This is a genomic window from Cupriavidus sp. P-10 (assembly GCF_003402535.2).
In the GTDB taxonomy this organism is placed as follows: domain Bacteria; phylum Pseudomonadota; class Gammaproteobacteria; order Burkholderiales; family Burkholderiaceae; genus Cupriavidus.
In genome coordinates this window covers 632,301-862,986 of the sequence record NZ_AP025172.1, presented here as the reverse complement: position 1 = coordinate 862,986, position 230,686 = coordinate 632,301, and the positions used below count along the sequence as shown (strand labels likewise).

Genomic DNA, 230,686 nt, shown 5'->3' with positions numbered 1-230,686 from the left:
TACCAGCGGCGGGCCTTCAGCGGCGCGCCACTCCACCGGCACCAGCCGGTCCTCACACCCAATCCGGATTTGCCGGACTGCTGCGCCGCGCCAAATCTCTTATTTCTCAACCTGTAGGCAGGCAGCGCAGACCAGAAACTGAACAAACGTGGTTTAGTAAACACCCTTCGCCTGCAATCTTATGTCGACCGGGCCGTCAGTACATCAAGCGCGAGCCTCCTTTTCGCGAGCGGTAGGACCTAACCTTGGCCAAACGGTATGCCGATTTGACCTACCTCAAAAGATCCGCAGTCAGGGCCACGACCCGACATAGTGGCCCCTAAAATTCGGTTGCTGCAACGCGTGGCCCATGCGGCTCCGTCATGCAGCGCCGCACGCGTAATCGTCAACCTCTGCGGGAGACAGAGATGCTAAGCCCCCACGAGCTCGCAGCGCTGATGATTCTCAGCGATTCGGAACATACCCGCGAGTTGGACCCCGCTGACATCAGTGCACTCGTTGAGCGCCAGCTGGCGCAGCTCGAGACCTCGAGACCTGATCGGAGGCAATTTCGCCTGACCAGAGAGGGCGAACGCATTCTCAATGTGGTCGGTAAGCGCCGTTGAAAGCCTCCCGAAAAGGGAGACGCCGGCGGTTTTTGTTCCTCTCCTGAAAGCTTGTCGGCTGAAATCTTGTCGGGTCGTCCAAGCACACGAAACCATGAGTGCATGCTAGGCACTTGCGTGCCGGCCTTCAGCCAAATCAAGCGTTCTCCCTGGCATCCCTGCTGCAGGCGGCGGAAAAGACTCAGGGATGGATAGTCAGGACGGCGGCGCCGGCCAGGCGGCCCGCGCGCAGGTCGACCAAGGCAACGTTGGCCTGTTCGAGCGGATAGGTGGTGATATGGGTCTGTAGCGGCGTGTGGGCCGCGATCGCCATCAACGCGTCGCCATCGGCCCGAGTGAGGTTGGCCACGGAGCACAGCCGTCGCTCTTCCCACAGCAACTGGTAGGGCATGGCCGGGATGTCGCTCATATGGATGCCGCCGCAGACGACGATGCCGCCTTTGTCGATGGCGCGCAGCGCACGCGGCACCAGCGCGCCCACGGGGGCAAAGATCAGTGCCGCGTCCAGCGGTACCGGTGCATCGAGGTCGCTGGCGCCGGCCCAGCATGCGCCAGACTGGTGTGCCAACTGCTGGGCAGCGCTGTCGCCCGTGCGGGTGAAGGCATAGACCTCCCGGCCCTGCGCCACGGCGATTTGCGTCACCAGGTGGGCTGCCGCACCAAAGCCGTAGATGCCGATGCGGCGCGCTTCACCCGCCATTCGCAGCGTGCGGTAGCCGATCAGGCCGGCACAGAGCAGTGGGGCGGCGTGCTCGTTGTCATAGGCGGCGGGAATGCTGAAGCAGTAGCGGCTGTCGGCCACCACGTACTCCGCGTAGCCGCCGTCACGCGTGTAGCCGGTGAACTGCGGCGCGTCGCAAAGATTCTCGTGATGTCGCACGCAGTAGCTGCACTGTCCGCAGGTATGGCCCAGCCATGGCACGCCGACACGGTCGCCCTGCCTGAACGCGGTGACACCGGTGCCACACGATTCGACCGTGCCGACGATCTCGTGCCCCGGAATGAGCGCAGGCTTGGGATAGCGCAGGTCGCCGTCGGCGATATGCAGATCGGTGCGGCACACGCCGCAGGCGGCCACGGTAATGCGGACCTCGCCCGGCCCTGGCTCGGGCACTGGGACGTCCAGCAGGCGCAAGGGCAGCCCCGCACCCTCGAACAGCATCGCTCGCATGGTCGGCGGCATGGCGCAATCAGCCTTCGATCTCGCTACGGACCAGCAGCACCGGCTTGGTGGTCTGCGCAAGGACGCCTTCTGACACGCTGCCCATCAGCACGCGCCTAACGCCGCGCCGGCCATGGGTCCCCAAAACGATCATGTCGGCATTCCAGGTGTTTGCTTCGTTGACGATGGTCGTCGAGATCCGGCCTGGGGCCACCGGCTCCTCGTCCAGTTGTGCGTTGCAGCGGATACCGGCTTCGTTAAGGCGGGCAGTGGCCGCATCCAATGCCTTGCGGCCATGAGAGACCAGTTTTCTGACCAGTTCGTGCGGGTCGAAAGAGCCCGTCCCGAAATAGATGTCGCTGTCGTCCACCACGTACAGCACTTTGACTTCGGCATTGGTGGCCCGGCCGATGGCGATCGCCTGGCTGAGCGCCAGGTCGGAGGAGCGGCTGCCGTCCACGGCAAGCAAGATGCGCCTATACATGAGATGTCTCCTGAGAAGGATCGACCCAAGTCCCATCTTAAGATTCGCTCTAATCAGAGTAGATGGTGATGGTGAATTTTGACATGGCTCTACGCCGGACGCGGGACGATGAAATCCTGGGTTGGGGGCAGGCCTGTTGCAACGCGTTGGAGCGATTTTGCATGACGTTTCCCAAGATCTGCTCCGCGCGGAGCCACGGTGCGCACTGCTGTTGGCTCTGCGTGGACGCCACGTGGGGCGGGCGGGGCGGGACACTGTTCAAGCGTAGGTATTCGCATGTCCGCATGATTGATCCGTATCAACCACCACTCGGTTCCCCCACCTAGACTGGCTGTATCGGCCAGCGGCACCCGTGGCGGGACCAACGGCTTCGCGCAAGCGTCAAAGGACACCAGCATGCAACTGCAATTCCTCGGCGCGACCGATACGGTCACCGGCTCCAAGTACCTGCTCGATACCGGCAGTCAACAGGTCATGGTCGACTGCGGCCTGTTCCAGGGATACAAGACCCTGCGCCTGCGCAATTGGGACCCACTGCCGCTCGATCCGGCCAAGCTCGACGCCGTGGTGCTGACCCATGCCCACATCGACCACAGCGGGTATTTGCCCCTGCTGGTGCGGAACGGCTTCCGCGGCAGCGTGTACTGCACAATGGGCACCGCGCAGCTGTGCGGCATCCTGCTGCCAGACAGCGCCCACCTGGCGGAAGAAGACGCCGATTACGCGAACCGCAAGGGTTTTTCGCGTCATCGCCCCGCATTGCCCCTTTACACGGCCGCCGACGCTGAACGAGCAATGCGGCGACTCCAGCCGATGCAGTTCGGCAAGCGCTTCCAGGTAGCGCCCGGCATCGAGGCCGAGTTTGCCCGGGCCGGACATATCATCGGGGCAGCTATTGTCACGTTGTTCGTCGACGGCAAGCGCATCGTCTTCTCAGGCGACCTCGGGCGGCAGCAGGACGTCGTCATGCGCGCGCCGGAAATGGTGCGTCAGGCGGATTACCTGCTGGTGGAGTCCACCTACGGCGACCGGCGGCATCCGGACGACCACCCGCTCGATGTGCTCGGCGAGATAGTCAGCCGGACAATTGGCCGCGGCGGCAGTTTGATCATCCCCGCTTTCGCGGTGGGGCGCACGCAGAGCCTGCTTTACTGCCTGCACCGCCTGCGCGAGCTCAAGCGAATCCCCGACGTGTCGGTGTACCTCAACAGCCCGATGGCCATCGATGCGACCATGATTTTCTCGCTGCATCCGGAAGAACTGCGCATCAGCCGCGAAGAGTGCGCCGCAGCCTGCAACCTCGCCATCCCGGTGCAGAGCATGGAGCAGTCGATCTGGCTGAACCACGACCGAAGTCCCAAGATCATCCTGGCTGGCAGCGGCATGGCTACCGGTGGTCGCGTGGTCCACCATATTGCCGCCTACGGTCCGAACCCTCGCAATGCCATCCTGCTTTCCGGCTTCCAGGCGGCGGGTACGCGCGGCGCAGCGCTGGCCGCAGGCCGGCGCGACATTCGCGTCCATGGTAAGGACATCGCCGTGCATGCGTCGGTGGAGCAGGTCGAGAACATGTCCGCACATGCCGATGCCGCGGAACTCATGACATGGCTTGGCGGCTTTCACCAGGCGCCGCGGCGTACGTTTGTCGTCCACGGCGAGCCACAGGCAAGCGACGCGCTTCGCCAGCTCATCGAGCGCGACCTGCGCTGGGCAGTCACTATGCCGGAATATCGTCGCTCCTACCCGCTCGATTGATCCAGCCCGGCGCCTGCCCTATGCATTTTTTGTCACGTCGGTCAAACCACGGAATCACGTCATGGACTTTAGAACCATCCTCGTCGACCTCAGCGAAGATTCAGCCCGGTCGGCACGCATTGAAACGGCCGCACGGGTTGCCGCGGAATCTGGCGGCAGCGTGGTCGGACTGACTGCAACTGGAACTAACCTGGAGCCGTTTCGCGGGGCGGGCGAAGAAGCCGGACAATACGCGGCGCTTGCCGCCAGCCAGCTGCACAAACTGGTTGCCGGTCACAAGGAAGCCCTCGACACGCTGACTAGGCAAGTGGCGCCGGACATTCCCACCCGGCATATCGTTATTGACGCCGAGTCCGGCTGGGCGCTTGCCGACGAGGGCCGTTTCGCCGATCTTATCCTGCCCGCACCGCCGTCGGCGGATGCCGATGTCCCGGCGCTGCTGGCCGGGGTTGCGGAGTATGCGATGCTCAATGCCGGCCGGCCCATCTTGCTGGTGCCGGGCGCGTCCGGACCTCGCTTTGGTGGCCATGTCGCCATTGCATGGAACGGCGGCAGAGAGGCCGCGAGGGCGGTAGCGGACGCATTGCTGTGGCTCGCGCATGCCAGTGCTGTTTCCGTCCTGGTGGTCGGCGCAGGCAAGTATGCTGCTGCCATTGAGGAACAAAGCTACCGTGACAGTGGAAACCGGCTAACCGCGTGGCTGGCCAGCCATGGCATCAATGCCAATCTCCTGGTCGGGGAGGGCGACCCTGACCACGTTCTGCCGCAACTTGCGGACAAGGTACAAGCCGACCTGCTGGTCGCCGGCGGCTATGGGCGCTCCCGGCTGAGGGAGCTTGTGCTGGGTGGCACCACCCGGGCCCTGCTGCGCCAGTCGTCTTTGCCAGTCTTCATGTCACACTGACGAGTGTGCGCTGCCCGTGGGGGCACTGGCAGCGCACTGCCTGGCCGCAGGCGCTTCGCTCGGCCGGCACATTGCTTGCCAGGCCGAACGTTGGTTTGCCGACATACCCGAGCCATTTCCTGAGCTAATGTCTGATGTGCGTTACTCAGCCGGTGTCGGCACACGTGTTGTGGCTCCGACGTTGCCGGCAACGGCGAAATTCCGGTTTTGATCCGCATCGAGCACAGCGCCGTTGCCTTTCCGCGCACAAACTCTATAGTCCATTGGCAAGGTAACAGAGAGGAGAGCATGCCCCTGAAGGCGTCTTCACTCGATCCGCAGCCGAGCAGCCAAGCCAGTCCGTCTCCTGCATGGCGGCCTGCGGACATCGCCCTCGGACTGAGCGTCGTGCTGGCTTGTGTTGGGCTGGCGTACTTGTTGCAGGCTGCCGTGGAGCGCTACCGCGCTCTGGTGTTGGCGCCAATGGTGCCTGTCCTGGGCGCAGGCAGCGGTCTGCTGCTGGGGCTTTATCTGATCCGGATGCGCAAGCTCAGGCTGACCGCCGCAGACAACCTCCAGCGGGTGGCCGAAAGCGAGGCACGGCTGGCCGGCATTATCCGGTCCTCGATGGAGGCAATCATCACAGTGGACAGCGAACAGCGCGTCCTGTTGTTCAATCCCATGGCGGAGACGCTATTCGGCTGGACGGCAGCTGACGCGATCGGGCGCAAACTCAGCGACTTCATCCCGCAGCGCTTCCGCGCTGTCCATGAAGAGCACGTGCGCCGCTTTGGCGTCACGGGCGTATCGGAGCGCCAGATGGGCAGACAACGCATGCTGCATGCGCTACGCCGTGACGGCAGCGAGTTCTCGATTGAAGCGTCAATCTCGCAGACCTCGGACCGCGGCGGCAAGCTCTATACCGTGATGCTGCGCGATACCACCGAGCGGGTACGGGCCGAGGAGGCCTTACGCCGCTCCCGCGAAGAGCTGGAACAGCTCTCTGATGGCATCCTCACCGCGCGGGAAGAGGAGAAACGCCGCATCGCCCGTGAACTGCACGATGATCTGGGTCAGCGCCTCAGTGCCTTGAAGATGGATCTCGCCATGCTGGAGGCCGACGTGCTGGAAGGCCGCGATGCCACCAACCTGTCGGCGGAGATCGCAACCATGCATACCGTGATCGACGACACGGTAGCGTCGGTGCGGCGCATTGCCACGGATCTGCGTCCCGCGTTGCTGGACGAATTGGGCATGGTGCCAGCGATCGAATGGCTGGCCAACGATTTCTCGAACCGGTATGGGCTCGCCGTATCGGTGGTCGCCGCGGACGACGAGGTGCCGGAAAAGATCGCCGTCGCCGCATTCCGCATCGTCCAGGAGGCGCTCAGCAACGTGGTTCGGCACGCCGAGGCCAGCAGGGCAACCGTTTCCATTGGCAGGGAAGGGCCCAACTTGCGGATCGAGATACATGACAACGGCACTGGCTTGAAGGAGCGGCCAGCGCGCGCTGGTCAGCGCAAATCGCTGGGATTGCTGGGAATTCGCGAGCGCGCACGGCTACTGGGCGGCGACGTCCTTGTCGAGAGTTCGCCCGACGACGGCTTTCGCTTGGTCGTGCGATTTCCGCGTGAGCAGGGAGAGCGTGCATGACCCGGGTGATGATTGCGGATGACCATGCCGTGGTGCGGGACGGCCTGCGGCATATCCTGGAACGGGCCGGTGTGTTTGAGGTGGTCGGCGAGGCGGCCGATGGTACGCAAGTGCCCAGGATGGTACGGGAATGCACCCCGCAGGTGCTCCTGCTTGACCTTTCCATGCCTGGCAGGAACGGGCTGGAATTGATCCGCTTGCTGCGCGGCGAGCACCCGGCCTTGCGTATCCTGGTCCTGACCATGCATGCGGAGGAGCAATACATCGTCCGCGCGTTCCAGGCCGGCGCAGCAGGCTATCTGACCAAGGAAAGCGCGGCCACGGAACTGGTGTCAGCCATCGGGCAGATAGCCCGGGGCGGCACCTATGTGAGCCAGTCGATTGCCACGAAGCTGGCAAGCGGGCTGAAGGATCAGACCGACGACCTGCCGCACCTGAGGCTGTCGGATCGCGAGCTGGAAGTGTATCGGCGGCTGGTGCTGGGCGAGCCCATCACGGCGATCGCCACGGCACTGTGCGTCAGCGCCAAGACCGTGAGCACCTACAAGATGCGGCTGATGGAAAAAATGCAGATGCCCAATGAGGCCATGCTGTTGCGCTATGCCATGCGCAATCATCTGTTCGACGACGACGCGGACCTGTAACGCTACATCACCGCGCCGGGCGCCGCCGGCATGCTATGGCCGCAAGGTCGCCGCCAGCCCGGCCAAGACCAGGCGCAGTGCATCGAGTTCCAGCGTCTTGTCGAAGCAGTAGCTCCCGCCTGCCTTCAGGCAAGCGCGGCGCAGAGGCGGGCCGAGGTTATCGGCCAGCACGATCACAATCGTATCCGGCAGCGTCGACCTCAGCGTCCTGACCTCCAGGAGTGCATGAGCATAACCGGTGCCTAGGCTGATCAGGACGACGTCCGGGCGAAGACGCATCAGCCCGGCCAGTTCCGTGGCAGCGCTGAGGCCCGAACCCGCGACACGGATGGCAGTCATTCGACCGAGCAAACCGAGCTGCCTGGTTCGAATCGCATTGACATGCTCGAGCAGGTACACGGTGAGGAGATTGGCTTGATTGCGATCTGGCATGGCCCCAGTATCGCCTGCCGCACTGGCTGCGGCAAATAAGGGGCGGCTGAGAGTGGCGTCAGCTCGCCAGAAGGTGCTGTCAGGGATCCCTGACATGCGCGCCCACGTCGTGTTGGCTTGGCCGCGCAGTACGACAGCTCCGGCAAGCAGGCGGGTGGCATCGGGTCGTCGATGACGGATGTGGCCGTGCCTTGATGTAGCCCAAGATCACGCTCGCGTGCGCACCTACTCTGGATGGCATCACCGGCGCAACCGACCCTTGTCGGCTACCGGCTTGTCTCAGGAGATTCCCATGCGCGCGATTGCGCTTGCCGTCTGCCTGCTCTGCCCGGGCCTATTCGTTGCCATCCCCGCGGGCGCTGCTTCGCAGGAGTCGCCCGCGGTTCCGGCGGCGCCGGCGGTTCAGCACATGAACGGCATCTACTACGTTTCCGGCGGGATCGGCGTGGACCAAATGGCGGCGATGCGCAGCATTGCCGGGCGCTTCAACGTCCATATGCACTTTGTGAACGAAGCCGACGGTAGCAGCTTGTCCGACGTCACCGTGACACTGTTCGACGCTCGGCGCGAAATTGTGCTACTGGTGCTGAGCGAAGGGCCGCTACTGTACCTGCGACTGCCGCCAGGCGACTATCGCGCGCTGGTCCGCTCCGCAGGCGCGATCGAATGCCGAACCGTGCGCGTGCGCCCGGATGGCACCGGACCGTCGCTTCTGCTGCGCCTTCCAGGGGATTCCCTCGTCGCGCCGGCGCGGACGGGGAACCCGCGCCAGGCAATGCGACGTGCGCAGGGCGGTGGCACCGAGGGCTGCTACCGCGGCGGGACCTGAGACAAGGGCCTCGTGTGCGCGGCACCGCCGGGGAAACGCTGAGGCCGTTGCCGCCACCGGGCTGAAGGGGAGCCTGCGATGCCTTGGAATGCTGACCGATATCCCGCGTCCATGAAGCGGCTACCGCCGGCTGTGCGCCGAAGTTGCCAACGCCTTGCTCGCAAGCTGACATGACGAAGGCATGGCAATTCGCGTTACCATTGCCTGCTCGCGGCGGTGGGCTCGCAGGCATCCGGATCAACTGGCGGATACGCCGCCAACCGGCCCAGACTGGGACCAATGGCTATGAGGCAGGCGTCCAGCGCATCGTGCTGGACACGCCGCCCTTGGCCGGCACCACCAGCGTCTGCTCGCGCTCCTTGCCATCCGCGCTGGCGACGACGCGATAGCGGCCTGGCGGCCGCTTGACGAACAGGAACGGACCATCGGACACGGCAGCGAAGCGCTGCCGCAGCTGTCATAGATATGCGTGTCGACACCAGCGAGGTATTGACCGCCGGTTCCGGTGAAAGTGAGCCGCAGGCTGTAGTCGCCGCTGGCTTGCGCAGGTAAGCCGCCTCATCCTGACCGACACCGCCGGTCAGGTAGCGAACGCCATCGGCGTCCCGGGCGCCGGCATGCCATCCGCCGCGGTTGCTCCCGCCGCGCGCGGACTGCAGTCCTGCCGTACCGGCTGCCAACGCGGTTGTTCATCCCCATACGCCGGTTGTCAGACCCGCCGTGGCGCAGCGTGACGCGATCAGGTCGTGAGTGCGCTGCATGATCGCCTGGCGCTCCTGCGCGGACGTGGCGCTGCGCAGTCTTGCGCAAATGTCGGCTTGCTCCGGCTCGGTGAGCAGGTCTGCGCCGCGGACTGCCTCGCGGGGCCGCGGCGCGGCAGGCGACGGCTCGGGCTGGGCCAGCGCTGCGCGGTGCCGGCGCAGAGCAGGGCCGCCAGCAGCAGGGTCCGGCAGCCAAAGACACGTTGAAGGTTCATGGTGGGACAGTTCCGCAACGGGTTTATGAATGCGAGCAAGCCTGCCGCCGACTGCCCCAGGGGACGCTTGCAGGCAACGAGCAGCCTGCTCGCCTGCTACCAGCGTAGGCCGCCCGCCGCGCGCGCCAATTGCGATGCCTCAACCCTGCGTGTGAACGCCGGCATTCTCCTCGTGCAGCGCAAGGTGCAGACTGACACCCTCGGCGCCCGCCGCGATGCTCGACCTGAAGCCGCAGGCGCGCGCCAGCGTCAGCATGGCCCGGTTGTGCTGCATGGTGCAGCCCACCAGCGCGCCGATGCCCTTTACGCGCGCGTAGCGGATCATCTTCTCGAGCAGCAGCTTTCCCAGTCCTTGTCCCTTGCAGTCCGAGCGCACGGCGATGCCGAACTCCGCCTGGAGATTGTCCGGATCGGCAACCGCCCGGACCTCTCCCAAGATGGAAGTTTGACCACACGCATCGGTAGTCGTCGCGATGAACGCCATCTCCCGCGCGTAGTCGATCTGCGTGAGTCGTGCCAGCTGGCTGTGTACCGGCTCGCGGAACGTGCAGAAGTAGCGTGCATGGATATCTTCCGGCGTCAGCTGGCGGAAGTAAGCCTGGTAGGTCGCTTCGTCGGCCGGGCGCACGGGCCGAAGCACGACGGTGCGGCCGTCCTGCTCGACGCATTCCTCGAGCGCCTCCGGATAGGGCTGGATGGCCAGCCGTAGGCGCGTACCCGACGCCGGCACCTTGACGGCGATGCGGGCATCGAGCGCGATGACGCCTGCCGCGCTCGCCAGGAGGGGATTGATATCAAGTTCCGAGATCTCGGGAATATCGCAGACCAGGCGTGATACCTGTACCAGTACCTGGAGCAAGCCGTCCCCGTCGACGCCCGAGTGTCCGTGCCAGCCTTCCAGCAGGCGCCCGATGCGGGTGCGCGACACCAAATCTTGCGCGAGTAGCGCGTCGAGCGGTGGCAGCGCAACCGCATGGTCGCCAATGCGTTCGGTGTTGACGCCGCCATGGCCGAACAACAAGACGGGGCCGAACACGGGATCGGTGGCGGCGCCGACGATCAACTCGAAGCCATCGCCGTGCCGGACCATCGGCTGGACGGTAAAGCCTTCCACCCGTGCTTCCGGGGCTTGCTGCCAGATCCGCTCGAGCATGGCGCTGCCAGCGCTGCGCACCGCAGCGGCGTCGGCGAGGTCCAGTGCAACGCCGCCCGCGGCAGACTTGTGCGTGATGTCCGGGGACAGGATCTTGAGCACTACCGGATAGCCGATCCGTGTGGCCTGGTCGACAGCCTCATCGACGCTTGCCGCGGTCCGGGTTGCGATCACGGGGACGCCATAGGCGGCCAGCGCGGCCTTGGCCTCCGGCTCGGTCAGCAACTCCCTGCCGGCGCGGAGGGCATTGCCGATGATTGTGCGCACCTGGTCCTTGTCAGCTGGCGTGTACGTGCCGTCTGCGGGCGGCGTGCGCATCAGCAATTGCTGGTTCCTGTGGTATTCGCAGGCCTGCAGGAAGCCGCGCACTGCCCGCTCCGGGGTGTCGAAGGTCGGCACGCCGGCATGCTGGCACAAGCGGCGTGCCTGCTGCACGGCATCCGCCCCGAGCCATGCGGTCAGCAGCGGCTTGCCGCCCGACGGCGCGCTGACGATCGCGGCCGCGATCTGGGCGGCCGGCACGATGGCCGTGGGCGCATGGATCATCAACACAGCGTCAACCTCGGGCGCCTCGCAGAGGATGGCGTAGGCCTGCAGGTAGCGCTCGACGGGCGCGTCGCCGATGATGTCGACCGGATTCGCGCGCGGCCAGGTGGCGGGCAGCACGGAGTCCAGCCGGGCCAGGGTCTGGTCTGACAGCCGGGCCAGGGTCCCGCCGGCATCCGCCAGCGCATCCGTCGCCATCACGCCGGCGCCGCCGCCATTGGTCAGGATGGCGAGGCGCTCGCCACGCAGCCCGCGCATGCGTGCAAGCATCTCGACGGCGTCGAACAGGCCCTCGGTGCTGTCCACGCGCAGCATGCCGGCACGCCGGATGGCGGCGTCGTAGACGTCATCGGCACCGGCCATGGCGCCGGTATGGGACGCGGCGGCGCGCGCAGCCTGCGCCGAGCGCCCGCCCTTCACGATCAGCACCGGCTTATTGCGGGCGGCGGCGCGCGCCGCGGACATGAACTTGGCGCCGTGGCGGATCGCCTCCACGTAGAGCAGGATGGCATGCGTCTCGGCGTCGCCGGCAAGGTAGTCGAGCACGTCGGCGGCGTCCACATCGGCACTGTTGCCCAGCGAGATGAAATGGGAAAACCCGATCTGCCGCGAGCGCGACCAATCCAGCACGGCGGTGGCCAGCGCGCCGGATTGCGTGGCGAATGCCAGCTTGCCTTGCCGGGCCGTGCCGGGTGCGAAGCTGGCATTGAGGCCGACCCCCGAAGCGATCAGCCCGACACAGTTCGGCCCGAGAATCCTGAGCAGATGGGGCCGCGCCGCGTCCAGCATGGCTTGCCGCAGGGCGCCTCCGGCGCTGTCCTCGGGACCCTCGAAGCCGGAGGTCAGCACGATGGCCGCGCGCGTGCCGGCGGCGCCAAGCTCGGCGATGAGCCCCGGGATGGTGGGCGCAGGCGTGCACAGCACCGCGAGGTCCGGCGGTGCCGGCAACGCGCCGACGCGCGCGTAACAGGGTTGGCCCGCCAGCGTCGCATACTTCGGATTGACCAGGTACAGCTGGCCGGCAAAGGCGCCCGCGGACAGGTTCTCCAGCACGGTTGCCCCCACGCTATGCGGCCGCAGCGTCGCGCCGATGAGCGCGACCGAGCGCGGACGGAACAGGGCATCGAGGTTACGAACAGTCATGGCTGGCTCTCATGGCAACCGCCGGCAGCCCCGGCGTCCTGGGCCCTGTCGGGAGGTCAGAGATTCACCTGGATGATGTTCGACACCTCGCTGACCCCCGGCGCCGCCCAGGCGGCTTCGAACGCGGCCTCGCGCTCGGCCCAGCTGCGCAGGCTCCCGCGCAGCGTCACCACGCCGTCCTTAACGTCGACGGTGACATGGGTCGCGTCGTCCGCCGCCTGGCGCTCGATGGCCCTGGCGATCCGCTCCTTCACGTCGTGGGCCGCGATCGCGGGCTGGACCACGATGGCGTTGGCTACGCTGACCACGCCGTAGAGGCCGGCCACCGCGCGCTCCGCGGCCAGACGCTGGTAGTTCCAGTCGACCGTGCCGGTCAGCGTGACGCAGCCGTCCTCGACCATCACCTGGGTGCGATCCGCGGGCAGCACCGAGGTCCACGCCAGGATGTTGCTCGCGGCGCGTGCGATGTCGGCGTCCGTGCGCTGCGCGTCATCGGGCAGGCGCACATCGATTTCGACGGCCAGGCCTTTCACACCGGGCACGCGCCTGACGGCCTCTTCGGCGGCGTACTTGGCGGCATGGCTGGTGAGATGGCCGGTCAGCGTCACCACGCCGTCGTTGACCTGGACGCCGACCTCCGCGGCATCGACGGCCGGGTCCCAGGCCAGTTCCTCGACCACGTGCTGCTTGAGCTGGATATCGCCTTTCATGTCGGTTGCCTCCTGTTTGCCTTGCGCCCTCGGGCGCGATGGCGGCGCGTGCCGCCTGCTCCGTGCGTGCCGGCGCGGACACGCGGCATCGGCGTCACGGCCGCGTTTCCAGCTGATCGATGACCGCCGAGATGCCCGGCGCCGACCATACGGCACCGATGGCCGCGCGGCGGTCGGCCAGGGAATCCACGTGGCCGCTCAGCGTGGCGGTGCCATTCTCGACCTTGACGCTGATATGGTGGGCCTCGCGCACGGCATGGCGGCGCAGCGCCTCTTCGATGCGACTCTCCACATCGGGGGGCGCGGTCTTCTCATTCATCCGGATGTTGTTGACGACGCCGATCACGCACGTAACTGGCTGACCGTGCGTTCGGCCAGGTTCTTCTGGTAGCCCCATTCGACGTTGCCCGACAGCGTGACCCAGCCGCGCTCGACGCGAACCTTGATGACATCCGAGGGCACATGTACGTGCCATTGCAACGCCTCGCGAGCCGCCTCGGCAATGGCTTCGTCGAGGAAGGCGCCGGGCGGATGCACGTCGAGCTTGACGACGACCGCGCGTACGCCTGAGACGCGTTCCGTGGCGCGCTCGGCGGCGAGCTTCTCCGCATAGCTGGACAGGTGCCCGTTCAGCGTGACGATCCCCTCATGGACCTCGACGCCGATGGACGCCGCATCAATCGCCGGGTCCCAGTCGAGTTCCTCGGCGACGTCCTTCTGGATCTGATGATCTGATTTCATGCTTTACCTCTGCATGAGCCCGGCGCCGAAAAGGGCACCGGGTGCGGGGTCAAAAAACGCATTGGTGGTCAAGTGTGTAACCGGGTCGGCGCGCTGCCGGAACGCTCTCGCTCCTGCTCCTTGCGCACGAGCGAAAACAGCATGCCCCAGTCGGTTGCGAGGGCGGCGAACAGGTCATCGAGCGCAATCACCCCGATCACTGCCTCGCCATCCAGCACCGCCAGGCGCCTTACGCCGTGCGTCAGCATCAACTGCATTGCGTCGGCGACGACGGCATCCCGTTGGATCCCCACCAGACCACGGGTCATCACCTCGACCACGTCGGTCTGGCATGGGTCCGCACCGGTGGCCGTCGCACCGATGACGATGTCCCGGTCCGTGACCATGCCGACCGCGCGCGTCCCGGCCGGTGAATTCTCTGTCACGATCAGCGCACCGACGTGGCGGTCCCGCATCTGTACGGCAGCTTCCTGCAGGGTGCAGGACAGCGGGACATGCACGGCTTTCGCTGAGCAGATATCCTGGACTAGCATCCCGGTCTCCTTTTCGGCGCACTCGCCTAACGTACGGTAATGCGTTGCTGGGTCGAGCTTTCCTTCTTGGGCAGCACCAGGCGCAGCACGCCGTCCTGGAAGCTGGCATCGATCTTTTCCGTGTCGATGTTGCCGTCCAGCGTAAAGGCGCGCTGCACCGAGCCGCTGTAGCGCTCCTGGCGGATCACGCGGTCGCCTTCCTTCACCTCGGAAGCCTTCTCGAGCTTGGCGGAGATCATCACGGTCCCACGGTCTACGCTGACGTTGATGTCTTCCTTCTTCACGCCCGGCAGGTCGGCGGTAATGGTGAAGCTGCTCTCGGACTCGGCCACGTCGACCTTGAACGGCAGTTCTGTGTCAGGCGCAATCCGCCAGTTGCGTAGCATGCTCTGCAGCAGATCGCCGAGCGGTTCGATTGAAAACGGGTCGTAGCGCTTGATGTTGGTCATCACGGTCTCCAGGGAGGGCGGCGCGCGGTGCGCACCGGATGTTCTTACTGTGGCAAGCCGGGCCAATTGCGGTTTGTTTTGCATCAAACGGCCCCAGATTGTCTCGGGTGTGTGCGCCAGATACCGGTGTTGCATCACATGCGCCTGCGCGGAAAGCCAGGGCGTACGGAATGACCGGTGTCAGGGAACCCTGACAAGCGACGCTGCATTCCTGACACGCAACTCAGCGCAGCCTTCTAGGCGTGGAACCCGTGCCGTCCAATACTTCAGTCAAACATAGCGGCGTGCATGCAGATGCGGTCCGCCATGCGATGTGCGAACGCGGGTCGGGACCAGGAAGGCCGGGGGAACGGAGACAACCATGTTTGACTTGCATACTGAGGTTGATGCAGTTTGTGACGCGACCGACATGTCCGGTGCGCTCGACAGGCGCGAAGATGGGATGCCTGCAGCGAAGGTGCCGAGCGATGGTCGGGCCCGATGCACGACCTGCATGATGCGGAATATCTGCATGGCGGCCGCCAGCCTGGAGGCCGGCGAAATGGCCCGCCTGGACTCCGTCGTGCAAGGCTGGCGTTCGGTCAAGCAGGGCGAACGGCTGTACCGCGCCGGCGATCCGTTCCGCAGCCTCTACGCGGTCCGCGTCGGCTCGTTCAAGACCGTGGTGGCGCCGGAGCGGGGCAAGGAGACCATCTCGGGCTTCTTTATGGCCGGGGACGCCATCGGCATGGACGGCGTCTGCCAGGAAACCCATAACGGCGATGCGATTGCCCTGGAAGACAGCGTGGTCTGCGTGATCCCGTTTCACTTGCTTGAGGCGCTTTGCCGCGAGATCAAACCGCTGCAACGCCAGTTGCATAAGATGTTCAGTGCCGAGATCGTCAGGGAATCGCGCCAGATGATGCTGTTGGGCAACATGTCCGCCGAGCAACGCGTGGCGGCATTCCTGTTGAATGTCTCGGCACGCTACCGCGAGCGGGGCTATTCGGCCACGTCCTTTGTGCTGCGCATGACGCGTGAGGACATCGGCAGCTTCCTCGGCATGACCCTGGAAACCGTGAGCCGAATCTTGTCTAAGTTCCAACAGGAAGGGCTGCTCACCGTGCAGGGCAAGACCATCGAGTTGCTCAACCTGGACGCCCTCGATGCTCGCTAGCAGCGTCATACCCCGGCAAGGCATGACGTGAACGATCCCAGTTTTGATCCCGTAATTTCCGGCCGACACGGCGATGTCGTGGCCGCCGCCGCGTCCCGCGAAGTTGGGGCGCTGGTGTTCCGGCCGCTCGAGATCGATACGTGGCAGGAGCATGTCATCTACATGCATCCGGATTGCCCCATCTGCCGCGCCGAGGGCTTTTCCGCGCAGGCGCGCGTGCGCGTGCAGATCGGCGACAGGTCGTTGATCGCCACGCTGACGCTGCTGGGCGCGCCGCTGTTGAGCATGGGCGAAGCGAGCCTGTCGGTGAGCGCGGCACGGACGCTGGCGGCACGCGCCGGCGATGTCGTGCATGTCACCCATGCGCCCGCGCTGGAGTCGGTGCAGGCACTGCGTGCCAAGATCTATGGCTGCCACCTGGACAGCGTCCAGCTCGACGGCATCATCGGCGACATCAGTGCAGGGCGGTACGCCGACGTGCATATTGCCGCATTCCTCACCGCTTGCGCGGACGGTCGCATGAGCCTGCGCGAGACCGTCGACCTGACCCGGGCCATGGTCCGGTCCGGCCAGCGCCTGAGCTGGGACCGCGCGGTGATTGCGGACAAGCATTGCGTTGGCGGGCTGCCGGGCAATCGCATCACGCCGATCGTGGTGGCCATTGCGGCAGCGGCAGGGCTGCTGCTGCCCAAGACCTCGTCGCGCGCGATCACTTCGCCCGCCGGCACCGCCGATACGATGGAAGCCCTGACCCGCGTGACGCTGGATGCGGCGGAACTGCGGCGCGTGGTGGAGCAGGTCGGGGCGGCGCTGGTGTGGGGCGGCGGCGCGCTGAGCCTGAGTCCCGCGGACGACGTGCTGATCCGCGTGGAGCGCGCCCTGGATATCGACAGCGATGCTCAGTTGGTGGCCTCTATCCTGTCGAAGAAGATTGCCGCCGGCTCCACCCATGTGCTGATCGACGTGCCGGTTGGACTGACGGCGAAGATCCGCGACGACAGCGAACTGGAGCGCCTGCATATCGCCATGACCAAAGTCGCGGACGCTTTCGGATTGAAAATCCGGATTCTGCGCACCGACGGCTCGCAGCCGGTGGGCCGGGGCGTCGGGCCCGCGCTCGAGGCGCTCGACGTGCTGGCGGTGTTGCAGTGCCAGCCAACGGCGCCCGCCGACCTGCGCGAACGCTCGCTGCTGTTGGCGGGCGAGCTCCTGGAATTCTGCGGCGCGATACCGGTCGGACAGGGACGGCCGCAGGCCAGCAGTCTGCTCGACAGCGGTGCCGCCTGGGCCCGGTTCCAGGCGATTTGTGAAGCGCAAGGGGGGCTGCGCACCCCGGGGCAAGCGGTGTTCCGGCGCGACGTGCTCGCAGCTCGCAGCGGCATCGTGACCTCCATCGACAACCGGCACGTCGCGCGCGCGGCGAAGCTGGCCGGGGCTCCGCGCCGGCAGGTGGCCGGGCTGGAGCTGCATGTCCTCGCCGGCGACGAGGTTGTAGCCGGCGCTCCGCTCTGTACGCTGCATGCCCAGGCGTCCGGTGAACTGGACTATGCGTTCAGCTACGCCCTGGCGCATGACCTTTTCCGCATCGAATAGCCCGCCACACCCGGCCCTCCCGCCCAGCGGAGCGCCTTGCCACCATCCACGAAGCCTTCCTGAACATCGCCTGTTGCATCCTTTGCTGGCGGCATCTCAGAAAGTTATTCTGTTAGGCCCGCTTAGGGCTTCGTTGACTGGCATCAACCCGCATGTGCTTGCGACCGCTACTTTGGAAAGAACCAGCCGAAGCCGAGGTCGCCATGTACCGCCGCATTCTCCTAGCCATCGATGGCAGCCGCTCGTCCTTAAATGCCCTGGAGCAAGCCGTGTCCATGGCGTTGGCCACCCACGCCGAGGTCAGTGCAATGTTCGTCGTCGACGACAGCGACCTGTTCTTCGAGATCAGGCCGGGTTACCGGCCCTGGCTGATGGCTGACATCATTGCCTATGGCAAGCAGGTGCTGGCACGCGCCGGCGAGCGCCTGAGTGCCGCCGGCGTGCGCTGGAGCAGCAGGTTGGCCGAGACGCCTGGCACCCCTGCGAAGGTTGCCGAAGCGATCGTCGTGGAAGCGGACCACTGGAGTGCAGACCTGATCGTCATGGGCACACATGGCCATCGCGGCTTGCGGCGCATGGTGCTGGGCTCGGTCTCGGAGCACGTCGTCAGCAAGACGGTTCGCCCCGTACTGCTCGTTAGGCAGCAGTCGGGCAACGATACGCCCTGACCGTTCGGTTCCAGTCCGCGGACACCCAACAATTCGTTCGGAGTAACGCAAATGCAGGTTTCAAGAAGCCTTGGCGTCGGCCTGTCGTCGCTGGCGATTGCCGTTGCGGCGGTCGGTTGCGCCGCTCGCGCTACGCCCGCTGGCGCTGACGTGCAGATCATGGAGCAGCACGGCGTCTCCTACGTTTCGGGTGGAGACGATGACGCTGGCTTTCAAAGCATGCTGGCCATCGCCGCGCGTTTCAATGTACGGCTGACGATGGTGGATGCCGGGCGCGGCAACCCGCTGGACGGTGCCACGGTGGTCGTGGCCAGCCAGGAGGGTCGCGCCGTGCTGCAAACTACCGCCAGCGGGCCGCTGTTCTACATGCGACTCAAGCCAGGTACCTATCGGGTCGCGGTGAGCTACCAAGGGCGGAACCAGATGCGCGACATCGTCGTCGCTGGCGAGCCGCTCGACATGACGTTCCGGCTGCAGGTCAATACGCTCGAGGACGACTGGCTGCTCTGCGGCACAACACCCTGTCCGCGTCGCTGAGCCCGCAGCCTGACAGTGTCGCCGCGGGCCGAAAACGCGCAAGTTCGCGGCGGTTCAGGACGCCTCGAAAGAGGAGCGACCGAGCCGCAAGAAGCGCTCACGTCTGGTTTGGGGACAACCAGGCGGGACGCTCGGCGTGGGCAGGCCTGGAGTCCGCGAACCGCAACGCCTGCACGAAGTCATCGATCTCGGCGGCGGTATCGCCGCTCAGCACGTCTCGTTCGAGCAGCACGAGTGCCGGCGCGGGTGTCTTTCCCGTGAGTTTGCCTATCTCCGCCTCTGCCTGGAAGCCCCCGAGCGATGCCATGACACAGATTGCCGACACGCGCGCGGCTAGCGGCGGCTTGGCGACGCTGGCGGCCAGAAAGCTGCGCATCGGGGCCGCCAGCCTGCCCATCCATACCGGTGCCAGGACCACGATATGCTCGCAGCGATCGAGGGTCGGGCCGTCGTAGCGGTACTCGACCTGGCGGTGAAAGAGGTTATCGATAACGGACCGGATGTCGCCAAGGATCCCGGCGCGGCTTTTCACGTCGGCGACCTCGGCCAGTGGCCATCCGGTCCGCGCGGCAACGGCCTCTGCCACCTGGCGTACGGTGCCGGTGCGGGAGTAATAAACAATCGCGGTTTGGGTCATCACGGGGCTCCGGTCAAGTTGGCAGCGGACGTCGCTGCTTCTGCAGCGTAGGTCTTGCGTGGCGGCCGCCATTGATGCGCATCAACTGGGACATATGCCCGCCCGCCGCGGCGGTTGGAGCATCGTGCAGCGGCTTTGACACGTATCAACAGCAGTTGCGCCGGTTGCTCTACGCTGCATTAGACAAGTCCAGACCCGAGCCACCACAGACTCCTATCACCGGAGAAGCCGCTATGTACCAGCGCATCCTTGTCGCCATGGACGGCGGCGCCGCATCGGAGCTTGCCCTGGAACAGGCCATGATCATCGCGCTCGCCGCCAACGCGGAAGTGGAGGTGGTCCATGTGGTCGATGACCGCAGCCCGTTCCTGGATGTCAGCAACCTGGATCCGGTGAGATTGATAGAGGACCTCACGACGGCGGGCGAAAGCGTCCTCGCGGCTGCCGCCAGCAGGCTTGCCGCGGCGGGCATTCGCCACGTAACGCGGCTGCTGGGCAAGCCGATGGCCGAGGGCGACGTTGCTACCACGATCGCGGCCGAAGCCAATGGCTGGGACGCCGATCTCGTTGTGATGGGTACGCACGGCCGCCGGGGAGTGCGGCGACTCGTCATGGGCAGCGTCGCGCGAAGCGTGATCACCCTCGCCGTCGCGCCCGTCCTGCTTGTTCGCGCCGAGGAGGCGTAGCAGGCGAACAGACTTTGGAGGGCATTACCCCAGAGAGCTATGCATAAAATCGACTTTGCCGGCGAGATGCCGGATTATTGCCCGACCGGACCAAGCCTGCAGTGTGCCGCGAAGGTGGACGGCTTGCCGGCAACCTATAAGATCACTGCCGAGGCGCTTGAGGATCATTTCGGCGCGCGCTCGTACCGCAGTGAAGATTTGCTGCCGGCATTCATGAGCAACCGCAACGACATTGAACGCGTTGCGGGAGCGCTGTTCGAGATGACAGGTGAGCAGCACATCGTGCTGCACAGCGGTCATGTCCGCTTCGCGGTGTGAAGCGCACGTGGTGGCCGGCGGCGGCCGGTGCGCGCCCCACAGGAGGTCACCCATGAAAAATCGCTTGCAGTCATGCACCCCGGCAAGACAGCCAGGATGGCGCAGGCTTGCCGCCTGCGCGTTGGTGCCGTTATGCGCAGCGTGTAGCGCCGTACCGGACCCGTTGCGGCCACCGAAGCCGCGCACGCTCGCGTTGGCGTCAGGCGGCCCGGTGCAACCCGTACCTGATGTGCCCGCCAATGGCCTCTCATGCTCGCCTGGCCGCCCCGCTCAGTCGTAGCGCAGGTCAATGCCAACCGGCGCTCGCTCTATGGGAATCATAGTGGCGCGCACCAGAGCGGTAGTGGTGGTGCCAGCGGTATCGCCTATGGCGCGGACAGGAAGGTGGCTTGATGCACGACAAATCCGGGGCGGGGTGGCGATATAGATTTAAGCAAAGCCCCGTTCGGGGCTGCCTGATGGAGACAATCCATGGACTACGCAACGATCCTGGTTCATCTCGACGCCAGCCGCCGTGTGTACGACCGGCTGAACCTCGCCACCCAGCTGGCGCTGGAGTTCCAATCCACGCTGGTCGGCCTGCTTGCCGTCGGCAAGCCGGATCCCACCGCCGTGCGCTACCTAGTGGACGGCGACCGCTATCTCGCCTCCTACAACGAATGGCAGCATCAGGTCGGCGAGGGGGCCCGCCATGCCCTGATGGGCGCGACGGACGAGATAGCCGTCAATACGGAATGGCGGGCGCCGGACTGGGCCACGGCGGCGACGGTCCAGGCAGAGGCACATCGGGCGGATCTTGTCATCCTCGGACAGCACGATCCCACTGATGATGCCGCCTACGCTGAGCCCGGCTTTGTTGAATCCATCGTGCTGCAATGTGGGCGGCCGGTGCTGGTGGTCCCGTATGCGGGCCGGTTCCCGAGCGTTGGCAAGAACGTCATGGTGGCGTGGAACGGCAGCCGCGAGTCGGCGCGCGCCATCTGCGATGCGCTCCCGCTTCTGCAGCGCGCAGGCACCGTGGAAGTGGTTTCGTGGACACCATCGAGCGTTCTGAAGGGGCCTTGGGTGTCGCCGCCTCAGTATGCCGTGGACTGGCTGGCTCGGTATGGCGTGGAAGCGCAGCTGTGCACGCTTTCGGCGGGAGACGGCGATGACGTGGGCCAGATGTTGCTCTCACACGCCGCAGACCGAAATGCTGACCTGATCGTCATGGGCGCCTACGGGCACAGCCGGGTGCATGAGCTGGTCCTTGGCGGTGTCACCCGCACGCTGCTCGAGTCGATGACAGTGCCGGTACTGATGTCGCACTGATTTTGCCGCAGCGCCTCGGCGATGCGATGAAGGGAAGTGCGGTGCGGCGGCTGCTACGGAGCGGGATGGTAGGGCAAGTGCGGGAACGGAATCGGAGTAGCCTCAGGCCTACTAGCGGGACAGAGAGCCAGACAGGGCAGCAAGGTACCGGCCGTTCGCTGTCAATACTGAGGAGCGTGTCGCTCAATGGAATCCGATGAACGATGACAACGGAACACTCCGCCAGCTTGCGCAGGGTTTCTGGAGTGAGTTTCTTAGGCGTCGGCCGGCATTTCCCGTGTCCGACGGCATGTTTCCATTCGAGCCGGCTACCCGTGACCGGTACATCGAAGTTCACGCCAGGACTTATTCTGTCTGGCGAGCTCGGGCGATAAAGGCCAGCTTTTCTACCGAGGATTTCTTCCGCGCGTGCATTCGCGTACGCGCGGCGATGTACTGATCGCTCCCCAATGGTACGGTGTGCCGGTCCGTGCCCCCCAGGTTCTGTCTTCCGGAGACACACTTCAACGCAATTGGCAGTGGTCGACCAGAAACTGTCCGCCGCCACCCCTTTTATCCGGCAGTTTGCCCGGTCGCAAAGTGCTAGGCGCAGCGCTGTGAACAAGACGACTAGCCAGTCATGCACGCCGGCCACCAGGAACCGTCGCGGTACTCAGCCATGCTGAGGAATTGCTCCGGGTGGGCCCGTTGCCGGTATTGTGCAGCGTGCTGCGGCGACCCATGTAGCCGGCATCATCCGCGGATGTCTTGCGATTGTTTGATCCAGCCCAAGTTGATAGCCGCACCAGCGCATAGCTTTAACAGTGTAGGCAAGTCGGGTTTTGCCGGGGCCAGGACGTGGAATGGTGGAAAGGAGTAGGGACGCCGCACACGCTGCAACAGGCCGTCAACCGGCATGCAGGTCAATGGCTACCGAGGCATCATGATGACAGTCCGAACGCAATCAACCAAGGTCCGACCAGTCCGCTGGAATCCGTTCCCCGTCGAGCATATGCCCGACCGCTACAAGCAGCCGGTGGCTGCCCCCGTGGTGGCGAGTTGCCCGGTCTGTCATGCCGTATTCATGCGCGGGCACTGGCAATGGCGCGCCGTACCACCGGGCGCCGCAACTTGGTCTGCTCTGCCTGCCTGCCAGCGCATCGCTGACAAGATTCCGGCCGGTAGGTTGGCGCTGGGCGGCGCCTTCGAGGCCGCGCATCGGGCTGAGCTACTGGCGTTGGTGCGGCACCGTGAAGCCCAACTGCGGGCACAGCATCCGATGGAGCGGGTGATTGCGATCGATCGTGAGCGTCCCGCGGCATGGTTGACGGCGTTGCCGATGTCCCGCGCCAAAGGCAGCCTCGTCGTGGTGACCACGGTGCCCTGCTCCCCCGAATCGATTTCGGCAACGCCGAGACCGAACTGAACGTGCATTGGCAGAGAGCGTGACGGTGGCGAGGCCACCGGCAAGGACGGGAAGAGGGAAGGGGAAGTCTCATGGAGCACATCACCACCGAACAGGTGCGGATCCATATCGGCGATATCGCACTGCTGGGCAACCTTGCCTTGCCGGAAGCGGCATCCGGCCTGGTCCTGTTTGCACATGGCAGCGGCAGTTCGCGCCATAGTGTGCGCAGCCGTGAAGTCGCATCGATGCTGAACCGTATGGGCCTGGGCACGCTGCTGTTTGACCTGCTGACGACCGGGGAGGCCGTCTGGATGTCGAGGCGGTTCGACATCGCACTGCTTGGCGAGCGGCTTAAGGCTGCCACGGTGGCTGTAGCGCTCCTGGCGCGCGAGCGCCACCTGCGGCTCGGGTACTTCGGCGCCAGCATGGGAGCTGCCGCGGCCATCCGTGCCGCCGCTGAGCCGCCGCCGCACATGCGGATCGACGCGGTGGTATCGCGCGGCGGCCGGGTCGACCTGGCCGGCCACGAGGCGCTATGCCAAATGCAGGCGCCGACCCTGATGATCGTGGGCGAAGCGGATCCGGTGGTGCTGAAGCTCAGCGCGCACGCCACCGCGTGGATGCCATGCGAGAAGCGGCTGGAGGTGATTCCCGGCGCTTCTCACCTGTTCGAGGAGCCGGGTGCGCTGGAACAGGTCGGCAAGCTCGCCGGCAAATGGTTCTGCCAGCATTTTTCAGCGGCAGCGCAGACCGCGCCGCGTGGCCAGGTACGCTAACTGCCTGGCTGCCCCGCTGGCAGCGGACTGCGGTAACTTGAAGTTCGACTGGATTTCCATGGTGCCGTGTGATGCACGGCGATGACTCAGTGAAAAGGAGAATGACATGAACGATATTCGCGCCGAGCTCTTGCTGCACAAAGATGCACTAGCCCGTGATGCCAACACGCTGCTGGCGGATGTACAGGCGTTGTTGCGGGATGTCGCCGACGAAGCCGGCCTGGAGGCCACCCAGGCACGCGCGCAGTTGGGCGCACGCCTGCACGCGCTCCAGGAGCGCCTCGCCGAGCAACGCCAGGCGGCGCAGATGCGTGCCTCGCAATGGGTCGACACCACGGATCGTTACGTCCACGCGCATCCCTGGGAGAGCATCGGCTCCGTCGCCGCGGTCGCGGCCGTGGCCGGCGCTCTGGTCGCACTGGCCGTCACCCGCCGCTAACGCGGGCACGGCATGCCTGGATGCGAGCCTGCAAGGACGCCGTCATGGCCCCGATCGTATTCGCCATGCCCGGCAATGAACGGCAGGCCGGGCCATCGCAGCCTGCCTGCCCGGCCGCCCGGCCGGGCGAGGCCGAGGTTCGGTGCTTTCACGACGGCGAGTCCTACGTCAGGCTGCTGCAGCCTGCGGCCGGTTGCGAAGCCGTGGTGGTGTGCACGCTGGACCGTCCGGATGCCAAGCTGGTGCCGCTGCTGTGGCTCGCCGCCGCTGCCAGGGAAGGCGGCGCCGTGCGGGTTGGACTGGTGGCGCCATACCTGGCGTACATGCGCCAGGACAAGGTCTTTCGGACAGGGGAGATCGTGTCGGCACGCCATTTTGCGGCGCTGCTGGGAGCCAGCTTCGACTGGCTGGTCACAGTGGACCCGCACCTTCACCGGATCAGCAGTCTGGGCGAGATCTTCACCAGGCCGGCGATCGCCGTGCATGCCGCCCCGGCGATCGCGTCATGAATCGGCCAGGCGGTGCGCGTGCCATTGCTCGTCGGCCCCTACGAGGAGAGTCAGCAGTGGGTCGATGACATCGCCAGCCACTGTGGCGCGGACAGCATTGTCCTGGCCAAGCAGCGCTTCGGCGACCACGAGGTCAGCATCGACGCGAACGGTCTGCCCACGCCCGCTGGCCATACGCCGGTACTGGTCGACGACATGGTCTCCACCGCGCGCACCATGCTGGCGTCGGCGCGCCTGCTGCTTGAACACGGTTGCCCGGCGCCGATCTGTGTCGCCGTCCACACGCTGTTCGCAGAGGCAGCCTACTCCGACCTGCAAGCGGTCGCGGCCGACATTTTCACTAGCGACACCGTTGCGCACCATCCAACCGCATTCCCTTGGCAGAGCGCCTGGCAGCCGGCAGCCGCTGCAGGTGCCACCAGGCCCAGGAGATCCATCATGAGCAAGCTCAAAGCACAGGAAACCATCTCGCTGGCAGAGCAGCTTGACGCAGAAGAAGCGCACATCCATGCCGCCGTTGGTTCCGCCGACACGCCGATGACACCGTTGGCGCAGCGTGAGGCGCGGGACGAGGCTGACCTTGCCGACGAAGAAATCACGCAGCGGCAGGACGACGCGATGCTGGACCACTACCGCATGCAACTGGCCGACATCGCCGCTGCGCGGGCGCGGATGCAGCACGGTCAGTACGGCACCTGCATCGATTGCCAGCAGCCGATCCCGTTCTCGCGCCTGCAGGCGTACCCGACCGCGAAGCGCTGTACCGCATGCCAGCGTCGCATGAGCAACTTTATGCGTGACAGTTGGAGGATACCGGGCACCGAGGGCAACTGAGCACCTGGCGGGCTGCCGCCGTGGAAACGATGGTCGCCCCCCGGCAGCGGCCGGGAGGCTGGCGATGACCGGTTAGCGCAGGTCGTACTCGCGCATCATCTCGGTGGTGACTGCCTTGACCGTGGCCAGGCATGCCGGCGGGACTGCGGGGAAGGCTTCGATGGCCCAGTTGCAGCCGCCGTTGGCAGCTGCGTCGATACGTTGCGGCAACGGGATGTCGCAGTTGCGGCAGGCGTCGCCGAGGTCGGTATTTTCCTGCAGGCGCCGCAGAATTTCATTGCGGATCTGTTCCGCACTGCCGAGGTTCTTGATCATGTCGGTGTCTCCTGTTCTGGTAGTGGCGATCCGGCCAAGATCTCTAGACCGGCGCGCTGTCGCGCGGGGCCGGGTGCCCGATGGTCTGGGACAGGATCGGTTCCTCGTCCTCGTTCAGCGACATATGCTCGGCTAGCAGGCGCCGGTTGAGCCAGCCACGCACCACTGCTCCCAGGCCGGCCGAGGCGCAGTAGAGATAGACGTTCTGGACCATTGCGCCGGCCGCGGCGGCAGCGAAGGTCTCGCGCAGCTTGGGCGGGACGTCTTGCATCCTGCCATGGTTGGCGACGTAGACCAGGTCCAGCGGCGCCATGCCGACAAAGTCCTGGTAACCGGTCATGCTGCGCACGTCTGCCGCGCGCTTCAGCGCCAGGCAATGGTGTACCGGGTCGTAGCGGTAGAGGCCGGCGGGCAGCGCCGCGTAGACGTCGATCACCGCTTCGCCGTGTGGCGAAGGGGCCGTGCGGCCGCCGCCCTGGGAGCGGTTGACGCCCGCAGCGGCCCACAGCAGCTCGCTCAGCTGCTGCAGCGGCAGCGGCTGCTCGTCGAACTCACGGGTGCTCATGCGCTGCCACAGCGCCCCCATCAGCGGCAGGCCATTGGTGCGGTCCGGCTGTGGCAGGGCGATGACCCGCTCGCTCGTGCCGGAGGCGGGGCGTGGCAGCAGGTCTTTGATGGGGTGGTAGGGGATGCGCTTCAGTTCGTCCATGAGATGCTCGCATTTGTTGCAAAGAGCGGCGCCAGCGCTCCGCGCATGGCACCCGTATGGACGAATGTAGGCGCTGCCCCCGGCCGTGGGTTGCGCTCCGTCAAGCCGGGTCCACGGGGCGTGCCGGGAGTGGGATGCAAGCGATCCCGGGACGGCTTCGGATGATGCGGGCCGGGCCCTGGCGTCAGCCGCGGCCGGGCACAGCGCGGCACACGAAGCTGCCCGGCACGGCTATGCAAGCGCGCTCGGCTTCGGTCAGCGGATCCTGGATGCGCATCTGCCACGCCAGCACGCCGTCATCGGCATCCGACAGGTCTCCGCCCACCCGGGCACGGGCGGCGATGCGGGCGCGCAGCGTTTCAGGGCTGGCTTCGCAGGGGACGATCGTGAAGGGCACGCCAAGGCGGAGGGCTTGGGCCGCAAAGCGCTCGCGCTCGGCGCGGGCAAGGAAGGTGGCGTCGGCAATCATCGGGAAGCCCGCGCGGCAACCGAGCCGGCAGATTGCGAGCAGGCGGCGGTAGGTCCGTGCCGTTTCGCTGGCGGCATACCAGCCACCCGCGGGCATCACGCCGCGGTGCAGGCACTTGCGTACCGCGTCGGAGCGCACGCGTACCATCGCCCCGGCCTCGCTCATCTGTGCAGCTACCGTGGACTTGCCGCTGCCGGACAGCCCATGCATCAGCACCATTGGCCCGCGACGGCGGCTGAGAGACCGCCATGCCAGCGCCAGCAGCCTGCCTGCCTCGGCCTGCGCCGGCGCCATGGACGCGCCCGCGGCGTGCTGCTGGCAGGCGCGCTCCAGCAGCACGCGCGCGCGCACCAGGGCCCGCATGGCGAGATAGAAGGGCAACACAGCCAGCGCGCCGTAGTCTCCCGATTGCTCCAGGTAGCCGTTGAGCAGCCGGTAGGCCAGCGCCGGTCGGCGATAGTGCAGCAGGTCCATGACCGGGAAGGCCAGGTCGCTGATGGTGTCGGTCCAGCGCAGCGCGGCGTCGAACTCCAGGCAGTCGAATGGCGTCGGCACGCCGTCCAGCAGCACGACGTTGCCCAGGTGCAGATCGCCATGGCACTCGCGCACATGGCCGTTGCACAGGCGGGCCCGAAAAGCGCCTGTTAGCCGGGTGGCCTCGCTGCGCGCCCGCAGGGCCACGCGGCTGGTCAGATGGGAGGCCCACGCCAGCCGCCCGATGCCGTCCAGGCACTCCGCAAGCGTCGCGTCGATGCGGCCCGGCGTGCCAAAACCATTGGCTAGGGCCGCGGGCGGCTGCGCCTGGTGAAAGGCCGCAATGCTGCGCGCCAGCGCATCGATATGGCCCGGCTCCAGCCGGTCCGCAGGGATCCTTGCGCTGAGCAGGTCTTGCTGGTCGAAGCGCCGCATCCGGACCGCATGCTCGATCGGCATGCCGCTGCCGCCGATGCGCACCGAGCCGGGCGTGGGGCCCGTCACGATCGGCACCACATCCAGATACAGGGCAGGTGCGAACCGGCGGTTCAGGCGCAGCTCGGTCTCACAGTCGTCGCGGCGGGCTTGCGCGGTGGAGAAGTCGACAAAGTCGAACCGCACCGGCTTGCGCACCTTGTAGGCAAAGTCCCCGGCCAGAAAGACACGGGAGATATGTGTCTCGATGACCTGTACTGCCGGCGCTGGGTTGGGGTAGGCGTCCGGCTGCTGCAAGGCGGCCGTCAACGCCGCGTCGTCCCATTGACTCTCCATGTCCCTTGCCGCCTGCTCCCTTCCGCTGTTGTGAGTGCCACCTCAACTGCAGCCTCGGCACGCAAACTCTGACTGCCAGCTCCCCCCGCTGCGCCCTAGGCCATCACGCGTGCGGCCAGATCCTGGCCCACGATGCCAGCCGCACTACAGAGTACACCCACGATAGCCGGCAGCGCGCGCCACGGGTGGCTCAGCAACGCCTCCACTTGCTCGCTGCGGTTCTCGCCAGACGGGTACCACGTACAGAAGTGCTCGCAGTTGTTGGTAAGAAGGCGGTAATCGTCCTCTCCCAGCCGCGCAGTCGCACGCCGTACGATCTCCGCCCGGGAGTCCATGTCATTACTTTGGTTCAGCCGGAGTATCGCGCGCCGGGTAGGATTCAGCCAGGTAACATATGCGCGGTGCAGTCGCGCGCTCACTCCATCGGCGCGTCCTCGCGCAGCGCATGGAACAGCTCGTCTTCCTGCGCGCAGTGTAGCCGCAACACGGCGTCGAGCCCGTAGAGCAGCCGCTGATACTCCCTGATGCGGCTTGCGTCCGGCCCGTCCGGCGGCGAATCGTCGGCCATGTGCTGCAGCAACCGGATTACGCGGAATAGCTCGCGGTGCATCCCGCTCATCGCCGCCAGCGGATCATCGCCCCCGACCAGCCGCGCGAGCTGTGGATAGAGTTGCGCGTCATCGTGCTGTTCGTGGGGCAAAAGCGTCCCGCTGAGGGATGCGCACAAGCGGCGCAGTTCCGTGCCCGCTGCCTCGCCAGGCATGGCTGGCAACCTGTCCGCGAGGCTGCGAATCTGCTCCATCAGCGGAGCCAGCGCGGAGTGCTCCTGATTCAGGCGCTCAGCGTCGGCCGTGGACAGGCGTTCTGCCGGCACCGACGGGTCGGCGCGCAGGGCGCGCAGCGCATTTGCGATGACCAGCACATCGATGACCTCCTGCAGCAAGGCGCCGGCCAGTGGCGGCAGGTAGCCGAACGCGGCCACCGCCATCGCGACGAACGACAGGCCCATTCCGGCCATGGCGCTTTGCACGGCCAGCCGGCGCGACCGGCGGGCGGTGCGCACCGCGTCAACCAGCCGGTCAAGTCGGTCCACCAGCAGCACGACATCCGCGGCTTCCGACGATGCCGCGGCGCCGCGTGCGCCCATGGCCACGCCGACGTCCGCGGCGGCCAGCGCCGGTGCATCGTTCACGCCGTCGCCTACCATCAGCACGGTGCCGTCGTGCCGCGCTGCCTCGATCTCGGCAAGCTTCTGCGAGGGGGTGAGATTGGCATGGACCTCGGTCACGCCAAGCATCGCGCCGACCGTCTCGGCGACGTCGGGCCGGTCTCCCGTGAGCATGGCCAGCCGCCGTATTCCCGCTTTGCGCAGCAAGCGCAACGCACGCGGGGTGTCCATGCGAATCAGGTCCACGAACTGCAGTGCCCCGACCAGCACGCCGTCGACCGTGACCAGCGAGACCGAGGCGCCCTCGTAGGCCGCGCGTTGCAGCATGGCTTGGCACCAGGGCGGCCCGGCATCGCCGCCGCCGGTAAAAGCGGGCGATCCCACTGCCACCGCATGCTCGCCGACCCGCCCGGCAACGCCAGCACCGGCAGTCTCGGTCACGCCCGATGGCAGGTCCAGAGCCAGGCCTCGCTCGCGCGCCGCGGTCGTGATGGCCTCGGCGACAACATGGCCGGAGGCTTGCGCCAGCGAAGCGGCGGCGCGCAGCACGTCCGGCGCCGGCCATCCGGGCGCGCTCTCGATGGCCGCCAGGCGGGCCCTGCCGCCCGTCAGTGTCCCGGTCTTGTCGAAGAAGAGGATGCTCGCCTGCGACAACCTCTCAAGCGCGCCGCCACCTTTGACCAGCACGCCGCGGCCGGCGCAACGCGAGACCCCCGACACGATCGCCACCGGCACGGCCAGGATCAGCGGACAAGGGGTGGCGACCACCAGCACCGCCAGCGCCCGCGCGAGCTCACCGCTGGCAAGCCAGGCAACCCCGGCGACGAGCAGGGTGACAGGCACCAGCCACAGTGCATAGCGGTCGGCCAGCCGCGCCGCGGGCGGGCGCTCCGCGCGGGCGGTGCGCACCAGCCTGGCGATGCCGGCGAAGGTGCTGTCCGCCGCGGTGGTCGCCGCCACCATCTCGAACGGGGTGCCGGCGTTTAGCACACTGCTGCGCACAGCCTCGCCAGGGAGGCGCTGCCGTGGCAGCGACTCGCCAGTCAGAGCAGATTCGTCAAGCGTCGCCTGGCCCAGCAGTGCGCCGTCCACGGGCACGACTTCGCCATGCCGGACCAACAGGCGATCCCCCGGACTAACCGCATCAAGGGGAACCGCGCGCCATTCGCCGTCCTCCAAGCGGTTGGCCGACTGCGGGGCACGGCTGAGTAGGGCGGACATCTCCCGTTCGGAGCGGGCCTGCGCATAGTTCTCAATGGCCCTGCCGCTCTCGATCATCAGGGCCAGTACGGCAGCCGCGAGGAACTCGCCAAGCGCCAGGGCCAGCCCAATCGCCAGCAGCGCCAGGACATCGACGCCCGCCTTCTTTCGGCGCAGCGACTGCACGATCGCGAAGATCAGCGCGCCGGCGACGACCAGTGCGCCAGCCGCCCAGGCGAGCCTCGCGGCAACCGCTTCGCCGAAGGCAAAGAGCAGCAAGCCGCCCCCCAGCGTGCCGGCCGCGACTGGCAGCAAGCCGAGGTCGAACTTGCGAAATCCGAAATGCATGGCGAACTCGCCTCCCCAGCTGGCTCCGTTTGCTGGCCGATTCCTGCAGATGCCTCCAGATGACCGCAGATCCTGCCGCGCCGGCGGGCGGCGTGGTCCAGGCTGCACGCCCAAACGGGCACTGTGCCTGGTAACAGGGATGTTAGCCCAACAGGCACAAGGGCGATAACAGCCTTGGCCGTCGGCAAGTAGGCGGGCCCAGCCGTGGGTGGGATCGCGGTTGGTCTGCGCGACGGCTACGCCCTAGATGCGATTGACGCGGCGATCGTGGCATAAGCGACGGCCTTCATGGTGCCACGCGACCCTTACCTGATGTACTGAAAAGCTTCGATAGCAGCTGCAAATGCTGATGTGAATCAAGGCCTGCCTGCGCAACACATATACGTTAGAAGCGCGTGCTAAAGCGCGAGCGCGTCATGTAAGAGGCCGAATAGGGATTCATACCATGACGTCTTCGACAGTCATGTAATGCGGAGGATGCGATGCAGAATATTGTCCTGGCGACCGACGGATCGGCCTATAGCGATGCGGCTGCGCAATGCGTGGCGGGCCGGAAACTGTTCAGAGAAGACGTGTGCGTGCATGTCGTGCACTGCATGCCCGACGTGTCCGGCGAGGTCAAGTCTTACATCAACAAGCAGGACATCGAAGCCTGGCATGCCGACGAAAACGCCAGGGTCATGAAATCCGTGATCGATATCCTGCAGGCAGGTGGGGTGCAAACGGTCTGGCACGGCCTCGTCGGGTTTGCCCCCGAGCGCATCGTGGCATATGCCCAGTCGGTCAACGCCGAGGCCATCATCATGGGCACACACGGACGGGGTGCGTTTCTCGACGCCATCATGGGCTCGGTTGCGAGCCGCGTGATTGCACATGCGCCGTGCCCGGTGGTGCTGGTCAAGCCGAAGGCCACGCCAGCGTAGGCGCGGATGAACGCCGTCATCCCGACAGCCTGTGGCAGCGGCCCCGCGAACGGCCGCGAGCCGCTGTTTCGGCTGCGGAACGTCGGCAAGACCTACGACATGGGCGAGATCCAGGTCCGCGCGCTGGCTGGCATCGACCTTGACCTGTTCGGTGGCGAATTCGTGGTGCTGCTGGGTGCCTCGGGGAGCGGGAAGTCGACGCTGCTGAACATCCTCGGCGGCCTGGACCGGCCCAGCACCGGGACGGTGGTGTACCGCGATCACGACCTTACCGAGGCAAGTGATACGGGCCTGACCCGCTACCGGCGTGAGCACGTTGGCTTTGTCTTCCAGTTCTATAACCTGATCCCCAGTCTCACCGCGCTGGAAAACGTCGCCCTGGTCACGGAGATCGCCCTGCACCCGTTGGAGCCGCTGCGTGCGCTCGGCATGGTGGGCCTGGCGCAGCGCAAGGATCACTTTCCGGCGCAACTCTCCGGCGGCGAACAACAACGAGTGGCCATCGCGCGCGCTGTGGCCAAGCGCCCGGACATCCTACTGTGTGATGAGCCAACCGGCGCGCTCGACTACTGCACGGGGAAACTGGTGCTTGAGGTGCTGGAACGGGTGAACCGCGAGTTGGGCGCTATTACTGTGGTCATCACGCACAATGCAGCGATCTCGGCAATGGCCGACCGTGTCGTACATATCAGCAGCGGGAGCATCACCGGCATCGAGCACCATGCCACGCGCGCCAGCCCCTCGGAGCTGTCATGGTAAGCGCCCGCATGAAAATGCTGGGGCGCGACCTGTGGCGGCTGCGCGGGCAGGTGATCGCCGCCGCGCTGGTGGTTGCCTGCGGCATCGCCGTCCTGGTCGGGATGCAAAGCGCCTGGCAGTCACTGGCGATCGCGCAGGAGCGCTACTATGCCAGCCACCGATTTGCTGATGTGTTCGCCAATGTCAAGCGTGCGCCGGGAGGTGTCGCCGACCAGATTCGTGCCCTGCCAGGCGTCAGGGGCGTCGAGACGCGAATCGTGCGGGACGTGACCGGCGATGTGCCAGGCTTCAGCGAGCCTGCCACGCTACGGCTGGTTTCCTTGCCGGCTACCGGCGTGCCGGTGGCAAACGCGCTCTTCCTGTTGTACGGCAACTATCCGAGCCCGGCCCGGGAGGGCGAGGTCGTGGCCAGCGCCGCATTTGCTGCCGCGAACGGTCTGGAGGTGGGCTCCCGGGTCACAGCCGTCCTTAACGGGCGCGAACGGCAGTTGGAAGTGGTCGGCATCGGAATGTCCCCCGAATATGTCTATGAAGTCGGCCCGGGCATGGTGTTCCCGGATAACCGCCGCTTCGGCGTGCTGTGGATGGGCCGGGATGCGATCGCAACGGCGTTCGGCATGGAGGGCGCGTTCAACGATGTGGCGCTGACGCTCGACGCAGGCGCGGATGCGCGCCAGGTCATCGGCCCGCTCGACCGCCTGCTGGCGCACTACGGCAGCCTCGGCGCCTACGGCAGGGAGGACCAGCTGTCCCATCGGTTCCTGACCGACGAGCTAGCCGAGATCGGCATCACCGCCACCTACGTGCCGGCGATGTTTCTCGCGGTGTCCTCATTTCTCCTGTATGCCCTGCTAAGCCGACTCGTAACCGTCCAGCGCGCCGAGATCGGCTTGCTCAAGGCGTTCGGTTATGCAGGTCGCACTGTCGCCGTTCAGTACTTGCGGTTCGGGCTTGTCACCGTCGGGGTCGGCATTGCAGCCGGGATACCAGGAGGCCTCTATTTGGGGCAACTGATGGTGGCCCTGTATCGCCAGTACTTCCACTTTCCGCAACTGCAGGCCGAGCTCAGCCCGCGCGCGCTCGTGCTGGCCGTGCTGGCGAGCACAGCGGCGGCGATGGTTGGGGCCGGCGCCTCGGTGTGGCGCGCGACCAGGTTGCCGCCCGCCGAAGCCATGCGACCGGAGCTGCCCGCGGGTTTCCGCGCGGGCCTGCTGGATCGCATCGGTCTACTGCGCGCGATGCCGATCCCGTTGCGCCTGATCCTCCGCAACCTTGCCCGGCGGCCGGGCAAGGCCGCGCTTTCGATGATGGGGATCGCCCTGGCCGTCGGTTTAATGGTGGTCGGCAGGTTCGGGCTGGACGGGGTGAACCAGATTCTCGCATTGCAGTTCGGCCGGGCCCAGCACGACGACGTGACGCTGATCTTCACCGACGCACAACCCGCCGCCGCCGTCTTCGACGCGGTGCAGCTGCCCGGCATCCTGCGAGCCGAAGGCTTTCGGGTTGCGCCGGTCTGGCTACGCCACGGCCACCGCGCGAAGCGGGTGGAACTCACGGGCCTTGACGCCGATTCGGACCTGCGCGAGGTGGTCGGCCATGCCATGGGGCGCCGGCAGGTCAGCGCGGAGGGACTGGTCATCTCCGCCAGGCTGGCAGCGGCCTTGCACCTGCAAGTCGGCGACCGGGTCGAGGTGGCGTTGCTGGAGGGACGGCGCAACGTTTTCACCCTGCCGGTGACAGCGACCGTTGACGACCTGTTAGGCCTTGGCGCCTATGTGGAGCGGCAGGCATTGTCGCGGCACCTCGGCGAAAGCGCCGCCATCAGTGGCGTTCATCTGCGCATCGATACGCGGATGGCGGAGCCGTTGTATAGGAGGCTGAAGCGCCTGCCGGCGATCAGTTCCGTCATCGTGCGCAGTGCGGTGCTGGAAAGCATCGGCAATACGCTGGATCGTACCTTCGTTATTTCAAGCCTGGTCCTGGCGGGGTTTGCCTCGGTCATCGTCGCCGGCGTGGTCTACAACAATATCCGCATTGCGCTTTCCGAGCGCGGCAACGAGCTGGCGAGCCTGCGAGTGCTGGGCTTCTCGCTGGGCGAAGTCGCAACCATCCTGATTGGCGAACAGGCGCTGCTGACGGCCGCGGCATTGCCGTTCGGCATCGCCGTAGGCTATGGCCTTTGCGCACTGCTGGTGCCGGTGTTCGACCGGGATGCCTTCCGGATTCCGCTTGTGCTGGAGCGGACCACGCTCATCTTCGCCATGGTGCCCGCAGTGTGCGCCGCGCTCGTGGCAGGCCTGCTTGTCTTGCGGCGCCTCCAGCACCTTGACCTGGTCGCGGTGCTGAAGACGCGGGAGTAGCACGCCATGCGCCTGTCGGGCGGTACGGCCGCCATCGTCCTCGCCGCCATCGGGCTGATCGCTGGATCCGCCTACCTACTAACGCCAGCCCCGTTGGTGGTTGACACGGTGCAGGCCGTGCGCGGCCCGCTCGAGGTCACAACCAGCGAGGAGGGCGAGACCCGAAGCAAGGAGCGCTTTGTCGTGACGGCGCCGGTCAGCGGCAGACTGATGCGCATCGGACTGCGTGAAGGTGATCTGGTCGAGGCCGGGCAGGTCCTCGCCGAACTGGCGCCATTGCCGCTGAGTGCGCAGGAGCAGGAAGAGGTGCGGGCCAGGGTGGCCGCCGCGCGGGCGATGCATCGGGAGGCGCTGGAACGGGTCCGGCACGCTGCCGAGGACTATGCGCAAGCCCAGCGCGAGCGGCAGCGGATCGACCGCCTGGTGCGCGAGCGCTTCCTGTCGCCGCAAGCGGGCGAGCAAGCCGCCAATCTTGGCATTACCGCGGGCAATGAACTGGCAGCGGCGCAGGCACGGGCCAGCGCCGCGCTGGAGGAGGTCCGGGTGGCCGAGGCCGGCATGCTGGCATTGCGCGAGCTCAAGGGCGGGTCCCCTTCCATGATCGCGGTGACGGCCCCTGTCGCAGGGGCCGTGCTGGAACTGCCCGAACGCAGTGAACGGATCGTGAGCGCAGGCACGCCGTTGCTGACGCTCGGCGATCCGCACGACCTGGAGATCGTGGCGGCACTGCTGTCCACCGAAGCGGTGAAGGTGCAAGCGGGGATGCCTGTGCATATTGACGGCTGGGGCGGCGAAGCGCAGGTCCGCGGTATCGTGCGGCGGGTCGAGCCGCATGCCTTCACCAAGATCTCGGTCCTCGGCATCGAGGAAAAACGGACCAATGTGATTATTGACGTGATCGAACCGCCTGCACAGCTTGGCGATGGCTTTCGGGTGATCGCCAGGATCCGCCTATGGCGGGCAGAGATTGCGCTCAAGATCCCGGTCAGTTCGATCTTCCGGTGCGACACGGCGTCATGGTGCGTGTTCTCGGTCGTGAATGGCCGCGCGGCACGGCGCGAAGTGCGAATCGGTCACAGGAATGCGGAGGAGGCCGAATTGCTTGACCCGCTGCCCGACGGCCTCCAGTTGATCCGCTATCCATCGAATAACCTGGCGGACGGCCAGCGCGTGATCGAACGCAGCATTCCGTAGCCTTCAGTTAATGAGCTTCGGATAGCATGTCAGGGGAACCGGACCTTCTTCGCTTACCCAAATCGTGTCCTCGACCCGTACACCGTAGTCTTCGCGATAGATGCCGCAGTTTCCGACGCCGAGTACCATACCCGCCATCACATGATCGATTTTTTGCTCGCCATGGACAACTGCGTGACCGCCGGGGATGGGCGCTTCTTCATGTTCGATCCCGATACCATGGAACACAGGGCGTAGGAACTTATCCCCATAACCTTCGTGTTCGAGCGAGGCGGCCATCGCACCGTCAATGCCCATCAGTTCCGCCCCGGGGACTGCCGCGGCAATTCCACGCTCCTGCGCCATAACGTAGGCTCTCAATGCGTTCGCCGCGTCAGTAGCTATCGGCTCGACAAGAAAAGTCCTGCATAGGTCTGCAGTGTATCCGTCCACAACTGGAGCAACGTGGACCTGAACGACTTCTCCGGGTGCGATGGTTTTCAGGGATGCAGGACCGTGAGCCATCGCCGCTCTCCAGCCGGAGGCGACATACGTTACCGATGCCCATCCCTCGGCGCCAGCCTTTCGCATGGCGAATTCTGCTTCACCGGCGATCTCGATTTCCCGAATCCCCGACCGCAGCGCACGCGAAACCGCATCCATCCCCAAGTCTGCTACTTTGGCAGCAGCCTTTATGCTTGCCATTTCGGCCACGCCCTTCAACATGCGGAGTTGCGAAACAATGGGTGTAGCGGATACGACATGGGCTTTCGGTAGGATGTGGGCAACAAAGACTTCATATAAGGCGGCGTCGAAAAAATTCTTCTCGATGGCTATCGTGGCCTGTGTAAGGTCGAGTTCCTTTAATACATCGCGGAAGCCGTGGAACATCTCGACTTCGCTCTGGAAAGAGCGAAGCTCGGTTGCGACGGAAGTGCGACGAATGCTGGCCAGATCACAAGCCGGCACGGCAACAACACAATGTAGCGTGCGAGTCAGCAGCGCCAGGGCGCAAGGTCGACCGTCGCCAGTGAAATATGCAAGGTTTGCCGGTTTCATCAGCAGCAGCGCGTCGACGTCCTCCTGCTCCATCAAAGCCGCGGCGCGCTGCCAACGGGCCGCATAGTCGAATACCGGCTTGTCCATGATGTGACCCTCACTTCGGGCATACCCGCACGCTTCGGCGCCGGCGACGCTACGCCGAAAGATTCGCAGGCGCTTGCTCCATTCTGCTGCAGCGGAACTGCCGTCGCAAGCGCGCACGAATACGTCCACTTACCCGCCGAGGAGGTCCTGGTCTGATCCGGACGGCAAGTGGCTGGCAGGTCTCCGGTCCGACGGGATTGTTCCGCACGAGGGCCAGACCTTACGGCTACTTACCCATCATCCTTCCTGGCGCCATCGTTCCACCCATGCCCGGACCCATGCCCGGACCCATGACTTGGTCGTTGGCCATCGTCTGCATCATTTCCTGCATGAACGCCATGTGACTACCCGCCATATCGTGGCACATCTGCATTTGATTTGATGGGGCGTTTCCCTTGGCGACTCCTTTGCCAGGAGCCATACCACCAGGGCCGCCCATTTTCACCATGTCCTTTTGCATGATGGCCATTGCATCTTGCATGACCTGATGGCGTTCAACCAAGAGGGCCTGGCGCTCTTCCGGCGTTTTGGCCCGCGAAAGCCGCTCTCTGATGGCACGCAGGTGGGCAACCTGGGCGTCCAGCCTTGCATCGCTGGAAACGCCGGGGGCTACGACCGGAGGCTTATCTTGCCGTTTTTCAGGATGGTGCTGCTCATGCTCCGTGCCGGTAGCCGGCGACGCCGGGAAAGCTGCTGGCGCCCAAGCGAGCACGGTGGCGGCAGTGATAAGGGTAGAGAGGCGATGGTTGGTGGACATGGGAGATCCTCCTATGAAAACATGCAGTTCCTAGTCCAAGGTATGCGGCAGTCAGGGATTTGAGTTGATTGGGATCAACGAAGCGATGGGTGTACCGGGTGTTTAGTCCCATCGATGTGCCGGTCTGCGCGCCGGTGCAATCTGCGCAGACCATTTTGCTGATGCCCTCAGCAGCAATGCTCCGGTGTGCCAGGAAACGGTTGGCCAGGAACAAATCCGGGGGCGGAATACCTAGAATTTGACTATGATGGCGGCAAGTCAGGGAGATCCGTGCAGAGCGCCACAAAATTTCGTTCCATCCGTACCCGAAGGATCGTCACGGTGCGTGAGTCGACAGAGATGGTCGAGCACAAAGGCGTCGGACCCCGAACTTCCCGCCGGTAAGGCTGAGCAGATCGTCGAGGAAGCCATCCGCTAATACCTCGAGACGTGCCTTGGGGCGATTGGCGGCACAATTCAGATATAGCCCATATTTCGCCCGTCGGCGCCAGCCCTGCGGCGGATTGCTTGTTCCTCTGCTACGCCACTACCAACGACACTTCGTTCGGCGTTGGCTCCGCCTCGTTCTCCCCTGTGGTCGTGGCGGTTCTTTCAGCGTCCCGTGTTTCGCGCGATAGCGTCTACCGGGGCGCTTTCAAGGCAGCAGGCATGGATTTCAAGATCATGGGGAGCCCGGCGAGTCCCACCAGGCCCCCCGGGAAACCGTTGAAGAAGTGACCCACCTCAGCGGCGAACGAGCACTACCGGAAGCCTGCTTTGGCCGACAAGTCCTTCGGCGACACTGCCCAGCAGTATTCGACGCATGCCATGGCACGATCTTCCTGTACATGACGCGTCCCCTGCTTCGGGAATGGCGAACTATCACCTTCTTGCATCACCGCAGACGTCGCGAGCGCGCGCCGAAGCGCGCGAGCTCACGCCAGATAGTAAAAGGCGGCAATTAGCAGCGCCCCGGAAACGCGACGCCTCCGAGAGCAATGACCGCGACGGCCATCGGATGCCTTTGCAGCAGCGCGAGACCCAAAATGACGAATGCCAGCACGTCCAGCAGGCTATGGGTGATCCAGTAATGCCCAGTGGCTGCCTTCATCCAGGCGAGTACAGTTTGCTCGTTTGTCTCCTTGAGTATCACCAGTAATGCGCTGAGCACCGAGGTGATGCCTAGCGACAACCCGAAGGATGTAGTCAGCTTGCCCAGCCTGACTTCACCTTGCTCATTTAGACGAACGCCGCTTTGCGTGGTGGCGCCCGACCAGACGGTTCCAGTCATTTCTTGCCCCTCTCTCAGCTGACACTCGCAAGAATGATCCAGATCAAAGGAGTGTTTGACTACGGAAGCATCACAAGAGAGGCAAAGGAACAGCGCTCTCCCGCTTTCCCGATTGGAGATGACCCGTTTTTTCGGACAGCACCTATCTTGAACCAAAGGAGGTGCTCACCATGGCTAAACATCACATGCCGTATGCCGCGGCCTTCCGGCAGCAAATGGTTGACCTGGTCCATGCAGGTCGTCGACCGGAGGATCTGGCCAAGGAGTTCGAGCCCACGGCTCAGACCATCTACGGCTGGGTCGCCCAGGCCGAACGTGACGCAGGCACACGTCATGACGGCCTGACCAGTGCCGAGCACCAGGAACTCACGCGGCTACGCCGTGAGAACCGGCAGCTCAAAATGGAGAGGGAGATATTGGCAAAAGCCGCGGCCTGGTTTGCCCGGGAGACCGACTCGCTGCCCGACAAGGGTACGAATTCATGAAGGCGAACCAGGCTCGCTATCCGTTGTCCACCATGGCCCGGCTGCTTGAGGTCTCGCGCAGTGGCTTCCATGCGTGGAACGGGCGCTGCCCCAGCCCCCGTGTCGTGCGCGACAAGCTGCTGCTGGTGCAGATCCGCGCGATCCACTCCCGCTCCTATGGCACCTATGGCGTGCCCCGCATACACGCAGCGCTGCTGCGTCAGGGGATCCGGGTGGGGCGCAAGCGCGTGGCCAGACTGATGCGTGAGGCCGGGCTGCGCGGGGCATGCCGGCCTCACTTCATCTGCACGACGCGCCGCGCAGCGTGGGCCAGACCCGCTGCCGATCTGGTGCAGCGGCACTTCCGTGCCGAGGCCCCCAACCAGTTGTGGGTTGCCGATGCGACATACATTCCGACCAGGGCCGGCTTTTACTATCTCGCTGTCGTCCTCGACGTGTACAGCCGACGCATCGTGGGCTGGGCCATGGGCAACCACCTCCGCACTGCGCTGATGCTGCAGGCGCTGGACATGGCCCTGGCACAACGTCGTCCCACCGAGGTGATCCATCATTCGGATCAAGGCTGCCAATACACGTCTGTGGCGTTTGGCCAGCGCTGCCGGGAGGCCGGGGTGCGGCCGTCCATGGGCTCGGTCGGCGATGCCTACGACAACGCGATGTGCGAGGCCTTCTTCGCCACGCTCGAATGTGAGCTGCTCAACCGTTCGCACTTCGCGACGCACGACGACGCCCGGCGCGGACTCTTCACCTGGATCGAAGGCTGGTACAACCCACATCGCCTGCACAGTGCGCTCGGATATCGCTCCCCGCAGGAATTTGAACAGCTACCGCCCGGGATCAGACATCCGTCGCTACACCGGGCCTACACTGCCCCATCACAAGGAGACAACCCATCGAACTAAGATTCCAATGCAAATCTGTTCGATAAAACGGAGTAACCCCAGATCCCATATGGGTGGTGGGCCCGGTGCGGATCCCTGCGCCCGGTTCGACCAAAATCACCGGTGGTGCGCGTGCGCTTTAACAATTATCACGGGAGCGGCGGATGGTGCTTCGGGAATGAGGGCGCATATCGGTATGGTCGCGAACGGGTCTCGTGCCAAAAGTCATCGGCACGGCGGGAAATGTGCACGACACTTTGCCGGCTGGTACACGGCTGCATGTGGGGGCGACGTACGTGGACATCGCTGCCAATGCTGGCGTGCCTACGCGCGTTGCATGCTTGATTTGGCGCGCTCCGCGACCTCGAACACGAGCATGCCAGCAACCATTGCCGCCACAAAGCCAATGGCCTTCGGATAGCCAGCGCCCAGGGCAACCAGCGCGGGACCAGGGCAGAAGCCGGCCAGACCCCAGCCGACGCCGAAAGCGGCGCTGCCCAGTACCAGCCGTAGCGTTACGGTCGTGCTTGCCGGCAGTTGCACAGGCAGCCCCAGGAAGGAGTGCTTGCGGTGTTTGGCAATGAGGAAGGCGAGCGAGCCAATGGCAATGGCACCGACCATCACCAAAGCGAGGGAGGGGTCCCAGGGTCCTGCAAGGTCAAGAAAGCCCAGCACCTTGGCCGGGTTGGCCATGCCGGAGACCATCAGGCCAATACCGAATAGCAGGCCTGCGAGGAGTGCGGTAATGGCGGTCATATCAGCCTCCAATCAGGTGCCGTTGCACGAAGACAGTCAAGAATCCCGCCACCATGAAGGTCAGGGTGGCGACCAGCGAGCGGATGGAACCGCGCGAGATGCCGCACACGCCATGGCCGCTGGTGCAGCCGCTGGCGTAGCGAGTGCCAAGGCCTACCAGGAAGCCGGCGACCAGGATTTCGCCCCAGCTTGCCTGGATATCCGCAATGGCCGGCTTGCCGAGCAGGCTCGCAATGACAGGAGCGCCAACCAGGCCGGCGAGGAAGGTCAGGCGCCAAGGCATGTCGTTGCGGGGCAGGCTGAGCAGGCCGCCGAAGATGCCGCTGATGCCGGCAATGCGGCCGTTGAACAGCACCAGCACGGCGGCCGCCGCGCCGATGATGAGTCCGCCGACCAACGACAGGCCGGGGGTGAAGTTAGCTAGGTCAATCAGCATGTCGCGTCCTCTGATGTATCGGCACAGAACTGTTGATAAAGCACGGCCATGACGGCAAGCGCCTGAGGGCTTGCCACCGAATAGAAGATGTTCTTGCCGTCGCGGCGCGTCGCCACCAGACCGCTTTCACGGAGCACAGCGAGTTGCTGGGACAGCGTCGGCTGCCGGATGCCGAGCTGTTCCTCCAGTTCACCGACAGACAACTCGCCTTGGGACAGGCGGCACATCAGCAGCAGGCGGTCCGGATTGGCAAGCACCTTGAGCAAGGCGCAGGCGTTCGCTGCGGCAGCTTGCATGGTGGCGAGGTCGATGGTGGGGTGGGGCTGATCCATAGGTCGTCTACACTTTGCTTGTTAATATTATATTTGATAATAGAATGTATGTGAATAGAATGTACTGCACCCAAGGAGGCGAGCATGCATCCGACTATCCAGCCGTTCTTCGACCCTGCGACCTTTACTGTGACGTACGTGGTCTTTCAGGAGGGGCGCTCCGAGTGCGCCATCATCGACTCAGTGCTGGACTACGAGCCCAAGGCGGGACGGACATCGACGGCAAGCGCTGATAAGGTCGTTGCGTTTGTGCGCGCGCATGAACTGCGAGTCGAGTGGATTCTCGAGACGCACGCGCATGCCGACCACCTGTCTGCCGCGCCGTACCTGAAGCGACACCTGGGTGGCCAGATAGCAATAGGCCAGAACATCCGCAACGTACAGGGGGTCTTCAAGAAGCTCTTCAACCTGGGGCCTGAGTTCCGGCTCGACGGGTCGCAGTTCGACCACCTGTTTGACGACGGAGCGACGTTTGCCATCGGCGGCCTGACCGGCAGGGCGATTCATGTGCCAGGACATACACCCGCTGACATGGCTTACCAGATTGGGGACGCGGTCTTTGTCGGCGATACGCTGTTCATGCCGGACGTCGGCACGGCTCGCTGCGATTTCCCGGGCGGCGACGCGCACGAGTTGTATCGCTCCATCCGCAAGCTGCTGGACCTGCCGAGCAATACACGGCTCTTCATGTGTCACGACTATCCGCCCGAGGGGCGCGAGCCTGCATGGGAAACGACGGTGCGCGCTCAGCGCGAAGGCAACATCCAAGTGCATGACGGCGTGAACGAGGAACAGTTCGTGGCCATGCGCCAGGCGCGCGATGCGACGCTGGCGATGCCCACGCTGCTGCTGCCGTCGGTGCAAGTCAATATCCGAGCCGGGGAGTTGCCGCCGCCCGATGCGAATGGCGTTCGCTATCTAAAAATCCCTCTTAACGTCATCTGAGTCAGGTTAGTGACCGACCTTACCGATGCGTGGCGGATGAGAGCTGGGCCTCGATTGGCGTGGACCAGTCCGCGTTGAGGCAGGCTGTTTTCAATTGTTGTCTTGCATCAACTCTCTTCACCTGAGGAGCATTATCTTTTGGATAGGAGAAGGGACGGGCAAACGCATATGTTTGTTTTTCCTGACTTCGAATCAGTAGCCTTGAGACTGACCGTCGACTGGGGTAGAAAGGCCAATAGGAGAGGCACGATGAAGAAGGAACTCATAGGGGCAGCATTATCCGCAATCATGCTTTGCGTAACTCCTGCGCTAGCTCAACAAAGTAAACCTGCTGCCAAGAGTGCTCCAGCGAAACAGGAGCAACCCAACGTCGCCGAGTTCGACAAGCAGGCGGCGCAGGTTCAGGAAAACATGCGGAAGATGCAGGAGCAGATGGACAAAATCCGCCAAACGCAGGACCCGCAAGAGCGCCAGAAGTTACTTCAGGAACACTGGACGGCCATGCAGAGTACGATGGGCATGATGCACGGCATGTGGGGGCCTGGGATGATGGGCGGGCACATGAGGGGCGGGCACATGATGGGGTGGGGACAGATGGGCGGCTACTATTCGAAGCTCACCCCTGAGCAAATGAAGCAGCGGCAGTACATGACGGACCAGTACATGGGCATGCAGCAGATGATGATGAACCACATGATGATGCACCAGAACTGGATGCAGCCGCGCCAACCTTGAGGACTGCCGCGGGCGATTACGCTTTCATTTCTGCAAATGACCGGCCGCCAGCATCTCGCCACTGCGGCAAACGGGGGCATTGTCGCTGCCCTGATTGGGTCAGAGCTTGGCGCGACCCTGTTTCGGGTTGACGGCGTCAGTCCGCAGGCCGAAGGCTGGCTCGCCGTGTTTGCAGGCACCCTGGTCATATCCTGCACCTGGCAATGGTTGGGCACGGCAAGGCAATAGCCCGCGAGATTGGCTCGTGCAGGTGCCCGAGAAGAATGCTCTCTGCCCCTGGGGTTACCCCGTTTTATCGAACAGATTTGCATTGGAATTTTAGTTCGATGGGTTGCCTCCTTGTGATGGGGCAGTGTAGGCCCGGTGTAGCGACGGATGCCTGATCCCGGGCGGTAGCTGTTCAAATTCCCGCACGAGCGCCTTCTCAATTGCATCGCGCGCCGCAGGCAACGCGACTATCCTTCGAGGCTTGCCTGTTTTTGCTTGGTAGCACAGACCGACCTCAACGGCGCGGTGTCACCTACAGAACTGCCGCAAGCGGCAATTGAGGGCAATCCGGCAACCAACGCAGCCACTCGAAGCATTGCAGTCAAGGCCAGTTTTGGCGTGCTGGCTATCAGCTTCGCGACACGGGCAAGACGGTCACCGATGAATCCTTGGTCGCTGCCGCCCACGCATCGCTTTATGACGCCAAGAAGTCCGGACGCAACACGATCAGGGTTAAGGAATGGTCGGATGAATCAGCCATTCGGAGGATGAATATGACAGGATCTGCGAGATATGATGTCAGCGGCGTGGCTTGAATGTGGATGTGGTTAACGACAAAGTGGGGAGCACCTTCCCCATGTTCCGTGGGGGCGGACAAGGGTTGCCACGTACCTGATTACATACTTAAATCTGATCGTAGTGTTGTGAAAGTCAGGCGGGGGAAGCAACGAAGCAGGGGGTCCTTGGTCAAGTTGGCGGCTAAGCACCGCAGAAGGCCAAGGAATCCAATAAGCGGACGGGGAGCAGCATGACGGACAACAAGGAGCCAAGCCCAGTGTGGCCGCCTCTGCATGACCAAGTCGAGTACACAGGTTGGCAGGACACTATTGCAGCCGCAGACCTTGCAATAGGGGAAGCGACCCGCATTCAGCGCGGCGTCCAGGACAATCTGAAGCTCCATCAACAGGTACGACAACTCCGAGAAGAGCTAGAGAAGGCGTATGCTGATCTGGCCCGCTACTGTCAGACGCATGCAAGAGCCGTGACCAACCTGCGCCAGCTCGAACGCGAGACTACAACGCAGATCAGCACACTGCAAGCACAGGCCGACAGTCTGCTGCTTCGTCATCGCATCTACAAACTGATGACGGATCACTACGCGCTAGCGGCCTTGGGCTTGGATCGGACGACGCTGGTCACGCATCGTAATCGGGTGGCGCAGCATGTCCTGTTTCAGAAAAAAAAGGGAATCCCAGTTTCTGAAATCGGCTTGGGTGACGTGGGACTAGAAATTCTACAGTGATTCTCCTAAAAAGCTCACCTGCAACGGGCGCTGACTGCAGCTAATGTCAGCGGAGCAGTTCGCTGCCTGTCGGACAGCTTTCCGAATTCGCCGAACTGGACGCTGCTATTGGAGTGCTGAAGGCAATCAGCCCGTTGGTATCATACAGTTACAACGGCTCGCAAACCTAATCGGATTCTTGGCCGTCGAGCATACCTTATTGATTTTCTGAGATTTTTGTTCACCTTGGCTTGACGTATCGTGTTTGGCCCGCGGGAGGCGCACCGGAGGTCCGAGTGAACTCCGCAGGTTCGAATTGCAGGCGTTTTTCACATACAGCTGCGCCGTGCACGAACTAACCGGGCGACGACGACGCACAATGATGAAGCTGGGTTTATACATCCAATCACCGGTGATACATTCGCCATTTTACGAAACATGATCCCCTGTTTGGGGGATTCCATTCAGGCGGGAATTGGTGATACACGAGTAGAGGCTCGCAGCGCGGGTTAGCTATCGCCTATAGGCAGGGGTAATCATGGGGACGTTCTTCCAAGTGGCCACAGGCGTGCTTCTGATGGCTCAAATTGGTACAAGCAGCGGCCAAGATGAAGCGCGCATCGCGCGGGGCAAATACCTAATGGAGGGCGTGGTGGCTTGCGGCAATTGCCATATCGCTCGAGGTGAGAAGGGCGAGCCGATTTTCTCCAAGGGCCTGTCTGGAGGCATGGTCTTCGATGAGCCCCCGTTTAAGGCCTTCGCGCCAAACATCACGCCAGACCCTGAGACAGGGATCGGCAAATGGACTGATGCTCAGCTCGGCAAGGCGATCCGCGAAGGCATTCGGCCGGACGGGAGCATCATCGGTCCGCCTATGCCCATCGAGTTCTACCGGCGTATATCTGACGCCGATTTGGAAGCGATCATTGCGTATTTGAGGGTGCAGCCACCCGTGAAGAACGCCGTCGAGAAGTCCAAGTACAACATCCCATTGCCGCCGAACTACGGCCAGACCGTGAAAGACATTCGTGCTCCGTCCCCTAAGGAAACGATCAAGTACGGGGAGTACCTCGCCAATATCGGGCATTGCATGGAATGTCACACGCCGCGCGATGAGAAGGGAATGCTGCGACTCACGCGTCTAGGCGCCGGTGGCCAAGTGTTCAAAGGACCTTGGGGCGAAAGTGTTGCGCGAAATCTGACTCCGCATGAGAGCGGCCTAAAGGGTTGGACCAATTCGGAGATCGCCCTAGCCATTCGCGGCACAGACAAGAACGGCGTTCACTACAAACCGCCCATGGCGTTCGATTGGTACAAAAACATCAACGCCGCCGACATGAACGCGCTGATCGCCTACCTTGGATCGCTCAAACCACAGCCATTCGCCGGCAGAGAGTAGCCCCTCCTCGCAGGTCCACTCGAGGAGCTTCTGTGGAGATATATTGATGAGGCAAACTTCCCAATGGTTAGGGGAAGGGCTGATTTAATCTGTGTGCCAGCATCGACGAGTGGCTTGGAAACGCAGTGATGTAGGTATTTGAATATGGCAGATAAGGCGCTTTCGCAGACTTCAAGCCAAAGCGAGCTGTTGAACCCGGCGGTTATGGGCTGGACAGTCAGTACCCTTGGTCGCATTGGCCGTCCACTCATGGTGTCAGGTGCGGCGCTGCATCGCAGAGTTCCTCATCGTCGAATAGGAGTCGTAGTTGCATGCTGAACCTAGAAGTCAACGGCCAGTCGCACGTGGTCGACTTACCAGGCGAAACCCCACTACTGTGGACACTTCGGGATGAGCTGGGAATGTCAGGAACCAAGTTCGGTTGCGGGGCAGGGCTTTGTGGCGCCTGTACGGTGCATCTGGATGGCACGCCCGTGCGTTCCTGCATCACGCCCATCTCGGCAGTCGAGGGAAAGACGATATGGACGATCGAAGGCCTCGGGCAGGCCGAGATTGGCGCCGCACTGCAGGCAGCCTGGATTGCGCTGGGTGTCCCCCAGTGTGGCTACTGCCAGTGCGGGCAACTGATGTCGGCTGCGGCGCTGCTTGCCGAGCATCCACGGCCCAGTGATGAGCAGATCGACCAGGCGATGAGTGGAAACCTTTGCCGGTGTGGCACCTATAGCCGTATCCACGCCGCGATCAAAAGGGCTGCCGCAGCGCTGCGAGGTAAGGCATGAGCGCAACACGGAAAGAAGCTGTCCAGTACGCCAGCAGCGCTGCATCGATTTCGCGTCGGCAATGGTTGAAGATGGCTTTAGCATCTGGCCTGGCAATTGCGGTGTCGCTGGAAGGTGTAGTGATAGCCCGACGATTTAGATCAGGCAAGTTCGGCGGCGATGGCATGGCAGGGGGGCTGGTGGATAGCCCTCTCATCTTTGTTTCGATCACCCCGGACGGCGTAGTGTCCGTGGTCTGCCATAGATCAGAGATGGGGCAGGGGGTGCGCTCCAGCATCCCTCTCATCGTAGCCGAGGAGCTTGAGGCCGATTTGACCCGTGTTCGGGTAGTACAGGCGGACGGCGATGAGCAGCGCTACGGCAACCAGAATACCGACGGCTCGCGTAGCATCCGGCATTGGCTGATGCCTGGGCGTCGCGTTGGGGCAGCGGCAAGGAGAATGCTGGAAGTTGCTGCGGCAGCGCGCTGGAATGTGCCGATTGCCGACGTGCGCGCGCGCAATCACATGCTCGTGCATGTGCCGACTGGCCGGACGCTGGGTTTTGGTGATGTCGCTGCCGACGCCATGCGGCAGCCGGTTCCGGCGGCCAGCGAACTCACACTCAAGTCGGATGCCCAGTTCCGCTATATCGGCAAAGAGAATACCTGGCTGATCGACGGCCACGATATGGTACATGGACGCGCGGCCTATGGCATCGACACTCGCCTTGAAGGAATGGTCTACGCCGTGGTGGCCCGGCCTCCGGTGTTGGGTGGAAGGGTGAAGCGCTACGATGCTACCAGGGCGCTGCAGGTGGCAGGCGTTCTGCGCGTGATAGAAATCGAGCCAAGTCCGCCACCGGCCGGTTTCAATCCTCTTGGTGGAATCGCGGTCATCGCCCGCAATACCTGGGCGGCCATGAAAGGTCGGGAAGCGCTTGTGCTGGAATGGGATGACGGCCGCAACGCCGCCTATGACTCCGAGGCCTACAAGAGTACGCTCGAGAAGGCCGCACGTGCGCCCGCGAAGGTCATGCGCAATGACGGCGACACCACGCAGGCATTGGCACAGGCGAATCGGCGCGTGGAGGCCGAGTACTATCTCCCTCACCTGGCGCATGCCAGTATGGAGCCTCCGGTTGCAACGGCCCGGATTGTGGATGGTAAATGCGAGGTGTGGGCTCCTGTACAGGCACCACAATCGGCTCGCGACGCCGTCGCTGCGCGGCTGGCAATGAAGAAGGATCAGGTCGCCGTACATGTGACGCTGCTCGGTGGAGGTTTCGGTCGCAAATCCAAGCCCGATTTTGCTGTCGAAGCCGCTCTGTTGTCGCAAGCCATGGGCGGTAAGCCGGTCAAGCTGCAATGGACCCGCGAGGACGATATTCACCATGACTACTTCCATGCCGTGGCTCTTGAGCGGTTCGAAGCCGCACTGGGCGAAGACGGCAAGCCGGTGGCCTGGCTGCACCGCTCTTCGGCGCCAACCATAGGGTCAACGTTCACGGCCGGACAGAAGGGGCTAAGCCCAGGGGAGATGGGGCAAAGCGCAATCAACATTCCCTTCCAGATTCCGAATATTCGCATCGAGACCACCGAGGTGGATGCGCATACGCGTATCGGCTGGTTTCGATCCGTGTCCAACATTCCCCACGCCTTCGGGGTTCAATCCTTCGTTGCGGAACTTGCCGCCGCCGCCGGGCGGGATCATAAGGACTATTTGCTGGAGTTGATCGGTCCGGCACGACGGATTTCGCCACGCGAGCTTTCCGACGATACCAACTACGGCGAGGACCCCGAGCGCTATCCCTTCGACACGGGGCGCCTGCGTGGCGTGATCGAGATGGCGGCGAAAGCCGCCCGTTGGGGCCGCACGACACCGGAGGGAAGGGGCATCGGTATTGCAGCGTCCTATTCGTTCATGAGCTATACCGCTGCCGTAATCGAAGTCACCGTCGATAAAAGGGGCGCGCTGCGTATCGAGAGCGTCGACATGGCGATCGATTGCGGCCCGCAGGTGAATCCGGACCGCATCCGCTCGCAACTGGAAGGCGCCTGCATCATGGGGTTGAGCCTGGCTTTGTACGGCGAAATTGGCTTCAAGCACGGGCGGGCCGTGCAGTCCAATTTCCACAACTACCAGGTGTTACGGCACCATGAAACTCCGCGGTCGCTGCGCGTTCACCTTGCGCCGCCGGATATGTCGGTGGCGCCGGGTGGCGTCGGGGAGCCGGGCCTTCCTCCCATTGCACCTGCACTATGCAATGCAATTTTTGCTGCAACTGGACGACGAATCCGGAATCTGCCAATTGGGCAGCAGCTTTCGGCCTAGCTGCTAAGCGCCAAACGGGACCGCCGCCGAACCCAATGGCGCAATCCCCCAAGCGGAAACAACGCCGTGAATCGAGCCAGCGTGCTTTCGCAGTGCTCGACCTATGTCACTCAGAGATTAGCCGTTCCTCCATCCATCCCACAACTCCGCCTTCTGCGCAGCAGACACCTCGGTCCCATTTGAGCTATTCAGAACACCTTCCAGGTCGACATTAGAACTGCGTCGGCCGGTTGAACCCAACGTGGACCTTTTCTGGGATGTCAGCGCCTTGCGGCCCACGCCAGCGGCGAAGCGCCGTCTCACTAATACCAAGGGCCTGAGCGGCCTTGCTCACGCTATAACCCTGCTCCAAGACCAGGCTCACTGCATCGGTCTTGAATTCGTCGGAATTGTCCTTGCGTCTTGTTGAGCTACCACACTCACGTCGCAATTGCCCTACTCAGCAGATGTTCCTCGGCATAAGGAAACACGACTCCCGGGTTAGGGCGAATCAGCGCTTCGTCTTTGTTCGCATAGTGCAGACGGGTCAGCAAATCTTTGATGACACTGAGGCGCGCGACACGTTTGTCGTCGGCGCGTACCACGTTCCATGGCATGATGTCGCTGGTCAGGGAAAACATCTGATTTCGCGCCTTGCTGTACTTCTTCCACAGCGACACCGCCTGCTCGTCAATGGGACTGACTTTCCACTGCTTGAGCGGGTCTCGACGGCGCTCTTCGATGCGCCTCTTCTGTTCGGCTTTGCTGATGTCCAGGTAGTACTTGATAAGGCGAATCCCGGAGCGCACGAGCATCCTTTCGAACTCTAGGACGCTTGCCATGAACTCCTCATACTCATCATCAGTGCAGAAGCCCATCACGTGTTCCACGCCCGCCCGGTTATACCAGCTACGATTGAAGAGGGCGAACTCGCCAGCGGCTGGCAGTTCCGCCGCGTAGCGCTGGAAGTACCAAGAGTCTCGGTCGCGGTCAGACGGCTTGCCAAGCGCGACGACGCGAGTTTCACGCGGGCTCAGGTGTTCGACAATACGTTTGATGGTGCCGTCCTTTCCTGCGGCGTCTCTGCCTTCAAAAATCACCAGAATCCGGTCGCCGCAGGAAATGAAGTGCTTCTGTAGTTTGACCAACTCAATTTGAAGCAGGTGGAGGTCCGCCTCGTAGTCCTCACGGGAAATTGCGCTTACCTCGGACGTATCCCTCTTGCTACTTGCCTTCAATTTCATGGTTCCACCTCCGCGAATCGGGCGCATCGGGCGTGGCTGAGTGGGGCTTACCGGGTGTCAAGGGGGTGACTTTTTCCGAGAGCAATAGCTCCAAGACAGGTCGGTCGACAACCTCCTGTTCGAGCAGTAACTTCGCAAGCGCGTCCAGCTTGTGCCGATTTCCCAGCAAGGTCTGCTTCACTCGCTCGCTCGCGTCGCCCAGAATCTTGCGGACTTCTGCATCAATGAGTTGCGCAGTACTCTCGCTGTATTCCTTGCGTTCTCGAGGCACCAGTCCGGGCGCGCTAAAAAGCGGGTTGGGCATGTCCTCGTAGGTCGCAAGTCCGAGTTGCTCGCTCATGCCGAACTGCGTAATCATCTGGCGCGCCATGTCTGTTGCCCGCTGCAGGTCATTCTGGGCGCCGGTGGATACGTCGCCGAAAACGATTTGCTCGGCCATGCGGCCGCCGAGCAGGACATCGAGCCGGTCTAGCAACTCGCTCTGCTTGAGCAGATAGCGGTCCTCAGTCGGCGTCTGCTGCGTGTACCCCAACGCTGCGACGCCTCTGGGAATGATGGAGACCTTGGAAACTCTGTCAGCATGTGGCCGCGACTCGGCCACGATGGCATGACCTGCCTCATGGTAGGCAATGGTTTCCTTCTCCTGTGAATTCATCACGCGGTTTTTCTTTTCCAAGCCTCCAATAATGCGGTCGAGCGCCTCATCGAAATCTGTCATGCCAACCGCGTCCTTACCCTTTCTGGCAGCGAGAAGAGCCGCTTCATTGACGAGATTGGCCAGGTCCGCACCAGCGAACCCCGGAGTACGCGCGGCAAGCTTGGTAAGGTCTACGTCCGGAGTAAGAATGACGTTCTTAATGTGCACCTTTAGAATCTGCTCACGGCCCTTCAGGTCCGGCCGGTCCAGGGCGATATGGCGGTCAAAGCGTCCCGGGCGCAACAGTGCAAGGTCGAGGATTTCGGGACGGTTGGTGGCCGCCATGATGATGACGCCCTTGTTGGTATCAAAGCCGTCCATCTCAACCAGCAACTGGTTCAGGGTCTGTTCTCGTTCGTCATTGCCAGTCACTGCACCGAGGGCTCGGGTTTTGCCTAACGCGTCGAGTTCGTCGATGAAGATGATACAGGGTGCCTTGGTTTCGGCTTGGTTGAACAGGTCGCGTACCCGCGCAGCGCCAACGCCCACAAACATCTCAACGAACTCCGAACCGCTCATGCTGAAGAACGGCACACCAGCTTCGCCTGCTACTGCCTTTGCCAAGAGGGTCTTACCGGTGCCCGGCGCTCCGAGAAGCAACACTCCCTTGGGAATCTTGCCACCCAGGCGCCGGTAGCGCTGGGGGTCTTTCAGGAAGTTGACGATCTCGGCGAGTTCTTCCTTGGCCTCATCGATGCCGGCGACGTCGGCGAATGTCACGCCGGTTTCCTTCTGCATGTAGACCTTTGCCTTGCTCTTGCCTATTTCCATCATCCCGCCGGCGACACCGCCCACCCGCTTGATGAGGAAGCTCCAGACGGCAAAGAAGAGCAATGCAGGTACCACCCAGGATAGCAGTGCGCCAATCCACTTGTTGTCGGGCTGACCAACAAAGCGCACTTTAGCGGCTTCAAGATCATGTACCAGATTGGGGTCATTGACCCGGAGCGTGGAGAACGGGTGGTCCCCCTTGCCCTGGCGCAGCAGTTGTTCGACCTGTTGCGTGGGGAGCAGCTTCTCAATGCCATTGGTGCTGAGCGTCCCGGTGATGGCGCCTTCGCCAAGTGCTATGTCCTTAAGCTTGCCTGCCTTGAGTAAAACCTTGAAATCGCTGTACGGCAGCGTCTCGACATGGGGCGAAAACAGAACGCTCTGAATGATGAGCATCGCCGAGACTGCCAGGAGCACATACCATAGCGAAAACTGCTGTTGACGCGGTTCCATGAGGTCTCCTCTTGTCGGAAGACAGAATAAATCGACGGCCGGTGCTCTTCACAGCCGGCTGTCGATTCACCGGCGCTGCGGTTGGAGTAAAGTGACCCGGCGACATTCAAGGCGCTCAAGCCGCTACGCCTTGTAGGCAATATCGGCAGTCCAGATTAGGTCAGTTCTCTTCCCTGAGATTGTTGTGTAACCACGCAAAGAATGCACCGGCAGCAAAGAACCAGACCGCAAACACCAAGGCCGGGTAGATGATGGACCACCACGAAAACGCCTGGCCCGTTTGAAGGCGTCGGAAATCGAGTCCGTGAAAAAGCGCATTCATGAAGTTCATGAAAGACTCGGGAAGTGCCATCCATACGAGCGTGCAGAGAGCGTAGAAGAGCACGACGGTGGCAGATAGCGTCACACCGGTTTTGAAGGGCTTCATGTCAGCCTCCGCATGCAGGGGAGATTACGATTGAGTTCAATGAGGCCGCGTCCGAGGAACATCTCCGCCTGAGATGTGGGGAATGAACGCTGGTGTCTTTCGGCGATATTCCTCATATTCCTGCCCGAACTCGGCCAAAGCGTCCTGCTCCTCCGCCTTGGCCAGCCGAACGTACATCCAGACCAAGATAGGGAACATCACCAGAGTGAGTATGGTTGGCCATTGGAGCAGGAAGCCGAACATAATCAGGATGAATGCGACGTACTGAGGGTGCCTCATGCGTGTGTAAAGCCCGCTCGTCGCGAGGCTGTGCTTCTGCTGGGCCAGGTACAGGACCCTCCAGGCGGAAGACAGCATGATGAAGCCGCCAAAAATCAGAATGTCGCTCGCGAGGTGAAACGGCCCCAGGTGTGGGTTGCCGCGCCATCCGAAAATCATCTCCGGAAGATGTCCGGCATCGTGGGAGAGAAAATCGATACCCGGGAACTTCGCCGACAGCCACGGCATCAGGAGATAGATGGTCAGTGGAATGCCATACATCTCCGTAAAGAGTGCCACAATGAATGCCGAGAAAGCTCCGAAGGAGCGCCAGTCACGCGTGGTCTTAGGCTTGGTGAAGCTGAAGGCAAACATGATGAAAACGACGGAGTTGATAATCACCAACGACCACAGACCGTAGCTGGATTGCGTATCGGGTTGCATTATCGTTCTCCTTTGGTGTTCACATCCTTGGTCCCCTCATCTCGTTCACGACCGTGGCCGTGCCCATGTGCACTGTGCATAAACATGTGCATCAGCGGGCAAGCGGCCAGCAGGACGAAGGGCAGGAACTGAATGACGTGCGCCTGATGTTCAGTCCAGAGGAAGTAGCCAATCACCAGAAGAAAGCCAATCATGACCAGTTTGGACCTGGACACCGATCGCCGCGCGTCTTCCGGCCGCTCATGATTGAGGTGATCGTGATTCATAGTCTCCTCCGATGGCGAGACCACTGTGGAAGCTGTTTTGCTAGCAGCAGCCGTGATGGTGATGACGCCGGTGTAGGTATCTCGCGGGGTCTTGCTGAAAGACGGTGCGGGAAGCTTCGGATTCGAAGAAGAACGTCCTGCCTTCGAAATTAGCCATAATGGCGTGCGCTATATCGACCTTCTTGCGGGTGACGGGGTAGCGAGCAGTGGAGTCGTGCTCCTGGTTGCCTGCGGTCCGGATTGGTTCTGAATCGTTGCCACGCTATCAGCGCGACGAGGCTCGCTCCGCTAAGCAGGACCCAATTGAGGTTTTGTGATAGCCAGTTCATCGTTAGGCCCTCTCTTCAACGTTTGTCCTGGAGCTCACGCTCGACGGCGTTTCGAATATCGCGCTCGCACTGTCGCGAAAGGCGAAAGCTGACCCACACCACAATGACTGGACAGGACAGCAGGAGTAGGCCAACCAGTATGGTGAGCGGTGTCAGCCCGAACCGGTAGACGATAGCGGCCGCGAGCAGCGTCGCGAGTGCAGCGCATGTCCATGCCAGTGCGTGTTTCATCTCGCCTCCTAGCCGGCAACGCCGGAGCCAAGCCGTTCACGTTTGAGGAGCGCCGAGTTGGCAACTACACTCAATGACGACAACGCCATCGCTGCGGCCGCCAGGATGGGATTAAGGAGTCCGAGGGCTGCCACCGGGATGCCGATGGTGTTGTAAATGAAAGCCCAGAAGAGGTTCTGCTTGATTTTGCGCATCGTCGCCCGTGACAGTTGGATGGAGGCGACCACATCACGCACGTCATCGCGGATGAGAATGATGCTGCCAGTCTCCTTAGCGACGTCCGAGCCGGACCCGATGGCAATGCCGATGTCCGCTGCAGCAAGCGCCGGTGCGTCATTGACGCCGTCTCCCACCATGGCCACGACCTCACCTTGTTCTTGCAAGGCGTGAATAGTCTCGACTTTGTCTTCTGGCATCACCTCGGCAATGATGTGCTCAATACCAACCTGCCGGCCGATTGCCTCGGCGGTACGACGGTTATCACCGCTCAGCATCACAACCTTGATGGCGCGCGCCTTCAATGCCTCGACCGCCTCGGTCGCTTCGGGTTTCACTGTGTCGGCCACAGCCACCAGGCCGAGCAGTTGTGTACCCGCGCCGACCAGCATGGCCGTTTTGCCATCGGCTTCGAGCTTCCTCAGTAGGGGTTCGGCCGCGTCAGTCGGGATGCCTTGACGCGCAAATAGGCGCCGATTGCCTAGCCAGGCCTGCTGACCGTCGACCTGACCTTGAATACCCATGCCTGACAGGGCCACGATACTGTTGGCTTTCGGGATGGTCAGGCCGCGATGTTGCGCGGCGCGGACGATGGCTTCGCCCAGCGGATGCTCTGACCCACTCTCGACGGCAGCAGCCAAGGTCAATAGCGTTGATTCCTCATGGTTCGACAGCGAGATGACATCAGTGACGGTGGGCTCTCCGCGTGTAATCGTTCCTGTCTTGTCAAAGACGACCGTCGTGAGCTTTTCGGCGCGCTCAAGCACCTCGCCGCCGCGAATCAGAATGCCATTGTCTGCGCCCTTGCCGACACCGACCATCAGTGCTGCCGGTGTTGCAACACCTAGAGCGCACGGACACGAAATGATCAGCACCGCCACAAACGCGAGGAGCCCATGGGGGAAGTGACCTGCTACCGACCATCCAACCAGCGCCAGCACGGCCACCGAGACAACGGCCGGCACAAAGTATCCGGTGACCTGGTCGGCAATCCGCTGAATCTGCGCAGTACTGGCCTGAGCGTCCTCGACCATCCTGATTATCTGCGCCAGCGCGGTGTCGGCGCCGATTTTTGTGGCCTGGAAGGTGAAGGCCCCGCTGCGATTGAGGGTGCCGCCGATGACTGCCGTACCTGGTTTCTTCTCAACGGGCATTGACTCACCGGTCAGCATCGATTCGTCAACGCTGGTCTCACCCTCGATAATCTTGCCGTCGGTAGGAATCTTTTCCCCCGGGCGCACGACGACCGCTTCGCCCACCATGATGCTCTCCGCCGGGATTTCCACTTCCTTCCCATCACGCAGTACATGCGCGAGGGCGGGGCGTAGGTCGAGCAATCGCCGTACTGCGGCCGACGATTTCTTCTTGATAATTTCCTCCATGTACTTGCCCAGTAGCACGAAGGCAATGATTACTGCCGACACCTCGAAGTAGACATCCCGCTCCTCAACCTCTACCGGCAGCCAGGTCGGGAAGAACAGAACTACCACGCTATAGAAGTACGCGACGGACGTCCCCAGGGCGATGAGAAAGTCCATGTTGATGTTGCGCGTTTGGACGGCGTTCCACGCCCCCTTGTAGAAGCTCCAGCCGCCAACGAACTGCACTGGCGTGACGAGGAGAAATAGCCACATCCCCCAGGTGAACCACGGCAAGGCCGGAATTGGCGCCCATGTCAGGAGGGTTGCGCCAGCCGCCAACGCCAGGAAAGCTCCGGCCCGCAGCACCGCCAGCGCGAGGACGCCCGTGAGGGCAATCGTCACGCGCGTCTTCATGGCTTTCAACTCGCTCTCTGGCGACTCGAAGGTCCGAAGGCAGCTTTCGCTGCAGAAATAATACTTGCGGTTGCCACGCTCGGCAGACAGGGCCGTAGCCTTGTCCACCATCATTCCACAGATGGGGTCCTTGGCGAGTTGCTTGGCGGCGCTGGACGCAAGCGCGGACGTTGCCGCCGTAGGTGTAGGAGTGCTGACCGGTGACTTAGCACTACCCGAGGGTTCGGATGAACTGCGTGCATCAACGGGATGAGGGATATATTTCGCCGGGTTGGCGAGGAAGGCCCGTTCACAGTGCGGAGAGCAGAACCAATACCGCCTCTGGTCAACTTCCGTGCTGGCAGTGGCCTCCTGTGGAGGAATCTCCATGCCACAAACGGGGTCACGTACGAGTTGCGTGGAGGCAACCGGGTCCTCGGTCGTCATTGGGACTGTCTGGGCGTCGGTAGCTCCGTTATTCCCGGCAAATGGGGTAGCAGACCTGGTCGGCATTCCATCCTCTCATTTGGGGCGATTAGGAGGACCTGCAGCTGGCAATTTCTCTTGTTATGGTGCGCGACCAAGCGATTTGCTCCTTGATGTAAGTCAAGTACTCCACAGCCCGCTAACGGCGCTGTGGGCGTCGGCTTTGGAATGAACTTAGAACGGCACACGCAGCCGCTAGGTGAGCGCATGTTGCTGGCCAGCGGTGAATCTGGCGAGGCGCCGCGTAGCTTCCTGCGGCCCGAGATCGGGGACCTAGAAGACCGTTACCGTGCCGTGGACTAGCTCATCGACCAAGGCAGGGAGCTCGGCAAGCCGTTGCGTGGCGAGTTCACGAATCTGGTGCTCCTGAGCGGGGGAAAGGGTATGCTCGGCCACGATATCGACGGCAACCAGTTGGGGCTGGTCGATGGGACGTCCAATTCCAGAGAGAAGCCGGACGACAACTTCATCCGCGCCATCAATGCTTGCATGGATCTGCGCGGCCAACCGGTGGGCGAGCACGTTGTAGAGCTTGCCGACATGTGACGCCGGGTTCTTTCCCGCTGCCGCCTCCAGAGACATTGGCCGATAGGGTGTTATCAGGCCGTTGACTCGGTTCCCACGTCCGACCTGGCCGTCATCCCCATGCTCAGCGCTTAAGCCGGTGACGGTCAGGTAAATCCCGCTTTCGTCGACAGCATCTCGATTATCCAGAGTATTGATGACAATCTCAGACTCAATGCCGATGTGCGCGGCTAGATGCGACCCAATCTCCTCCTTGTGCGTGAAATACTCAGGGACGCCGCGCACGCATCGATCCACAAACGCCAGTGCAATGGTGAGGCGCTGATGCTCGTCCAGGCGACTCCCCATCACCTTGTAATCGAGTCCCGCTGCCTCAAACTTTCTGCTATTGGCGAGCGAGCGCAGAAGGTGTGCAGCCAAGAGCACCGCTCTTTCAAGCGAGGAGTGTGGCGCATAGCCAACGCCAAAGGATGTGTCATTAGACAGGGGAAGAGACGCGGACTCAGTCACCCGCCGGAGGTTTGGAGCTGACGGTCGCAAAATTGGCTCAATGCGTATGTCATTGCCGACACCACCCAAGCACGTTGCCAGGTACTCCCGAATAGCTTGCTCGACAACTTGCTCGGCGTTGGCCGACGGAAGTTCAGTAACCGGGCCGGACACCAACAATCGCATTGGGCGCAGCACTTTTCCCCCGCCAAACTTTGGTGCGCTCACTCCGCCGATAAGCAGCGCCTTGTCTAGATTGAAGTGCTGGACTGCTCCATAGGCCTCAAGGTAGGCACGACACAACGCGCGAGCTGCAGCTTCGACAGCCCCGTCACAGAGGCTGTCCGGATGTCCGATGCCTTTGTGCTCGCACATCTCGGTTTGCTCTCTCGACCGCGATGGCACGCTGGCAATGGCCAACGCAATTTTTTCCGTGGCGGGCATCACAACCTCCTGCATGCGGTCGGCATGCAGACATTCTAGGCATCGATTTCGAACAAGCTGCCAAGCACTTGCTTTCGGCGAAAATCTCGAATTTATGCTCATTGGTGCACGTGAACGGAAGGCTAAGCGAGAGCGCGCACGCCGATTTGCAGCGCCCGACCCCGTCGGCCTTGAGGCAAATCAAGAGAGTGGCCGTCGACGCCGCCTACGATAAATGGCGAACCGAACTTCGACGGCGGTGCGGCATTTTCGGGCTGGCTTTGAGGCGAGTTATTAGGCTGTACGGCTGCCGTTTGGAGGCTGCATCAGAACGGAGGTGTCTTGTGTGCAAAGTATGGTTGGCTTTTTACGTCGTTGATCGCAGTCAGCCTCACAGGGTGTGGATAGTTCTAAGAGACCACCAGGAGCCTAGCAAGGTCCCCGACAACTGCTGCTGAGCGGCCTGGAATTGGGCAACTGCCTTCGGATCGTTCAGAGTCTCGGGAGTGACCTGGATGGCACCAACACGCACTCGCGCCTCCGTCACAGCTTTCAAAACCGCTCCCCCCAACTGAAAGCCGACGCGGGATTCAGGGACCTCCAGTCCCAACTAGAGGGCACAGAGAATCGGATAGCTGTCGCGAGAAATCGATATATTCAATCGGTGCAGGCTTACAACGTAACTGTTCGGTCGTTTCCCTCAAACCTGACAGCAATGGCCCTTGGTTACAAGGAGAAGCCAAATTTCACGGTAGCTAGCGAATCGACTATTGCCAAGCCGCCAAGAGTTGAATTCGGTGCCGCGCCGGCAAGCGCGCCTGGGAGTGCCAAGTGAAGTGGCATTTGTCCGTAAGAGGGTTGCTTCTTATCCTTCTGGCCTGTGTATCTGTGGGGGCCACTGCGGATGTCGCCGTTCCTTCGCTGACAGCACGTGTGACTGACCTGACCGGCACTCTCACCAGCGAGCAGCGAGCGGCGCTGGAGCAGAGGCTGCAGGCCTTTGAAGCCGAAAAAGGCAGTCAGGTTGCTGTTCTCTTGGTCCCCACCACGCAGCCCGAAGCCATTGAGCAATACTCCATCCGCGTGGCTGAGAAATGGAAACTTGGGCGCAAAGGAGCGGATGACGGAGCCCTGCTCATCATCGCGAAGGACGACCGAGCGATGCGTATCGAGGTCGGCTACGGTCTCGAAGGCGTCCTGACCGATGCCATGAGCAAACGCATCATCAGCGACGACATCGTTCCTCGATTCAGGCAAGGCGATTTCTATGCCGGTGTGACAGTCGGTGTAGAACGCATAATGGGTGTTGTCAATGGGGAGCCCTTGCCACCTCCACGGCGAGAAAGAGGTGAGCGCGACCCCGTGCGCCAACTCATGCCGGTCATTCTTGTGCTCACGGTGGTACTAGGCGGGCTACTGCGCTCGTTCCTGGGTCGAGGCCCGGGGGCCGTGGCCGCTGGCGGCGCAGTCGGCATCATCGGTTGGTTGTTATCTGGTGCCCTTGCAGTCGGGATTATGGCAGGCGCTATCGCGCTCGTCTTTACCCTGTTCGGCGGATCACATATGGGCTGGAGAGGCATTGGCGGTCGTGGCGGTTTCGGTAGCGGGTCCGGACGGGGAGGGTACGGCGGTGGTGGCGGTGGATTTGGCGGCGGTGGCGCCTCGGGCAAATGGTGATGGAAAACGTCAAGCGAATCGCAAGGCATCTGCTGATGACGCACTGGCGGGTCGGGCGTGCCTTCCCACAGGATGTACTGACGACCGTCGAACAAGCCATTGCAACGAGCGAAACCAACCATATCGGGCAGCTTTGCTTTGTTGTGGAGGGCGCACTGAGTCTGGCGAGCCTTTTCCAGGGGTTGTCGGCACGTGAGCGCGCTCTTGAGGTCTTCTCGCAGACGCGCGTCTGGGATACGGAACACAACAATGGCGTCCTGATTTACCTGTTGCTAGCAGACCGGAGCGTCGAAATTGTTGCCGACCGTGGCATCCATGCGAAGGTCGGCGATCCCGAATGGGATACCATCTGCAGAGCAATGGAAGCATCGTTCCGAGGCAGACAGTATCGACGCGGTGTCATTACCGGCATCCAGGCCATCAGCCAGCATCTGGAGCAGCATTTTCCTTGTCAGCCTAACAAACTCAACGAGCTAAGCGACAAGCCTGTTCTCCTCTGAATTGATTGCCTTGAAGAATTTGGAGTTTCGAGCTTCGGCGAAGTGGTGGAAGGGGCGCTATCGCAATGGCGAACAGCAGGACAATTGTGGTGGTCTAATTTCCTCGGACAGGTCGATAGGAGGACAATCCGGAATCGACGAGGAAAAAAGATAGATGACAAGAAGGCGCCGACAATTTGACGCCAGCTTCAAGCTGGAAGTAGTACGGATGGTGCGAGACCAAGGATTATCGGTCAGCGAGGTTTGCCGGTCGATGGAGCTTGGTGAGACGGCCGTTCGGCGCTGGATGGCGCAATACGATGCGGAGTGCGCCGGCGGACCTGGCGTGGGCAAACCGCTGACGGCGGAACAACAGCGCATCCGGCAACTGGAGGCGGAGAATCGGCAACTGCGCGAGGACAACGCCTTACTAAAAAAAGCCTCGGCCTTCTTTGCGCGCGAACTGAAGTGAGCTACCGGGTGGTAGCCCACTTGCAACAGGAGGCCGTATCGGTCAGTAACGCCTGCCGGGTATTGCAGGTGAGCCGCTCGGGCTACTATGCGCACCGCCGCGCCAAGCCAAGCAGGAAGACTCTGCAGGAGCAGACCCACGTCAAGGCGGCGTTCGCTGCGAGCGGCGCGAGCTACGGCAGCCGGCGTGTCATGCATGCGGTGCGGGAACAAGGGATGCGCCTTGGCCGTTACCGGATTCGTAGGCTGATGCGCGAAGCGGGCTTGCGTGCGACCTGGAAGCGTAAGTTCGTGTCGACGACTGACAGCAAGCACACGCTGCCAGTGGCAGAGAACGTGCTGGACCGGCAATTCGACGTGGCCGAGCCGAATCGGGCCTGGACTTCGGACATAACCTATATCCGCACGGCTCAAGGCTGGCTGTATTTGGCTGTCGTGCTGGACTTGCACTCGCGCAAGGTCGTGGGCTGGTCGATGGCGCCGACCATGCCGGCCGACTTGGTCATGTCGGCACTGAGCATGGCACTGCAGCAACGAAGGCCAGCGCCGGGACTGGTGCTGCACTCGGATAGGGGCAGTCAGTACGCGAGCGCGGAGTATCAGGCCTTGCTGGGACGCCATCAGATTGTTTGCAGCATGAGTCGAAAAGGCAATTGCTGGGATAACGCGGTGATGGAACGGTTCTTCCTGAACCTGAAGATGGAGCGCGTGTGGCAGCGTCAGTATGCCAACCACGCCGAGGCACGGCGCGACATCACCCAGTACATCGTTGGCTTTTACAACCCGGTGCGCTTGCACTCAACCCTAGGGTATCTGTCGCCCGCTGCCTACGAGGCGAAATCGACAGTAAAAGAGCCTATCTGCCTGTCCGAAATAACTTGACCACTACAAATAAGCAGGGGGCGCCAACTAGAACCCTGAATCCGGATGACGGAAGCGATAGCAACGACAGCAATGACAGCCACCAATGAGCGGGCGGAGGCGATCGGGTGGATCCAGGATCAGATGACCGACTCTCTATACTGGTAGCGCCTGAGCCGGAACCGGAGCGCGCCATGAACGATCGAGGATTGATCACCATGAGCCTGCGCGAAAGCATCAATAAGAACGAGCTACACGAGCGCTCGGCCTGATCAGGATGGGGCGGCTTTGCCACTCAACTTCTTCTCATCCAGCCCTCTCCGGCCGGTGAGGTGCGAGGAGCGGTCATCCAGGGGGAGGCTGGCAATCAGCTCTCCCTCGGCCAAAGCAGTCGGCCACCTGCGCATCAAGGAACGGCCGAGTCTGGCTGCTGCTGTCGCTTTCCCTGCCGGACTCGCAAGCAAAGGTGAGCGGCTGGGGGGGGGGGCCAAAATGCACTGACGCCGGCCCGGCCAGGGCCTGGCGATAGCGAACGATAACGTTGTGCTTATAGCGCCGTCGCCAGAACTGAAACTGCTGAACGCGCAGTGCGTCGTGGTAGCGGCGGCGCGTCGGCACCTCAGGCGGCTGTCGACGTTCAGGCGCTCGGAACGGGGGCAAAGTCGAAATGGGCAGCGGCATACACGGCGTTGCAGGCCCATACCTCACGCAGCGAGCTCGTTGCGCTCATTTTCACCGAACCCGAATCGCGCGAAGGACGGATTCTGAGGGAACGCTTCAGTACAGGGATCGCATCGCTGGCCCCTGACACCTTCGCCGATCAGGCGGCGGCGATCGCCGCCGCCTATGACGCAAACGCCACTGACGGAGACCTCAGCGCCCTCGCTCGCGCAGTGATCGCAAGGCTTACCTTGGACCAGGCCTTGCCGTCCAAGCAGCTCGAAAAGCGGATCGAGCGCGCCATTGAAGTGCTGCGCGAACGGATCGGCGAGGCGGTCACGATGCCCGAGATCGCGGATGCCGTCCATCTCTCTCCCGAGCGCTTCCGCCATTTGTTCCTACAGGAAACAGGCATCCGGTTCCGGCCTTACGTACTCTGGCTGCGTCTCGAACTTGCCATCGCGTCATATGCTGCCGGCAACAACTTGACCGAAGCTTCACATGCCGGGGGCTTCGCGGACTCCGCTCATTTGTCCCGCACATTTAAGCGTATGGTCGGCGTGCTGGCCGGCGGCATTAGCGTTCAGCGCGTCTAGGCGAAATTTAGCCGTTTCGTTCAATCTGTCCGTAATCAGTGGTCGCACACTGGCGTCTCGTTTCCAACAGAAAGGACCATCGCCATGAATACCACTACCCAATCCACATGCGAATGCGCTGCTTGCCCCGGCGCCGGCTGCGTCTGCGGATGCCAGACAACTGCCGAGCATAATGCGTGCGCCTGCGGGCCACAATGTCAGTGCGGAGTTGGATGCGCCTGTGGGCCGCAATGCCAGTGCAGAGGTGCAAGCGCCCCCGTAAAGAGCTGATTCACAAACCGATGCCGTGGGGCCGGATCAGCCTTGCTCTGCGCCAGGCTTCCAGCCCCAATTTCCTTCTGTCGCGCTGGCGCGACCTCATTCATGAATTCGGCATCGCTCGGGCAGTGCCAGATAGCGGAAGTGCGGCGATGATGAGTCGCAGCGCATGCGGCTCAAGACTCTTGAAATCTTCCTGGCCCAACACTAATTAGAGGTTACCCAGTCGTCGCGACAACGCGACGCGGCGTGTTCCTATTGATTAGATAGGCCAGCGGTGGTGGCAGGCACGTACGCCTTCACTTTTCCCGCTGCAAAGAAGGAGGATCTGACCATGAGTGACTTCTTTTTCACGACTGACCCGTTCAGTGAGTTGGACCGGCTGCAACGGGAGATGGCGAACCTGTTCGGCGGATTTCCTTCGAGCTTGCGGTCCGGGCGATTGGGGGCGTATCCCCCGCTCAACCTGGGCATCACTGACGACTCGATCGAGATCGTGCTGTTCGCGCCGGGCCTAAAGGCGGACCAGTTCGATGTATCGATCGACAAGGGCCTACTGACTATCAGCGGCGAGCGAGCCCCGGTACAGCCCGAGGGCGACACCGAGGCGCGGCCCTACGCGCAGGAGCGCTTCGCGGGCAAATTCCGCCGCGTGATTGAGCTGCCACAGGCGGCCGACCCGGACAAGGTGGAAGCGCGTTACGTTAACGGCTGCCTTTCGATCAGCGTGGGCAAGCGCGAAGCGTCGCGCCCGCGTGCCATAACTGTCAGCTGAGATCAGGAGCAAGCCATGAACGGATCGAACCCCGTCGCCCAGCGCGATCAAAACCCCCAAGGCAGGCAGGGCTCCGTTGCCCAGCGCCGCGAAGACATGCAGGCACCGACGCTGGTGCCGGCGGTCGACATCTACGAGACCTCCGCCGGCGTTACGCTGTGGGCCGACCTGCCAGGCGTGCCGCGCGAGAAGCTGGAGGTCAACGTCCACGACGCCAACCTGCGCATCGAAGGCGAAGCCCTGTTGCCGACCCCGGCCGGATTGCGCGTACAACATGCAGAGATCCGGCAGCCACGTTATGCGCGGAGCTTCGCGCTCAGTCCGGATCTGGATGCAGCCCGCATTGAAGCTAACCTGCAGGATGGCGTGCTGAAGGTGACCATCCCGCGGCGCGAAGAAGCCCAACCGCAGCGGATCCAAGTCTCGGTCGGCTGACCGCTCAATTGCCAGGTAACGGCGGCGAACGGTGCCGCCGTCTTGGCTTTCTGTCTCTTTTTCAACGGCCGTTCGCGCCTTGGCCGTCTTACGGCATCAGAACCGTGATCGGAGGGAAGTCAGTGCTGCGACGCAGATCACAATAGGGATTGACTGAGGAGCCGCCGCTTGTCGGTCCACGGACTGATCAGCGGACGGGAGCGCTTTGGCGCTTTGCGCTTGGCACAAACCTTGTCGGTGCGCACGCGAACTGACGCGTCCTAGAGTTCGCCGCAAAATGGCGGTCCAACCGGGGTAAGCCGCCATGCGAGCAAGTGCCGTGCGACGTCATCTGGAGCGCCTCGGCATTCGATGCCACGGAGTAACAACCCATCCCGGTTTAGCTGGTGTGGTAGTCATTAACAATGACCTGCACGTCTGTATATTCCCCGACGGATGGATGCGCCTGGGGCAGTGGGTCGCCCCAGGTCGCTTTCGTTTCGCTCCAGCCACGCGCTCGGTGGACATGCTAGCCTGGCAGATTCGCCAACGGCTTAACGATGCAAGGCCCTGACGAGAGCCTTCCTGCTTGTGGCTATACGGCTTACTAGCGTCGCACTGTGACGCTCCGACCGTCGGGGCCGGAAGGCCGGACGAGGACCTCAACGGTCCAGCATTCATTTGGGCGAGTCTGGGCGACTTGCGCTTAGGAACCGCTTCCAAAGCGGTGGCACGGCTGCCCCTATCCGGCGTTGCGCCGATTGGAAAGCCTCGGCTGGGGTCGAAGTGGGATGGTTATGCCGTGCGCCACGCGGCGAGAGCGAAGATCCTTCAGGCCAATCGAGGGCTTTGTCTGATGTCTGAGACTTGCACTAGGGCCCCACAACTCCTAGTCTTAAGACATGTTTTGACCATCAGGTTGAATGTCGCCCAACCCGTTGGCTTTACCTCTTCCTAAGGCGCATGTCTAAAATCGCGGGCACGGCTATAAGCCGTGCCCTTTTGCGTACCTATGTGCGATGCGTACGATCCCGGGGGAGTCGAGAGCCTGTAATGCAGGCCTCGCGGGAGAGCGTGGTATGGAACAACAGCGAGCCCAACCCTGGGGCGGCACTCGAATCCGGGCCCGCGACCGATGGCCACGCCCTGACCAGCAAGAACAAAAAACGCGGGCTCCGCGACAGCGCGCCCGTACGACTGGCAGTGACGATGGAGGAAAGTATGGATAGCGCGCGTGAAGTGCAATCCTTGACCGCGAGCCAGCGGCCATTGTCGTTTTTTGCAAGCGCGGGTGCGCTAGCCCTTGGGGTTCTATTGGCTTCGGGCTGTGCGACCAATCAGCAGACCGGCGCCACGCTCGGCGCGACCCTCGGTGCAGTGACCGGTGCGGCCATCGGCGCAACGACTGGAAGCAAGAGCAGCAATAAGGCGACACGAGCCGCGATTGGCGGCGCCATCGGGGCGGGAGTCGGCCTGTTCGCCGGCTCTGCGATCGGCGCGAAGCTAGACGAGGCAGATCGACAGCGCGCTGAAGAGGCCTCCCGCCGCGCCATGGCAGAGCGCGACGCCGCGGTTCAGCAGGCACTGGCGAAGCGAAACGCGGAAATCGAGGCGCAGCGTCGTGCTGATCTCGCGGCCGCCCAAACAGCGGCGGCCCGCGCGCAGTCGGAACAACGCGCTGCCGAGGCGCGGGCAGCAGCACAACGCGACGTCACGGCAACGCCAGCGCCGACGGTCACCTGGAACGGAAAGGCCCAGGGATCCTCGCAGGCGATAGGTCCGACCCAGGTTGCCGGTCGTACCGATTGTGAGAGTGTCCGCGAGGTAGCGTACATCGCCGGGAAGGAAACAAAACAAGTCGCCACCTACTGTCGTGATAGCAATGGAACTCGCACTCGTGTCGCCTAACCAAAATGAAGCCATTCACACCTTCGGGAGATGGGTAGCTGCATGTTTGGTGACAATGCTTCTTAGCATTCCCGCCGCACAAGCAGTTTCAGTGGAGTTGATCCAGTATCAAGGTCGGAGGGTGCTTCTCGTTCGGGATGAACCGGCATCGGCAGACTTTCCCAGAGGACGGGCGATTGCCGAGGGCGACGCCGCACGCTTCGAGCGCGTGCTACGCCAATCGCAGCCCGTGAGTGAGGTCCTGCTGGACTCTCGTGGTGGCCTGGTGATTGAAGGCCTTGCGATGGGAAGAGCCATCCGGCGTGCGGGCTTGTCAACGCGGATACCGAAAGGTGCTCGTTGCGCAAGCTCGTGTGCCGACATCTTCATGGGAGGGATCGCCCGGCGGGTGGATGAAGGCGGTCGCTACGGCATCCATATGGCTACGTCGGTCAGTAGCGACGAAGCGGTTGATCGGACGCTCGCGCGAATCCTCCACGCTTACGGCACAACACCCGGACAGCCCGATAGAGAAGCGATTAAGGCTGTCATTCAGCGAATCGAGCAGTCGGCCGCGCGGGAAGCCGCCAATTGGGGCGCATACGTGCTAGAGATGGGAGGCTCTCCCAGGATCGTCGACCTTGGAACCAAGTCAAAGGCTTCAGAGATGAATTACCTATCTAGGCCCGAGATGATCGACCTGAATGTCATTAACGTTGATAACTAGTCCGAGCTTTGGCTTCTCGAATGGCCGGAACCCGCGTCGGCGCTGGGCTTTGGTCATTTTTTGCGCCTATTATGTAGCCATGTAAATTAGTGTTTTTCTAATGCGTTTCGGCGGATTTTTGCTTGAATAAGTGTTCATGTACATCGAACACGTCCCCAACCGCAACTCGCCCCCCGCCGTCCTGCTGCGCGAGTCCTATCGCGACGGCAACACGGTCAAGAAGCGCACCCTCGCCAATTCTCTCGTCGCTGCCCGCCGAGGTCATTGAAGGCTTGAAGGTGCTGCTACGCGGTGGCGTCGCGGTGTCGGCCGCCGATGAGGCCTTCGTGATCGAGCGCAGCCTGCAACACGGACACGTGGCCGCCGTGCTTGGCGCGGCGCGCGCCTGCGGCGCCGAGCAGTGGTTTGCCTCGGCACCGGCCGCGCTGCGCTCGGTGGTGATGGCACTGCTGGTGGCGCGGGTGGTGTCACCCGCTTCCAAGCTCGCCACACATCGCATGTTGCGCGACGAGACCGCGACGCACTCGGTGTCGCGGCTGCTGAAGTTGGAGAGCGCGCCAAGACGGGGGCTGACGGCCGGACCGCTACTAAGAGGCCAATGAGGCACCTACAATGCGCGCATGGCTCCCGATCCTGGACCGGCGATCTCCGTCCTTCAACTTCGAATTGCTCTGCGCGGCCTGAGCCCGCCGGTTTGGCGACGCGTCCTCGTTCCCGAGCACTTTACGCTCGGGCGATTGCACCATGTCATCCAGGTCGTCATTGGCTGGGCCGACGAACATCTGCACACGTTCAGTATTCGTGGCAGGCGTTACGGCGAGGCTCAGGAGGGCGTCTTGCAGTTCTGCGCAGTCGCCAGCGAACTGCCGCTGACCGCGTTTCATCTCCGAGAACACGAAGGCTTCGTCTATGTGTATGACTTCAACGCGTGGTGGCGCCACGAGATACGCCTGGAGCGGCGTATGCTGCGGCAGCGACCTGGCCAGTTGCCGCGTTGCGTGGCGGGTTGCGGGCCATGCCCGCCCGAGGACATTGGCGGAATCGAGAGGGATCTGGAGGCCAGGGACGAACACAGTGAATATGAGTTCGTCGATTGGATCGAGTCACTGCGCGAAGGGCCAATCGTGCTGGAAGACCTGCGCGACGAGGTCGATGGGTGGCTGATTTGGCTGGATCGTCGCTTTGATCGTCGGATCGTCAATGATCGGCTGCGAGAGCTCGAGGGGTAGACTGGTCGCCGCAGCGTCCAAGGAAGGAGGGCGGCCATGCGTATCAGCTTGCAACTCGTCGTGCAGGACGATGGAGGCGCGCCAGCCACCGTCACCGAGATAGCCCAGTTCGAGAGAGATGGCCTTGATGTGGGCTCGCTGGGGCTGCATCTGGAGGAGGCGAAATCATTGCTGGGCCGGCTGCAGCGCACGATGGTCACGGCACAGGTTGCCGAGGCAGTTGCCCGGACCAGCGTTTGTCCCACGTGCGGGGCGCAGCTGGCTTGCAAGGGCCACCGTCACTTGGTTTTCCGTAGCGCGTTCGGACGGCTGTCGATTGACAGTCCGAGGCTGTACCCCTGCCGGCAGTGCCAAGGCGACGCCCCTAGCTTCAGTCCGGTCGCTAACTGCTTGCCTAAGCGGGTCAGTCCAGAACTGCAGTATCTCGAGGTGAAGTTTGCAGCGTTGATGTCGTATGGTCTGACCGTCAACGTCCTGCAGGAAGTATTGCCGCTCGATCCTGGCAGCCAGCTCGATCCGGCGCCAGGTCACCAAGGTCGGTCGCCGGCTGGAAGCGGAGCAGGCAACCGACGTGCGGCAGCAGGCGGAGGTGGAGGCGAGCGTCCGCTCGCCCGAGATCCCCGAGCCCAGTCCGGTCCGCGCGGTTGGCATTGACGGCGGCTTCCTTCGGCGGGCTGGACACCGGCGCCGCCAGGACGGCTGGTTTGAAGTGATTGTCGGGAAGTCCCTGCGGGATCAGGATGGCGGGCATAGTTTTACCTACGTGCACAAGCTGGAGCGCCGACCGGCTGGCCGATCGTATGTGGAATTTCCTTCTTCGTGAGGGTGTGCAACCCAGTCAGCCGGTCACCTTCCTGTCGGACGGCGGGGATACCGTACGGTTTGCCCAGCTCGGTTTCGGTGACCGCGCTCCTCTCCGGAGAAGGCCATCGCATTGCCGCTTTCTCGTCCAGCAGCGCTTGACGTGATACTTGATCCTCCACATGGCATTGGAAGGCGCGCTTTGACTGCCGAAAATGAGGGCGGCGAGCGCATTGGGTGTAGAGTGGACGCCCGCCCCTATGGAGTTAGTCGTGGACTGTGTCAACTACAAGGGGTACGACATTTATCCCGTCGTTTATCGGTACGAAGCGTCTCGGAAACTTTGTGAGGGCCGTCCGGCCCGGACGTACAGTGCCGCTGTTGTTATTTGTGTCGAAAACTGCACGCCGTGTTCCGAATTGGGACGCGTCTATCCTGTCACCGGCGAGCACTGGGGGTCGCTCGGCGACGCTGAGCGGGCGGCTATGAATGACGGAATTCACATTGTTGACACCCTTCTCGCAGAAGGCAAGGACACGCCGCACTCCGCCAAAAAGTAAGCAAAACTTTTTGTGCGGGAATCACATCGGCCAAGACGACTCGACTGCGCGAGAAGATCGCGCATGCGTCAGCAGATGTATAGCGTTGAGCGGATAAAGGAAGGCTCAAGACGCTGCCAGATGGCCAGGTCTCGATGACCGATCCCGATACACGCTCAATGGCGACAAGTGGCAAGGTTTCCGGAATGGCAGTCCGTTGGCGTGGCTGGAGCCGACATTCGATTGACAGAGTGATCATGCCGACCAACGACACATCCGGTCGACTACTGCCGCTGCGCTCCCTCCAGATTCGCAGGCGCGTGGACAGGATTCACGTGACGCCAGCGTTCCAGGGCGCGGCAATAAGGCCCGATAACGCGCCGTTATCTGCGGAGGATGGTGCAAAGGTAGGCGATCCAAGGGGAGGGGATGGAGGCTGGACTTCGCAGGTGACAGCGACGAATGGAAGTCCCCTAATAGTTTCACGATCTCGAACTTACGCCTGTTGTCTCTAGCCACCCCAGCGGTCAATCGGGCCGTCGCGAAATGAATGGCTAATTCCGAATCCAAATGGACATTCGTCGAAGCCCAGTTCTATCCCTTCGCCGACGTTCGTCGATCACCCTTGAACAACAGATCAACGCTCCGGAACGACCGTTGGCCACGTGCCGACATGGCGCTCGAGGGAACCATGACACTACGGCGCTTATACGCGCTATGGGAAGGGCCACGCGGCCCATGGTGCTGCGATAGGCGGCCGGCTTCCCTTGTTCGCCTTGGGTAGATTGCCTGAGATTTGCTTGGCGATCAGGCTTGCCTTCTCAACCGTCGGATGTCGTGGGGAAACTGGACGAAGGCGAACAGATTTTCATGATCGTTGGGAGGTTATGCCGTCGGGATCGAAGTGCATGAGTTCGTTTCGGATTCTCGGACTCGGTGTAGGTTCACGAATTACCACGCCACGGTCCAACGGCACGCCAATTTTCTCCCAGTTGTCGGGCGATTCATAGAAGCCGGATAGTTTCCCCAAGGGTGAGATCGACCGCTAGGGCGTGAACTTCTTGTCGATGAGCGAGCGGAGGTACGGCGACGACGCCGTCCTCGCAAGGCCGAATGGTTCTGCACGGATATGCCCGGGGCTTTGCTGCGCAGCAATCATGAAGCCATGGAGCAAGAAAGGACAAAGCAACGGAACCCGATCACGCGTGCCAGAATAGGGCCTTTGCATTCGCCCGAATGCGCGCCAACCGAGCTTTTCCGGAGATCAGCGCATGTATCGCGGAGAACGTTTCAATGGCTATAGCCACCTGGCCGGGGCCATCCTCGCCGCCGCCGGCATGGCGGTGCTGGTGACATCCTCGGCGCTGCACCACGACGCGTGGAAAGTGGTCAGCTCCGTGGTCTACGGCACCACACTGGTCCTCCTTTACACGATCTCGACGCTGTACCACAGCCTGCGCGGCCCGGCCAAAGACATCTTCCAGCGGCTGGATCATTGCGCCATCTACCTTCTGATCGCCGGCAGCTACACACCGTTTGCGCTGGTCACGCTGCGCGGTCCCTGGGGCTGGACGCTGTTTGGGATCAACTGGGCGCTGGCCGCCATCGGCATTGCGCAGGAACTCTGGATCGGTCGCCGCACGCGCGTTTTCTCGCTGCTGATCTACGTAGTGATGGGCTGGCTTGTCCTGATTGCCACTGGGCCGCTGACGGCCGCGCTGCCGGTGCCGGGCTTGTGGTGGCTGGTGGCGGGCGGCGCGCTCTACACCGTGGGTATCGGCTTCTTTCTCTTTGACGAGAAGGTGCGGCACTTCCACGGCATCTGGCATCTGTTTGTGCTGGCGGGCAGTGCGTGCCAGTTCGTCAGTATTCTCTGGTACGTGGGATGACCCGTTGCCACTTGCCGGAAACGCATGCGGCGGTGCCGGCGGTGCCACCTTACTGCGGCACCAGTTCGAGCCGCTCACGGCTCTCCTTCTCCACTGCCTTGCGCGTGTAGAGCAGCGGGGAGTACTCGCCCTTTGCACATTACGGCGCCAGGTCACGGTAATGCGAGCTGGCCGAGTTGCCCGACTGCCCCGGCGTGTTGACCACGCGCGACGTATCCCAGTTGCCGACGTCCAGCACCATGCGGAACGAAGCGCCGGCGGTCGGCCGGAAATCGCTGTTGCGATAGCTGGTGTTCATCGGCGTAAACACCGAACCGCCGATCGCCCCCGCATTGAAGTTGGACCGCTGGCGCTCGGCGGCATCTGGGGTTACCCCGTTTTATCGAACAGATTTGCATTGGAATCTTAGTTCGATGGGTTGTCTCCTTGTGATGGGGCAGTGTAGGCCCGGTGTAGCGACGGATGCCTGATCCCGGGCGGTAGCTGTTCAAATTCCTGCGGGGAGCGATATCCGAGCGCACTGTGCAGGCGATGTGGGTTGTACAAGACAACACAACGCCCACATTACCAACTCAAGGGAAGTTCTGTATCGCTGGCACCCCTGGTATGGTCGCAGGGTGTTGATTTTCAACACCGTCACGAAGAACGGGGAGATCGTTCTGCGCTGTGCGCTGAACTCGCTCGAGTCGGCGCGCGTGCTGGAGGTGCCCCAGTGGATGTTCGATCCGATAGTTTGTAGTCACCTCACCTCTGCAGCGTCCCCCGTCGTCAACTGTGAAGCGCTCCGAGAGTTGAAACGCTTGCTGGCCGATAGCTCGCTTGCCGTGCAAGCGGGTATGGTACAAGCGCAGCACCATCCTTTGTCCCATGCAGGAGGTGCTGATGCGACGCGTGACGAGCCCGCTACCGGGCAATCAACTCGACCTGTTCCATCCTTGTCCAAAGACGCCCCAGTGGGCAACCCTGCCGCTGGAGGTACGACAGCAGACAATCCGCTTGCTGGCGCAACTGCTGCGGCAACACCGACGGGGGCTGCTCGCCACCGCGCACGAGCTGGAGGCCGATGATGAGTGACAAGATCAGAGCGCAGCATCTGGCGCGCAAAGCCGTGCTGTACGTCCGTCAGTCGTCGGCGTACCAGGTCAACCACAACCTGGAAAGCCAGAAGCTGCAGTATGCGATGCAGGATCGTCTGCACCAGTTAGGCTGGCATGAGGTCGAGGTTATTGATGAGGATCTCGGTCGCTCTGCGTCTGGAACACAGACGCGTACGGGATTCGAACGCATGGTGGCAGAGGTTTGCCTTGGCCGCGTCGGCGCAGTTGCCGCGCGCGAGGTGTCGCGATTCGCACGCAACAGTCGCGAGTGGCAGCAACTGGTTGAAGTCTGCCGAGTCGTCGACACTGTGCTGGTCGATCAGGAAACTGTTTACGCCCCGCGACAGAGCAACGATCGCTTGCTGCTTGGGCTAAAGGGTAGCCTCAACGAATACGAGTTGGACCTGCTGCGTCAGCGGTCGCTGGAAGCACGGCGGGAGAAGGCCAAGCGAGGTGAGCTCATCGTAGCAGCGCCGGTTGGTTACCGTAAGACCGAAGACCAGCGCTTGGAGAAGGATCCAGACCTCCGTGTGCAGGAGGCCATTCGGTCGGTGTTCCGCCAGTTCGGTGCGATCGGTTCGGTACGCCAGACACTGCTATGGTTCCTTGAGCACGGGCTGCAGCTTCCGGCGTGCACACCGCGCGGAGAAATCCACTGGAAGCGACCCAGCTACGGCACGGTCTACCAGATCCTGACCAATCCGATTTACGGCGGCGCATATGCCTACGGCAAAACGGAATGCACGATTCATTATGAAGACGGAGAACCACGCAAGCGTGATCGCCGCAAGCCGCGAGATCAATGGCTGGCTCTGATTCCCGAAGCTCATGATGGGTATGTTGCCTGGGACGAGTTCGAACGAATCCAGCGCGCGATCAGTGCCAACGTGCGGATGGCCGGACATGCTGGTGCGCCCAAGAACGGGGAGGCCTTGTTGGCAGGGCTGCTGCGGTGCCGTCGCTGCGCGAGCAAGCTCACGCTACACTACACGGGCCAGCAGCATGACGCCTTGCGCTACTCCTGTCATCGCGCCTGGCTGGACAAAGGACAGCCCCGCTGTATCGCATTCGGTGGCACACGCATCGATGCGGCCGTTGCACAGGCGATCCTTCAGGTCGTTCAACCTGCAGCAATCGAGGCAGCTATCGTGGCTCGCGAAGAAGAGACCCGGAAACAAGATGAGGTGCTGGCTGCGCTGCAGCGAGATCTGCAGGCGGCCCGCTATGCCGCGCAGCGGGCGCAGAAGCAGTATGACGCTACCGACCCCGAGAATCGACTGGTCGCCGACGAGTTGGAGCGACGCTGGAATGATGCCCTGTTGAGAGTCAAGGAACTGCAATCGCGCATCGAGCAACAGGTAAGCGCATCCGGCCAGATCCTCCCAGCCAAGCCAGAGGAGTTTGCCGACCTTGCTACAGCGCTGGAGTCCATATGGCCAGACTCCGATGCCCGCCTGAGGAAGCGCATTGTACGAACGTTGATCCACGAAGTGGTCGTCGATGTGGACAATGCAACGAACGAGATCGTGCTTGTGATCCACTGGAAGGGCGGCGTTCATACCGAGGTTCGGGTGCCACGGCGACGCCGCGGACAGAACGCCTCTCATACTTCCCGCGAAGCAGTTGATGCCGTACGCTCACTTGCCAGGATCTGTCCCGATTTGCTGATCGCCAGCATACTCAATCGCAATGACCTGCGAACCGGACGCGGCAATTACTGGACACAGGAACGAGTCACCGCGCTGCGTAGTCACCATCGGATTACCGTCTATTCAAGCGAGCAGCGGACCGCCGAAGGATGGATGAATCTGACCGAGGCTGCGGCCTTCATTGGTATCAGTCCCAAGACGCTCAGGCTTGCGGTCGAACGCGGCGAAGTCGCAGCGGAGCATCCCCTACCCAATGGACCGTGGATCTTCAATCGTCATTCCCTCGGTGCAGATCGCGTTGCCGACCTCGCAACACCACTGTGAGATAGAAGAAGCCCGCTGCGGTCGGAATGTAGGTCGCATCGGCAACCCACAACTGGTTGGGGGCCTCGGCACGGAAGTGCCGCTGCACCAGATCGGCAGCGGGTCTGGCCCACGCTGCGCGGCGCGTCGTGCAGATGAAGTGAGGCCGGCATGCCCCGCGCAGCCCGGCCTCACGCATCAGTCTGGCCACGCGCTTGCGCCCCACCCGGATCCCCTGACGCAGCAGCGCTGCGTGTATGCGGGGCACGCCATAGGTGCCATAGGAGCGGGAGTGAATATCGCGGATCTGCACCAGCAGCAGCTTGTCGCGCACGACACGAGGGCTGGGGCAGCGCCCGTTCCACACATGGAAGCCACTGCGCGAGACCTTAAGCAGCCGAGCCATGGTGGACAACGGATAGCGAGCCTGGTTCGCCTTCATGAATTCGTACCCTTGTCGGGCAGCGAGTCGGTCTCCCGGGCGAACCAGGCCGCGGCTTTTGCCAGTATCTCCCTCTCCATTTTGAGCTGCCGGTTCTCACGGCGTAGCCGCGTGAGTTCCTGGTGCTCGGCACTGGTCAGGCCGTCATGACGTGTGCCTGCGTCACGTTCGGCCTGGGCGACCCAGCCGTAGATGGTCTGAGCCGTGGGCTCGAACTCCTTGGCCAGATCCTCCGGTCGACGACCTGCATGGACCAGGTCAACCATTTGCTGCCGGAAGGCCGCGGCATACGGCATGTGATGTTTAGCCATGGTGAGCACCTCCTTTGGTTCAAGATAGGTGCTGTCCGAAAAAACGGGTCATCTCCAATCCAGGCTGCGCGCTCAGGTGTGAGGGCCCGTTATCGGGGCAGTACAGCCCGCGGGAGGTCTAATTTAAGTCGTGGGCCACCGTCCGTAGCAGCCGGCAACCGCCTTCCGTCAGCCGGAAGGCGGTCGGCCCATACTAGGCCAAGGCGCGGCGATAAGGTTCATAACGTTGTGCTTATCACTCTGTGTGTCAACCCCGACTCACCAAATTCTCCTCCCAGGGTGCGGCGCGTCGCCTCTTCTTTTGCTGTGGCAGACCTGGAACCCGACCCTGGGATACCCGCCGCTCGCCGCAGCGGCCGAGGGCTTACAGCAACTGGGGCAGTATGGTGCAGCTGCAGCCCTCGCCCAGTTTCGGCAATGCCCGCCGCAGGCTGGCTCGGCGCATTCGTGAAGGCGCCCCATCCCGTCGAGAATAGGGACAAGGCAGTCTGTGGTCATCCATTGTGAAGTAAAAGCACCATGGCACAGTTCCTTGCAGGTATTGCGGCAGGCAACGAGCGGCCTTGACCTATTTTCGTTTATAGACGAAAATAGGTTATGTATGAGATTCGACACTACCTGACTCCGGATCAGCGTGACATCTTCGACGAATGGCTACGTGGCTTGAAAGACAGCACCGCCAAGGTCTCCGTCGTTCGCCGCTTGAACCGAGCCGAGCAGGGCAACTTTGGCGATCACAAGTTTTGCCGGGATGGCGTCTGGGAGTTGCGTGTCGACGTGGGTGCTGGCTATCGCGTGTACTACGGCATCGCAAAAGGGCAGATCGTTCTGCTGTTGTGCGGCGGTGATAAGCGCACGCAGAGCGCTGATATTGACCGTGCTTGCGCGTATTGGCAAGACTGGCAACGGAGGGCCAACTAATGAAAGATCGACACCATGATGACGCGATGGCCGAAATGTTCCGCGAGGATCCGGCCTTTGCCCTGGAGACACTCAACGCCATTCTCGAGGATGGTGATCAAGCCGAACTGATGATTACGCTTCGCCAGCTGACCAAGGCGTTCGGCGGTGTCCAGGCCGTAGCTCAGCAGGCTCACTTGAATCCGACCCAACTCTATCGGACGCTGTCCCCGACTGGGAATCCCGTACTGAGCAATCTCTCGGCGATCCTCAAAGCGATGGGAATGCGTTTGGCCGTCCGTCCTATGCACGGCGAGCCGGCTCATTCATAAAGTTCAGTTGCGCTTTGGCAGATGGTCCCAACGGAGGACCGGCCCAGACGCGGTTATTTGAACATAACGCCCGATCAGAGAAATTTTGATAGTTATGGGCTGGTCATGTTGAATGGGGGAAGGGCGGGCGCCGATCGGGCGCCCGCCAGCACACAATCAGAACCTGTGACGGATCCCCAAGCCGAAGCTATTGCCAGTGGCCAATCCGCTTACCTTATCGTACATGTAGTTGATGTAGACGTCTGTGCGCTTGGAGAGAAAATAGTCGTAGCCGACCGAAGCTGTGTTCCTTCGTTGTGATTCCGTCCCGGTAAAGCTACGGGCCGTGTGCGCCCACGCGATCAAGACATTCCCCGCCCCGACCGGCGTCGAAGCGCCGAGCGAATAGGTGTTATCCCGAAGCGTGTTGTTGCTGTTCGCGTATTGATACTGGGCAAACAGCTTGGTCACGACGAAGTCATACGAGATGCCAGCTTGAATTGCCTTCTGTGTCGTTGCGCCGTTGTTGAACAAGGGAGCGATGGCGACATACTGGGCCGCCAGTGTGGCGCTGAATTTCCCGCCGGCGTACGTAATGTTGGCGCCATAGCTACCCTGTCCGGAATGTCCCGGCGACTCGCCGAGTGCGTATATGACATTGCCCGTGAGCCCGCCCCACGATGGGGTTGTGTACAACACAGAGTTGCTCCATGCGGTGTCGCCCTGGATCGAAGGCTTGCCCAGGCCCGACGCAATGAACGTATGCAACATCATCGGCGAGAACGTAAAGGAGTCGCGAAATGCATTGAAGCTCAACGTCGAAACGAAATATGGATTTGCGTTTCGACCCAGTGCGATCTTGCCGAAGTCGCCGTCTAACCCGACATAAGCACCACGAGCAAACAGCGGATCGCCGGTAAAGCGGCCAGAAGACCCAGAGTCCATTCGGAGATAGCTCTCCAAGGCAAAGAATGCTCCCATACCGGCACCGAGATCCTCACGGCCCCGCAAGCCAAAATAGGACGTCGTCATGCCGCCGTTATTGAGCACCGAGGTACGTGCCGGTGCACCGCTGTTCTTCACTGAGCCCAGGAAAACGTCAGTCAGTCCATACAAGGTCACGGCACTTTGGGCATGAGCTCCAAAAATTTGGAACGCAAGCGCCCCTGCCGCCGCAGCGGCATATTGGGTCCTTCGCATTTTGTCTCCGATTATTTAGGGGGGCGTTGGCGCCGCAGCCGCGGCACGACTCGATCCACTTTGAGTCCGGTGAAATCCGGTGATGGCTTCCGCGACGGCTTCCCTGAGCAGCCGGCACGCGATCGACCGATGGGTTCGGTCATGCCACAGCAGATAGAAGCGCATTGGCGGGAAGGGCAGCGGCGCGGGCACGACCGTCAGCGGCAGCGCCGCCGCATGCGCTTCCGCGAAGCGCCGACTGGTGGTGAAGATCAGATCCGACTGTGTCAGCAGGTCCGGTACGTTATTGAAGTAAGGAAGGACTACCTTGACGTGACGACGCAGTCCCAGTTGAGCCAAATATGCGTCGATCACGCCAAGCTGATTGACGTTGAATGGCAGCAAACCAAGATGGTCGCAGGCGAGGTAGTCAGCCTGGCTGAAATCTGACCGTCTCAGGACGGGGTGGCCCTGACGCATCAGGCACACAATCTCATCTTCAAACAGCGGTAGCAGATGCAGATGCTCCGGAGGCGATCCCCAGTTTCCGACAACGAGGTCCAGTGCACCATTCTCGAGCGCTTCCAGGTAATCGAAATCCATTGTCAGCGAATGCACCTCGACCGACGCACTCGGCATGCTCCGCAGGATTCGAGCGATGACGGTCGGGATGAAGCGCGAACTTACATAATCCAATGACCCCAAATGAAACGTTCGATTGATTTCTGCAGGTCCCGACTCCGTCGGGGGCACGCAAAGGCCGTCCAGCTCTTCCAGCGCGCCGCGCATGCGGTCATAGAGCGAGACCATCCGTTCAGTCGGAACCATGCTGTTTCGCCCGCGGACGAACAGCGGATCCTCGAAGATGTTTCGTAGCCTGGACAGTCCGGCGCTCACCGTGGATTGTGGAAGATTTAGACGCCCGGCGGCACGGGATACGCTCTTTTCTTCCATGACAGCCACCAGCAAGCGGAGCAGGAAGCCGTCCAGTTGATCGCTTGAGTGCTTCATATCGTTTAACGCCGGGCTCTATTTGTCAGATCACCAAGGCAGCTTGCTCCGCGCTTTTTCTTGATTTTCGATTGAACAGTGCGTTTAGCACGATGGCTGTAAGACATCCCGTGGTAATACCGCTGTGCAGGAATATCCTCAGCGTCCCATCGACCTGCTCGTAGAAACCAGGGACGGCAACGGTAATCAGGCCGACTCCGAGGCTTGCGGCGATGACGATGGTGTTGTTGCCGTTGGCGAGATCGACCTTGGAGAGAATCCGCAAGCCCGTCGTTGCGATCATGCTGAACATCACCAGGCCAGCCCCGCCAAGTACTGCGAGCGGCATGGAGGCGAAGAGTGCGGCCAGCTTTGGAAAGAGTCCTAGGCCAAGCAGCAGCACGCCCGTCGTCGCCACCACCCACCGACTACGCACGCCCGACATCGCGACAAGGCCCACGTTGGCGTTGTAGGCACAATAGGGAAAGGTGTTCAGCAAGCCGCCGATGACCGTCGACAGCCCATCCGCACGCAGTCCACGCGCGATTGCTTTGTCATCGATCTCCTTGTCCACCATCTCGCCCACCGCAAAGAAATCCGCAGTGACTTCGGTCAGGATCACCAGCATGGCGACGCACATCAGCACAATCGAAATTGGATCGAAGACTGGCATGCCAAAAGCGAGTGGCCGGATTACTGCGAGCCACGGCTCATTGCCGAGACTTGAAAAATCTGCCTCACGGTGTCTCCGCCGCTTCCCCAAGGCCTGAGCCTCGATCCGCAGAACTGTACGATCAGCGGCACGCCTACCGGGATCAGCCATGCCACGGTCTACACCGTCACCGCGAGTAACGCCGCGGGCAGCACCACCACCCGGGTCGAAATCGAGGTCAAGGACGCGCCCATCGCGCCAGACGGCCTGGACTATCTGGATCGGTCGGTCATTTACCCGACCAATGCCCCGATCACGCCCAACACGCCGATCAGCACGGGGGGTGAGATCACGCATTACAGCGTGTCACCGGCACTGCCCGCGGGCCTTGCCATTGACCCGCAGACCGGCGTCATTTCTGGCATCCCCACGGCAGTAACCACACCGGCGGTCTATACGGTGACGGGTGCCAACAGCGTGGACAGCGTCCAGGCCCTGCTGACCATCGAAGTGGCTGCGGTGGCCGTGCCGCCGGTTGGCCTAGTCTATGTGGATCCGCTACCCGAATATATTGTCGGCGTGCCGATCACATACAACGAGCCTGTGTACTCCGGTGGCGAAGCCACCCAGTTTTCAGTATCCCCCGCCTTGCCGGCAGGATTGAGCCTCAATACGCAGACCGGGGTCATCAGCGGCACGCCGACTGTCGAGCAGGCCCAGACGACGTTTTTCGTTACCGCTAGCAATAGTGCCGGCAGGGTAACCACGCAGTTCACCATCACGGTGGCCGCAGCGCAGGTCGGGGGGTGGCAACCCGCCGATGCCATGAACCAAGGGCGCTCCCGGCATACGGCCACGCAATTGCCCGACGGGCGAGTCCTGGTGGCGGGTGGGAACAGGAAACAGGCGCTGTCTTCTTCCGAGTTGTTCGACCCGTCCACGAAAGGTTGGACACGAACCGACAGCCTTGCGCGGAGCCGGCAAGCGCACTCCGCCACGCTTCTGCCAGACGGCAGGGTCCTGGTGGTGGGGGGATTCGCCACCGGTGGAGGTAACGCGCTCAACTCGGCCGAACTTTACGACCCGGCCACCGGTAGATGGTCGCAGACCGGCAGCATGGATCAGCAGCGTGATAGTCATACCGCCACGCTGTTGCGCGATGGCCGTGTGCTGGTGGCAGGCGGCGAGAGTCAGGGCAGCAGTCAAGGAGGACTGGCTTCCGCCGAACTCTACGACCCGGCTACAGGCACCTGGACGCAGACCGGCAGTCTCACCCGGGCACGCGAGCAACACACAGCGACGCTGTTGCCTGACGGCAGGGTCCTGGTAGCCGGCGGCGAGGCACCCGGTGGCGTCGCGCTGGCTTCGGCTGAGCTGTACGATCCTGCGACGGGAACCTGGTCCCCAACCGGCAGCATGAACCAGGCCCGCGATGCCTACGCCGTCGTGCAACTCGCCGACGGCAGGGTGCTCGCCGTCGGGGGATTCGATGGCACGCACGCGCTCGCAACCGCTGAACTCTACGATCCCGCGACGGGTACGTGGTCAACGACAGGCAGCTTGCGACAGGCACGTGACTTCCATACCGCCACGCTCCTGGCCGACGGTCGAGTGCTGGTAGCTGGCGGTATCGAATCCAGTGACTTATTCGCGAGTGAAGTGTACGACCCCACGACTGGAAGCTGGTCCCAAGTCGGCAGTCTTGAGCAAATGCGCGAGCAACACACGGCAACATTGCTGGCAGACGGCAGGGTCCTCGTCGCAGGTGGAATTGGACGCGGGATATTGTCCTACACCGAAGTGTTTCAGTAGCCTGGGGGCGTCCAAGCGCTGCTTCTGAACCGGCCCGGCCATTTGCGGTCGCTCCCTCGGGCGACTCAAACTGGCCGGCTGCTGCCGCTGCGCCCCCTCCGGACTCGCTATCCACGTGACGCCAGCGTTGCCAGGGCGCGGCAATATGGTTCGATAACGTTGTGCTTGCCGTCCGTGATCGTTTAGATGGCCAGGGAATTCGAAACCACGCTGACTGGCAAGTTGGCGTTCTGCAAAAACTGAATCGCGTCGCCACATGCAGGAGGAAGCATCATGGCGCAAACAGTCGACTCGAATTCGTCCGTGGCGCGCAAAAGGCGCCGCGCAAGGTCGCGCTGTCGCTGCGCATTCAACCCGAAATCCTGGCTGCGTTCCAGGCATCAGGCCCAGGCTGGCAGCAACGCATCAATGCGGCGTTGGCCCATTGGCTACGCACCCATGCGCCGGCCGAGCTAGCCGGGAACCCCGGCAGTCGTCTCAGCCCAGACCGAGAGAATTCGTGAGAACCGCCAAGTGGTCAATGCTGATGGCGTGGGCAAACTCAGGGAAGACCGGCGATGTCGAGGCTGATCGATTAGCCTAGTACACCCACCCCGACGATCTGGCAGAGTCATCGCTGGATTCCCTGGTGCACTACCATTGCCTCCGAGAAGCGATACAGCGGAGGACGCCATCTCGACTCGAATGGCGTTTAACACGAAATTTCTCCTTGGTCAGCGCACGGTGAAGCGCGGCTCGCATCTCAGCCACCCAGCGCAATGACGGCCGCGGTCAGCGCCCCCACAGCGGCCGTCATGCCCAAGCCAGTAACCGAGGCGTCGATTCTCGCATAGCGGTCCTAGCGGCCATCCGGCGACGAACAGCATGGCGAGGGTCAGCAGGCACGAGATGAGTTGCGCCTGGCGAACGTCTGCCAGCACGAATGGCAGCGCTACCGGAAACGTGTCAGGACGACAGTGCAGAAGGTTCGCACGGACGCAAGCAGGTCGGCGGGCTCCGGGAGCAGTCCGCCATGGCAGTCATAGTGGCGCACGGAATGAAGAGACGATCGCCGTCCTCGCGTGGAAGGCTGTAGTCGTCTCTGATATTCGGCAGGATCGCGGCTGCGCACGCTATTTTGCCGCTGCGGCGGCGCTCGGCAATGTGAATCCAGGGGGTGCCTTAACCCACGGGTAGCCCTTCAACGCCATTTGATAACCGGTGTCATAGAGGGCACGCATGTATTCGTTGTCGAACTCCTCCTTGTGTGGTGCGTTGAAACTCGCTGGGATGAAGCCTAGGTTGAAATCAACGCCATCGCGCTGCGTCGTGGCGTAGATACGATAGAGGTCACCAATGCCCTGGCTTTGGATCAGTGAGGAGACCGCGCGAGCGGCAATGCTCATCGTGGAGCGCTCGACTTGCGCCCATTCCGTGTCGAGTCGGGCGTTGCGAATCACATAGAGCGTGCGCTCGCGGCTAACGCCAACTGAAGCCGCGTCCTCCTTGACGCGGATCACCGCCGGGTAGGCAAATACCTGCGCGACGATACCGCCATCAACGTGCATCTCCTGGTAGTGCTTGCCGCCGACTTCCACATCAATCATCATCGGCAGAAAGCCGCCTGGAATCGAGGCGGAGGCGACCATAACCTTCACAAACAGGTCCAATGCGTTGGGCCCGCCATAGCTCGCGATCTTGCCCATGTCCCAGATAATCCCGCGGCGCGCATCGAGGTCAGCAGTGGCCACCAAAAGCATGCGGCCTTTGGCGTACTCGGCGGCAATCTCCTTGAGCAGGTCCTCGGTCACCGATTTTCGTGTCAGCCTTAGCAGTGGCGCGTTATCGGCCATCCCGTCGCTTAACACGCCCCCAAGAAAGCTGCGCGGTTTCATAACGTCCTTTGGGGAAAGGGTCGTATAGACCTCCTTCAGCGTCGCATCATACTTCGGCCCGAGAAAGGCGAAGGGCGCGATCAGCGCACCAGTACTTATGCCGGTGACGAGTTTGAACACCGGTCGTGTCCCAGTCTCCGTCCATGCATTCAGAAGGCCGGCAGCAAACGCACCATTGTCACCGCCACCCGAAATCGCGGCGCACCGCTGCAGGCATGGGCCCTTTGTGCCCCTCCCGTGCGCGGTAATCCTGTTCCCGCCTAAGTGATTCAAAAGCTGCTTGGGTGAGTTGTGGAGAATCGATCCCTGCGACGTAGCGTACCCCGGGCATGCCGGGTATTTCAGCTTTTGTTGTCAGGTCGCGGGGAACGGCCGGCAGGCGTGCCGGCGCAGTCGCGCACCCTTGCAAGACAAGCATGAAAGCCGCAATTAGGCTGAGGACGGTGGACTTGAGGTTCGGCTGAGCGTCGGCGACGCCCGCAAGTGACACCATCGCAGCGAATAACTGCCTCATGATTTCGCCCTCCCTACAGTGGGTTGGCCTTTCACCTGCAAGGCCATTGCCTCGTTACCCTGAATTGGCGTCAACATCGACGCGTATCTTTCCATTCGGCTGACGGGGCGCTGAGCACGTTCTGGGAGAGTTTACTCCTGCGGGGTCCAATCCTCAGAAGGCAGGGGCTTGAGGATCGGCTTCCGGATCCAGTATGCGTGAGCTGCAATGGCGCATGACGCGACGAGTGTGATTTGATGTACGAAGGGCAGTTGTCTAGCCGGGGCCGCCGCTTGAGTGTCTGTGCGACCAAGCAGCACTTTCAGAAAGAAGCCGACAGTCGAATGTCGGCTTGAGAGCGCAGTCGAGTGGCCGTAGTTGGCCGGTTGCGCATGAACAGGCCGCGCCAGAAAGCGGCCGCACGAAGCATCGTTTCGTCGGCCAGCATCGGCCGCGCTAGTATTTGATGTCCCGTTTTTCCTGGCGGCCCTCCTGTTTCGTGTCGCGCTTGTCTTGCCGGCACTGGGAGTTGCTCTTCTGGTTTGCCGCCCGGCAGTCGACCTTGCCTCCGCGCGCTTCCTGTTTGGCAGCCTGGTTTGCGTCCCTGCCTTGTTGGCGCTGTTGCGACTGGTTGGTGGCCAGGGCAGCCCCCGATAGCGCCAGGAGTCCGGCTGCGGCCAGCATTGCGCCCGTCCGCCTCCAAAGTCCATTTCTAGATTCGACCATTTTCACCTCCTCCGTGCTGGGTAGAAACGGCGGTCAGTTGTCGCACAACGCCGCTTTCGCATGCTCGTAGAGAGCCAGACTGAAGAAGCCTCCTCCGACAAAAGAAAGCATCCCTTGCCCGCAGCCGATGATGGCACGAATGAGTGTCGTCGAGAACAAGTTCCCATGCGCAAGCCATTCCTCAAAGGGTGGCAATGGTTCGTGAGTGGCCGACGATCCCACGTCAGTGGCGGCGCGCGTCAAGCGTCCGCGCGGTCTTCTGCGCGGATGTCGCTTGATGGCTGGCTGCTGCCGTTGAGGCGGCACTGTTTCTAATAGCGACTTCGCGTATCCCTGGATGCCCCTTGACTCGGTGAAGGTCCGGGACGCGTGGCCAAGGGACATCGAGCCAGTCCTCAATAGCCGATGAAAGCCTGCGGTGCAATATTTGCATGAGGTTGCTTGCGCGGCGGGAAGCTTACGCCATCGTCAGGTGCGGCCGCCGGTGCCACCCGGGAGTCGATCCGCGTGGCCTCTGGATCGGGCGAGCTTTGATTCTTCCACTCGAAACTTTCTTGGCGAAGCATCGCAACTGCGCGCTTTGCGGCAAATAAGGATAGGTAAATATGAACTCGTGCATCCGCGCTGAGTTCTAGCAGCGCCGCGAGGTAGCATTCCTTCGCAACTTCGACAGGGAAGCCGGTCTTGAGCGAAATGCTCGCGACAACCTGGTCCTGGTCCTGTGCCCTCATAGCGCCCCTCTTCTTCGTGACACTTGCTCACGTTACCGACGCATAACTTCCTGAACTGCACCACCCATCAGGTCGGACAACAAATGTAGTCAAAATTTGAACCAATTGCTCGAACCAATGTGCTGCGGCAGGAAAGACACGGGACTGCACCGTGAGGGCGCTGTGGCGACGACTGCTCAGCGAAACCGAACAGTTCGTCATCCGACAATGCTAATGCTCGGTGCGTGTCTTCCGAGCTGAACTCTCCACGTTGTGAACTGGTTTGTCGGAGACGTGGTGTTGAACCCCGCAGCCCCGTTACCAAAGGATCCGATACTTTCTCGGAGCGGTATCGGAGAAATTCCGATCGGTCTGAGGCGCACTCGTGCCTAAATTTCGAGGCACTGACTCGCTGGCTGGGTGCACACTCGATTCGCTTCGGTCAATCTGGTGGAAGTAGGGAGAGGCCAGTCGGCCTGTGAGCGCAGACATCCGCCTCGCGGGGTGAGCTTTGTGCATTCTCGGCTCCTCGCTGCCCAGTTGCTGCGGGGCAGCATCGTTCCATGTGCTGGGAAGAAATACATGGAGCGGCTGGCCCGAGGGCGATGACGCCGCTACATTTCTTCTGACAAGACAGCGGTGGGGCGCCGGCGGATGACTTGTCTAGCCGGAATATTAGGATCGGCCAGAACAACTGTCCACGTGACGTTGCTGCTGGGGGCAAGTAACGGCAACTCGCACGGCGAGCTGTTCTAAGGTGCGCAGCAACTGATTACTCCGAGAAAGGCCCTCACCTGGCTACAGTATGCTAACGTCCAAGCTTACGACGGACGCAGGCAGCACCGGGCAGCAACCTGCCTCGTCACCATCCTGTCTGGGGGGCGATACCAGGCTATTGATCAATCCCAGGAAGAATGCTGAGCCGAAGTTCGCCCCGCGTGCTGGCGGACTCTATTGACGCCAGCAGGACGAATCCCATGATGGAAGGTCACAGGCGCGCCGGCTACTATGAGTTCAAGGCTTATACGCAGCCACTGAGCAACGGCAAGCACCAGGGTTTCGTGCTTGTCCGTCAACACACGTTGGTGGGAATGCAGCAGTCAGTCTTTCGTGCGGGACGGCCATCGATGGAGGAAGCGGATGCCTTTGCCTTGGCCGAAGCACGCGTCGACGATCTTATCGTTCTGATCGGCAGTGGCCGGCTGCCAAAGGCAACGCCGGTTCCCCCCGGCTGACAAACGGCGCCATACGGCCGTGCCCGGACTCGCGCAATTGCCAGTTGCGAGCTGTCGAGATGTTCTCAAGCAGTCTGACATTCCGAGGGAAAGTGTATGCGCAGCACTCCGCACCTAGCAGCCAGGATCGCGGTGGCGCAAAACCTGATCCACCGGATGCTTGCCTGGCTCTGTGTCGCTGTGCTTATGTTTCCCGGTTTGGTGCCGGGGATGGACTTCAAGATCTACTACCAACCCCAACTTAAGCTGAAAATGATTATCGGGGAGGGAAGAATTCAGAATGGCGATGCAGATAAGCTTCTCGCGCTCGCCAAAATGGCTGACCGTGATGACGAAGGACTTGTCACCCTTGTTTTAAATAGTCCGGGAGGAAATGTCGAGGCTGCTTTCCGAGTCGTCGATGCGATGGATGAAGTACGTGTCTATACAATAGTTCCGGATAATGGCAGGTGCGCGTCTGCTTGCGCTTCTATCCTGTTCGCCTCCGGGGAACGCCGAAGTTTTGTTGGTACTGGGCTGCTCGGCTTTCACAGTTGCTATCGGCGCGAAGGACGAACCTATACCGCATCCCCTTATACAGAAGTAGGACCGTCCCGGCAGCGGGGCACGGAGCCTCAGGCCGCGGAAATTTCGAGGTAAGGGGTTGTTAACTTCGCCAGACTCGCGTTTACTCTCGGATTTTGAGCAGCAATGAGCAACGAGTCGGGGGCATGGGTGGACGAGGAATTTGAGAGTCTGGATCTTGGCGATCCGCGGCGGGATCGGCGGGCCAAGGAATTGCTCAAGCGGTTTTCGGCCCTGCCTACGGCGAGCATTCCCGGTGCGTGCGATGACTGGTCGCAAACCATTGCGGCGTATCGGTTTCTCGGCAATGAGCAGATCGATTGGCGGGACGTGATGCAGCCGCATTGGGTGCGCACGGCGGAAAGAGTCGCGCAGTTTCCGGTGGTGCTGTGCATCGCTGATACGACCGAGCTAAACTTCAATGGCCAGGAAATGGAGGGGCTGGGGCCGCTGAGCTACGAAGCCCAGCGGGGCATGTTTTTGCACCCGACCTACGCGGTGACGCCTGACCGTGAACCGCTGGGGGTGATCGATGCCTGGATGTGGGCTCGGGAACCAAAGGACGCCGACGGCAACCGCGGCGGGATCAAGGAAAGCGTACGCTGGACTGAAGGGTATGAACGCGTTGCGGAGCAAGCCGCGCTATTGCCCCAGACACGGCTGGTGTATGTGACGGACCGCGAGGGTGATATTGCCGAGTTGATGGCGCGCGCCCAGGAACTTGGCCAACCGGCCGACTGGCTGATCCGCAGCCAACACAACCGCAATCTTGCTGAGGGCGGTAAGTTGTGGGATAGCGTCGACGCCAGCCCGGTACTCGGGGAAATCACCTTCATCTTGCCAGGGCGTGCAGGCCAGAAGGCGCGCGAGGTCAAACAGGAGCTACGCGCAAAACGCATGAGACTGCCCGGTTTGGATGGCCCTGCGCTCACCTGTATAGAGGCCAGGGAGATCGGAGCTCCCGCAGGCGTCAAGCCAGTGGTTTGGCGGCTGTTGACGAACCGAGAAGCGCAGGACGCCGATGCTGTCATCGAGCTCGTCGACTGGTACCGAGCCCGATGGGAAGTGGAGATGTTCTTCCATGTCCTGAAGACCGGCTGCAAGGTCGAAGCGCTACAGCTCTCGCATATGGACCGTGTGGAGCGGGCCTTGGCGCTGTACATGGTGGTGGCGTGGCGCATTGCCCGCTTGATGCGGTTGGGCAGAACCTGCCCGGATCTGGATGCGTCCCTGTTCTTCGACGCCGACGAGATTCGGGGGGCATACGTGCTCGCCAAGAAGGCCCGCCCGAAGACACCAGTCACACTAAATCAGATGATTCGGTTGGTTGCTTCCCTGGGTGGGTTCCTCGGGCGCAAGAGCGATGGCGAGCCCGGCGCTAAGACGATCTGGATCGGCATGCAGCGAACCATGGACGCCGCGCTCACCATTCAAGCACTGCGGGAAGAGTCATGACTTCTGTATAAGGAAATGCCTATACCGATGACTCGCTTTGCAACGAAATAATCGCGGCAAACGCAATGCAAAGAGGGGTCAGCCACGCAAGTATCAATCATTTCGTCAAGCAATATGGTGCGCGAGACATGGCATGGGTCGAGCGCGACGTCGCTTGTAAGTCGCTGCAAGGGCTCTGCAAGCCAGGGCTACTAGAAATTCAATACGAGACGAAGCTCGCGTTGATGAGAAGTCTTGATTGCAGCAAGCTAATATCTATTCAAACGCAGCTTGTTTGCGGGGATGCGGAACTTGCTCGAATTGATAGAACGTTGACAGAAATATATTATCAAAAGATAAAGTTATCGTCTGACAAGAGTCGGTTACGAGCGGATCAACGAGCATGGCTTCGCAATTCACGCAATGTGTGTGGTGATAAGGCTTGTCTACTTCGAAGCTATCATCGCCGCATCGATGAGCTAAAGCGGATGCGGTCATAATGACGTGTCGTTGACGCTGGCCATGCTCTACCGCCAGAGCGTGAGCGTCACCCGGCGCCGCAGCAAAACGGCGCTCCTGAGGGGCGCGCGACATGACGTGATCCCGCCTGCCCGAGCCTGGGAAGTGGAACGATGACGCCGCCTCTTTCGGGTGCGGCCAAAAGGGCCTGAAACGCGCACGACATGGAGACCGCGGCGCGCGTCAAGGTAGATGTCGCCTCATTCATGCAGCCAAACGCTGTATTTCGGCGTGCAACGGCCAGAATGCGTTCGCGCTCCTCAATGCTCAGCGCATGCGCGGGCGGGGGCCGCTCGGCCCCGGGGCGGCGGTCGCCGACCACCAAGCCATCGCGGGCCCCTTTCCAGTTAGGAGCGACGATCAAAGGACCAGACTAGCGAACTCCCCGGAATCCATCGCATAGCCGCAGGTCCGCGCAAGATTACGCATATCCCTACCTCACCATACCGCACCGAATTTCAGCAGGCGCACCAGAGGTGCCCTGTCCTGTCACGGGGAACTTTCATCGTAGACAAGGGGGAGGGATGAGAAAGGCAACGGCGGCGCTCGCCCGACCACGCGCACACGGTTCGCGGAATGCGCTTGTCCGCACACCGTGGCACCAATTGTCAAGCGGCTGGCACGTTATGCGAAGCCCGGATTGCCGTAATGCGCGATCGTTAAGGCGCGGCGCATAGTTGCTATGCGGCGCCCCTATCATGACCGCTATCTTCTTTATTCTCGGCGTTGTGTGCTGGCTCGCAATCATTCGGGATATGCTGATCTTGTACGCCACCAGCGGACTACCAAAGCAAGTGCGAGGGGAATTGACCGCGGCGAACCTAGTTCGACGCCATTGCCGCGCGGCTCCCTGTCAGGTCGCGTGCGATCGGTGGTCGGTCGGTGCCGGTTGTCTGGCGGCATAATGCCCCTGACTATTGCGCCGACCGAATCAGGGTGGGGCAAAAAAGTGGTTGATCGACTGGCCATAGACCTCCGCCAGGCGTTCCCGGACATGGCAGGTTTCTCGCCGCGCAATCTGATGTACATGCGACAAGCGCCGCCGCTACGCCTCATCTTCTAGCGAAGACTCCAATTGCTGTGCCGTCGGCAAGATGCCGAGAAGACTGTCTGGAAGGGTCTCTGTCAGGCGGACGGACTTTTTGGTGGAGCTCGGCGTGGGCTTCGCCTTTGTTGGAAGTCAGTACCATCTGAGCGTCGGGGTCCAGGACTCGGCATTCGCCGACGGTCTTGCCGGCATACAATCGCAGCGAGGCTTTGGCAACGAGGCTTGGCCCCGCTTCCCAACTGGAAGGCCGAGGCTTGGCCGGACGAAGCAATTGTGCAACAAGCTGTTGCACAATTGCCGTGGGTCACAACCTCAAGCGCCTTGAGATGTTGAGCGACGCGGAGACCCGCGCCTGGTATGCCCGAGCGGCTGTCGAGCATGGCTGGAGCCGTAATGTACTCGTTCACCAGATCGAGACGCGGCTCCACGAACGGCAGGGAGCAGCTTTGTCGAATTTTCCAAGCACCCCGCGCAGCAATCCGAACTGGCGCAGCAACTACTGAAGGATCCCTATCAGTTCGACTTCTTGACACTGGGCGCGACGGCACACGAGCGGGAGTTGGAACGAAGCCTGCTGGCTCTTCTGAAGGCTCTTACAGAGAATGAGGCCAATTGTTGGGCCATCCGATGCTTGACGGAGCTGCTCGTCAGCAACGGAAAGGTAAAAGTTCATCTGACATATTCCGCAACGCCTATGGGCTTCGTGGACTCTCTCAGCGCGTATTCGACAATCAGCCCGTTTTTGCGATCTGCTCTTCTATCACCTGAAACTTCGCTGTTTCATCGTGGTCGATCTCAAGATGGACGAGTTCAAATCGGAGAGACCGACTAGGCGACCAGTGCGTCAGGCGCAATGCGTCTCTGTGTTTATTCGGTCGTCTCTTGACGACCCATCTGAGACATCCCCAGCCGTTGGGGAAACGCCTTCACTCAAGTTCGGGTGCCAAGCGATACATTGAAGCAATGTGTGGTTCGCTCGCACCCAAAGATCGGACTCACCTAGCCAGTGGTGAAAGTCAGGGGCGACCATTGGCCCCAGAGAACTGGGGCGTTCGCGTGGCGCGGGGTGGACATCGGGCCTCCAAATCTCAATCTCGCGACAGTGGACAGCCCTTTTGGTTGGCGTGCTAGGCAGCACGCTGATGGCAAGCCTCATACGGCACCCCCTCCGCAAAGATAGAAAATCGCACCTATCCTACAGCCATCCTTGTCAGCGGGAGTTCGCACCCGGATGGTTTTCAGCCAAGCAATTCGTTAGCGTATCGATGTCGATTGGTTTGACCAGATGGCAATGAAAGCCAGTTTGTACGGTTCTCGTGCGCATATCGGCCTGACCAAAGCCTGTCAACGCCACGTAGCGCGTTTTCGCCAACTGCGGAAGTTTCCGCAACCTCGCAATGAGTTCGAAACCGTTCATGTCCGGCATTGCAAGGTCGAGCAGTGCGAAATCCGGGACGAACGAAGCGACGCATCGCAGGGCACACTCTCCGGTATTGGCCACTTTGACCTCGTGACCGAGCATCTCGAGCAGGAGTCGCAGGCTTTCTGCAGCGTCCTGATTGTCGTCGACAATCAGGAGCTTCCAATATTCGTGCTGACAATCGACTTCCTGCACTCGGATCGGTTTGTTCGGTAGATCGGCGGCTATCGGTATCCGTATGGTGAATGTGCTGCCCTGGCTGGCACCGCTGCTGGCAGCAGAAATTGCACCTCCGTGCATTTCAACGATATACCTGCTTAGGGACAGGCCGATACCCAAGCCACCGGTGGAGGTCATTCCCGGCTGTTGTTCCTGGACAAAGAGGTTGAAAATGTTGTCCAGCGACGTGCGCCCAATACCGCAACCCTCATCTTCCACTTCAATGACCAAGGTTCGGTCCTGCTCCCGTACTCGCAAAAATACGGTAGAGGAGGGGGGTGAAAACTTCGAGGCGTTCTGAAGGATATTTTGTAAAACTTGCGCCAATCGTGTCAGGTCGGCCAGGATGTGAGTCGTCGCTGTGTCCTTTTGGAGGAGCAGACGTTGGGCTTTGGCATGAAGGAAGGGCTCCGCCGCTTCGATGCTCAGGCTTATGATTTCATCCACAGCGACCAACTCTCTCCGCAATTCCATCTTTCCGGCAGCGATTCGGCCAATGTCAAGTAGATCGTCCACAAGGCGAGTCATATGACTCACTTGCCTCGATAAAATTGCGACGTTCTGCTGGACTAGGGCTTCGTGAGCGGGCATCCGTTCGAGCACGTTTGTCGCGGTTCTTATCGGTGCCAGAGGGTTTCTAAGCTCATGAGCCAACGTGGCCAGAAACTGGTTCATTCGGTGTGCCGAAGCTTCAAGCTCTTCCAGTTTTCGACGGTCAGTCATGTCGCATGTCACCTGGGCAAATCCCTTAAGGTCACCGCGTGCGTCATAGACAGACGAGAGTGTCACGGTCGCCCAGAACAACGATCCGTCCTTCCGTAGGCGCCAGCCTTCCTCATGGACGGTTCCCATGCGTGTGGCGGCCTCCAGGAACCGTTGCGGTTTGTTTGCAGCTCTGTCGTCCGCGGTATAAAGCGTTGAAAAATTCTCGCCGATGATCTGTGTAGCGGTATAGTGGTTGATGCGTTCGGCACCGTCGTTCCAACTGACGACGTTGCCCGAGGGGTCGAGCATGTAGATGGCGTAGCCCTTGACTGATTGCACCAGCAGCCGAAAGGTTTCTTCGCTGTGGCGCAGCGCTTCTGCGTCGAGCCTTTTCTGGGTAAGGTCTCGCGTAACTTTGGCGAATCCTATTAGTGCGCCATCGTCGTCTCGCAGGGCGGTGATAACGACGTTCGCCCAGAATCGGCTCTTGTCCTTTCGCACTCGCCATCCTTCGTCTTCCAGGCTTCCGTGCTCAGCGGCAAGCTCGAGTTCCTTGCTAGGCCAGTCCGAAGCAATCGCATCCGGCGTATAAAAAAGGGAGAAGTGCCGTCCCAATATTTCATCGGCAGCATAACCTTTGATGCGCATCGCCCCGCGGTTCCAACTCGCGACAAAGCCCCCCGGGTCCAGGGCAAAGATCGCATAGTCCGAAACGGTGTCCACCAGGCGAAGATAGAGGTCCGGCCGTGTGGCCAGCGCGGGAACTGGAGGTGGCGCTCGGGCGGGCATGATAGATACCGAGGATGGGAGGAAGTGATGTTCCACCTGCAAGAACTGGACCGAGCCATCCGAGACCGATTCGACGATTCCGAAACTGACGATACGCCATGACGCGCCAGCGGGGCGGCCACACCCCGTACGAAAGACACGCCTTTAAGGCGACGAATCATCGTCGATGTTTGGACGCGATCAACCGATTCAACTGGGCAAGGGCCGCAGGCTTGACCAAGTGGTGGTCAAAACCTGCCTGTCTTGCACGGCCAAGATGTTCTTCCCCGGCGTATCCGCTCAACGCGATCAGCAGGGTATCGGCAAAGTCGGGCATCGCGCGCAGTCGCCGGGCGACTTCGTGGCCGTCCATGGCCGGCAGCCCGATATCGAGCAGTATGACCTCCGGATGAAATTCCGCCGCGCTTTGCAAGGCGGACGGACCATCGCTCGCGATCTTCACCTCGTGCCCGTCGAGCCTGAGGACCATCGCTGTGCTCTCGGCTGCATCGGCGTTGTCGTCCACCACGAGGATCCGCTTCGGAGCGGCTTGGGGGACGGCTTCCACATCCTTGGTGGCGTCTTGTTGCGTGATTGCATGCGATAGCGCGGGAAACCGTACCACGAACGTGCTGCCCCGGCCCGGACCGCCGCTCGAAGCCTGCACAGTCCCGTGATGCAATTCAACCAGTTGGTGCACCAGTGCCAGACCCAGTCCGAGACCCGCGGACTTGCGGTCCAGCGAGCTGTCGCCCTGCACGAAGATGGTAAAGACGGTCGGCAAGAAGTCCGCTGTCATGCCGATGCCGTTGTCGGCAACCGTCAGCACCGCGTCGTCGCCATCGCGTACGACCGAGACTGCAATGCGTCCGCGAGGTGGCGTGTACTTGATGGCGTTGCCCAGCAAATTGGCCACGATCTGCTCGATCCGTATGGAATCGCCTTCGATCACCAGAGCCAACGACGCGGGCAAGGAAAGTACCAGTTGGTGCTGATGCACGTCGATTTCCGCGCGCATGGTGTCGACGACGTGTTGCACAATCTCGGCCAGATCGAGGGGCTTTGGATTGAGCTTGATGATGCCGTGCCTGATGCGCGATACATCCAGCAGATCATCAACCAGGCCGATCTCGTGATCCAGTTGGCGCCTGGCCGCCGCCCGCGCCCGCTGTTGTGTCTGCGGGTCAACATTCTCACGCCCCCAGATCTCGAGACCATTGCCGATTGCCGCCAGCGGATTGCGCAGTTCGTGGGCCAGCATGGCGAGAAACTCGTCCTTCTGGTGATCGGCCGTCTCGAGTCGGTCCACCGCGAGCTGATACTGGGTAATGTCTTCAATGGTCAGCAGGATCAGCTCATGCGCGCGCCCGCGGACGCGTGCGGCGTTCACGCGCATTGTGCGCGTCCCAATGTCTGGAAAATCATGCGTGAGCTCGAAATCCCGAATGACAGTCCGCTCGGGCAGCAACTTTTCGAGCAGCTCGCGCAGGCTGGGGATATTCCACTGTCCGTTACCCAGCGCGTAAAGGAGTGTGCCGATGGTATCGTCGGCGATGGTGTGAAAGGTGTGGTAGAAGGCGCGATTGGCCCGCGTCACCCGCAGGTTGGCTTCCAACACGAGCAACGGCTCGGACATGGTTTCGATGATCGCGTCGGCATAGTCACGTGCGCGGACAACCTCGCCGTGCAGGGTCTTGAGTTCGTGATTGCGATAGCGCAACTCGTCGTTGGTGGTCGACAGTTCCTCGTTCAGCGACTGGAGTTCCTCCTTGGCCGTTTCCAGTTCTTCGTTGGTGCTCTGGAATTCCTCGTTGCTCGAGAGCAGCTCTTCTTCGCTGGACTTAAGCTCTTCGCGCGCGCTTTCATGTTCTTCGAGCATGGTTCGAATCCGCACGCGCATCGCGCTCAGTTCGGCGTTCAGCCGTGCGATCTCCTCATCTCTGGCGTCGGCCCCATTGGCGGCAGCCTTGCGCCCCAGCCGTTGCCTCAACGTCTGCAACAGTAGCGTGCTGATTGTCGACCGCCTGCCCGCTGCCACGTCGTCCTCGGGTACTTCCGTGCTCTCGAAGAAGACCAGGAACCAGCGACCATCAACGCCGGTGGTCTGGACGGGATGCACTTCGAGGCGCGCAACGGTGGATCCGCCAGCGCTGCCGAGCCGCAACCCGGTCTTGCGTACGGCAATACCTTCCTGACGCACCTGCCGGATTGCCTCGCTGATGGCCAGGAAAACTTCTGGTCGTGCAAGGCGCTGGAGGTTGCTGACGGGAGGGCCGCTGGGGTTGACCAGGTAGGCCGAGGTATCGCCGCGATGCCAGCGGTAGTGCCCTGGTTGCCCGTCTGCGCGATCCCGGCGGTGTTGTAGTCGCCGACGGATTGGGCAATCTCCGCGCCCTGGCCGTAATTGCCCAGCTGGTTGATCGCGGCCGTGTTGTTGCTGCTGGCCTGGATGATATTGGCAAACTCATACTGGCCGTACGCCTGGCCGATGGCCGCCGTGTTGCTGTTGCCGTACTGTTCGGTCCTTGCCTGCTGGCCACCCGACAGTTCGAACGTCTGGCTGATGGCAGTCTGGTTGGCCTGGCCGTTTTGCACGAACGAGGCATTCTGCCCGTAGGTGCCGACCTGGCCGACGTTGGCGGTATTGGCGTACCCGTTCTGCGAGCTGGCGCCCACCACGTTGCCATCGCCAAGCTGGTTGACGTTGATGGCGCTGTAGGTAGACGTCTGCGTGATCGTGCCGGCGGGGTGCCGGCGGTGTTGTTGCTGCCGGTCTGGATCACCGTCACCGCGGAGCCATCGGAGGCGGACTGATCGATACTGGCAAGGTTGTTGTCACCGGCTTGCACCGTGGTGACGGCGCTGTTGTTTGCGAAGGCGGGTGCTGCAAAGGCGGCGAGAACGGCAGCTGCCAGAAGGCTCATTACCGTTTCTCTGCGGCGGAGCGTTGCCGAGAAGAGTCGTTGATCCCTCAGGCGTTTCCCGACACCATGGCGAACCGGATCACTGATCTAAATGAGCAATTTGAATAAGCTCTTGCGAGCAATTCAGCTTCAAGCGGTGTGAGGTTGACCCGCTTTTGCGAAGGCAGCGCTCAACATCATGCCCGGCGTGCGCGTTCGATTTGGTAGACCAGTCGCTGTAAGACGGTCTGCTGATGAAGTGGGAGCGAGACAAAGGCGCAGCCGAGTATGTGCATCACACTTCGACCCTGCCACTGCAAGCCGCATCCAGCTACCTGGAGCGTAAGATCTTGCAAGCGCTGCTGACCAAGTTCCAGCTTGCAGCCTCTCACTACCGTGCCGATTGGTAACCGACGGATGTCGCTTTCTTGCGCTCGCAGACCGAGGCCGGATTGTGACACGTCCCCAATTTCCAGTCTCAACCGCTCACCGTTCTGAAGTGGCAGGTCGCAGATAAACCGCAAAGAAGCCGGCACAGGTGCACGGGGATGCCGCCGACGTTCAGCACAGCGGATTCGCAGCGGGAAGGCAGCTGCCAACGCTTGTCTACCCTGAAAATTAATGACCTGCGGATCTTCTACCAAAAAAGCAGTCTCTGCGCCTCGCAATATGGTGGAGAAATCGAGTTGCCCCGAGGCAAGCAAAACTTCGCGCTCTGCATCGGTGCGGCAGCCATCGAAGACAAACGTTCTGTTCGCCGGGTCAACCTTCAGCAGCTTCGTGGTAATAGCGTAGCCACCGTGTACGCGTATTGTCACCTCACAACTGAGCCAAGCGAGATCCTGGAGCACGAGACTAACTAGGGAGGCGAGCGTTGATTCCGGATCGGCGCTTCGCCTCATTGCTACTTCTTCCCACATGGAAATAATGGCCGACTGCGGAACAGCCAGGTTCCTGCGGCGCGATTCAAGGTTCTTAAAGCCGGCTTAAAGTACTTTGGGTCAAAAGCCGATTACGGTGAAACTTCGTTCCTTGCCATCTGGGAGACGGCAGGGAGTTGCCCGTGCGTCATCATACACGGGCCCATGCCAGCCGCACTTCATCTCCACTGCGGCCACCGCGGCCTATGGAGGACTGCGGACCCAGCATGGGCAACCAACGATAGACCAGCCTTCAGCAAGCCACAGTCCGAGGCGATGTTAGCGCGCAATAGGCCGGCCGGGGGGCGAGCGCGCGACCTTGAGAGACGAGATCGTCAGTCCCCGCTAGCCTTGCACAGTAGGCGGCATCCTGCCGTTCGGCCATGCGCGCGCAGTACGCGGCATTCGTCTCCTTGGCCATGCGCGCACAATACGCGGCGTTGTCCGTCGCGGCGCGAGCGCAGTAAGCCGAGGAGGTGAGAGGGCTGCCGAACTCGCGCATGTTCAGCGCATCGCTGGTCGCTGCCATTGCCATCAGACGAGCCTCGTCTTCCGGGCCATCAATACCAACATAGGGATCGTGATGCAGGATGTATCCGAAGATGCGGACGCAGTCATCGGCATAGCGCCTGGTATCCAGGATATGGGCATGCCAGAACGCATCGACCAATTCGCTGGGCACCGCCGGCGTTTCCGGATACTTCGCGGCCAGCTTCAGAAACTGACGGTAGCCGCCCTCGGCCTCCTCCAAGGATTCCATCGTCCAGTCACGATGCTGCTGATGCAGCAGCTTAGCCTTCATCCTCGAAAAATTGAGCGTGTCGATGGCTTCCCACATGGATTGCACGGTACGGTCTTGCATGATTCAGCTCCCTCTTTTTTTTGGCTGATTTTTGACTGCCTGAAATCTGCACAACACACGCTTGACTGACGTAGTTACGCGCGCATCGGTTGCTGACCGCGCTCAAAAGCGGGGCCATTTTCCATGCAGCTGGCGAGGAAGGCAGTGATCTTCGCCGGCGGCAACGGATGGCTGAAGTAGTAGCCCTGTACTTCGTCGCAGCCCTCGCGACGCAGGAAATCGAGCTGCGCCTCGTTCTCAACACCTTCGGCGACGACTTCTAGGCCGAGCCGGTGACCGAGGCCAATCACGGCGCTGGTGATCTGCGTGTCGCTGCGGCTTTCCGGTACATACCGAACGAAGCTGCGATCGATCTTGACCGTATCGATCGGGAAACGGCTCAGGTAGGCGAGCGAGGAATAACCGGTACCGAAGTCGTCGATTGCCAGCCGCACGCCCGTACGCTTCAGTCGCGACAACCAGTTTGACGCCTGTTCGGCATCGCGCATGACCATGCTTTCCGTCAATTCCAGTTCCAGTGAGTTGCCGGGCAGGCCTGCCTGACGCAAGGCGTCGATGATGGTAAGCCGAAGCGACTTGTCGGCAAACTGACGCGCCGATAGATTGACCGAAACCCGCACCGGCGGTAGCCCCTGGGCGCGCCATGCAGCGTTCTGGCGGCAGGCTTCGCGCAATGCCCATGCGCCGATTTCGACAATCGCGCCGCTTTCCTCAGCGAAGGGAATGAAATCTGCGGGCATGACTAAACCAAGCTCGGGGTGGCGCCACCGAATCAGTGCTTCGATCGCGGTGCAGCTTTCCGTTGCGAGCGCTATGCGTGGCTGGTAATAGAGCACAAATTCGTCCTGCTCGAGCGCGCGGTGCAGGTGCGATTCCATATCGATACGCCGCTGCAACGAGGTGCTCATGCCGCTGCAGTAGAACTGATAGCCGTTCTTGCCAAGCTGCTTGGCCCCGTACATGGCCAGGTCGGCATGCTTGAGCAGTGTCTGCCAGTCGTCGCCGTCCTGGGGGAATGAACTGATACCGATGCTTGCGGTCATGCGCATTTCGGAATCATTGACGAGAAAACCGGGCGCCATCACAGCCTGAATGTTGGCGATGGTCCGGCCGAGAACCGTCGAGTCGCCCTTTGGGTCCAGCAGCACGACAAATTCATCGCCACCGAAGCGAGTGATCAACTCTACATCGGGCAAGCCTTCGCGAAGCCGGTCGGCTATTTCGCGCAGCACCGTGTCACCGGCGTTGTGCCCGATCGTGTCATTAACGACCTTGAATTCATCCAGGTCGACAAAAATCACATGGAGGGACTGCCCGGCGGCGCGGGCACGTGTCAGCGACTTATCGAACTCCTCCCTGAACATCAGCCTATTGGGTAGCCCAGTGAGGGCATCGTGGTTGGCAATAAAACGCAGATTCTCCTCAGCCTGGCGCCTCAGTAGGAAGTGCCCAGTCTGGCTGGCAATGCCACTGGCCATCGCCAGCGCGTGCACATCGGGGCTGCGCTTGGTCCGGGAATAGAGCTCAACGACGCCAAGTGTCACGTGCCCCCTGCTCAGAGGAAAAGCGAAAACCGTACGGATCCCGCCTGTAGCGAGCCAGCCGGCTTGCGAATGCCGCGCAACGTCATGAAGCCCCGCATACCATTCCGGCGCCTGCAGAGCCGAAGCAGCCGTTGGGCGAACGGGCCGCGCAGCGAGCCACGGGTCGAACGCCTTAACGCGGCTCAGGCACACCTGAGGCAGCTTCGACCCCTCGTTGTTGTCGCTTGGCCAAAACGCCCCAGCCTCCCACTCCATACCCTCAAGCAGCGTGTGAACGATGTCCTCCAGTACTTCGACTTCACTGTTGGCCGTGGCAAGGTGCAGGGTAATTTGATGCTCCTGAGCGCGAGCTTGCTCGGCTGACTTACGCTGGCTGATGTCCTGTGCGGTACCGCGCAAGGCGGTACCTTTCGTCGCAGCGCCAGGCGCGTGGCAAATGAGGTGCAACCAACCCCGCCGTCCCCGTTGTGAACGATAGGGGCATTCGAACTCGAACGGCTGTCCGTCAAGCAAAGCGGCTTCCATCCTCTCGCGCAGCACCGTACGATGGCTGGTCTCGATCGCCTGGAAGAGTGTGTTCGGGGTCGGCTTGTGGCCGCGCCAAGCAAGCAAGCGCGCCATTTCCCGCGAAAAATGGGCGCTCCCTTTGCCAAAGTCAATGCGCCAGTCGCCCAGTTGGGCAATCTGCTGCGCCTCGGCGAGCGCTACCTGGCTCTCGCGCAAGCTGTGCGTCATTTGGTCGGCCACCGCGACGGCGCGTGCTCGCGAACTGGACAAGGCATAGGCCAGCCAGCCTAGGAGCACGCTGATGACCCCGCCTGAAACTATCACAAGCATCCGCAAGTAGCGCTGCGGACCACCAAGCGCGCGTGGGTCGGCAGCGAATGCGATCACCCACCGACGTCCGCCGAAGTTCCGGTCCACGTTCTTGATCAAGTCATGCGGGCGAGCGATCGGTTCCGCTTGCCCCTCCGCGGCTGTCTCGGCAGCAGACTGCTCGACGGCGCGGCCAAGGCCAGGCTTTGGCATCCCGGTCTGGCTGTCATAGAGGAGGTTGGTAGCTGATGGAGCAGCGGCCGGCGCCGCAAAGTCCCCAGCATCGTAAACACGGAACCTGACCCAGCGCAGGTTCTCATTGCTGACCAGGTCCTTCAGCAAATCAGCTACGCGAATGCCTGCACCGACCGAACCAACATAAGCGGCGCGGCGTGCTTCCACTGAGTCCAGGTTCGGCACTTTGCGGTACACCGGCAGGCGCAGGGCGATGCCTACATGGGGGTTTTTGGCTTCGCTGAAAATCAGACGGCCGCTGCTCACTGATTGCCCGGTATCGCGCGCTCGCTCCAGCGCCGCGAGACGGCGAGGTTCAGCCCCCATGTCGATGCCGATCGACGCGACGTTAATGTCCAGTGGCTCGACGTAGGTCAGTACGAAGTGTCCTGGCCGCTGGCCGGGCGGGCGGATGTGGAACGTCACGCCCGCTTCGCGCAGGATCGGATCGCTGCGCTGCCGGGCGACAAAGGCGTCGATCTCGGACGCCGGCACATAAGGCGCGTAGTTGAGGGTCTGGAACCCTGGGTAGCGCTGCGGCAGGTTCAAGCCACTGACAAAATCTCGAAACTCACTGCGCGAAACATGGTCGCTGGCACCAAAAAGTGCCTGCATCGTGACCAGCACATCCGTATAGAGCCGGATCCGTGTATCGATCTGCTGGACGACGTCGCCCGCATCGTTCTCAAAACGAAGCCGGACGTCCTTCTCCAGCAGATCTGTGCAGAACGCATAGACGACGGCCGTCGTCAGCACACCAAGCAGAACCGTGCCCGCCGTGATGGTCCGCGACCCAAGGCGACCAAGCGTTCCCCGCATGCGCGCAAGCAACTGGCGCAAGATTGTTTCCCCCGGATGCAACGGCGGCGGCTTTGTGCCTACGCCAGCTGCTGATACGAAAAAGGCACTTATTGCCGGTCCTGCTAAGCGGAACCGGTCGTTCTAAATGTCTTAACAATCTATAGCAAGCGGAGGTTGACCGGGATCAAAAATTGCCACGTAAACACCCAACCGAAGTGGGGTGTCCATCCAGCTCCCGCAGGGTACAGAGCCGCTAAGCTACATCGCCGAGTTGTGCGCTCAACAGGCAAAAGGCTGTTTGCTCCTTGCCGCGGTTGAGGACCGATATTTTTTGCACGATAGTTATGATCACTTCCCGATGGCAATTGCTTTTGCTTGCTGGAGCTGCAGATGGCCAATTGGCGTTTTCGATTTGGCAAGCGGATGAAAAGCGCGATGCAGCTCGGCAGCTTGTTTCTGTGCGTAGGGTGCACACATTTGAGCGTCGACGATTGCGTTGAGCCGGGCGGCAAAGTTCTTGGTGAGGATGTGCCACGTATCCGCTCCTCTCAGGTGAGAATGAAGCTGGAGGACGGTCGTGCGGGCGCAGCTAGGTTTGCGCCCTATGCAGCAATGGCCGCACTTGCGTACGAAGAAGCTGAGTCTTGTTCTACCAAGAAAAAAAAGCTTTCGCCTGTGGCGCTAGAAAAGCTACGAAACGCACTTGAAGCGAGTACCCGCGGTGGCGCTCGCTGGCAAATCGATGAGGCAATCTCGCCAGCTGGCTTCTGTCAGGACGACCTCGGCTTCTCCTACCATGTCTGGTCCCGAAAGGCTGGTGGGAAGCTTGACGTCGTCATTGCCTTCAGAGGCACCGACAACGATAGCACTGACGATTGGGTCTACGGAAACCTATATTGGGTCACTCGTTGGTTCACGAAAGAAAATCAGTATGGCCGGGCAGAAGACATAGCCCGAAGAGTCATTGAATACTTTAGAGTTGGACCAGGTCGTCCGACTGACGGAACCGACATCCGGTTTAGCTCAGCGGGGCATTCGCTAGGGGGAGGATTGGCACAACATATCCTTTATGCGCTACCCGAATACATCGATCAAGCATACGCGTTCGACTCGAGCCCCGTCACCGCCCATACTGACACCGATAATCGCGGCCGCGTTGTATCTGCTTGCTCCTGCCTACAGGAGCTTGGCGCCGAAGCCAGAATCTATCGGTTCTACGAGTCGTATGAAATTTTGACGCATCTGCGCTTCATTCATAAGCTCTTCTTCGCCCCGGACCGCCACATCCAGGAAGTTCGGTTTGGCTATGAAGCTTCACCCAATGCGATATCGGAACATTCGATGTTCGATCTTGCTTTGAACCTTCGTGCCGATGCGGAAGCGGAACCCAAACGTCCCCACGTAATGCCGTGGTATTCTGGCCATGGCTTCAAGAATGGAACATCGTGTACGGCCGTCTTCGAAGATGCCCAACGACAAAGTTGTGCGGTTCCAGCCGACAGCGAGCATCCCTGCCCGAAGTGAACATTGAATCCGCAGGTCGTTCACTGTCTTTTCCTGACTGCCGGCTACCGCCGTTGCGCTTCCGCTATCTCGGCGAATCTCAATGACCCGCGGCGCGTCGGACCGGTTTGCACATGAAGCGCTGGCATCGCTGGGAGGGGCGATAGCGCACGATAACGTTGCCTTGTCGCAGGCAGTTGGCGGAACTGGCTATTCCGAATCTCGGCGCGCGCGAGAATGGGCATCGTGTAGGACCGCGCAAGGTTACGCGCTGCGCGAACTGTAGGAAAGTTTGTCCCCGCTTGGATGCGCACTGGCCGAGTCACACAGGGAAGGAGAGCCTACTGCTGGATGTTCGCGCGGGCCCAATACATTATGTGCTTATTTATGCACTTATTGGGCGGACGACTCACGCATGGCTGCAGAGTCGGTTGGCGTCATGAACTTCATGAACTAAAATGGGTTCATGACCATCCCCCGCCGTATTTCTCTTCGCGCGCGTTTCGCCGCCGGCCCTGTCCGATTCGAATCCCAGATTCCGATTAGCCGGGTCCGCGCTCGGCGGGCGACATCCTCCGCAGCAGCACGTGAGTCGCAACACGCCACGCCCAGTGAGCTAGTTGAGACCGCTGTGGCTCTCGTCAACGACGCGTCGCGTGAGGTCGCATTGTCTGTCGAGGTCCAGCACGAATTGGATGCTGCACTTGGCAGGATCGTTCGGATCTTTGCGAAGCCGAATCGTCCTTTCCGCGAACGTCGTTCTGTTGCTGCCGGAGAGCCTGTGGCACATGCGGGCGAGGCTGCACATACCGATCCGCTGCAGGCGGCGCGTGAACGTGGTCGACTGGCAGCCGCACGGGAGTGGGAGCAGCCGGAAAACCTGTCTCTTAAGGACGCCGCGCTTTATGCGGGTCGTTCGGACCGCGCCATCAACCAGGACCGGCAGGGGGGGCGGCTCTACGCGCTCGTGCTGCCGGGTCGCGAGCGAGGGTTTCGCTATCCGTCGTGGCAGTTCCACGTCGATTCCGAGCGGCTGGCCGCTGTGCTTGCACCGTTCGTGGCGGCGGGAGCGAGCAGTTGGGTCATCCATAACTTTCTGCATCGCCCGCAAGAAAGCCTAGAGGGGCGCACGCCGGCGGATTGGATCGCCGACGCAGTGGCCCCGATAGACGCCGTTGTGCGGCTCGTCGACGCGCGGTACCGCGACGAGCAGGGCGCCGCATGACCTTTAGCGCAGAAGAATTGGGTTGCCCGCTGCCGCCGGCCGACTTGGCTGACCGACGGCTTGCCACAAAGACACTCGATCTCGAGAAAATAGCGCTCTGGCGGATCCATCGCGCGCATCTGGACCCTATTTACTACAATCGCCGCGCGCCGGGCGTAACCCATTACCGGTTCGATGCGGCAGGCGGCGAGTTCGGCGTCCTCTATGCAGCTCCCAGCTTTGCCGCGTGCATGGCCGAAGCAGTCATTCGGGAGCGTTTCCAGGGACAACGTCTGCCGCTAATGCTCGATGAGCATGAACTGAGCAGCCGATGCGTTTGCAGGCTCGCCTTGACCGATCGCCGGCCTCTCGTACTCGCTGATCTTACCGGTGTGCTGACCGCCCTTGGCATGGACGCTCGAGTGTTTTCGGTCACCGACTACCTTGGCCCGAACCTGTGGAGTTCGGCATTGCATGCGGCATTTCCTCGGATCGATGGCTTGTATTTTCAGTCGCGCCTGGCGGGCGAGCCCAGCGTCGCGATCTTCGATGACCGTGCCCAGCTGGTACCAGCAAGTACCCCAACTCCGCTGTTCGACTTTCCCGAGTTGGGCCCCTATCTGACGGCCAATCAAATTGGCCTAGCGCCAAGCGACGACGATTGGACGTCGAACGCCTAGCGCGGTCAGGCGCTACATACAGCGCGACACAGGAGCCGGCGGCAGTCTGACGGGGTCCTCGCGGTTTTCGTCACGCAATACCGGAGTTTAGACATGATTGGGGCTATGTCTCATTACCGGTCTGCGGCATCGCCGACCGTGGGCGGGCCTTCATCATTGAAGGGGCAGCCGCAGCGTGGCGCACCGGCGAAACCTCCGCCTCGATACAGGCATTTGGCCTCGCTGGTGACGAACGGCCGGTTCCAGAGCACAGAGCACATGACGTCGATAACGGCGGGGCGAGATGGACGAGCGCCATCTCAAAGGCGATTGATGACAACTAAGGTTCCTTCAAGGATGTTGGTACCGGACTGCGCGTTGGTGATGCCTCTCTCCGTCCTTGCCAGTGCTTGGCTCTGCACCTTGTGCGCGCAAGTGTAGATCACCGGTCTGCTATGGCAAGCGGGGGAGGGAGTGCGGCGACTTGAGTCGCCAGCGAGACAGGAGCGCACTCACCGGGAGGCACGAGTTGCCGCTGGTCCCCGGACCGCGGCAACGGTAGCCCCCGCGACGATGCCAGGGAAAAAAGCCCGCATTGTCGGGCATGGGTAAGGCGACGGCCGCGGAGGGTCAAACTCGCGACGCGAGAAAATTCTTGTGGAAAGGTGTTGACGGTCATACCCAGCAGAGTGCGGGGTATATTCAGCCTCAGGCTGCCTGCTGTTCGCCCGCCCCCTGCAGCTGCATCAATGCAAGCACTCCAGATGGGAATCAGCGCTGACAGGTATCAGGTAGCCTGGCGGCCTACGGCCACCACGATTGATCTGCCCCCGTCGCTTTCAATGCGTGGCAATGCACCGGCAGCAATGCGCTGCCTAACAGCAGATTGCAGATCAGCGGCATCCCATTGCCCTTGCTCGATGGCGGCCAAGGCATCGCCGGCAACCGCGAATCGCCCACCACATGCTGCGCAGCGGTAGACGCGGCCGCTATGTAGGGGATCTTTTCGATCCCGCCAGCGTCGCGCCAGTGTGGTACACAGCAGGCATGGAACGGCTGTTACAGTGCCCATACACAGGCTATCGCATGTGCAACGGAGGGCCGCGCCTCCGGCTAGGCTCTTATCACTGCAACACTGAACGCGCCATGGTCCAGCGCATCCGAAATGGCATCGCAGACGTGCGGGAAGAAGCCGTAGTAGGTGCCTCGCCCGTTGACCACGACCCGGAACAGCATCGCATCCGGTGGATCTCCAGACAACATGCAAGAGGGACTCGTTGCAGAGTCTGCCGCATTGACCTTCGTAGTCCAATGCATGTTGCCTCCTCGGGTGGGTACCCGTGCTTCCTCTGCCAACACCACGATGGATAAACAGACCACACATGTCTGCACGCCGTAACAATCAATCCATCGGCAAGGACTTTCCGTTCACCACGATACGATGTCTGAATTGCGGTGAGTCCATCCTCGCAGGAAAGCATACGCGCGAACTCGAAACGCGTCATCAGCCGTAGGGTTTAGCTCGCTGATTGGCCAGCCTCATACCTTCTGCTATTGCAAAGTCAAACGCTACCTTTAAGATTGAGCTTGTGGATAAGGGAGGTTGTTAATGGAAATGCGTTGGGAGAAGCTTTACACCGACGGCCTGGGCGAATTCCGCAGGTCAGAACGGGCAATCTGTCTTCGCGGAAGAAGGGCAAAGCTCTTGAAGTATTTATGGATTGCCTTGCTGCCGACAGTACTAGCCGTAGGGTGCCTTTTTGTATTGTGGTAAAGCTCGGATTAGGCTTCCTGGCGATCGGCCCAGTGCACCGAGACATGGCAAGTAACCTGTCCGAGGATCGGAGGAACCTTGGTTCAGGCAATGCTCAACGTCCGGCCTCGTGGTTCGCAGCCCAGCATCAGCTGGCGGCATGATTCCCTCGGCTAAGAGATTCATCAAACGGGGCAAGGTCAGTACCTCAGTCGGCCACCGACGCGCAGGCACTCCCTACGGCAGCAAAGTTGAAATGGGCGGCGGCATACATGGCGTTGCACGCCCAGACCTCTTCCCCGTTCTTATAAAAGGTAACCCATTTGCCGTCGCTGACGCAGTGAGCGCCAGGGAAGACCTCATCATGGCCGTTCGGCCGTCCAGCGGAAACGGCGCGTGGGGTGAGGCCCAGTAGCTGTCCTTCGATAGGGGCTCGATCGTCTTTGGCATGCGCATCAGGCCCAGTGATGGGTTACACAAGACGCCATCGCCCGGTGAAGGCGAAACGGGGGTGGTGTCAATCCTGCAACGGCGTAGACCGTCCTTCGACATCTTCATGTAGGCTTCACGAAATCACCTTGTTACTACCCGTTGCGATGTCGATGGCACGATACCTTCCGTTTGTGGCCCGCGCCTTCGGTGTGGGCGCCGTTATCGTGATCGTCGCCATCATCTCCCGCCAAGTATATCTGCGCATCGCCGCCGAGGCTGCCGACGCAGACGAGGAGCCCGCGACAATGATGTTGATACGCTGCGAGACGATGCACGAACGTCTGCAGAACCGGCACAGGTCGGACGCAGAGGTTGACGAGCGGCCACGCGCTCGTTGCAGAGAGTCCTGACTTCGCAGAACTTCCGATTAGTCGACCAGGAGCACAGGCAAAAGAATGCCCGCTGCTCGGGCGGGCATGAATCCCTTTAGGAGAAGGGAGGAGACGGGTGTCAGTATAAACCCTTACGAAGGCTCTTGCATATCGCTCCGCAGAGGGCAGGGGATCGAAACTGCAGGCCTGGCAGGCGACAGCGCCTGATTCATAGTTTCCTGATCATGAAACTATTGGCTTGTAACGATGGCCCCGCGACGGCTAGGCTCGTCGCCGTGGGCCAGCGTCAGTATGTGGCCGATCGGCCAGGCAATTTGTCTGTCGGCGGTGCCTGAATTGCCAGAGGCCGGCCGGACATTGCGGCATGACTATCCGGCGCTACGACTCCAGCATCTCCAGCCCGCTTTCGGCACACCATTGCCTCAGCGCTCTTTCGGCCGAGTCGGCTTCAAACGAATACCAGAGCTCGAGAATGCCTTTGCGCTCCAGCAAGTCCTTGAAGCGCGCGTAAGCGCCTCGTCGTCGGAAGAATTCTTCCACCTGGTCGCAACACTCAGGCAACTCCTGTGCAACAAATTGGAGGGCGAGACTTCGTCCAAGACCGAGCTCGTTCTTATGCGGTATCGCAAGGTAGCGGTCCGAGGTTTCAAGGTCGTCAGGAACCTCCTCGTCGAAGGTGTCGTTGTAATCAGAAGTCCAATAGACTTTGCCCGTATCGAGTGAGACATACGCGTTGTGCTCCATCGGCGCCGCGCAACTAACGAAGTCGAATGCCATGGAAAGTTCGTCGTGTTTGACTGCGACCATGTCTGGACTCCCATAGGTTGCGAGTTGAACGGCCCAGCGATATTCGGCGACAGCCGGACATCGGCTTCATCAAGGGCCGATGCATGATGGTACTGCAGCGCTCATCGCGGCGCGAAGGCGCAGCGCCATGGTCATCCACCGACTGCTGAAAGCAGATCGCCTTCCCGCAAGACGCAGAACTAGCGTACACCGCACATCCTCTAGCCAGGACAATTTCCCGGAACATCACGACGGCTTCCATGCGAGATGGAATCGGAGTTTAGCGGGACGTCCCCTTCACCGGTCGCGTACTGGCGCGCTTCCTTGTTGCAGCCTCGTTCGGGGTTGTAGGCGGGGACGCCACGTCTGCTTTACCGGCAACAACGTTGCCAGATGCCGATTTGCGTGGCCCTGCGGATGCCTTGACTGATGACTTCTTTGTTACCGACTTATTGTCCTCCGCAGTCTTCGCATTCGCAGGTGGCTTACGGGTTGTCGAGACGGCCGACTTGGTCGCCTTCTTCGCTGTCACCTTACCTGCCGGTGGCTTGTTACGTCCGACAGCAGGCGTCGGCGGTGGGTTAGCGTCGGCCATCTCGATGCCAAACAAATCGGCCACCATGGCGTCGTCGAGCACCTTGCTGCTGGCGGGTCGTTTTGTCGATTTGGGCAGGCCAGCGCCGGCCTGCCTGACGAGATCATTGGCATCGACGCGGCGCAGGGCGAAGAGCAATTCCGGCTGTTGGTCGAACCGCGCGCCGACGCCGTAAAGTACGGCAGCAACGTGCTTGCACATTGACGCCCAGTCTGGACAACTGCAACTGAACCTGATTTCTTCCGGCACTGGGAAAAGACCGCTGCGAGGTTTGCAGATGCGCTCCATCACGGCTGTCGAGAGCTTGCCCTGCAAGAGTTCCACGATCGAATCGATCGACCCCGCGCAATCGGCGCCGATCGCTCGCCATTGCCTTGCGGGACACGCCGTCACGGTCACAGCGACCGTGTACAGACTCGAACCCATTACCTGCGCGCGGACTTCGCCTGCCGTAATCTGAAGGTCAATCACAGAACCGTTGCGCACATAGGTACGGCCGCGCGGCAGGCGGCTGGCATAGTCGCTGTAGCTTTCCAGATTGTCGCACCAGGCCTTGCCCCAGAAGGTCTTGGCGATGGCACCGCGGTATGAGGCGATTGGCGACAGCACCAAACCAGCCTTCTTCGCCTTCTCGGCGGCTCGTTCAGCCTTTTTTCTGCGCTCGGCGACTGAGACATAGGGCTTCCATCCCCCGTACCCATAACCCATTCCGGTTCCTATTGACGATCAGTTTTCTTGCGCGGCATAAACGTCGAGCTTCACGAGATCGAGCAATTCACGATTGCTCATCTCGGTAAGCAGGAGTTCTGCGCCGCCTTCCAACACATCCTTCACCAATTGCTGCTTCGCTTCAATCAACTGGTCGATACGGTCCTCGATCGTGCCACGGCAGATAAACTTATGCACCAGGACGTTCCTCCGCTGGCCGATACGAAATGCACGATCAGTTGCCTGGTTTTCCACGGCCGGGTTCCACCAGCGGTCGTAATGGATCACATGCGACGCGGCGGTAAGGTTCAGACCTGCCCCACCGGCCTTGAGTGAGAGCACAAAGAAGGGGGTCAGCTCATCTTCCTGGAATCGCTTCACCAGTTCGCGGCGCTTGGCTACCGGGGTGCCGCCATGAAGCACCAGACCTTCGCGGCCAAAGACCGAACCAAGAAAAGCCGCCAGCGGCTCAGTGGTCTCGCGGAACTGGGTGAATACCAGCACCTTTTCCTGTTTGGCGGCAATGACTTCGGCCAGTTGGCGCAGGCGGGCGAACTTGCCGCTGTCTTCCGCCTTCCAGGCGGCGTCGCCCAACCACTGCGACGGATGGTTGCAGATCTGTTTGAAGCGCATCAGGTAGCTCAGCACGACCCCCTTGCGACCGATGCCTTCGGCATCTTCAAGCGCGGCCGCCAACTCCTTCACCGCACGCTGATACAGTGCCGCCTGGCTCGGGCTCAAGTGGCACCAGGCCTTGAGCTCGGTCTTGTCCGGAAGATCGTCGATGATCCGCTTGTCGGTCTTCAGACGGCGCAGGATGTAGGGCCGCACGAGCGTTCGCAGCGGACCGAAGTGCTCGGCCTTCGCCAGCCGCCTGGTAAAGTCGGCAAAGACTTTGTCTGATCCCAGTAAGCCGGGGTGGGTGAAATCGAATATGGACCACAGATCGGACAGGCGGTTTTCCACAGGAGTGCCGGTCAGCGCAATGCGCGATTGTGCCTGGAGCTGCTTGACCTGTCGCGTTTGCTTGGCGCCCGGATTTTTTATCGCCTGTGCTTCGTCGACAATGGCAACGCGCCATTGGAAGGCCGCCAGTACCGGCTGGCGAAGAAGCGAGCCAAAGCTGGTGATGACGAGATCGATGTCCGCAAGTCGCGCCGGGTCCAGCGCACGCAATTCGGCCGCCGGCATGACCGACGGGTGGGCAATCAGTAGGCGCAAGCCGGGGGCAAAGCGCTCAGCCTCTGCCGCCCAGTTGGCCAGCAGCGATGCAGGGGCGACCAGCAGACTGGGCCGCGCCTCGGCACTTTCTCGCTTCAGCACGAGGAGAAGCGAGAGTACCTGCATGGTCTTGCCCAGGCCCATATCATCCGCCAGGCAAGCGCCCAAACCGAGCCGGGTGAGCAGGTACAACCACCGCACGCCAGCCTGTTGGTAGGGCCGCAGGGTGGCCTTCAGTTCCGGTCCCGGGCTGATCTGCGCCAACCCCTCCGGCTGACGCAACTCCTGCAGGGTGTCGGCCAGCCAGGGTCCTGCAACAAGCTGCGACCAGTCGCGGTCAGCGGGGTCGGCACTGTCGTCGAGCGAAACCCCCGCCAGAAGGCGTAGAGCCTCATTAAGAGGCAGACCGCTTCGCGCCGCCTTTTCCATGGCCTCGAATCGCTTCATGAGGCGACTGAGCTTTTTCTTGTCCACCTCGACCCAGCGACCACGGATGAGCTGCAAGCCGTCGGCGCCTTTGAGCAGATTCCTGACCTCGGTGGCGCTGAGACACTCGCCATCGAGCGAAACCTCCATGCTAAAGTCCAGCAACGCGTCTTTGCCCAAGAGCGAGGGCGGCCGTGCTCCGACGCTGGCTTTCACAACGGGACGAGCAGGGCGGCCCGCCTGCCAGACGCCTGGCATGCGTACGACAATCCCGGCAGCTTCGAGTTTGGACAGGTCCGAGAGCAGGCGATGGGCATCGAGCGGCGTCCAGCGCAGCGGATGATATATCTCGCCGGTATCCACCATTTCGCGAAGCCAATCGCAGTGTTCCGCGGCGCGCTGCACCGGCAGCAGTAATGACAGGAGCTGCGCCTTGCTCCTGACCCCCGAGAATTCCGCCAGGGCCTGCGACAGTGGCTGATGTTGCGCTTTACCATGGGCCGACAGACGCGAGGTGTAAGTCGCAAGAAAGGCGAACGGTGACTCCGGGTCCTTGCGATTCTCAGCAAGGTTGAAATGCACGCGGCCGACGAGATTCCAGGCCGGGTGACGCAGCTTGAGGAAATCCTGAAGCGAGACGTTTGCGGTCGCCAGTTCCTGGTACAAGGCAGCATCGATCTCGCCCCACAACGTGCCCAGCACATCTGGCGTCAGATACTCGCCGCCCGTCATCGGCGGTGCATCGCCAATCATGGCATCGAAATCCTTGGCAGCAGGCGTTGCGACCGCGATCTCGCCGCCTTCGGGCGTGGCGCACAAAGCAGTGACATAGCGCGCCGCAAAATCACGCCACCAGGCCCATGCAGGGGGCAAAATGCGGCCGATTTCGGCCGTTCCCAGGTGCAGCAGGCCATGTCCCGCGCCAAGCGCAAAAGAACTCCCAAGCCGCCGTCGCGTTTCATCTGCCAAGATTGGCGCGGCGTCCTCCGGCACTGCAAGTAGGTGCCCGCCGGGCGTCAGGTGTGGCACAAGAATGTCGGGAGCAGTCACAGGTGCCCCTTCCAATCGTACTGTTGCAGCAGGCGCTGAAGCTGCAGGTTTTCAACGGAAGCGGCTGCGAAATCACTCAGCAGGCCCTCCCGCCTAGGTTGGACTGGGCGAATCTTCGATTGCCTCTGGACCGACCGAATCATCGGCTCGACCAACCGTCCGGGGTATGCCTGTCCGCTGCGTTGCACATATCTTGTGAACTGTCTTTTCATCTGCTGTAGGACAACCTGATCAAATTCGCTCCCGGCTTCGCCGCCAGCTGACCAACCTTCAACTTTGAGACGGTCTCCCGCGAACTGCCGAAGTTTGCCAAAAGAAATACGGCCTTCCGTGAAAGGGTACCAAAACCTCAGTCCCACGAGATGGGATGTCGATGGCGACCGTCGCGGCGAAAAACAAAATAGTGGAGGTGTCCCGAATGGCCGAAACGCTTTGAAGGCGACTGACGAGGTCGAATAGCAGTTGCCTCAGCGGAGCCGACCTCGAGCGTCCGGAGACAGGCGGCTACGCGCGGCAGAGGGGGGCATCTCGGCTGCCCTTGGCTGCGCCGGCCGAGTCCGTCGCACGACAACGAAGAGATAGACGTCTATTAGGCAGGCACACGTACGGTTATACTCCGCGCTTCACAACCAACGGGTAATCCATAATGGTCGCTGCAACGAAAGCAACGAAGGTCAGTGCAGTCTCGAAGAACAAGTCTGCCGCCAAGAAGGTGGCCGTGCCAACGAAAAAGGCCAGCGTGCTCGCACGTGAGGCTCAGGCAGCGAAAAAGAGCCTGCTGAAGCTGCGCGCCGACACCAAGAAGGCCATTGAGGCGGCAAAGCGCGAAGTTGCGCAGGCGGTGGAAGCCGCAAGGTCCGCGCTTCGCTTCGAGAAGCAAGCCGCAAAGGACAAGCTGGCGGCGAAGAAGGCAAAGACTGCGGGCGCCAAGAAGGCCACTGGCAAAGCAACCGCCACGAAGGCGGCCCCGAAAAAGGCTGTGACCGGTAGCAAAGCCCCTGCAAAAGCTGCGCCGAAGAAGGCCGCAGTGAAAGCCGTGACGAAGAAGCGGACTCCCGCAAAGACAGTGGTTCCGACCGTGGCGACACCCGAAGTTTCGGTGTGATCTTGGCCTCGGCCGGTACGGCACATCGCCGACCGGTCGATGACCGAAGCTGGGCGCACAGCTTGCGCCCAGCCTCCTCGGCAGAACCGTGCATCGAGCCCTTAGCTCAGCAATTCGGAGCCGGCATCGATCAACCGTTTTTTCCGCCTGGGTCATGGTGGATGAGGCATGGAATATTGCCTCCTCGACCAGTGCGACGAAATTTATGCACCACAGCGACGACTCTCTTTTGGAGCACGAGGCCTCTGCAATCCACGAGCCCCGGCTTTGGCGAGACAAGGGCTGGACTGCCCGGGTTATCAAGAACGAGGATGGCGACGGCTGGGCCGTTGAGATGTTCCGAGATGGCAGCGCCGAGCCGGCGCTTGTCGGTCCCTGGACCATGGGTCGAAACAAGGTCGATCCGAAGCCGCTCGACGCTACGGCCCACCAGACACTGGTCAAGACTGCCGCGGAAGTCATCCGGCGGCATGAGCAGCAACTGCACGCCCAGCTCAACAAGCAGACCAGCTTCGAGACCGAATCCGGAACCGTGACCGTCAAGCTCGTCGTGACGCCAGATGATTTCGAGCCGTTCGGTACGCTGACGGCGGTGGATGCCTTCGGCGATGTGATCGCGACCGTCAAGGTACAGCCCGACTTTCGCCTGACGCGCGACAGCGCCGCCCGGTGGGCGGCTGCTGGCTTTGACAAGATCCGCTGATGCCGCACAAGGCAGAGGCAGCAGGCCATCCCCGCCTATCGTAGCGAGGGTGCCTGCATCGATCAACGACAGGCGCGGTTTGAATCTGGCACACAATTCTATTTCGATGCCTCTCCGGCCGAAGCCGGCGCACGGGATGCTTTGATTGTTCTGTATTTGAACGGAATGCACGTTCACCGCCAACACGCGAGAAGCGGAAATGGCATGTTGTGCGAACATCAGGGTAGAATCTCGCGCGTCGTTACAGGGCCGGACGCCGTGTTGGTTGCAGGCAGCGGACTCATAATCCGCCGGAGATATCCCACCGTGGGTTCGAATCCCACCCGGCACACCAGGTTTGCACGTACTGTTACTACTCGATGAGGATGAGCAGCCGATGCATGTGCCGGGCTGGCGCTGGACGAGCGCCGGCCACTAGAGCACGCTGCCTACCTGTCGTCTCGTAGCATAGCGGAAATCCTGGGGAAGACTTCATTACGCCAGACAGGTCCACGGAACAAGTCGTAGTGAGTGCAGTCGTCAATCGTGACGAGTCGCTTGTCGCGCGAGGATAGGCCTCGGCACAGGTCATGCGCGGCGTGGGTCTGCCCGCGGCCGGATATGTCGTCGCGCTCGCCTTCGATGGTGAGCAACGCTGTGGAACGGATGTCCTGGGGGCGCACGGCCTGGCCTCGCACGTGCCAGGCGCCAAAGGCGATCTGAAACTCCTGAAACACGGTCCGGATCGTGTCGAGATAGAACTCAGCGGCCATGTCGAGCACCGCGCTGTAGTCCAGCAATGCTTGCCAATGTACGTTGGTACGCTCGGCATCGCCACGAGCAAGATTCGCCCAGTACCCCTCACATAGGCCCCACAGCGGTGAGGACTGCGCAGCGGCAAGACCGGAGAGTTGCACAAAACTCGGACAAACCTGACGTCCAGCACCTGCATAGGGATGCGGCACTGGGTGAACCAGATTGCGTCGAAACCACTGGATAGAGTGGCTCGAGGCGAGGCGCCCAATTGCGGTGGGGCTGCGACGTGCGTCGATCGGACCGCCGATGAGCGTCAGACTGCTTGGGGGTCGTCTCATCGCGGCTTGCCAACAGTGCAATGGCGCCCAAAGCCGGCACCGTGGCCTGGCAGACGGCAAGCACATGCAGCGGTGACACGCCGATCTGATGGATAAAGCGCTGAGCGTGAACCACATAATCGTCCAAATGAAATGCGCCATCGGCCACCGGAACGTTGCGCGCATTGCTCCAGTCAGTGACGTAGACAATGTGCTCTTGCAGCAATGATTGCACCACTTCGCGAAGCATGACGGCGTGATGGCCGGCAAGAGGCGCACAGACGAGGACTGCGGGAATCGCTTGCTGGCTATCGTCATGCCCAACCGCTGGGGTAGCTTCAAACCGCCGCAGGCGGCAGAATGGGCTTTCCGAGACGATTTGCTCGACCACGGGAACGACTCGGCCGTCACGAAGGATGGTTGTGATGCCAAACGTGGGTTCTTCGCAGGCCGTGCTCAGACGATAAAGATTTTCCCAGCAGGCGGCAAAGTTCCCTGCCGCAGGAAGATATGCAAGTGGACTAAGCGGGCTGACCAAGGCTCGGGCAGATTCATCCGCCCACGCTTTCATCAGGGTCCGCTGATAGTCAAAAATCTGATAGAGCATGGGGACTCCAAACGAACGAATGCGTCAGCGACGATGAGATCCATCAACCCCAAATACGCAGATGTTGAATGAAGAGCGTGTTGCAGAAAGCCAGAGTCTCTGCGCGGACGCTACAGGCTTTCGATGCTGCTGTGAAGACACCGTGACAATGCGCTTTCGGTAGCAGCGCGTTGAACCGCCATGCGCGTGATTTCAGTGAAATGGAGAAGTGAAGCGATGCCACACCGACAGGAGAGGAGACTGCTTCGGCCGTTGGGTTCGGCGGCTCTCCTCTCAGATTGACGCCTAGCGAATGCGGCGTACTGCGTCGCGCATGGAATGTCCCCGGCTTGTCAGGCGCGGATGGGCGCCGCTGTCATGACCCTGTTCGATCGTCACCAACTTGTGTTCCAACAAGGCGTCCAATTGCTCGGGATCGAGGTCGTCAATGTCCGGTGCATCGCCAAGCAGCAGCAGTGCTGCGATTTCATGCGGACTTAGCATGTCGGTCTCCTTGATCGGGTCAAAAGGGAACTGCGACGGCTGATCTGTGTACCGTGCTCCACGAAGGAGATGGGAACCGCAATTGGATGATGTTGGTGCAAGGACGCGCCGGAAGCGCTACACCGAACGTTTAAGGTAAACCCTTCAGTCGCAGGAAGCAAGTGAGAAAAATGCTGCGGGGCAGCGGAAGAGTCAAAGCGCCGATTGGGAGGGCCGCCCGGCTGGCGGCTGCGTCGGGGTGGCTCGAAGGACGTCGCGACGTTTTCAAGACATGCTGGCACTGGGGTGTCACAGCAGAGCGAAGTTAGCCGCTCACGTTGCGCACAACTGCACTACAAGTTTTTCAGTCTTGCCGTCGCGCCGCGTGTCGGACGACGACAGGAACAACGCCGAAAACTGCCGAACTCGTGAGGTTTGCCATCCGTCGAAGGCTGCCGCGTACCCGTTTCTGCGAACTTCCGACCAAGACTGTGGAGGATTGTTCGACAGAGGTAGTCTCAATTATTCGGTCGGAATCCTTTTGATCAACCGATTGCCGTCAGCATCCCAGTCAGCCCCCCGAATCTGTAACTGATCCTTACCAATTCAAGCCTGGAGATTGCGCCCGCAAGCGATTTGCGCGCTTTGATCCACGGCGATCCGATTATGCGGTCCTCGCTACCCTTGTCCTATGGAGCCTCAGATTGGGATGGTGGGACTCGGTCATTGTCTTTCTCGCTCGAGTCTTTTGGTACTGATTCCGAGGCTCCCAGCGAGCCATTGAACTGGCCGATAAGGCGAGAGTTTTTCGCCACGACGCGCAAATTGGCTCTAAACTACCTTCTATCTGCATCCCTCGACCGGAAAGGAAATCAGAAGATGGCAACTTACAAAGAATTGATGGCGCAGAAGGCAGCTCTTGAGGCTCACCTGGAAGAGGTACGTGCGAATGAAATCGCCTCTATCATCGAGCAGATTCAGAATCTGATGGCGGAATATGGGCTGACTGTCGAAGATATTGCCAAACGTCGTCGTGGCCGTCCTGCCGGCAGCGGCGCTGGTAAGGCGAAAGCGGGATTGCCCCCGAAATACCGGGATCCGAAGACTGGCAAGACCTGGTCTGGCCGCGGCCGTACGCCGTCCTGGCTTGGCAGAAACCCTAACAAGTTCCTGATTGCGGAAGAGGCCTAAATCAGGCACAGCACGCCCCGACAGAATAGTGTCCAGCCCCTGCATGCAGGGGTTTTCTTTTTTGGGAGCCATCGCCATGTCATTTGAAGCGATTCATGCCGATATCATGCTCGCCCGGCCAAATTTGGTTCCTCGTGAACGTACCGAGCGAGGGATAAGGAACGGCTATTCCTACTGGCTCCGGCTTCCGCCCAGCAAAGAGCTCAGAGTGATCCGCCTTTCGCAACAGTCTGGCGACAGCTATGAACTGGTGCGTTCGGCCAGCGAGCGCAGAACGCGTCAGAAAGTTCGTCAACGGTTTTCCGGATCCCTGTCCGAGTTGATAGCCATCATTGACGAAGAGATCGACTTCATCCGGAAGGATGAGCGCTTGATATCGAAACCAGGTTCATAGACTTACGGCGGTACGTTCCCGATCGACACGGTCGCCGTGTCACTTCAGTTTCGGAGAATTGGTCTGCGCCGCCGAGCATGTCAACCAGCGAGGTAGAACGTTGATCGATACACCGATACAACGACGGTCCCGGATGCTACACCGGATGCCCAGCGACGCTTACTGGCCGCATGGAGCTCTCTGCATGCGACACGCACAGTCTGCGTAGACCGGGGACTGCCTAGTCGCGACCACGATGACGAATCCCGCTCAGCCCTCAAATTCGGCCAGTTGGGAGGTCCACCGGTCGCGGATCGAGTGTCGGAAGCTGGCTAGGGCAATTCGTGACCCAGATGGCTCTTCCCACCACCCACCAGAGGCATTCGCGGCAAACCGGAATACGGCACAAACCAGGCGTTGGAGAGGCGAGTATTGGGTCTGCTCTTTTTGCGGCCCGACAATCCAGTTATGCGGAATGGCCTGAGGGTGTAACCGATTGGGCCGCAAGACGTAATTTTGGCCCCCAAGAACCTTGTGACTTCAGTAGAAGAGCAAATGAGGCTTGGCATCGACCGATCGATGGCATGCCTCTTTGATGCAGGGTGCCTTTTGCGGCCCAATTCGTTGCACCGTAGTCGTCGCCACCGCCACAGGTCGTCTTTTGCGGCCCAATTCGGTGCACCTAAGTCGTCGCCACCGCCAACCCGTATGACGCATCGATGAGCAGTTGGAGATCATCCGGAAGCACGAACGCTGACTAGTCAATTTCTCAGGCTAGGACCGCACGGTAGGGCGCAAGAACCCAGTGATGGGTCCCGAGCTGGCCGAGCCGGAAGCGCCAGCACAGACAGCGCTGGCTGACGTTGCAGACTGGAAAGGGCAGCGTGCAGACCAGCACCGGCGGCGCCTGCCTTTGATTTCGCGACTTAGACGCGGACGGTCGATGGCCTCCAGCACACAGACAAGTGTCTCAAGGGTCGGCACAAGCGCGTCGTCTGGATATTGCGCGTCCAGGCGCCGCAGTGCTTCACGCCCGCCGGCGGCATTGCGTTGCTCAAGCGCTGTGAGCACGTCGTTGCGAAGCATGACATCGCGGCTCTCTTCAAAGAGATCGAGCTGATTCGTCACGGCGTTCCCGTTGGTAGTCAGATTGCGCCCCTGCAGGACCGGCCCGACATCGCCGGGCACAACCAGTCTTCAGGGAAGGGTAGCGGCTGCCACGACGACGGGCAATGCGCATCCGGCCAACCATATCTCTACGAGATCAGCGCTACCCGAGGGCGGCCAGGTAAATCAAGGCGCGACTCGCGGCGCTGGTGCTGTTCTGGACTTCAGGAAGGCGGCATGGCAATGCGTTACTCCGTCCAGACAGCATCGACATCCCGCAATAGATGGCCGGCGAGGATGTAGTCGCCGAGCTTCTCCGCTTTTCCCTCCAGGCGCTCCAAGTCAGCCGCTGGTAGCATGCTGAGCTCGAATTGGCAGTAAAGATTGCGCTGACGGAACGTCAACTTTGGGCGGCTCAGGCCGGCAACGAGTGCCGCGGGCGAGCTGACGGCAATACTCTCATGGCCGCGATACTGAACACGTATGCCAAGCTTTTCGCCCCGCCTGCCTAGTTCAACCGCATCCTGCCATCCAGACTCGTAGTCCAACTCCACGACCGTGACGCCCTCTGTCTCCAAGAGCTTTAGTGCTTCGCCTTTGGTCGCAGCCAAAACTGTCGCCATTGCCGCCTCCCTGCTGGTAGGACCTGTGGCGACTCGCGCGCTGCTACGGTCCAGATTTATATTGCGTGGCAACATTGTAAGGGTGGAAGGGTCTACTTCGTCAGGTCTTGTCGTCCGGCGTGGGGCCTTAGGCAGTTACCGGGCGCGGGCGCAGTCGCGGTTACGCATTCGACAGACTCCGGATCAGGTAAATTGGTGATCATTCAGAGATAACGAGGTAACAGAGGACTGCCATGTTGCGAGCGGAGCTTGCACGATTAGTCGCCCGCAAATTAGCAGGTCGTACGCGGCGCGATCTCCCAGAGCGTGGTCGAGTGGCGGGTCTTACACTCGCTGGCGGCCCATAGTCACGTCATCGATCCCTGTTCCAATCAAACCAAATTCACGTACCCTAACGACCGATGTCTGCAGGCCATGTCTTCATTTGCGGCGACCCCCATGGCGAGTTTGGTCCGCTGATCGACAGCGTCCACCGTCACCGCCCCGAGGCGGTGGTGCTCGCTGGCGACATCCAGGCTAGGCGCCCACTGGACGAAGAGCTCGCCAGCATCCTTCCCCTGACACAGGTGTGGTGGATTCCCGGCAATCACGACACCGACAGCGATGCCGACTACGATAACCTGTTCGGCTCGGGCCTGGCCGACCGGAACCTGGATGGGCGGGTGGTCACGATCGCAGGCCTTCGGCTTGCCGGGTTGGGCGGAATCTTTCGTGGCCAGGTCTGGATGCCGCCCGAAGCCGCGCGCGTAGAGAGCGCCACTGACTATCTGGCCAAATGTGGGAAGGGGAATTACTGGCGGGGCGGTCTGCCGCGGCGCCACCGCAGCACGATCTTCCCCCAGACCTACAACGCGCTACTAAGTCAGCATGCGGATGTCTTGGTCAGCCACGAGGCTCCGGCTTGCCACCCACACGGGTTCGAGGCGATTGACACGCTCATCGATGCGATGGGCGTGCAACGCGCTTTCCACGGCCATCACCACGAGTCCACGGCTTATCCGAACACAGGACCGTGCCGCATCTTCGGTCTCGGTGCGTGCGCGGTAGCCACGATCGAGGGAGAGTTCTTGCCAGCGCCCTAACTTGTCCGGATCAAGACGAAGGAGGCTAGACCGGGGGTAGCAATTCACTGGCAATTCTATTAAGCGCCAGCGGGCAGGGCAAACGACTGGCGATCTTTCGGATGGTGCACGCAGGCCAGGCCGCCCGCAGGTCGACATGACACCGGCAAATCCGGTGCTCGACCGCGCAGCGGCGGCTGCCGTCGGCAAGTTGGACGCGCCGGTTGCCAAATAGTGCGCGCGACTAAAAAAAACAGCCCTCGATCCGATGGAGGAGAGCCGAAGAACGTCCAAGAAGAAATCGGGTAACACCTTGCGGCGCCACCCACATCCAGTATCCGCCAGGTTGCCGTTGACGGCAATCCAGCCTGCGCCGCACAGTCCAGCTGTTCGCGAAAAAAGAACCCGCGCTCATCAGGGGACGGGCGCGGGTGGTAGCAGGACCTACCGGAGCAGGATACGGCGATATAAACATTGCGCAACACAGGATTAGGAGCCATTTTTCCCGGCAGTTCTTTTGCCAGCGAAAAAATTGTCATGCAGCGAGCAGACCATTGAACGAGGGATGGAGCCGCCTCGACCTTGCCGGGCCGCCGCGCTTCGAGGCTGTTTGAGTGATCGGCGCTGCGCCTTGAGTCGGATGCCCTGGCTTGCCGGAGAATTCGCAAGCGCAGCGGACGTTGAACGCGAGGGTAGGGCGTTGAAAGCGGGGCGCAAGAGGCGAACTATTCATGCACACCCGCGGAGTTGAACCGCGAACCGTTATGTGTCGTAATCGCTACATAATTACTTGTGCGTCCGCCCTGATGGATCGTAGTAGTATCTTTTTGCTATTTCCGCCGTCTGATTGCCGATGCGCAGTCCCGGCCCTCAGACCATGGGTGAGGTGAATCTGAATAGCCGAGATGATTAACTATTACAACACTCTCGGCGTTTCGCCTGGCGCGACCGAGGCGGAGATCCGAGCCGCCTACAGACGGCTCGCGATGAAATTTCATCCCGACCGACAGCATGGCAAGTCTGAACGGGAAAAGAAGCAAGCCGAGGAGAAATTCAAGGAAATTGAGGAGGCTAACCGCATCCTTGGCGACGCCCAGAAGCGCGCGCAGTACGACCCTAACCAGAGCAATGGCTCGACTCGCAGCGGGAACCCTTGGTGGTCCGGGGCGGACGAAGACGACGCTAACTTCGAAGACTTCTTTCGCCAGCAATTTCACCAGAGCCGCCGTCGCCGCCAATCCAAGCCGGCGCCTGTCAGAGGCGAGGACATCCGCTGCAAGGCGTCGATCAACGCTGACACGGCGCTCCGTGGTGGCCAGGCAACCATCGAGGTCAACGTCGAAGACACGTGCCCGTCTTGCCGGGGCTCCGGTGAAGCGTACGCTCCCGAAGCGTGTGAGAAATGCGACGGCGACGGGTGGCATCCTTCAGCGGATGGTTGGCGGCGGCGTACTTGTAGCAAATGCAAGGGGTCGGGGGTCGATTGGCGCTGCAGAGCGTGCAAAGGGAAGGGTGCATTCAAACAGACCAAGCGCTTCAATATCCAAGTGCCGGCGAATACCCCGGCCGGTCGCGTGCTTCGTGCAGTCGGTGGCGGCATGCCAGGGGAGTTCGGTGGCGCGGCCGGGGACCTACTTTGCGAAATCCGGGTGACGAAGTCCGGGTCTACGTACCTGAAGGGTCTCGACGTCCACTGCGAGGTCAAGATCGATTGCATCACGGCGTGGCTTGGAGGGAAGACCACCATCGAGATCGTGGGGCGAACCTTCGAGGTAGAGATCCCGCCGAATACGGGCAGTGGCAAGTCTTTGCGTTTTGCCGGCAAAGGCCTACGTGACGCCAAGACTGGCCAGGTGGGAGACGCCATCGCGAAAGTGCTCTTGACCTTGCCGAAGGGGCCGTTCGCGGAAGAGCAACTCGACCACCTACGCCGGTTTGCCGGACGCGAACCAGCAATCAAGCCGCGGCCGGCCGCGCCTGCAAAGCAGGCGGCAACACAAGAGCGTCCTGCGGAGCCCGATCGCTCACCTGAACGGACCCGCGAAGCGGCTCACGACTTTGCGCGTGCAAAGAAGGCCCCAGAGCCAGCGACCTCCGCAACTGGGCCTCGCAAGTTCCAATGCGGCGGCTTCGAAGTTCGCCACCTGGAAAGCCTGGAGTTGGAGCAGCAGGGCGTGGCACGTAGGCGCTTTGCAGAATGGGAGGCCGCCTGCCGCATTGCGGCGTCGGGGGAAACCCGCCCAGACAGCGTCGCGGCCAAGCGGTTGGCTGCCGTATCCGGGCCCGGGAATGCCCCACAGATGCTGGTTCAGTTGTTGGAGGCGTTTCGCGGCGCGGGCTTCGCGGAGACGATCTCGGTCATCGGGAACTATGCGATCCTTGCCTATGCGTCAGCCGCGGGCTGCAGCATCGAGGATGCCGTCAGACTCGGGCTCTACAATAAGCGCGTGCAGTTCGTCACGGCGAAGCCCATCGGAGAGGAGGGCATCCTGCGCGCCCTCCAGGCCGTGGATCCGACCTTCATACTCGCCCCCAGGATGGGTGCCTGCGTGCGAGGGCGAAACGAAGTCGGATTCGTGGTCGACATCATCGGTGCAGTGAAAGCGAGCACGTCGGAAGCGACGCTGTCGACCACGATTGCGGATGACAGCGGGGCGGCCATGTCATATGGGATCACCAAGCTCCTGCGTGGCGGTCGGGTCAGCACAATCGTCTTTACCAAAACGGGCGTCATGGAGCGCCTGACGGCGATCTCCCCGGAGTCCTTCTACGCATTCAAGGGATGGATTGCCAACCAGCCAGGGGTGCCAGAGGAAAAACGCAAGTTCTGCCAGAACTTGATGATTCTGGCGGCCAAGCTCGGCGACGGCCTCGTGCTTAGCCCCTGAGGTCTCGATTTTCGTCGCCGCTTCGATTTGAGCCTCACGCTCCGCTCTCAGGCCTTGGCAGTAGCGACTTCCAGGGTGTTATGAATTGGGCCGCAAAGAGCGACTAGCATGTAAGCGGCAAGCCCGTCAGTCGGTCAATGCCAAGCCTGCTAAGGTCCTGACCTGAAGTCACAAGGACTTTGGGGCAAAAACGCCAGTCTTGCGGCCCAATCTGTTGCACCGACAGGCCATTTCTACATTGCCGGTTTCGCTGGCAATCCAAGGCCGCTCGTACACATTCTTCGACCCAGACAGCTCTGGCATCCGGACTTCGCGGAACTATTCGAGTCAAAGATGATTGCGGGCGGGACCGCAACAATGGAGCGGCAGAAGCCGGGCACGTACAACGCGCGGTGACATCTCATAAAGGTCCATCACCGCCAATATTGTGGCGCGGCCCTAATGCCTATTCATCGTGGTTGCAGCCCGCAGCGCTGCCCGATAACTGACGCCCACGCACCGTCGGCTTCCCTAAATTCTCGACCCGGACATCAGACCCGGTTAAGGCCGGCTTCCAGTAATGCAGCCTGCGCCGAAAAGTCGCTGGGTCGCCGCTTGCGGAAGGTTTCCAGGTTGCTGAGCTTCCATCGCAGTGCCGGCATTTCCGCGGCATGCCGACATTGCAACAGGAACCAATCAGGAACCGCGCGGGCCAGGCCACACAGGAATTGCTTTTGAGCCGCGGTCAGCCGTCGCGGCAATTCCTGACGCAGTCGCGCGCGAGCTTCCAGCAAAGTTTCCAGGGAACAGGGAAGTTCAGTCATGCCGACAAAGGCCCGGTCGTACTCGGCGGCGAGGTCCTTGTCGTTGCCGAGAAGGACTTCAGGCGTGGGCCGGTTGTGGCCTGCTAGATAGACCACGAAGCATTCCACCATGCCGTCGGTAATGCCGCCCGATTCATAGAGTTGCCACACGTCGAACAGGTCGCGGGGATGCTGCCGGTCCAGCGCGGCCACCAACTTGCCTGCGTAGAGTTCATCCTGCGCCAGGATCGGCAACTCGAACTCGACACCGAACAGGTCGCTGGCCTTGGCACACAGCGGCCGGTGCTCCACCGGCAGTACGGTGCCCCGGAACACGACGTTAACCTCGACCTTCACTTGGCTAGTCTCGTTCTCGACGATCAGCTTGGTTTCCCCGAGGTCCTTGGCGCAGATCCGGCGCGTTTGTAGGCCCAGCGGCTGAACCCGTTCCCCGATGGCAGCCAGCTCCTGGTTGATCGCCCGGAGCGCCTCATCGCGCGGCAATTGCCACGGTAGGTACACCACGTCGATGTCAATCGACAGACGTGGCATGTTCTGCCCGAAAAGGTTGATGCCGGTGCCGCCCTTGATGGCGAAGATGTCATTGGCAAACACGTCGGGGGCGACGGTCAGCAGCAAGCGAACGGTGTCTGCGTAGGTTTTATCCACGGGGTTTTAGGCTAAGCAAAGTGCCGTCGTCCAGTCGGCTCATCCAGCGCTTGGGGCTGCCAGTACGGACCGCGTACTGTTCCAGCAGGGTATCCACGTCCACAAGGTTCGTTTCGCGTGCCCATGTGAGGAACAGGCGTACTGCCTTCACGCTGGTACAGCAGGTCAGCAACCGTCCCAGCAGATCCTTTCGGGGCGAGCGCAACCCATCGAAGAGATTACGGGCCTCTTCAAGGCTTTGCTTGACGCCCACCTCGTACAGCAGTTCGAGCATGGCGCGTTCGGGCGTGGCAACGTGCAATCCTTCGGGCAGGCTCGGTGGAGTGGTCAGGGTTTTTCGTGTCAATTCGTCGTCGGGCCAGTCGAACAGGCGAGCATGGACGTAGCGTGCGGGAAAACGCTTCGTGAACCAGGTCGGCAAGGGAAAGCGGGTGTCGCCCCATAGCACCAATGCATCCCGGCTGCCAAGGTTGTGCCTCACACCTTGCCAGGCCAAGGCACTTTTGCCGCCGACATGAAGGCCCGGCACCCGCTTCTGCAGGAACAATAGGGCGCCGTGGACGCTGAAATCGTCGTTCGGGTAAGCGTAGACGCCTTGGGCGAGACGCACGAGCCACCCGCTGTAGACATAGTGGGCGGCGAGTTGGGGCGAGACCCCGAATTGACTCAGCACAGCGAGGTCGAACGGGGCCCCACGGGGTAGCTCCGCCTGTAGACGCTTGATTACATGATGTCTGGTACTTCCATTCATGTTTGAAACATTACACCAAATCAAATCATCCACTCCGACGAAACAGGGAAAAGTCTCGAAAAATAGTACGTGGCTTTATTCCTGCTGCATAATCTAATCACTCTATTTGAGGCTGATTTCCCCACCGATAGCGATCCGGCGTTGGCGAACTGAGCGCGAGGCGGTGCCTGCACGTTGGCACGAACGTCATCACCCCGGCCGCAGCAAGACCTCGCCGCCTGGCCGCGGCCTCCCGGAGCAATTCTGCAAAAAACCGGGAGCAAGTTTGTGCAAACCAAGGGGTGGGTTGGCGAAGATGGCGGGCTCCACACCAAGCGCCTTGCCGGTGTCGCGCAGCGCGCTGCGTGGCCGATAGGTCGTGACCGCAGCCGCCAGTGCGGCCCGATCGCGCCCGTACTTGCGATAGAGGTACTGGATCACCTCCTCGCCGCGCTAATGCTCGAAGTCGACGTCGATGTCGGACGGCTCGCTATGGACGTCAAGTCAATAGACCACTTGTCCGAGAAGAGAGCTGGCCGCTGTCGCAGCGCCCCTGCAACATGATCTACTAAGCACTTTCTAGCTCCTCGCCGGCTCAAATCGCGGCGCCATTGCCATGCACCAAGAAGTCAATCAGGAGCACTCCCAAAGATCTCGGAGGGCAGGTGCTATTCGAATCCCGCCCGCTTCTGACTTGATTTCTTGAGGCAAGCGAGCCCCCACCGCTGTCGTTCATTGTCGTCAAAACGGCAATTGTCGTTTTGACGACAATGAACGACAAGGCCCACATGATTACCTTCGACGATATCGAGATCCGCCGGCCCGAACTGGCGAAATCTTACCTGCAACTGCTCCAGGCTCAGCCTGGCCGGCCAATTGCGCTATTTGCACCACGGCGGGTCGGCAAGACGTTCTTCCTGGACCAGGATCTCACTCCTGTATCCCGAAAAGCGCGGTTCGTTCCCGTTTATGCGGATCTCTGGTTGAATCAAGCTGCGTCATTGGCAGCAATCAACCATGCGTTGGAAGAAGCGCTGGATGATGTCACTGTGCCCACGACCCGCGCCGGAAAGATCGGGAAAACACCCGTCAAGAAAATTGGGATGCTCAGCGCCAGTGTTGAGCTGGGCGACGAGCCCACCAGGCGCAAGCTGCCCGACGATCCTGCACTCCGGTTTGACACGCTGGTCGCGCGGCTGGCGTCGCAATCTGGCCATACGATTCTGTTGATGTTGGACGAAGTGCAAGTGCTGGCCGAGCTCGCCGACGGTCGATCGGCCATCGCTACGATCCGAGCGGTTCTGCAGAAGCGCAAGCGAGACGTCCTTGCGGTTTTTACGGGTTCCTCGCAAGAGGCCTTGGCAGCGATGACGGTCGCTTCCGGCGGACCGATGTATCAATTTGCCCAGTTGCTCGATTTTCCCACCCTGGGTATCGAGTACCCCAAGGCCCTGGCCAAACACTTTGCATCAGTGCACGCCGACAAGACCCTTGATGTCGACGATCTTGTGAAAGCATTCGAGTTTCTCGGCCACAAGCCCGCATTGATGAAGGACCTGGTGAAATGGATGTCGGCCGAGGGCGTGACGGACGTGCAGTTCGCCCTGAATCGGTTCGTTCAAGACGGACGACTTATCGCAGGCTGGGAAGGTCTGCTGGCAAGCCTACAGCCATTTGAACAGGTATTACTGAGCGTCATCGCGAAGGGTCACGCACCGTTCGCGAAGGGCACGATTACATTGCTCAACAAAGACCCACGTTTCATCGTTTCGGTGTCGAAGGTCCGTGCCGCGCTGGAACGCCTGCGCAAGTCCGGTGTTCTGGCCAAGACGGCGGGTCGCGGCTACCTCATAGATGACACGCTGTTCGCCGAGTTTCTGAAACGTCATTAAGACCGGTTGGGGTTGCTAGAGCAATCCAGCGGAGGATCGTTTCGCACGCGATTGACGCAAGATGGGCGCACGGGTCGCGCCCGTCCGTTTGCATAATTTTTATATGGACGCCTCCCGTTTTGCCAAGAGAGATTGGGTGTATTGGCGGGCAGGAAGGCTGCGGTTTTATATCCGGCCTTGTTGCAGGTCGAACCCGCTGGCCCCGATGGAATCCGCTGACCCACGCCTCATTTGTTCCACGGGCTGTGAGCCCGGAAAATTATTCAGGTTTAGTGAGTCCCGGTCTGACCTGTTTTGCCATCACACTCAACTACCTTGCGCAACCTTTTGACGTGCCTATCCTCTGCAAAGCTGGTTATTCAATCTTCGAGCTAGTCACACGGGCTTGACACTCACATAATTGCTCTCATACGAACGGTCATAGGCGAGCAACGCCCAGATCGTCCGCGCCATCTTGTTTGCCAGCGCTACAGTCACTACGTTCTTCGGTCGCCGCTTGCTGATCTGCTCGACCCACGGCGCTGGCTCTTTCGTGTGCGAGAGCACCGCTCGAGCCCCGTGTATGAGCAGGGTGCGCAGATACGTGTCACCTCTCTTGCTAATGCCCAGTAGCCGCACTTTGCCGCCGGTGCCGACCTGACCTGGAACCAGTCCAAGCCATGCTGCAAACTCCCGTCCCGATTTGAACGCTTTCGGGTTCCCCATCGTCGCCACCGCGGCTGTCGCCGTCAGCAGTCCAACGCCAGGAATCGCCGCGATCTGCCGGCACGACCGGTCCTCTTTCATCCACGCCGACAGTCGGCGCTCGATCTCGGCGATCTGCACATCCAACTCGCCGAGCCGGCTCCATTGTTCGCGCAGCGTGTTCGCCAGCATGGCCGGCAGTCGCTCGTTCAGCCGGGCTAGAACTTCGGTCATTGACCGGTTCAGCGCTGCTCGACCGACTCCCATCACCTCACCGTATTCGGTCAGTAGTCCGCGCAGACCATTGCTTTGCATCGTGCGGAACTTAATCAACTGCTGCCGCATCCGGTGCAACGCAAGGATCGCCTGCTGCGCTTCGCTCTTGACCGCCACCGACTTCACGCCCGATTGCTGCACAGCCATCCAAATCGCTCGTGCATCGGTCACATCGTTCTTGTTGCCGCTCACGAACGCTTTCACCGCCTTACCCGGCATCAGCCGCACCTGGTGCCCCATCTCGATCAGTTGGCGTGCCCAATGCTGAGCTCCACCGCAGGCCTCCATCCCAATTAGGCACGGCGCGCGATTCGCGAAGTGCTCGAGGAAAACCGCGCGCTTGATCTGCTTGCTGATGATCTCGCCGGTTTCCGGTTCGACCCAGTGCAGTTGGTCGGGTAGCAGCGACGCATTACTGCGCCGCCGCCCCCTCAGAACCGGACGTGCAGGTCGCCCCGCATCCGGCTCAAGCCATTCCTTCAGCGCCACTGGGTGGCACCGGACAGCCCGGCGGAACGTTTCGCGGTTCGACGGCGGGCGAGGTAGATGTCCCATGCCGGATCAAACGGATTAGCCAGTCCCCGGATTTTGATGTGGCGCTGGATGGCGGCCGTCGCTGCGCGGAAGAGTTGCAGGCCGCAGGTGTCATCCTCGGTCGAACCCTTCGTTGCAAAATCCCAGGACCGATGTCCGTCACACCGGAAGTAACGTTTCCTGACCCACCGGGCTCCTTTCGTGGGGTGCCTACGTCTTGCCCACTTCCAGAGCAGGTGCCAGATGTGCGAGTCGATCGTTGAGAAGGTCGCTTTTGCCACGACGTGGCGATGATACATAGTCCAACCCCGAATGATCGGGTTCAGCCTACGGATCAACGCCTCTTGGGTGACACTCGCGTTGCCCTTGATGACTTCCCTGACCTTGTCGAGCAGCGATTTGATACTTTTCTTCGCTGGCTTGATCAGCAGTTTGCCGCCGTACTTGCGCACGTTTTGGCCAAGGAAATCGAAACCCTCCGCTATGTTGGTGATCCTGGTCTTCTCTTCCGAGAGTTCCAGACCTCGGGCGGCCATAAACTGCCTGACCGCGGGAAGCACCCGGGATTCCAGCACATCTCTCGACACGCCAGTCACCACAAAGTCATCGGCATAACGGACGACGTTGAGCTGAGTCTTGCTGCGAGCAAGTTTGGATGTTCCCACACTTGCATGGACTGCCGCTTCAAGCCCATCCAGCGCCATATTCGCGATTACGGGCGAGATAACACCCCCTTGGGGTGTACCCGCCCGCGACTCGAACAGAGTTCCCTCATCGATATATCCGGCCTGAAGCCACTTTCGCAGAACCCCCTTATCCATCGGTACGTACTCCAGGAACCAGGAATGACTGAAGTTGTCGAAACAGCCTCGAATGTCACCCTCCAGAACCCATTCTGGCGAGGCACGCTTAGCCAGAACCTTGAAGCACTGCTCGATGGCATCGGCGGTCGAGCGTCCGGACCGAAAGCCGTAGGAATTGGCATCCGCCAGAGTCTCCGCGACGGGTTCCAGAGCGAGCTTCCATAAAGCCTGCATCGCCCGGCACCGCATACAAGGAATTCCTAACGGACGCTTCTTGCCGTTACTCTTGGGAATGTAAACCCGCCGCAGCGGCATCGCCCGATAGCCGCGATGACGTAGCGACACCATTCCGTTCCATCTGGCCGCCGGGGACGACCATATCCTGCCATCCACCCCCGGCGTCCTCTTACCGCGATTTTCCGTCACACGCTTCACGGCCAACATCTTGCCGCTATGCGAGCGGGTCAGCAGACGTTGCAAGGCTTTCACCTTGCCCCATCGGCCTTCCCGGACCACCTTGGCGATACGCACCTGAAGCCGTTTCACCTCTGCCTCAATGTGCGGCCAGTTCGCCTGATCCCACATCTGTGCAGCGTGCGAGGACGCACCAGCTCCCGACACTTTCGCATCGTACGCCGTCATCTGCTTTCCCTCGTATAACGGTTGGTCAAAGTTCTCTCGCCATGAATGACCCTGCGGAAGTCTGCCCACTTTCGTGTCGGGCAATGTTGCAGCCCGTATCCCGGCCATTACAGCCGGGCGTTCGCTTTCTCCGCATTCCTTTACCCACCGTGCCAACAGCGTTCCTTACGGTTCGCCTGCCGTCACCGGCAGCATGATGGGCTTACCCTGTTCCGCATGAATCTCCGAGCGGGGCGGACCCTTCCTCTTCGCCGGCGGCTGGTTGTCCATGGTGGTCCAGTCTTCGAAGACCACTCCTCACCGCATACCGTTTTGGTTCAAGCCTGTCAGCACGTTTGGCTTGTCAAAGATCACGACGTTTATCAGAAGTTCACATATGTTGGTCGTACCCACTCATCCCTTGCTCCTCTCCGCCTTCGTGCTGGCAGATTCCGCTTCGCCTCGCGGCTGGGCGTACCGGTTATCCGGCGGCTACGTTGTCCCCAGAGCTTCACACCGAGCTGTTACCGGCTCCGCATGTCTGGGTAGGGAACGGTTGATGGAACAACCGGTTTCGTCAGGCCATACGTTCTCCTGTGAAACAGAAATTCAGGCGACTTGCAGGTCGCACAAAGACTCGCTTTGCAACATCGACGCCGACTGCGGTGAGCTTCATTCGGATTCTCCTACCTCAAGTGGTACTTGCTGGAACTTCCACTTTGGCACATTTGATGCCTTTGGCTGCAGGAACCCGTCTTCCTGCTTCTGCTTCACTCGCTAGCCCTTGCGGGGGGAGGCGTCCATTCCATTTGTTCCTGCTGGTCGCCCGCCAGTTGGCCGTTTCCGAGGCACCGGGAACAAGTTGTGCAAACCAACGGTTACCAAAACGGGCGTCATGGAGCGCCTCACAGCGATCTCCCCAGAGTCGTTCTGCGCGTTCAAGGGATGGATTGCCGCCCACCCAGGGGTGCCAGAGGAAAAGCGGAAGTTCTGCCAGAACTTGTCGACTCTGGCGGCCAAACTCGGCGACGGCCTCGGGGCTTAGCCCCTGAGTTCGTCAGTAGTTTTCAGTAGAGCCGAAGTGAGAGGGTAAGGCCGGCGGGCACGAGACGCCACGGCGATCAGCGTCGAGGCCGGCGCGCCAGGCTTGCACGTCCAGAGCGACAGTGGGGCGGCTGCCACTTCTTTCAGCAGGGTTCGAGCAGCGGAGGGGCAGCCGTCGCATCAGACATGCGAACTGGAAACCACTTGCGCGAACACCAGAACCCGACCCAAGCACCTCGCGGCGACGCCGGCTAAGTCTCCTGCGCGGAGCCGGGCCGATGCTGTATGGTTATCCAGTATCGGCGCGCACGGCACGACGCCGACGGCCTCGCGCTTTAATTTGTTATCAGACCCTGATAAGATATGGCATGACACGTGACCCAAGCTTGGACAAGCTACTCGCTCTGGATGGCGAGAGTTTCACCGTTGACGCCGATGGGGCATGCTGGGTCAAGTTTGAAGCGAAGACTTGTGTGGTGTCGCCCGAACGGCCACATGGCATCAAATATTCGCTGACGTTGCACGACGCGGCTGGCCTGCGCCTCCTGGGCTTTGACAACGCCCATTCCATCTTCGAGGGCAACGGCCCTGGGGCGCGCACTCGAATCGAGTACGACCACAAGCACGCCGGCGAGCGCGTGCGGTTTTACGACTACCAGGATGCCGGCACGCTTGTCTCCGATTTTTGGGCGGAAGTCGACAATATCCTCCAGCAAAGGAGCAGCGGATCATGAGCAGATTGAAAATTGGCATCGCGTCACTCGAAGACTACAAGGCGCGCACGATCGCCATTGCACGGGGCCAATATAAGCCAGGTCCTGACGAGCCAAAGGTCTGGTTCCAATCGCTCGACGTGCTGGCCAAAGTGCTGTCGCCCGCCAACCGCGAACTACTCACGCTCATCAGCCAGACACACCCTGAGTCCCTCGACGAGTTGGCTGAGAAAACCGGGCGCGCGATTTCGAATCTGTCGCGTACGCTACGCACCATGGAACGCTACAACTTGGTGCGCCTCGAGGCCGGACCACGCCGCCGCTTGGCGCCGCGGGTGGACTATGACGGCGTGGAACTCGATCTGGATTTTGATCTCACCCCGGGTCGCCGCGTGCCGTCGTCGTCCGATGGCCTGCTGCCGGCGTAGCAAGGCGGCGCGACGCTGGTGTCAAGGGTCATCCTAGGAAGGAACGCCGACCGGCGCGCGCGCGGCCGTCACGGGTCAGGTCGCCTTCCCGCGGCGGTCTTTGGTCTGGCCCATGGGGCCAGGAACAGAATTCTGCAAAAACCGGGAACAAGTTTGTGCAAACCGACGGCTGTCGTGGGACGGGGTGCCGAGACTGCTCTAATTTTACATAATGCATATTATGCGAAACAAAAATGTTAGGCCCAAATAGTAATGTCGTACTTGAGCCAAAAGTCCTCTAACGTAAAGTTGTCCTGTAACTCGACGTAAAAGTGTCATGAATTGATTTATGAGGCACTTTTTATCTTTTCCGTACTGCTTTACGCTACGGTTTAGCTGCCCGACTTGGGTTCGGGCGCGCCTCATCTTCCCGAGCGGGAAGATTCAAGCGGCAAAGTCTCTACAAGCGCGCAAAACTTCCCGATCGGGAAGAAATCCTCGGCTTTGAGTTCCTGGACGGCCTGGTTTTGGCCATCTCACATTTGATGGCAGCGCTCTGGCGACCACGTGCAGTTCCCACTGAGGTCACTTCGGCTAACATTCTGACTCGCCCACTAGAATCCGCTTTACCATCATAGATGGGAACGGAACGGCGTCTTAAGCCAGATCTGCTATGTCACTGCAACAGAAAATGCGGCTCTTGTCGGCCTGGCTGCCGGCCGGGCTTCCTTACGTCGAGACTGAAGTCGGCTCCTACCTTTACCTGCATGACGTCCCGTACGAGTTGGAGAGCATCCTTGCTCGTTGGCTGCTGCTCCAGCCTGAGCTTACAGACCGAGATCTCTCAACCTGCGTTCTGGTCGAGGGTGGCAAGGGTATAGCCATTACCCGGGAAGGATGGGAAAGCTTCCTCTGCTGGCTCGTCGAAACACTTCGAGCCAAGCTTGACGACATGGAGCAAGCCCACATGGAGCAAGCCCAGTAGCAGCGTCTTCGCGCCTTCCCCTTTGTGGTCGCCTTCCGTTGTTGATACGGAAAGCGCGTCGCAGGAAGGCGCGCATCCTAGTGAACCAATCAGGCAAGGAATCACCTATGTTGCGGGTCCGCATTGAACTGCTGCCAGACGGCGATGAGGAAGCAGCTCAGCTGCTTGCTGCTGTCGATATCAGCAACGACGGTAGCGGTACGCAAAGTACCGGGCATTACCACGCCGTCTTGAAGGAAGCGTGGCGAACTGCAGGAGACCAGCAAGCCATTTACACCACGGAAGCCAAAATTCTCGATATAGACCGCGAGCTGATCAGACCGGTCCAACTCGTTAGCATCGCGCTGCAAGTTCTCGCCCCGGTGAAGCGAACGACCGCGACCTCTTTAGATTCGTTGGGAGAAATCGTCCGCGGGCCAGAGTAGCCTTTTCATGACGGATAGCTGGGACTCGGCGGCTCAATGGTTGCGCAACCGCCCTCCGTGCAGGGTTATGCAAAAAACGCATAAGAACCGTTATGTTCAAAGATTCTGCTGGGCCACCTGCCGGCGGGAGGCGAAATTTCTTGCAGCGTTTGTTGAAACATAACTGTTGCCATCGCACTGTCTGACATGTCCATTCGTTCTGCCGCCCCCGCGCTCGCTGCTGCACTACTGTTCGGAGCAAGTACGCCGCTGGCCAAAACCCTGACGGGTTCTGTCTCGCCACTGTTGCTAGCGGGCCTGTTGTATCTGGGGAGCGGTCTGGGTCTAGGTGGATACCTGCTTCTAAGAAGGCTTGCTCGGAAGCCTGCTAACCAGCCGCCATCGCAACCGCCAATCCCACGTCACGAGATTCCATGGCTGTTGGGAGCGATCCTGGCTGGCGGCGTTGCTGGTCCGGCGCTTCTGATGACCGGCCTTGTCGTCACGAACGCCGCCTCTGCCTCGCTCCTGTTGAACGTCGAAGGCGTCTTCACCGCGCTTATCGCCTGGATTGTGTTCAAAGAGAATGCCGACCGGCAAATCGTGCTCGGCATGATCGCCATCGTTGCCGGAGGCGTCCTGCTGTCCTGGCAACCAGAGGCCGCCGCCTTGTCCCCGGGTGCGCTGCTTATCGTCGCAGCCTGCGGATGCTGGGCAATCGACAACAACCTTACCCGCAAGGTGTCATCGAATGACCCCGTCCTGATCGCGTGCCTGAAGGGCTTGGTGGCAGGTGCATGCAATACCGGATTCGCACTGGCAGCCGGCGCCAAGCTGTCGGCCGGACTACCGCTGGCATCGGCGCTGCTGATCGGATTCGTTGGCTATGGTGTGAGCTTGGCGCTGTTTGTGATCGCGCTTCGCCACCTTGGTACGGCCAGGACGGGGGCTTACTTCTCGGTGGCACCACTGTTTGGCGTGGCGATCTCTTTCGCGTTATGGCCGGAGATACCCAGTGTCCTGTTCTGGCTTGCTGCAGCGCTGATGGCGTTAGGCGTGTGGCTGCATCTGCGGGAACGGCACGAGCATGAGCATATCCACGAGGCGATGGAACACACCCATGCCCACCGCCACGACGAACATCACCAGCATGAGCATGATTTTCCGTGGGACGGGTTGGAGCCGCACACGCATGCCCACAGGCATGCCCCGATAGTTCACAAGCATCCTCACTATCCGGATATTCATCACAGACATTCGCACTGAAGTGGCCGAGATGAATACCGTTCTTACCTAGGCTTCTTCTGCGATCAGGAACCTTTTGGGGTTCTTGCCAAGCCATGCCGGTTGGCGACCACGGCCGGACCAAGTCTTTCCGGTCTTGGGGTCGCGGTACTTAGGGGGTAGTTCCGACTGCGGCTTGCTTGCACCGCTGCCCGCTGGACGGCCGCGACGGCGCTTGGAAATGTCTTCGACCGTCAAGCCATACTCCGCCATCAGTGTCTGAATCTTCTCGATGACGCCCGCTACTTCATTAGCGCGTACCTCTTCCAGTTGGGCTTCCAGAGCCTGCTTCTGGGACATGAGTTCCTTATAGGATGCCATGCGAGTTTCCTTTCCAGTCAATGGATGTGAGAAGATAGTTTATGGCTAATTGATCTTAGACGCAAAATTCTTTTGACACGATCATCAGGGGCGCTCAATCCAATAGGAAAGCCTCAATGTAATGCCACTTGAATTCAAGGAAAATTGGGCCAGGAGGATCAACGTGAAGAAATGACCGATAATAAGTGAGAGAAGATGCTGCGCTGACTTTTTCGGGTCATTAGGATCCACTATGGTGGAAGCCAGAGGCATCCCTTGGCTGGCTCGCTGGCGGGCCCGTCAAAGCTGGCTGCCGCTGACTATCCTTTGATGTCGTGCGAGCCACATTGTCGAACGAAGTCCACTCTCGGATTTGCCCTACCCTCGGGAGGCATCTTGGACGGTGAGGTCTGTGTGCAGGACAGCATCAGCTCTTCCATCAAGTTTGCGAAAAGTCCCTCACAGCCGCGGCGTGGCCATAGCTTCGAGCGGAATCGCTCGGCAGGCTGGCGACCACTGGCGCGAAAGCCGCCGCCCTGGCGACTGTTGAGACAACGCACGCGGGTCCACCGGCCGGGGGGAATCATGGCCATCACCGAGCAGTTAGCTGGCGGAATCCTGGAATTTCAATCCGGTGGCCACGCATATCAGTATCTGCCATTCGCCCATCCCAGCGAAGCACGCAATGCCCACATCGCCTTCCATCTGGATCATCAACGTTTGGGGTTCGCTAGATTGGGATTTGGAAGCCCCATGGCCACCCCCGCGCCGCGCGAACGCCCAGTTCGCTGGGGCCGACGGCCGCCCCTGACTTTCACCACCGCCTAGGGCGATTCCGAACATTGGGTGCGAACGAACCACACGTTGCTTCAAGGCATCGCTTGGCACCCCAACCTCATTGAGGGCGTTTCCCGACTCAACGACTAAATAGTGAGCACAAGCGGACGCTGAAGTTGCAACCCCCAGCGACCTTGCTGGGGCCGTTTCGGTGGCGGAAGTTAAGCCGTCGCGGATGTTTTGAGCGCTGGTGGCTCGAACGCCTGCTGTGCTATAGGCGTTGGAGCACCAACGTGTCGCCGTCGGCGATCTCAATCGATAGCTGATCTCCTTCCCTCCAGTCAAGGGACTCGACTAGCTCTGCAGACAACGAAATCATGAGATCCCCGCTTCCGTCTGCAGCAGCAATAGCGGTAACGCGCTCAGAAGCCGCTTCTTGCTTCTGACGCACCAAGTACCTCAGAAGAATGGTGCGCAAGGTCGCATCGTCATCCGGAAGTGTAAGCCACGTTGCGCAATTGTCGTCGGAATACTCTGCCCAAGCCGAGACTACCTCCTCGTCGGCCTTCTGGAGTTCAGCGTCATTCAGGCACCTGACCATACGGTCAACCGCTTTGGCGTGTTGCTCCAGGAGGTACTGGCGTTCTGTGGGACGGAGTTTCATATTTGCAGAGCCTCCCTAACGGACAACAAGCACCGGCACTTCAACGCCTGGTGCTCAAGTGCTTATACGGCCAATCTGCAGAGCCAGACCCATAATACAGGCAATGTGCCAGGTGCCTACCTTCCAACGGTACCTATGTGTGCATCAACCCACTTGGAGGCCGGAATTGGCATCCCGGGCTGCCATGGTTTCACCACGACACTGGCCTCATTACCGATAGTCCATACCGCTCATTTGCGTTGCTGTCGCATTCTTTTGCTTTCGCGGGCCACATGGTTCGTTGTGGCGTCGAATTTTTCGGCGTAGCCGATCCGCCGGAAATGCTCGATCACGAAGTTCACAAACGCACGTGTCTTCCCTGGTAATAGCCGTCGGGATGCGTAGTAGAGCGAGATCATTGCCGCGTCGGCGTGCCATTCCGGAAGCAGGCGGACCAGCCGGCCTTCCGCAAGGTCCGTCAGGACGTCCGGCACCGCAAGCATCGCCACGCCCAGCCCGACCCTCGTGGCTTCGCGCATGGATGCGGGATCGTTCATCACAATGTCCTCGTTCACCGCCGCCGTAGCCTGCGCGCCGTTCGGGCCTTGCATGGTCCATTTCCGAATACGGCCTGTCGCAATGCTTCGCATTACAACGCCTCGCAGGCTCCCCAGTTCATCGGGATGGTCAGGCAGCGCCCCAGCGTTGCGCAGATAGTCGGGAGACGCGACCGCGACGATATGAGCCGGCGCCAGGGCGCGCGCGACAATGCCGGCGGACAGTTCAAAGCCGCCGCCGATCGCCAGGTCATATCCCTCATGCACGAGATCGACCTGCCGGCTCTCGAAATGCCATTCCGGCCGCACACGCGGATAGCGCCGCAGGAACTCCGGCAGCAAGGGCAGGATATAGGCCGGACCCACCGTGGGGCTAAGGCTTACCTTCAGCACGCCCGCGGGTTCGGCCGCGCCTGAGGCGGTCTCCTCGATCGCCGACTGCAGCGTGTCCAGACTGCCGCCGATCGCGTCGAGAAACCGCTCCCCTGCTTCGGTCAACGTGATCCGGCGCGTAGATCGTTGCAACAGGCGCACGCCGAGATTGCGCTCCAACATAGCGACATTGCGACTGATGGCAGCCGGCGTCAGCCCCAACTGGCGTGCCGCCTCCGAAAAGCTCCGAAGTTCCGCGCTCTTCACAAAACTCTCCAGATTGGCCAGGGTTTCCATAGGCTTTCAACGATTGCTTGAAGATGGATCAATTCTAGACCACCTAATCACGCGGCAATCCTCGCTCTATTCTCTGCACCTAATGCAACGCCATTAACCCAACGCAACGCATCGACTCAGGAGCAAAGACACGAACACGAGAACCCTTCCATTTGCCGGCAAGGCTGCCCTCGTCACCGGCGGTTCCCGCGGCATCGGTGCCGCCATCGTGCGACGCCTAGCCCGCGACGGCGCGGCCGTTGCCTTCAGCTATGCCGCTTCGGCGGATCGTGCCAACGCGCTGGTCGCGGAAATCGAGGCCGCCGGTGGCCACGCGGTCGCCATCAAGGCCGATCAAGCGGCCGCGCACGAAGTCCGGCACCTCGTTGCGCAGGCCCATGCCGCGCTGGGTCAACTCGACATTCTGGTCAGCTCCGCCGGCGTGTTCGTGACAGGTCCGGTCGACGATGCGGCGACCGACGTCGCCGCGCTCGACCGGCAATTCGACGTCAACGTAAAAGGGGTGGCGACTGCCGTGCGCGCGGCCGTTCCCCTGCTGCGCGATGGCGGCCGCATCATTTCCATCGGCACCACGGGCGCCGTGCATATTCCGTTCGCAGGCGCGGCAGACTATGTCGCCTCCAAGGCCGCCGTGGCCGCCTACACTCGCGGCTGGTCGCGCGACCTCGGCCCCCGCAACATCACCGTCAACCTGATCCAACCGGGTGCCATCAACACCGACATGAATCCAGACGATGGCCCCTTCGCCGAGACGCTTAAGAACATGACGTCGCTTGGAAGGTATGGCCAGCCCGAAGAGATTGCTGCGGCCGTGGCGTTTCTTGCCGGCTCCGACGCGTCCTACATCACCGGTGCGACCCTAAACGTCGACGGCGGCCAGTCAGCCTGACCACGCAGCCCACCCGAAACGCAAGGAGACGACGATGGCTCAGATCATTCGCATGTACGAGACGGGGGCGCCGCAGGTGCTCCGTCTGGAACAGGCAGACGTAGGGATGCCCGGCCCCGGTCAGGTACGCATCACGCAGGACGCCATCGGCGTCAACTTCGTGGACACCATGGTGCGCAACGGCAGCTATCCCGTGCCGCTGCCCACGGTGCCAGGTTTTGAGGGCGCGGGCACGGTAACCCAGGTTGGGCCGGGCGTCAGCGGCCTGGCCGCCGGCGACCGGGTGGCCTACTTCTTTGCTTCGGGTGCCTATGCAAGCGAGCGGCTGATTGACGCCGAATCGCTGATCCAGCTTCCGGACGACATCTGCACATTCACCGCCGCGACATTCCTTGCGAAAGGGTTCACGGCCTGGATGGCATTGCGTGCCCTGCACCGGCTTGAGCCAGGCCAAACGGCCATTGTGACTGGCGCTTCGGGCAGCGTAGGGAGCATCCTGTCGCGCTGGGCGAAGGCACTTGGCGCAACTGTGATCGGCATTGCCGGCTCTCGCGACAAACTGGCAAAGGTACGTGCCGGCGCCCATCACGCCCTATATGCAGGCGACATCGCTCTTGGCGACGAGATCCGTGCAGTGGCCCCGGACGGTGTAGATGTCCTGTTTGACCTCGTAGGACAAGCCACCTCAGATGAAGCGGCGCAGGCCGTGCGAGCGGGTGGCGGCATCGTGGCCATTGGCGCAGCGTCGGGTCTTCCCCTCACCGTACCAGCGGATCTGGCGCAGCGCGGCATACAGATCAAGCGCGGCGGGACACCCCAGTTTGTCAATGGCACCTCCATTGACGCGGCATCGGCCGAACTGTTCTCCCTAATTCGATCGGGCGCCTTCCGCGATATCGACGCCGTGCACTTCGAGCTCGCCGACGCCGTCCGTGCACACCAGTCAATCGAACAACGCACGCTGGGCGGCATACCGCTGCTGGTTCCAAACAGCGCCAGGTGCTGACGGGAACGCGCACAGTGGTGGACGACAAGATCACTGTATGAGCGCGATTACTTCAACCCCGCGGATTTTGAACGTCAATTCGCAGGATGGGAGTCTGAATGAACCGGGAGCAGATGGGCTGGGATCGGGCACTTTCAGCATAGGGTGCCTAGCTGCACCGGAACATCGGAATATCATCGACCAGAGAGCCCACCGGCGTGACTAGCTCGAGCTGGCCAAGGGGCGCCATTGGACGAAAGTGCCATTTGGCGCTTATTGAGCGCCGTTCACCACTCCGAGCGCCGCTCCAGCTGGTATTCGACGCCGTCGATCTTCTTGTCCTTCCACAGCCCGAATACGTCAGCTCCAAGCCCCAGATTTCGCTGCGAAATGTACGTCTTGACGGCATCTCGGATGACAGCGGCCCGTGACCGATGCTCGGCCTCCGCTATTGCCGCTAATTCCTCTATTTGCGTATCAGGTAAATCGATCAAGATTCGGCCCACATCTGTCTCCGATTGCGCAATATGCACGATATACCACACTGCAAGCGTCTTCAAACTTGGCTCCCCGTATCGCTGCCGCGACGGCACTAAAGAGCTTCTCAACTTGAGCGGTTAGTGCAACACCATCTTTCACCAAAGTCGGAACCGTGATTTCGATTCTGCGGTGATCATGCCTTTTCCTTCGATCAACGGAGGGTGCGCGACCTACCACAACGAGCACATTCGTAGAACTTGAAACCGCTGTCGTTGAGAATGTAGTGGTAGTGAGGACTCTGTTGCCACTCGTGCCTCCCCAATAGGCATGCCACCCAGCCGGTCCAACTCTTGCGGATCCCGTGCATCGCCTTATCCTTGTCGTTGGGACGCGTCATCTTCCCCTCGTCCCCTCGTCCTCTTGATCGATTGTAATGCCATCCCCTTCCCTCGCATCACGGACCTCACCGCTTCGCGTGGTCATACAAGACCGCCGAAGGAATCCACCCCGCCATTCGCATCACGTGTGCCCACGGCTTGGATGCCGCCAGCGATCGTCACAAGCACTGCCGCCGCAAAGGTTATGTGACCGGCACTTCTCCTCGACCTCCATTGTCAGGCGGCTTTGGGCCTAGCTTTTCCCGCCCTTACCATCCGCAATAGCAGGGTTCTCGCTATCGACTCGATACCGCTACCGCCGATCGACGTCATCTCCATATAGCCGCCGTCGGTCATAACAGTGACTACGCCATCCGATTCATGGACCTCGCCAACGTATCGCTGGCCATCCATTTGCACTTCAACTTCCATGATCTTTCCGTCTTTCAGCGCGGGTCGCGAATCACCACAAAGCCAGGATCGCAATGGTCTCGACCCGCCTCGATGGCTTCCTCTTCTGATTCGAAAGCTCCGGCATCTGCCAGGTTCGGCGTGTAGCCAACGTCTCCGCCTTGCGGAAACAGGTAGTCGTTTCCCGTGCGGACAAGCCAGCCCTTTCGGGTGCTATCCGGCTTCATCATCTTGTCCACCTTAAATCCTCCAGAGCATTGCCGCGTCAAAGATATGGCGGTGAAACGTCCTTCCGAGAATCCATGCACATAGGACACCGTTGCGTGGCCCCGAAGGCTTGCTCTGCGAATAGTCCCCGACCTCTTCCACCGTCATGCCTGGTCCGCCGCTCTTGAGCCTCACGACGTCGCCCACCTGAAATGTACTCATCCGTTCTTCCTGCTCATTTACTACTTCAACCGATCAAGCTGACCCGCAGGCCAGTGTATGCGTCCATCACCGCGGAGGGCTTGCCAGCCCTAGCCGCGTTCAACCAGACCAGCGCAAAACCAGCCTGGTTGAAGTCGACCTCGCCCTTACGTGCCCGTCACGCAATATAGACCTCCTCCGTCCACACCGAGACGTTACCCACGCCGGTGAGGTGTACCAACCCCTTAGCAGCGTCATTCAACAACTGCTCTTCCATTGTAAGATTCCCTTGGTGGATTGCTTCTGGTTACGACGGCCGGAATGGCGTCGAGGAGGCCCTCAATCGACTTGCAAGCGCGGGGCGTTCAAGTTGCAGCATCCTAAGTGCGGCCAGCCTTGATACACCTGTATGCGTCGGCCCGAGAATGATTTGGTGCACAATATTGTCAAGACCGAAGTCATCGCCGGTGACTCCGTCGATCGGCGCCAACTTGAGCTTCAGCTTCGGATGCACTCCGTCTGCGCCAATGTGGTAGCCGAACATGGCGGTAAGACGCCCCGCCGAATCTCTATCTCTGAAATGGACGACACGCCACTCTTTCTCTTCCTCAAATCCGCGATGCTTCGAGAACAAGGCGAACTGCTTTAAGCGCTCGAAGAACGCCGCTGCGGCCATTGGGGCGCCGTCCTTTCGCACCTGTTGCCGCTTCAACTCCGCGGCGAGAACATCAAGCCTTTCACTTATCCATGCCCTTCGCTCTTCGGCGGTGCCATAATCGACGGGGGCGATGATAAATGGTGATTGTTCGTTTGCATTGATCCTCTTTGTATCAACCACGATGGCTGCGCCACTACCATTTCCACCGTACCCGCGCCACATCGATAGGCGACCATCGACATCCTTGGCCTCATCATGCTTCGAAAAGCAAACGACATACGTGTCAAACGCGTGCTCACTCTCAAACCGCCGGTAGCAAGCCGATAGGCTTTCGATGAACTCCGCATAGTAGCCGTGCTCTTCGCAAGTCGCCCGGAGGAGCGCATGCGATTCCCCCGCGCGCATGCCCTCACTCAACCCGTACCGCATCTCCTCGTAGTCATTCATGTTGAGAGGATTGGAGAACCAAAGCTCCGCTCCCTTCACGATATTGACCAAGTTTGCCACCGACGTATAGTGGGCGAGCAACGGCTGCTCCACAGGAAAGTGCTTGTCCTCGTCCACATCGCCCCACAGTGCGGGCACGAGCGCGTCGTATAACTCTGTCCCTTGCATATCGTTCTTTTCCGCGTCACATCAGTTCGAACGGGGACAGCACGCCAGCGAGCCCGGCATGACCATCGTCGACTAACCACAGTGTTGGTTGATTCGCTTGCGCACCGCTGAGGAGGTCAGACACCTCGTCCTCCGGCCCAACCACGTGCGCCGTAAGGAGGTCGAGTGCATTGTTCTCCAAGCCCGCAGCGTCTTGAATAGATATGCCCAGGGCCAACTTCCTGTCATCATGTCGTCGCAAGAATTTCGCCATGGATACCTCTGGAACCAGCTTCCAATCGCCGATCTTGACAGGGAGGAACGTGAACGAATGCATCAGCATCAGCTGGCGAGCGTATGCAACTGGCTGCCAGGAATGCACGATGATGGGTGACCGGACCATGTAGTCCTTGACCTTCGTTCGTACCAACTGTTGCTCTTTCATCAAGGCCTCCTCCAAACCTATGCACAATTCAATCGCTGCGGTGGTGACATGTCGCGCGTATATGCCGGCGTGCATGGCGTCGTTGCGCGCGATTTGCACGGTTTTATATAGGGCGTCAAAGCGGGAGAACAGTTGCGGAAATCGGTGAGGCATTTCGCTGAATACAGCAGAGTCTTTCGCTAATACTTGTATCCGGGGGAGGTAGTGATTCATCGTCGCCTCCCTTCCATATAGGCGAAGACCTATTGCCTCCACAGCGAAACAGATCTCACTGAACGCCTCGGCGTCTGCCAAAGCTGCATAGCGCGATGCGCGCAAGCGGTCGCGATAGTGGAGGCGCTCGTCCCACTGAAGTGTTTCCATTTCGCTGCTTTACAGGTGTGCCAGCGGCTCGCCATACAACGCCAGCAGAGCATTGGCCCGGTCGGCGTCTTGACCACGGGACGCTCCGACGTCCCGCGAGACGTTGATCGCAAGTCTAAGCGAATCCGCAAGAGTCAGTGCTGGCATGGCGTCTCCAGCGCATTTCAGACTTTGAACTTTGGCCCGACAGATGCACGTGCCGTGTACTTCTCGAGCACCGTGAAAGGGTCGCTCTTGTACGCGTCAATCCATACATGGACCATGGCATCACACCTGCCCGCGACGATTTCCTTTAAGGACCCACCATTGTAGGCAACCCCCGGGCGCAGCTTTTCGCTCACCTCGGAATCCGGGTTAAGGACTGCAATCACTTCACCGTCTTCGTGGCTGCCATGTGCGCTGCCGACCAATAACACGGGCTTTGGTACCCCATCGACGTTCAGCGTAAACACCCCCTTGAAACTACCGCCATGGTCAGTGTGCTTCAGTGCGCCGAGGAAGATGTCAGTGGCAGCGTTCACCAAACGTTCGAGCACCTGCCATTGCTTGCGGCAAAACTCATCGATTCCCTCATTTCCAGTGGTGACTCAGCTGTAACGGCCGCGCGCAGCTTCGGGTAAAGCGCCCGCCGCGTTCGCTAACTATCGCGGGGGCCACCTCCGCATCAGAAGCGGGGACTATCGCCGTTGTGATTTCCATTGCTTTCCCGATCAAATCGAAGCCGGCGCGGCCCCGAGGCGCCGTAGTAGCGCAGCAACTTCTTCAATGCCAAACATCTCTTCTGCAGGTGGCTCGACGCCACGCATGGTCGCAACAGACAACGTTGCGCTCCGTGCGGCCACGCGCTCGCGCCAGAGCGCCTGTAGTCCCGCTACGAGCAGCACACTGGTGGGCTCACCAAGCAATGGTGCCAGATCAAGGTCGCCGATCTCGACACCCACCTCCGTCCCAGTCGCCTGAGGGACGCCGCGCACGTAACGCTCGGCCTCCTCCGCGCTTGCGAGGACTGCGCCGCCTGCCTTGTACTCGGGCCCATATCGACGCGCTGACCAGGTGCCATCAGGGCGAGCAGTGACCTCTCCCAAAAACTGACCAGCCTGGTCCTGGATGGGATATGTCTGCAAAGGATGCTCCCTGATTGCAGTCGCAGTCGCGATGAACTTCAGCATGTTCTGTGCTTGCCGTTCGGTAATCTCACCTTTAGCCAGGGCCGCGTTGATCGCCCCGACATCATTGCCGAATCTCAGTTCAGACAAGCGTTTCGCATTGGCCTTCGGCATGTTAGCTTCTTCGCATCTCAGGGGTTCTTCGTTGTGCACCGGCCTCGAACGGCGCAGCCACGCAGCGGGGCCATTCGAGATCACTATCCCAGATAACCATCTGGGTTTCAGGGCTCGAGTCGGCCGATGGCTTGTTTCGCAAGCCAAGATTCCAGCTTACGGTGAAATCGCCCAAAGCCAACTGCGGCCGCGACCGATGCAACCAGTACCACATAAAAGGCATACGACGAAACACTGTGCGAGGCGTATGCAAAGGAAATCAGGAGCAATCCGCCGGCAGATGCATTGATCAGGCGTAGCGGGACACGCACATGTTCGTAAAAACCATACGACTTCTCCCCCAAGAACAAGAAATACTCGTTAATAAACGCGGAAAGAAGAAAAAGTGGAATTGCGATGCAGGAACAGATGATGCTGGCTACCGCATCATTCGTCCTGAGTTGAGTTTGTACCATGGTCAGTGCAATTGCGACGCATACGCCGGCAGCACCGAGGCTCGCGCTCCGGTTGATCGAAAACTGATCGTGGGAATGCTCCGCAGCAAATGCTTTCAATACCGCATCTTCGTTTGGAGCGGCTTCCATATGCCCCGCCTTGGCCAGCGATGAGTCCATTGCTCGTTCCTAATGCCTCGCCTGAAGCTGCAAATGCGCCCCGTTCCAATACCTGACGTCGAGGTGCACGCGGTGGATTCCTCCCCTCTGCGCAATAGCATGGGCCACCCTCTGCCAGCTATCGCTAAGTTCCGGCGTCAGGCCGATTACCGTTTTCCAGCGTGGCAACGTTAGGTCAAGATTGGCCTCCAGCGCATCGTGCTTCAGACCAGCCGCGACGTGGCTATCTAGCGGCACTTCCATCCACGCCTCCACCCGGTCAAGGCGATATGCTTCACACATGAAACGGTTGTAGGCACAGTTGCGCAGAAAGATGTTGACGAACTTTCGCGCGCTCCCCCAATGCTGTGCGTCCGCCGGAAGACGTTCGATCAATGCGCCGGTCAACTCATCCAGTCGTCGGCGATAGGCCTGCGGGGAGTTCGCCTTGATGGACCTCAGGTCGCACGCCTGCAGGAAGGACCTCGCTGCTTGAATCGTCCCGACAGGCCCCATTCCACGGGCAGTCGAAGCACCAATCAACGGGTATGACAATCGGGCCCGAGCCATTTGACCGCATTGCTACCCTCTTTTCCGGCTCCTGAACGATCGCTGGTGAAGGAGGAAACCTGCTCATGCATGATGTCGGGCCAGTAAACATTTCGCCGGCAAGCCCTGTCGAAAGACCGCCGCCGGGTCCCCTGTCATTTACACCCTATCGAGGCGACCCCGAATCTGAACTTGAATTGTGGTGCCACGCCAGAATCTCTTGGATGTATGCACGGCCCATCTCTGGCAAGCCCCGGGAGTCAGATGACTCACTCGGTAAGAGCCACTTGTCGAGCGTCTGCTTGGCCACGCTGAGGCGTGCCGCAAACTCTTCGCGCGTCATCCCGGGTTGGTTCATTGCCTCCCGCAGAAAATCCTGCTGGGCGGCTGGATAGCGTTTCTGCTTGGATCCCATTTATCCCAATTTATGTTGGTATAATTTCCCTGGTCACTTATATCCCCAGCGGGGATTATCGTCAACCCCAATAAATGAGGGAATCGAAGCTGCCGCACGCCTCCCGGAAGTCGCGAGCGGCCGCTGCGCTCTACCCGAGCACGATAATGAAGATGTGCCACCACATGGCGATCTTCTTGCACGACACCCGGTAATCATGGGCTCTGGTGACCCGATTGAACTCGCGCAACGGGACGGCTTTTTGCGGCGATATACGCCGGATGACACCTTTGGCTTTTCGCCGCAATCCGTGTGCGTCAAAAAAAACAGAGTCCCCGCAGCCTAGGATGCTGCGGGGACTTATAGAATGCTGGGCCCCGGGGAGAGAGGCGTCAGCTGGCACGATGGATGTCTCCGCTTACCCCGCCAAGCTCGGAAGCGCCCATCAGTCTCTAATATACGAGGCGCTAGCTAACCGTGATGTTGCACACGCATTACAAGATGGCAATCCAGGCCGGGCGTATGCAGCAAGGCTACGGGGATACCGGCGTAGCGCGCTAGGTTTCGGCGACATTGCAATCGACAATATGCCAGCCTCTTCCCTGAAAGGCCGCTAGATCTCCCTTGCCCAGGGCATCGCGCCGCATCGCCAAACACAGCATATGGGACGGTCGGGTCATGGCAACGTAGTGCAGTTTCAGACGTTCCTGTAGCGTCGGAGTTTCTGCCGTGTTGTCGCCATTCCCTTTTGGCTTTTTTCCGGTAAGCCACGGTAGCAGTGCCTTCAGTTGGTGCGTCTTCTGAAAGGACTCGAGGACTAGCGTAGCGGTATGCGTCTCCCCTTTCACCCCGTGAATCGATGCGAGCCGAATCGACACTTTTGGATTCTTGTCAGGGTACTGAAATTGATTGACCATACGTTTCGCGTCAACATTCTCTTGGGCAGTCGACTCTTCTGTCCACGTGAGAAACTGGAGGGCCGCCCCGTTGGTGATGGGCCCTCCCGTAACCCCAGCGGCTAAGGCCATCAACTTTCGGTGGATGGTGTCCTGCCATTGGTCCGCAGACACATGGCCTCGCTGTACGATGAGGATATCCAGAATCGCCAAATAGCCCCTGCGATCCCCGTCGCTGTTGAGTAGCGAAAGCAGGTGCCGATGAGCGTGGCGGCCAGTCGGGATGGTTTGATCTGGACTTGAAAGCTCAATGAGCTTGAGCATTGCCTCCGCGCAACATCGCGTTACTGGATGGGTGCTTCGGGTTTCCTCCAACTCCAGCCTTGCGCGCGCGAGAAACTGGAGAAACGAGGCTGGTTTGGGCTGACGCCCGGCGAGTTCGGGAAGGTAGTCAGGCGCATAGTGCCCCATGAACCGTGGCAGATGGTCGTCTTTATCGGACCGATGAACTCCAGCGACCGCGGTGAACTCGCCTCTCGCGAGCGCCTCGTGATCAAAGGATTTGAGCAAATGGCGCGCATAGGCGGGAAGCACATTCAAGACCGACGTGTCATCGAACAGGAAGAGCGTGTTCTTGCAGGTGGCGTGCTGGACTTTCGCTGGCGTCGGTCCCTGCCCAACAAGCGCTTGGGGGCGAACCCCCAGCGGCGCAGACACCAAGGCAATCTCGTTCCCAAATCGAAAACTATTCGGCAGATCCGCCTGTTTGGACCCCGGAAAGTAATCGGTTACGGCGCCGCCGGCACCCGATGCATGATAGATCGCCTGATTAGAATCACCGAAGCGTTGACGAATCACAGGATCCTCGCCGTCCACGAGCAGCCGGTGCAGAAATGCTGCTTGCAACTCACAATTATCTTGGACTTCGTCAATAAAAACGAAGGGAAAGCGACGACGAATCGTGTTGATGACATGCGGGTGACGATCGAGCAATTCCGATGCCCAAATGAACATTTCATCAAAGCAATAATACCCCGCCGCTGTCGACGCCTGGCAGGCGTCAAGCATGGCCTTGTATGTCGGCGTTGCACTGGAATACTCTTCCTTCGGCCCTCCCGTGTAATCCGGTCTGGTGTACGTCAAGGACCACCATCCCATACGCTTTTTGCCGAGACCGAGTTGAATGTTCCATGGGATCCGGCGCCACCGATCCTGCAGTGCAATGTCGGTATCAATCGCCCTGATGGGGAATCCCTTGGAACGCAGCCAAGGCACTGCCAGAAACTCATTCACGAACGAATGGATTGTGCCAACGAAGTGGGGGTGGCGCAGCAGGCGTACGCCGGCGCTTGATGCGCTCAAGCGATCGCCAATTTCAGTCCTGGCGGCATTGGTATGCGATAGCACACAGATCCCATGGCGGCTCGATGTCCATCGGTTGGCAAGAATTGCCAGTTTCGCGACCAACAAGGTTGTCTTCCCGCTGCCAGGACAGGCCTCGACATCAAGCGTGTCCAGGGACTGCATGACGGTATGCCGCGGATCCTCGCTCCCCTCCGCCGAGAAGGCGTTATCTGGCAACCCCATGATGGCACAGGCCCACGCGATTTCCGTATCGCTGATAGGGCTGAAGCTTGGCGCAATCGGTTCACGCATGATCGGCCCCCTGTGTCATCGCTGGGCCGCTCGCGTCGTCAAGCGCATTGTCAGCAGCCTTGGCCTCAGGCGTCGACATAGGTAGCGGTTCAAACGGCTCAGTCACATGAGCGATCGCATCCCGGATATATTGAGGAAGGCGCCAAAGCAAACGAGCCCGTTCCTTCTCGTCCCGCCGCACGCTCGACTCCAACAGTTCCGCCAAATACTGCGCGGCAATCGCCTTCGACACGCCCCCGGATCTGGCGAAGGGCTCGTACACGTGCGAGCAACGTTCCTCTTGCGACAGGCTAGCGATCTTCTCGTAGGCATGCAAAGCGACCCACATGACCCGAAATGGCGTCGTCTTCTTCTCGTTCAGCTTGTCATCGGCGTCGGCCAGGGCAGCCGCTAACCACAGTTCCTTCTCCAAGCCGAAGTACGCAAGATCGTACTCAAGCGTCCATTCGTCCGCCACGAAGGTGCGAACCTGCTGCTCCTGGGCTTTATCGCGGATCTTGTGCCGCCTCGATTCGAGCCCTCCCGGCAAGAAGTCGCTCTTTACCCTCCAGCGGCGCTTGGAACCGGGCAGCTTGGGGATGGTCGCGCCCACCTCGATCTTCCCCACAATTTGCGGCGCACAATCGGGCATCACATCCATGTCGGTAATGCACGCGACCGGGACTTTTAGCTCGCGGCTAATGCCTGGATTCCGACGCATGAAAATCCGACCATAGCGGCTGAGTCCAACACCCCCAACATTGACGACGGACACCCCAAACCGTTCGAAATCACGTCCCACCAGCCTTGCTAGCGTCGGAAGCAGGATGTTTTCCGCATCCCCCTCGACGATGACGACCCCACGGGCGAAGAACAGGTTGGCCTTCGTCACGTCAAGGAACCGTTGTAGAAAGCGGTAATCGGTTCTCTCCAGCTTGGTCTGGCCCTCGCCCATCGGATAGGCGCGGCCGTCCCGTACGAGTACGAGGTTGTCCAGTTTCACGTGGGAAGCCAGATTCGGACTGTGCGTGGTCAGGATGACTTGAATTTGCTGGCCATCCGGCCGCTCCCGAGATGCCTGATCCGCGAGGAAGCCCATCAGCCGCAGCTGACGTTGCGGATGCAAGTGAGCCTCCGGTTCCTCAATGATTAGCAGCGGAAAGCCATCCTCCTCCGTGCCTAGAAGCAGAAGCTCACAGGCCATAAACAGGACATTGTTCGAACCCAGGCCACGAGAGTGTGCGTCTTCCGACAGGTCGTTTGAGCCCAATGCGACTTCAAGCTTCTCGAGCAGCGTTCGCAACCGGGTACTGTCGTCGCGATGTCCGTTAATGCGAACGCGGGCATTCAGAGTATCCCCAGAGAAGGACAGATGCCTGAGATAGTCGTCGTTCAGCCGTTGGCGGGTCACTGTCACACCGCGCGACGTTTCGATCAGGTAATTCGTGTAGTCACCGACGCCTAACACGCTAAGATCTTCGGGCTTCAGCGTGTGGAGCACCTGGACGTCAAACTCGATGCCGTCCTTGATCTCCTTTGTATGCTGCAGAATTTGGGATAGCCGGGACCCCCGCCCTGCCGACATCGCGCGTTCGGCGTCACGCAACGGCCGTAGATAGGTTGCCTGAAGCTGGAAGCGGGCTTCCGAGTCCAGTGAGGGGCCGTCACCAATGGCTCCCGTCCGCCATTCCACCGGCAGGTATTTGCGCAATCCAACCCCACCCTCCGTCCGCCGAGCAATCCACGTCACAATGAGACGCGGCTCGGCAAGGCCGTCTTCGTGGTAGGTCAGATACTCGGCAAATGCGGCTCTGTCGCTTGGCGTTAACGCCGAAAACGTGAGCTGAATTCTGATGTCCTTAGCACGCGCCCCCGCGGGCGACTGATGAAAATCGGTACTATCCAGTCTCAGCGACTCCTGGTCTCGCGTGCCAATCACCAGACGTAGCGCGTCGATGATGGCCGTCTTGCCAGCGTCATTTTCCCCGACTAAGGCTGTCAGGCCGGGGTTCAGCGACAGCTCAAAGGCGTCATCGCCTGCGCCAAACCGGCGAAAATTCTCGATATGGATCTTGGAGATATACACGAATTCGACCTTCTCAGATTCCGGTGACGCAGCAAACCGGTTTAATACAGGGATCGGTGTTGTCTGATCAACTCGCAGGAGCCAGGTGTTGCAACAGAACCCGCAGCTTGCCTAATAGCTCGTCAAAAGTTACCACCTCGACATTCTTGCACGCGTTGCGGAAAATTTCGAAGCTGCGCCGCTGCCGTTCCTCCGTGGGCGTCAAGCCGGCAATAATCACGCATTTCGTCGCGTCGGGCCGGGAATCACGCAGCTCCGGCCGAATCTGGTGAGCAAGCCAGTTGCTGTGCAGGGCACTCTGCTGGTACAGCACCTGCGTAATGGCCCCGCTCAGCTCGGCACTTGGTCCATACACCTCGCTGTTCCGGTACGCGGCGTTCAGCATGAGCATGGTCGAAGGCTTCTTGATCTCGACAATCGCCAGCGATTGCCCCAGTTCCCCGAGCAAGAAATCGCCAACTTGCGCCCCAGAGCCACTCAAACTCGACCCTTGCGCGTGAAACTGGGTATGAAGCAGGCGAACGGGCCGAGCGAACAGCATCGTCAGGATGAAGATGTTGGTCTCGAAAAAGGACTGCCACCGGCCTTCCGGTAGCGTCTGTGCCAGCATCCCCTCATAACGCTCGATCATGCTGGCCAAGGTGACCCGCTCGATTTCGGCATGGAGCTCCATTAGCTCCTCCGGTGCTTCATGGGCAATCAGCGCGGCATTCTCTCGCACGGCCCGAACGGTAGCGCGCCGCTGCGCGCGAACCGTCGCGGTCGATTGACGCGTTCGATCCAGACGCACCTCAACGAGTTCGCCGGTGGCCCCGACTTGGACGATCGGCGGAAAGCGCTCGGGGATTAACTGGGTCAGCAGGGTATTCCGGATGTGCGTGGTCTTCGCCAACTGGACACGACTGCGCACATGCCGATTCGCTCTGTCCAGCGCGTGCCGCAGCATGTCCAGTTCTCCCTCGGGCATCACAACCGCGCTGCCTTCGAGCTTGGTCTCGCCGTCTTTGGTCACGATGAGCGTGTCGACACCGGTAATCTGCTGGATGCCCAACCAGATTGCATCCAGCTCCTTCGTCAGTCCAAGGCCGTAAGCGCAATCATTGGAGGCACGCCAGGGCAGCGCCGCTTCAATGAGCGAGACCGCGGCCTCCGGACTATCGGGCATCGCATGCTCTTCGCCACCCTGGAGGATGATCGTCCGAATGCGCCCATGCCGAGGCCTCAAATAGCGCTGCGCATGGGGATTGGTGTGAACGGGATACGTCACGATGCTTTGCGGCAGAATCCGCGCCAGTAGATGCCACTGCCCCTCCGGCTGCGAAATCCAATCATCCGGCCCATGTTCCGACCGTGCAAAGGTCTGGACGTAGAGATCCCTGCAGGGAAGACTTCCGTCGGCGCCTACTGCCAGCCGGAAGCTCGGATTCATGACTTCACTGTGGTCGTAGACGGCGGCTGACTCGGCGCCAGTCACTGGTTCACCTTCCATATATTCCTCTCACGCGGGTTCGTTTTCGCTCCGGATCGCTCGGCTAGTCACGATGAACTGGGAAGGCCGTCCCAAGTTGTCGTGCCCGCCTCACTTCGTCTCCGTGCAGATAGGTTGAGGTCGTAGAAATTGAGGCATGACGCAGATTGTCCCGGACCGTCGTCAGTTCGGCGCCTCGGGCCAGCGCGTGGGTCGCATGGGTATGGCGCATCCAGTGTGGACTCGCGTGCTGCAGCTTCTCGGCCGCAGCCGGATGGTCGCTGGCGATCAGCGCGCTAGCCTGCGCAAAGAATCGCCGCACAACGTGCCACAGATGCGTACTGGTGATACCGGCTGCCATGTCCTTACCCAACCCGCCGACGAGCGGCGTCGTGGGATCCCATCGCGCCGCCGCCATCGGCAGGGCGCGCGCGACGAGGTAATGATCCAGCGCCGACCGAGCCAACGGCGGCAGCGCAACCCGGCCGGCGCGACTGCCCTTCCCGATCAGCTTGAGCCAGTGATCGCCCTGGCCGTCGGTCTCGATGTCACCGAGGCTTGCACCGACCAGCTCGCTGGCACGCAGCCCGGTGGCGTAGCCAAAGTCCAGCACAAAGCGCAGCCGCTGCGCGGCTGGCGCCTCCCAGCCATACGACCACTCCAGGCCATCGGCAAGGGTGCGGATCAGCAGCCATTCGCCTTCGGTGAAGGCATGCGAGCGGTCCAACGCCGCCGTGCGCCCCCCGCCCCGCACTTTGATGCCCGCAAACGGATTCGCCAGCAGATAGCGTTGCTGGATGAGCCAGCGGAACAGCGCGCCCAGGATGGACATGGCATGGGCGGTGGAGCGGGCCGACAAGGCGCCGGTGAACGGGCGCCAGTCTGGCGCGCTCCGCGGTCTGGCTGACCCGACCCACCGCGCAGCGGGCCCCGGCCGACGCAGGAAGCTGCGGTAGGCCGTCGCATCTTCCGTCGTCAGCGACGATAACGGCCGCCCGCGTTCGATAATCGCCCAAAGGATCAGGCGTTCGGCCTCCTTGCGGTACGTCCGCTGCGTGGCCGGGGCTTCGTGCAACGCCAGCCAGGCCTGGATCGCCGCGTAGTCGTTATCCGCGTTCAGCGTGGCCGATCCCGCCGACCTTAGTTCTTCGAGAACGGCTTGCCGCCAAAATCGACCGTCACGAGGTTACCGTCCATCTTGCCCATGCCGGGGGAGTTTGCCGGCATACCAGGCACTGCGACGCCTTTTACGGCCGGGCTGGCAGCCAGTTTCCTGACCGCTGCCGCGGGCACATGCCCCTCCACCACCTGGCCGGTACCTTCCATCACTGCGGTATGGCACGAGCCCAGTTGCGCGGGGACTCCCAGCTTCGTCTTGATGGCGTCGACATCGGTCGAATTGATGACTTTGGTGCGGATGCCGGCTTCATTTAAATGCCGTACCCAACCTTCGCAGCATCCGCAATTGGGATCCTTGTACACCACCAGAGACGGCGAGGCTGCATGCGCCGTGACGCCAATCGCCAGCAATGCGGCAGTGAAAAGAAACTTCTTCATTAGAACTGACTCCTGAAACATACATACGGTCGCTTTGGCCGGTGGCAGGACCCTCAGGTCTGCGCTTTCCGGAGCCGCAATGCATTGGTGATGACCGAGGCCGAACTCAGGCTCATCGCGAGCGCCGCAATCATCGGCGATAGCAACAAGCCTGTGACCGGATACAAAACGCCCGCGGCCAGGGGAACGCCCAAGGCGTTATAGATGAAGGCAAAGCCGAGGTTCTGCTTCATGTTTCGAATGGTCGCTTGGGAGAGTTCCCTGGCGCGGGCAATCCCGCGCAAATCTCCCTTGATCAGCGTGACCTGGGCACTGTTCATCGCGACATCGGTGCCGGTGCCCATGGCAATGCCGACATCCGCCTTCGCAAGTGCCGGCGCATCGTTGATGCCGTCGCCGGCCATGGCGACAACGGCGCCTGCCCGCTGCAGGGATCTGACAAGTTCAAGCTTGTCCGCCGGCTTCACCTCGCCGTGGAACTCGTCAACGCCTAGTTTCCCCGCCACCGCCTTGGCCGTTGCAATCCCGTCGCCGGTCGCCATCACGACACGGATACCTTCTTCCCTCAGAAGCGCCAGCGCTTCCGGCGTGGTGGCCTTTACCGGGTCCGAGACGGCGAGCAGACCAGCAAGCTTGCCTTCGACAGCGAGATACATGACGCTGGCGCCTTGCGCACGCAGCCCATCAGCCTGCGCCACGAGCGGATCGATGAGAATCCCTTCCGCTTGCATGAGCGCCGTGTTCCCGATCGCGAGCTTCTTGCCGCCCAGCGTGGCTCTTACCCCGATGCCGCTGCTGGACTCGAAGCCCTCCGGTTTTTCCAGTTGCAGGCCGCGCTCGCGGGCTGCCTCAACGATTGCGGCCGCCAGGGGATGTTCGCTGCCCTGGTCCAGGCTGGCGGACAAGCGCAGCACATCCTCCTCGGCATAACCGTTTGCGCCGATGGCGCGCTCAAACACCGGCCGGCCCTCGGTGAGCGTCCCGGTCTTGTCGACAATCAGGGTATCGACCTTGCGCAGATTCTCAATGGCAGCGGCATCGCGGAACAACACGCCGTTGGAAGCACCCTTGCCGCTCGCGACCATGATCGACATCGGCGTGGCAAGGCCCAGTGCACAGGGGCAAGCAATAATCAGGACCGCGACGGCATTAATCAGTCCGAACACCCAGCTCGGCTCGGGGCCGAAGAGTCCCCATGCGACCAAGGTCAGCACGGCAATGCCGATGACACCGAGGACAAAGACGCCGGCGACCTTGTCGGCCATCCGCTGCATCGGCGCCTTCGATCGCTGCGCCTGCGCCACCATCTGGACGATCTGGGACAGCACGGTCTGAGAGCCGACCTTTTCGGATTGGATCACGAGGCTGCCTGACGTGTTCATCGTGGCACCGATGACTCGGTCGCCGACGCGCTTGGTGGTCGGAATGGGCTCGCCGGTAATCATCGATTCGTCGACCGCGCTGGTGCCTTCCATTACCACGCCGTCGACCGGCACCTTCTCGCCGGGCCGCACGCGCAGCAGATCGCCCACGTGGACATGGGTGAGGGGCACGTCCTCCTCGGCTCCGTCGGGGCCGATACGTCGGGCCGTCTTGGGCGCGAGGCCCAGCAACGACTTGATGGCGGCGGAGGTCTGGGAGCGCGCCCGGAGCTCAAGAAGCTGGCCCAGCAGCGTGAGCGAGATAATGACCACCGCGGCCTCAAAATACACGCCGATGCGGCCATGCTCGGCGAACGTCTGCGGAAACGCCTGCGGCATGGCGGTCGCAATGACGCTGTAGACATAGGCAGCGCCGGTGCCGATTCCGATCAGCGTCCACATGTTCGGACTACGGTTGACGATCGACTGGAAACAACGCACGAAGAACGGCCAGCCAGCCCATAGCACCACGGGTGTCGCCAGCACAAGCTCAACCCAGCTCTGGGTAGAGACCTCCATCCAGCCGAAGCGATGCCCGAACATGGCCAGCACGAACACGACGCCGGTGAGCGGAAGCGTCCACCAGAAGCGGTGGCGGAAATCTGCCAGTTCGGGGTTCTCGCCTTCCTCCAGATCCGGCAGCAACGGCTCCAGCGCCATGCCGCACTTCGGGCAGTTGCCCGGATGGTCCTGCCGGATCTCCGGGTGCATGGGGCAGGTATAGATCGTGCCCTCGGCGGCAGGCTCCGTCGTGGGCGGCTCAGGCGGGGTGGTGTACTTTTCCGGGGCGGCCTCGAACTTCTGCTGGCAGGACGCGCTGCAAAAATAATAGCGAGCCCCAGAATGCTCAGCCTGCAATTTGGAATCGGCCGAGACGGTCATCCCGCAGACCGGATCCTTGAGGGCCTGCGTCATCCCGGTTCCAGCCTGTTCATGAGCATGGTGATGCGCAGGTTCGTGTTCATGGCCATGACCAGACTGATCCTGAGCCGGGGTATGTGAACCGGCGCCGTGGCGGCCAGGTTCCGTTGCATCGTGTTCGTTGCTTGTCCTGTTCATCCTGGCTCCCTTTGGTTGCTGGGCCGGGCATCCGCTGAGTCATCCGAGTTTCCTGCTACTGCGGCCTTGCCGTGGCCGGCATGGCTGCCATGAAAGAAATGCATCAGCGGACACAGCAACACTAGCGCAAAGGGCAGCCACGAGGCAACCTGGCTCCAGCGCTGCACGCCGAGTGCAATCGCCGCAACGCCTGCTGCCGCGAACAACAGCCAGCGATAACGCATGAACCCATGGGCTCCGGTACCGGAGGCAGACAATTGGTGGGTGATCTTCATGACATGCTCCTTACACGAAGATGACGGTCATCTGGGGTCCGGGACTTCCATGCCCTGCCTGATGACGCCAGCTTAGAGGTTCCCATTGTGGGAAGGTCAAGCGCTGCATGAAACCGGAGGATAGCGGCGACGCATGGCGGCACCTGGTCCAGGCGCGCCAGAACGTTCGGAACTTGCGAGGAACATTTGTTGGCGCTGGCAGAGGAAGCGATTCGGGCGGCGAGGGGAAGATTGCTCGGGTAAGCTGATCGCCTGCGGCGCCATATAGATTGAGCGCGGAGAAGCCGCCTTTAGAACGGCGTACTGCTAAGCAAGGGATTGCAGCGCTGCGGCCTTGAGTTTCAGACCAGGGAAGATCAGTAGAGACACCGCCGAAAAAGCAGTCGTGTGCCGCGGGCCGCCCTGATCACGGCCCACGGTCGGGTTACTGCAAAACCTCAGCACCTGGACGGTTGCGCCAAGGGATTCGCGGATCAGACGCCATCCGTAAAGGTGTCGCGCGTTCCCACGGCGTGGCTGCCATCGCTGAATGGGTCGCGCGCCCCCATCGCGTGGCTACCATCCGTGAAGGGATCACGCGTGCCCATTGCATGGCCGCCGTCGGTAAACGGATCGCGCGTGCCCATCGCGTGGGCGCCGTCAGTAAAGGAATCGCGCGGCGAGTTTACGCCGGCATTTGCCATGGTGGCCACGCTGCCCAGGGTCGCAGCAGTCAATATCACAAGAGCGGTCTTCTTCAACGTAAGCATTTTCCTTCTCCAATTTTTTTAGCAATTGGCTCGGAGAGCCTGCAAACACAGTATAGAAATCGGTACCCCCACCTAGTCGTGACACTGACATTACAAAGCGGTCATCTCGGGTAGCAGGCGGCGGCATCGGGTTTTGCTTTCAGTGGCCCGTAAAGAGACGACTGCGTTCGATATGGACACGCACACCTTGAGCATTCGGCATGCCGGGCAGCATGACGCCAAGGTCCACGGACGTTCCGCGAATCGATTCGGCGAATTTCCACGTTGCCTCCTGCCCCCCGCTCTTGAATGTCACGGTTTCGCCGGACGCGACGTTGACGTACTTCATTTCGGGGGCCAGCGCCACTGTGCGGGAGGCAGTGCTTGCAGGCACCATACCGCCAAAGATGGCTGCCTGCGAACCTGCACGCGTTGCGGTTTCCGGCCCTACCGCCGCTGCAACGGGTTCGACAGCTTGACGCTGGACATGTTGAGCCATGTCATCGCCCGCGTTGGTCTTCGCCTTGTCGGTACTCCATGCAGAGGAGATGGAAACGGCGGACAGAACCAGCGCAACGGCCACGGTTCTTTTGGTTTTCATGGTGCACTCCATTGACGTTTCGAGGCATGGACCTCTTGAATTCAATGGTATGAGTCCGTCGCTCACCGAGGCGTTACGCAGGCATTACATCCCCGTAAGCTGCCGCGAAACTTGTGTGTTGCGCATTTTGGCGAGACTCACAAGATTTCACATCAGTGCGGGAAGAAGCTCGAGCGAACGCGCTGAGGAGCAAAATAGCGCTCCTTGACCTTCCCCCTGTGGGAAGGTCCATAGTTACTGCCGGATGGACTGCTAAGCCCATCGAAGAGAGCAACCAGCCAACGGTTCTTGCTCGGAGGTGACGCCATGACTACCGGTACACAGTCATTGACTGACGATGTTCTCGCAGTGTTCCGACGGGTATGCGAGCAACAGCAATATGGTGTTGCTGATCTGCTCTTGGCGGCCCTCGAAGTCATGGCTGGTCAAGACAAGGACCGCCAGCAACTAGACGAGGCATATCTCATCCTGGCGAACTGCGGCGTCCCGGCTGGCCCCTGCGCTGCGCGTGACTCGGGCCCAGTCCTGCAGATACGGGCCGACTATACTGAATGCAAGCAAGGCCAGACGGTGCCTGCTCCAGGCCGTTCTGGCGAGAAGGCGTGAGCGTATGAAGCACCTCTGGCGAGTCATCCTGCTAGTGACACTGGCCGTTGCGTTGCCTTTGCGAACGCTTGCTATGCCTGCAGAGCGCTGCTGCGTATTTGGCACGGCAGATGCTCAAGCCTTTGCTGCCCAAACCGCCGCAGGAGACGCCACCACTGGCGACGGCTGCGATCGGCCACACGGCTGTGCCGCAGGTGCGCAATCGGGCCACCCCGCGAACTCGACGTGCACCGCCACCTGTTCCTCCGTCGCTCCCACGCCAGCAATGGCGGTGAGCGCGGCGAGCATCTGGGAATCTGTCCAGTTCGCTCGCCCGGAACTCCCTTACTTCTCCGTTGTGTCCCCACCCCTTGAGCGGCCACCTCAGGCACTAGCCTCCTGGAGCGTCCAAGCCCGGACAGCGCTGGTCATCGGCGTGCGCTAACGCGCCCACGCCTGCGAGCGCCTGTCCGACACCAGCAACAGCGGACTGCCGCCCGGCCTTGAGCACTGTCGGCACCATGCTGTTCGCAGACAACGGGGAATATCATGAAGACCATCTTGCTTACTATGGCCGGCGCCATCGCCACTGCCGTATCCTTGGCCGCCGTGGCAGGCCCAGACTTTTATGTGATCGAAAAGGCGCGTGGCGCCAAGCAGGCAGGCGCGCACAAATCAGTGCCTCAACCGAAGAATGGCGACCACGCGGCGATGAGAAGCCAAACGCTGCTAACATTCCTGCCAAACTAGGCATCTCGTGCGTACTACCCTCCGTCGGCTCTGGCTTGCCGCATTCCTGCTGAGCGCTTTCCTGACAGTGCAACTGGCAGCGGCGGCGTATGCCTGCGACGGCAGCCGGTATTCGGTGGGGGCGACGCAGGAGATGGCCGGCATGACCGAATCCTGCCCGGACATGACCAAGGAAAACGCCGGCCCAGGAATACATGACGGGCTTTGTCAGGAGCACTGCCAGCTCGGCTCCAAGTCGGCCGATCATGCAACGCCTCAGATTCCTGTCTTCCAGCCGGTGCTCGTCAACCTGGTGGTGCCCACCCCGGTACCAGTACTGGCACATCGCGTAGCGGTTCCCGGCGACGCGATCCTGCGCGGGCCGCCACGCTCCCTCCCTATCCTCAACTGCTGTTTCCGAACGTAGCCTCCGAAGCAACGCCTGCTATCGTGCCCTGAGCCAAAGTCTTCAGGGTGGTCGTTGCTTTGCGGAGGCTTTATGCATTTGCGTTTCTCCACCATGTGCGGGCGCCGGCTGGCGTTCGCCATCACGCTGCTTGCCGTCATCCCTCCGGCATGGGCGCAATCCGCGGCCGCACTCTCCTTGCAGGAAGCGGTCGCGCTCGCATCATCGCGCTCGACGGATGCCGAGACATCGCGGTCGGCGGTCCAGTCAGCCATTGAGATGGCAGTCGCAGGCAGGCAGTTTCCGGACCCCATCCTGAAGGTTGGTGTCAACAACGTGCCGGCTGATGGCCCTGATCGGTTCTCGCTTGGCACGGATTCAATGACCATGCGGTCGATCAGCTTGATGCAGGAATTCACGCGCTCAGCGAAGCGCCAGGCCCGCGCCGAGCGCTTCGAGGCCGAGGCGTCATCGGCCGAGGCCCAACGCGCAGTGGCGTTGGCCACCGTGCAGCGCGGTGCCGCCACAGCCTGGCTAAACCGCTGGTATGCCGAACGCGCCTACGGCGTCCTCACTGAACAGGCGCAGTCGATCAAGCTGATGGTGGATGCCGCACAGGCTGTTTATCGTGGCAACCGTGGTTCGCGCGCCGACTTCCTGGCGGCCGAGCTTGAATTGCAGCAACTGCAGGATCGCGAAGACGAGGCCCGCGCCGCGGTCGCTTCGGCCCGGGCGATGCTGCGCCGGTGGGTCGGCGACGCCGCGGAGCAGCCACTGACCGAGCGCCCCGCGTTCGATGCGCCGGTGTGGCTGGAGACTATCGATGCCGCCGGCGTTACGCAACTGCCAGACGTCGCGGCCGCAGAGGCCCAAGTTGGCGTGGCAGAGGCAGAAAGCCGGGTCGCGCGCGAGAGCAAGATTCCGGACGTCAGTGTCGAACTGATGTACAGCCAGCGCGGCCCCGCCTACTCGAACATGGTGTCGCTGAACGTCTCGCTGCCGGTGCCCTGGGACCAGAAGAATCGCCAAGACCGTGAGCTGGCCTCCAAGCTTGCGCAGGCCAACGCCGCACGGGCGCAGGCCGAATCGGTCCGCCGGGGACTGATCGGCCAGCTCCGCGGCAAGCAGGCTGAACTGCAACACAGCCAGTCGCGCCTAGAGCGCTATCGGAATACCACCTTGCCACTGGCGAAGGCGCAAACCGAGGCCGCCTTGACCGCCTATCGCGCCGGCGCCGGCAGCCTGACAGCCGTCGCTGACGCCAGCCGCAAAGCGCTCAACATCTCGCTCGAACACCTTAAGCTCGAGGCCGCTACCGCCCGGCTGTGGGCAGAACTCACCTTCCTGATGCCGTTGCCGACTGCAGCGCAACCCACGTCGAGGCAAGGAATCCAACCATGAAGAAGACCACGATTGCACGGACGGTGACGGCTCTCGTCGTAATGGCGAGCGTCGGCGGTGCCTATTACCTCGGCCAACGACAGGGACGCCAGCATACGGCCACGACGACGACGCCCGCGGGCGGCTCCGGCAGTGCGGGCCTCAAGGCTGGTGATATCGATCCCAAAACGGGCAAGCGCATCCTCTATTGGCATGATCCGATGGTGCCAGGCCAGCGCTTTGACAAGCCAGGCAAGTCGCCCTTCATGGATATGGCGTTGTCGCCCGTGTACGAGGAAGCCAGTGGCGGCGCGGCCGTCACCATCGACAGCCGCGTGACGCAGAACCTTGGTATCCGGACGGCGGAGGTAAACGCAGGCCGGCTGGAATCCGCACTTGAAGTTCCAGGGAATGTCGCGATCAACGAACGCGGCATCGAAGTGCTCCAGGCCCGTACGACCGGGTTCGTCGAGCATGCGTATGCCAGGACGACGCTGGATCCGGTCCATAAAGGCCAGCCACTGGCGCAGATCTACTCGCCTGAATGGGTCGCCGCGCAAGAGGAGTATCTGGCGGTGGCCCGCATGGGCGGCAGCCTGCAGAGCGACTTGCGCGAAGCCGCCATTGCCCGCATGCGGCAGGCTGGCATGACCCACAGCCACATCCGCCTGGTGCAGAGCACCGGCAAGCTCCAGCCGCGGCTCACCGTAACGAGTTCGGTAGACGGCATCGTCACTGAAATCGGCGCGCGCGACGGCATGACTGTATCTCCTGGCACGACGCTCTTTCGCATTGCCAGCCTAGCAACGGTATGGCTGCTGGCCGAAGTGCCGGAGTGCCAGGCCGCGCAGCTACGACCCGGACAAACCGTGTCGGCGGTCGCGGCAGCCCTGACCGGACAAACGCTGACCGGCAAGGTCGACGTCATCCTGCCAGACATCAACACAAGCACCCGGACTGTCAAGGTACGGATCGAGCTGCAGAACAAGGGCCGTCAGTTGCTGCCAGGCATGTTCGTGACTGCCCGCTTTGATGCCGAACCTGGACCCGAGAGGCTGCTTGTCCCGACCGAGTCGCTGATCCGCACCGGGACGCGCACGATCGCCATGGTGGAAACGGGCCAGGGCGGCTTCAGCCCGGTCGAGGTCAGGACAGGTGCTGCTTCTGGCGGGCAGACCGAGGTGATCGAAGGCCTCAAGGCGGGACAGAAGGTCGTGGTATCCGGCCAGTTCCTGATCGATTCCGAAGCCAGCCTGCGCGGTACGGCGCAGCGCATGACGGCAGCGCGGGCCGCTTCCGCACCAGCCGCCGCCGCGGCCGCGGGGCCGGAGCACGAAGGCGTCGGGCGTGTGGAGGCGGTAAGCGCGCAAGGCATGACGATTTCCCACGGGCCGATTCCGTCGGCCCAGTGGGGCGCCATGACCATGGACTTTGCCGCGCCGCCTTCCGGCATGCCGAAGGGATTCAAGCCTGGTGACCGCATCCGCTTCCGCTTCCACCTGAACAGCGAAGGCGCTGCGACGCTATCGTCGGTTGAGCCCGCCGCCTCTTCGCAGGGAGCCAGGCCATGATCGCGCGGCTTATCCTTGCTTCCATCCGCAATCGATCCCTGGTGCTGCTGGCCACTGCCATGCTTACAGCCTGGGGCTTGTGGGCCGTGCGCAGTACACCGCTCGACGCGCTGCCGGATCTGTCCGACGTACAGGTGATCATCCGCACGCCGTTCCCCGGCCAGGCGCCCCAGATCGTGGAAAACCAGGTCACCTATCCCCTTACCACGACGATGCTGTCCGTGCCCGGCGCCAAGACTGTGCGCGGCTATTCATTCTTCGGCGATTCCTATGTCTACGTGCTGTTCGAGGATGGGACGGATCTCTACTGGGCGCGCTCGCGCGTGCTCGAGTACCTGAACCAGGTGCAATCCCGGCTGCCCGCCGCCGCCAAGCCGGCGCTTGGCCCTGACGCGACCGGCGTAGGCTGGATCTACGAGTACGCCCTTATCGACAAGACCGGGCAGCACGACCTCAGCCAGTTGCGGGCATTGCAGGACTGGTTCCTGCGCTTCGAGCTCAAGTCGCTGCCCAATGTCGCCGAGGTCGCATCCCTCGGCGGGATGGTCAAGCAGTACCAGATTGTGCTGATGCCAGACCGGCTGCGTGCCTATAACCTGTCGCAGGCCAAGGTGCTGGCGGCACTCAAAGGTGCGAACCAGGAAACCGGGGGTTCGGTGCTGGAGCTGGGCGAGGCCGAGTACATGGTGCGGGCCAGTGGCTACCTGAAGACGCTCGACGACTTCCGCCAGATACCGCTGGTGACCAGCGGCGCCGGCATCCCGGTACGACTGGGTGACGTCGCCACCATTCAGTTCGGACCCGAGATGCGGCGCGGCATTGCCGAGCTCGACGGCCAGGGCGAAGTCGCGGGCGGCGTCATTGTGATGCGCTCCGGCAAGAATGCGCTCGAGACTATCGACGCGGTCAAGGCCAGGCTTGCCACCCTGCAAAAAAGCCTGCCCAAGGGCGTGGAGATCGTGAGCACCTACGATCGTTCAGCGCTGATCAATCGCGCGGTGGACAACCTGACGGCCAAGCTCATCGAAGAATTCATCGTGGTGGCGCTGGTGTGCCTGATGTTCCTGTTTCACCTGCGTTCGGCTCTGGTGGCCATTGTCTCGCTGCCGCTGGGCGTGCTGGCAGCGTTCCTGGTGATGCGCTACCAGGGAGTGAACGCCAACATCATGTCGCTGGGCGGCATCGCCATCGCCATTGGCGCGATGGTCGATGCGGCGGTGGTGATGATCGAGAATGCGCACAAGCACCTGGAGCACTGGCACGCCGACAACCCGGGACGGGAACTGCCCGCGCACGAGCGATGGCGTGTCACCGGCGAGTCAGCGGCGGAAGTCGGGCCAGCCCTCTTCTTCTCGCTGCTGATTATCACGCTCTCATTCATCCCCGTGTTCACGCTGGAGGCGCAGGAGGGGCGACTCTTCTCGCCGCTGGCCTTCACCAAGACTTACTCGATGGCGGCCGCGGCCGGCTTGTCGATCACGCTGGTGCCGGTCCTGATGGGCTACATGATCCGCGGGAAGATTCCGTCGGAACAGGCCAATCCCCTCAACCGGTGGTTGATCCGCGGTTACCAGCCATTGCTTGCCAAGGTGCTCTCGTATCCGAAGACCACGCTGGCGATCGCGGCGCTGTTGCTGGTGGCGACCGCCTGGCCGATCATGCGCATCGGTGGCGAGTTCATGCCTCCCCTCGATGAGGGAGACCTGCTGTACATGCCTTCGGCCTTGCCCGGGCTCTCCGCCGGCAAGGCGGCACAGCTACTGCAGCAGACCGACCGCCTGATCAAGACCGTACCGGAGGTTGCGACCGTGTTTGGCAAAGCCGGCCGCGCCGATACCGCCACCGATCCTGCCCCGATCGAGATGTTCGAGACCACTATCCAGTTCAAGCCACACGATCAGTGGCGTGCGGGCATGACTACCGACAAGCTGGTGGAGGAGTTGGATCGCGTGGTCAAGGTGCCCGGCTTGTCGAACATCTGGGTGCCGCCGATTCGCAATCGGATCGACATGCTCGCCACAGGGATCAAAAGCCCTGTCGGGATCAAGGTGGCCGGCACGGACCTGAAGGAGATCGACCGGCTCGCCACTCGCATCGAGGAGGCCGTCAAGAATGTGCCGGGCGTCACCTCCGCGCTGGCCGAACGTCTCACCGGCGGCCGCTATATCGATGTCGATATCGACCGCAGGGCCGCAGGCCGGTACGGCCTCAACATCGAGGACGTGCAAGGTATCGTTTCATCCGCGATCGGGGGTGAAAACGTTGGTGAAGTGGTCGATGGCCTAGCCCGCTTTCCGATCAACGTCCGGTATCCGCGCGACTACCGGGATTCCATCGAGCAATTGCGCAGCCTGCCGATCGTGACCGACAAGGGGTTGCAGATCACCCTGTCCGACGTAGCCCGCATCGAAGTCGTGCAAGGCCCGCCGATGCTGCGCAGCGAAAATGCGCGCCTGTCCGGCTGGATCTATGTCGACATTCGCGGACGAGACCTGCGGTCCGCCGTACGAGATATGCAGGCCGCGGTAGCAAAGGCCGTGCCGATGCCTGCGGGCTACTCGCTGAGCTGGTCAGGGCAGTTCGAGTACTTGGAGCGCGCCACCGCCAAACTGAAGGTGGTGGTGCCGTTCACGTTGCTGATCATCTTCGTGCTGCTCTACCTAGTATTCGGCCGCCTGGATGAGGCGATCCTGATCATGGGTACCTTGCCCCTGGCCCTGATTGGCGGCTTCTGGCTGCTCTATCTGCTCGGCTACAACCTGTCCGTTGCCGGCATTGTCGGTTTTATCGCGCTCGCCGGCGTCGCGGCGGAGTTTGGCGTGATCATGCTGCTCTACCTGAAGCAGGCATGGACCGAGCGGATCGAGAACGGCGAGACCAGCGTGCCCGCTTTGCTGGATGCGATCCAGGAAGGCGCGGTGTTGCGTGTTCGGCCGAAAGCGATGACCGTCGCTGTCATCCTGGCCGGGCTGATCCCCATTATGTGGTCGCACGGTACCGGCTCCGAGGTCATGCAGCGTATCGCCGCACCCATGGTCGGCGGCATGGTGACGGCGCCGCTGTTGTCGATGTTCGTGGTGCCGGCCGTCTACTTGTTGATGCGCCGCCGTCACGCCAAGGCAGCTTCTTCTCTTTCCCTCAACCTCTCACTCCAGGAGGATTCGCAATGAACCACATCAAGACAGTCGCTATCGCCCTCGCCGTTGCTGCCACGCCGGCGGCCTTTGCCGCCGGTTCGATGGACGGCATGGACATGAAAGGCATGGACATGAAGCCATCGGCCGAATCGCAACATGCCACCCGCCCCGTTGCGGCGGAAATCAAGAAGATCGATGCGCAAGCGGGAAAGGTTACGCTAAAGCATGGCCCGATTGAGAACCTTGGGATGCCGGCGATGACGATGGCGTTCCCGGTCAAAGATCGCACCGCACTGAAGGACTTTAAGGAAGGGGATGCCGTCACCGCCGTGTTCGACAAGATCGATGGCAAGGCAACGGTCGTGGATATGCAGCGCAAGTAAAGCTCCGGCGGCACACCGCCCGCGTCTGGACCGTGTGCCGCCTGGCATGGCCGGATCCCGCCTTCACGCCGTTGCGGTAGACCTCTGAACGGTGTCGAAAGAATCGAAATCGCTATCCACAAGGTACCGCCAAAGTGAGCCACCCCCCTACCTGCCACGCGACGTCATCGTCGTCATCGTGGTTGCCGTGACGTTCATCACGTGCGCAACAGGTTTGCTCGCATGGCATCTTCATCGCCAAATGCGCGCCAAGCGCGGCCTGGAGAGTCGCAAATCAGGTTCATCCACGCGACGTCGCAAAATTTCAAGACGGCGCAAATAGTCCCTGGCTCTCGCCTGACTTGCGGGCATGCGACGGCTCGCGAGCCGGTCTCCCCTGAACGAGAGCGGTTTTAGACATCAGCATCGCGGCAAGGTGAGAAGCCTTCGCTGGCCTGGCTACGTTTTGGGTCCGGTCGTTTAAACGGATAGACCAGTTGCTTGCCGTAGCGGTGCGGCACCGGATCGCCTTCGATGCCGATTGGGCCCAGTGGCGCCTGCGGTTGATAGAACGTGCCGAAGAGGTGGTCCCATACCAGCCAGAACTCCCCGAAATTGACCTGCGCGTCCGCGAAGCGCTCCCGATGGTGCCAGCGATGGAGTTCTGCAACGCCTAACAGATACCGCACCGGCCCCAGCCGATAGTCCAGGTTCGCATGCTGGAATGCCAGATGGACCGCCAGAATCGCGAACCAGCCCCCCACTACATCGGCCGGCGCGCCTAGGATGCCCAGGACCAGTAAGCCCGGAACCGCCATCAGGGCTGCATGCATCGGGTGGCGCCGTTCCCCGTTTAGCCAGTAGAGCCGCCGCGATGAATGATGAATGCTGTGCAGCCGCCACAGGAAGCCATAGTGGTGGCTGAGCCGATGGACGGCATACAGTGACAGGTCCAGCGGCGCGCCTGCCAGGAATACCTGCAACAAGTATGGCCATTCTGCAGGCCACCATAGCCCGGGCCAACCCGTCCATTCCCGCAGCCCCACGAAGCCCAGCACAGCGCCGTGCATCATGGCCAGATTCACAACGGCATGGGCGACATCCGCCGGAAAGTCGAGGTCCCGCTTCTGCCACCATGCATCGAACGGGACAAAGCGCTCCAGCCAAGCAACAAGAAGAAGTCCGCCAGCCGCGCACAACGCCAGCCAAGCCAGCTGCGTGCCCTGTGAGGGGGTGGCCGAAACCCCTGTGATTACCAGGGCCATGATGGCCGGATAGGCGCCATACCGCACCACAGAGCGCGCTGTCATTGCTACTCCGGAGTTCAATTTCCTCCAGTGTCCCGAAGCGATGACCGATGAGCTTGAACAAACCTGCTGAATGCGTGTGAGGTCTTGACTCGATAGCGGGTACAGGGTGTGAAATCACTTAGACAGTTCGGGTGAAACAGGCGGAATAACGAAGGAATTCCAGTGAGCGACCACTGCGCCAACGAAGAACGACATGACCTTGACGCGAGTCAGGCGGCCGACCGCCGGATCCTGTGGCTGGTACTACTGATTAATGTCAGCCAATGTCTTGCAGGTGTGGGCGTGGGTCTTTGGGCGGCTTCCACGGCGGTGCTTGGCGCGGCCCTCGACAACCTTGCCGATGCGTTGGTGTATGGCGTCAGCCTATACGCCGTTGGGCGCTCGCCAGCCATCAAGGTGCGCGCAGCGCGGCTTTCGGGGTGGTTTTTGATTGGCCTGGCCGTGATGCTATGCGTGGAGGTCCTGCGTCGGTTCTTTGGCGGCGAGGCGCCGTTGGGGCCAGCGATGATGGTCATGGCGGGGGCCAATGCGGCGATGAACATCATCTGCTTGCGCTTACTAAAGCGGCACCGCGGTGAAGACGTTAACTTCAAGGCTTCCGCCATATTCACCAACAACGACTCAATTGTGAACCTGGCAATCGTGTTGTCCGGAGCGCTCGTGATGTGGTGGGGCTCCAACCTTCCGGACCTGGTTCTCGGTCTTGTGGTATCTGCAATCGCCGCTAACGGAGGTCGAGAGATCCTGGCTGAGGCGGCAGAGGTTGAGGAAAAGGCCCGCTCGGAGGCAACTTGACTACTCCCGCACCGCTAGCAACGTGTTGCCCTTGACTCTGTATCTACTTCAGGGTGTGAAATTCCGCCATATACAGAAAGAGGCGAATGATGAAGCTCGACCAAGCCCATACCGAAAGTGCTGCAGAAGCAACTCAAAGCCCGGAGCGGGTGGGGCGCCTGGACGGCACGACAACCGTCTTCCGCATTCCCAACATGGATTGCCGCAGCGAAGAATCGGCCATCCGTGCAAGCCTTGCCAAACTGACAGCGGTCGAGTCCCTTTCGTTCGACCTTCCCCAGCGCCGCCTCACCGTCCGGCATGGGCTGCCGAACCCGGAGCCGTTGCTTGAGGCCCTTCATGAGATCGGCATGCACGCTTCGCTAGATGAAGAAGGCGAAGCGGTGGGCAATGCCGCTTGCTCCGGATCCTGCGCCGGCAGCCAGAACGCTGCGTCAAAGGACGTATTCACCATTTCCAATATGGATTGCCGCTCCGAAGAGGCGGCGATCCGCGCGCGGCTTGAGCCGTTGGTCGGCGTCCAGTCACTCGAGTTCGACCTGCCCGCACGCCAGTTGTCTGTCGTCCACACCTTGTCCTCGGCCGAACCCCTGTTGACGGCGTTGCAATCGATCGGCATGCAGGCAAGGCTGGGCGAAGACACAGCTCCTGCGGCCGTGAATTGCGCAGCGACAACGAAGACCGACTGCGGTCCCTGCGGCATGCCCGCCGTCTCCTTCGTCCCTGCAGTCACGGGCAACACCACGCAGTTCCTGATCACCAACATGGACTGCCCCACCGAGGAAGCTCTGATCCGCAAGCGCCTGGGCAAGGTGGAGGGCATCGAACGCCTCGACTTCGACCTGATGAACCGCCGGCTGGAGGTGCAACACCGCCTGCCAGATCCGGCACCGGTCCTCGGCGCACTGCGCGAAATCGGCATGCACGCCACGGTCGAGCGCGAGGCAGGGGCCAGTTCCAAGGGACAAGCCACCTACCTGATCGAGAAGATGGACTGCCCGACCGAAGAGGCGCTACTGCGCAGGGCGTTGGAAGGCATGCCGGGCGTCAGCAGCCTGCAGTTCAACCTGATGAGCCGGACCCTGATCGTCAGCCATTCACTGAAGGACGAGGCGCCGATTACAGCGGCCATTGAGCGACTTGGGATGCAGCCGGTGCTGCGCGACCACAGTCGGCCCGCCCCCGCAGTCACGAGGGATTTTGGCACCGGCGTTTCGAAGGCGGAGTGGCTGCGCATGGGGGCCGCCGGCGTGTTGGCAGTCGGCGCGGAAGTCCTGGCGTTCTCCGGGATGGGTGAATCGGCGTGGCCGGTGGTGGCCGCGTCGCTGGCGGCCATTGCATTGGGCGGCATCGAGACCCTGAAGAAGGGATGGATCGCGCTGCGCACGCTGTCACTGAACATGAACCTGCTGATGACGATTGCCGTTATCGGTGCCGCCTTGATCGGCCAGTGGCCGGAAGCCGCCGTGGTGATCTGGCTGTTCGCCATTGCGGAGATGATCGAAGCGCTGAGCCTGGACCGGGCGCGCAACGCGATTCGCAAGCTGATGGACCTGGCGCCGGAAACAGCACTCGTCCGCCAGGACGACGGTCGCTGGCAAGAGGTCAAGGCCGAGACAGTGCCGCTTGGTGCCGTCGTACGCGTTCGTCCCGGCGAACGTATCGCCCTGGATGGGGTCGTGGTGTCGGGCGCATCAGCCATCAACCAGGCGCCCATTACCGGCGAAAGCATGCCCGTGGAAAAGAACCCCGGCGACACGGTGTTCGCGGGCACGATCAATGAGCGCGGCACACTGGAGTTCGAAGTTCACTCGCGCAAGGGAGAAACCACGCTCGACCGTATCGCCCGCTCGGTCCAGGAAGCCCAGGGCCAGCGCGCGCCGACGCAGCGCTTCGTCGATCGCTTTGCGAGCGTCTATACCCCCTCTGTCTTTGCCCTGGCGATCGCCATTGCCGTGATCCCGCCGCTGTTCTTTGGGGCCCCTTGGTTCGAATGGGTCTACAAGGCACTGGTGATGCTGGTGATTGCTTGTCCCTGCGCCCTGGTGATCTCGACACCGGTGACGGTCGTCAGCGGCCTGGCTGCGGCCGCTCGGCGAGGCATCCTCGTCAAGGGTGGCCTGTACCTGGAACAAGGGCGTCTGCTGCGCGCGGTGGCACTGGACAAGACTGGCACCATTACGCACGGCCGCCCGGCGCTGACCGATACGGTACCGACGGGCGCGCTCTCGGAGGCGGAAGTGCTGCGCATTGCCGCCAGCCTGGACGCCTTGTCCGAGCATCCAGTGGCCACGGCTATCGTCAACGCCTACGGCGATAAGCCCCACGCTTCTGTACTGGGCTTCGAAGCTCTGGCGGGCCGTGGCGTCAAGGGCGACATCGACGGCCAGACCTATTACGTCGGCAACCACCGCCTGGCCAATGAACTCGGCGTGGCCAGCGAGCAGGTCCGCAAGCTGCTGGAGAGCCTGGAAGCGCAGGCCAAGACAGCAGTGGTGCTTGCCACCGACCAGCAGGTGCTAGGTGTACTGGCAGTGGCCGACACGGTGCGCGACAGCAGCAAGCGCGCGGTAGCCGCGCTCAAGCAGTTGGGTGTGGAACCGGTAATGCTTACCGGCGACAACCGCAAGACCGCGGAAGCAGTGGCCGCCCAAGTGGGCATTACTGACGTTCGTGGCGACCTGCTGCCGCACGACAAGCTGGCTGCAATCGCAGAACTTGGCGCGAAGGCGCCGGTAGGCATGGTTGGAGACGGCGTCAACGATGCGCCCGCGCTAGCCAAGTCGAATATCGGCTTTGCGATGGGCGCTGCTGGCACCGACACCGCGATCGAGACCGCCGACGTGGCACTGATGCAGGATGATTTGCGCAAGCTGCCCGAGTTCATCAAACTGTCGCGCCGGGTGGGCGGCGTACTGAAGGCCAACATCGCCTTCGCGATCGGCACGAAGGCGATCTTCATGGTGCTCGCCTTCACCGGCCATGCCAGCCTGTGGCTCGCGATTCTTGCGGACATGGGAGCAAGCCTGGCCGTGGTGTTCAACGGACTGCGCTTGCTGGGTAGCAGTCCCTCCTCTGACCGTGATCACCATGCGGCCTGATCGCAGCATTGCCGTGGGTTTCGTATTGGCGGCCCTTATCGTGGCGATGGACATCGCGACGAAAGCCGCTGTCGTGGCTTGGATGGAGTACGGCGCAAGCCTCGAGTGGTTGCCTGTGCTCAACATCGTGCATGTGCTGAACCGAGGTGCCGCCTTCAGCTTTCTGCACGGCGCGGGGGGCTGGCAGCGATATTTTTTCATTGGAATTGCCCTAGCGGCCTCGGCGTTCCTTGTGTACATGATTCGGCGTGCTGGTACTTCCCATACCGAGCGGATCAGCTACGGACTGATCTTGGGCGGCGCGTTGGCCAATATGATCGACCGGGTCGCACGCGGAGCGGTGGTCGACTGGATCGATCTTCATTGGGGTTCGTACCATTGGCCGGCCTTCAATCTGGCTGACATCGGCATCACGCTAGGTGCTGCCTTGATCGTGTTCTATGAGCTCTTCGGCAGAAAGCAGGCACGCCCGGCCCGCGGATGAACGCGAAGTATCCGACAGACGGCCGATGCTGACCATCGCCGCGGCTGGGCAATCTACGTCGGACCGATAGAGGACGGTCGACTGCACCGACATCAGGCAGCTCAGTTGGCATGGAGCAGGCAGGGGCTGTTGTGTCTCGAAGGGGTCTGGGGCGTATTGAAGGCGCGAGGGCATTTTCTTCCCGCCGGGGTTCAACATCGTATCGTAGCGGCCGAAGCGGTTCGCATGGTGTTTCTCGACCCGACTATGCACAGCGTTTCCCCTTCTGGCCGTGGGCCCGCAGCCGCAATGGCCCCGATCGCCATGCAGGTAGATATGCTGGAAGATGAGCTGGACCGCTGGCTGCGAGGCGCGATGCCGCCAGAAGCAGCGAACGTCTCACACCCTGCCACGGAAGCCACACGGTGGGCATCGATCCTCCAATGGCTGGAATCGGCGTTGGAGGGACCCGTACACGTCGCACATGCCGCCGACGCCGTAGGCCTGTCGTCCTCCCGCTTCATGCATTGGTTCGCGGAGGCGAGCGGACTGTCGTTCCGCGCGTATGTGCGTTGGTTGCGCCTGCAGCGTGCGGTGCGCACCCTCTCCGATGGTTGCACGCTCACCGAGGCTGCTCATCTCGCCGGCTTTGCCGACAGTGCGCATCTGACGCGCACCTTCGTGTCCACATTCGGAGTTCGGCCAGCGGCCCTGCGCGGCGCTCGGATTGTTTGTACGTCACAGTCCAAACCACCACTCACACTGCATGGGCTTGAATTTGTCGACACCACCCTGCATGGAAGGCGTCAGATACAAAGCTTGCAAGAGGGAATATCATGAAAATCGGCCAACTCGCTCACGCCGCCGGCACGACTGTGGAGACCATCCGTTTCTACGAACAGGAGGGCTTGTTGCCGGCACCTGCCCGCTCCTCCGGGAATTTCCGAATCTATGCTTCCGAGCATGTGGAACGCCTGGCATTTGTCCGGCATTGCCGCTCGCTGGACATGACCTTGAATGAGATTCGGGTACTGCTTCGCTTCAAGGATGCGCCACACGAGGACTGCGGCGAAGTCAACGTCCTGCTGGATGGTCACATCGCACACGTGGAACACCGGGTTCAAGAGCTGAGGGCATTGGAACGTGACCTGAAGCAATTGCGCGGCCAATGCGGCCACTCTCGCGAGGCAAGGGACTGTGGCATTCTTGAAGGCCTCGCGAAAACCGCCCACAAGGCACCGCATTTGAAGGTTGACGAGACCGGTGACCATGGGATGCCTGGGCTCGCCAGTTGAGCCCAGTCATAGAATATTCTCAGCTCGAAGCGAGCTGATATCACTGGCCCACCGGCATCGCTTCGTTAGGGCCAAACATGAAATCAGAGGGTAGCAGGTACGCGTGGAAAAGGTCATCATTTTCTTAACGCCCCGCCAAAATGAGAGCTGTTATTACCATCCAAAAGTCCCCGCGCTCCCGGTTCGTGATCGCGGGCGTGATCGCCGGCGTGACGCGGGCGTGAGCGGCCGGGTGGTGGTCAGGACTGTTGGCGGAACAACTGCTGCAGTGCGTCGGAAGCCTGGTTCGCCATGTTGGCGACGAACTGGCTGTGAAACAGGAATTCGTGTGTACGCACCCTCAGCTTTAACATCTCCAGGTGCTGCAGCGGTTGGAACCGCGCCTCGACGAGCGGTGACCTTGTCGGCAGACCCTGGACCCGTGTGCTGGCACCGCCGGGGCCAACTCGCTGCAAGGCTTGCTCGAATCGGGTCCATGGGCAATGGGAATTCTAGGGACGCCAACACAGGAAAGAACCGCAACAAAGAGAGGTTGTCATATGTCGGAGAAAGACGCAGCCTCGCCGGCCGATGGCGCTGGCATTGACTTGGCCGACGAGCAGCGTCGAATCCTAAGGAATGCCGCGATGGCCGCCGGGCTGTGCGGCGGAGTCATCGCCGGTGCCTGCTACCTCCTGCCTCGCTTCTTTGCGCCTCCCGAGTCATTGGCAGAACGCATCGCCTTCGCTTTGCAGGCCGACGTGTTCGTGCTCATCTGGTTGGTCATCGCTGCAAGGATGGTGTCGTCCGGCCGATTCCACTCGGCGGCGGACAACCGCGGCTCCGCCTTCTCTCCTCCCAGTCGCCGCATCGCGATCAAAGTCGCGTTCCTGCAGAACACCTTGGAGCAAGCGGTCATGGCGGTGGGGGGCCATATGGCACTTGCGTCGTTGCTGGGTGGCCCGGCGCTGTTCTCCATTCCGGCAGCTGTGGCGCTGTTCGGCGTAGGCCGGATGGCCTTCCTGAGGGGCTATCCCAAGGGTGCCGGGGCACGCACCTTTGGCATGGCCACGACGGCGATCCCAACAGTTGCGGGATTTGTGTGGGCGATCGGTCTGGTGGTTCTCAACATCTTGGGTTGAGCGGCGACTCATCTCGGAGCCATGCGCACGTCGAGTCAGTTTGCAATGCTGAGCGCGCCGTCGCCCCCTCCTTCTCACCCCACTTGGCCCAGGCGAGGAAAGGCGCGCAGAAGCCAAAACGAGAAATCTGCCAAGTGGCCGGTCACCATCGCCACGCCCATCGCGACCATCACGGCGCCGGCCACCAGGTGCAAGGGACGGCTGATACGGCGCAAGATGGCTTGCCGCTGCAACAGCTTGCCGGTGAAGACGGCCGCAAGCAGGAACGGCACGCCCAGCCCGGCCGAGTACACCGCGAGCAGCCCCGGGCCGGCAACCCGCTCCGACACCGCCGCCACGGTGAGAATGGCACCGAGGACCGGTCCGATGCACGGTGTCCAACCGAAGCCGAACGCGAGCCCCAGCAGGAAGGCGGCGATCGGCCTCCCACCCGGTAGCTGGAGGTGAAAGCGGAGGTCGCGTTGCAGCCAGCCGAGCTGGCTTCCAAAACCAAGCATGAACAGGCCGAAGAAAGCGACCAGCACACCACCCGCTGCGGTGGCCTGCTGCCGGTACTGCAGCAGCACCTGTCCGGCCAACGAAGCGGCTGTGCCCAGAGCGACGAAGACGCATGAGAAGCCCGCGACGAACAACAATGCAAGGCCGAGGTTGGCTGCTGACCCGGGCATAGGCGCATCTGCCCCAGGCAGCGACTGCCCCGCGATGTAGGAGACGTAGCCGGGCACCAGCGGCAGCACGCACGGCGACAGGAAAGATGCCATCCTCGCCGCGAAGGCCGAGGCGATGCTCAAACTGTTGGTATCGAACACGATGAGGAGGAAGCGAAACGTCTATGCGACCCGCGTACTTGTGGAGCGCAAGCCCATTCTGGCACCGGGGACTTCACAGCTCGCCATAGGAGTGCAGCCCCGAGAGGAACATGTTGACGCCGAGGAACGCGAACGATGTGACCGCCAATCCGACCAAGGCCCACCATGCAGCCATGCCACCAGCCAGGCCCTTCACGAGACGCATGTGCAGCCAGGCTGCGTAGTTCAGCCACACGATCAGCGCCCAGGTTTCCTTGGGGTCCCAGCTCCAGTAGCCGCCCCAGGCTTCTGCAGCCCAAAACGCACCGAGGATGGTAGCAATCGTGAAGAAGGCAAAGCCGACCGCTATGGCCTTGTACATTAAGTCATCCAACACCTCGAAAGATGGCAAGCGCTGCGCCACCACGCGCCTGGCGGCAATGATGGCCCCGGCCAGCAGCGCGCCAACGCCGAAATACAGGCCCCAATAGCTGCTGACGGCGGTCTTGCGGAAGACCAGGGGTTCCAGGCAAAGCACGCGGACCATGGTACCGACCAGCGCCATGAACACCGAGGCCCAGGCAAGCCCCGAGCCGATCTTTCAAGGCCCCGTTCTCGGCCTGCTTGGACGTGAAAAATCCGATCCAGTAGAACAAGGTGCTCATCATCACTAAACACCGCCATCCAAAGGATCGCGCTCTGACTGGACAAGAAGTACCGAAGCAGGAACATCTGTTCGCCGCGGGCCAGCTCGGCTCCAAAGTCATCCGTCGCGCCGCTGTAGAGCAAGATGGCAGCAGATACTGGCCAGCGTGACGCCGGCCGCCAGCGCGCGCAGCGGACGCCAGAACCAGACGAGCGCAATCGCCGCCGGGGTGAGCGTGATCAGGATGCCCTTTTCGTAGACATCCATGGCGTCGAAGTACCGGGCGAATGCAAAGAGCGTCGCCAGCAGTATCCCGCCTGCGGCGGCCCAGTCGAGCGCTGACCGTTCGGCGAAGTAGCCCTTGCGCCCACTGGAGATCGTCGTGGTGTTCATGGCTTTCCTTGCTGCGGACAAAGTCCAGCGCCTCCTGGCTGTCCCACTCTGCCGTGCCCGTCAGGCGCCCCAGTTCACGTCCCTGTCGATCGATCAACAAGGTCGTCGGCACGCCGACCGTCCCGAGGGTGAACCCGGCGGTGCCGGTCGGGTCCTGGAAGATGCGCAGATGGTGGATGCCGACCTGCGAATAGAAGGACTTCACCTCGGCAAGTCCCTTTGCGTCCTTGTCGATGGACAACGCCACCACCTCGAAGTCGGACCCACCGAGCTTCGCCTGCAAGCGGTCCAGAGATGGGATCTCCTGCCTGCATGGCGGACACCAAGTCGCCCAGATGTTCAGCAGCACGACCTTGCCTCGCAGATCGTCTAGCTTCATCGAAGCGCCATCACCCGTATTGAACGAGACGCTGGCCGCCTGCTTCGCTTTGGAGTGCATGACGAACCTGAGGGGGCCTGTTTGGCTCGCGCCAGACAAACCTTCGAAATGGCGCAGGAAAAAGCCTGCTGCCACTGCGGCAACCAGGACGATGAGAACGGTGCACAGTCGGCGCCTTGTTCTCTCGACCATCTCGTTTACCTGACCTTCCACTGCAACAGCTGCCTCGGCTGCGCACCGATCGATGAAGCCGCGCACATTGATGCGCGGACGAAAGAGCCAATTACAAAGTCCGTAGCGTGCAGTGTCAAGAGGCCATCTGCCTGCCGACTGTTATTACTGTGCAGAATCTCAATCTCGACCTTGCTGGTGTTCACCGGATCACGATGGATGGGCCGGCGCGGTCGTGCAGGGCAGCATCGAGCGGCGGGTGCATAAAAAATGTCTGCGGGCTGACCGCAATCAGCTTTGCCAGCCCTCTCATGTCGATGCTTATTGATGTTTCCGAAATTCACGATAACGTTTCTTGCTTGTCGTTCCCGCGCAGGCGGAAACCCAGTGACTATAAAGACGCTGGGTTCCCGCCTGCGCGGGAATGACGGTGGTTGTTTTTGCGCTGTCGCGAATTAGGGAAAGCTCAATAGCTTGCGCACGGCGGGGCGTCGACGGACCGGCGAACGCTCCATCAACTCATCAGAGGCATCGAGCCAACCGGTTACGGTGAATCAGGGCAGCCGGATCGGAAACTCCGTTTGCGTCGGCGGGTAACACACCCCCAGCCGTCCGTTGCAGCCTTGATAGAACACGACTACCGAAAGTGAAGCGGGAACACCGGCGGCGCGCTCCAGCGCAAGCGTCACCTGGACGGGCTGTGTGTACACCTCTGTCTCGCCGAAGAAAGGATCCTGCTTCTTTGTCCCTTTCGGCAATGCGACGGGCCCCAGTCGGGCACCCTTGGCGTTCTTGGCCGCGAAACGGACCGTCTTGCGGTACAGGTAGTGCTCGGGTGCCGGAGTCAGCGTAGCGATGACGGTCTTGCCGTCGACCACCTCGACCTTGATCTGGAAGGCTTTCTCAGGGGGCAAAGGCTCTGAAGGATCGGAGCGCCCCAGAACCTTGTCCAAAAGGCCGGCGCTGGCATTCACGGACACCAGGGCCAGACACAGTGCGACGGCGCCGCCGAGGCGGAAGACGTTCGCTCGATTCTTCTGCATGCTCGGGCCTCTCCCAGGTTGTCACACATGCAGGGCGCGGCCCGCGACTGCGAGGGCGGCCTCCTTGAGCGCCTCCGGCAGCGTGGGATGCGCATGACAAGCCATGGCGATGTCTTCGGCCGACGCCCGAAACTCCATCGCCAACACCGCCTCGTGGTCGCCTCCTTCAGCATCTCTTCGGTTTGCCCCACGGAGCCCACCTCCGGCCACGTGTAGATCACCGCTGGGATGGCGTTGTAGTTCAGGTGCCGGTGTTGCCCGGCCAATTGCTCCAACAGCGCAATGCCTTCTTCGGACGCCTTGTGCGCCAGCATGGCGCCGCCGATGACGTAGACGCCCTCGACGCTCGTGCGGAAACCTTTGTCCACGAGGATCTGACCATTCGGATCGGCCCTGACGCCACGTGCATCAAGCCCCAGACCCTCGGTGTGGGGCCGCCGCCCGACTGCGACCAGGACGCGATCCGCCGTCAACGCCTCACGGGGATCGTCGGCGGCGGGTTCGATTTCGAGGGCGACATGATCCTGCTCCAGCCGGGCAGCGAGAACCTTCTGACCGAGGCGGAATTTGAAGCCTTTGCGCTGAAGGGCCTTGTGCAACTGGGCCGCCAGCTCCCCGTCCATGTCGGGCGTGATGCGGTCGAGGTACTCGACGACCGTCACTTCCGCGCCGAGCCGCCGCCAGACGGAACCCAACACCAGGTCGATGTAGCCAGCACCAATCACGACCAAGTGATCCGGCACCCGGTCGAACGACAACGCTCCCGTGGACGAGATGATCCGCCGCTCGTCAACCTGGATTCCAGGCAACGAGGCGCTGTGCGGCCCTGTCGCGATGACGATGCAGCGGCCCTGCACCCGGCGGACCTCGGCCCTTCCGCTGAGCGCCACCTCGACCGTTTGGGGATCGATCAGCCGGCCTCGACAGACCAGGCGCGTCACGCCGTTCTTCTTGAAGAGGTAGTCAATTCCCTTGCCCAAATCATCGACGACAGATTCCTTGTGCCCCAGCAGCCGACGCAGGTCGACACTCAGTTCCTTGAACAGGATGCCGTGCTCGCCGAACTGGTGCTGGGCAGCGGCATAACGCTCGCTGGGTTCCAGCAAGGCCTTAGCAGGCCGCTGAAATACCTCGAGCGGACGTCAGCGCGACGACTAACTAAAGCGTTGATTTGAGGACCCCATCCAACCCTACTTTCATGCGCGGCGCAGACACCTTCACCGAGAGTTTGTTCACTATGCGGAGGCTCGATGATTTCGTGCCGAAGTCCCACCCGCTGCGCTCAGTCCGCACCATGGCCAACCAGGCGCTGGTGAAGATGGACCGGTTGTTTGCGCAGATGTACGAGGCCGATATCAAGGGTGGCCGGCCCAGCATCGCGCCGGAGAAATTGCTGCGGGCCATGCTGCTGCAGGTGCTCTACAGCATTCGCTCCGAACGTCAGCTCATGGAGCAGACGCACTACAACTTGCTTTTTCGCTGGTTCATCGGGCTGTCGATGGACGACCCAGTTTGGGTGCCGACGGTGTTCACCAAGAACCGCGAACGGCTGATCAAGCATGATGCGGTCATCGAGTTTTTCAACGAGGTGCTGGCCATCGCGCAGAAGAAGAACTGGCTGTCGGGCGAGCACTTCAGCGTCGACGGCACGCTGATTCAGGCGTGGGCAGGCCACAAAAGCTTCGTGCGCAAGGACGGCGGCGACAAGGACGATAGCGACGACGGAAACTTCAAAGGTCGCAAGCGCAGCAACGACACGCACGAGTCCAAGACCGATCCCGATGCCAGGCTGTACCGCAAGGGCAAGACTGCGAGTGAACTGCGCTACATGGGCCATACCCTGAGCGACAACCGCCACGGCCTGGTGGTGAGCGCCATGGTGACCAATGCGGACGGACACGCCGAGCGCGAGGCCGCAAAGGTCATGCTCAACGATGCCAGGCAGGTGACTGAAGACCTGGATGTGGAAGTCACCGTGGGCGCGGACAAGGGCTATGACGCGCAGGAGTTCATTGAGGCTTGCCTGGAGATGAAGGTGACGCCTCACGTGGCGCAAAACACCTCGGGGCGGCGCTCGGCCGTTCCTGATGCCATTGCTCGCAGCGTCGGTTATGCCATCTCGCAGCAGAAACGCAAGCTCATCGAACAGGGCTTTGGGTGGGCGAAGACCGTGGGGCGCATGCGCCAGGTAATGGTGCGCGGAGTAAAGAAGGTCGACCAAATGTTTGTGCTGAGCATGGCCGCCTACAACCTCGTGCGCATGCGCTCGCTGGGACAAATCCGTCCGCAGTTGCAGTAATCAATGAAATGAACGCGTCCCACCCGTGAATGTGAGAGCAAAGAAAGGTGGATCCTCACGGGCCTATGGCCTCGATGTGCGAAGGGTGGAAAATGGAGGCATTTCCCAGGCAACCGGAGAATCCAGTGGTCAATCGTACAGCAGTCGGTGTGGACATCGCGAAGAACGTGTTCGTGCGACCTGCAAGTCGCCTGAATTTCTGTTTCACAGGAGAACGTATGGCCTGACGAAACCGGTTGTTCCATCAACCGTTCCCTACCCAGACATGCGGAGCCGGTAACAGCTCGGTGTGAAGCTCTGGGGACAACGTAGCCGCCGGATAACCGGTACGCCCAGCCGCGAGGCGAAGCGGAATCTGCCAGCACGAAGGCGGAGAGGAGCAAGGGATGAGTGGGTACGACCAACATATGTGAACTTCTGATAAACGTCGTGATCTTTGACAAGCCAAACGTGCTGACAGGCTTGAACCAAAACGGTATGCGGTGAGGAGTGGTCTTTGAATACTGGGCCACCATGGACAACCAGCCGCCGGCGAAGAGGAAGGGTCCGCCCCGCTCGGAGATTCATGCGGAACAGGGTAAGCCCATCATGCTGCCGGTGACGGCAGGCGAACCGTAAGGAACGCTGTTGGCGTGGTGGGTAAAGGAACGCGGAGAAAGCGAACGCCCGGCTGTAATGGCCGGGATACGGGCTGCAACATTGCCCGACACGAAAGTGGGCAGACTTCCGCAGGGTCATTCATGGCGAGAGAACCTTGACTAATCGTTATACGAGGGAAAGCAGATGACGGCGTACGATGCGAAAGTGTCGGGAGCTGGTGCGTCCTCGCACGCTGCACAGATGTGGGATCAGGCGAACTGGCCGCACATTGAGGCAGAGGTGAAACGGCTTCAGGTGCGTATCGCCAAGGTGGTCCGGGAAGGCCGATGGGGCAAGGTGAAAGCCTTGCAACGTCTGCTGACCCGCTCGCATAGCGGCAAGATGTTGGCCGTGAAGCGTGTGACGGAAAATCGCGGTAAGAGGACGCCGGGGGTGGACGGCAGGATATGGTCGTCCCCGGCGGCCAGATGGAGCGGAATGGTGTCGCTACGTCATCGCGGCTATCGGGCGATGCCGCTGCGGCGGGTTTACATTCCCAAGAGTAACGGCAAGAAGCGTCCGTTAGGAATTCCTTGTATGCGGTGCCGGGCGATGCAGGCTTTATGGAAGCTCGCTCTGGAACCCGTCGCGGAGACTCTGGCGGATGCCAATTCCTACGGCTTTCGGTCCGGACGCTCGACCGCCGATGCCATCGAGCAGTGCTTCAACGTTCTGGCTAAGCGTGCCTCGCCAGAATGGGTTCTGGAGGGTGACATTCGAGGCTGTTTCGACAACTTCAGTCATTCCTGGTTCCTGGAGAACGTACCGATGGATAAGGGGGTTCTGCGAAAGTGGCTTCAGGCCGGATATATCGATGAGGGAACTCTGTTCGAGTCGCGGGCGGGTACACCCCAAGGGGGTGTCATCTCGCCCGTAATCGCGAATATGGCGCTGGATGGGCTTGAAGCGGCAATCCATGCAAGTGTAGGAACATCCAAACTTGCTCGCAGCAAGGCTCAGCTCAACGTCGTCCGTTATGCCGATGACTTTTTGGTGACTGGCGTGTCGAGAGATGTGCTGGAATCCCGGGTGCTTCCCGCGGTCAGGCAGTTTATGGCCGCCCGAGGTCTGGAACTCTCGGAAGAGAAGACCAGGATCACCAACATAGCGGAGGGTTTCGATTTCCTTGGCCAAAACGTGCGCAAGTACGGCGGCAAACTGCTGATCAAGCCAGCGAAGAAAAGTATCAAATCGCTGCTCGACAAGGTCAGGGAAGTCATCAAGGACAACGCGAGTGTCACCCAAGAGGCGTTGATCCGTAGGCTGACCCCGATCATTCGGGGTTGGGCTATGTATCATCGCCACGTCGTGGCAAAAGCGACCTTCTCAACGATCGACTCGCACATCTGGCACCTGCTCTGGAAGTGGGCAAGACGTAGGCACCCCACGAAAGGAGCCCGGTGGGTCAGGAAACGTTACTTCCGGTGTGACGGACATCGGTCCTGGGATTTTGCAACGAAGGGTTCGACCGAGGATGACACCTGCGGCCTGCAACTCTTCCGCGCAGCGACGGTCGCCATCCAGCGCCACATCAAAATCCGGGGACTGGCTAATCCGTTTGATCCGGCATGGGACATCTACCTTGCCCGCCGTCGAACCGCGAAACGTTCCGCCGGGCTGTCCGGTGCCACCCAATGGCGCTGAAGAAATGGCTTGAGCCGGATGCGGGGCGACCTGCACGTCCGGTTCTGAGGGGGCGGCGGCGCAGTAATGCGTCGCTGCTACCCGACCAAGTGCACTACGTCGATCAGGAAACTGGCGAGATCGTGAACAAGCCGATCAAGCGGGCGAAGTTCCTTGAGTACTTCACGAATCGTACTCCGTGCCTGATCGGAATGGAAGCTTGTGGCGGAGCGCACCACTGGGCCCGTCAACTGATGAAGATGGGCCACGAGGTAAGACTGATGCCTGCGGAGTTCGTCAAAGCGTTCAACATCGGGAACAAGACCGACGCTGCGGATGCCCGGGCGATCTGGCTGGCTGTGCAGCAACCCGGCAAGCCCGTAGCGGTGAAGACGGAGATGCAGCAGGCAATGCTGGGGCTGCACCGGATGCGTGAGCAGTTGGTGAAGTTCCGCACGATGCAGATCAACGGACTGCGCGGACTCCTGACGGAGTACGGTGAGGTAATGAGCAAAGGACGTACAGCCTTGGACAAGGGGATACCGGAAGTTCTGTGCCGACTCGCACAGCGCTTGCCTGGTGCGTTGGTAGACACGCTACGCGAACAGTGGAACGGGTTGGCCGAGCTCGACAAGCAGGTGGCCGAGATCGAACGCCGTATGCGCGAGTGGAAGAAGGAAGACGAGGCCGTAAAGGCAATCAGCGAGATTCCCGGCGTGGGCCTGCTGACGGCCACGGCGGCGGTCGCGATGTGGGCGATCCGAAAGCATTCCGCTCGGGTCGGGAATTCGCGGCGTGGGCAGGCTTGGTGCCCAAGCAGACCGGCTCGGGCGGCAAGGTGGATTTACACGGCATCAGCAAGAGAGGTGATACATACCTCCGCACGTTACTGATTCACGGCGCACGCAGTGCGCTGACGCACGCGAAAGAGCCGGGACCGTGGGTCGAGCAGATCAGCAAGCGTCGCCCGCGCAATGTTGTGATCGTTGCGCTGGCCAACAAAATGGCACGGACGATCTGGGCCGTGCTGGCCCATGGCCGGCAGTATCAGAAGGGCTACGTGAGCGTGAAGCCGGCATGAATGGCTAGCTCGATGTAGAAGATAAACGTCTAACGCAAGGGTGAACGTCGAAAGGTTGCGCAGCAATCGAGTGTGATGACAGTCAGGTAGGACCTGGGACTTGCAAAACCTGTATTACCGCAAGAGCTTCGAGCTCGTGTAATCAATGAGGAGCGAGTCCGCGGATTTCATAGGGGCCCGCAGCGGGCAGTAGCGGCTGCAACAAGGCCGAATATACAGCTGCAACCCATCCTGTCAGTTTGAACACACGAAAACTGTTGCAAAGGGACGCGTTCATATACGCGGTAATGAGGCCGAAAATGGGCGCCAAAACGCGGAAAAAGTCGATGCAGTGACGCACGGCTTCCGGATTGTGAAAAATAGCGCCCCCCGGCCTTGCGGGGGGAGCCTCATCGCTTGGGCGGTGAGTACTTCAGCAGCCTGTTAGAGGGAATGCAGCCGACGTTGCGGCACGTGCCGCCGAGCCTTGGCCGCTCCTCGACGTAAGCCACTTTCATTCCAAGTTGTGCGCCGCGCTGGGCAGCCTGGTAGCCCCTTGGGCCGCCACCGACGACTACCACATCGAACGCTTGTTGTTCCATGGTTCCGCGTTGAGAGTCCGTACTGCCTTTGCATTTTGGACCCTGTAGCGGGTGCAGTGTCAAGCAACTCCGCGGTCAGCACCTTGGTGCTCACGCAGGCGAAAGTCGGCGGGCCTCCCGGGCGTTGACGCTGAAGCCGACGAGAGACCCCAGGAGCACGGCGACCAGGCAAGGAGGTTTCTACGGTCGGATAAATGCCCGGCCTCCCGGCAAAGGCAGCCAAGCAATCGGCGTTGGAGCCAAACGTCCGCTCCACGTCGACCAAGAGCACTTATTCCGGGCCTCGAGCGCCGCTTCTAGGGGCTCATAGTAGCTGGCTTGGAGCACTGGCACATGCGACAAACGAACCGCACGTGCGCGCCGCCCTTTCCGACCTGAACGCGTTGGCACCGCCACGGAGGCTGCGCTGGCGAAGACGCTGCCCCCGCGGTGGCCCGCGATGCGAACTGTCATCCTGACGGCACAGCTTCTCAGTGCTCACCCCGCCCATCGCAGGCTGCGGGTCGACGTTAGTCAATTAGTCCTCCCTGTCGATCTCATGCGCGACTTTACGACCATTCTTCTCATGAACGTCGACCTCAAGTCGGTCTCCGATTTTGATGTCCTCAAAGCGGGTCAGTCCATCGTCGTACTTCGTATCGGCGTCGACATAAATTGTCTGACCCTTGATGACGAAGCTCCTCGCCTTGTTATCGATCCTGTCGACGACACCCTCAACGTCATCGGAATGCGCCAGCGCCACCGAGCTCACCAGCGCACTCACAGCAAAAAACAGGGTCCGCATCGTTGATCGTGCATTTTGTTTCATTGCGACCTCCTCATGTAACTCGATTGCTTGCATTGTCACCACCAAATCCGGCACACCTTGATGAGTCGTCTGGTGACATGAACCGTCCCTTGCTTACTGCTCGCACGCAGCGTGCCAGCCACAGGAAAACTGGGAGATTGAGATCCGCCTTGAGCGCGAAGGCGACCCTTGCGCCAATATCGAGCGGTGCGCCGAGGCAAAACAGCCCGTTGGGAAGCCAAAAATAGCCCGTCGCAACACCCCGGCACACCACGCAAACAGCGAATCGCGTACGGAGCGACGTTGTTGCAGACACCATGGAATGGTTGCACTCCTCACCTGTTACCCTGTTACTCCGACGCGACGATCCTCGGTACGTTAAGCAGGCCCTGCAATAACCGGCTCGAAACAGCCAAGCTGCCGAGCGCTATCATCCAGCCCACCAAGACGTCCGCCGGGAAGTGCATGCCTGCGGCCAAACGCGACCAGCCGACCAGCGCCACATAGGCAATTAGAGCCAGCCGCCAGCGCGCGCGGACCATCGGCCATAACGCACCAGCAACCAGAGCGGCATACGTGGAATGTCCACTCGGCAGGCTGTAGTGCGTTTCGATCGGACCGATTGAATGCCACAGGTGGCCGAACACGGCAGCCGGCCTCGGAAAATCGAATAGCAACTTTGATAGTCCAACTACAGCAAACGCAATCCCGAATGCGGCTACGAATCGAGCCAACTGAGCGCGGAGCGCTACCGATGGGTCTACCTCCGCGGTTGTTCTTGACCAGACCCAAAAGCCAGCCATGACCGCAGGCGCGGTCCAATAGTTGCCCAGCACGTAGCTAGACAGCTTGGCCAGAGGCAAGAGCATTGCCGGCGTGCCTTCATTGACCAGTAGGAAGAGCTCTCGATTCCAGCCGCCCCAGTCGTAGAGAACAGTCGTCGAACTCATCGAATCAGCACCTCTGTCCCTTGGATGCCACCATCCGGAGAGGGCTTGGGCTACGCTGTGTATGCGATTGCATCCCTCGCATCGTGCGCACAACTGCGCTCAGCGCAAGCCCACACGAGCAAGTTGCCGGAAAGCCCCATCGGTTTGTGTTGAACTTACTCAAGGCAGGTCACCAGTATTGATTAACGCTACTAGTTAACAGCCTCTAGCGGCTATAGAGTCAAGCGCGATTCCGCACTGCGCCCTTCGCGAAAGACGGGCCCATCGCGCAAACGATATGAATTACAATCATTCGCATTTACCCGCAAAATTGCCGCCTGCCCGGCGTGTTCCTCATGCAAGCCCTGCGCATCTTCTCCCTCGTTCTAATTTCCTGGGTGCTTTCCGTTTCGACGTTGAGCGCTGAGCCCTTATCAACACAAGACAAAGCCAAGCAAGTCTGGCAATTGCTGGACTACCTTGCCGTTGACTATGGCGGTTCAGTCAAAGATAGCCGCGTCACCAACGAGGCTGAATATGTTGAGATGCAAGAGTTCGCCCAGACGATCGAGCGACAGCTAGGCGAACTGCCGCCAGGACCGACCTCCGAACAACTAAGCAAGGAAGCTGGCGCATTGCGTTTGTCCATCGCAGCGAAGGCCTCGCCAGAAAGTGTCGCCGAACAGGCTCGGACGTTGGCCAGCGGAGTCCTCGCAGCCTACCCTATCCCTATGGCCCCGAGCAAAGCGCCTGATTTGCAGAAAGGCGCCAAGCTCTATCAAAGCCAGTGCGCGTCCTGTCACGGCGTATCCGGTAACGCGGACGGCCCGCTTGCAGCAAAACTCAACCCGCCCCCGATTGCGCTGGCCGACCACGCACGCGCGCAGGAACGCAGCATCTTTGCCCTGCAACAGATCATCACGCGCGGCGTGGAGGGAACATCGATGCCGGGCTTTGCCCATCTCTCCGAAGACGACCGATGGGCCCTTGCCTATTTTGCTTCGACGCTGTCTTATTCAAAGGCTGACCGCCAGGCAGGCGCCAAGCTTTGGACAGCTGAGCCGGGACTCCGCGCGGCGGTTCCCACGCTCGACAAGCTTAGCCAGACCTCGGAGGCGGCTCTTGCTAAATCGGTTGGCGCACAGACTGCTCGTGATGGCTTGGCGTACCTGCGTAGCTCACCCGATGTATTAGCCGCATCGACCACCGACAGCCTCTCGATCGCCAAGACCAAGCTGAAGGAAAGTGTCGCTGCGCTGGACATGGGAGACACGCGAGTCGCCTCACAACTGGCTTTGTCCGCGTATCTCGATGGGTTCGAACCAGTTGAGCCTGCGTTGGCAGCCAAGAGCCATACTCTCTCCCTGGATATCGAGAAGACGATGGGCCTCTATCGCAATGCTGTGGCGAATGGCCAGACAGAGCGCGCGCATGACATCGCAACGCGGCTGCAGTCAAAGCTCGATGAGGCACAGGAAGCGCTCGCCGGCACCAATGACGCTGTCTCGACCTTCCTTGGCGCCTTTACGATTCTGCTTCGTGAAGGGCTTGAAGCGCTGTTGGTGGTCGTGGCGATGCTGGCGTTCCTGAAAAAGGCCAATCGCACTGACGTCCTTCCTTATGTTCACGCGGGTTGGATCACCGCGCTGGGAGCCGGTGGATTGACGTGGGCGGTCGCCACCTATGTTGTCGATCTGAGCGGCGCAAGTCGTGAAATGACCGAAGGCTTCTCCGCCGTCTTCGCGGCGGTCGTCCTCCTCGGCGTTGGCATGTGGATGCACCAGAAGAGTCTGGCGGGACGCTGGCAATCGTACGTGAAGGAGAAGCTGTCGTCGGCATTGAACAGGAAGTCGGCGTTTATGCTCTTCCTGCTATCGTTCGTTACGGTCTACCGGGAAGTATTTGAGACGGTGCTCTTCTACGCGGCTCTGTGGTCCGATGGCAACGGTGCCTATATGCTCGCCGGACTCGGTTCCGGTATTGCTGTGCTGGGAGTGATCGCGATAGTTCTCCTGCGATCCACAGCTCGTTTGCCGATTCGCCAGTTTTTTTCGTTCAGTTCCGCCTTGGTTGGTGTGCTTGCCGTCGTCCTGATCGGCAAGGGCGTCGCCGCACTACAGAAAGTCGGCTTGTTGCAGGTGACGCCGCTCTCAATGCCGCGCATCGATGTCTTGGGTGTCTACCCCTCTGTGCAAACCATTGCCGCGCAAGTGGCCATTCTCCTCATCATCATTGCCAGCGTGACCTATAACCTGCGATCGCAACGTACCGCGAGGATGTGAGCCCCTGTTAGGCGCAAAGCTTTTGTTCGTCGGCGAGGAAGGCAGCCTTCCTCGGCCGGTAGCCTGCGCGAGCATCGCGAAAGCATCGTGCGCTTTCAACGGACTGAAGCCGATCGAAGCTATCGCGAGACAGCTCTGAAATTGGCACTTTGAGGGAATTGCCAGGAGATACCACACGACGCCGTTACAGATGGCAACGGCGTGTGGGCCGGCGATGGGACAAACAAAATTGCGCCTCGGGCGCGATGCCCAGCCGCTCCCCGTTGGATAGCGCAGACTTCGACCGCTGCGGCGTTGTCTGGCTGGCTCGCTACCTTTCTAGGCAGCCTGGCGCATGGGGATTGCTTCACCCGGGCGCGCGCGTGAGCAGCAAGGCGGGTATCGACCAATCCTCCCGATACCCGCAACGCGACAAGGCACCGGCCAGTCAGGCGACCCACCGTCCCGGCGAGGCGGCGCCGTGCCCAGGTCAGGCGCCGTCGCTGAAGGTGTCTCGCGAGCCTACGGCGTGGCTTCCATCGGTGAACGGAATGCGCGTGCCCATCGTATGCGCCCCAGCGGTAAACGTATCACGCGGCGAACTCATGCCGGCGTGCGCGATACCCGCGGCGCTGCCAAGGGTTGCCACGGTCAGTGCCACAAGGGCAGTCTCCTTCAACGTCCGCATTATGTTCTGGTGGTTGCCCGCCTCGAATGCTCCCCATTCTCCTCATCCGGCACAACAGGATAGCTGGCTCACGTCTTTACTGAACGTCTGCGCCGCGAGCTTCAGGCCCTCGACCATTGTCAGGTACGGGAACAACTGGTCTGCCAGCTCCTGCACGGTCATCCGCGCCCGGATCGCCAATGCTGCCGTCTGGATCAGTTCGCCCGCTTCCGGCGCCACCGCCTGCACGCCGATCAAGCGGTCCGATCCTGCGTCGACGACCAGCTTGATGAAGCCGCGCGTGTCGAAATTGGCGAGCGCGCGCGGCACGTTGTCGAGCGTCAGCAGCCGGCTATCGGTCTCGATGCCGTCGTGGTGCGCTTCCGCCTCGCCGTAGCCCACGGTGGCGACCTGCGGGTCGGTGAACACGACCGCAGGCACGGCGCTCAGATCAAGCGCGGCATCGCCTCCGGTCATATTGATCGCCGCGCGTGAGCCGGCCGCGGCGGCCACGTAAACGAATTGCGGCTGGTTGGTGCAGTCGCCGGCGGCGTAGATGTGTTGCGCGGTGGTGCGCATGCCATTGTCGATGACGATGGCGCCCTGCGCGTTGACCGTCACCCCCGCCGCCTCCAGTGCCAGCTCACGCGTGTTGGGGGCGCGGCCGGTAGCGACCAGCAACTGGTCGGCGCGGATTTCGCCGTGCCCGGTGGTGAGCACGAATTCGCCGTTCGCGTAGGCTACATGGCTGGCCTGCGTGTGTTCCAGCACCGTGATGTCCTCGACGCGGAAGGCGGCCGTGACGGCCTCGCCGATCGCCGGGTCCTCGCGGAAGAGCAGCCTGCTGCGTGCCAGGATCTTGACCTGACTGCCGAGCCGGGCAAAGGCCTGCGCCAGCTCCACCGCTACCACCGACGAGCCGATCACGGCCAGCCGCTTGGGCAGAGTGGCGCTGGCCAGCGCCTCGTTCGAGGTCCAGTAGGGGGTGTCCTTCAGGCCGGGGATCGGCGGCACGGCCGCGCTGGCGCCAGTGGCGATCAGGCAGCGGTCAAAGGCCACCTCGCGCTCGCCGCCCGCGGCCAGGTGCACGCTCAGGGTATGCCCGTTCTGGAAGTGGACCTCGCCGCGCAGCACCGTGATGGCCGGCGTGCTGGCCAGGATGCCTTCGTACTTGGCGTGGCGCAGTTCCTCCACGCGCGCCTGCTGCTGGGCGAGCAGGCGCGCGCGCACGATCGCCGGCGGCGTGGCCTGGATGCCGTTGTCGAACGGGCTTGCGCGGCGCAGGTGGGCCACGTGGGCCGCACGGATCATGATCTTGGACGGCACGCAGCCGACGTTGACGCAGGTACCGCCGATGGTGCCGCGCTCGATCAGGGTCACTTGCGCACCTTGCTCGACGGCCTTGAGTGCCGCCGCCATCGCGGCGCCGCCGCTGCCGATGACGGCGATGCGCAGCGCAACGGCGCTCTCCCCGCCCTTGTCACCGCCACCCAGCCAGCCCAGCGCCTTGTCAAGGAGCCCGCCTTGCTTTTCTGCGGGTGGCGCCTCGGCGAGCATGGCCCGGTAGCCGAGTCCGGCCACGGCTGCGATCAGCGCACCCGGCGAGGTGCCGGGCTCGGTAGCAATCTGCGCCGTGCCCTTCGGGTAGGACACGAGCGCCGACCGCACGCCCGGCACTTTTTCCAAGACGTCCTTGACGTGCGCGGCGCACGAATCGCAGGTCATGCCAGTAATCTTCAAGTGGGTCATGCCACAGTTCCTTGTTTCGTTTCAGCAGCGGCCAACGCGGCTATCCGCGCTTGGCCGGTAGTTCACAGGTGTCCGGTGCGCCGCAACGCTTGGCTGGCGCGACGAAATCCCAGATCGATACCCCGACCATAAAGGCCAGGCCGACATAGAGCAGCGCTTCGCTGCGCCAGCCAACCGTCAAATAGACCGCAGCCAGCACCAGGAGTGGGCCGATCACGCCGAGCGCGGTTCGTTGCCACTGCCGATGGTTAAGCCAGGCGGTCGCATTGGCGAGCAGCGCGATGCCGGCGAACACTGGCAGCAGGACGCTAATGAACAGTCCCTCGTACTGGCTCAGGAAGCCCAGGCCGATGGCCGCGCCCAGGCCGGCGATGGCGGGAAAACAACTCGCGCAACCCATCGCCTAGACGATGCTGCCGAGGCCCCCCGCTTTGTTGACCACGCGCGTGATCCGTCCCAAAGCCTCACCCCGGGCTTACCGCTTGACGCTGGACGGATAGCCCGCGTTCTCGGTCGCCTTGGTCAGTTCCTGCACACTGGTCTTCGCATCATCGAAGGTGACGACGGCCTGGCGCTTTTCGAAGCCCACATCGGTCTTGCTCACGCCGTCGACCTTGGAAAGCGCTTTCTTGACCGTGATCGGGCAGCTCTCGCAGGTCATGCCCGGCACGGACAGCGTGACGGTTTGCATGGCGGCCCACGCGGGGGCAACGGCGGCGAGAGCGAGGGCGGCAAACAGCTTCTTCAAGGCGAACTCCTGATCAGTAGAAAAATGGCATCACGTAGGGAAATCCAAGCGCAACCAGAACCAGAAGGGCGACGACCCAGAAAATGAGCTTGTAGGTGGCGCGTACCTGCGGGATGGCGCAGGCCTCGCCTGGCTTGCAAATCTGCGCCGGGCGGAAAATGTGCCGCCAGCCAAAGAACAGCGCCACCAGCGCCGTGCCGATAAACAGGGGCCGATATGGCTCCAGTGCGGTCAGGTTACCGATCCAGGCTCCGCTGAAACCGAGCGCCACCAGCACCAGCGGCCCCAGGCAGCAGGTGGAGGCGAGGATGGCGGCGAGTCCGCCGGCGAAGAGGGCACGGCGCCCGCGTTGCGGTTCCGACATGCGCGGGTCCTTTCGAATCAGGAATGGATGATTTAAGCTTACTTCCGTACCGTTGTACGGAGTCAAGCAGGATGGGGCCTAATTTGGAGAGTTTGACCATTGGCGCCTTCGCCAAGGCGGCCGGGGTCAATGTGGAAACCATCCGGTTCTACCAGCGCAAGGGGTTGCTGCCGGAGCCGGACAAGCCTTATGGCAGCATCCGCCGCTATGGCGAAGCGGATGTGACGCGCGTGCGGTTCGTGAAAGCGGCCCAGCGGTTGGGATTCAGCCTGGAAGAAATCGGCGAGCTGCTTCGGCTGGAGGACGGCACCCATTGCGAGGAGGCCAGCAGCCTGGCCGGGCGCAAGCTCAATGACGTGCGCGCGAAGCTGGCCGACCTCAGACGCATGGAAGCCGTACTGGCCGAACTGGTGTGCGCCTGCCATGCCCGACAGGGCAACGTTTCCTGCCCGCTGATCGCGTCGCTGCAAGCGGGAAGAGTGCGCCAAAGGGCGTAGCGGACGCGGCTACGCTGCCCCGGCTCGTTCCGGCTTCTGTTCTGCCGCGTCGTCGCAGCCAGCCTCACATGCGCCGTCTCGACGGGCAAGCGACCTGGCCGAGTCAGCTATCGTCGCGGGGGCGAAGCGGCTCCAGCGCGCAGCGCTTGCACGGCGCGCTTGAGCAGCACGATCCAGTCGTCCAGTTCCTCTATGATGGCCTCGGCTTGGTCCACGAAGGTCGGGCCAGTGGTTGGATACGACAATGCGGCGCCGTTGATCAGAGTATGTGCCATGCCGTGCAAGCGCAGCAGATCGTCGCGCAGCCCGGCTGGCTCACAGCAACGTGCGCGGATCGCATCGAGTTGGTCCACCACGCGCAGGATGGTGGTCGTGTCGAACGTGTCCCGAAGCGCTTGCAACGCCTCGGTGTCGACCCTGCCGTAAGGGGTATCGGTATCAGGCATGGCGAGGCTTGCGGAAGGAATGGGCGGGAGCCGCAAAGAGGCTGTCGCGAATCCAGGCTTCCGGCACCCGTTCCAGGTTGAGTCTATAGTCGCCGAAGCGCTTGATGTTGCTGGTGAGGTAGGGACTCAGGAGGCCAATGGCGGCCACGTCGACCTTGATTCCTTCCTTCACCATCGCGCGCAGCGCCTGCATCATGTCCGCCGTGTTCTGCAGAATCACGGCCGAGGCGATCAGGTTGTTGTAGCGCAGGCGCTTCTGCTGCTCGTTGGGGTCGTTTTCGGCCAGCACGTCGCCGCCGAACGAGAACCATTTGGCAAAGCCATTGTAGGACTCGATCTTGTTGGTGGTGGCGGTGATCTCCTGGCGTAGTTCGCGGCTACCGATCCATTCGAGCAGGAACGCCGTGCGCACGACCTTGCCGAGTTCCTGCGCGGCCAGGAACAGGCGGTTGCGTCGGCTTTCCGAGCCGAACCTGCGCAGCAGGAGCGGCGAGGAGATTGTCCCGGCCTGGATCGACAGCGCTACCTGCATCAGGTCCTGCCAGTGAAAGGCGATCAGTTGCCAGTCCACGGTGTCCGAGAACAGCCGGTCGATGTGCTTGTATTTGGTATTGGCATCGGCACGATAAAGCTTCAGATCCTGCCAGTTGCGGATGCGCGGCATCAGCTTGATGCCCAGCAGATGCGTGAAGGCGAACACCGCGGCCGACTGGCCCTGGGTGTCGGCGTGCACGGTATGGGATTCGACGCTCAAGCCGGCCTTGAGCAGGCCCTCGATTACGTAGATGGCTTCCCACACGCCGGGCGGAATGAGATGCCGGAATACCGCGATGTAGTTGTCGGCCACGTGCCGGTAGGCCACCGCACCCATTTTGCGGTAGCGGAAGTGGTAGCCGGCCAGCAGGTTGTTGTCGTAGAAATCGTACTGGGTACCGTCAGCCGCGACGGTCTTGCCATCCCCCCAAGTGCTTGGGCAGGTCGAGCCGCAGATACAGCTCGATCATTCCCGCTGCGCGGTTTCGAGACGCTCCAGGCTCAGATGCCGGCGGTTGACGAACGACATCATTTGCGGCGTGACCCGATCCCCCATATGGCGGGCGGCCCTGGGTGGGCCCCAGGTTGCAGCCATGGCGAAGATGGTCAGCAGGTAGCGCTCGGCCGCATTGCGGATCTTGGGGTCGCTGCCGGAGAGCGGGCCGAAGTGCCGCGTGAAGTGGGTCCAGTGCTCGATGTTGGCCAGCACGTCCAGCAGATTGCGCGTCGGCATGCGCCGGATCGGCGCCTGTTGCAGGGCGATCGCGCTGGCCGGGATCTCCCTAGCGATCGTCCGCTTGAGCACGGGTTCGCCGTCCTGGCCGATGGTGACGTGCTGGCGCTTGTCGGGAAAACTGGCATCCAGCGTACGCGCCGTGTCGGTCAGCCATTGGCGTAGATGCACCACGAAGTCCTGCGCGTTGGCCGGCATGTCCAGCTTGGCGCAGTATTCGGGCAGGCGCCGTTCGCATTCGCGCCAGGGCAGCAGGTGGGCCCGGTAGTCAGCGAAGGCGTCGGATCCCACCACGCACAAGTCGCCGGAACGCAGCTCGTTGACCATATGCGAGAGTACGCACAGTTCCAGGTAGCGCCGGTTGGTGGGGGAACCCTGATCGTGGGGGCGGCGCACCAGCTTTCGCCAACGTTCCGAGGCGAAGCTCACATCGACGTCGGCGGCGATCCATTCGCGATGCAGGGATTCGTTGCCAAGCACCACCGCAAGTGCCGCCAGCAGCGTGCGCGATTGGCTGGTCGACTCCCATTCCAGCACCTGCGCCAGGCGCAGCATCACGGAGCGGTGCGCGCGGAAATGCCGCCATAGCAGCGGCAGGTAGTTGTTACCGCTGAAGGCCCGCACCTCGGCGCAGCTCTCGCGCAGCGGCTCCAAATCGCCGGACGGCGCGAGGAAGCGGCGCACCTGCCGGCCGATCAGCGCGTCGTCCTGGCCGTCGGCGACGATATCGACTACGCCGTCGAGCAACGTGACCAGCTTCTCCATCTGCGCGCGCTGCCGGGACTGGATGCGCTCCATCTCGTCGCGCGCCCGCTTGTGGATGGCGCCCATGCGACGGATGAACATCTCCGCGAGATCGTCGCGAGTGCGCACGCGCATATGGTTGATAAAAGCAACGATCAGCGTGTAGCGCTTCTCAGGCAGGACCTCCCGTAGATTGGCCGCGTCCAGGCTCATGGCCTGGCTGGCCAGGGAGCGCAAGCTTCGAGGCTGGCACGCCCGCGATTGCGCGATAGGGTGGAGAACGCTTGCAGCTCGACCTGGTGCAGGATCAGCGCATCGATGGTGACGTTGATGATGTCCACCTGCTGGTCCATCGTTTCCGCGGCTTCGCGCGCAGCACGGATCGTGACCTCGTTGGCATCGGTGCCAATATAGGGCTGGACGCCGAGAAATTCGCGCACCGCCGTGTAATGCCGGTACAGCGTGGGGGACAGCTTGCGGTCATAGCCAAACGCGGCATCTGGCGCCAGACCCGCGCTGGCGCGCACGTGGCCGATTACGACGACAGCAATGCTGTCCAGGTTGGGGAAGTAATGCAGTTGCTGGAAGACCTTCAGCAGCACCAGCAAGCCAAGTCGCGGACCTTGTCCACGGGTTGAGCGGGTGGCCCACTCCAGTTCCTCGGCATCCGGCGTGTAGCACGCCTGAAGCTCTTTGGTGGAGAACACCTTCGGGAAACGCGGGTAGGCGGTACGCTCGACGGTGGCCATACAGGATCTCCGCAATCTCTGAAAGGCCAGCCAGTCTAGCCGAGGACGAGGGCAAAATTCTAGACCATCGTTATAACTTCCGGGAATGTTTTTGCTTGTCTATATAACCTAATGGCTTATGATAGCCCATTGGCTGTATCTTGGCATGACCCCCTGCACGCACGGTGCCATGCCCAGTGCCAGGGTGTCGCCCATCGACCCGCTAGTTCGCGCAGCTATCGGGACTGCCCATCAGCATCCGCAGTCGATTATCTGGCAGCGTTGGTGGGTCCCGTAGAGGTCCGGAGCAAAAATTGTCATGCAGCGCCCGCCCCGGCTTGTAAAAACTGCGCCTTGTCCATGACCTACTCTCTCAATTGGAGGCATCTAGCCTAAAGCCGCGCTCCGGGGGAAAATCAAGAGGAAGCGGGTAGTGCCATCCGACGATTCCGCCGATATCTCTCCGCCATGCGCAACCATGATGGCTTGCGTAATAGAAAGCCCTAGCCCTACGCTGTCAGAATCGGCATGTGTCCTTGACTTGTCGGCACGGAAAAAGCGGTCAAATACCAATGGCAGCAGCTCGGGACTGATCTCGCCGTCGTTCTGGACCACGATCGACGTGCTCCCGCCCTGCTCGCGTGCCTGGACACGGATCTCCTTGCCGGTTGGTGTATAGCGTAGCGCGTTCGAGAGCAGATTGCTGAGCGCTCGGCGTAACATTAAACGATCTCCGGTAACCTTCCCTTGCCCATCAAAATGCAGGTGGATGCCTTTGTCCTCCGCCAACGCGTCGTAGAAGTCAAACAACGACAGCACTTCATCCACAGCGTTGATCGCCTCGACATTCGGCAACGTGATGCCATGCTCGATTTTCGCGAGGTATAGCATGTCGGACAACATCTGCGTGAGACGCTGTAGTTCCTCCGCGTTGGACTCTAACACCTCGCGGTATTCATCGGCGTCGCGGGATTGAGACAGGGCGACCTGCGTCTGAAGCATCAAGTTCGTAATCGGCGTGCGTAACTCGTGAGCAAGGCCGGAAGAAAAATCCGACAGACGGTCGAAGTCATACTGGACGCGCTCGAGCATCGCGTTCACCGTTGCTACGAGGTTTCCCACCTCGACGGGCAGTGCATTGACCGGCATGCGCTCGTCACGATTGCGTGCGGTGAGCGCCCGGGCGCGTGTGGCCAGGGAATGCAACGGCGCCAGTCCGCGCCGGGCAGCCCACCAGCCGAACATGCCGCTCACAAACACCGCCAGCGTGAAGTAGCATGCCAGGGACACCCGGAATGCCCGCACGGAGTGCGCGTGTAGTTGTGTATCCAAGCCGACAACAATTGTCAGCGGCGTGGACTGTGCGCCAATCGCGGGAGCAATGGCGCGCATACCCCGGTACACCTTTCCATCTTGCTTAAATACAAAGGTATTGCGGTCTGAGCCGAGCTTCGCCACGGCATCGAAGGCGGTACTGAAATCGAATCCCTTGGTCGCATGTAGACTGCTACCGTCCATAGCGCGAACGTGCGCAACAATTCCGGGATATTGACCCAGTGTCTCACCAAGCCTGGCAGGAATCGACTTTGTTTGGCTTACCGCGACGGTCTCTTGGATCCGGCGAATATTGTCCCCGAGCACGGCATAATCTTCGTCGGCAAAGATTTGATCTACGGAGCAGGCAGTGAGTACTCCCAAGCCTAGTAAGATGGCAGCCGAGGACAGCGAGAAGAGAATTGCGAGCCGCGCCCTCAGGAGCTAAAGTCGAAAGTGGTGTACGGGGGGAGTTTGAGGCGAGGAGTTGAAGGCGGTGGAGATTTCCGCTGAGAATCTGATTGTCGAGATCGGAAACCAGCACACAAGAAAACTCCACCATGAGCAAGGATAAAGGTAAAGAAGCAGTCGGTCTATCGGAAATCGAGCTGGGGCTCGAGGAACTGATCAGGCGTGGGGCCCGGCGGGTCATCCAGGAGGCGATCGAAGTGGAACTTGCGGAGCTGCTTGCGCAGTTCAGTAACGTCAAGACATTGAGCGGCCAGCGCGCCGTGGTGCGCAATGGCTACCTCCCGGAGCGCGACGTGCTGACGGCTGCCGGACCGATTGCCGTGAAGGTGCCCAAGGTGCGTGACCGGTCCGGGTCTGGCGTGAAGTTCAACTCGGCGATCGTGCCGCCCTATGTGAGGAAGTCGCCGCGGGTGAGTGCGGCGCTGCCGTGGCTGTATCTGAAGGGGATCTCCACAGGCGACATGAGCGAGGCGCTGTCGGTGCTGCTGGGTGAGGAGGCCAAGGGGCTATCGGCCAACGTGGTAAGTCGCCTGAAGGCGCAGTGGGCAGACGAACATGCGCGCTGGAATCAGCGTGATCTGTCGGCGGCGCGCTATGTGTACTGGTGGGTGGATGGCATCCACACGGGCTTGCGCAGCGAGGGCTCGGACGGGCAATGCCTGCTGGTGATCATTGGCGTCACGCCCGATGGCAGGAAGGAGCGCGTGGCAATCGGTGACGGCTATCGGGAATCGAAGGCATCGTGGCAGGAGGTGCTGCTGGACCTGAAGTCGCGCGGCCTGCAGGCTGGCCCGCTGGCGGCGGTCGGCGATGGCGCCATGGGATTCTGGGCTGCCCTGGAGGAAGTGTTCCCGGCCACGCGCGCCCAGCGCTGCTGGTTCCACAAGATGGGCAATGTCCTGAACGCCTTGCCGAAGTCCCAGCACGGCCGCGCCAAGGCGGATCTGCAGGCGATCTGGATGGCGGCCACCCGGGCGGATGCCTATGCTGCCTTCGATCGCTTTGCAACGATCTACGGCGCCAAGTACCCCAAGGCCACCGGCGTGCTCACCAAGGATCGGGACAGCCTGTTGACCTTCTACGACTTCCCGGCCGAGCACTGGCAGCACATCCGCACCACCAACGCGATTGAATCGACCTTCGCGACCGTGCGTCACCGCACCACGCGCACGCGCAATTGCGTGTCCAGAGCGACCTTCCTCGGTCTGGCCTTCAAGCTGATCGAGGAAGCCGAGAAAACCTGGCGCCGCATCAGAGGCGCTGAACACATCGAACTGCTCTTGAAGGGCATCCCCTTCAAGGACGGAACCCCGGCGCTGGACAATCCGCCGGATCAGCAGAAACTCGCCGCCTGACAACCGGCCCTCGATCAACCCCTGTACACCAGATTTGACTTTATCTCCGCCCTCAGCGAAAGTGGCACCTCGTTCGGCCGCTGACCCCCTCGAGTGCGCAGCCACGTGTCGCGACCCGTCGGGATCAGTATTGTCGTGAAGCCGTCGTCGCTTTTGGTGTGCGACCGCTGGGAAGACCACATCAATGACATTGCTTTTGCTGCCTAGCTTCATACCCCCAGGGGGACGCCGATCAAGATGCACTTTTACGCCCGCGCGGGCCAGCACTGGGAGCAAGGCAGCCTTACGTATGTGGAAGCCGGCTGCGTTCGACATAGAGGCGTGACCCACGAGCATTCGGCAGATTGACACGACGTCCAGCACCAATCTTCGTTACCCTACTCGGCAACTTGCCACGCTGTTGCTCTGCGCACCGCGCCCTGAACGTCTTGTGCGGTAGGCAGTACTTCCTGCTGCTGCGCTTCCGCAAATCGCTGAGAACCTGCTGCCTGCGACCTGTTCGTACCCAATGCCATGCTATGAAACCGTCGGCCACCTGGCCGTTACGCTGGCATTACATTCCGGTAAGCTAAGCGAAAGCGTCGTATCTCCCCTCCTCGTCTCGCGCGATCGCAGCTAACGCAATCCCTTCCCGCATTGAATGCGATAGCGCTCGAACTGATCCGTTGGCGTGACAGGCCAACCCCGCTGCCGACGGTAGCGCTGTGGGCATGCGTTCGCGGCTCCTCCCCCTCCCACGCCAGACGCGCCCCCCCCCGATGACCGGATCGTCCCAATGCGGAATTGCGCAGAACCTTGTGCGATGGGTGAGGGACGAAGTTGAGGCGTAGCGCAAGATGGGTGTACCGCCACAAATATGACGCCTTCATAGAAGGTCTCGCAAACGTAAAGTTGGTGGGCCCTGTCCTGCGAAGCAAGTGTGAAATTTCCTGCAACCGGAAAGCTATCGCGTAGCAACGGGCCGAATTGCTTATCCGCTCCTCGGGAGATGTCCATCCGCGCAGCACTTAGAAGGCGAATCGGCAGAAGCCGCGGCGGCGATGACGAACCGGCGGCCTGTTTACACAGGCTGCTGCCTTGTCGCCATCGGTTCGCGCGATCGGACAAGAAAGCCGATGCCCACCAGCACCGCCACCGCATTGCCCGCGACATAGCCATAGACTGCGCCACGGGCTCCAAACATCGGGATCATGATGAGATCCACCACGATCATGGTGGACAGCACCAAAAACCATTTCTCCACCAGCCAGCGTGGCTTGCGCAGATAGACCACCAGCAACGTCAGCGCGGCGTCCACCAGCCCGGAAGCCATCGCCGACAGCCTCAGCAGGTCGGCTGCGGCCTCATAGTGGTCACCGTAGATCAGCGCAATGATCCAGGGCGCGCAGAACGCAAGCACCGCGCCCCCCACGATGCCAGTCGCCAGCATGCCTGCGCCGACGTACAGCACATTGCGGCGGACCCGCGCAAAGGTCGGCTGGGCATAGATCACCATCGGTGCAACGGAGGTTGTCACGATTGCGCCGAGCAGTATGAAGTTGTCCAGCACCTGCATGGAGGCGGCATAGCCGCCCAACTCGAACAGGCTGATGTGCGGCTTGAGCAGCAGTTGATCGATGCGCTTCGCCAGCAGCATCAGCATCAGGCTGACCCAGAGCGTCGCGCCGTCGCGCAGCAGCCGCCTGGCCAGGCTGATGTCGATGCTCACCGCCACGCGAGGGCTGCGCTTGCGGTAGTAGCAGGCTAGCAGCGACGCACAGATCATGGCCTCGCCGACGAACACCCACGCGAAAGCCGGCACCGCGCGGGATCCCGCCAAGTACAGTGCCCCGATTGCCGCGACCCGGAAAGCCAGGCTCGGACGGTGCCAAAGGGTTCATAGAATAGGATGGGTATGCCGAAGATGACGGCGGTCAGGACGATGACCTTGTCATCCTCTGTCAGCGCCAACACCGCCATCACAATCAGGTATCCCGCGATGGCCGCGGCTCCACGCAGCGCAAATACATGGACAAGCAACCTGTGCTGGGCTGCGGGTGCCCGGTCGCCGACCAATCGCGGGACGACGACTTCGGCCCCACAGATCAGAGCCACCGATGAAGCAATCAGCACCAGCGATTGTGCGTACTGGAACGCGGCAAAGCTTTCCGGCCCGATGGCGCGCGCAATCATGCCAATACTGACGATTCCGAATACTACCTGCAGGCCCCGGCCGAGCACCAGCCAGAGGAAATTCCGTACAATTTGCATACGCATTGCAAAGCCCTCCCAGGGCAACCTTCACAACGACTGGGTAACCGGCGTGAGCACAGAGTGCAGGAGGCAGGGCTATCATTAGCCCGGCGTCAGCACTCACCGATCAGATTGGGAAATGGCCGAGCGGCAGTATCACGTACTGCGACGCATCAGGATGGCGACATACAGTTGCGCCACCCTCAATGGATGCCGTCCCGGCGTCGTCACCAAGCGGGACGCGGAGGCGGATGCGGGAGGTCGAAGAACCTATCTGGTAGCGCGAAAGCGAGAAATATCGGCTCCGTCTGGCTATGCTCGGAAGCGGATGGCGCCAGAACGTCTGGTAATGCCGCACTCAGGCTGGTGCCGTAGTCAAAATCGAGTTGATGCCCAAGCGATTCCGCTGCCGCCACCATGGTGGATGGTGCCGTCGTCGTCATGGTGATGCGGGAGATGCTGCGCATGCTCGACCATGTGCTCGACTATACGATCCGGAGCTTGCATGAGATACCGCCACGGCGCAGACAGCACCTGGAGCGGCATGAGCAGCACGAGAAAGAAGACCACAATGCGGGACATGGGCAGAAATTCTGGGCCAGCGTCGCCCTTTATTGCGAAGTGTTTTGCAAGGCAGCGTACCAATTTGGCGACGCCGAAGGCAAGGCACGATGCCATGATGATGGGGTCCCGCAAACATGGCAGGCCGCTCGATCTAATCCGAGGGTAGCGGCGGCAACGACTGGGCAACACCCTCGCCCTCGTTTCATGACCTTGCAATCTTAAAGCCCCCGCCATGATGATTTCGAAAGCGATCAAACAAGCGAGACAACGGCTCGAAGTATGCCTATGTCGTGCAATAGGTCAAATGACTCTACGACGATAGACAGGCCGAGGAACCATATCGAGTCTGCGATATTTCGCTGGAAGGACGCGACATGGACCGTCCAGCTCTTCTCGGCTCTGTAGAGCGCAGGACGCGGAAAGAATGCCGGCGTTCGCCCGGCATACTCCGCAAACGACGAGGCGAGGAAGTTGTCCTCACGCCGGATAACTGCCGGATACATAATCGCAAATGCAGCGGCCAGTATCGCCATGAGTGTGATCGACTCCGTCATTGCCCCCAATCCCAGAATCCCAAGCAGATTACAGACGTAGAGTGGATGGCGACAGATTGAGTAAGGACCAGAGGTCACAAGTTCATTGTTCTTTCTACCGGAAATGTAAAGCGCGCACCAAAGTCTACCCACGGTTGCAAGTGTGACCCCAAGCATGCCAAAGGTGAGGAGCAGTGGAGACACCCACGTGCCATCCCACCTCGAGTGGCCAAAAACGAGGCACACGAAGACAAGCAACACGACAGCGCGCCATAGGCCGATGCGATGGCGCGTCAAATACGCATCAATCGTTTGCGAAAAAACTGCTCGGGATGCCGAAGAACGCGCGGTAGCCGCCACGAAATTAGATGCGAGATAGACGTGACAATTATCATGAAAATTCACTCGCAGACGCCGATAAAAAGGCTTCGCGATGACTCGCCCGAATTTTATAGCTTCGGCTGGGAAAGCGCCGATTGTTGCAAAACTGTAATACCGCGTTAACTTTCGTTTCACGCGACTTCGCTTCCCCTTGCTTGGACCTGGGAGCCTGGCACACCAATATCGAGCAGGACCTTCTGCGTCATAGCCGCGAACTGCTGCTGGCCAAGCCGTCCATGTAGTGCTAGCAGTTACAGTTTTCGGGCGAGGTTTCCAGTGGATTTCGCTCGCCGGGATCAAGAAGGTGATGCCGCCGATTGTGCCGGCTGGCAACGGGAACGCGAGGTCTGGACCGGCACTGACGCACAACTGGCGCATCGGTGGTCATGACGAACGACTTTCAGCGCGCGCTTTGTCATTCGGATTTCGTAGTCCTCACCGTCGATCGGCACAAAGACGACGGCACGGTAAAGGGTTCGCGGCAGATGTGAAGCATAGACGCTGACGCGAACCTGGTATCCTGCTTCAATCCAGACCTCGCGAACAAACGACTTTGGCTCCATGATTCTCGGGTCATCCATGTCAAGCGCAAATGCTGCATCCACGGCGTTCTCGGTAGTCGGCGTCAGTTCTGCTGAAGCGGCGCGGGCAACCGGGATCAAGTCAAACCGCGATAACGTTCTGCAGCTGGGCTCACGGCCGATATCGACGCCCGCAAACCTTGCGTCGGGTGCCAAGCCTTCCACCGATATTCGAGCGCGGGCACGCGGGCTGTCAGTGGGCTGTACAAACGGTACGCAGGCCGCACTGCTCAATGCAAGCAATGCCACTACTCCGAGACATCTCATTTTCGGCTCCGTAGGTCCATGAACCGATACCAAACGGGTCCAGCACTCTCAACCGAGGGAAGCAAAGGGAAGGACGCGGAAATCAGTGGATACACACCGCGTGCTGAATTTCACTCATGAATATCCACCCCGCATCTGGTTGCCCAGTGGCTGCGGCCTTTGCAATGGCATCAGTCAGAATAGCGGCCACGTCGTCAGCGCATACGAGTTCGAGCTTATACTCTGCGATAACGGCTTCAGCAAGCTCCATCGAATAGTGTTGCTGCGTGGGATCCCCACTCGCTAGCGGCCGCTGCACCTTCGATACCGTGACGTTGTGGCACCCATTTCCGGAGTTACTCATGTCACAGTGACCGGAGTCTTTCAGCGCCTCTATGACGTTGGCGATACGGTGTTGTCGAATAAATGCCTTGATCTCTTTCATTGGTATTCCCCTCACAGCGGTTCCGTTGCGAAGCAGTACAGCGTGTTGTCAGGTCGAATCACGTTTGCGTTCCGCCCGACTTGCCACCCACTCGTACATAAGCGGCAACAACAAGAGCGTGAGCGCTGTTGATGTGATGAGGCCACCGACAACTACGGTCGCCAAAGGTCGCTGAACCTCCGCTCCCACCCCTTGCGAAAGCAGCATGGGCACCAGACCGAGTATTGCCACTGAGGCCGTCATTAACACCGGGCGCAGACGAAGCGTCGCGCCTTGGCGCACCGCCTCGCGGATCGACAGGCCCTGGCGGCGCTGATCGTTTAGAAAAGAGACCAATACAATGCCGTTCAGCATTGCCACGCCAAAGACGGCGATGAATCCAATGGCGGACGGCACAGAGACGTACTGGCCCGTCAATGCCAACCCGAAGACACCGCCGATCACGGCGAACGGCACATTAGCGATGATGAGAGTGGCGTGGGTAAGCGAATTGAATGCTGTATACAGCAGCAGGAAGATGAGCCCGATGGTGAGCGGCACGATCAGCACCAGCCGCGCCATAGCGCGCTGCTGATTCTCAAAAGCACCACCCCATTCGATCCAATAGCCCTCGGGGAGCTTGACTTGGCCCCGGATCTTTGCTTCGGCTTCACGCACGAAGCCGTCCACGTCGCGGCCCTTTACGTCCATTTGCAACACGGCGTAGCGCTGGAGTTGCTCACGGCGTACGAATGTATATCCCTCGTCCATTTCCACCGTCGCGACTCGCGACAGCGGCACGAGCGCCCCGGCCTGGGTGCGCAGCGGTATGTCGCTGATTGCCTGCCGACTGTCGCGGTATGCGCCGTCGAGTCTGACCTGAATGTCGAAGCGACGCACCCCATCGATGAGGGTGCTAACCGCTTTGCCACCTATGCCGGCCTGGACGACCTCTAGGATGTCATCGGCGTTGATGCCGAAGCGCGCTGCCGCTTCCCGGTTGACCTTCACCACAAGCTGAGGCTTACCCTTGTTCGCTTCCAGCGAAAGATCGGCTACCCCGGAAACCGACCCGAGCACAGGCTTGATCTGAGCCGCCAAGCGGTCAAGCACGGCGAGGTCGGCCCCGTAGAGTTTGAGCGCAAGTGTGGCACGAACACCGGAAATCAATTCCTCAACCCGCATCTGAATTGGCTGGGTATTTGCTAGTACCACCGTGGGCAGCGCGCGCTCAAGTGTTTCCTTCATTCGATCAGAGAGCTCTGGAATCGTAATCTTTTCCTGCCATTGCTCCGGCGGCTTCACATCCACCAGTACCTCCATGTAGTTGGCGTCGTTAGTCTCCCCCTTCTCTGCCCGACCAATGGTGGCTAAGACCGACTTGGTCTGGGGAAATTGCTGCTTGAGCACGACATTCATGGTCTGGGAGATGCGTACCGATTCCTCCAGCGAGGTCGAAGGGATGCCAGTCACTCGGAACATGATGGTTCCCTCCTGCAGGGTAGGCATGAACTCTTTGCCGAGAAATGGGAACACAGCCAACGCCGCGGCTAACAGCACCAGGGCGGCGGCAAACACCTTTTTCTTGTTTTCCAATGCGCGCTCGAGCAGGGGTAGATAAGCCGTCTTGACCCAGCGCACCAAGACGGTGTCTTTTTCCACCTTGGGCTTCAGGATCAGCGCCGAGAGCACCGGAATCAGCGTTAGCGTAAGGATCAGCGAGCCGGCCATGGCAAAGGTAATGGTGAGCGCCATTGGCTTGAAGAGCTTACCTTCCAGCCCGGTGAGGGAGAACAGAGGCAGAAAAACCACAATGATGATGAGGATGGCGAAGGCGATGGGATTGATCACCTCGCGCGCCGCTTCAAGGATGACATGGGTGCGGTTCACGGCAGTTCCCACTTGATGCGAGAGCAGCCGGAAACTGTTCTCCACCATCACCACCGCACCGTCCACCATCATGCCAATGCCAATAGCCAGGCCAGCCAGCGACATCAAATTGGCGGAGAGGCCGAACTGCTGCATCAGCAGGAATGCCATTAGCATAGCGAGGGGAAGAGCGAGGATCACTACCAGGGCCGAGCGCACTTCCCCAAGAAATAAGAACAACACAATTGCCACCAGAATCGAGCCTTCGATCAAGGCGCTCTCAGCGGTCTTCAGGGCCTTCTTGACGATGTCCGTACGGTCGTAAACCGGGTTCAGCGTAACCCCGTTAGGGAGTGCCTCCTGAGCAAGCTGAAGCTTCTGCTTCACTGCATCCACGACTTGCTTTGCGTTTTCGTGGATGCGGGCTAGTGCAATTCCGAGGGCGACCTCCTGGCCGTCTCGGGTAACTGCGCCAAAGCGGACAGCGGGGCCTTCCTTCACCTCCGCCACTTCATGCACGTGAATCGGAATTCCCTCCCGCTCGGCGACGACGATATTGCCAATGTCCGTCGTATTGGCAACTAGCCCCAGACCGCGCACTAGATACTGCTCTTGGCCAAGATTCACATACTGTCCGCCTACTTGCCGGTTATTCGCCGCGAGCGCCTCCATGACGGCCTTGTAACTCAGACTGTACTTAATGAGCTTTTGGGGATTGATTAAGACTTGATATTGCTTCTCTTGGCCGCCCCACGTCGTCACGTCATCCACCCCCGGAGCCGTACGCAGCATAAGGCGTACGCTCCAGTCATGCAGGGTGCGCAGATCCATTGCCGAGAGTTTCTCGTCGGCCGACTCAATCGTGTACCAGAACACTTGACCTAGTCCGGAACTATTCGGTCCCAAGGTTGGCTCGCCATAGCCCGTCGGTATGCGCTCGCGCGCCTCCTGCAGCTTTTCGCCGACGAGCCGTCGGACAAAATAGATGTCCAAGTCATCCTTGAAATAGACGCCGACATATGACAGCCCGAAGAGCGACACCGAGCGAATCTGCTCGACACCTGGTAAGCCGGCCATGGAAGTCTCGATCGGGGCAGTCAAAAGCTTCTCCACATCCTCCGCAGCCAGTCCGGGCGACTCTGTGTAGACATTTACCTGGTTCGGCGTGACATCGGGAAAGGCGTCCACCGGCATCGTCAACCAGGCTCGCACGCCGAGGAAAACGACCACGGCGAATCCCACCAACACGAGCACCTTGTAGCGAAGCGACAGATCGACGAGGCGGCTCAGCATGGCGGCCTCCTAGTGGCCTTCGCCCAACTGGGCCTTCATCAGGCGCGCCTTGAGAGAAAAGGTCCCCTCCGTCACCACCCGGTCGCCCACTGCGAGCCCCTTCTTGAGCACGACTCGCCCGCGTAGTTTTTCACCCAATTCCACCGCGCGTGGCTCAAAGCCGCCACTGCTAAGCTCGATAAAGACCGTCGGTTGGCCCTGCATCAAGACCACCGCCTCCTCGGGCAGCAAAAGGGCCTTTTGGCGCTTGCCGCCGCTCGTTTGAATGGCGGCCGTAGCGAACATTTCCGGCTTGAGATGTCCGTCTAAATTGGCGACTTCCACCCGAGCCTGGACAGTCCGCGTCTCCTTGTCGACGACGGCCGCGATGTAGGTGAGCCGACCCTGAAAGGCTTCGTCGGGATAGGCTGCGACGGTGACAATGGCCGGCGCACCGAGCTGGACTCGGCTGAAATCCTTTTCGAACAGGTTAGCCTCGATCCACAACCGGGAAAGGTCCGCCACGACGAAAAGCTGTTTGTCCGGCTGCGCCAACTCGCCTAAGATGGCGTGCTTTTCAATGACCGTTCCGGCAACGGGAGAAATCAGCGGGAACGTGGAGACTGCCCTGCCATCGGCCGAGGGCGCCTGACTCACGCCCAGCATGCGCAGGCGGTCGGCGGCGGCGGCGAATGCCGCCTTCGATTTTTCGTATTCGGCATGAGCGCGCATGTGATCCTTCTGGGCGATGATCTGTTCGCCGTGCAGCGCCTCCGCCCGCTCGAAGTCGGCTTTGGCCACCGCTTGGGCCGTCTTGGCTTGAAGATAGGCCGAATGCGCTTCGCCGACTTCTAAGCTGTCGAGCACAGCGAGTGTCTGGCCAGCTCGCACAGCCTCGCCCAGATTGACCTGGACCTTGACGATACGCCCAGTTACTCGCGGCGCAACATGGACGATGCGGTCCTGATTGGGACGAATCGTTGCGGTCAACGTCAATTGTTCGCTGACTTCCTCTTCACTCAACACCGCCGTCTTGATACCCGACGAGCGGATTTCGTCGGCACTGAGCTTGAGCTTTCCCCCACCGCTAATCTGTTCATCGGGGGAAGCAGCGCTACCTTGAGCCGTTTGCGGGACGCTCTTCTGGGAAGCCGAAGCTTGCTGCGTCGGTGGGTCACCGCGACCGCACCCGGTCAAGACCAGTACCGACAACCCGGCGGCGATAATGCCGAATTGCTGCAATAGGACGAGGACTTTCATGCTTGAGCCTTCGAGGCAAAGATTCCTCAAGTAGTTCTTGCTGCTATAGCCGACCGGAAGCTTCATTGCGGCCCGACCCAGCCTGCCGTCTGTTCTAGCTCAACACGGGTCAGGGCCAACTCGGTCATGGCCTCCAGCACCTCGCGACGGGTGTCCAGCACCTGTCGCGTCGCAAGAAGAAGTTGCGTGAGGCTTATCTCCCCTGCCCGGTAAGCCGCCGTGGACAGACGCTGGTTTTCCCGCAGGCGCTGCAGGACAAGCTCCTCCAGTCTGTTGACCCGCTTATGCACACTCCCCAACTGCTGCCATAGGGTCATCACGCTTGCGCGTGTATCGCGGATGACGGTCTGCCTTTCAATCTGGGCGTGAGTGAGTTCTGTGCCAGCTCGCCCGATGCCTGCTGCATTGCGGCGAAACAGCGGCAGCGGTAGCGAGACGCTTAAACCAACAATTCGCTCGCGTCCCTGAACCGGACCTTCGCGGCCGGCAAAGAGACCTACGGTGACGTCCGGATAGGCCGCGGCGCGCTCCAGGCCAAGCCGACTGCGGGCTGCCTGTTCCCGAAGGTCGAGCGCGCGCAGTCGTGGCCGGTCCGAGGCCATCGCCAAAAGGCGTTCAAGGGTATATGGGGACGGGCCATTGGTGAAAAGAGAACCTTCAACCTCCGGAAGCGCCTCCGCCTGCAATTGCAGCATCGCAGCGAGTTCGGCACGGGCGCGCAAAAGCTGCTCCCGCGCCACTTCCAATTGATTAATCGCGCGCCCCAGTTCCACCTCGGCAAGGTTGTGATCAAGCTTCGTGTCTTCGCCAGCCTCGAACCGTTTCCTTGCAATGTTGACATTCTCTCGGATCAGGGTGACTAGTTCCTGTTCCATAGCAACGCGAACTTGCAGGCTCAGCACACGAACGAACCGCTTCTCCACTTCGGCCCGCACCAGCCGACGAGCTTCTTCCACGGACTCCTGAATCGCCGCCAGATCTTGCTCGGCCGCCGCCCGGCGGTATCCTTGTTGGCCTGCAATCTCAATCTGCTGACTGACTTGTGCCCGCCATTCGCGCTGGGTGTCGTCGCCTGCACTGGGGTTGGGAACCATGCGGCGCAAGCCGTCCGCGCTCAAGTGAGGATTGTTCCAGAGCAGGCCCCGGCTATCGGTGACTTGTCCCTGCGCTGCGGCAAGGCTGGCTTGTGCCGCCTTGAGCGTTGGATTGGCGTCTTCGGCGATTTGCCAAGCCTGTTCCAGGGTAAGGGGAAGTTCGATAGCGAAAATGCTCTGGGCTGCCACCAATAAAACGAGCGCGGCGACGATGCAGGTCAGCCGTTTGCGCAGCGAAGCAGGGTTCGAGAGCATGCTTTGTCGAAATCGCCGATGGATTCGAAAGACTGCAATGACACCAAAAATGAGGCCGCAAAAGGCCGTGGCCTGGCGGCTCAGAAAGGTGGCATGCTTCCACTGTTCAGCGCAGCCTGCCTGCGGATACCGTTCACAAACGCAGCCTAGACGGGTAGAACGCGCCCGGCGCGCCAATGGCGATTCGTGGCCCTCACTTCCTTCGCGGACCACTTAGACAAACCGGTCCTAGTCTCTGTGAAGATTAGTCCTCAACGGTGGGGGAGGCAACTTCTGCATGGACCGCGATGCCTGGGTGGTCCACATCGGATGGGGCAAAAATATATGGCGAACAACGCCGACACAGCAGGTCGATCTGGGCGCCACATTGCGACGCGCCACGATCCTGGGTAGAAAAGCAGCTCCCAGCAAAGTCGATATGGAGGGCCTGCCGAATCGCCGCTTCTAGCAATGCATTTCGTCTGCGCTAGTAGCGCCTTGCGCGTGGACAAATGAAATTTCGCGACCAATAATTCTTACAGAATCGCACCAAAAAGGGGGTGTAGCCATGAAGCAAATTATCGCAATTATTCCTCCGCACCGCCTGGAAAGCGTTGAGACGGCCCTACATGAAGCCGGCCACTTGCCTGGCTTCACTTGGTTTCGTGTGCGTGGCCATCCAAGGGGCACCGGTCCCCATCACGCTTTCACCGGCGCTGAGTGGAATCCCGACGCACACAATCAAGTCGCGGTGATGATGTTCTGTGCCGACGAAGACTCGGATAACATCATCAGCGCCCTTCGCCTGTCGGCCTATACGGGGAATCGCCATGATGGGTTGATCGCCGTTGTGAACGTCGAAAGTATTCTCCGGATACGGACTGGGGAGCGCGGTGACGCCGCGGTTTGAAGGCGGAGGCCGATAAACGGTGAGATGATTCCAATGTTTACGAAAGATTGCAGAATCATTACTTCCTCGCAATAAAGTGACCTAGTCGCCCATCTGGCTCTGAGCGTCTTGTGCCGCCCCGTGGGTCTTATGGCTGCTGCATGTACCGCTGTCATCGGTCGTACCGCAAGCACTTCCAAAGCCACCCGACGGCGCGCTTTAATTCGATGGCGCCAAGTGGCGTTGTTGCATAAATCCGGGTGTCTGGCTGGGCCCTGACGTTTACGCGCAACGGTCTGGGCGGCGCCCCTGTTAACTCTTCGGGTAACTGCGTAGATTCTCGATTTTTGCCCGAGAGATGCGCAAGGACGAACACAAGCGGGGAGAGCCAAAGGGGATCTACCGTGTCAGGAACTGGGCAAAGTACAACGCAGGCTTGATCGCGAGAGGCGACGTCACGATGTGGATCGATGAAAGCGTGATGAATGCAGCGCCCGAGGCGGCGTCGCTCAGGCGTGGCCGGCCACACGTCTACTCGGACGCGGCGATTCAGATGCTGCTCGGAATCAAGCAGGTGTACCGTCTGCCGTTGCGTGCGCTGCAGGGCTTTGCACATAGCCTTCGCAAGCTCGCCTTCGCCGATTTGCCAGTCCCGAACTACACGACTCTGAGTCGCCGCGCGCAGGATCTGAACGTGGTGCTGCCGGTGCAGAGCGCCAGTCAGTCGCTGCACCTGGTGGTCGACAGCACTGGCCTGAAGGTATTCGGCGAGGGCGAGTGGAAGGTGCGCAAGCACGGCTACTTGAAGCGGCGCACCTGGCGCAAGGTGCATCTGGCGATGGACGCCAAGACCGGCCAGGTAAGCGCAGCTTTGATGACACATCAGGACGTTGGTGACGCTGACGTGTTGCCCGAGTTGCTCGATCAAATCCCCACCGATACGCCAATCGACACTATCGGTGGCGATGGCGCATACGACACGAAGCAATGCCACGCGGCGATTGCTGCGCGAGGCGCGCAACCGTCGATTCCGCCGCGTGAGGGAGCGATGCCATGGCCGCAGACCACGTCCGGTGCGGTCTGGCGCAACGAGGCCATTGACGCCATTGCCCGAAGTGGCAGGCGCGAATGGAAGACGTCCAGCGGCTATCACCGGCGTTCGCTGGTCGAGAACTTGATGTACCGGCTCAAGACACTCACGGGTAATCGCTTGTGGGCGCGTGATGTCGGGGCCCAGGCGGCCGAAGTGGCGATCCGCGTCGGCGTACTCAACCGCATGGTGGCCCTTGCACGCCCGCAGTCCGTCCGCATCGCCTGAACTCATCAGCACGGGAAACCTTTGTTTTCAGATCTGATTTATGCAACAACGCCGCGCCAAGTACAAATCAATCGTTTGCGTTATCACTGCTTCGGTAGGCTGGCAAGCCGCCTTGAGATTAAACGCGAGGTAACATATATAGAGCACGAACTTTGTAGCCTATACCTCGCATGTGACAATGATTGCTAAACTGTAATGTTTCGTCAATTCGCGCTTCACTTAACTCAATCGTTGCCGGGTTATAATTTTTCGTAGATCACCAAGACTAAGCCGTTTCCAGCGGATTGCAAAATTGCCGAAATTATGCAATTCGTTTGTAATGAATCACGGAATTGTCAGCCCAGTAGTTCGGACATCGCGACAACAAATGGTGAGTCGATTCACAGTGGGAATGGTGACGTCCTAAAATTGAGTCATCGAGATACATACCTCGAAGGAGGAATGATGACTAGGCATTGGTTGCTCGCGGGAATGTGCGCTGCCAACGCACTGCTGTCGGCGGCCGCTATGGCCCGCGCCGACGTGGCCCCAGTGATCGGTGCGCCAAGCGCAGTGGTTGGCGCTCCGCAGTTTGCGCCGCCACCTCCTATCTATGGTGCTCCGCGACCGCTGTATGAGCCGGCACCCGTCTACTACGGCCCGCCGCCGGTGTTGGTTCGTCCCGGTGTATATTTTGGACCGCCCAGCTATCACGGTTACCCGCCGCGTCGTGACTACGGACCGTCACCTGGTCACGCGCGTGGCGCAGGCATCGGTCATGGAAGCCGCTGATGATAGTGTCGCAGACGACGGCAGAGAATCAAGCATACGAGTCACGCTCTCATGCACTTCCAACGCTGGCGCTATAGCCGCCAGCGTGCCATTCATTACCACAGAGAACACCTGCTTTAGTGACCGCGAGCCTCGTATGCGGCATCGTGACGACCACGTTCGGGCTCACCTCGTCGATGTTCGCTACCGTGCCGCGGCTTACCATGCGACGCGCGCAACGCAGGACCATGCCCATAAGTCGGGTGCGAATTTTGCACCACCGCAACCGCGGGCATGATATGCACCGCCCCAGGAGCCGGTGCGCGGCGATGTCCATCAGGCGCGTAGCCATGTGTCTGCGCACTCGCGTTGGTAAAGCCTATAGCTAGCGCCGCGCCAACCAGGATTGGAAGCTTCGTCATGTATCTCTCCTTGTGTATTGGGGAAACGATCATACGACTTCGCCATCTCAATGAGTATCCGAATTCCTAAACAATTGTTAGTGCTTGTAACGGCTCTTCTCGTTTCGACTAGAACGACAGAGCTTATTACTACCAGAATGGTGCGCAATGCACGTCGATGCCCACAGCAGAGTCGAAGCACGTGTAAGTTCGATTACATAATTGCAACGGACCTGCAATTCACAAGCAATGGTCACACGACCTCCCAATTGATCTTGCATAACCAAGCCCTCCGTAACCATCTCGTAATGCTCCCGACAGGACCGAACTCTACAATTCCGGTGCTCGAGTGCCATTGAACACGCGCGCTTGCGGGGTGATCGACGACTTGTGGCTGAGCCATGGGCGCTCATTGCCTCGTGGCAACGGGGTCAAGGAAGCTTTGGTACTTAGCCTCTAATATTGGCGCGTGTACTCGAATCCTAGCCGGAGCGAGTCTACGCCACACTCAAGGACGACTCCCGACTCTCTCTTCATCTGGACAAAGCTGGAAGTACTTGACGATGATCCGTAGTAGCTTTCGTCCCACAGCAAAAAGGTCGGACCCGTGAAGCGACAGATAACCCTGGCACTGGCCATCGGCCTCGCATTAGTGCTATGGATCGCCACACTTTCAATTCGTCCGTTGTACGAACCCGATGAGGGCCGATACGCTGAGGTTCCGCGTGAGATGTACGTCTCAGGGGACTGGGTCACACCACGGCTGAATGGCATTAAGTTCTTTGACAAGCCGCCCTTGCAATATTGGGCTACGGCTAGCGCATACGAACTCTTCGGCCCCTCCGAATGGACGGCACGCGCCTGGAGCGCCCTAGTAGGACTTTTTGGTGCGCTAGTCGCCTGGTGGGCGGCACGATCTCTGTATGGGAGTCAAATTGGGTTCGCTGCGGCACTGGCTCTGACTGGCGCGCCACTTTGGATTCTCGGCTCCAACCTTACGACCACGGACATTGGCGTGGGGGCAATGCTCGGAAGCGCTGTGCTGATATTCGCTGTGGCATTCCAGAAGCGTAACTCGCGATTGTATCCCGTGGTTTGGTTGCTTGTGGGGTTGGCCTTCCTTGCCAAGGGACTAATCGCAGTCGTGTTGCCCGCTGCAACCCTACTGGTGTATGCCTGCCTAACTCGACAGTATGCACGTTTCCTGAGCACCAAGTTCTGGCGCTGGAGTCTGCTCGCCCTGCTTGTCTCCACGCCATGGCTTGTCATGGTTTCTCTGCGCAACCCGGAGTTCCTGAATTACTTCTTCATTCATGAGCACTTCGCGAGATTTTCGTCCGCGATCCATGAGCGAGATAAGCCCTTCTGGTTTTTCGTTGCCGTCACTTTAGCCGGAGTGCTTCCATTTGCTGGACTACTGCCTTGGACATTTGCGTTGGACCCGCGATATGCGCGAATCTCCCGGTCATTCGACAGCCGGCTGTTTCTTTCGTTATGGGTACTGGTTGTCCTCGTGTTCTTCTCGCTCTCCAAGTCCAAGCTGCCCCTCTATATTCTCCCTGCGTTCCCACCACTCGCGGTGTTGATTGCGCAAGGTGCGATGTCGGCAGCGCCGTCGACATTGGGAATGAGTTTTTTGAGCATGCCTGTTCTGGGCGCTGCGATCGGACTTCTCTTGTGGCACCCCACTCTGTCCGCCCTACTTCTGAAGCGGGACCTGAGCGACCCCAGTTTGCTTCACTATTGGGGAGGCATCACAATGCTCATTCTGGTGATTGGCGGTCTCATATCCTTCGCGACTGCCCTGCGTGGGCGGCCGCTTCGCGCGCATACCATCGCATCCCTCGCAACACTAGCCAGCCTTCAGGCCGGACTGATGGCGTCTCAAGCCTTTGAATCCTTGACCATCAAGCCAATTGGCCTGCAGGCCAAGGCCGCGTCCCGCAGTGACACTGAGTTCTTCAACGTGGGGCAAATAGACAGGGGGCTCGCATTCTACTCGGAAATGACGCCCGTGATTGTGGGTGCCAGATCCGAGTTGGACATGGGATTTGACGCGGAGCCAACCAAGTGGATTCCGAATGAGGACGCCTTCGTCGAACGGTGGAAGTCGTCTGGTCACAAGCTCGCAGTGATGCGGACGGAGACATTCCAGCGGCTACAGCCTAGGTTAGGTAACGAGACGACCCAACTCAGTCGCAATGGCGCCAACGTCCTGGTTCAGCGGCAATGAGATTTGCCCGCTTTATCGTAGCCGGCGCCTCGGCAACCGCGGTGCACTATTTGACGTTGATAACGCTTGTGCACTACGGCGCGGCCACACTCTTGAGCTCTGTCGTAGGCAGCGTTGCAGGGATGGTTACCCACTACCGGCTGAGCAGCCGGTGGGTGTTCGCACAAGGTGAGCGGCGAGGTTCCCGACTCGGTAGATTCCTAGCGGTAGCCTCCGTCGCCTTCGCTCTTAACTCGGTCTTTGTGTGGCTTGGACTTTCGCTTGGCCTCCACTACCTACTTGCGCAAATCTCGTCCACGCTACTAGTGATGGTGATCAACTATGCGCTACATACAAACTGGACGTTCATCCATGGAGAGGTGCGATGAGTACACCTAGCCCGCTACCAAAGACAATGTCGGTGGTTGTGCCGATCTTTAATGAAGAGGCCGTCCTTCAACAGTTCCACGCTCGGCTTTGTCATGTGATGGCCAACCTGTCGTTAGACTACGAAATCATCTATGTCGACGACGGCAGCCGAGATCAATCGCTTGCAATCCTGCAGCAGCTCAAGGCCGGCGATGAACGGGTGGGCGTGCTCGAACTTAGCCGCAACTTTGGCAAGGAAGCCGCACTGACAGCGGGCCTGGATGTGTCGCGTGGCGACGCCGTGGTGGTTATTGATGCCGATCTGCAGGATCCACCTGAACTGATTCCATCTCTTATTGAGAAATGGCGCGAGGGGTTCGATGTTGTCTACGCAACGCGAACTTCGCGTGATGGTGAAACAGTCCTGAAGAAGCTCACAGCGCATTGGTTCTATCGAATGATGGGTCGGCTGAGCGAAACAGATATACCCGCTGACACCGGCGACTTCCGGGTAATGAGCCGACGAGCCGTATCTGCACTCTGCCAACTTCGGGAGCAACACCGATTCATGAAGGGGCTCTACTCATGGATCGGTTTCAGTCAGGCTGCTGTCTACTATCGACGGGACGCGAGAGCACTGGGCCAAACGAAATTCAACTATCGGAAGCTACTTCGGTTCGCAATTGACGGCGTCACTTCATTCTCCACAGTGCCCTTGAAGCTTGCGACCTCGATTGGTCTTTTGGTGGCAATTCCGTCGTTCGCCATGGCATTGTTTATCGTGGCTAAGACCTTATTATTCGGGGATCCTGTCCGGGGGTATCCCTCAATGATGACCGCCATGCTGCTGCTGAGTGGTCTGCAGCTTGTCTTTCTTGGTGTGCTTGGGGAGTATGTTGGTCGTCTTTTCAACGAAACCAAGCGACGACCGGTGTATCTGATCGCGAGCTACATGGCACCGTCGACGCCACAGCTTGGAGCAGATGGCGACATAGCCCAAGCGGTCGCTCAAGATCCACGAGACCTTCAATTCTTGCCACGCGCGTGCCAGACCGAATGGCGCAGACCAGGTGAAGCCGCACCCCATGACGCAAATCGGACGCTTGCCCTGTCCACATCCAGCCCGATACCGTTGCGATAGACGGAACGCTGAACCGTAACGCTTCGCCATTTGATGGCTGCCAATTTCCGAACGGATTACATTTTCGCAACAAAGTGCGCCAATCAACCGTTAATCCCCCGCCTTTGAAGTCTTCGCTTGACCCTGTAGCTACTACAGACTATCTACTGAATCCATAGCCGCTCCGATAGGAAGCAAATCGAGGAAGCTCGATTGCCACCTCGTTAGCGCGTAAGGTCATGACGGGAGTTACAGATGAGTATTCTGGAAAAGCTATTTGGGCACCATGGAGGCAGCCACGGCAGGCGCCACGGAACCAACCATGGCAACGCTAACTACGGCTATAGCACCCCCTCGCCGTTGCCACAAAATGGAGCGATGAACTGCAGTGGCTGCGGTGCAGCAAGCGCCCCAGGCGCCCGCTTCTGTCAGCAATGCGGGATGTCGTTGACCCCTGGTAGCTGCGGCCAATGCGGTGCCTCGTTGCCACTCGGCGCGAGATTCTGTGCTGCTTGTGGCAAAGCGACGAAGTAATATGTGCGAGGCACCGTCATCCTTAATAGCACGCGGGCGATGGTGGCGTGCCGGGCATCTCGGGGAATGCAAGCCATGCTCTAGACGGACATTGCGAGTCTGTAATCACGTTGTAATCCTTGTTCCATCCAACGCACGTATCGTTGAATTGCGTGTTTCTCATGCTCTCGACAATGTTCCTCTCATGAATAACGTCGCCATCTACTCAGCCGCCTTTACTTGCCTCATGTCAACGCCTGCGATGGGGATCCGGTTGAGCAACGAGATTCACGATGCAGATAGCGTTGCAGTTCTCGGGGCGACGTGCGATGCCACTGTATCGCACGAGTACCTCCTTGCCTTAGCCGCGAACCCGCGCCATCGCCTCATCAAGCATCCTCCTAAGCAAAAATCTTCAACAAGCGCCAGCGAGCCGTCCTCAATCGACGCTTCCTCACCAGCCCCCTCCCCCAAGAAGCCCGCCAACTAGCGAGACGCGACTAACCCCTAGGGCCTAGGGGCGCATGTCCTGGATAGAGCTTCATGTTTGCCGTGTTAAACACGGCCACCGGAGGAGTACTAGGCAAGACTGCGGCGCGCCACATCAGCGATCAGTTCGTGGCGTTTCTGTCCGATATCGTGGCCCATCTGCCCGATGGGCCAGGAAATCCATGTGATCTGTGACAACGTGAGCAGCCACAACACACCGCGCATCCAGGAATTGTCGCTGGCACATCGCCATGTGCACATGCACTTCACGCCCCCTATTCGTCGTGGCTAAACCAGGTGGAGAATTGATTCTCCCGTACCCAGCGTGACGTAATTAGTTGCGGCCTTCCGTGAAGGGCCTGAACTGGAAACTCATGCGCTGTTTCCAACAGCACAACCAGAATTCAATACTCATCAAGCGGAAGTACCCGACCGATCTCGGCGAACTTGCCCGGTGCCATCCAATTGAAGCAGTGTCCTGGCCCCAAGCACACTGGCGCCTTGCGGCGTTAGTGCTCTTCATACGTGCAGATCTTTGCCTGCAGATCGATCGTCAAAAAAAGAAAAAAAAGCGGGCAGTAAACTCCTGCCCGTGCCCGACAGTGCCCCTTGGTTTCCGGATTACCGCTGGCAATGCCTATACCAATGTGCAGTAGTTCCGGCCCGGTACAGGCAACAACTTAAGGATATTCCGCTACAAGTTGCCGTGCGGGGGGCAATAACGCTCTATGGTAAATCCGATCCATCCTTTCACGTGATACTCATCATCCCAACCATGCGCATAGGCTCTGACATAGCTGTCTCTATCGGATGAGTCGAACGACTCTGCGTTGGTTGCGAAATCAAGCGCGGGGTTGCACAAAAGGAGATCGTGCAAGTGTTTGACCGTCACTCTCGCGCGCCAAGCGATTTCAATCTGCGCAATGCCTACACCAACATACTGTACGCCCGTGATTTCGATAGGTTTGTCTGCGATGAGGTCATCTTCGAGAAGTGCACGGGTAGTATCAGGTAACGAAGGCACATGTATGCCGTCTTCAACGTCAATCTGGAGGTTGTGAATTGAAACGCGTAACGTCAGGAACGCTCCCTTGCATGCGGGAACTGCTGCCCCGCGAGGGATGGCGGATAGCTGATTCATCATTTTCTTCCCAATGCAGTTGCATGACGTCGCAAGCGGCTCGCGGAATGCCTAGCGCGAAGCTGGTATGCGCCTGCGATCTACAGAAAGCCGTGCTGTGAATGCCATCGAACTATTGCGAGTATTGGCCAGCTAACAGGCTCCGGGGGAGAGTATTCGCTTGCTGTTAAGATGCTACGATTGGAGGTCGTATGAGTGGCGCTATTGCTCTATCCGCCCGTAGTACTGTTTCGGACCTCGGCGCGATTTCTACGCGCAGGAGAATATTGAATGACGGCGCCAAGGGCAGGATGCCAAGAGAAGTGGTAGGGTGGTCGTCAAGCATGTGGCGCTCAGAAGCATGCGAGACCCCGAATACGACTTGCCCGCCACCGTCATGGTGATGCAGCACGCTGGCAACGTGCACCAGCAAGTGAGGGCCTGTCATCGCCTCGTCCCGATTTCTTGCGCCCGCGGCCTGCAGTGCCAGCGCGAACATGAGAAGACATGCGACAACGCGCGGCATGCGCAAGATTCTAGATAGCATCGCCGAAGACCTGTAGTCCAAGATCAACCGTTCTGTGACACGCCGCGCGCCCACTTTTCCTTACCATTTCATAACCTACCTGTCACTTTGCATTCGGGTCAAAATTCGTAAATGCCCGCGTTCTCCGGCGCAAATGTCAGTTGCCCTATTGTCTTAATCGACGACTCACTCGGCCGGTCTGAAAACAATTCGATTTCACGAAGTAGTTCTACGTGAACGCAAGAATAGAAAAGTCGCAAGAAGGTGAGAAGGTGTTTTTGTGAGCGTCAGATAGGGCTTCTGTTCCGCTCCAAAGGCACGAAAGAAGCGCTCAACGGGCTCCAGAACGGACCCTTCAAAGTCGAACGACTGGGTCACAGTCGATGCAAAGCGTATGGCGTGCCATAAGCATAGGCTAGTTGCGCCACTGTTTCGCAAAGCCGGATCACCACCTCCCATCAAGTAGTATGCGCTTTGCTCGTCCCAGACAAGATACACGCCAGCATGCGGGCGTCCCTCCGGATCCACTGCAATCAATGTCTTGCCAGCAAGCCGCTGGCGACACGCAACGTCGAGTTGTCGGACATAGTCATCGCTGTATCCCCTACGTAGGCCTTGTCTGGCAAAGACGTGGCGATTCAGTTCAAGGAACACTTCGAGATCGAGATCGTCTCTGACGCACAGTTGGAGCCGGCGCTCCGCTTTCTGGATATCGGTTCTGATGTTCGACTGAAAGCCGTTCCAGATGTCGCCAAGATTGTCTAGGCGCGGTAGTAAATATGTATAGGAGGTGCTTTGGGAGAAGCCTCTCCAGCGGAACGGAAGCCAGTTTGTGTGAAGATATTTCCAGTTCTGCTGAAAATGCGAGAAAAGCGGCAACTGGTCGATCAATTCCGCCATATAGCGCATCTGCCGGGACATGACACTTGAGGGCTTGCCGTCCATCGGAGCGAACCACGGCCCCGCGGTTTGGGTCAGCTTCGGTTGTACGATAACCGGAAAGCCACGAATTCGCCTGTAGGCGTATGGCATGGCGGCGATGATCCTTCCGCCCTCTTCTATAAGGCAAACGTTCCAGTTATCCCGCCCGGCCGTTGCGTCTAGCCACCACGCCTGGCTGAAAATGGGTATGTCATTCCGATGTTCGCAAAGTTGACGATATTTAGTGCGCACCGCCTCCGTAGGGCTCCCAATTGCGGGATCGCAGGGGTTCGTCGACGGCAACGCCTGAACAGATGGGCGCTGATTCGTCTCAATCGAAAGTTTCATCAGATTCTCGCTTCAAGACCTAGAGAAAGGGACCCACCGCCCGTTCGGCACACAACTGAGCTAAGCGTTACCTACCGCACGTCGCGTGACGCACCGCTTCGAGGATGTCCGTTCGGTATGCGCGCAAGTCACGCAAAGTTCGCGTTGCGCATAGAGTAGTTCGAGCATCTGTCTCTGCACCCCCAGCGGGACTAATAGCGCATCGCTCAGCCATCGCATGACCTCAATATGCTGACGAATACGGTATCGCGGCAGGCAGCGATGCCGACGGCAGCTTGAGCGAGACGGGAGTGTTCTTCGGCGACATTCGGCATGGGCAGTCCTTTCAGGTCTTACACGGCCCAGATGGCAATATGCCCGGCTGCGCCCCCCCAATGGACCCCCTTGCTCGGCTACCCGCGCCGGCACAAGCCAGCATATCGGCCTAATTCTAAGGAGATATCCTGACCGGAGCATGACGCGACCATTGCAGGCGCCGCTACATCTCTACCAGTCGCCAGGGGCCGCGGTATATAAGAGGCAAAATCCAACGGCGGATGTCGCAGCTGGCTGCGGAGGCAATGTGCGTCGACATTGCAGTCTTTGCACGCCGAAGCATGTTTTTTCACGAAAAATATCGCAATATACTTGAACGCGCGCCGATGCTTATGCTCCGGCAAGTGAATACCATTGGGCATGCAGGTCGAGTACGCCAGTCTCTTGGGCACCTATGTGGGATGGCGAACGAACCGTATTGGCCAATCACCGGTGCGCTGACATCGAGCGCGTTCGCGAGTTCATGGAGTGGCTCAACTCCTTACTTGAGCGCTGCATAGAACTGGACGAGCTTCGTGATGAGGTCGACCAGTCGCTGACGTACCTCGCCCGCCACTTCGACCGCCAAGTCGTCGATGACCCGGTTGCGAGAGTTGCAGGCGTAGACTGGTCGCCCCAGTTCACGCGTCGGGGGCGGCCACTATGGGAGTAGCAGATCAATATTCTGGAGAAGCCATTTGATCACCATGGAGCCCGCCACGTAAGGCACCACGAAACCAGCCATGGCGCCACCAACTAGGGCAATGGCTATGGCGCCCACTCGCCGCTGGCGAAAAAAGGCTCTATGAACTGCAGTGGCTGCGGTGCAGTAAGCGCCGGCGGCGCCCGCTTCTGTCAGCAACGCGGGATGTCGTTGACCCCTAGTAGCCGCGGCCAATGCAGTACTTCGTTGCCACGCGGCGCGAGATTCTGCGCTGCTTGTGGCAAAGCGGCAAAATAATATGTTGCGAAGCGCAGTCATCCTCAATAGCAAGCGGGCGATGGTCGCGTACCGGGAAAAAGAGCGCGCAGCACGTCTTAGTCAAGCATTGCGAGTCTGTAATCAATTTGCAATCCTTGCGCCATCCAGTGCAAGTATCTTTACACGGCGTCTTTCTCTTGCGATCGACATGTTCTTCTCATGAATAGCGTCGTCGTCTACTCAGCCGCCTTTACTGCGTCATCTCAACGCCTACGATGGGGCTCTGATTGAGCAAGGGGATTCATGACGCGGATAGCGTTGCAGTTCTCGGGGCGGCGTGCGATGCCACTGCATCGCATGAATATCTGCCTTGGCCGCGAATCGGCGCCAGCGCCTCGTCAAGCACCCCCGTAAGCAAGAAACCTCAGCGAGCGCCGGCGAGCCGTCCGCAATGGGCGCTTCCTCGTCAGCGCCCTCCCGCAAAAAAACCCGCCAATTAGCCTGACCCGAATTGCACTAGGGGCGCATATCCTGATAGAGCTTCAGCATGTCCCGGTACTCGTCAGCCGCCTTCTGAATCGAGAACTGCATCCGAACGGCGTTCTCCGCGAAGGCTACGCGCTCAACATCCATTTCGACACTATTCCCATCGATACTCGACTGCATTGGCACACGGTACAGTAAGTTCTCGTTGATCCCCGGCCGGCTTGCCACCATGTGTCGTGGAGAGGTCGTTGTCATGGTAGCGAATTTTTGGCCACTTCTCATCGCCTTCTCCAGTTCTGCGCCGAAGTCAATATCCCGAGACTTGTATCCCGGCGTATCGGCGTTAGCAATGTTTGACGACAGCAGTTCTAGCCGTCGGAACCGAAGTCTCAGCGCCTGCTCATGTATGCTTTCGGCACTCTGCGCATACTTCGGAATGGGAACTACTTCCATCTGACGCCTCCTCACAAGTCATGAAGACCACAGATTAATTTGATTGCATGGATCTGTTTTGCCAAGCAGAGATCAATTTCATGCAGTTTTTCATTACTGATCTGCAATCATCTCAGGGACCCCGCACGCAAACCATCAGCAGCAATTCCCACTATCGACAAAGCCAATACTGTCGTATGTAGGCCACGATTCATGCTGTGTAACGTCCTCGCAATCTGTCAGTCATCTGCCGATTTCTATACTCGGCGCACGGACTTAGTCACTGACTTAGTGAGGAGAAGCAATGAAGATTTGTCGTATAGCCGCCGCGACGCTTGGCATGTTCGCAGGCACGGCGTTCGCTCAATCCAGCGTGACGCTCTACGGTGTCGCAGATGCCGGCATTGAGTATCTCAGCAATGTACCGTCCGCCTCTGGCGGATCGAATCAGGTCCGCATGACGTCCGGCAACATGTCCACCTCCCGCTGGGGTATTCGCGGGGTGGAAGACCTTGGTGGCGGACTACAGGCAGTCTTCGACCTCGAGAGCGGCATCTCCTTCGACACCGGTGCACAGAACAACAGCACCAGACTTTTTGATCGCGCTGCCTTCGTTGGTCTGCGCAGCAAGTATGGAACGCTCACCCTGGGTCGTCAAACAACGCCTTTGTATGATACGGCGATTCAACTGGACCCGATGGCATTCGCTCCTCGCTATTCCCTCTTCAAGAGCGACGACGTCCTCGCAGGCCGTGCCGACAATGCCGTGAAGTATCGCGGATCATTTGGCGGCCTGACCGCATCCGGTCTGTACAGCTTCAGTCGAACTGGAGGCGGCGAGGTTCCGGGCAATTACAAGGTTGACCGCAATCTGGGCGCCTCTCTGATGTATGAATCTGGCGCATTCGCCGTGGGCGCCGTGTATGACCAGTTTGAAGGCACCACGGTCGCGACCGCCAACCAAAGAGACCGCCGTGCCTTGGTTGGCGCAAGCTACGCCATTGGTCCCGCGAAGGCATTCATCGGTTACCGTTGGTACAACGGCAACGTTGGCACGCTGCCGACCAACCGCTCGAATCTGTACTGGGCGGGCCTGCGCTATAGCCTGACGCCAGCGCTGACGCTTGTCGGCGCAGCGTATTACACGGATACGCGCGACTCGAATGCCGATCCGTTCCTGTTCGTAGCGTCAGCAGACTATGCGCTTTCCAAGCGCACAGATGTCTACATGAACGTCGGATATGCATTGAATCGCGGCAACTCCCAGTTGGGAGTGAACGGCTTTAACTCGTCAACGGGCGCACCCAACAACGTTGTTCCTGGTAAGGACCAGACCGGGGCAGTCATTGGCATGCGTCACAGGTTCTGACGCCTGAAGGAATCGACACTCCCTTGTCAACGCAAGAGAGTTTTGGCCTCCGCATGGGGGCCATTTTTTTCAGCATTTCCCGGGACATGACGAAATCGTAATCGATAAGTCATTTGCTCGTGGGTGGTCATTTTTTACACTTGAACCATGGCGAAACAAAGGGTTCGCCAACTCGACTAGGAGAAAAGACCATGAAAGCAATCCCCACTGCCATTATCGCTGCCGCAGCTTCCATTCTGACGATCGGCTCCGTCCACGCGGCGACCGCGTCGCTGAATGTTGCTGCCACATACGACAAGGGTCAAATCCACCGGCCCCGCGATTCCTTCACGGACGGTGCCCGTACTGCAACCAATGACGTGTATGCAGGCGGGGCGCGCATTGACAAGCGCGACGTGTTCACCGATGGCGCACGCATCGGGCCTCGTGATACCTTCACGGACGGCGGACGCATGCCGATGTCGGACACTAACTCACTGTGAGATTCGAGCTTGCCGTGGCGCGCTCTAGCGCCACGGTGGACTCAACAGATCGGGTGGCAGTCACCACCTATGGTGCCCTATCGCCGCTGGTTGGCGTAGTCTTCGAGACCTGCACTAGATGCAGGTCTATTTTTTTGCGAACCTTGAGGCACTCGGCCCTGGATGAGAGCGAGGGACTCTCATTGCGCCACCAGCGTGCGCGCGTCGGTCACGTGCCCGCGATATGCCTCGAAGATGCGGCGCAGTGATGCTTCCATGTCGACCTCAGGCTTCCAGCCCAGGTCTTCGATCGTGTTGTTGATCTTCGGCACGCGGTGCTGCACGTCCTGGTAGCCCTTGCCGTAGAAGTCGCCCGACGAGGTTTCGACGATCTGCGTCTTGCGCGCTTCCACGGCGTATTCCGGATAGTCGGCGGCCATCTTCAGCATCATCTCGGCCAGCTCGCGCACCGAATGGATGTTGGCCGGGTTGCCGATATTGAAGATCTTGCCGCTGGCGATGCCGTTGGGATTTTCGATGATGCGCATCAGCGCGCTGATGCCGTCGGCGATATCGGCAAAGGCACGCTGCTGCGCGCCGCCGTCGACCAGCTTGATCGGCTCACCGCGGACGATATGGCCGAGGAACTGCGTCACCACGCGCGACGAACCTTCCTTTGATTCGAAGATCGAATCCAGCCCGGCGCCGATCCAGTTAAACGGGCGGAACAGCGTGTAGTTCAGCCCTTGCTCCATGCCGTAGGCGTGGATCACGCGGTCCATCAGCTGCTTGGAGCAGGCGTAGATCCAGCGCGGCTTGTTGATCGGGCCATAGACCAGCGGCGACACTTCGGGATCGAATTCTTCATCGCTGCACATGCCGTAGACCTCGGAGGTCGACGGGAACACCAGGTGCTTGCCATACTTGACCGCGGCGCGCACGATCGGCAGGTTGGCCTCGAAGTCCAGCTCGAACACGCGCAGCGGCTGGCGCACGTAAGTGGCCGGCGTAGCGATCGCCACCAGCGGCAGCACCACGTCGCACTTGCGGATGTTGTACTCGATCCACTCCTTGTTGATGGTGATGTCACCTTCGAAGAAGTGCATGCGCGGATGGTCGACGAGGTCGCCCAGGCGGTCCGTGTTCATGTCCATGCCGTAGACCTCCCACGGCGTGGTTTCCAGGATGCGGCGCGTCAGGTGATGGCCGATGAAGCCGTTGACGCCGAGAATTAGGACCTTCTTCATATTGTTATTGCTCCATAGAAATCCGTAGATGGATCACATACTTTTGTTGATGCTGTGCGCAGTGGATGACAGATCTCAGCATCGGTACAACAGCGTTATCAATCCCGAGGCCCCAAGGCCTCGGCGTCGAAAACAAAGTGCCCCGCAACGCGGGGCACTCCTGATAACCTTGAGCACAACTAGTGTCGATCAAGGCGTTCATCCGCCGGTAAACAACTTGCTGCGTTCGATATAGACACGCACACCAGCAGCACCCGGCATGTCTGGCATCAGCATTCCTAGGTCCACATTAGTTCCGGAAATGCTCTCTGTGAACGTCCAAGCCGCCACGTTTTCGCCGGAGCGAAATGCCACCGTTTCGCCAGAGCCCACATTCACGTACCGCATACCTGGTACCACTGCAACTGTGCGGGTCGCATATGATTGCTGCGTGGGCGAACCGAACAGCGCCGCGTGGCGGCTTACGGGGGACGGGCTTCGCATCTCAGCTTGGGCTACCAGTTGTTGCGTGCCCATCCCTACCCCATACGCACTCGAAACACCGCCAAGCGCGACCGCGGCGAATACCATTGCTGTTCCTTTCACGTTCATTGTCTTACTCCTTTCACATGCACAGCTTCCATAGAGCCAGTGTATGAACGTGGGAGAGTCAGCTTCCTTGCTGCGGCGTTACGTTTTGGCAATCTCGATCGTTGAATCCTCTCTTTGTCAACCGAATGTCAGATCGTTTGTTCTGATAGTGGGAAACCATAGTCGGAATCGCGTCGCTCCATTGGGCTCACTTACAACCTCCGCGCGGCCGCCGTGCAGGTCCATGATCGACCGTACAATCGATAGTCCTAGACCCGTTGACTGAGAGGAATTCGATCTCGCCGCGTCTCCCCGATAGAAACGCTCAAAGATGAACGACAAATCCTCCTCGGGAATTGTGTCACCCCAGTTCGCAACTTCTATGAGACAGCCGCCCTCCCCCTTAACAACCGCAACCTTGATGATCGTTTCTGGCCGTGCGTGTCGAACAGCATTCGAGAGAAGATTATGAATTGCGCGTTGAAACAGGATGCTATCCACTTCCAAGGTGGCATCTCCATTCACTTCTATGGCTACGCCGCGCTCTTCGGCAAGCATTTCGAAGTAAGCAGACAGCTTCTTCAGTTCACGATTTAATGAAATCGTTGTCACATCCAAGGTAACTTTGGCACTATCCGCGCGCGCCAAGAAAAGCATTGCATCAATCATTCTTGCCAGTCTCTGGTATTCCAGAAGACTTTCTTCGATCAAAGCGATATATTCCGCCGATGTCCGGTCACGCGACAGCGCCACTTCGGCATGACCAATCAAATTGTTTAACGGCGTACGCAAGTCGTGAGCGAGATCGGCGGAGAATCTTGAGAGCTTGACATAGCCATCTTCGAGTCGTTGGAGCATCGCGTTGAAAGCCCTAGCAATATCTTGCACTTCGGTAGGTTTGAACGGAATTTCGACGCGGTAACTGAGGCGCTCGACGCTGATCCTGTTGATCTGCTTGATCAGTGCGTGAGTTGGCTGTAATTCGCGGCGCGTGATAGCGGCACCGGCCATCGCTGTCAGCACAACGCCAATCGTCGTGCCGAGGAGTAGCGTGGTTCGAAAACGCGCAGCGACCTCTCGCCGGTCTTCACCCGTCGCGCCAATGACCACAGTGACTGGGGTGCCATCCTTGCCAAGCACTGCGTCGGCGGACCGTATCAGTCCCATAAAGGGGTCCCCGCCGTCGCGCCTGGGCTGGCCGAAGTCTCGCGGAGATCCATCTGAGGTGCTGAAGAGCAGCCGGCCGTCCCGCGCGGAGACGCGAACGATCAAATCGGCATAGCCCCTCACCATGTCGTCAAACCTGTGTTGGGCAGCGGGCACGTCCTCGATGCCATCGACCTCCCGCAGGAAGTGCTCGACTTGCTCGAGCTTGCCCCGAATCACCTCATCGTCACGGGACTCGAGCTGCACGGCGAGCGAATAGTAGGCGAAGGCCCCCATACTCGCTAGCGCAACCGAGACCACCAGAGCGAAAAACAGTGCAAGACGCCCCGTCAGGGAAAGGGGCATCACCGAGCTACCTCGCCACATTTACCGCTTGCGATCGGGGTCCAGCACGTAGCCCATGCCGCGCACCGTATGAATAAGCTTCTCATCGAACGGATCATCGACCTTCGCACGCAATCGCCTAATTGCGACATCCACCACGTTGGTATCGGTATCGAAGTTCACATCCCATACTTGCGATGCGATTGTCGTACGCGAGAGGACCTCTCCCCGCCTACGCATCAGCAAATGCAGCAAGGTGAACTCTTGGTTGGTTAGTTCAATCCGATCGGCGCCTCGGTAGACGCGGCGCCCCAACACATCGATTTCCAAGTCTGCGATGCGCAAGCGCTCCGACTCCTTCGCCGTGCTCTGCCGCAGACAACGGCGAATACGAGCTAGCAACTCGGCGAACGCGAAAGGCTTGACTAGGTAGTCGTCCGCGCCCATCTCGAATCCTTTCACACGATCTGCCACGTCATCGAGTGCAGTAAGGAACAGAACCGGTGTATCCCCCTTGGCCCGAATTGCCTTAATCACCGTCCACCCATCCGCGCCCGGCAGCATGACATCGAGAATGATCACATCATAGTTCGTCACTTCGCTCATGTGGATGCCATCGCCACCGGTCGTCGCAATGTCAACCACGAAGCCGGACTCCGTCAGCCCCTTCTGCAAATACTCGGCCGTACGTGCCTCATCTTCCACCACCAGCACCCGCACGCTAGTTATCTCCTTGAAGGTTTGAACTTGTACCGTGGACGCCTCGCCAAAAGGCAACATGCTCCTGCGATGCCGCCTGAGCACATGGCGACAGCTCGAACTGGATAGTCACGTGGTGAATGTCAAAGTCTTCCGCCAACAGGGATCGTATGGCCGGTAACATGTCAACTTCCGGATTGAATGCTGGGTCATTGACGATATGCACGCTCAGACTCGCCTTGCCAGTTGTCAACGCCCAAACGTGCAGATCATGGAAGCCTTTGACTCCCTTGACTTGCATGAGGCTTACCTCCAGGCGTGCCAAATCTATGCCTTCCGGTACACCCTCAAGAAGAATATTGAGACTTGATTTAAGCAGAATCCAGGTCCGTGGCAATACCCACAGCCCGATTAATACGGCGATGGCTGAATCGACCCACCCCCATCCCGTGAATCGGATGATGATGGCACCCACGATGACACCGATCGAACCCAGCAGATCGCTCCACACCTCCAGGTAGGCCCCGCGTATATTCAGGCTCGCTCCCTGCCTTGCGGACAGCATTCGCATGCTGACAACGTTCACAATCAGTCCCAGAATCGCCACCCACAGCATGCCCATCGATTCAATGGACGGCGGTGACTTTAGCCGGACATAGGCCTCATACAAGATGTAGATCGCGACACCAAAAAGCAGCAGTGCATTGAAGGCTGCCGCCAGGATCTCGAATCTGTAGTACCCGAAGGTGCGCTTCTTATCTGCGGGACGTTTGCCAATAGCGATGGCGGCCAAAGCAATCGCCAGTGCCACAACATCGGTGAACATATGCGCCGCATCTGAAATCAGCGCGAGGCTATTGGTCAGCACGCCCCCAACAACCTCGGCAATCAGAAATGTTCCCGTCAAGGCAAGGGCAATCTTCAATGATCGCTCATTGCCACCGGTTTGGTCATGCGAATGTCCTGCACCCATCGTGGCTCCTTAGATGAGTGGGCGGCACCAAGCCGCCCACTTCATGGCCTTATGCTGGCTGTTGACGTTCCTGCCCCTGAAGCTTCTCGCTTGCGGGTACCGGCGATTCCTCGGCGTCCTCGTCTTTCCTGTGTGCGAGGCGGTAGAGCACCGGCAATACGAGCAGCGTGAGCGCAGTTGATGACAGGATCCCGCCAATCACCACCGTCGCCAGCGGCCGCTGTACTTCCGCGCCGGTCCCCGTTGCGATCGCCATCGGCACAAAGCCAAGCGAAGCGACTAATGCCGTCATCAGCACCGGACGCAGTCGCGTCAAGGCGCCCAGACGGACCGCGCTGTCTAACGAGTGTCCTTCTTCACGCAAGGATCGGATGAACGACAGCATCACCAGGCCGTTTAGCACCGCCACGCCACTTAGCGCAATGAATCCTACTGCAGCGGTAATGGACAGGGGAATGCCACGAAGCCACAGTGCCAGAATGCCTCCCGTCAGTGCGAATGGGATCCCAGTAAACACAAGCAAGCCATCCTTCACATTGTTGAACATCGCGAAGAGCAGGACAAAGACGAGCATCAACGCCACAGGTACCACGATCTGAAGGCGCGTCGTGGCCGACTGCAGTTGCTCAAAAGTGCCGCCCCATGTCATCCAGTATCCAGTGGGAATCTTCACCTGACTCTGGATGGCGGCTTCCGCTTCGGGGACAAACGAACCGATATCCCGTCCCCGTACATTCGCGCTGACGACAATTCGACGCTTCCCGTTCTCACGCGAAATCTGATTAGGACCCGGCGCCAACTCAAGCGCTGCAACCTCGCTTAACGGAATGAAGGTGGTTCTGGCATCCGCGGCCGCAGCCTTTGGCAGCGGAATCGGCAGCCGCCTGAGCGCTTCAACCTCACCGCGCACTGCTTCCGGTAGCCGGACGATAATGTCAAAGCGTCGATCCCCCTGGAAGAACGTTCCGGCCTCACGCCCGCCCACGCCCGTCGCTACTGCGTCCTGCACATCGCTCATATTGAGACCATAGCGGGCAGCCTTCTCGCGATCAATGTTGACAGTCAGCATCGGAAGACCGGTCGTCTGCTCTACCTTGACTTCCTGCGCCCCCTGGATGCCCTGCAGCACCGCCGCCATCTTCTTTGCGGTCTCGTTCAACACATTGTTGTCGTCACCAAAGATCTTGATGGCGACATCCGAACGCACACCAGAAATGAGTTCGTTAAACCGCAGTTGAATAGGTTGCGAGAACTCGTAATTGTTGCCCGGGATCTTGCCTGCCTCTTCCTGGATAGCAGATAGAAGCTCGGCATGCGTTTTCTTCGGAGCCGGCCAATCCTTTTCTGGCTTGAGCATGATGTACCCGTCCGAGATGTTCGGCGGCATC

200 protein-coding genes, 1 tRNA gene and 20 pseudogenes (1 of these 221 running past the window's edge) are annotated in these 230,686 nt (G+C 60.8%); 106 read left to right on the top strand and 115 right to left on the bottom strand.

All coding sequences use genetic code 11. From position 1 onward, the window contains the following. Positions 1–786: 786 nt before the first annotated feature. Both CTP10_RS33960 and CTP10_RS33955 read right to left on the bottom strand, forming a co-directional pair. A complete protein-coding gene (locus tag CTP10_RS33960) occupies positions 787–1,788 on the bottom strand; it encodes a zinc-dependent alcohol dehydrogenase family protein (protein ID WP_116323501.1) in 1,002 nt (333 codons plus the stop codon). A 7-nt stretch (positions 1,789–1,795) separates the two neighbouring features. Continuing rightward, the gene (locus CTP10_RS33955; protein ID WP_116323500.1) at positions 1,796–2,251 is read right to left on the bottom strand and encodes a universal stress protein; all 456 of its coding nucleotides are present in this window, start codon (positions 2,249–2,251) and stop codon (positions 1,796–1,798) included. 396 nt (positions 2,252–2,647) lie between these two features. Between CTP10_RS33955 and CTP10_RS33950 the strand changes: the two genes are divergently transcribed. The 4 genes from CTP10_RS33950 to CTP10_RS33935 all read left to right on the top strand — a co-directional run bounded on the left by CTP10_RS33950 (position 2,648) and on the right by CTP10_RS33935 (position 7,186). Then, on the top strand, positions 2,648–4,006 hold the full coding sequence (locus CTP10_RS33950) for an MBL fold metallo-hydrolase RNA specificity domain-containing protein (RefSeq protein WP_116323499.1): 1,359 nt from the start codon (positions 2,648–2,650) through the stop codon (positions 4,004–4,006). A 61-nt stretch (positions 4,007–4,067) separates the two neighbouring features. Continuing rightward, on the top strand, positions 4,068–4,910 hold the full coding sequence (locus tag CTP10_RS33945; RefSeq protein WP_116323498.1) for a universal stress protein: 843 nt from the start codon (positions 4,068–4,070) through the stop codon (positions 4,908–4,910). Between the two features lie 288 nt (positions 4,911–5,198). Further along, a complete protein-coding gene (locus CTP10_RS33940; RefSeq protein ID WP_116323497.1) occupies positions 5,199–6,542 on the top strand; it encodes a PAS domain-containing sensor histidine kinase in 1,344 nt (447 codons plus the stop codon). Next, positions 6,539–7,186 carry a response regulator gene (locus tag CTP10_RS33935; RefSeq protein WP_116323496.1) on the top strand — a complete coding sequence of 216 codons (648 nt, stop codon included), beginning with the start codon at positions 6,539–6,541 and terminating at the stop codon, positions 7,184–7,186. The genes CTP10_RS33940 and CTP10_RS33935 overlap by 4 nt, the downstream gene beginning before the upstream one ends. 33 nt (positions 7,187–7,219) lie before the next feature. On the opposite strand, the gene CTP10_RS33930 is transcribed toward CTP10_RS33935, so the two are convergent. Further along, a complete protein-coding gene (locus tag CTP10_RS33930; RefSeq protein WP_116323495.1) occupies positions 7,220–7,618 on the bottom strand; it encodes a response regulator transcription factor in 399 nt (132 codons plus the stop codon). A gap of 292 nt (positions 7,619–7,910) precedes the next feature. Between CTP10_RS33930 and CTP10_RS33925 the strand changes: the two genes are divergently transcribed. Continuing rightward, positions 7,911–8,447 (top strand): hypothetical protein, encoded by a 537-nt coding sequence (locus CTP10_RS33925; RefSeq protein ID WP_116323494.1) that lies wholly within the window; start codon positions 7,911–7,913, stop codon positions 8,445–8,447. 283 nt (positions 8,448–8,730) lie between these two features. Here the strand turns inward: CTP10_RS33925 and CTP10_RS33920 are convergent, their stop codons facing one another. The 6 genes and pseudogenes from CTP10_RS33920 to CTP10_RS33895 form a co-directional block, all read right to left on the bottom strand. Beyond that, positions 8,731–8,880: a hypothetical protein gene (locus tag CTP10_RS33920; protein ID WP_158577758.1), complete on the bottom strand. Its 150-nt coding sequence runs from the start codon at positions 8,878–8,880 to the stop codon at positions 8,731–8,733. A 682-nt stretch (positions 8,881–9,562) separates the two neighbouring features. After that, complete coding sequence (locus CTP10_RS33915) at positions 9,563–12,265, bottom strand: bifunctional acetate--CoA ligase family protein/GNAT family N-acetyltransferase (RefSeq protein WP_116323493.1); 2,703 nt, start codon at positions 12,263–12,265, stop codon at positions 9,563–9,565. A 56-nt stretch (positions 12,266–12,321) separates the two neighbouring features. Next, a complete protein-coding gene (locus tag CTP10_RS33910; RefSeq protein ID WP_116323492.1) occupies positions 12,322–12,975 on the bottom strand; it encodes a BON domain-containing protein in 654 nt (217 codons plus the stop codon). Positions 12,976–13,069: 94 nt separating this feature from the next. Beyond that, a pseudogene (locus tag CTP10_RS33905) lies at positions 13,070–13,716 on the bottom strand (BON domain-containing protein). Between the two features lie 68 nt (positions 13,717–13,784). Continuing rightward, complete coding sequence (locus tag CTP10_RS33900) at positions 13,785–14,249, bottom strand: CBS domain-containing protein (RefSeq protein ID WP_116323491.1); 465 nt, start codon at positions 14,247–14,249, stop codon at positions 13,785–13,787. Positions 14,250–14,275: 26 nt separating this feature from the next. Then, positions 14,276–14,698, bottom strand: coding sequence for an Hsp20/alpha crystallin family protein (locus CTP10_RS33895; protein WP_116323490.1), 423 nt, complete (start codon positions 14,696–14,698; stop codon positions 14,276–14,278). A 361-nt stretch (positions 14,699–15,059) separates the two neighbouring features. Between CTP10_RS33895 and CTP10_RS33890 the strand changes: the two genes are divergently transcribed. The 5 genes and pseudogenes from CTP10_RS33890 to CTP10_RS33870 all read left to right on the top strand — a co-directional run bounded on the left by CTP10_RS33890 (position 15,060) and on the right by CTP10_RS33870 (position 18,652). Then, positions 15,060–15,854, top strand: a complete 795-nt coding sequence (locus CTP10_RS33890) for a helix-turn-helix domain-containing protein (protein WP_116323489.1) — start codon at positions 15,060–15,062, stop codon at positions 15,852–15,854. A 162-nt stretch (positions 15,855–16,016) separates the two neighbouring features. After that, complete coding sequence (locus CTP10_RS33885) at positions 16,017–17,447, top strand: thymidine phosphorylase family protein (protein ID WP_233528445.1); 1,431 nt, start codon at positions 16,017–16,019, stop codon at positions 17,445–17,447. A gap of 29 nt (positions 17,448–17,476) precedes the next feature. Then, positions 17,477–17,563: pseudogene (locus tag CTP10_RS33880) on the top strand (IS5/IS1182 family transposase); the annotation flags it as partial. Between the two features lie 87 nt (positions 17,564–17,650). After that, positions 17,651–18,115, top strand: coding sequence for a universal stress protein (locus tag CTP10_RS33875; protein ID WP_116323487.1), 465 nt, complete (start codon positions 17,651–17,653; stop codon positions 18,113–18,115). A gap of 51 nt (positions 18,116–18,166) precedes the next feature. Continuing rightward, the gene (locus CTP10_RS33870; protein ID WP_116323486.1) at positions 18,167–18,652 is read left to right on the top strand and encodes a carboxypeptidase regulatory-like domain-containing protein; all 486 of its coding nucleotides are present in this window, start codon (positions 18,167–18,169) and stop codon (positions 18,650–18,652) included. A 97-nt stretch (positions 18,653–18,749) separates the two neighbouring features. Here CTP10_RS33870 and CTP10_RS33865 read toward each other — a convergent pair whose 3' ends face one another. Further along, entirely contained in the window at positions 18,750–19,289 is a 540-nt protein-coding gene (locus CTP10_RS33865) for a flavodoxin family protein (protein ID WP_116323485.1), read from the bottom strand. Positions 19,290–19,522: 233 nt separating this feature from the next. Here CTP10_RS33865 and CTP10_RS33860 point away from each other — a divergent pair, with 233 nt between their 5' ends. The 8 genes from CTP10_RS33860 to CTP10_RS33825 all read left to right on the top strand — a co-directional run bounded on the left by CTP10_RS33860 (position 19,523) and on the right by CTP10_RS33825 (position 25,549). Further along, on the top strand, positions 19,523–19,975 hold the full coding sequence (locus CTP10_RS33860) for a universal stress protein (RefSeq protein ID WP_116323484.1): 453 nt from the start codon (positions 19,523–19,525) through the stop codon (positions 19,973–19,975). Between the two features lie 39 nt (positions 19,976–20,014). Beyond that, on the top strand, positions 20,015–20,293 hold the full coding sequence (locus CTP10_RS33855) for a DUF1488 domain-containing protein (RefSeq protein WP_116323483.1): 279 nt from the start codon (positions 20,015–20,017) through the stop codon (positions 20,291–20,293). A gap of 471 nt (positions 20,294–20,764) precedes the next feature. Next, positions 20,765–21,604, top strand: coding sequence for a universal stress protein (locus CTP10_RS33850; RefSeq protein WP_116323482.1), 840 nt, complete (start codon positions 20,765–20,767; stop codon positions 21,602–21,604). A 922-nt stretch (positions 21,605–22,526) separates the two neighbouring features. Next, complete coding sequence (locus CTP10_RS33845) at positions 22,527–23,009, top strand: hypothetical protein (protein ID WP_199414734.1); 483 nt, start codon at positions 22,527–22,529, stop codon at positions 23,007–23,009. A gap of 71 nt (positions 23,010–23,080) precedes the next feature. Continuing rightward, on the top strand, positions 23,081–23,767 hold the full coding sequence (locus CTP10_RS33840; RefSeq protein WP_116323480.1) for a dienelactone hydrolase family protein: 687 nt from the start codon (positions 23,081–23,083) through the stop codon (positions 23,765–23,767). Between the two features lie 106 nt (positions 23,768–23,873). Beyond that, the gene (locus tag CTP10_RS33835; RefSeq protein WP_116323479.1) at positions 23,874–24,206 is read left to right on the top strand and encodes a DUF883 family protein; all 333 of its coding nucleotides are present in this window, start codon (positions 23,874–23,876) and stop codon (positions 24,204–24,206) included. Between the two features lie 44 nt (positions 24,207–24,250). Beyond that, positions 24,251–24,715 carry a ribose-phosphate pyrophosphokinase-like domain-containing protein gene (locus CTP10_RS33830; protein WP_158577757.1) on the top strand — a complete coding sequence of 155 codons (465 nt, stop codon included), beginning with the start codon at positions 24,251–24,253 and terminating at the stop codon, positions 24,713–24,715. A 24-nt stretch (positions 24,716–24,739) separates the two neighbouring features. Then, positions 24,740–25,549, top strand: a complete 810-nt coding sequence (locus CTP10_RS33825) for a TraR/DksA C4-type zinc finger protein (protein ID WP_147316324.1) — start codon at positions 24,740–24,742, stop codon at positions 25,547–25,549. A 72-nt stretch (positions 25,550–25,621) separates the two neighbouring features. Here the strand turns inward: CTP10_RS33825 and CTP10_RS33820 are convergent, their stop codons facing one another. The 5 genes and pseudogenes from CTP10_RS33820 to CTP10_RS33800 all read right to left on the bottom strand — a co-directional run bounded on the left by CTP10_RS33820 (position 25,622) and on the right by CTP10_RS33800 (position 31,003). Beyond that, a complete protein-coding gene (locus CTP10_RS33820) occupies positions 25,622–25,864 on the bottom strand; it encodes a hypothetical protein (RefSeq protein WP_116323476.1) in 243 nt (80 codons plus the stop codon). Positions 25,865–25,907: 43 nt separating this feature from the next. Further along, positions 25,908–26,573, bottom strand: coding sequence for a SagB/ThcOx family dehydrogenase (locus CTP10_RS33815; protein WP_116323475.1), 666 nt, complete (start codon positions 26,571–26,573; stop codon positions 25,908–25,910). 184 nt (positions 26,574–26,757) lie between these two features. Then, a complete protein-coding gene (locus tag CTP10_RS33810) occupies positions 26,758–28,287 on the bottom strand; it encodes a bifunctional aminoglycoside phosphotransferase/ATP-binding protein (protein ID WP_116323474.1) in 1,530 nt (509 codons plus the stop codon). A gap of 95 nt (positions 28,288–28,382) precedes the next feature. Then, positions 28,383–28,610: pseudogene (locus CTP10_RS33805) on the bottom strand (lecithin retinol acyltransferase family protein); the annotation flags it as partial. Between the two features lie 92 nt (positions 28,611–28,702). After that, positions 28,703–31,003 carry a heavy metal translocating P-type ATPase gene (locus tag CTP10_RS33800; RefSeq protein WP_116323473.1) on the bottom strand — a complete coding sequence of 767 codons (2,301 nt, stop codon included), beginning with the start codon at positions 31,001–31,003 and terminating at the stop codon, positions 28,703–28,705. 482 nt (positions 31,004–31,485) lie between these two features. Here CTP10_RS33800 and CTP10_RS33795 point away from each other — a divergent pair, with 482 nt between their 5' ends. The 4 genes from CTP10_RS33795 to CTP10_RS33780 are packed head-to-tail and all read left to right on the top strand — an operon-like array spanning position 31,486 to position 36,239. Further along, positions 31,486–31,926, top strand: coding sequence for a universal stress protein (locus CTP10_RS33795; protein ID WP_116323472.1), 441 nt, complete (start codon positions 31,486–31,488; stop codon positions 31,924–31,926). A 6-nt stretch (positions 31,927–31,932) separates the two neighbouring features. Beyond that, positions 31,933–32,685 carry an ABC transporter ATP-binding protein gene (locus CTP10_RS33790; RefSeq protein WP_116323471.1) on the top strand — a complete coding sequence of 251 codons (753 nt, stop codon included), beginning with the start codon at positions 31,933–31,935 and terminating at the stop codon, positions 32,683–32,685. Beyond that, complete coding sequence (locus CTP10_RS33785) at positions 32,679–35,045, top strand: ABC transporter permease (protein ID WP_116323470.1); 2,367 nt, start codon at positions 32,679–32,681, stop codon at positions 35,043–35,045. The genes CTP10_RS33790 and CTP10_RS33785 overlap by 7 nt, the downstream gene beginning before the upstream one ends. A 6-nt stretch (positions 35,046–35,051) precedes the next feature. Beyond that, entirely contained in the window at positions 35,052–36,239 is a 1,188-nt protein-coding gene (locus CTP10_RS33780; RefSeq protein ID WP_116323469.1) for an efflux RND transporter periplasmic adaptor subunit, read from the top strand. A gap of 3 nt (positions 36,240–36,242) precedes the next feature. On the opposite strand, the gene CTP10_RS33775 is transcribed toward CTP10_RS33780, so the two are convergent. Together CTP10_RS33775 and CTP10_RS33770 are read right to left on the bottom strand one after the other, a co-directional pair. After that, complete coding sequence (locus tag CTP10_RS33775) at positions 36,243–37,364, bottom strand: M24 family metallopeptidase (RefSeq protein ID WP_233528444.1); 1,122 nt, start codon at positions 37,362–37,364, stop codon at positions 36,243–36,245. A gap of 226 nt (positions 37,365–37,590) precedes the next feature. Then, entirely contained in the window at positions 37,591–38,121 is a 531-nt protein-coding gene (locus CTP10_RS33770) for a hypothetical protein (protein ID WP_116323468.1), read from the bottom strand. A 429-nt stretch (positions 38,122–38,550) separates the two neighbouring features. Here CTP10_RS33770 and CTP10_RS41410 point away from each other — a divergent pair, with 429 nt between their 5' ends. Beyond that, positions 38,551–38,838 (top strand): methionine adenosyltransferase, encoded by a 288-nt coding sequence (locus CTP10_RS41410; RefSeq protein ID WP_367395124.1) that lies wholly within the window; start codon positions 38,551–38,553, stop codon positions 38,836–38,838. 223 nt (positions 38,839–39,061) lie between these two features. Here the strand turns inward: CTP10_RS41410 and CTP10_RS33765 are convergent, their stop codons facing one another. Next, positions 39,062–39,391: a hypothetical protein gene (locus CTP10_RS33765; RefSeq protein WP_116323465.1), complete on the bottom strand. Its 330-nt coding sequence runs from the start codon at positions 39,389–39,391 to the stop codon at positions 39,062–39,064. Positions 39,392–39,561: 170 nt separating this feature from the next. Here CTP10_RS33765 and CTP10_RS33760 point away from each other — a divergent pair. After that, positions 39,562–40,700, top strand: a pseudogene (locus CTP10_RS33760) (IS3 family transposase); the annotation flags it as partial. Between the two features lie 381 nt (positions 40,701–41,081). Here the strand turns inward: CTP10_RS33760 and CTP10_RS33755 are convergent. Genes CTP10_RS33755 through CTP10_RS33745 form a run of 3 tightly spaced genes read right to left on the bottom strand, consistent with a single transcriptional unit; the run spans position 41,082 to position 42,281 of the window. Then, complete coding sequence (locus tag CTP10_RS33755; RefSeq protein ID WP_022534825.1) at positions 41,082–41,513, bottom strand: DUF6691 family protein; 432 nt, start codon at positions 41,511–41,513, stop codon at positions 41,082–41,084. Position 41,514: 1 nt separating this feature from the next. Beyond that, positions 41,515–41,949 carry a YeeE/YedE family protein gene (locus tag CTP10_RS33750; RefSeq protein ID WP_116323768.1) on the bottom strand — a complete coding sequence of 145 codons (435 nt, stop codon included), beginning with the start codon at positions 41,947–41,949 and terminating at the stop codon, positions 41,515–41,517. Then, entirely contained in the window at positions 41,943–42,281 is a 339-nt protein-coding gene (locus CTP10_RS33745; RefSeq protein WP_022534827.1) for an ArsR/SmtB family transcription factor, read from the bottom strand. The genes CTP10_RS33750 and CTP10_RS33745 overlap by 7 nt, the downstream gene beginning before the upstream one ends. An 84-nt stretch (positions 42,282–42,365) precedes the next feature. On the opposite strand from CTP10_RS33745, the gene CTP10_RS33740 reads away from it, so the two are divergent. The 6 genes from CTP10_RS33740 (at position 42,366) to CTP10_RS33715 (ending at position 49,940) form a co-directional block, all read left to right on the top strand. Further along, positions 42,366–43,226, top strand: coding sequence for an MBL fold metallo-hydrolase (locus CTP10_RS33740; RefSeq protein ID WP_116323769.1), 861 nt, complete (start codon positions 42,366–42,368; stop codon positions 43,224–43,226). 249 nt (positions 43,227–43,475) lie between these two features. Beyond that, positions 43,476–43,961, top strand: coding sequence for a hypothetical protein (locus CTP10_RS33735; RefSeq protein ID WP_116323770.1), 486 nt, complete (start codon positions 43,476–43,478; stop codon positions 43,959–43,961). Between the two features lie 1,015 nt (positions 43,962–44,976). Further along, positions 44,977–45,471: a hypothetical protein gene (locus tag CTP10_RS33730; protein WP_116323772.1), complete on the top strand. Its 495-nt coding sequence runs from the start codon at positions 44,977–44,979 to the stop codon at positions 45,469–45,471. A 517-nt stretch (positions 45,472–45,988) separates the two neighbouring features. Beyond that, positions 45,989–46,849, top strand: coding sequence for a c-type cytochrome (locus CTP10_RS33725; RefSeq protein WP_116323773.1), 861 nt, complete (start codon positions 45,989–45,991; stop codon positions 46,847–46,849). A 311-nt stretch (positions 46,850–47,160) separates the two neighbouring features. After that, a complete protein-coding gene (locus CTP10_RS33720; RefSeq protein ID WP_116323774.1) occupies positions 47,161–47,628 on the top strand; it encodes a (2Fe-2S)-binding protein in 468 nt (155 codons plus the stop codon). Continuing rightward, positions 47,625–49,940, top strand: coding sequence for a xanthine dehydrogenase family protein molybdopterin-binding subunit (locus CTP10_RS33715; protein WP_116323775.1), 2,316 nt, complete (start codon positions 47,625–47,627; stop codon positions 49,938–49,940). Before CTP10_RS33720 ends, CTP10_RS33715 begins: the two co-directional genes overlap by 4 nt. Before the next feature lie 211 nt (positions 49,941–50,151). Here the strand turns inward: CTP10_RS33715 and CTP10_RS41405 are convergent, their stop codons facing one another. The 9 genes from CTP10_RS41405 to CTP10_RS33670 form a co-directional block, all read right to left on the bottom strand. Continuing rightward, positions 50,152–50,304, bottom strand: a complete 153-nt coding sequence (locus CTP10_RS41405) for a transposase (protein ID WP_158577774.1) — start codon at positions 50,302–50,304, stop codon at positions 50,152–50,154. Between the two features lie 55 nt (positions 50,305–50,359). After that, positions 50,360–51,163, bottom strand: coding sequence for a polyphosphate kinase 2 (gene ppk2 / locus CTP10_RS33705; RefSeq protein ID WP_116323777.1), 804 nt, complete (start codon positions 51,161–51,163; stop codon positions 50,360–50,362). Next, a complete protein-coding gene (gene ftsH, locus CTP10_RS33700) occupies positions 51,144–53,084 on the bottom strand; it encodes an ATP-dependent zinc metalloprotease FtsH (protein ID WP_116323778.1) in 1,941 nt (646 codons plus the stop codon). Before ftsH ends, ppk2 begins: the two co-directional genes overlap by 20 nt. Positions 53,085–53,244: 160 nt before the next feature. Next, positions 53,245–53,511, bottom strand: a complete 267-nt coding sequence (locus CTP10_RS33695; RefSeq protein ID WP_116323779.1) for a DUF5676 family membrane protein — start codon at positions 53,509–53,511, stop codon at positions 53,245–53,247. 36 nt (positions 53,512–53,547) lie between these two features. Beyond that, positions 53,548–54,213 (bottom strand): methyltransferase family protein, encoded by a 666-nt coding sequence (locus CTP10_RS33690; protein ID WP_116323780.1) that lies wholly within the window; start codon positions 54,211–54,213, stop codon positions 53,548–53,550. Beyond that, complete coding sequence (locus CTP10_RS33685; RefSeq protein WP_116323781.1) at positions 54,213–54,479, bottom strand: DUF2933 domain-containing protein; 267 nt, start codon at positions 54,477–54,479, stop codon at positions 54,213–54,215. The genes CTP10_RS33690 and CTP10_RS33685 overlap by 1 nt, the downstream gene beginning before the upstream one ends. 344 nt (positions 54,480–54,823) lie before the next feature. Then, a complete protein-coding gene (locus tag CTP10_RS33680) occupies positions 54,824–55,039 on the bottom strand; it encodes a hypothetical protein (RefSeq protein ID WP_116323783.1) in 216 nt (71 codons plus the stop codon). 8 nt (positions 55,040–55,047) lie between these two features. Further along, positions 55,048–57,456, bottom strand: coding sequence for a heavy metal translocating P-type ATPase (locus tag CTP10_RS33675; protein ID WP_116323798.1), 2,409 nt, complete (start codon positions 57,454–57,456; stop codon positions 55,048–55,050). Between the two features lie 312 nt (positions 57,457–57,768). Beyond that, positions 57,769–58,953, bottom strand: coding sequence for a methionine adenosyltransferase (locus tag CTP10_RS33670; protein ID WP_116323799.1), 1,185 nt, complete (start codon positions 58,951–58,953; stop codon positions 57,769–57,771). Between the two features lie 499 nt (positions 58,954–59,452). On the opposite strand from CTP10_RS33670, the pseudogene CTP10_RS33660 reads away from it, so the two are divergent. The 15 genes and pseudogenes from CTP10_RS33660 to trhA form a co-directional block, all read left to right on the top strand. After that, positions 59,453–59,767: pseudogene (locus tag CTP10_RS33660) on the top strand (LemA family protein); the annotation flags it as partial. Positions 59,768–59,790: 23 nt separating this feature from the next. Continuing rightward, positions 59,791–60,609 carry a TPM domain-containing protein gene (locus tag CTP10_RS33655; RefSeq protein ID WP_376790714.1) on the top strand — a complete coding sequence of 273 codons (819 nt, stop codon included), beginning with the start codon at positions 59,791–59,793 and terminating at the stop codon, positions 60,607–60,609. After that, entirely contained in the window at positions 60,609–61,109 is a 501-nt protein-coding gene (locus CTP10_RS33650) for a TPM domain-containing protein (RefSeq protein ID WP_116323800.1), read from the top strand. Before CTP10_RS33655 ends, CTP10_RS33650 begins: the two co-directional genes overlap by 1 nt. Before the next feature lie 154 nt (positions 61,110–61,263). Beyond that, positions 61,264–62,441, top strand: a protein-coding gene (locus tag CTP10_RS33645; protein ID WP_199414752.1) for an IS3 family transposase whose coding sequence is annotated in 2 segments (ribosomal slippage) — positions 61,264–61,531 and positions 61,531–62,441 — 1,179 coding nt in all. Because the reading frame shifts where the segments join, the coding sequence is not laid out codon by codon here. A gap of 668 nt (positions 62,442–63,109) precedes the next feature. Continuing rightward, entirely contained in the window at positions 63,110–63,676 is a 567-nt protein-coding gene (locus CTP10_RS33640; protein WP_233528470.1) for a helix-turn-helix transcriptional regulator, read from the top strand. 592 nt (positions 63,677–64,268) lie between these two features. Then, the gene (locus tag CTP10_RS33635; protein ID WP_116323801.1) at positions 64,269–64,709 is read left to right on the top strand and encodes an Hsp20/alpha crystallin family protein; all 441 of its coding nucleotides are present in this window, start codon (positions 64,269–64,271) and stop codon (positions 64,707–64,709) included. A gap of 15 nt (positions 64,710–64,724) precedes the next feature. Then, complete coding sequence (locus tag CTP10_RS33630) at positions 64,725–65,144, top strand: Hsp20/alpha crystallin family protein (RefSeq protein WP_116323787.1); 420 nt, start codon at positions 64,725–64,727, stop codon at positions 65,142–65,144. 1,032 nt (positions 65,145–66,176) lie between these two features. Further along, positions 66,177–67,031: a glycine zipper domain-containing protein gene (locus CTP10_RS33625; protein ID WP_158577775.1), complete on the top strand. Its 855-nt coding sequence runs from the start codon at positions 66,177–66,179 to the stop codon at positions 67,029–67,031. After that, positions 67,006–67,737 (top strand): hypothetical protein, encoded by a 732-nt coding sequence (locus CTP10_RS33620; RefSeq protein WP_116323789.1) that lies wholly within the window; start codon positions 67,006–67,008, stop codon positions 67,735–67,737. Before CTP10_RS33625 ends, CTP10_RS33620 begins: the two co-directional genes overlap by 26 nt. 136 nt (positions 67,738–67,873) lie before the next feature. Then, a pseudogene (locus CTP10_RS41400) lies at positions 67,874–68,285 on the top strand (IS1634 family transposase); the annotation flags it as partial. Between the two features lie 72 nt (positions 68,286–68,357). Further along, the gene (locus tag CTP10_RS33605; RefSeq protein ID WP_116323791.1) at positions 68,358–68,966 is read left to right on the top strand and encodes a plasmid pRiA4b ORF-3 family protein; all 609 of its coding nucleotides are present in this window, start codon (positions 68,358–68,360) and stop codon (positions 68,964–68,966) included. Between the two features lie 36 nt (positions 68,967–69,002). Next, a pseudogene (locus CTP10_RS41395) lies at positions 69,003–69,526 on the top strand (ISKra4-like element ISBte1 family transposase); the annotation flags it as partial. A gap of 74 nt (positions 69,527–69,600) precedes the next feature. Next, positions 69,601–69,871: pseudogene (locus CTP10_RS41390) on the top strand (ISKra4-like element ISBte1 family transposase); the annotation flags it as partial. Between the two features lie 488 nt (positions 69,872–70,359). Then, positions 70,360–70,515: pseudogene (locus tag CTP10_RS41385) on the top strand (IS5/IS1182 family transposase); the annotation flags it as partial. A gap of 1,062 nt (positions 70,516–71,577) precedes the next feature. Beyond that, entirely contained in the window at positions 71,578–72,195 is a 618-nt protein-coding gene (gene trhA, locus CTP10_RS33595) for a PAQR family membrane homeostasis protein TrhA (protein WP_116323795.1), read from the top strand. A 49-nt stretch (positions 72,196–72,244) separates the two neighbouring features. Here the strand turns inward: trhA and CTP10_RS33590 are convergent. Then, positions 72,245–72,553 (bottom strand): annotated as a pseudogene (locus tag CTP10_RS33590) (penicillin acylase family protein); the annotation flags it as partial. Positions 72,554–73,077: 524 nt separating this feature from the next. On the opposite strand from CTP10_RS33590, the gene CTP10_RS33585 reads away from it, so the two are divergent. Both CTP10_RS33585 and CTP10_RS33580 read left to right on the top strand, forming a co-directional pair. Continuing rightward, positions 73,078–73,269 (top strand): hypothetical protein, encoded by a 192-nt coding sequence (locus CTP10_RS33585; RefSeq protein WP_147316340.1) that lies wholly within the window; start codon positions 73,078–73,080, stop codon positions 73,267–73,269. After that, positions 73,259–75,265: a recombinase family protein gene (locus CTP10_RS33580; protein ID WP_116323797.1), complete on the top strand. Its 2,007-nt coding sequence runs from the start codon at positions 73,259–73,261 to the stop codon at positions 75,263–75,265. Before CTP10_RS33585 ends, CTP10_RS33580 begins: the two co-directional genes overlap by 11 nt. On the opposite strand, the gene CTP10_RS33575 is transcribed toward CTP10_RS33580, so the two are convergent. Together CTP10_RS33575 and CTP10_RS33570 are read right to left on the bottom strand one after the other, a co-directional pair. After that, positions 75,210–75,686, bottom strand: coding sequence for an IS3 family transposase (locus CTP10_RS33575; RefSeq protein WP_271816223.1), 477 nt, complete (start codon positions 75,684–75,686; stop codon positions 75,210–75,212). The genes CTP10_RS33580 and CTP10_RS33575 overlap by 56 nt on opposite strands. Further along, positions 75,683–75,997: a transposase gene (locus CTP10_RS33570; RefSeq protein ID WP_116324095.1), complete on the bottom strand. Its 315-nt coding sequence runs from the start codon at positions 75,995–75,997 to the stop codon at positions 75,683–75,685. The genes CTP10_RS33575 and CTP10_RS33570 overlap by 4 nt, the downstream gene beginning before the upstream one ends. 597 nt (positions 75,998–76,594) lie before the next feature. Between CTP10_RS33570 and CTP10_RS33565 the strand changes: the two genes are divergently transcribed. Both CTP10_RS33565 and CTP10_RS33560 read left to right on the top strand, forming a co-directional pair. Further along, a complete protein-coding gene (locus tag CTP10_RS33565) occupies positions 76,595–76,918 on the top strand; it encodes a type II toxin-antitoxin system RelE/ParE family toxin (protein ID WP_116323300.1) in 324 nt (107 codons plus the stop codon). Further along, entirely contained in the window at positions 76,918–77,229 is a 312-nt protein-coding gene (locus tag CTP10_RS33560) for a helix-turn-helix domain-containing transcriptional regulator (protein ID WP_116323301.1), read from the top strand. The genes CTP10_RS33565 and CTP10_RS33560 overlap by 1 nt, the downstream gene beginning before the upstream one ends. 156 nt (positions 77,230–77,385) lie before the next feature. Here the strand turns inward: CTP10_RS33560 and CTP10_RS33555 are convergent, their stop codons facing one another. Genes CTP10_RS33555 through CTP10_RS33545 form a run of 3 tightly spaced genes read right to left on the bottom strand, consistent with a single transcriptional unit; the run spans position 77,386 to position 80,050 of the window. After that, complete coding sequence (locus CTP10_RS33555) at positions 77,386–78,408, bottom strand: porin (RefSeq protein ID WP_116323302.1); 1,023 nt, start codon at positions 78,406–78,408, stop codon at positions 77,386–77,388. Positions 78,409–78,423: 15 nt separating this feature from the next. Then, entirely contained in the window at positions 78,424–79,398 is a 975-nt protein-coding gene (locus CTP10_RS33550) for a LysR family transcriptional regulator (protein WP_116323303.1), read from the bottom strand. A gap of 25 nt (positions 79,399–79,423) precedes the next feature. Next, positions 79,424–80,050 carry a solute carrier family 23 protein gene (locus CTP10_RS33545; protein WP_233528427.1) on the bottom strand — a complete coding sequence of 209 codons (627 nt, stop codon included), beginning with the start codon at positions 80,048–80,050 and terminating at the stop codon, positions 79,424–79,426. A gap of 69 nt (positions 80,051–80,119) precedes the next feature. Between CTP10_RS33545 and CTP10_RS33540 the strand changes: the two genes are divergently transcribed. Further along, complete coding sequence (locus CTP10_RS33540; protein ID WP_233528428.1) at positions 80,120–81,841, top strand: kelch repeat-containing protein; 1,722 nt, start codon at positions 80,120–80,122, stop codon at positions 81,839–81,841. A 161-nt stretch (positions 81,842–82,002) separates the two neighbouring features. Then, positions 82,003–82,344: a BrnA antitoxin family protein gene (locus CTP10_RS33535; RefSeq protein WP_233528429.1), complete on the top strand. Its 342-nt coding sequence runs from the start codon at positions 82,003–82,005 to the stop codon at positions 82,342–82,344. Positions 82,345–82,953: 609 nt separating this feature from the next. Here CTP10_RS33535 and CTP10_RS33530 read toward each other — a convergent pair. The 3 genes from CTP10_RS33530 to CTP10_RS33520 all read right to left on the bottom strand — a co-directional run bounded on the left by CTP10_RS33530 (position 82,954) and on the right by CTP10_RS33520 (position 85,665). Continuing rightward, entirely contained in the window at positions 82,954–83,988 is a 1,035-nt protein-coding gene (locus tag CTP10_RS33530; RefSeq protein ID WP_233528430.1) for a patatin-like phospholipase family protein, read from the bottom strand. 676 nt (positions 83,989–84,664) lie between these two features. After that, entirely contained in the window at positions 84,665–84,934 is a 270-nt protein-coding gene (locus CTP10_RS33525) for a hypothetical protein (protein ID WP_116323305.1), read from the bottom strand. A gap of 395 nt (positions 84,935–85,329) precedes the next feature. Then, a complete protein-coding gene (locus tag CTP10_RS33520; protein ID WP_116323306.1) occupies positions 85,330–85,665 on the bottom strand; it encodes a DUF3562 domain-containing protein in 336 nt (111 codons plus the stop codon). A 956-nt stretch (positions 85,666–86,621) separates the two neighbouring features. Between CTP10_RS33520 and CTP10_RS33515 the strand changes: the two genes are divergently transcribed. The 6 genes and pseudogenes from CTP10_RS33515 to CTP10_RS33490 form a co-directional block, all read left to right on the top strand. After that, the gene (locus CTP10_RS33515) at positions 86,622–86,879 is read left to right on the top strand and encodes a hypothetical protein (protein WP_147316317.1); all 258 of its coding nucleotides are present in this window, start codon (positions 86,622–86,624) and stop codon (positions 86,877–86,879) included. 96 nt (positions 86,880–86,975) lie between these two features. Continuing rightward, complete coding sequence (locus CTP10_RS33510; RefSeq protein ID WP_116323308.1) at positions 86,976–87,518, top strand: ATP-dependent Clp protease proteolytic subunit; 543 nt, start codon at positions 86,976–86,978, stop codon at positions 87,516–87,518. A 51-nt stretch (positions 87,519–87,569) separates the two neighbouring features. Next, positions 87,570–88,898 carry an IS4 family transposase gene (locus CTP10_RS33505; RefSeq protein WP_116323309.1) on the top strand — a complete coding sequence of 443 codons (1,329 nt, stop codon included), beginning with the start codon at positions 87,570–87,572 and terminating at the stop codon, positions 88,896–88,898. A gap of 65 nt (positions 88,899–88,963) precedes the next feature. After that, positions 88,964–89,377, top strand: a complete 414-nt coding sequence (locus CTP10_RS41195; RefSeq protein WP_116323310.1) for a lysozyme inhibitor LprI family protein — start codon at positions 88,964–88,966, stop codon at positions 89,375–89,377. 923 nt (positions 89,378–90,300) lie between these two features. Next, positions 90,301–90,435 (top strand): annotated as a pseudogene (locus CTP10_RS33495) (DUF1016 N-terminal domain-containing protein); the annotation flags it as partial. A gap of 255 nt (positions 90,436–90,690) precedes the next feature. Then, positions 90,691–91,039 (top strand): annotated as a pseudogene (locus tag CTP10_RS33490) (DUF1016 N-terminal domain-containing protein); the annotation flags it as partial. Positions 91,040–91,069: 30 nt separating this feature from the next. Here the strand turns inward: CTP10_RS33490 and CTP10_RS41380 are convergent. After that, a pseudogene (locus CTP10_RS41380) lies at positions 91,070–91,117 on the bottom strand (PDDEXK nuclease domain-containing protein); the annotation flags it as partial. Between the two features lie 7 nt (positions 91,118–91,124). On the opposite strand from CTP10_RS41380, the gene CTP10_RS41375 reads away from it, so the two are divergent. Next, positions 91,125–91,403, top strand: a complete 279-nt coding sequence (locus CTP10_RS41375) for a PDDEXK nuclease domain-containing protein (protein WP_116323313.1) — start codon at positions 91,125–91,127, stop codon at positions 91,401–91,403. Between the two features lie 251 nt (positions 91,404–91,654). Here CTP10_RS41375 and CTP10_RS33480 read toward each other — a convergent pair whose 3' ends face one another. Beyond that, positions 91,655–93,577: a PAS domain-containing hybrid sensor histidine kinase/response regulator gene (locus tag CTP10_RS33480; RefSeq protein WP_116323314.1), complete on the bottom strand. Its 1,923-nt coding sequence runs from the start codon at positions 93,575–93,577 to the stop codon at positions 91,655–91,657. Positions 93,578–93,734: 157 nt separating this feature from the next. Next, positions 93,735–95,756: a hybrid sensor histidine kinase/response regulator gene (locus CTP10_RS33475; protein ID WP_147316318.1), complete on the bottom strand. Its 2,022-nt coding sequence runs from the start codon at positions 95,754–95,756 to the stop codon at positions 93,735–93,737. 176 nt (positions 95,757–95,932) lie between these two features. Here CTP10_RS33475 and CTP10_RS33470 point away from each other — a divergent pair, with 176 nt between their 5' ends. Then, complete coding sequence (locus tag CTP10_RS33470) at positions 95,933–96,370, top strand: hypothetical protein (protein WP_116323317.1); 438 nt, start codon at positions 95,933–95,935, stop codon at positions 96,368–96,370. A gap of 286 nt (positions 96,371–96,656) precedes the next feature. On the opposite strand, the gene CTP10_RS41370 is transcribed toward CTP10_RS33470, so the two are convergent. The 3 genes from CTP10_RS41370 to CTP10_RS33455 form a co-directional block, all read right to left on the bottom strand. After that, positions 96,657–97,361 carry a flagellar brake protein gene (locus tag CTP10_RS41370; protein ID WP_442875264.1) on the bottom strand — a complete coding sequence of 235 codons (705 nt, stop codon included), beginning with the start codon at positions 97,359–97,361 and terminating at the stop codon, positions 96,657–96,659. A 271-nt stretch (positions 97,362–97,632) separates the two neighbouring features. Continuing rightward, the gene (locus CTP10_RS33460; protein WP_116323319.1) at positions 97,633–98,241 is read right to left on the bottom strand and encodes a glycine-rich domain-containing protein; all 609 of its coding nucleotides are present in this window, start codon (positions 98,239–98,241) and stop codon (positions 97,633–97,635) included. Positions 98,242–98,315: 74 nt separating this feature from the next. Next, entirely contained in the window at positions 98,316–101,675 is a 3,360-nt protein-coding gene (locus CTP10_RS33455) for a bifunctional diguanylate cyclase/phosphodiesterase (protein WP_233528432.1), read from the bottom strand. 351 nt (positions 101,676–102,026) lie between these two features. Here CTP10_RS33455 and CTP10_RS33450 point away from each other — a divergent pair, with 351 nt between their 5' ends. The 3 genes from CTP10_RS33450 to CTP10_RS33440 all read left to right on the top strand — a co-directional run bounded on the left by CTP10_RS33450 (position 102,027) and on the right by CTP10_RS33440 (position 105,023). Then, positions 102,027–103,160 carry a lipase family protein gene (locus CTP10_RS33450; protein ID WP_147316319.1) on the top strand — a complete coding sequence of 378 codons (1,134 nt, stop codon included), beginning with the start codon at positions 102,027–102,029 and terminating at the stop codon, positions 103,158–103,160. 610 nt (positions 103,161–103,770) lie between these two features. Further along, complete coding sequence (locus tag CTP10_RS33445) at positions 103,771–104,364, top strand: integrase (protein WP_116323320.1); 594 nt, start codon at positions 103,771–103,773, stop codon at positions 104,362–104,364. Continuing rightward, complete coding sequence (locus CTP10_RS33440) at positions 104,361–105,023, top strand: RES family NAD+ phosphorylase (protein WP_116323321.1); 663 nt, start codon at positions 104,361–104,363, stop codon at positions 105,021–105,023. Before CTP10_RS33445 ends, CTP10_RS33440 begins: the two co-directional genes overlap by 4 nt. 1,092 nt (positions 105,024–106,115) lie before the next feature. Here the strand turns inward: CTP10_RS33440 and CTP10_RS33435 are convergent. The 4 genes from CTP10_RS33435 to CTP10_RS33420 all read right to left on the bottom strand — a co-directional run bounded on the left by CTP10_RS33435 (position 106,116) and on the right by CTP10_RS33420 (position 112,365). Beyond that, positions 106,116–106,319: a hypothetical protein gene (locus CTP10_RS33435; protein ID WP_147316320.1), complete on the bottom strand. Its 204-nt coding sequence runs from the start codon at positions 106,317–106,319 to the stop codon at positions 106,116–106,118. A gap of 1,638 nt (positions 106,320–107,957) precedes the next feature. After that, a complete protein-coding gene (locus CTP10_RS33430; protein WP_116323323.1) occupies positions 107,958–108,386 on the bottom strand; it encodes a hypothetical protein in 429 nt (142 codons plus the stop codon). Between the two features lie 259 nt (positions 108,387–108,645). Further along, the gene (locus tag CTP10_RS33425) at positions 108,646–109,668 is read right to left on the bottom strand and encodes a hypothetical protein (protein ID WP_116323324.1); all 1,023 of its coding nucleotides are present in this window, start codon (positions 109,666–109,668) and stop codon (positions 108,646–108,648) included. Between the two features lie 18 nt (positions 109,669–109,686). After that, a complete protein-coding gene (locus CTP10_RS33420; RefSeq protein WP_116323325.1) occupies positions 109,687–112,365 on the bottom strand; it encodes a DEAD/DEAH box helicase in 2,679 nt (892 codons plus the stop codon). 646 nt (positions 112,366–113,011) lie between these two features. Here CTP10_RS33420 and CTP10_RS33415 point away from each other — a divergent pair. From CTP10_RS33415 to CTP10_RS33405, 3 genes are all read left to right on the top strand, one after another. After that, the gene (locus CTP10_RS33415; protein ID WP_116323326.1) at positions 113,012–113,470 is read left to right on the top strand and encodes a fumarate hydratase; all 459 of its coding nucleotides are present in this window, start codon (positions 113,012–113,014) and stop codon (positions 113,468–113,470) included. 205 nt (positions 113,471–113,675) lie between these two features. After that, positions 113,676–114,173, top strand: a complete 498-nt coding sequence (locus tag CTP10_RS33410) for a hypothetical protein (RefSeq protein ID WP_116323339.1) — start codon at positions 113,676–113,678, stop codon at positions 114,171–114,173. A 246-nt stretch (positions 114,174–114,419) separates the two neighbouring features. Next, positions 114,420–114,507, top strand: a tRNA-Ile gene (locus CTP10_RS33405). Between the two features lie 94 nt (positions 114,508–114,601). On the opposite strand, the gene CTP10_RS41190 is transcribed toward CTP10_RS33405, so the two are convergent. Continuing rightward, complete coding sequence (locus tag CTP10_RS41190) at positions 114,602–115,246, bottom strand: hypothetical protein (RefSeq protein WP_334223340.1); 645 nt, start codon at positions 115,244–115,246, stop codon at positions 114,602–114,604. Positions 115,247–116,117: 871 nt separating this feature from the next. Further along, complete coding sequence (locus CTP10_RS33395) at positions 116,118–116,315, bottom strand: putative metallopeptidase (protein WP_116323327.1); 198 nt, start codon at positions 116,313–116,315, stop codon at positions 116,118–116,120. A gap of 858 nt (positions 116,316–117,173) precedes the next feature. On the opposite strand from CTP10_RS33395, the gene CTP10_RS33390 reads away from it, so the two are divergent. Both CTP10_RS33390 and CTP10_RS33385 read left to right on the top strand, forming a co-directional pair. Further along, positions 117,174–117,485 (top strand): H-NS histone family protein, encoded by a 312-nt coding sequence (locus CTP10_RS33390; protein ID WP_116323328.1) that lies wholly within the window; start codon positions 117,174–117,176, stop codon positions 117,483–117,485. A 76-nt stretch (positions 117,486–117,561) separates the two neighbouring features. Then, positions 117,562–117,879, top strand: coding sequence for a hypothetical protein (locus CTP10_RS33385; protein ID WP_147316321.1), 318 nt, complete (start codon positions 117,562–117,564; stop codon positions 117,877–117,879). Positions 117,880–119,213: 1,334 nt separating this feature from the next. On the opposite strand, the gene CTP10_RS33380 is transcribed toward CTP10_RS33385, so the two are convergent. Beyond that, positions 119,214–119,588, bottom strand: coding sequence for a PHA-granule associated protein 4 (locus tag CTP10_RS33380; protein WP_116323330.1), 375 nt, complete (start codon positions 119,586–119,588; stop codon positions 119,214–119,216). A 401-nt stretch (positions 119,589–119,989) separates the two neighbouring features. Between CTP10_RS33380 and CTP10_RS33375 the strand changes: the two genes are divergently transcribed. Both CTP10_RS33375 and CTP10_RS33370 read left to right on the top strand, forming a co-directional pair. Beyond that, complete coding sequence (locus tag CTP10_RS33375; protein WP_116323331.1) at positions 119,990–120,670, top strand: metallophosphoesterase family protein; 681 nt, start codon at positions 119,990–119,992, stop codon at positions 120,668–120,670. Positions 120,671–121,554: 884 nt separating this feature from the next. After that, positions 121,555–123,537, top strand: coding sequence for a GSU2403 family nucleotidyltransferase fold protein (locus CTP10_RS33370; RefSeq protein WP_116323332.1), 1,983 nt, complete (start codon positions 121,555–121,557; stop codon positions 123,535–123,537). Positions 123,538–124,067: 530 nt separating this feature from the next. Here CTP10_RS33370 and CTP10_RS33365 read toward each other — a convergent pair. The 3 genes and pseudogenes from CTP10_RS33365 to CTP10_RS33355 all read right to left on the bottom strand — a co-directional run. Beyond that, entirely contained in the window at positions 124,068–124,988 is a 921-nt protein-coding gene (locus CTP10_RS33365) for a nucleotidyl transferase AbiEii/AbiGii toxin family protein (RefSeq protein ID WP_116323333.1), read from the bottom strand. Then, positions 124,981–125,739: a type IV toxin-antitoxin system AbiEi family antitoxin domain-containing protein gene (locus CTP10_RS33360; protein ID WP_116323334.1), complete on the bottom strand. Its 759-nt coding sequence runs from the start codon at positions 125,737–125,739 to the stop codon at positions 124,981–124,983. Before CTP10_RS33360 ends, CTP10_RS33365 begins: the two co-directional genes overlap by 8 nt. Positions 125,740–126,033: 294 nt before the next feature. Further along, positions 126,034–126,207, bottom strand: a pseudogene (locus CTP10_RS33355) (hypothetical protein); the annotation flags it as partial. A gap of 299 nt (positions 126,208–126,506) precedes the next feature. On the opposite strand from CTP10_RS33355, the gene CTP10_RS33350 reads away from it, so the two are divergent. Further along, positions 126,507–127,610, top strand: a complete 1,104-nt coding sequence (locus CTP10_RS33350; RefSeq protein WP_233528433.1) for a hypothetical protein — start codon at positions 126,507–126,509, stop codon at positions 127,608–127,610. Between the two features lie 375 nt (positions 127,611–127,985). Here CTP10_RS33350 and CTP10_RS33345 read toward each other — a convergent pair whose 3' ends face one another. Together CTP10_RS33345 and ltrA (CTP10_RS33340) are read right to left on the bottom strand one after the other, a co-directional pair. Continuing rightward, positions 127,986–129,005, bottom strand: a complete 1,020-nt coding sequence (locus CTP10_RS33345) for an IS110 family transposase (RefSeq protein ID WP_116323340.1) — start codon at positions 129,003–129,005, stop codon at positions 127,986–127,988. Between the two features lie 44 nt (positions 129,006–129,049). Continuing rightward, complete coding sequence (gene ltrA / locus CTP10_RS33340; protein WP_271816212.1) at positions 129,050–130,549, bottom strand: group II intron reverse transcriptase/maturase; 1,500 nt, start codon at positions 130,547–130,549, stop codon at positions 129,050–129,052. Between the two features lie 1,409 nt (positions 130,550–131,958). On the opposite strand from ltrA (CTP10_RS33340), the gene CTP10_RS33335 reads away from it, so the two are divergent. From CTP10_RS33335 to CTP10_RS33315, 5 genes are all read left to right on the top strand, one after another. Further along, on the top strand, positions 131,959–132,306 hold the full coding sequence (locus CTP10_RS33335; RefSeq protein WP_233528511.1) for a toxin-antitoxin system TumE family protein: 348 nt from the start codon (positions 131,959–131,961) through the stop codon (positions 132,304–132,306). Continuing rightward, positions 132,303–132,713, top strand: a complete 411-nt coding sequence (locus CTP10_RS33330) for an HVO_A0114 family putative DNA-binding protein (protein WP_116324060.1) — start codon at positions 132,303–132,305, stop codon at positions 132,711–132,713. Before CTP10_RS33335 ends, CTP10_RS33330 begins: the two co-directional genes overlap by 4 nt. A gap of 652 nt (positions 132,714–133,365) precedes the next feature. Continuing rightward, positions 133,366–133,677 carry a hypothetical protein gene (locus CTP10_RS33325; protein ID WP_116324059.1) on the top strand — a complete coding sequence of 104 codons (312 nt, stop codon included), beginning with the start codon at positions 133,366–133,368 and terminating at the stop codon, positions 133,675–133,677. 107 nt (positions 133,678–133,784) lie between these two features. Continuing rightward, the gene (locus CTP10_RS33320; protein WP_116324058.1) at positions 133,785–134,102 is read left to right on the top strand and encodes a hypothetical protein; all 318 of its coding nucleotides are present in this window, start codon (positions 133,785–133,787) and stop codon (positions 134,100–134,102) included. 186 nt (positions 134,103–134,288) lie between these two features. After that, positions 134,289–135,347, top strand: a complete 1,059-nt coding sequence (locus CTP10_RS33315; protein ID WP_271816209.1) for a DMT family transporter — start codon at positions 134,289–134,291, stop codon at positions 135,345–135,347. 27 nt (positions 135,348–135,374) lie between these two features. Here CTP10_RS33315 and CTP10_RS33310 read toward each other — a convergent pair whose 3' ends face one another. Then, positions 135,375–135,686: an H-NS histone family protein gene (locus CTP10_RS33310; protein WP_116324096.1), complete on the bottom strand. Its 312-nt coding sequence runs from the start codon at positions 135,684–135,686 to the stop codon at positions 135,375–135,377. Positions 135,687–136,250: 564 nt separating this feature from the next. Between CTP10_RS33310 and CTP10_RS33305 the strand changes: the two genes are divergently transcribed. Further along, positions 136,251–136,493, top strand: a complete 243-nt coding sequence (locus tag CTP10_RS33305) for a hypothetical protein (protein WP_271816207.1) — start codon at positions 136,251–136,253, stop codon at positions 136,491–136,493. 220 nt (positions 136,494–136,713) lie between these two features. On the opposite strand, the gene CTP10_RS33300 is transcribed toward CTP10_RS33305, so the two are convergent. Next, positions 136,714–137,106, bottom strand: coding sequence for a hypothetical protein (locus CTP10_RS33300; protein ID WP_271816204.1), 393 nt, complete (start codon positions 137,104–137,106; stop codon positions 136,714–136,716). A gap of 230 nt (positions 137,107–137,336) precedes the next feature. Then, positions 137,337–138,311: a LysR family transcriptional regulator gene (locus tag CTP10_RS33295; RefSeq protein WP_271816202.1), complete on the bottom strand. Its 975-nt coding sequence runs from the start codon at positions 138,309–138,311 to the stop codon at positions 137,337–137,339. 193 nt (positions 138,312–138,504) lie between these two features. Between CTP10_RS33295 and CTP10_RS33290 the strand changes: the two genes are divergently transcribed. Beyond that, positions 138,505–139,200: an SDR family oxidoreductase gene (locus CTP10_RS33290; RefSeq protein ID WP_116324039.1), complete on the top strand. Its 696-nt coding sequence runs from the start codon at positions 138,505–138,507 to the stop codon at positions 139,198–139,200. Between the two features lie 34 nt (positions 139,201–139,234). Further along, the gene (locus CTP10_RS33285; RefSeq protein WP_116324040.1) at positions 139,235–140,206 is read left to right on the top strand and encodes a zinc-binding dehydrogenase; all 972 of its coding nucleotides are present in this window, start codon (positions 139,235–139,237) and stop codon (positions 140,204–140,206) included. Between the two features lie 266 nt (positions 140,207–140,472). Here the strand turns inward: CTP10_RS33285 and CTP10_RS33280 are convergent, their stop codons facing one another. The 19 genes and pseudogenes from CTP10_RS33280 to CTP10_RS33195 all read right to left on the bottom strand — a co-directional run bounded on the left by CTP10_RS33280 (position 140,473) and on the right by CTP10_RS33195 (position 158,463). Beyond that, complete coding sequence (locus tag CTP10_RS33280) at positions 140,473–140,691, bottom strand: ribbon-helix-helix protein, CopG family (RefSeq protein ID WP_116324041.1); 219 nt, start codon at positions 140,689–140,691, stop codon at positions 140,473–140,475. A gap of 588 nt (positions 140,692–141,279) precedes the next feature. Continuing rightward, a complete protein-coding gene (locus CTP10_RS33275; protein ID WP_116324042.1) occupies positions 141,280–141,474 on the bottom strand; it encodes a hypothetical protein in 195 nt (64 codons plus the stop codon). 14 nt (positions 141,475–141,488) lie between these two features. Further along, on the bottom strand, positions 141,489–141,692 hold the full coding sequence (locus CTP10_RS33270; protein ID WP_442875257.1) for a hypothetical protein: 204 nt from the start codon (positions 141,690–141,692) through the stop codon (positions 141,489–141,491). 1 nt (position 141,693) lies between these two features. Further along, complete coding sequence (locus CTP10_RS41365) at positions 141,694–141,828, bottom strand: hypothetical protein (protein ID WP_442875263.1); 135 nt, start codon at positions 141,826–141,828, stop codon at positions 141,694–141,696. Positions 141,829–142,168: 340 nt separating this feature from the next. Further along, the gene (locus tag CTP10_RS33265) at positions 142,169–143,134 is read right to left on the bottom strand and encodes a DUF2971 domain-containing protein (RefSeq protein ID WP_271816198.1); all 966 of its coding nucleotides are present in this window, start codon (positions 143,132–143,134) and stop codon (positions 142,169–142,171) included. Between the two features lie 16 nt (positions 143,135–143,150). Further along, on the bottom strand, positions 143,151–143,921 hold the full coding sequence (locus CTP10_RS33260) for a hypothetical protein (RefSeq protein WP_271816197.1): 771 nt from the start codon (positions 143,919–143,921) through the stop codon (positions 143,151–143,153). 164 nt (positions 143,922–144,085) lie between these two features. Then, the gene (locus CTP10_RS33255; protein ID WP_116323733.1) at positions 144,086–144,457 is read right to left on the bottom strand and encodes a hypothetical protein; all 372 of its coding nucleotides are present in this window, start codon (positions 144,455–144,457) and stop codon (positions 144,086–144,088) included. A 174-nt stretch (positions 144,458–144,631) separates the two neighbouring features. Further along, positions 144,632–145,201, bottom strand: coding sequence for a hypothetical protein (locus tag CTP10_RS33250; protein ID WP_233528466.1), 570 nt, complete (start codon positions 145,199–145,201; stop codon positions 144,632–144,634). A gap of 107 nt (positions 145,202–145,308) precedes the next feature. After that, on the bottom strand, positions 145,309–145,815 hold the full coding sequence (locus tag CTP10_RS33245) for a hypothetical protein (RefSeq protein WP_116323734.1): 507 nt from the start codon (positions 145,813–145,815) through the stop codon (positions 145,309–145,311). A gap of 9 nt (positions 145,816–145,824) precedes the next feature. Continuing rightward, positions 145,825–146,202: a hypothetical protein gene (locus tag CTP10_RS33240; protein ID WP_147316337.1), complete on the bottom strand. Its 378-nt coding sequence runs from the start codon at positions 146,200–146,202 to the stop codon at positions 145,825–145,827. A 1,092-nt stretch (positions 146,203–147,294) separates the two neighbouring features. Next, positions 147,295–149,289 (bottom strand): UvrD-helicase domain-containing protein, encoded by a 1,995-nt coding sequence (locus tag CTP10_RS33235; RefSeq protein WP_116323737.1) that lies wholly within the window; start codon positions 149,287–149,289, stop codon positions 147,295–147,297. Next, positions 149,282–151,354, bottom strand: coding sequence for an ATP-dependent nuclease (locus tag CTP10_RS33230; protein ID WP_116323738.1), 2,073 nt, complete (start codon positions 151,352–151,354; stop codon positions 149,282–149,284). The genes CTP10_RS33235 and CTP10_RS33230 overlap by 8 nt, the downstream gene beginning before the upstream one ends. 67 nt (positions 151,355–151,421) lie before the next feature. After that, on the bottom strand, positions 151,422–152,843 hold the full coding sequence (locus CTP10_RS33225) for a Shedu immune nuclease family protein (protein WP_233528467.1): 1,422 nt from the start codon (positions 152,841–152,843) through the stop codon (positions 151,422–151,424). A gap of 43 nt (positions 152,844–152,886) precedes the next feature. Beyond that, positions 152,887–153,951, bottom strand: a pseudogene (locus CTP10_RS33220) (tyrosine-type recombinase/integrase); the annotation flags it as partial. Between the two features lie 11 nt (positions 153,952–153,962). After that, positions 153,963–154,379, bottom strand: coding sequence for a DUF411 domain-containing protein (locus CTP10_RS33215; RefSeq protein WP_116323740.1), 417 nt, complete (start codon positions 154,377–154,379; stop codon positions 153,963–153,965). A 53-nt stretch (positions 154,380–154,432) separates the two neighbouring features. Then, positions 154,433–156,715: a heavy metal translocating P-type ATPase gene (locus tag CTP10_RS33210; protein WP_116323741.1), complete on the bottom strand. Its 2,283-nt coding sequence runs from the start codon at positions 156,713–156,715 to the stop codon at positions 154,433–154,435. A 140-nt stretch (positions 156,716–156,855) separates the two neighbouring features. Beyond that, entirely contained in the window at positions 156,856–157,134 is a 279-nt protein-coding gene (locus tag CTP10_RS33205) for a DUF2933 domain-containing protein (protein ID WP_199414747.1), read from the bottom strand. Positions 157,135–157,607: 473 nt separating this feature from the next. Then, a complete protein-coding gene (locus tag CTP10_RS33200) occupies positions 157,608–157,883 on the bottom strand; it encodes a hypothetical protein (RefSeq protein WP_116323742.1) in 276 nt (91 codons plus the stop codon). A gap of 139 nt (positions 157,884–158,022) precedes the next feature. Then, positions 158,023–158,463 (bottom strand): CzcE family metal-binding protein, encoded by a 441-nt coding sequence (locus CTP10_RS33195; protein ID WP_158577772.1) that lies wholly within the window; start codon positions 158,461–158,463, stop codon positions 158,023–158,025. A 1,134-nt stretch (positions 158,464–159,597) separates the two neighbouring features. Here CTP10_RS33195 and CTP10_RS33190 point away from each other — a divergent pair. The 6 genes from CTP10_RS33190 to CTP10_RS33165 all read left to right on the top strand — a co-directional run bounded on the left by CTP10_RS33190 (position 159,598) and on the right by CTP10_RS33165 (position 166,654). Continuing rightward, positions 159,598–159,798: a hypothetical protein gene (locus CTP10_RS33190; protein WP_116323745.1), complete on the top strand. Its 201-nt coding sequence runs from the start codon at positions 159,598–159,600 to the stop codon at positions 159,796–159,798. Positions 159,799–159,805: 7 nt separating this feature from the next. Next, entirely contained in the window at positions 159,806–160,204 is a 399-nt protein-coding gene (locus CTP10_RS33185; protein WP_116323746.1) for a copper resistance protein, read from the top strand. A gap of 72 nt (positions 160,205–160,276) precedes the next feature. Then, positions 160,277–161,584 carry a TolC family protein gene (locus CTP10_RS33180; protein WP_116323747.1) on the top strand — a complete coding sequence of 436 codons (1,308 nt, stop codon included), beginning with the start codon at positions 160,277–160,279 and terminating at the stop codon, positions 161,582–161,584. After that, the gene (locus CTP10_RS33175; protein ID WP_116323748.1) at positions 161,581–163,134 is read left to right on the top strand and encodes an efflux RND transporter periplasmic adaptor subunit; all 1,554 of its coding nucleotides are present in this window, start codon (positions 161,581–161,583) and stop codon (positions 163,132–163,134) included. Before CTP10_RS33180 ends, CTP10_RS33175 begins: the two co-directional genes overlap by 4 nt. Further along, a complete protein-coding gene (locus CTP10_RS33170; RefSeq protein ID WP_116323749.1) occupies positions 163,131–166,304 on the top strand; it encodes an efflux RND transporter permease subunit in 3,174 nt (1,057 codons plus the stop codon). The genes CTP10_RS33175 and CTP10_RS33170 overlap by 4 nt, the downstream gene beginning before the upstream one ends. Continuing rightward, positions 166,301–166,654, top strand: coding sequence for a copper-binding protein (locus tag CTP10_RS33165; RefSeq protein WP_116323750.1), 354 nt, complete (start codon positions 166,301–166,303; stop codon positions 166,652–166,654). The genes CTP10_RS33170 and CTP10_RS33165 overlap by 4 nt, the downstream gene beginning before the upstream one ends. A 392-nt stretch (positions 166,655–167,046) precedes the next feature. On the opposite strand, the gene CTP10_RS33160 is transcribed toward CTP10_RS33165, so the two are convergent. Continuing rightward, the gene (locus CTP10_RS33160) at positions 167,047–167,943 is read right to left on the bottom strand and encodes a sterol desaturase family protein (protein ID WP_116323751.1); all 897 of its coding nucleotides are present in this window, start codon (positions 167,941–167,943) and stop codon (positions 167,047–167,049) included. 162 nt (positions 167,944–168,105) lie between these two features. On the opposite strand from CTP10_RS33160, the gene CTP10_RS33155 reads away from it, so the two are divergent. The 6 genes from CTP10_RS33155 (at position 168,106) to CTP10_RS33130 (ending at position 174,718) form a co-directional block, all read left to right on the top strand. Then, positions 168,106–168,738 (top strand): cation transporter, encoded by a 633-nt coding sequence (locus CTP10_RS33155; RefSeq protein WP_116323752.1) that lies wholly within the window; start codon positions 168,106–168,108, stop codon positions 168,736–168,738. Between the two features lie 86 nt (positions 168,739–168,824). After that, positions 168,825–171,839 carry a heavy metal translocating P-type ATPase gene (locus tag CTP10_RS33150; protein WP_199414748.1) on the top strand — a complete coding sequence of 1,005 codons (3,015 nt, stop codon included), beginning with the start codon at positions 168,825–168,827 and terminating at the stop codon, positions 171,837–171,839. Further along, complete coding sequence (gene lspA, locus CTP10_RS33145; RefSeq protein WP_116323754.1) at positions 171,829–172,323, top strand: signal peptidase II; 495 nt, start codon at positions 171,829–171,831, stop codon at positions 172,321–172,323. The genes CTP10_RS33150 and lspA overlap by 11 nt, the downstream gene beginning before the upstream one ends. A gap of 288 nt (positions 172,324–172,611) precedes the next feature. Further along, positions 172,612–173,142 (top strand): helix-turn-helix transcriptional regulator, encoded by a 531-nt coding sequence (locus tag CTP10_RS33140; RefSeq protein ID WP_158577773.1) that lies wholly within the window; start codon positions 172,612–172,614, stop codon positions 173,140–173,142. Beyond that, positions 173,139–173,597: a Cd(II)/Pb(II)-responsive transcriptional regulator gene (gene cadR, locus CTP10_RS33135; RefSeq protein ID WP_116323756.1), complete on the top strand. Its 459-nt coding sequence runs from the start codon at positions 173,139–173,141 to the stop codon at positions 173,595–173,597. Before CTP10_RS33140 ends, cadR begins: the two co-directional genes overlap by 4 nt. A gap of 539 nt (positions 173,598–174,136) precedes the next feature. Next, positions 174,137–174,718, top strand: coding sequence for an MAPEG family protein (locus CTP10_RS33130; RefSeq protein WP_199414749.1), 582 nt, complete (start codon positions 174,137–174,139; stop codon positions 174,716–174,718). 74 nt (positions 174,719–174,792) lie between these two features. On the opposite strand, the gene CTP10_RS33125 is transcribed toward CTP10_RS33130, so the two are convergent. The 5 genes and pseudogenes from CTP10_RS33125 to CTP10_RS33105 form a co-directional block, all read right to left on the bottom strand. Then, positions 174,793–175,527, bottom strand: coding sequence for a cytochrome c biogenesis CcdA family protein (locus CTP10_RS33125; protein ID WP_233528468.1), 735 nt, complete (start codon positions 175,525–175,527; stop codon positions 174,793–174,795). A gap of 73 nt (positions 175,528–175,600) precedes the next feature. Continuing rightward, positions 175,601–176,545 (bottom strand): annotated as a pseudogene (gene ccsA, locus CTP10_RS33120) (cytochrome c biogenesis protein CcsA). A 130-nt stretch (positions 176,546–176,675) separates the two neighbouring features. Continuing rightward, positions 176,676–176,924 (bottom strand): annotated as a pseudogene (locus CTP10_RS33115) (TlpA disulfide reductase family protein); the annotation flags it as partial. Between the two features lie 725 nt (positions 176,925–177,649). Next, positions 177,650–178,138 (bottom strand): protein-disulfide reductase DsbD N-terminal domain-containing protein, encoded by a 489-nt coding sequence (locus CTP10_RS33110; protein ID WP_116323760.1) that lies wholly within the window; start codon positions 178,136–178,138, stop codon positions 177,650–177,652. Continuing rightward, the gene (locus CTP10_RS33105; protein ID WP_116323761.1) at positions 178,066–179,244 is read right to left on the bottom strand and encodes a dihydrolipoyl dehydrogenase family protein; all 1,179 of its coding nucleotides are present in this window, start codon (positions 179,242–179,244) and stop codon (positions 178,066–178,068) included. Before CTP10_RS33105 ends, CTP10_RS33110 begins: the two co-directional genes overlap by 73 nt. A 92-nt stretch (positions 179,245–179,336) precedes the next feature. Between CTP10_RS33105 and CTP10_RS33100 the strand changes: the two genes are divergently transcribed. From CTP10_RS33100 to CTP10_RS33090, 3 genes and pseudogenes are all read left to right on the top strand, one after another. Further along, the gene (locus CTP10_RS33100) at positions 179,337–180,437 is read left to right on the top strand and encodes an IS5 family transposase (RefSeq protein ID WP_116323762.1); all 1,101 of its coding nucleotides are present in this window, start codon (positions 179,337–179,339) and stop codon (positions 180,435–180,437) included. A gap of 783 nt (positions 180,438–181,220) precedes the next feature. Continuing rightward, on the top strand, positions 181,221–182,720 hold the full coding sequence (ltrA, locus tag CTP10_RS33095) for a group II intron reverse transcriptase/maturase (RefSeq protein WP_271816191.1): 1,500 nt from the start codon (positions 181,221–181,223) through the stop codon (positions 182,718–182,720). A gap of 44 nt (positions 182,721–182,764) precedes the next feature. Then, positions 182,765–183,780 (top strand): annotated as a pseudogene (locus CTP10_RS33090) (IS110 family transposase). Positions 183,781–184,184: 404 nt separating this feature from the next. On the opposite strand, the pseudogene CTP10_RS33085 reads toward CTP10_RS33090, so the two are convergent. The 3 genes and pseudogenes from CTP10_RS33085 to CTP10_RS33075 form a co-directional block, all read right to left on the bottom strand. Next, a pseudogene (locus tag CTP10_RS33085) lies at positions 184,185–184,361 on the bottom strand (FAD-dependent oxidoreductase); the annotation flags it as partial. A gap of 517 nt (positions 184,362–184,878) precedes the next feature. Further along, positions 184,879–185,169: a DUF5666 domain-containing protein gene (locus CTP10_RS33080; RefSeq protein ID WP_147316354.1), complete on the bottom strand. Its 291-nt coding sequence runs from the start codon at positions 185,167–185,169 to the stop codon at positions 184,879–184,881. 329 nt (positions 185,170–185,498) lie between these two features. Further along, entirely contained in the window at positions 185,499–186,098 is a 600-nt protein-coding gene (locus tag CTP10_RS33075) for a phosphatase PAP2 family protein (RefSeq protein ID WP_116323981.1), read from the bottom strand. Positions 186,099–186,433: 335 nt separating this feature from the next. Here CTP10_RS33075 and CTP10_RS33070 point away from each other — a divergent pair, with 335 nt between their 5' ends. Continuing rightward, the gene (locus tag CTP10_RS33070; protein WP_116323982.1) at positions 186,434–188,359 is read left to right on the top strand and encodes an FTR1 family protein; all 1,926 of its coding nucleotides are present in this window, start codon (positions 186,434–186,436) and stop codon (positions 188,357–188,359) included. 469 nt (positions 188,360–188,828) lie between these two features. Here CTP10_RS33070 and CTP10_RS33065 read toward each other — a convergent pair whose 3' ends face one another. The 5 genes from CTP10_RS33065 to merT form a co-directional block, all read right to left on the bottom strand. After that, positions 188,829–188,999 carry a hypothetical protein gene (locus CTP10_RS33065; protein WP_233528497.1) on the bottom strand — a complete coding sequence of 57 codons (171 nt, stop codon included), beginning with the start codon at positions 188,997–188,999 and terminating at the stop codon, positions 188,829–188,831. Positions 189,000–189,068: 69 nt separating this feature from the next. Then, complete coding sequence (merA, locus tag CTP10_RS33060) at positions 189,069–190,754, bottom strand: mercury(II) reductase (RefSeq protein WP_116323984.1); 1,686 nt, start codon at positions 190,752–190,754, stop codon at positions 189,069–189,071. Positions 190,755–190,794: 40 nt separating this feature from the next. Further along, positions 190,795–191,154, bottom strand: coding sequence for an organomercurial transporter MerC (merC, locus tag CTP10_RS33055; RefSeq protein ID WP_233528498.1), 360 nt, complete (start codon positions 191,152–191,154; stop codon positions 190,795–190,797). Between the two features lie 75 nt (positions 191,155–191,229). After that, positions 191,230–191,502, bottom strand: a complete 273-nt coding sequence (gene merP / locus CTP10_RS33050) for a mercury resistance system periplasmic binding protein MerP (RefSeq protein WP_116323985.1) — start codon at positions 191,500–191,502, stop codon at positions 191,230–191,232. 13 nt (positions 191,503–191,515) lie between these two features. After that, positions 191,516–191,866: a mercuric ion transporter MerT gene (gene merT / locus CTP10_RS33045; RefSeq protein WP_116323986.1), complete on the bottom strand. Its 351-nt coding sequence runs from the start codon at positions 191,864–191,866 to the stop codon at positions 191,516–191,518. A gap of 71 nt (positions 191,867–191,937) precedes the next feature. Here merT and merR point away from each other — a divergent pair, with 71 nt between their 5' ends. After that, positions 191,938–192,363: an Hg(II)-responsive transcriptional regulator gene (merR, locus tag CTP10_RS33040; protein WP_116323987.1), complete on the top strand. Its 426-nt coding sequence runs from the start codon at positions 191,938–191,940 to the stop codon at positions 192,361–192,363. 107 nt (positions 192,364–192,470) lie between these two features. On the opposite strand, the gene tnpC is transcribed toward merR, so the two are convergent. The 4 genes and pseudogenes from tnpC to CTP10_RS33020 form a co-directional block, all read right to left on the bottom strand. Then, complete coding sequence (gene tnpC / locus CTP10_RS33035; RefSeq protein WP_116323988.1) at positions 192,471–192,809, bottom strand: Tn3 family transposase post-transcriptional regulator TnpC; 339 nt, start codon at positions 192,807–192,809, stop codon at positions 192,471–192,473. Continuing rightward, positions 192,802–194,403: pseudogene (locus CTP10_RS33030) on the bottom strand (transposase). The gene tnpC and the pseudogene CTP10_RS33030 overlap by 8 nt, the downstream one beginning before the upstream one ends. A gap of 626 nt (positions 194,404–195,029) precedes the next feature. Then, positions 195,030–195,569 carry a DUF4158 domain-containing protein gene (locus CTP10_RS33025; protein ID WP_233528499.1) on the bottom strand — a complete coding sequence of 180 codons (540 nt, stop codon included), beginning with the start codon at positions 195,567–195,569 and terminating at the stop codon, positions 195,030–195,032. Positions 195,570–195,935: 366 nt separating this feature from the next. Further along, on the bottom strand, positions 195,936–197,303 hold the full coding sequence (locus CTP10_RS33020) for a heavy metal sensor histidine kinase (protein ID WP_116323989.1): 1,368 nt from the start codon (positions 197,301–197,303) through the stop codon (positions 195,936–195,938). 119 nt (positions 197,304–197,422) lie between these two features. On the opposite strand from CTP10_RS33020, the gene CTP10_RS33015 reads away from it, so the two are divergent. Beyond that, positions 197,423–198,688 carry an IS256 family transposase gene (locus CTP10_RS33015; RefSeq protein ID WP_116324092.1) on the top strand — a complete coding sequence of 422 codons (1,266 nt, stop codon included), beginning with the start codon at positions 197,423–197,425 and terminating at the stop codon, positions 198,686–198,688. A gap of 1,060 nt (positions 198,689–199,748) precedes the next feature. Here the strand turns inward: CTP10_RS33015 and CTP10_RS33010 are convergent. The 9 genes from CTP10_RS33010 to CTP10_RS32970 all read right to left on the bottom strand — a co-directional run bounded on the left by CTP10_RS33010 (position 199,749) and on the right by CTP10_RS32970 (position 209,399). Continuing rightward, positions 199,749–200,507, bottom strand: coding sequence for a lipopolysaccharide biosynthesis protein (locus CTP10_RS33010; protein ID WP_271816189.1), 759 nt, complete (start codon positions 200,505–200,507; stop codon positions 199,749–199,751). Further along, entirely contained in the window at positions 200,450–200,944 is a 495-nt protein-coding gene (locus CTP10_RS33005) for a lipopolysaccharide biosynthesis protein (protein ID WP_233528501.1), read from the bottom strand. Before CTP10_RS33005 ends, CTP10_RS33010 begins: the two co-directional genes overlap by 58 nt. A 351-nt stretch (positions 200,945–201,295) precedes the next feature. Continuing rightward, positions 201,296–201,502, bottom strand: a complete 207-nt coding sequence (locus tag CTP10_RS33000) for a hypothetical protein (protein WP_147316355.1) — start codon at positions 201,500–201,502, stop codon at positions 201,296–201,298. A gap of 233 nt (positions 201,503–201,735) precedes the next feature. After that, entirely contained in the window at positions 201,736–202,533 is a 798-nt protein-coding gene (locus CTP10_RS32995; RefSeq protein WP_271816187.1) for a methyltransferase family protein, read from the bottom strand. A gap of 161 nt (positions 202,534–202,694) precedes the next feature. Next, the gene (locus CTP10_RS32990; RefSeq protein ID WP_199414768.1) at positions 202,695–203,135 is read right to left on the bottom strand and encodes a hypothetical protein; all 441 of its coding nucleotides are present in this window, start codon (positions 203,133–203,135) and stop codon (positions 202,695–202,697) included. A gap of 193 nt (positions 203,136–203,328) precedes the next feature. Beyond that, positions 203,329–203,670 (bottom strand): P-II family nitrogen regulator, encoded by a 342-nt coding sequence (locus CTP10_RS32985; RefSeq protein ID WP_116323992.1) that lies wholly within the window; start codon positions 203,668–203,670, stop codon positions 203,329–203,331. A 48-nt stretch (positions 203,671–203,718) separates the two neighbouring features. Beyond that, entirely contained in the window at positions 203,719–206,811 is a 3,093-nt protein-coding gene (locus tag CTP10_RS32980; protein ID WP_116323993.1) for an efflux RND transporter permease subunit, read from the bottom strand. A gap of 9 nt (positions 206,812–206,820) precedes the next feature. Then, positions 206,821–208,050, bottom strand: a complete 1,230-nt coding sequence (locus tag CTP10_RS32975) for an efflux RND transporter periplasmic adaptor subunit (protein WP_199414767.1) — start codon at positions 208,048–208,050, stop codon at positions 206,821–206,823. A gap of 62 nt (positions 208,051–208,112) precedes the next feature. Then, positions 208,113–209,399 (bottom strand): TolC family protein, encoded by a 1,287-nt coding sequence (locus tag CTP10_RS32970; protein WP_116323995.1) that lies wholly within the window; start codon positions 209,397–209,399, stop codon positions 208,113–208,115. Positions 209,400–209,676: 277 nt separating this feature from the next. Here CTP10_RS32970 and CTP10_RS32965 point away from each other — a divergent pair, with 277 nt between their 5' ends. From CTP10_RS32965 to CTP10_RS41185, 7 genes are all read left to right on the top strand, one after another. Continuing rightward, complete coding sequence (locus CTP10_RS32965; RefSeq protein ID WP_158577778.1) at positions 209,677–209,847, top strand: hypothetical protein; 171 nt, start codon at positions 209,677–209,679, stop codon at positions 209,845–209,847. 99 nt (positions 209,848–209,946) lie between these two features. Further along, the gene (locus tag CTP10_RS32960; protein ID WP_116323996.1) at positions 209,947–210,288 is read left to right on the top strand and encodes a P-II family nitrogen regulator; all 342 of its coding nucleotides are present in this window, start codon (positions 209,947–209,949) and stop codon (positions 210,286–210,288) included. Between the two features lie 337 nt (positions 210,289–210,625). Further along, positions 210,626–211,585 carry an IS5 family transposase gene (locus CTP10_RS32955; RefSeq protein ID WP_271816186.1) on the top strand — a complete coding sequence of 320 codons (960 nt, stop codon included), beginning with the start codon at positions 210,626–210,628 and terminating at the stop codon, positions 211,583–211,585. Between the two features lie 1,758 nt (positions 211,586–213,343). After that, on the top strand, positions 213,344–214,969 hold the full coding sequence (locus tag CTP10_RS32950; RefSeq protein WP_233528460.1) for a glycosyltransferase family 39 protein: 1,626 nt from the start codon (positions 213,344–213,346) through the stop codon (positions 214,967–214,969). Beyond that, positions 214,966–215,337 (top strand): GtrA family protein, encoded by a 372-nt coding sequence (locus CTP10_RS32945; protein ID WP_116323647.1) that lies wholly within the window; start codon positions 214,966–214,968, stop codon positions 215,335–215,337. The genes CTP10_RS32950 and CTP10_RS32945 overlap by 4 nt, the downstream gene beginning before the upstream one ends. Continuing rightward, positions 215,334–216,458 (top strand): glycosyltransferase family 2 protein, encoded by a 1,125-nt coding sequence (locus CTP10_RS32940; RefSeq protein WP_116323648.1) that lies wholly within the window; start codon positions 215,334–215,336, stop codon positions 216,456–216,458. Before CTP10_RS32945 ends, CTP10_RS32940 begins: the two co-directional genes overlap by 4 nt. A 234-nt stretch (positions 216,459–216,692) precedes the next feature. Continuing rightward, positions 216,693–216,971 (top strand): zinc ribbon domain-containing protein, encoded by a 279-nt coding sequence (locus CTP10_RS41185; RefSeq protein WP_116323649.1) that lies wholly within the window; start codon positions 216,693–216,695, stop codon positions 216,969–216,971. A 1,162-nt stretch (positions 216,972–218,133) separates the two neighbouring features. Here CTP10_RS41185 and CTP10_RS32930 read toward each other — a convergent pair. Together CTP10_RS32930 and CTP10_RS32925 are read right to left on the bottom strand one after the other, a co-directional pair. Beyond that, entirely contained in the window at positions 218,134–218,583 is a 450-nt protein-coding gene (locus CTP10_RS32930; protein ID WP_147316333.1) for a hypothetical protein, read from the bottom strand. 718 nt (positions 218,584–219,301) lie between these two features. Continuing rightward, positions 219,302–220,354, bottom strand: coding sequence for a GNAT family N-acetyltransferase (locus CTP10_RS32925; RefSeq protein WP_116323650.1), 1,053 nt, complete (start codon positions 220,352–220,354; stop codon positions 219,302–219,304). Between the two features lie 1,099 nt (positions 220,355–221,453). Here CTP10_RS32925 and CTP10_RS41180 point away from each other — a divergent pair. Beyond that, a complete protein-coding gene (locus CTP10_RS41180) occupies positions 221,454–221,609 on the top strand; it encodes a double zinc ribbon domain-containing protein (protein ID WP_334223339.1) in 156 nt (51 codons plus the stop codon). Positions 221,610–222,086: 477 nt separating this feature from the next. On the opposite strand, the gene flgB is transcribed toward CTP10_RS41180, so the two are convergent. Continuing rightward, positions 222,087–222,509, bottom strand: a complete 423-nt coding sequence (gene flgB, locus CTP10_RS32920; protein ID WP_116323652.1) for a flagellar basal body rod protein FlgB — start codon at positions 222,507–222,509, stop codon at positions 222,087–222,089. A 283-nt stretch (positions 222,510–222,792) separates the two neighbouring features. Between flgB and CTP10_RS32915 the strand changes: the two genes are divergently transcribed. Both CTP10_RS32915 and CTP10_RS32910 read left to right on the top strand, forming a co-directional pair. After that, positions 222,793–223,857 (top strand): porin, encoded by a 1,065-nt coding sequence (locus CTP10_RS32915; RefSeq protein WP_116323653.1) that lies wholly within the window; start codon positions 222,793–222,795, stop codon positions 223,855–223,857. A 191-nt stretch (positions 223,858–224,048) separates the two neighbouring features. Next, entirely contained in the window at positions 224,049–224,339 is a 291-nt protein-coding gene (locus CTP10_RS32910; RefSeq protein WP_116323654.1) for a hypothetical protein, read from the top strand. Between the two features lie 179 nt (positions 224,340–224,518). Here CTP10_RS32910 and CTP10_RS32905 read toward each other — a convergent pair whose 3' ends face one another. The 6 genes from CTP10_RS32905 to CTP10_RS32880 form a co-directional block, all read right to left on the bottom strand. Further along, a complete protein-coding gene (locus tag CTP10_RS32905) occupies positions 224,519–225,565 on the bottom strand; it encodes a bifunctional UDP-4-keto-pentose/UDP-xylose synthase (protein WP_116323655.1) in 1,047 nt (348 codons plus the stop codon). A gap of 198 nt (positions 225,566–225,763) precedes the next feature. Then, the gene (locus CTP10_RS32900) at positions 225,764–226,156 is read right to left on the bottom strand and encodes a CzcE family metal-binding protein (protein WP_116323656.1); all 393 of its coding nucleotides are present in this window, start codon (positions 226,154–226,156) and stop codon (positions 225,764–225,766) included. Positions 226,157–226,273: 117 nt separating this feature from the next. Next, entirely contained in the window at positions 226,274–227,647 is a 1,374-nt protein-coding gene (locus CTP10_RS32895; protein ID WP_271816184.1) for a heavy metal sensor histidine kinase, read from the bottom strand. Between the two features lie 21 nt (positions 227,648–227,668). Continuing rightward, the gene (locus CTP10_RS32890; RefSeq protein WP_116323658.1) at positions 227,669–228,346 is read right to left on the bottom strand and encodes a heavy metal response regulator transcription factor; all 678 of its coding nucleotides are present in this window, start codon (positions 228,344–228,346) and stop codon (positions 227,669–227,671) included. Between the two features lies 1 nt (position 228,347). Beyond that, the gene (locus CTP10_RS32885) at positions 228,348–229,298 is read right to left on the bottom strand and encodes a cation diffusion facilitator family transporter (protein WP_116323659.1); all 951 of its coding nucleotides are present in this window, start codon (positions 229,296–229,298) and stop codon (positions 228,348–228,350) included. A gap of 49 nt (positions 229,299–229,347) precedes the next feature. Continuing rightward, positions 229,348–230,686: the 3' portion of an efflux RND transporter permease subunit gene (locus CTP10_RS32880; protein WP_116323660.1), read on the bottom strand. Its footprint extends 1,859 nt past the window's final position; 1,339 of the gene's 3,198 nt are visible here — the last part of the coding sequence; the start codon falls outside the window, past its right edge — the gene reads right to left on this strand; the stop codon is at positions 229,348–229,350.

Coding starts and splice junctions, on each gene's coding strand:
- CTP10_RS33875 (WP_116323487.1), top strand. CDS start 17,651: ATGTACCGCCGCATTCTCCTAGCCATCGATGGCAGCCGCTCGTCCTTA.
- CTP10_RS33360 (WP_116323334.1), bottom strand. CDS start 125,739: ATGAATGGAAGTACCAGACATCATGTAATCAAGCGTCTACAGGCGGAG.
- CTP10_RS33235 (WP_116323737.1), bottom strand. CDS start 149,289: ATGCGTGAACCGATTGCGCCAAGCTTCAGCCCTATCAGCGATACGGAA.
- CTP10_RS33855 (WP_116323483.1), top strand. CDS start 20,015: ATGCATAAAATCGACTTTGCCGGCGAGATGCCGGATTATTGCCCGACC.
- CTP10_RS33460 (WP_116323319.1), bottom strand. CDS start 98,241: ATGCAAGACCGTACCGTGCAATCCATGTGGGAAGCCATCGACACGCTC.
- CTP10_RS33830 (WP_158577757.1), top strand. CDS start 24,251: ATGGCCCCGATCGTATTCGCCATGCCCGGCAATGAACGGCAGGCCGGG.
- CTP10_RS33515 (WP_147316317.1), top strand. CDS start 86,622: ATGATGGAAGGTCACAGGCGCGCCGGCTACTATGAGTTCAAGGCTTAT.
- CTP10_RS41195 (WP_116323310.1), top strand. CDS start 88,964: ATGCAAAGAGGGGTCAGCCACGCAAGTATCAATCATTTCGTCAAGCAA.
- CTP10_RS33330 (WP_116324060.1), top strand. CDS start 132,303: ATGAGCAGATTGAAAATTGGCATCGCGTCACTCGAAGACTACAAGGCG.
- CTP10_RS33755 (WP_022534825.1), bottom strand. CDS start 41,513: ATGACCGCCATTACCGCACTCCTCGCAGGCCTGCTATTCGGTATTGGC.
- flgB (WP_116323652.1), bottom strand. CDS start 222,509: ATGGAAGTAGTTCCCATTCCGAAGTATGCGCAGAGTGCCGAAAGCATA.
- ppk2 (WP_116323777.1), bottom strand. CDS start 51,163: ATGAAATTGAAGGCAAGTAGCAAGAGGGATACGTCCGAGGTAAGCGCA.
- CTP10_RS33150 (WP_199414748.1), top strand. CDS start 168,825: ATGATGAAGCTCGACCAAGCCCATACCGAAAGTGCTGCAGAAGCAACT.
- CTP10_RS33200 (WP_116323742.1), bottom strand. CDS start 157,883: ATGCTTACGTTGAAGAAGACCGCTCTTGTGATATTGACTGCTGCGACC.
- CTP10_RS32930 (WP_147316333.1), bottom strand. CDS start 218,583: ATGATGAATCAGCTATCCGCCATCCCTCGCGGGGCAGCAGTTCCCGCA.
- CTP10_RS33795 (WP_116323472.1), top strand. CDS start 31,486: ATGCAGAATATTGTCCTGGCGACCGACGGATCGGCCTATAGCGATGCG.
- CTP10_RS32885 (WP_116323659.1), bottom strand. CDS start 229,298: ATGGGTGCAGGACATTCGCATGACCAAACCGGTGGCAATGAGCGATCA.
- CTP10_RS33275 (WP_116324042.1), bottom strand. CDS start 141,474: ATGGAAGTTGAAGTGCAAATGGATGGCCAGCGATACGTTGGCGAGGTC.
- CTP10_RS33850 (WP_116323482.1), top strand. CDS start 20,765: ATGGACTACGCAACGATCCTGGTTCATCTCGACGCCAGCCGCCGTGTG.
- CTP10_RS33265 (WP_271816198.1), bottom strand. CDS start 143,134: ATGCAAGGGACAGAGTTATACGACGCGCTCGTGCCCGCACTGTGGGGC.
- CTP10_RS33210 (WP_116323741.1), bottom strand. CDS start 156,715: ATGACGCAGGCCCTCAAGGATCCGGTCTGCGGGATGACCGTCTCGGCC.
- CTP10_RS33955 (WP_116323500.1), bottom strand. CDS start 2,251: ATGTATAGGCGCATCTTGCTTGCCGTGGACGGCAGCCGCTCCTCCGAC.
- CTP10_RS33380 (WP_116323330.1), bottom strand. CDS start 119,588: ATGGCGACAGTTTTGGCTGCGACCAAAGGCGAAGCACTAAAGCTCTTG.
- CTP10_RS33900 (WP_116323491.1), bottom strand. CDS start 14,249: ATGCTAGTCCAGGATATCTGCTCAGCGAAAGCCGTGCATGTCCCGCTG.
- CTP10_RS32955 (WP_271816186.1), top strand. CDS start 210,626: ATGCGCAAGGACGAACACAAGCGGGGAGAGCCAAAGGGGATCTACCGT.
- CTP10_RS33415 (WP_116323326.1), top strand. CDS start 113,012: ATGGTCGCTGCAACGAAAGCAACGAAGGTCAGTGCAGTCTCGAAGAAC.
- CTP10_RS32895 (WP_271816184.1), bottom strand. CDS start 227,647: ATGCCCCTTTCCCTGACGGGGCGTCTTGCACTGTTTTTCGCTCTGGTG.
- CTP10_RS33780 (WP_116323469.1), top strand. CDS start 35,052: ATGCGCCTGTCGGGCGGTACGGCCGCCATCGTCCTCGCCGCCATCGGG.
- CTP10_RS32945 (WP_116323647.1), top strand. CDS start 214,966: ATGAGATTTGCCCGCTTTATCGTAGCCGGCGCCTCGGCAACCGCGGTG.
- CTP10_RS33520 (WP_116323306.1), bottom strand. CDS start 85,665: ATGAGGGCACAGGACCAGGACCAGGTTGTCGCGAGCATTTCGCTCAAG.
- CTP10_RS32965 (WP_158577778.1), top strand. CDS start 209,677: ATGGACCGCGATGCCTGGGTGGTCCACATCGGATGGGGCAAAAATATA.
- CTP10_RS33140 (WP_158577773.1), top strand. CDS start 172,612: ATGGCCCCGATCGCCATGCAGGTAGATATGCTGGAAGATGAGCTGGAC.
- CTP10_RS33100 (WP_116323762.1), top strand. CDS start 179,337: ATGCGCGGCGCAGACACCTTCACCGAGAGTTTGTTCACTATGCGGAGG.
- CTP10_RS33820 (WP_116323476.1), bottom strand. CDS start 25,864: ATGATCAAGAACCTCGGCAGTGCGGAACAGATCCGCAATGAAATTCTG.
- CTP10_RS33160 (WP_116323751.1), bottom strand. CDS start 167,943: ATGACAGCGCGCTCTGTGGTGCGGTATGGCGCCTATCCGGCCATCATG.
- CTP10_RS33395 (WP_116323327.1), bottom strand. CDS start 116,315: ATGCTAAGTCCGCATGAAATCGCAGCACTGCTGCTGCTTGGCGATGCA.
- CTP10_RS32900 (WP_116323656.1), bottom strand. CDS start 226,156: ATGAACGTGAAAGGAACAGCAATGGTATTCGCCGCGGTCGCGCTTGGC.
- CTP10_RS41185 (WP_116323649.1), top strand. CDS start 216,693: ATGAGTATTCTGGAAAAGCTATTTGGGCACCATGGAGGCAGCCACGGC.
- merT (WP_116323986.1), bottom strand. CDS start 191,866: ATGTCGGAACCGCAACGCGGGCGCCGTGCCCTCTTCGCCGGCGGACTC.
- trhA (WP_116323795.1), top strand. CDS start 71,578: ATGTATCGCGGAGAACGTTTCAATGGCTATAGCCACCTGGCCGGGGCC.
- CTP10_RS33110 (WP_116323760.1), bottom strand. CDS start 178,138: ATGCAGAAGAATCGAGCGAACGTCTTCCGCCTCGGCGGCGCCGTCGCA.
- merA (WP_116323984.1), bottom strand. CDS start 190,754: ATGACCCACTTGAAGATTACTGGCATGACCTGCGATTCGTGCGCCGCG.
- CTP10_RS33670 (WP_116323799.1), bottom strand. CDS start 58,953: ATGCCCGCCACGGAAAAAATTGCGTTGGCCATTGCCAGCGTGCCATCG.
- CTP10_RS33750 (WP_116323768.1), bottom strand. CDS start 41,949: ATGCTGATTGACCTAGCTAACTTCACCCCCGGCCTGTCGTTGGTCGGC.
- CTP10_RS32980 (WP_116323993.1), bottom strand. CDS start 206,811: ATGCTGAGCCGCCTCGTCGATCTGTCGCTTCGCTACAAGGTGCTCGTG.
- CTP10_RS33585 (WP_147316340.1), top strand. CDS start 73,078: ATGCGACGCGTGACGAGCCCGCTACCGGGCAATCAACTCGACCTGTTC.
- CTP10_RS33945 (WP_116323498.1), top strand. CDS start 4,068: ATGGACTTTAGAACCATCCTCGTCGACCTCAGCGAAGATTCAGCCCGG.
- CTP10_RS33630 (WP_116323787.1), top strand. CDS start 64,725: ATGAACGGATCGAACCCCGTCGCCCAGCGCGATCAAAACCCCCAAGGC.
- CTP10_RS33580 (WP_116323797.1), top strand. CDS start 73,259: ATGATGAGTGACAAGATCAGAGCGCAGCATCTGGCGCGCAAAGCCGTG.
- CTP10_RS33390 (WP_116323328.1), top strand. CDS start 117,174: ATGGCAACTTACAAAGAATTGATGGCGCAGAAGGCAGCTCTTGAGGCT.
- CTP10_RS33075 (WP_116323981.1), bottom strand. CDS start 186,098: ATGAGTTCGACGACTGTTCTCTACGACTGGGGCGGCTGGAATCGAGAG.
- CTP10_RS33575 (WP_271816223.1), bottom strand. CDS start 75,686: ATGAAGGCGAACCAGGCTCGCTATCCGTTGTCCACCATGGCTCGGCTG.
- CTP10_RS32905 (WP_116323655.1), bottom strand. CDS start 225,565: ATGAAGAAGGTCCTAATTCTCGGCGTCAACGGCTTCATCGGCCATCAC.
- CTP10_RS33865 (WP_116323485.1), bottom strand. CDS start 19,289: ATGACCCAAACCGCGATTGTTTATTACTCCCGCACCGGCACCGTACGC.
- cadR (WP_116323756.1), top strand. CDS start 173,139: ATGAAAATCGGCCAACTCGCTCACGCCGCCGGCACGACTGTGGAGACC.
- CTP10_RS41190 (WP_334223340.1), bottom strand. CDS start 115,246: ATGAGACGACCCCCAAGCAGTCTGACGCTCATCGGCGGTCCGATCGAC.
- CTP10_RS33915 (WP_116323493.1), bottom strand. CDS start 12,265: ATGACTGTTCGTAACCTCGATGCCCTGTTCCGTCCGCGCTCGGTCGCG.
- CTP10_RS33625 (WP_158577775.1), top strand. CDS start 66,177: ATGCAGGCCTCGCGGGAGAGCGTGGTATGGAACAACAGCGAGCCCAAC.
- CTP10_RS33950 (WP_116323499.1), top strand. CDS start 2,648: ATGCAACTGCAATTCCTCGGCGCGACCGATACGGTCACCGGCTCCAAG.
- ltrA (WP_271816191.1), top strand. CDS start 181,221: ATGACGGCGTACGATGCGAAAGTGTCGGGAGCTGGTGCGTCCTCGCAC.
- CTP10_RS33440 (WP_116323321.1), top strand. CDS start 104,361: ATGACCTTTAGCGCAGAAGAATTGGGTTGCCCGCTGCCGCCGGCCGAC.
- CTP10_RS33250 (WP_233528466.1), bottom strand. CDS start 145,201: ATGCCGAAGGCCAATGCGAAACGCTTGTCTGAACTGAGATTCGGCAAT.
- CTP10_RS33935 (WP_116323496.1), top strand. CDS start 6,539: ATGACCCGGGTGATGATTGCGGATGACCATGCCGTGGTGCGGGACGGC.
- CTP10_RS33480 (WP_116323314.1), bottom strand. CDS start 93,577: ATGCCCGCCCGAGCGCCACCTCCAGTTCCCGCGCTGGCCACACGGCCG.
- CTP10_RS33785 (WP_116323470.1), top strand. CDS start 32,679: ATGGTAAGCGCCCGCATGAAAATGCTGGGGCGCGACCTGTGGCGGCTG.
- CTP10_RS33170 (WP_116323749.1), top strand. CDS start 163,131: ATGATCGCGCGGCTTATCCTTGCTTCCATCCGCAATCGATCCCTGGTG.
- CTP10_RS33165 (WP_116323750.1), top strand. CDS start 166,301: ATGAACCACATCAAGACAGTCGCTATCGCCCTCGCCGTTGCTGCCACG.
- CTP10_RS33195 (WP_158577772.1), bottom strand. CDS start 158,463: ATGAAAACCAAAAGAACCGTGGCCGTTGCGCTGGTTCTGTCCGCCGTT.
- CTP10_RS33925 (WP_116323494.1), top strand. CDS start 7,911: ATGCGCGCGATTGCGCTTGCCGTCTGCCTGCTCTGCCCGGGCCTATTC.
- CTP10_RS33870 (WP_116323486.1), top strand. CDS start 18,167: ATGCAGGTTTCAAGAAGCCTTGGCGTCGGCCTGTCGTCGCTGGCGATT.
- CTP10_RS33715 (WP_116323775.1), top strand. CDS start 47,625: ATGAGCGCAACACGGAAAGAAGCTGTCCAGTACGCCAGCAGCGCTGCA.
- CTP10_RS33295 (WP_271816202.1), bottom strand. CDS start 138,311: ATGGAAACCCTGGCCAATCTGGAGAGTTTTGTGAAGAGCGCGGAACTT.
- CTP10_RS33175 (WP_116323748.1), top strand. CDS start 161,581: ATGAAGAAGACCACGATTGCACGGACGGTGACGGCTCTCGTCGTAATG.
- CTP10_RS33285 (WP_116324040.1), top strand. CDS start 139,235: ATGGCTCAGATCATTCGCATGTACGAGACGGGGGCGCCGCAGGTGCTC.
- CTP10_RS33775 (WP_233528444.1), bottom strand. CDS start 37,364: ATGGACAAGCCGGTATTCGACTATGCGGCCCGTTGGCAGCGCGCCGCG.
- CTP10_RS33725 (WP_116323773.1), top strand. CDS start 45,989: ATGGGGACGTTCTTCCAAGTGGCCACAGGCGTGCTTCTGATGGCTCAA.
- CTP10_RS32985 (WP_116323992.1), bottom strand. CDS start 203,670: ATGAAAGAGATCAAGGCATTTATTCGACAACACCGTATCGCCAACGTC.
- CTP10_RS41180 (WP_334223339.1), top strand. CDS start 221,454: ATGAACTGCAGTGGCTGCGGTGCAGTAAGCGCCGGCGGCGCCCGCTTC.
- CTP10_RS33430 (WP_116323323.1), bottom strand. CDS start 108,386: ATGGTCGCAGTCAAACACGACGAACTTTCCATGGCATTCGACTTCGTT.
- tnpC (WP_116323988.1), bottom strand. CDS start 192,809: ATGCCTGATACCGATACCCCTTACGGCAGGGTCGACACCGAGGCGTTG.
- CTP10_RS33930 (WP_116323495.1), bottom strand. CDS start 7,618: ATGCCAGATCGCAATCAAGCCAATCTCCTCACCGTGTACCTGCTCGAG.
- CTP10_RS33385 (WP_147316321.1), top strand. CDS start 117,562: ATGTCATTTGAAGCGATTCATGCCGATATCATGCTCGCCCGGCCAAAT.
- ftsH (WP_116323778.1), bottom strand. CDS start 53,084: ATGGAACCGCGTCAACAGCAGTTTTCGCTATGGTATGTGCTCCTGGCA.
- CTP10_RS32960 (WP_116323996.1), top strand. CDS start 209,947: ATGAAGCAAATTATCGCAATTATTCCTCCGCACCGCCTGGAAAGCGTT.
- CTP10_RS33410 (WP_116323339.1), top strand. CDS start 113,676: ATGCACCACAGCGACGACTCTCTTTTGGAGCACGAGGCCTCTGCAATC.
- CTP10_RS33450 (WP_147316319.1), top strand. CDS start 102,027: ATGGCCAATTGGCGTTTTCGATTTGGCAAGCGGATGAAAAGCGCGATG.
- CTP10_RS33650 (WP_116323800.1), top strand. CDS start 60,609: ATGGAAAACGTCAAGCGAATCGCAAGGCATCTGCTGATGACGCACTGG.
- CTP10_RS33305 (WP_271816207.1), top strand. CDS start 136,251: ATGGCCATCACCGAGCAGTTAGCTGGCGGAATCCTGGAATTTCAATCC.
- CTP10_RS33190 (WP_116323745.1), top strand. CDS start 159,598: ATGAAGACCATCTTGCTTACTATGGCCGGCGCCATCGCCACTGCCGTA.
- CTP10_RS33315 (WP_271816209.1), top strand. CDS start 134,289: ATGTCCATTCGTTCTGCCGCCCCCGCGCTCGCTGCTGCACTACTGTTC.
- CTP10_RS33005 (WP_233528501.1), bottom strand. CDS start 200,944: ATGCGTATGCAAATTGTACGGAATTTCCTCTGGCTGGTGCTCGGCCGG.
- CTP10_RS33545 (WP_233528427.1), bottom strand. CDS start 80,050: ATGCCAGTCTTCGATCCAATTTCGATTGTGCTGATGTGCGTCGCCATG.
- CTP10_RS33695 (WP_116323779.1), bottom strand. CDS start 53,511: ATGAAGCCCTTCAAAACCGGTGTGACGCTATCTGCCACCGTCGTGCTC.
- CTP10_RS33080 (WP_147316354.1), bottom strand. CDS start 185,169: ATGAAACAAAATGCACGATCAACGATGCGGACCCTGTTTTTTGCTGTG.
- CTP10_RS33635 (WP_116323801.1), top strand. CDS start 64,269: ATGAGTGACTTCTTTTTCACGACTGACCCGTTCAGTGAGTTGGACCGG.
- CTP10_RS32975 (WP_199414767.1), bottom strand. CDS start 208,050: ATGAAAGTCCTCGTCCTATTGCAGCAATTCGGCATTATCGCCGCCGGG.
- CTP10_RS33180 (WP_116323747.1), top strand. CDS start 160,277: ATGCATTTGCGTTTCTCCACCATGTGCGGGCGCCGGCTGGCGTTCGCC.
- CTP10_RS33620 (WP_116323789.1), top strand. CDS start 67,006: ATGGAACTCGCACTCGTGTCGCCTAACCAAAATGAAGCCATTCACACC.
- CTP10_RS33740 (WP_116323769.1), top strand. CDS start 42,366: ATGCATCCGACTATCCAGCCGTTCTTCGACCCTGCGACCTTTACTGTG.
- merC (WP_233528498.1), bottom strand. CDS start 191,154: ATGGGTTGCGCGAGTTGTTTTCCCGCCATCGCCGGCCTGGGCGCGGCC.
- CTP10_RS33810 (WP_116323474.1), bottom strand. CDS start 28,287: ATGGAGAGTCAATGGGACGACGCGGCGTTGACGGCCGCCTTGCAGCAG.
- CTP10_RS32910 (WP_116323654.1), top strand. CDS start 224,049: ATGAAAGCAATCCCCACTGCCATTATCGCTGCCGCAGCTTCCATTCTG.
- CTP10_RS33765 (WP_116323465.1), bottom strand. CDS start 39,391: ATGACTGGAACCGTCTGGTCGGGCGCCACCACGCAAAGCGGCGTTCGT.
- CTP10_RS33800 (WP_116323473.1), bottom strand. CDS start 31,003: ATGCATTTCGGATTTCGCAAGTTCGACCTCGGCTTGCTGCCAGTCGCG.
- CTP10_RS33895 (WP_116323490.1), bottom strand. CDS start 14,698: ATGACCAACATCAAGCGCTACGACCCGTTTTCAATCGAACCGCTCGGC.
- CTP10_RS33860 (WP_116323484.1), top strand. CDS start 19,523: ATGTACCAGCGCATCCTTGTCGCCATGGACGGCGGCGCCGCATCGGAG.
- CTP10_RS32940 (WP_116323648.1), top strand. CDS start 215,334: ATGAGTACACCTAGCCCGCTACCAAAGACAATGTCGGTGGTTGTGCCG.
- CTP10_RS41365 (WP_442875263.1), bottom strand. CDS start 141,828: ATGACGGTGGAAGAGGTCGGGGACTATTCGCAGAGCAAGCCTTCGGGG.
- CTP10_RS33215 (WP_116323740.1), bottom strand. CDS start 154,379: ATGAAGAAGTTTCTTTTCACTGCCGCATTGCTGGCGATTGGCGTCACG.
- merR (WP_116323987.1), top strand. CDS start 191,938: ATGGGGCCTAATTTGGAGAGTTTGACCATTGGCGCCTTCGCCAAGGCG.
- CTP10_RS33605 (WP_116323791.1), top strand. CDS start 68,358: ATGGCTCCCGATCCTGGACCGGCGATCTCCGTCCTTCAACTTCGAATT.
- CTP10_RS33890 (WP_116323489.1), top strand. CDS start 15,060: ATGTTTGACTTGCATACTGAGGTTGATGCAGTTTGTGACGCGACCGAC.
- CTP10_RS33770 (WP_116323468.1), bottom strand. CDS start 38,121: ATGTCCACCAACCATCGCCTCTCTACCCTTATCACTGCCGCCACCGTG.
- CTP10_RS33370 (WP_116323332.1), top strand. CDS start 121,555: ATGATTAACTATTACAACACTCTCGGCGTTTCGCCTGGCGCGACCGAG.
- CTP10_RS33835 (WP_116323479.1), top strand. CDS start 23,874: ATGAACGATATTCGCGCCGAGCTCTTGCTGCACAAAGATGCACTAGCC.
- CTP10_RS33350 (WP_233528433.1), top strand. CDS start 126,507: ATGATTACCTTCGACGATATCGAGATCCGCCGGCCCGAACTGGCGAAA.
- CTP10_RS32925 (WP_116323650.1), bottom strand. CDS start 220,354: ATGAAACTTTCGATTGAGACGAATCAGCGCCCATCTGTTCAGGCGTTG.
- CTP10_RS33745 (WP_022534827.1), bottom strand. CDS start 42,281: ATGGATCAGCCCCACCCCACCATCGACCTCGCCACCATGCAAGCTGCC.
- CTP10_RS33845 (WP_199414734.1), top strand. CDS start 22,527: ATGATGACAGTCCGAACGCAATCAACCAAGGTCCGACCAGTCCGCTGG.
- CTP10_RS33205 (WP_199414747.1), bottom strand. CDS start 157,134: ATGAAGATCACCCACCAATTGTCTGCCTCCGGTACCGGAGCCCATGGG.
- CTP10_RS33130 (WP_199414749.1), top strand. CDS start 174,137: ATGTCGGAGAAAGACGCAGCCTCGCCGGCCGATGGCGCTGGCATTGAC.
- CTP10_RS33310 (WP_116324096.1), bottom strand. CDS start 135,686: ATGGCATCCTATAAGGAACTCATGTCCCAGAAGCAGGCTCTGGAAGCC.
- CTP10_RS33510 (WP_116323308.1), top strand. CDS start 86,976: ATGCGCAGCACTCCGCACCTAGCAGCCAGGATCGCGGTGGCGCAAAAC.
- CTP10_RS33525 (WP_116323305.1), bottom strand. CDS start 84,934: ATGGTCGAATCTAGAAATGGACTTTGGAGGCGGACGGGCGCAATGCTG.
- CTP10_RS33320 (WP_116324058.1), top strand. CDS start 133,785: ATGTTGCGGGTCCGCATTGAACTGCTGCCAGACGGCGATGAGGAAGCA.
- CTP10_RS33680 (WP_116323783.1), bottom strand. CDS start 55,039: ATGAAACACGCACTGGCATGGACATGCGCTGCACTCGCGACGCTGCTC.
- CTP10_RS33025 (WP_233528499.1), bottom strand. CDS start 195,569: ATGGCCACCGTCGAGCGTACCGCCTACCCGCGTTTCCCGAAGGTGTTC.
- CTP10_RS33690 (WP_116323780.1), bottom strand. CDS start 54,213: ATGCAACCCGATACGCAATCCAGCTACGGTCTGTGGTCGTTGGTGATT.
- CTP10_RS41370 (WP_442875264.1), bottom strand. CDS start 97,361: ATGAGGCGAAGCGCCGATCCGGAATCAACGCTCGCCTCCCTAGTTAGT.
- CTP10_RS33960 (WP_116323501.1), bottom strand. CDS start 1,788: ATGCCGCCGACCATGCGAGCGATGCTGTTCGAGGGTGCGGGGCTGCCC.
- CTP10_RS33015 (WP_116324092.1), top strand. CDS start 197,423: ATGAGCAAGGATAAAGGTAAAGAAGCAGTCGGTCTATCGGAAATCGAG.
- CTP10_RS33555 (WP_116323302.1), bottom strand. CDS start 78,408: ATGCGAAGGACCCAATATGCCGCTGCGGCGGCAGGGGCGCTTGCGTTC.
- CTP10_RS33325 (WP_116324059.1), top strand. CDS start 133,366: ATGTCACTGCAACAGAAAATGCGGCTCTTGTCGGCCTGGCTGCCGGCC.
- CTP10_RS33375 (WP_116323331.1), top strand. CDS start 119,990: ATGTCTGCAGGCCATGTCTTCATTTGCGGCGACCCCCATGGCGAGTTT.
- CTP10_RS33720 (WP_116323774.1), top strand. CDS start 47,161: ATGCTGAACCTAGAAGTCAACGGCCAGTCGCACGTGGTCGACTTACCA.
- CTP10_RS32970 (WP_116323995.1), bottom strand. CDS start 209,399: ATGCTCTCGAACCCTGCTTCGCTGCGCAAACGGCTGACCTGCATCGTC.
- CTP10_RS33505 (WP_116323309.1), top strand. CDS start 87,570: ATGAGCAACGAGTCGGGGGCATGGGTGGACGAGGAATTTGAGAGTCTG.
- CTP10_RS33885 (WP_233528445.1), top strand. CDS start 16,017: ATGCATCCGGATTGCCCCATCTGCCGCGCCGAGGGCTTTTCCGCGCAG.
- CTP10_RS33940 (WP_116323497.1), top strand. CDS start 5,199: ATGCCCCTGAAGGCGTCTTCACTCGATCCGCAGCCGAGCAGCCAAGCC.
- CTP10_RS33815 (WP_116323475.1), bottom strand. CDS start 26,573: ATGGACGAACTGAAGCGCATCCCCTACCACCCCATCAAAGACCTGCTG.
- CTP10_RS33910 (WP_116323492.1), bottom strand. CDS start 12,975: ATGAAAGGCGATATCCAGCTCAAGCAGCACGTGGTCGAGGAACTGGCC.
- lspA (WP_116323754.1), top strand. CDS start 171,829: ATGCGGCCTGATCGCAGCATTGCCGTGGGTTTCGTATTGGCGGCCCTT.
- CTP10_RS33225 (WP_233528467.1), bottom strand. CDS start 152,843: ATGGAAGGTGAACCAGTGACTGGCGCCGAGTCAGCCGCCGTCTACGAC.
- CTP10_RS33260 (WP_271816197.1), bottom strand. CDS start 143,921: ATGGAAACACTTCAGTGGGACGAGCGCCTCCACTATCGCGACCGCTTG.
- CTP10_RS33425 (WP_116323324.1), bottom strand. CDS start 109,668: ATGGGTTATGGGTACGGGGGATGGAAGCCCTATGTCTCAGTCGCCGAG.
- CTP10_RS33840 (WP_116323480.1), top strand. CDS start 23,081: ATGGAGCACATCACCACCGAACAGGTGCGGATCCATATCGGCGATATC.
- CTP10_RS33000 (WP_147316355.1), bottom strand. CDS start 201,502: ATGTCCCGCATTGTGGTCTTCTTTCTCGTGCTGCTCATGCCGCTCCAG.
- CTP10_RS33565 (WP_116323300.1), top strand. CDS start 76,595: ATGTATGAGATTCGACACTACCTGACTCCGGATCAGCGTGACATCTTC.
- CTP10_RS33730 (WP_116323772.1), top strand. CDS start 44,977: ATGACGGACAACAAGGAGCCAAGCCCAGTGTGGCCGCCTCTGCATGAC.
- CTP10_RS33560 (WP_116323301.1), top strand. CDS start 76,918: ATGAAAGATCGACACCATGATGACGCGATGGCCGAAATGTTCCGCGAG.
- CTP10_RS33570 (WP_116324095.1), bottom strand. CDS start 75,997: ATGGCTAAACATCACATGCCGTATGCCGCGGCCTTCCGGCAGCAAATG.
- ltrA (WP_271816212.1), bottom strand. CDS start 130,549: ATGACGGCGTACGATGCGAAAGTGTCGGGAGCTGGTGCGTCCTCGCAC.
- CTP10_RS33550 (WP_116323303.1), bottom strand. CDS start 79,398: ATGAAGCACTCAAGCGATCAACTGGACGGCTTCCTGCTCCGCTTGCTG.
- CTP10_RS33790 (WP_116323471.1), top strand. CDS start 31,933: ATGAACGCCGTCATCCCGACAGCCTGTGGCAGCGGCCCCGCGAACGGC.
- CTP10_RS33685 (WP_116323781.1), bottom strand. CDS start 54,479: ATGAATCACGATCACCTCAATCATGAGCGGCCGGAAGACGCGCGGCGA.
- CTP10_RS33735 (WP_116323770.1), top strand. CDS start 43,476: ATGAAGAAGGAACTCATAGGGGCAGCATTATCCGCAATCATGCTTTGC.
- CTP10_RS33675 (WP_116323798.1), bottom strand. CDS start 57,456: ATGACGACCGAGGACCCGGTTGCCTCCACGCAACTCGTACGTGACCCC.
- CTP10_RS33435 (WP_147316320.1), bottom strand. CDS start 106,319: ATGCATTGGACTACGAAGGTCAATGCGGCAGACTCTGCAACGAGTCCC.
- CTP10_RS33300 (WP_271816204.1), bottom strand. CDS start 137,106: ATGAAACTCCGTCCCACAGAACGCCAGTACCTCCTGGAGCAACACGCC.
- CTP10_RS33070 (WP_116323982.1), top strand. CDS start 186,434: ATGCAAGCCCTGCGCATCTTCTCCCTCGTTCTAATTTCCTGGGTGCTT.
- CTP10_RS32915 (WP_116323653.1), top strand. CDS start 222,793: ATGAAGATTTGTCGTATAGCCGCCGCGACGCTTGGCATGTTCGCAGGC.
- CTP10_RS33245 (WP_116323734.1), bottom strand. CDS start 145,815: ATGGACTCATCGCTGGCCAAGGCGGGGCATATGGAAGCCGCTCCAAAC.